This is a genomic window from Mesorhizobium sp. W016 (assembly GCF_054719485.1).
In genome coordinates this window covers 5,859,725-6,088,191 of sequence record NZ_JBTTIF010000002.1, presented here as the reverse complement: position 1 = coordinate 6,088,191, position 228,467 = coordinate 5,859,725, and the positions used below count along the sequence as shown (strand labels likewise).

Genomic DNA, 228,467 nt, shown 5'->3' with positions numbered 1-228,467 from the left:
AGTTCGTAGAAACGGCGTTGCAAAAATTCATGTGTGCGCGCCTTACCTCCAAAGTCGAACACCAACTGCAATAGTCCCGCCATGGTTGCCACAAAAGCCAGAACCGCCGGGGGAGCGAAGGTCTTCTCAAAATCGGCTACGGCCGCTGCGCCCGCTGCGACAATTATCAAGCTCATGAGCCGGTTGAGCAGGTCGTAGTAGTTGCGCCGCGCGGTGTGGTAGATCGCGTTTCTGAGCGCATCAAAATTGATTTTAGACGGTTCGCGCATCGCATTTGCCATCAGTTTGGGGGCGGTTTAACTCCCGGCCCCGCCATCCTAATATAGATCTTATTCCCGACCGGAGCAAATATGAGAGGTTTGATACTCTCGTATCCAAGTTTTTCAGTTATCGCTCCAAGCGCATCAACGAAGCCAGACTTATACGCGTCGAAATTGTCAGATTTTAGAACGGCGCGAAAATCAGAAGCGTCATTTTGTGACACCTCGATGTATGAAATCTGTCCGGCCTTGGCATTGGCGATCAATGCACCTGGCTGCCCATCAAGCATCACTTGATATTCCCCAGGCGGCACGCGGTATTGCCTTACGAGGGGAAAACCGGGCAGGTTCCATTCAAAATTGTCGAGAGAATTGCCCTTCGCATCGGTGGCGGAAATGGACAGTTCTTTGGACGGATTTTGGACATAGACTGCTATCCCACTCTGATCGGGAGGCATCTCAATCCACTTCTGTACATCGCCAGCAAATGCTGGAAGCGCGGCCGATGTTGTTGCAAGAAAAATCAGTGCTGCCCGCAACATCGGGTTCCCCAAATTCGATGAAGTGAGCACGGTAATGACATATCTATGGATTGATTGCTATCTGCGCTTTCTGGACTTGCCCAGGCCTGCGGATTCGTCTTTGTGTCTCTACTGTAGCCATGCAGCTGCGGCGTTTTGAGCATTCGCTTCAGCGTGTCTTTAGCTGCATATATCCGTTTTTCACTAGGTTCTAGAATGGCCTACGACGAATTTGAGATTGACAGAATTAAGCACGCTCTTGGCGACATGTGCATTGCATGGGCACATCTTGAGGAAGGGTGCTTCATGGTCCTCTTTTACACCATGCGGGATATCGAATACACGGCCTATGAACTTATCCGAAACGAGCTCGACCTTCGCGGTGCTTTGCAGGTCTGCAAGGGACATGCGGTCGCTAACCGCTGGGAGCGCCACAGCGACCATATCCCTATCCTGGTTGACTTGATCGATGGTGAAATTCGAGCAGCCCGCAACCGATTTATCCACGACCCAATCACTAGTGGGGTAACATCGTACATTCGCCAATCATACGTGACGCGCTACCGAAAGAGCCCACACAAACTCGACGTGCATATCGGCACCCATACCGAGGTGAGCTCCGAAGAGATTTATACATTCACGCGCGCCGTGCGGGCACTAGAGCGCTACGCTGGGTCAATCGTCCAATATCTCGATTGGTTGGATGGTGAGCGTCAATTCGATTGGGAGTTTCCGTCGATGGAACTCGCTCAGCTAGGCGCGCACTTTGCCATCACCGAGTACACCCAGATCGCCAAATCGCGGGGTTCAGTTCGATAATCCTCTGGCACCCATGGCGCTCAAATATATGATCGCGCTGCCTTATCGGTCCGGCCCCATCACTCCACCGCCGCCTCCACCAGCGACACACCATTCAACCCCGCCACAATATCCGACAGCGCCGGCACGAACTTCTCGCCATGGCCGGTGGTAACCGCCGTGGCAAAGCCGTTGCGCACCGCCGCGCCGATCGGGTTGGCGATGCCGGCGGCGTGGGCGAAGGAGGCGAGATAGGTCATGTCCTTGAGCGCATTGGCGATGGCGAAGCGTTGGGCGTTTTCGTTGCGGTTGAGGACGAAATCGAAGAAGGCCTGGTAGAAGCCGCAATCCATGCGGCTGCCGGAGATGACGCTGTTGAAGACCTGCGGCGTCAGCCCGGCCTTGGCGCCCAGGCTCAGCGCTTCGGAATAGATCGCGGAATAACCCATCGAGACGAAATTGTTGAGCAGCTTCATGGTGTGGCCGCTGCCGGTCGGGCCGGTGTGGACGATGCGGGCGGCAAACGCCTCCAGCACCGGCCGGGCGCGGGCGACGATCTCGGCCGCGCCGCCGACCATGACGTCGAGCTTGCCCTCGGTGGCTTCCTTGGGCGTGCGCGCCAGCGGCGCGTCGATCAGCGTCATCCCCTGCTCCGCGAGGTCGGCGGCAAGCGCTGTCGTCGATGACGGGTTGGAGGTCGAGCAGTCGATGATCAGCAACGGTTTAGCTGCCGCAGCAAGGCCATCCTGGCCTTTGACCAGCGCTTCGACCTCGTGCGAGCCGGTGACGCACAGGATGACGATGTCGCTCGCGGTGGCGAGCGCGCGAGGGCTTGGCGCTTCGGTGGCGCCGGCGGCGATCAGCCGGTCGGCGGCCGTGCGGCTGCGGTGGACATGCACCGTCAGCGGCCAGCCCTTGCGCAGCAGATTGTCGGCCATGCCGGCGCCCATGCTGCCCAGGCCGATGAAGCCGATGCGTTCTTTCATGCAATCCTCCCATGGCTCGTGCCAGCGGGCCGAACTTTCGTCACCTTGCGGCGGGCACCCGTCGATGCAATTCTTTGAATAAGATTCGGCCTTCGAACAAGAATCGAACCGGAGTGCCACCGATGGCGGAGCCCATGACTTTCGACGCCATACCGCAGGCGCCCAACCTGCGGACGGGTCTGGTCAACACGCTGATTGCGCAGATCGAATCCGGCGACCTTGCGCCGGGGCAGCGGCTGCCGACCGAGCAGGAGATTGTTGCTGCCACAGGCGTCAGCCGCACCGTGGTGCGCGAGGCGCTGGCGGCGCTGCGTGCGCGCGGGCTGATCACCACGCGCCAGGGGCTCGGCGCCTTCGTCACCAATGACCCGATGCCGAAGACATTTTCCGTGCTGCCCGACGATCTCGAATCGATCGACGAGGTGCTGCGCGTGCTCGAACTGCGCATGGGCATCGAGGTGGAAGCGACCGGCCTTGCGGCCCAACGGCGCAGCGAGGCGGCGCTCCAGCAGATGAGCGCGCGGCTCGACGCGCTGGACGCGGCGGTGCGCGCCGGCGGCTCCGGCTCGGAAGAGGATTTTGGTTTCCACCGCGCCATTCTGGCGGCGACGCAGAACCCGAATTTCACCCGGTTGTTCGACACGTTCGGCAGCGCCATGGTACCGCGCCATTGGACGCGGCTCGACCGCATGACCGAGGATGAGCGGGAAAAATATCTCGACCGCATGCAGCGCGAGCATCGCGCCATTCTCGGGGCCATCGAAGCCAGGGACGTCAACGCCGCGCGCCGCGCCATGCGCAGCCATCTGACCAAAAGCTATGCCCGCTTCGAGGATCTGCGCGACAAGGCTGTTCACGATTAGGGAGCCAACCACGGTTGACCGACTGCTCATCCGGCGACCCCGCCGAGATAAAGTTGGCGCATCAGCGACATGTTCCGCCCGGCTCCAAATTGTTGCAATCTTGCCGGGTTGTCATACAACCCTGTAGTCTGGTAAATCCCAGGAAGAGGGATGTCAATCGCGTTGCCATGCGGTATGAGGCTCCCGAAATCAGAACCGTCATCAAAGCCGCAAGTCAGGAAGCAAAATGCAGTCACGGAAATTTGGCCGTACCGGCAGATCAGTCAGCGAGATCGGCTTCGGCGCCTGGGCGATCGGCGCCGCCTGGGGCGAGGTCAATGACGACGATGCGGTCGCCGCCCTGCATGCCGCGCTCGATGCCGGCGTCAGCTTCCTCGACACCGCCGACGTCTATGGCGACGGCCGTTCGGAAAAGCTGATCGCACGGGTGATGAAGGAACGCGGTGGCGCGCGCCCGTTCATCGCCACCAAGGCCGGACGGCGGCTGCCGAAGCAGACGGTCGAGGGCTACAGCGTCGAGAACCTCACCGGCTGGATCGACCGCAGCCTGAAATACCTCGAGACCGACACGCTCGACCTGGTGCAGCTGCATTGCCCGCCGACCGATCTCTACTATCATCCGGAGGTGTTCGAGCGTCTCGACAAGCTCACCGAGCAGGGCAAGATCCGCAATTACGGCGTCAGCGTCGAGCGTGTCGAAGAGGCGCTGAAGGCGATGCAATATCCCGGCGTCGTCAGCGTGCAGATCATCTTCAACGCCTTCCGCCAGCGCCCGGCCGAGCTGTTCTTCGACCAGGCGAAAAAGAACGATGTCGCCGTCATCGCCCGCGTGCCGCTGGCCAGCGGCCTGTTGTCCGGCAAGTTCAGGGCGGACACCAAGTTCGAGACCACCGACCATCGCCTGTTCAACAGGAAAGGCGAAGCCTTCGATGTCGGCGAGACGTTTTCGGGCGTGCCCTATGAGGTCGGCCTAGCGGCGGTCGAGAAGGTGCGGCCGCTGGTGTCAGGCGACACCACGATGGCGAAATTCGCTCTGCGCTGGATCCTGATGTTCGACGCTGTGACGGTTGTCATTCCCGGCGCCCGCAATCCGGCGCAGGCGGTTTCCAATGCGGAAGCGGCGGAGCTTGCGCCGTTGTCCTCCGAGTCGATGGCCAAGGTGAAGGCGGTCTACGACGAGAACATCAAGCCCTACGTGCATCAGCGCTGGTAACCCGGCGCCTGCCGGCCTCGATCGGCTGACTGACCAGAGGTCAGCCGGGCCAAATTGCGTTCGTCCGTCACAAGCCGTGCAGCGGATTCTATGATCCATCGGTCATTTAATCGGCCGCGCCGCTTGTTATTGTGCAGTGCAGCAACGATATTGCTGCGTGTGCGTTGTGTGCACGAGTCTGCCCATTCCGGCGCGCAAGGATACCGATTTGCGAGACATATCCGATACGATCGCCCGGCTGAGCGCGATGCGCGGCCGGCCAGCCGGTGCAGGACAGAGCAAGGACGATCACCTGTCCGAGATGACAGGGTTCGGGTCCAATCCCGGCGCCTTGCGCGCGCGGTTTTATCTCCCTGAAAACCTGCCGAAGCAGGCAGCGCTGGTCGTGGTGCTGCATGGCTGTACCCAGAATGCAGCCGCTTACGATCATGGTTCCGGCTGGACCGAACTTGCCGACGAGCAGGGTTTTGCCGTGCTTTTCCCCGAGCAGCAGCGCGCCAACAACGCCAATCTTTGCTTCAACTGGTTCGTGCCGGGCGATGTAAGCCGCGACAGCGGCGAGGCGCTGTCCATCCGCCAGATGATCGAGGCGGCGGTGGTCACCCACGGTCTCGACCGCAAGCGGATATTCGTCACCGGTCTTTCCGCCGGCGGCGCCATGGCGGCGGTGATGCTGGCGACCTACCCGGACGTGTTTGCCGGTGGCGCGATCATTGCCGGGCTTGCCTATGGCAGCGCCTCGACCATCCCCGAAGCCTTCGACCGCATGCGTGGCCATGGCGGCCCGTCCAGAACCGACCTGCAGCGTCTGCTGCGGGAGGCTTCGCCGCACAAGGGGCCGTGGCCGAGGATTTCGATCTGGCAGGGCTCGGCCGACAGGACCGTGGTGCCTTCCAATGCCGGCGCGGTGCTGGCGCAATGGCAGGGCGTGCACGGCCTGGCTCAAGCGCCGACACGCACGGAAAAGGTCGACGGTCAGAGCCGCAAAGTCTGGTCCGATGGCAAAGGTCGCGACGTGGTCGAGGCATACAGCATTGCCGGCATGGGCCATGGCACACCATTGCAGGCGAGCGGCGACAATGCTCTCGGCAAAGCAGGGCCGTTCATGTTGGATGCCGGGATTTCCTCGACGCGCCACATCGCCCGTTTCTGGGGGCTGACGAAGCCAGAGGTACGACGCACGGCGAAAGCCAAGGCCGCTTCAGGCACTGCATTGCAGCCTTTCTCGCCGAAGGAAAAACCGCGAGCTGTCCGTGTCGATCCGGCCCCGGAGCCTGTCAATCCGCCAGGCGGTCCGGCGGGCGGGATTACCAAGGTCATCGAGGACGCGCTGCGGGCAGCGGGATTGATGCGCCGAGGCTGAGGCTCGCCCCGCACGAAGGACAAGGGCAAGCACCAGCATCATTATCGCAGCAGGCCTTCGTCCTCGAACGCATCCCAGCCCTTCAGTCCGGGCGGCGGGCCATCCGTGTCCCGGGCGTTCCTCGCAGTGCGGGCTTGGCCGGTGCCCTTTCCCGCGCGCGTCAGCGCGGCCTTGCCCGCGCCGCGCCGCCTGTTCTCGGCGACTTCCTGGACATCCTGCTCTCTCCACACGGTTGCCAAATCGCGGTCCAGGACGTCCTCGATGTGGCGCGGGTCGAAAACGTGGAAGGTGACAGACTTTGATCGCCCACGCATCTTGACCGTGCGTGTGCCGGTGCTTTGCAGCCGACCGTCCTTGAGCCATTTGTGGCGCTCGCGCGAAGAGATCGTAAGGATATCCTCGACCTCGCGTGGAAGCACAGGCAGCGCCTCCACTCCCTCCAGTGTTTTGGAGATACTGGCAGAGGCGGCCTTGAACGCTTCCGCTTCGGATTTCGACATTCGCAATGCGATGCGGCCCGTCTCGGCCTTGACGTGCTTCCTGACTGCCCATGGCAGCCGGGCTCTGATTTCACTTTCGATCCCCTTGGAGCGCACGGCGGACCCGAGTGTCGCTGACGGCGACAACGGCCATTCGGCAATCAGTTGCGGGGACGGGCTCATGCCTTCCTGGGGCTGGTTTCGTTGGTTCGATGCTAACACGGCAAGAGCCGGTAAAGCCAAGGCAACAGCGAAAAGGGGCAGGTCCGATGAGAACCCGCCCCTTATGGCCGAATCTGAACGTCGCTTGCAGTGCGCCGACAGCACCTTCGGCCCCGCCGCCGTACGGCGACGGGGCTCGATGATCAGAGTGGGCTGGCGTTGCGCGTTCTGTCGCGCTCGGCCTCGATGTCGGTGTAGGGGTCGGCATTGGCATCGAAGCCGGTCCAGCCACCGGCTTCATAGGCGCGTCGGCGGTCTTGCAGATCGACCGAGTTGGACTCGCCAAGAATACGCTCGGCCTCGTCGGCGAGTTCGTCACTGACCCTGGCGGTCACCATCGTGCCACCGCGGCGAACGCCCTCCGCATAGACATGCGCATCCCTTTCGGGGACGCCTAACTCGGTCAGCGCCCCGACGATGCCGCCGGCAGCGCCACCGACGACCGCGCCGCCAACGGCGCCGACCGCGGTGGCGGCCAGCCATCCTGCGGCCACGACAGGACCGACGCCCGGAATGGCCATGATGCCGAGCCCTGTCAGAAGCCCGCCGGCGCCGCCAATGACGGCTCCGAGACCGGCGCCGCCGGCTGCATCCTCGGCGGCGTTGGAGGTGTCGCCATCGTCGTACCAGTCGTCCGAATTGTTGGCGACGATGCTGATGTCGGCCTGCGGCACGCCGATTGCCTCCAGTTCGCCGACGGCATCGGAGGCATCATCGTAGTTGTCGAAAAGTCCGGTTACGGTTTTCATGGTCTTGATCTCCTCGATCTGGTTCAGAGGTTCAGTTGGCGCCGGCAACGACGTTGCCCTGATAATCGAGCGCCACGGTCGTGGTCTTGCCATCCTTGGTGGCCTGACCGCGCCAGATGCCCTGGTCGTCTTTGGTCAGCTTGGACACGCCGGAGAAGCCGGCATCCTGAATGCGGCTCTTCGCCTGATCCTCGGTGAAGCTGTTGGCACCCGGGACCGGGGCGGCCGGATTGGTGGTGTCGGTCGTGCTCACGGCCGGGGTGGTGGAGCTGGTGGTCGACGATGCATTGTCGGCGGAAGCGATCTTCTCGACCATTTCCTGATGCATTTTGAGCGTCGGCAAGGTCTCGGAGGCGAAGGTCTTCAGCTGCGCGTTGTCGCCGTCCTTGGCGTAGCTCTCGAACAGCGTGACCGCCTCCGAATGCGCATCGCGCTGCATCTGGACATAGGGCTTGTCGACGGCATCGTTGGCATTCTGCAGAGCCTCCAGATCGGCCTTGTGCTTGGCGTCCAGCTCCGTCGGCACTTTCAGCTTCTGTTCGCCGGCGATGGTCGCAAGCTTGGCGTTGGCGGCGCCGTGATCGTCGATCATCTTCTTGGCGAAATCCTTGACGCCTTGATCCTGGGCCTTGCCTTCTGCGATCTTGCTGGAGTCCACTTCGAACAGGCCGCCGATGGCAGCCTTGTCGACAAAGTCCTGAGCACTGTCGGCGGCGAAGGCGGGCAGGGCGAAGACCATGGCTGTGGCGGTGGCCAGCGAAGCTAGAAGAACACGTGTTTTCATGGACAGAAATCCTCGTTGGGGCACACATCGTGCTGTGAGCCTAACCAGTGCGGCCAAGCTTTGTTCCGCCGCCCAAGCGTTATAACCGGGAGGGTCGATGCCGCGATGATGGCCCCTCATCCTCGGCTTTTTGCGCCTTTGCCATGCCGACGCTGAGGACGGCGACCCGCTCGATGGGCGCCTTGCAAGTCGATCAAAAAGGGAAACGAGGCCCTTCGCCGCCGGCAAGTGAACACCGCCCGCGGTGAACTATCGAGGTTCAGCGATCGTTGCGTTCGAGGCGGCGCGCAACCTCTGTCTGGGCGACCTGCAGCAGCGTGTCTATTTCGAACATCGCCGCCGCATGGCCGCCGTCGCGAATGACACGGCGGGCGCGGTGTAGCAGATCGGAGACCGTCCGCAGCGTTTCAGCATGGCTCGATCAATTCGACAAATGCGTGCCCTCCATCAGCCACAACCGTTGGATCGGGAGAGTGTTCCCAAAGTTGGCGGCCGGCCGGGTGAATGACTGTGAGCGCAGGCAGCGGAACCATCCTTGTCCGTTGGCCGTTCCCCCTGCCTCAACGAAAGGAACAGCCATGGCCGAGAACGACACCCCGAAGGACACCGCGAAGGACACCCCCAAGGACACCCCGAAGATTTCCGCCCGAGAGGCCCAGGAGGCCCTGGAGAAGCAGGTCGCATCGCTGAGGCGCGAGATCAGCAAGATCAACCGGACGCTTGCCGAGCGCGCAGACGATGCCGTCGGCGAAGCCGGCGGCTGGTACGGCAGCGCGACCGAGCGCGCGGCACGGGCAACGCAGCAGCTGAGATCGCAGGCGCAGACGGTGTCCGAAGCCGTCCAGCAAAATCCCGGCACCATCAGCAGCGCTTTCGTGCTTGGTGGCATTGCCGGGCTGTTGATCGGCATGCTGCTCGGGCAAAGCCAGGAACGCGACCGAGGCTGGTTCTAGCGAGGTATCTTACGACCTATTGCGCCCGCCGGCTTTGCCGGCGGGCCTTGTATTTCTGGACGCCAGATCAGTATCGCTTGAGTGAAAAGCTCCCCGCTCGGAAATTCGGCGTTGACGGCTAGTCCTACTAGTAGGTAGGTAAACGCCATGAGCAACCTTGTGGCGACCTCCGATCAGATTCTGGCGTCCGCGCGAAACTTCATCGTGGCCGGCGGCTACAACGGATTCAGCTATGCCGATATCGCCGGCGAGGTGGGGATCCGCAAGGCGAGCATCCACCATCATTTCCCCAGCAAGGTCGATCTTGTCCGCACGCTTGTGGCGCGCCATCGCGAGCGTACCGAGGCCGGCATGGCAGATCTGGAAAGTAAACTCCCAGACCCGCTTGCACTGCTTCAGACCTATGCCGACTACTGGGCAAAATGCATCGAGGATGCGAGCGTTCCGTTTTGCGTCTGCGCGCTGCTTGCCAGCGAACTCCCGGCGCTCCCGGCTGAAATTGCCGTCGAAGTGCGGGCTTACTTCAGGTTTCTGTCGTCCTGGTTGACCAGGGTCATGGAGCGCGGCGCCGAGCAGGGGGTTCTCGGATTTGCAGGCTCGGCGGAGCTGGAGGCAGAGACCTTCATGGCGACCGTTCATGGCGCCATGCTGTCCGCGCGCGCCTATGGCAACCCCGCCATCTTCGGCGCCATTCTGACGCCGACCGTTCAGCGTCTGTCTCGGAAGGTTCACTAACAGGGAATTTGCGCGACAGGGGCGGCGAGCCCCTCCGCCGAATTCTCTTCGACGCATCCATCGTACCTACCTTCTAGTAGGTAAACACAAAAAAGGAAAATCCGAAAATGCTTGTCAAGACGAATGAAGCCAACCAATCCTCGTGGCTCAAGAGCTACTATTTCATACGCTTTGCCGTGGCGGCGGCCTGGGTGCTGCTGGCCTTTACTGCCTCCAGGACAATGCCGTCCCTGGCAGCCATCATGTTGGTCGCCTATCCCGCCTGGGATGCGCTGGCCAATTTCGTCGACGCCCAGCGCAGCGGCGGGCTAAGCCGCAACAAGACGCAGCTGCTGAATTTGGTCATCAGCATCATCACCACGGCGGCGGTCGCCATTGCTCTGGGCAAAAGCATGAATGCGGTGCTCGCGGTGTTCGGCGTCTGGGCGGTCCTGTCGGGCCTTTTTCAGTTGGCAACCGCAGTCCGGCGCTGGAAGTCCGGCGCGCAGTGGGCAATGGTGCTGAGTGGCGCCCAGTCGGCGCTGGCCGGCATCTTTTTTGTGAGGATGGCTGGCAGCGCTGCGACGGTCGGCATCACCGATGTCGCGCCCTATGCCGCGTTCGGCGCCTTTTACTTCCTGGTCTCGGCAGCCTGGCTGACGGTGAGCGACGCGCGGCGCAAGGCGGCTGAGGCCGCCGGCTGAGGCGCCGATCGTTCGAAACGGGATTTGTGGTCGCCGCCGCCTGCGTGGCGCCCTCGACAGGTGAGTTGAGTTTCCCTGCCGCGGTCGTATGTTGTTGACCGTAGTGGAGGATCACAAATGCCCATTCGACGCAAAGCCACCGAGGCCGGCGTTTTGCAGCCATCCGAACTCGAGCTGTTGGGCCGTGTATTCGAGCAGCTTAAGCGCGACGGTCAGTCGCCCGAAGCACGCGACGCCATCGCATCCCGGATTATCGCGAACTATATGGCCGGCGTGGTCGACGAAGCCGAGCTCGTCAGTCTTTCGAGGCAACCGCTGGGCCGGTAGTGCGCTTTCCATTCCGGGTTCAGAAGAGTTTCAGGTCGTCAAATCAGAGGGATAAGGCAATGCCGGCTGACCCACCGATAGAGCGACGGTCGCTTATCCGTGATCTTGTTCTGAAGGAAGCGACAATCCGCGTTGGCGACGCCAGTATCAATTGTCTGGTTTGCAACCAGCACGCCCATGGCGCGGAGCTACGGGTGAAGGCCGATATCGCAATCCCCGACCGTTTCGTGCTTCACGTGCCGGTCGATCATACCAGCTATCGCGCCGTGGTGCGGTGGAGACGGAACGAGCGACTTGGGGTGCAGCTTGATTCGGGAAGGCAGGCCTAGATGGCGGTAGCCGGGACGGATCACCCAGCTGTTCAAGTGCAGGGTTGATGGGACAAGGCAGGGCTCGTTTGCGGCACGAACGCTTCTTCCATGCTGCTTGCGATTTGCAATCAGTTGCTATAGCGTCTGACTGCTTGCAAATTACAAGCGGTTAATCCGTGAACCGACTATGCGAAGGCGCTGCTTATGGCCAAACTTATCTTGGGAATGAACGTTTCCATCGATGGCTATGTCGATGACCTTGCCGGAAATCTGGTCATGGGCGCACCAAGCCAGAAGCACTTCGAGTACTGGATCGAGACGATTCGCAACCATGCCGGCGCTGTGTATGGCCGCCGGATGTACGAGGTCATGCGCTATTGGGACGATGATCACGCGGAATGGGATGCTTCGCTTCGCCAGTTCGCGACACTCTGGCGCAAGCTGCCCAAATGGGTCGTTTCGCGCACACTTTCACGGGTCGGCCCGAACGCCACCCTCATCTCCGGCGATATTGAAGCGCAGATTCGCGAGATCGCGGCCCGCACGGAGGGTACCCTGAGCGTTTCCGGTCCGGAACTGGCCGGCCTTATGACCAGGCTGGGGCTGATCGAGGAGTATCACCTGCACGTGAGGCCGTTCGTGCTCGGCAAAGGCAAGCCTTTCTTCCACGAGGCAAGGCCTCCGCTGCAACTGGTGTCGAGCACATTGATCGATGACGATACGGTTCATATGATCTATGTGCCGCGAGGCTGAACGATAAGGCGCTTCAGCGCCAACATGCGAACCTGGAGAGGGCCTGGTCCCGGCCTTCGCGCCGAGGTCTCACATGTCAGCTTGCGTGCTGGGTACCCAAGCAGCAGAGGGTCTGCTGTCGGCCCAAAATCTGCCGGTCAGCAATGCGCCCCATGCCGGTCAAAGAGGCCTTGCCGCCGTTCCTCGCCCGAAGCGCCGCTTCGGTTGGTCCTTCAGTGACCTGGCGGCCCAAGGGCGTCGTCCTCCACCGCCCGACCTCGTCCGCAACTCATCGTTGCCGCCAGCGGCTCTGCTCCTGGCCTTCCCGCGATGACCGAGCGGGTAGTGAAACATCATGGTCAAGCCTGAAAAGCAAGGTCCAACCTAGCCGCCTTTCCAGGCCTGCATCATCATCGTCCAGCAGTTCAGGATCCTGCGTGCGCCAGCCGGGTCCGTCGGGTCGGCCGGCCGCACAGTTTTTTTCATCCCGCTGGAACATTGGCGAAGGAATGCAGTTGGTGTCGCTGCAGATGCCGCCGCGCGGTGCCTGTGGGCGATTGGTGGCAACACCTGATCGGTCGCCGCTCCTTTACGAGGCGGCTTAGCGTGTGAGCCAATCCTGCAGCAAAGGCCTAGGGATTGGAACGGCCAACAGGAGGCAGTCATGAAGCACCAGACACTCGATCAACTCCAGTCAGTCGCGGACATCAGTCCACTATCGCCGGCTCTGCTGGCTACAAGGACGCAACGGATAGAGCGGTGGGCGGAACTGCTCTATCGAAATCCGACGCGCTCCCTTGTGGCTCTCACCGGGACTGAGCATCTGCATCCCTCTGTCCGCGGAGAAGCGCGCGCGGTCGGATCGGCGATCAGTGTCGCCTTTGACGATCCACTGCTGCGTGCGTCGGGCATGCAATCGGATACCTACGGGGAAGCCAGACGCTTCTTCGAACTCTCCGATTGGCAGTTGCATGAGATCGTCTGCAGTTGCCACACCGGCGCCACCATGCAGGCTGGCTGGGCCGCCGGGCGTGTCCGCAGGGTCCTCAATGGGAGCAAGATATTGGCTTGGCTGAGAAAAGGATTCATGCCGCACTGAGACACAGCGCTTGCGCCTGAAGAAGCATGCAGGCTCCAGCAGAGATTGCGTCGGCTCCGCGAAGGCATGGCTGACCTCAATGGAGTAGGGCGGCCGAGTTGCTTGCGACTTCAGAAATGACGTTCACCATTGCTTAGTGGACCTCGTCAGGGTGATCGGCAATTTCGTGAATAGCGAGTACGAGCGCCAGTTTCGACCAACCGGTCGGCAGCGCCCGCGTGACCAAGCGGGGTTACTTATCCTCGGTGGGTCACATGTGCGCTTCGTCAGCGGTATAGCCTGCCAATCCCTCCACAGCCGTTTTGACGCTGCGAAAAGCTCGAGGCGTGAGGGGGCAATTTGACCCAGGAATCCCGACAACGGACCTTCCGCTTTCGGCCCCGAAATTGAAATTCGAGGCCCGCCCCATCACCCCGGAAAGATCGTAAACCCGCCATCGACGCGGAGCACCTGCCCATTGATAAACCGCGCCCGCGGGCCAGCCAGAAACGCCACCGCCTCGGCGATCTCTTCGGGCTCGGCATAGCGGTTCAGCGATTTCCTGCTCGAGTCCATGCGCTCGGGATCGACCACGCGGGTCGCCTGGAAGCGCGCCGTCTTGGTGGCGCCGGGGCTGACCGCATTGATGCGCACGCCGTCGTCGATCAGTTCCTTGGCGAGGCAGCGGGTGTAATGCACGACCGCGGCCTTCAAGGTGGAATAGACGACCTCGGGCGAGCAGCCGAGATGGGCCGCCGCCGACGCGATGTTGATGACGGAGCCGCCGCCGCGCTGCTTCATCGGCGGCACGAAGGCCTGGCAGACCAGCATCGTGCCGATGAGATTGTTCTCTGTGAGCACGCGGATGTCGTCCAGTTCGATGTCGAGGGCGTTGTTGGGGTTCGGCTTGCCGCCCTTGGCGCCAATGTCGCCGCCGGCGCAATTGACCAGCACATGCACATCGCCAAGATCGGCCTCGATCTTGCGCTTCATCTCGGCCACCGCCTTCTGGTCGCCAATGTTGCCGGTCACCGACGTGACCTTCGTGCCGTGCCGCTTCAGGCGCTCGACCACTTCGCCGAGATTGGCGAACTCGCCATATTTGGCCGGCGCTTCCTCGTTCATGTCGTGGATTGCGACATTGGCGCCGAGTTCGGCCAGGCGCTCGGCCATCACGCGGCCGAGGCCGCGGCCGGAGCCGGTTACGAAGGCGGTCAATCCATCTAGTTCACGTGCTGTCATCGGATTTTCTCCATCAAACCAAATTTGCGCATGTTGGCGGCGCTGCGCCGGATCATGTCGAGCTCATAGGAAACCAGTGAGACGTCGGCTTCGCGCTCCCAAGGCGTGCGGTAGTCGGCATCTTCGGGCAGCCGGTTGCGCTGCGCGGCCGCCAGGCAGGCGGCAAATTCGCGTGCCGTCTTCTGCGGATAGCCGCGCCACCAGTCGTCGCTGAGATAGCGGACATGCCGGGCCTCCAAGGCGCCCGGTTCGAGAACGGCGGTCATGCGATCGTGGTGCTGGCCAAGAATGGCGAACAGCTCGGCAAACGGCACCGCACCGTCGCCGATGGCGCAGCGGATCAGCCGGTAACCTTCGGTCGTGAACTGCACGCGGTAATCCTTGAGGTGGACATGGCGGACATAGGGGGCGATCACCTTCGTAAAATCGAGCGGCGCTTCGCCGACCGGGAACGTGTTGCCAGTGTCGAAGGTGACGCCCACACTGTCACCACCGAGGGCGCAGAAATCGACGAGTTCCCGGCTGGTAAAGTCCTGGTGGTTTTCGATCGCAAGGACATACCCTTCGGCATTCGCGCGGGGACCCCATTCCACCAATCGCTCTCGAATGATGCCGACGTACTCGCTCCATTTTTCGCCGGCCGCGTTGCGGTCGCCGCAGAGAATGGGCGTCAGCGCCGTCCGGATGATTTTGGCCTTGAGCAGGCGCGCGGCCCGAAACGCATCGTCGAGCGGTTCGCCCACCAGCAGGCCGCCGCTGACGACCGGCGTGATGCCAAGGCCGGCGAGCCGTTCGCGCAGCGCGATCACCGCGTCGTCGGAAAGCTCGCTCAGCCATGGCACCCAGATCTCCAGCACGCGCGCGCCGAGTTCGGTCGCGAGCGCGATGAAACCTTCGAGCCCCGCAGGTCTAGGATTGGCGCGTGGCGTGCCGCGGCCCTGGAGGCCGAGATGATAGGTCAGGCCGTAGGGGTTCAGGCCGACCTCGAGCATGAAGCGATCCTTTGAGTCAGGTGTGGTCATCTCAGGCCGGCATCCACGGTGATCGACTGCTTGGTGATCATGCGGCTGTCGTCGGCGGCGAGGAACAGCACAGTGCGCGCGATCTCCTCGCCGAGCAGAACCTTGCGGATCACCTGACGCTGCACGACCTGGTCGACCGAACCTTGGGTCTTGTACCAAAGCTCCCGCTGCCGGTCGGTGATGACGGCGCCCGGCTCGATGGCGTTGACGCGGATGTTGTCGGGGCCAAACGCCCGCGCCAGCGCGAAGGTCAGCCCGATAACGGCAGCTTTGGCCGCCGCATAGGGGGCCATCTCTGATGCGCCGAAACGCCAGGCGATCGAGGAAAAATTGATGATCGAACCAAAGCCCACTTCCTTCATGTGCGGATGCACGCCCTGGGCGGCAAAGAAGTGGTGCCTGAGGTTCACATCCTGGGCATGGTCCCATGTCGCCTGGGTCACGTCGGCGACCGGCTGGCGATTGTCATCGGCGGCGTTGTTGACCAGCACCGCGACAGGCCCTAGGCGGTCGCGCACCGTGCCGATCGCGGCCTGGAGGGCGGGGATATCGGTCACATCGCAGCGCAGGAACAGGGGCGCGTGCGCTGCCGCGGCGGCGAGTTCCCGCGCGAGCGCCTCGCCGGCCTCCTGCTGCAGATCAAGAAACGCCACTCGTGCGCCATTGGCGGCGAAGGCGCGGACCGTGTCGGCGCCGATGCCCGACGCACCGCCGGTGATCAGCACGACGCGCTCGGACAGGCTCGGATAGGTGGCGAAGGACAAGGCGGAACTCTTTTCAAATCAAGCTTTGGTCAGATCGGGTCAGATCAAGCGTTTGGTCGTCGGGTCGAACAGGCACGCACGCGCCATGTCGATGCCGAGCGTCACCGTCTCACCCATAAGCGGCGTGCCGTCGGGGTCGAAACGACCGGTGATCTCTTTGCCGCCCAGGCGCAGGACGGCCATGGTCTCCGCGCCTGTCGGCTCGACCAGTTCGACCACTGCATCGATCTGCGCGATGCCCGGCTTGCGGCGCGCAAGGTCGGGATCGAAGCGGTAGATATGCTCGGGACGGATGCCGAGCACAAGCTGTCGCGGCGTGTCGGATGGGAGCGCCTGGACGATCGGCAGGCTGGCCGTCTTGCCGTCGGCGGTCTGCAGGACGACAGTGCGGCGACCGCCTTCCTGGCTCAGTTCGGCGGCCAAAAAATTCATCGCCGGCGACCCCATGAAGCCGGCGACGAACATGTTGGCCGGACGGTTGTAGATCGTGGCGGGATCGTCGAATTGCTGGACCTCGCCCTGGTGCATCACGGCGATGCGCGACGCCAGCGTCATCGCCTCGACCTGGTCGTGGGTGACGTAAACCGTGGTCTTGCCGACGCGGTGATGCAGCTTCTTGATTTCGGTGCGCATGTCGACCCGCAGCTTGGCATCGAGATTGGAAAGCGGCTCGTCGAACAGGAACAGTTTGGGATCGCGAACCAGCGCCCGGCCCATGGCGACGCGCTGGCGCTGGCCGCCCGAGAGCTGTCCGGGCTTGCGGCCAAGCAGCGGTTCGATCTGCAGGAAGGCAGCAACTCGACTGACGGCCTCGTCCTGCTGCGGCTTCGGGACGCGGCGGCTTTCCATGCCGAAGGTGATGTTCTCGCGCACCGTCATCGTCGGGTAGAGCGCGTAGGACTGGAACACCATGGCGATGTCGCGGTCCTTCGGCGGCACCGAATTGACCAGCCTTCCGTCGATGCGGATCTCGCCGGAGGTAACAAATTCAAGCCCGGCGATCATCGCCAGCAGAGTGGACTTGCCGCAGCCGGAGGGTCCGACCAGCGCGATGAACTCGCCGTCCTGCGCCTCGAGATCGACGCCCTTCAGCACCTCGACCGCACCGTAGTTCTTGCGCAGCGATCGGATGGTCAATGTCGACATGCGATGCCCTTCACTTGATCGCGCCTCATTTGATGGCACCTTGCGTCAGGCCGCGCACAAAATACTTGCCGCCGAAGAGATAGATCAGCAGCGGCGGCAGCGCGCCGATCAGCACGGCGGCGCTCATGACATCGTAGGCGCGCACATTGGTGCCGCTTGCCGTCAGCGCGACGAGCGCTGCCGTGATCGGCTGTTGCTGCCCGGAGGTGAAGACGACGCCGAACAGATATTCGTTCCAGATGCCGGTGAACTGCCAGATCACCGTGACGATCAGGATCGGCGAGGAGAGCGGCAGAATGATCTTGCGGAAGATGCGCCAGAAGCCGGCGCCGTCGATGCGCGCCGCCTTGATCAGGTCGTCGGGGATGCTGACGTAGTAGTTGCGGCAAAACAAAGTGGTGAACGAAATGCCCTGGATGACGTGGATGAGGACGAGCCCGTAGACCGAATTGCTGAGGCCGAGATTGCCGAGGATGAACGCCCACGGCATCAACGAAATCTGGCCCGGAACGAAGACGCCGAGCAGCATGCAGGTGAACAAAGCTTCCGAGCCTCTGAAGCGCCATTTCGACAGGATGTAACCGTTCATCGCGCCGACCGCCGTCGACATGATCGTGGCCGGGATCGTCATCTTCAGGGAGTTGTAGAAGTTGCGCTGCATGCCCTCGCAGGTGCCGCCGATGCAATAGGTGCTCCAGGCCTGGCCCCAGGCATCGAGGCGGAAGCTGCGCGGCAGCGAGATCAACCCGTTGCGTGCGATCTCCTGCTGGTCGCGGAATGAATTCAGCACCACGACCAGCAACGGGACCAGGTAGATCGCCGCGAAGACGACCAGCAGCCCATAGATGGCGAAGCGGGTGAGAAAATGCCGGCGCGACGCGACTGCGGCAGCGCGACGGTCGAGCGACTGGTCCAGGGAGACGTCAGCCATGGCCGGCTTCCTTGCGCCGGCGCCAGACCACCCAGAATGAATAGGGCACCAGCACCACGGCAACAGCGGCAAGCATCATGATGGCGGCGGCCGCCCCTTCGCCGATCTGGCCGCGTTGGAACATCAGGTCATAGACGTAGATGGCGGGGAAGGTGGTCGAGATCCCCGGGCCGCCTTTGGTCAGGGCCGCCACGAGGTCGAAGGTCTTGATGGCGAACTGGATCTGGATGACGGCGACCGCCAGGAAGATCGGCGCAATGGTTGGCAGAAGCACCTTGCGATAGATGCGGAACGTCGATGCGCCGTCGATCTGCGCGGCCTTGACGAGGTCCTGATCCACCGAGCGCAGGCCGGCCAGGAACAGCGCCATGGCAAAGCCCGAGGCCTGCCAGACACCGGTGATGATCACCGCGTAGATCGCATAGTGCCGGTCGCTGGCGAGTGCGAAACTGAAGCTCGCCCAGCCGAAACCGCGCACCATGGCCTGGATGCCGTCGGTCGGATTGTAGAGCCAGCTCCAGACCGTGCCGGTGACGATGAAGGAGACGGCCAGCGGATAGAGGAAGATCGTGCGCCAGGCCGCTTCGCCGCGCACGCGCTGGTCGATCAGGATCGCCAGCAGCAGTCCCACCGCCATCGAGCCGACGATGTAGAAAGCGCTGAAGAAAAACAGGTTGTTGTAGGCGATGTTCCAGCGCCGGTTCGCCCACAGCGACGCGTAGTTCTCGAGGCCGACGAAGCCGTAGGTCGGCAGCAGCGAGGAGTTGGACAGCGAGATATAGAGCGTCCAGCCGGTGAACACGAAGACGTAGACGAAGCTCGCCACGAGAGAGGGGCCGAGCACCAGCAAGGGCATCGCGGAGCCCAGCCGCTCGCGCCAGGGGCGGGCGGGCGTCGGGACCGACAGGATCAGGTCGTGATTTGACATTCAGAGCACGGAAATTGGCAGAGCACGGGACTGGAAGGGAGGACGGCCGGGCGGATAGGCATCGCGCCCGGCCATTCCCGTCTATTTCTGTGCTTCCGCCGCGTCGGCCATCGCATTGGCGCCATCCTCCGGCGACATGTCCGGCGTCGCCACGAACTCGGTAATGGAGTCCATGATCGCGCCGCGCATCTTCTGCGGGATGGTCATGTTGTGCGCCATCGAGCGGACCAGCGTGCCGTCCTTGATCGAAGCCTGGAGATCCTTCTGCGAGAGCTGCTGGCACGGATTGAAGCCCTTCGACAGATCGATATCCAGGCGCGCGGGGATCGAGCCCTTGGCCTGGTTGAAGACCGTCTGGAAGTCGGGCGACAGGATCAGGCTGGCCAGCAGCTTCTGGCCGTCGATGTAATCCTGGTCCTTCTGCTTGAAGAACACGACCGAGTCCGAGTTGAGGATGAAGCCGGGTTTGCCCCAATCGGTCGGCGCCTGGGCGCAGACATAGTCGGTGCCTTCCTTGAAGCCGGCGGCGGTCAAAAGGCCGATCGTCCAGTCGCCCATGATGTGGAACGCCGCGTCGCCCTTGCCGACCAGCGCCGACATCGAATCCCAGTCGCGGCCGACCATGCCCGGATCCATGTATTTGCTCGTCATCAGGCGCATCTGCGTGAAGGCCTTGACCATCCCCGGGCTGCGCATGGACTCGACATCGCCTTCGACGAAGGCCTTGCGGTAGAGATCGATGTCCTGGCCGTAGAGCACGACCTCGAACACCGTCGAATCCGTCCAGTCGGCGGTCGAATGCGAGATGCAGATCTTGCCTGTGGCGACGATCTTGTCGCAGGCGGCATTGAACTCGGCCCAGGTCTTCGGCATTTCCGCCACGCCGGACGCTTGCATGACCTTGGGCGAGGCCCAGAGCCAGTTGATGCGGTGGATGTTCATGGGCGCGGCGACCCATTTGCCGGTCGGCTTCATCACCGGAAGCAATTCCGGCGCCACCACTTTCTCCCACCCTTCCGAGGCCGCCAACTCGTCGAGATCGGCGGTCATGCCGGTCTCGTTCCATTCGGCGATCTCAGGGCCTTTGAGCTGCACGGCAGGCGGGGCATTGCCGGCGATCACGTCGGCGCGCAGCTTGGCCAGCGTATTGGCGGTGTGGCCGGCAATCGAGGTCTGTTCCCATTTGCCGCCCTTGGCCGTGAACATCTCGCCGAGCTTGGCGATCGCCTGGGCGTCCGATCCGGTCGCCCATTGGTGCAAAAGGTTGGTCTTGGGCTCGGCGAAGGCTGTTCCGGCGAAAAATGTGCACGCAGCAGCGGCCGCAAGCGCGGTCATGACGGACTTCATCGTTTCACTCCCATATCGTGTTGCACGGTTCGTCTCGACCGCTTATGGCCGCGGTTTGAAGCCGCCGCCGGCGAGATGCGTCAATCTCGAGTTCTTTCCAAGATGACATATTGGAGCTATCAGTCAACGATGTTTATGTTGAGCTATGACAAAACCTTCGCTTAGAACCTGGCTGATCGACAGACCCTCCGCGTCGCCGGAGAGCATGATCGTGCGCTGCCTGAGCGAGCGCGGCGCACTCTCGGCGTTGCAGATCGCACGCGCCACCGGTCTGGCGCGCTCGACGGTGTCAACCGCGCTTAACGGCTTGAAAAAGTCTGGAATGGTGATCGAAGCCCCGACCAGCCGCGACGGCATCAGAGGCATCGGCAGGCCAGCCGCGGCGGTGACGCTCAATCCGACAGCGGGCACCTGCGTCGGCATTCACCTGGCTCTTCAGCAGATACGGCTCATCGTCGCCGATGTCTCGCATTCCGTCATTGCCGAACAAAATATTCCAATGGCGCTGGACTACCAGCCGCAACAGGCGGCCCAGGCGGTCAAATCGGCGATTGCCCAATCCTACAGGGAAAACGGTCTGCCGGTAGCGGGGCTCCTGGGGGTTGGTGTCTCCGTCTCCGGCCCTGTCAGCCGCGATGGAGTGGTGCTGCGCGCAAGCATGGTTCCAACATGGGCCGGCGTCAACATACGAGATGTGTTCGGACCCGTCCTGGAACAGCCGATCTTCGCCGACAATGAGAGCAACTGCGCGGCCATTGCCGAGCTGATGTGGGGTGCGGCCGTCGGCCAGGACGATTTCGTGCTGTTCAAGATCGATCTGGGTGTCGGCGGCGCCATTGTCCAGCATGGCCGGCTGGTGACGGGCGTCGCCGGCGGCGCCGGCGAATTCGGGCACATCAGCATCGATCCCGGCGGCGACCTTTGCCGCTGCGGCAATCGCGGATGCCTGGAGCTCTACGCGAGTTTTACCCGGCCGCTGGAACAGATTTCGCGTGTCGTTGGGCGGCAAGTCACCATGGACGATGTCATCGCCATGGCCGAGCAGGGCGACGTCAGGGCGTTGCGGATGATCGAGGATACCGCCGAGATCGCCGGCCGGGGTCTCGGCCTGATCGGCTCGGTGCTCAATCCGCCGCTTATCATCATCGGCGGCCACATGGCTTTGGCAGGGGACATTCTGTTGACGCCGCTGATCGCGTCCTATGAACGCCACACGCTGATCAAGTCCCGGGATGTCGCTCCCGCGCTGCGCACGCGCATCATCGTTGGCAGGCACACCGAGAACGATGCCTTGCTGGGCGCGGTCGGCCTCGTTTTGAGACACCAGACGAAGGAACTGTCGCTGGGGTGATCGTCAGGACCTGCCTGTGCTTGTTCAAGTCAATTGCACGTGTCGGCAGCCTTGAGCGCTTCGGCGCGGGACGATTTGGGCAAATCCGCGATCCGCCGGACAGAAGCGTAAAACCTCGGATAGTCGCCGGAACACAGGTCGAACAAGCGAAGAAAGGCCGGAACCTGTTCACCGTAGACAGAAGTTGCGGCGAGCTTGGCGTTGTTGATCGGGGCAGCGAACCAGGCGTCGTATCCCCGGTATCCCGCCCAGTGCCTGTCGCGCATCCGCCGATAGCGCGCCCGCATCCTCTCGATCGCGGCTGCCTTGGCAGTCGCCATCTTTTCCGGGGTGCGGGGACTACCATAGACCTGCCTTAGCTCGTCGCGCGTCTTCGCCACCAGTCCAAGAAAATCGGCGCTGCGCTTGCGGTCGGCTTCGTATCGGCGCAATCCGGCCCGGTCGCCGGCGGCGCGGAGCCATTTCCTGACGCCGCTGGTTTCGACGGCAACGGCGAACGCCTCGTTGAATGCGGAATCGCCATCCACATAGAGGCGCTGATGCGCCAGCTCATGAAAAACAAGGCTGGCGAGATAGGTGTCGTCCTGACGCAGCATGGTGCTCAGTAGCGGGTCACTCGACCAGCCAAGCGTGGAATAGGCGGTGACGCCCGAGACATAGACGTCCAGCCCCTGTCTTTGAAGTTCGACTGCGTTCTCAGTCGCGGATTTCCGGGAGAAATAGCCCCTGTATGGAACGCAGCCGAAGACCGGAAAGCACCATGTTCGTGGCGCAAGCGAGAATTGCGGCGCGGCAAAAACGGCCCAGGTCACGGCATCGCGATGGATGTCGACATAGCTGCGGTAGCTGCTGTTTTCGGGCAATGCCAGCTCATCTGTCGCAAACCGTCTTATGGCGCTGGCCGACGTCAATTTGGCGCGCAATGCCTCGGGCGTCGAAGGATCACGGATGAGTTTTCCAATATTTTTGCGGGCGGCCATGATCTGCGCGTGACCCTGCAACGACTGCGCGTAGTAGGAAATGCTCGTGCAGCCGGTCGCCCCGGACGCCATGACGACCGCGGCAAGCATCCGAAGAACGCGCTTCACTGTTTGCCCACCTTGCCCATCTCCCCATGCAGCAACGTCCTGGTCCCCCCTCAAACAGGAGGCACCGGTTTCCGTCAAGAGCTGCAGGGGCAGGGGGTGACACCGACCTGGGCAGGGGCAATGCGGGCATTCGCCTAGGATTGACGAAAGTCCACCGCAGGGCGGAGCGGGCGAGATACGGACCGTCCGTCGAGACGCGGTTCCCCCAAGCTGCCGCGCGCTACTGGTCCGAAAACTTCACGCTCACGCCGCGCTGGCGAAAATAAGCCTGCATCAACTTACGGCCCGAGCGGTTGTTCTGGGCCAATTTGGCCGGATCGAACACCGCCTGTTTTGCGCCCTCTCGTGTCAGCGCAGCCTTGAGCGTCGCGATATGGGCGTCGATGTCGGCATTGTCCGCCCGCAGCGAGGCATAGATACTTTCGGTCGCTTCGGCCACAGTCGGTTCGCTCACAGATGTCGTCCTTTGGTTGGTTGGGCGGCGGCTTTACCACAGATTTGCGGCTCCGACGATATCGACTGAACCGTCAGAGCACAGCGCCCAGGGCGCAAAACCGCAAAACGTATGTATTCGGCCCTGCTAAACATTGCCCGGCAGGCGAATGGGTCTAACTATCGCTAGGAAACGGGGGGAATCACGTGGCTGCCAATCGTCGAAACGACATCTCATCGTCCGAGGGGGGGCTAGGACGGATTCTTGCGGCAGGCAATGCCCATCCGCGCACAGCTCTGCCTACCGTGGCAACCATCGTCACGACGGTAGCTGCGCTGTATTTCGGTCGTGAGGTGTTCCTTCCCATTGCCATCGCGCTGCTTTTGACCTTTGCGCTGGTGCCGATGGTCTCCGCACTGAAGCGTGTCGGCTTGCCTCGGCTGCCCGCAGTGCTTCTGAGCGTGATTGGCGCATTCGCGGCCCTGGGCCTGTTCAGCTTCATTGTTGCGACCCAGGTAAGCGAGCTTGCTCAGAACATTTCCGTCTACCAGACAAACATTCTGACCAAGGTACGTTCCCTCAAGGAGACGGGCGTTGGTGGCGGCATAATTGCCAGGCTGAGCGGGGTGATCGAGCGCGTCGGTCAGGAGATCGACAAGCAGGATGTGGCGCCGCCTGCGGCCGACAAGCCCCGGCGCGAGCCTGTTCCCGTCGAGATCGTCGCCCGCGAGAGACCTCTGGAGGTATTGCAGAACATCATCGGACCGTTGATCAGCCCGCTGGCATCAGCTGGCCTGATCATCATCGTCGTCATCTTCATGTTGCTTGAGCGCGAGGATCTGCGCGACCGGTTTATCCGCCTCGTCGGCTATGGCGACCTCCATCGCACAACGCAGGCATTGCAGGATGCCGGCAAACGGGTTGGCCGCTATCTGATCATGCAATTGGTGGTGAACATCGTCTACGCGATACCAATCGCAATTGGCCTTTGGGTGCTCGGCATTCCCAACGCGCTGCTGTGGGGGTTGCTGGCACTGGCGCTGCGCTTCGTTCCCTATATCGGCCCTGTTATCGGCATGCTGCTGCCCTTGTTTCTGGCCTTGGCGGTTGCGCCCGGCTGGTCGCTGGTGCTGTGGACCGCCGCACTGTTTGTCGTCATGGAATTGGTAACCGGCAACGTCATCGAACCGTGGCTCTATGGCTCGCGCACGGGACTTTCTCCTTTGGCAATCATCGTTGCGGCAATTTTCTGGACATGGTTGTGGGGGCCGCTCGGCCTGGTCCTTTCGACGCCGCTGACAGTTTGCCTCGTCGTCCTCGGGCGACATGTTCCGCAGTTCGAATTTCTCGACGTCCTGTTTGGCAACGAGCCCGTCCTTGAAGCTCATGCCCGGCTCTATCAACGGCTCCTGGCCGGCGATCCCGACGAGGCCACTGACCATGCCGAGGAGATCCTCGAGGAGAAGTACCTGATCGATTTCTACGACACGGTCGCCATTCCTGCTCTCCTGTTGGGCGAGCAGGATCGCATGCGTGGCGTGATGGGCGATCAACAGCGAAGGCAGGTGGCGGCGAGCGCCCAAATTCTTGTGGCAAATCTTGCCGACGATGCACAGGAAGAGGCAAGCGAGGAAGACGCGCCGACAACCACCGCGGAAGGGAGCGCGAGCAAGGAAACAGATGGCATCGAAGAGGAAGAGATCGAACTGCCCGACGGCAAGGACATGTCGGTGCTTTGTGCCGGCGGTCGCGGCGAACTCGACGATGCCGCTGCCGCCATGCTCGCTCAGGTGCTGGAGGTGCAAGGTGCTACGGTGGCGAAGGCCAGTTTTGTCGATATGGAGCCGGCAGGTATTCGTCGTCTCGAACTAGAGGCGATCGACACCGTCGTGGTCGGTTTCCTGAACCGGGATTCGCTCAAGCATGCCCGCTTTCTGGTCCGGAGACTGAAGCGCGCCAAGGCAGGCTTGAGAATTGGGATTGTGTTCTGGTCAGACGCGGAGCAGGGCGATGTCGGGCAAGAAAGGCAAGCTTTGGCCGCCGACATCAGCGCCGATTTCGTAGCGCACGGCATGGTCAACGCTGTGCTTGGCGCACTTTCTCCAGCGCCGGCCGTTCCCCTCAAAGTCGTTTCGAAACGCCGCGATCGACGCCGTCCGGCCCCTCGAAAACGGATCCCGGCCCAAGCAACGGCCGCAACAGCCTAGCCGCACCGCCATGTCTCAGATTGCCGCGCCGGCGCTGGAATGCCTGGTGAGACGGCAAGATCGTCCCCCACTCGCAAGCCATGGAACAATCTCGCGGCCTTGCGGTTCCTAACATCGAAGGAGACCCCCCATGCTTAGATTCCTTATCCGCCTTGGCGCGATCTATGCAGCGTTCCAGATCGGCAGAGAGTTCGGCCGCAAGGAGACCGAAATCATGCTCCTGCCGCCGCCCGTTGACTACGAGCGGCACCCGACGTCAAGAAATGAAACCGAGTTCGGAGAGACATAGGACTGCTCAATCTGTCTGGTCGATCTGGCCCATGCTGGCGCCGTCCCTGCGCGGGGCGCATTATCGTGCGAACGGACCGGCCTCTTGGCTGTGCCAGGATGGATCCGGGTAATGCAAATTGAGCCGCTATCTCCGCCGCTCAAACGCGGCACAAAGAGGTTGACCGTGCGTCGAGGAATGTCTCTCGCAGATCTTGGCGTTGAGCCGACGGAGAAGGCATGACCAGCACGGGCAAGGCACGACCCTAAGAAAGTGGAAGGGAAGAAGCACTGGTGTTGTCAATTGCCAGGGAGACCGGCATCACCGAGGATCAAGCGCGCGACCTTGTTCGCCTGATCGGCACCGGCCGCAATTCGCTGCTCCGTGAGGCACGGCAGCTGCTCCGGCAGCGCCTGGCTAGTTTAGACCGAAGGTGCTCAGAGCACGGCTATCCCGTCGCCTTATGCTGCGCGGCGGTCATCGCTTTGAGAGCCCGGACCACCTCTGCAGGTCCGGCGGGTTTCATCACTCTTACGCCAGACGAGAACGCTTCGGGGGTTTCCTCGAGCCCCAAGCCGGAATAGACGATGAAAGGAACCGCCCGCCCTGCCAAGGTTTTTGCCGCGTCAACAGCCTCGCCGTCCGACAACCTGACGTCCAGGATCGCTGCGGCGGGGGTATGGTTCGCAAGAAAACGTTTCGCCTGGGAACATGTCGCCGCCAATGCCACGGCAAAGCCCGCCTCCGAAAGAGTGGACTCCATATCCAGTGCTATCAAGGCTTCGTCGTCGACGACAAGGACCAAGGGTTTGCCCATGCGCGGATGATCGCACGTTTGTAGATGGAAGACGAGTCGAGGCTACGTCCCTTTTAGGGTCCGGTTCCCGTACGCAGCGGGTCGAGACCGCGAGCAATGGGAACCAAGTGATCCAAGCCGCATTATATTTGGTTGGACTGAACAAGGTGTTTGGGATGCATGAAGCAACACAGGCGAATGTTGTCGCCTTCGAAAACCCGGGGGTGTCCAGCAATGACGGTCTGGATTTCGATTACAAGGATTTCTTCGAAAACGGCGCCGTTGCCCTGCATCTGGTGAACGCAGACGGCGTGATCGTGCATGCCAACCAGGCTGAGCTCAACCTTCTCGGCTATCCCGCAGAGGACTACCTCGGTTGCCACATCGCCGAGTTCTATCCCGACCGGGACGTCATAGAGGACATTTTGGGTCGCCTTGCCAATGGCGAGAAGATCGTAAGATATCCGGCGCGATTGAGGGCCAGCGATGGATCGATCAAGCATGTCGAAGTCACCTCAAGCGGACATTTCCGAGACGGCAAGCTGATCAACACCCGGTGCTTCACGGTCGATGTAACCGACTTGGTGCACACCCGCTCGGAGCTCAGGCAGCATGACAGTACCTATCACCAGATACTCGACGGCCTACCCGTCGCCATCTACACGACCGATCAGGATGGGACGATCACCTACTACAACCGCGCCGCGGCCGATCTGGCAGGCAGGGAGCCTGAAATCGGCAAGGATAAATGGTGCGTGACGTTCAAGCTGTTCACTGCCGACGGCAAGGAATTGCCGCACGATGAATGCCCGATGGCCATTGCGCTCAAGGAGAACAGGCCGGTCCGCAATCAGCAAGCTGTTGCGCAACGTCCCGACGGATCGTTTTTTCCGTTCCTGCCCTACCCGACACCGCTGCGGGACGAGCACGGCGCACTGATCGGCGCCGTCAACATGCTGCTGGACCTGACGGACCGCCAACGTGCCGAAGAAACCAGGCAGCACCTCTCAGCGATCGTGGAATCCTCATTTGACGCGATCGTCAGCAAGGATCTCAACACCATCATAAAAAGCTGGAACCAGGGCGCCGAACGGCTTTTCGGCTACACCGCCGACGAAGCGATTGGCCGGTCGGTGACCATGCTGATCCCCGAAAACCATCAGGACGAGGAACCCCGCATCCTCCAACGCATTCGCCGCGGCGAGCGCGTCGAACCATTCGAAACGACCCGCCTGCGCAAGGATGGCAGCCTGGTTCCGGTTTCGCTGACGATATCGCCCGTGCGTAACGCAACTGGGCAGATCACCGGCGCATCGAAGATAGCGCGAGACATCACGTCGGCGAAGGAGAATGAATACCGCATCCGCATGCTGATGCGCGAGGTCAACCACCGGGTGAAAAACCAGTATTCGGTCATCCTGTCGATGATCCGGGAGACCAACAAGCGATCGGAGACGCCAAAACACTTTGAAACCCAGGTGCGCGAGCGCATCATGGCGTTGTCGCGATCTCACGACCTGCTTGTTTCGGCGGATTGGAAGGGTGCCACGATCAGCGACCTTTTGTCGGCCCAGGTCGAGCCTTTCCCGCGGGCGGATGTGATCGAAATGTCGGGCCCATCATTGGTGCTCAGTCCCAACGCAGTTCAGTATCTCGGGATTGCCTTCCACGAACTGGCGACCAACTCGGCCAAATACGGGGTTCTCTCAGGGGACAAGGGCCGGATCTCGGTCACATGGGGCATCACCGGTTCCGGTGCTTCGAGGCTCTTTCACCTCACCTGGGTCGAAACCGATGGGCCGCAGGTTCAGACTGTCGGACAAGGTGGCTTTGGAACCGTGGTGCTGAAGCGGGTCGCGCCCGCAGCGGTAAGTGGGAAGGGAATTCTCGAACACGGTCCGCATGGCATAACATGGAGCCTGGAAGCGCCTTTGGTTTCCGTGGCAGCTTCTGCCGTCCATGAAGCTTAGAAGCAGGAAGCAGCCCTCCAACGAGCATTCGTCAATTGGAAGCCCTTGATGCGGCCTTTGCCGAGCGAAAACCCCGTTTCCGCTGAGGATCGCCCGTGTTCCGGGGGATTCGGCCACAGGCAGTGAAATGGCGTCTTTCTCCCCACTTCGCTCCAGAACCGGATGGCGGCCGCTGCCCCACGGCAGTGATCAAGCAGCGCACGCCATCGGCCTCGCAGCTCGCACTTCAGGGATATACCCCTGCCTGACGTCACTAACCGGGTCCTGACGACGGTCTGAACAGTGAACTCAGCGCGGTTCGAGAGGCCAGATCTGCGAGATCGAGTAAGCAGGTTGCGAGGCAGTCTTCGACAAGTGGCGAAAACGTGGCATGGATGTGACAGAGCGCTGAAAAATTAAGATGCCCTCAACAATATTGCGAGGTAACGCTCAACTCTGAGATATTCCCCAGTATAGGATTGAGTCGAGCCGGAACGGACGGGCATATTAGCCTTCCATAATACTTAGGGGAGGCGGCATGCTGGGATTGCTCGATGACAAGGTGGCACGTCGGCTTTCGCGACTCGGCGAAGGCGCTGGTCCATCCGGCTTTGGCGTACCTGGAAATCTTGGAAGCGCAAACTTCGATTGGCGCACCTTGCGTGGCGGCCGCATGACCAAGTGGAAGGGCGAGGCGGCGAGCTATGCGCCAAATGTGGCGCATCTCGTCTCGAATGTCGCACGCAGTTGGGGCACCCGGCTTCTGCCGGCCGCGCTGCTGATGGGGCTTGGCGCGGGTTCGGCCAGTGGCGCCGACAGATACTGGGATGCCAACGGCACGGCACCTAACCGGGGTGGTACGGGCGTATGGGACACAAGCTCGTCTTTCTGGAGCCCCAATGGCGATGGCGTCAGCGGCCCATATACCGTCTGGAATAACGCCGCGCTCGATGATGCCATTTTCGGCGGTCCCAACGGCACCACCGCAACGGTGACGTTGAACGCGCCGATCACCGCGCATAATCTCACCTTCGACGTCAGCACCACCTATACTCTGACCGGCAGCACGCTGACGCTTGCCGGCGCGATACCGACGATCACCATCAACGGTACCGCCACGGTCAATTCGATTCTTGCCGGCAACGCCGGACTGACAAAGGCGGGCGCCGGCGTCCTGACCCTCACCGGCGCCAACGCCTTCAGCGGCGGCTTGAACGTCACTGCGGGCACGCTGAACGTGAGCGGCGATTCTTCGCTTGGCGCCGCGAGCAATGGCATTGCCTTGGCGGCAGGCACCACCCTGCGAAGCACCGGCGCGCTGGCCGCTGGCCGCGTCGTGACTTTGCTCTCCGGCTCTTCCGCAATTGGTGGAGGCGTCGGCTCGGCCCACATCACCGGAGCCGGCGGCTTTACCCTAGCCGCAGCGACGACGCTGAGTGACGACACCAATGATTTCACCGGTGGGGTAGGTATCGATAGCGCCAACCTGTCCTTCACATCGATTCGCAATCTGGGCGAGGCGAGCGCCCTGGGGGCGGCGACCACGGCGGCCAACGGCGCAGTCTTCGTCCGCAATGCCTCCGCCGTTTATATCGGTAGCGGCGACACCTCAAACCGCAGCTGGAACATGGCGCCCTTCACCGGCTCCTCCGCTCTGTACAATCAGGGGACCGGCACGCTGACGGTGACCGGAGACATAGTCGCGGGGGGCGGGTATTCAGCGTCTGTCATTTTGGGTGCGCAGACCGCGGATCTGGCACTGCTGGGCGTCATCAGCAGCAATCTTGCAACTCGGCCGTTTGTATTCACCGGCGGCGGGACAAACCGCAGCATTACGTTGAATGGCGCCAACACCTTCGGCGGTGCCGTCACGATCCAGGCCGTCACCGTAAGGGCAAACGTACTGGCCGACCAGGGCGCCACCAGTTCGCTGGGGACGGGTGCCGGCGTAGGGACGATCTCGCTCAGCAACGGCGTGCTGTCCTATATCGGTACCGGAAGCAGCACCAATCGCGGGCTGTCGATCAATGGCGGCAGCAGCGTCCTCAACGACGGTACGGGCGCGCTTGCTCTTAGCGGAGCAGTTGCGTTCAATGCCGCCGCTCCGGCGGACACTTTCACTCTCGGCGGTAGCTTCGCGGGTAGTAACACCTTGTCGGGCGTGATCTCAGGCGCCGGCAACCTCGTCATGAACGGCGGCGCAGGCAATGCATGGCTGCTCAGCGGAGCCAACAGCTTCACCGGCGTGACCACCGTCACCAGCGGAACCCTGCAGGCGGGCAGCAGCCAGGCCTTCGGCACGTCGAATGCGATGGTTGTCAACGGCGGCGCGCTGGACCTGAATACCCGCGCGATCGAGGTCGCCTCGCTCGCTGGCACTGGGGGCGCCGTAGCGCTGACCGGCGCCGATCTGACAGTCAACGGCGGGGCTAGCACGAGCTATGCCGGCAGCATCACCGGCACCGGCGGCCTGGTCAAGCGCGGCACGAGCACGCTGACGCTGACGGGACAAAGCACTTACACCGGCGGCACGACGATCAATGGGGGCACGCTGGCGCTGAATTTTGCCGCGACCGCCGGTGGACCGACGAGCAACCTCATAGCCGCTTCGTCGGCGCTCAACATGGGTGGCGGCACTCTCGCCATCACCGGCGCTGCCGGTGAAGCCGACGTCCAGACCTTCAACGGTTTGAACGTCACTTCCGGCAACAACAAGATCAATGCGACCTCTGGCGCCGGCGGCAGCACAACCGTCAATTTCGGCGCCATCAACCGCACCGGCGGTCTTATCGATTTCGGCCTGCCGAGCACCGGCGCCTTCACCACCACCAATGCTGACGGCGCGCTGGGTGGGTGGGCCACGGTCAACGGGGCTGATTACGCGCAGGTGGTCGGCGGCAACATCACCGCCTTCACGGCCTATGTGAACAAGGACAATGCCGCCACCTGGGTAAACGGCGACATCGTTTCCGACCAAGGTGGTGTGGCCAATTCCCCATACACCGGCACAGTGACTGGCAGCGTAGCGTTGGGTGGTCTCAAACATACGGCCGCAAACAATTCGACTGTGACGGTGGGTGCCGGCAACACGCTGAGCGTTGACGGAGCCATCATCGTCGCTGCTTCGGTGGGTAATGCCAGCCAGACTATACAGGGGGGATCGATCACCGGCGGAGCGGGCGGTGGTACGCTGGGCGTTATCCAGAACAGTACGGGTACAGGCACCTTCACCATTGCCTCGACCATCGTCGACAATGGCGGGGGGACCGGCTTTGCCAAGGCAGGAGCCGGCAGAGTCGCGCTCTCCGCCCTCAACACCTATACCGGCCCAACCACGATCAGTGGCGGCACGCTGTCGGTCAACACGGTTGCCAATGGCGGTCAGGCGAGCGCGATAGGCGCATCTAACAGCGCCTCCTCCAACCTCGCCATCGAGGGCGGGACGCTGCAATATACGGGCACGACTGCAACGAGCGACCGCGGTTTCACGTTGGCCACAAGCGGTGCCGTGACCGCCGGCACCATCGATGTCAGCTCTGCTGGAACCAATCTGACGTTTTCCGGTCAGGTCACCAGTCCTGACAGTGCCGGTCTCACCAAGACCGGCGCCGGTACGCTGACGCTTTCGAACGCAACCAGCAATTATTCGGGGGTGACCACTGTCAGCGCAGGCACGCTGTCGGTCGGCACGCTGGCCAATGGCGGCGTTGCCAGCGGCATCGGTGCTTCCAGCAGCGCCTCCACCAATCTGGTTCTGCAGAATGGCGGCACGCTTCAATACACCGGTGCAAACGTCACCAGCGACCGCGGCTCCACGGTGGGTACTGGTGGTGGCGTTGTTGGCGTGAGCAACGCCGCGTCGACACTGACGCTGGGCGGTACGGCGATCGGCACGGGATCCCTTACCAAGGCCGGGGTAGGCACGCTGGTGCTGTCCGGCACCAACACCTACAGCGGAGGTACCACCATCAGTGCCGGCACGCTGCGCGCCGGGTCTACCCAGGCGTTCGGGACGGGCCTGATGACGCTGGCCAACACGGCCGGCGCGACGCTGGACCTCAACGGCTTCAACGCAAGCGTGAGCGCATTACAGGGCGGCGGCCCCAGTGGCGGCAATGTCGTCCTCGGCACGGCCACGCTGACGCTGAGCGGCGGCACCGGCACCTACGCCGGTGTGATCAGCGGCACGGGCGGCGTGACGCGTAGCGGCGCTGGCGTCCAGACCATGTCGGGCTGCGGCAACACCTATTCCGGCGCAACCACAATCAATGGCAGCACCATCAGCACCGACTGCCTTGCCGACGGCTTGCAGGCCAGCGGAATCGGCGCCTCCTCTGCCGCGTCCGGCAATCTTGTCCTCACCGCTGGCGGCATTCTCAACTACACCGGCGGCTCCGTCAGCATCAATCGCGGCTTCACCCTGCAATCCGGTGACGGCAACGTGGTCGTCGCAACAGGCACGACGACGCTAGGATTCAGCGGACAGGTAACTGGGGCTGGCAGGCTGCGAAAGGGGGGCGCCGGCGTCCTGCTCTTGTCCGGCGCCAACAACTACTCTGGAGACACGGTCGTCGACGCTGGCATCTTGCGGGCGGGCTCCACCAGTGCTTTCGGCACAGGCGGCATGTTCATGCAGAACGTCGCCGGCGCAACCTTGGACCTGGCCGGCTACAATGTCTCAGTGCTTAACCTTCAGAACGGCGGACCTCTCGGGGGCAACGTGACGCTGGGATCAGGTACGCTGACAATCACCAACGGCAGCAACGCCTCCTACGCGGGTGCCATCAGTGGCACGGGCGGGCTGCGCAAGAGCGGGGGCCCAGGGGCCGCCCAGGTCCTGACGGGTTGCGGGAGTAGCTACACTGGCTCCACCGTGATCGATTCGGGCTTCCTTTACGTGACCTGCCTGGCCGACGGCGGCGCCAACAGTTCGATCGGCGCATCGAGCGCGGCAGCCAGCAATCTGGTGCTCAATGGCGGTACGCTCACCTACACCGGGCTCGGCGGCAGCACGAACCGTCAGTTCACGCTTGGCGCAGCCGGCGGCACGCTCGACGCCTCTGGCAGCGGCCCGATCAGTTTCACCAGCGCCGCTCCGGTCGCGCTTGCTGGCACCAATACCGCCCGCACGCTGACGCTTAGCGGCAGCAATACCGGCAACAACAGCCTTGCCGCGCAAATCACGGACAACGGCTCGGGAAAGACGGCGCTTACCAAAACCGGTACCGGTACCTGGGTTGTGACCAACGCCGGCAGCACCTATACCGGCGTTACCACCATCAGCGGCGGTGTGCTTGCCGTCGACAAGCTGGCCAATGGTGGACAGGCGAGTTCTGTCGGCGCGTCTTCCTCGCTCGCTTCAAATCTTGTCATCGGCAGCGGCTCGACGCTGCGCTACACCGGCGCCGGCGACACCACCGACCGCCTGTTCACGCTCTCGACCGGAACGAGCTTCATCGAATCGTCCGGCACGGGCGCGATCGTCTTCAGCAATACTGGGTCGGCCGCCTATACCGGCTCTGGCAATCGCACACTGGCGCTTGGGGGCACCAATACCGGCCTCAACACTATGGGCGGCACCATCGTCGATGGTCCCGGCGGTCCAACCACGCTGGCCAAGAATGACAGCGGCACCTGGGTGCTGACGGGCAACAACACATTCACCGGCAACACAGTCGTCAATAACGGCAATCTGATGATCGGCAATGGCGGCACGTCAGGCAATGCAGGCGCCGGCAACGTGATCGTCGCCAATGCAACGTCCACGCTCTCCTTCAACCGCAGCGACACTTTTGGTTTCACGGGAACGCTGAGCGGCGCGGGCAACATCGCGCAGATCGGCACCGGCACCACAGTGCTCACCTCGGCGGGCAACACCATCGGCGGCACCACCAGCGTCAACGCCGGCACGCTGCAGGTGAACGGCGCCCTGACCACGGCGACGATCGCCATGAATGGCGCCGGCACGCTGACCGTGAACGGCACCGTGCAGGGTCCCGGCGCCACGTCGTCGACGGTGACCGGCGATGCCGGGGCGAGCACGATCAGCGTCAATTTGGGCGGCACGTTGCTGGCCAATGGCGACCTCGGCGGCGGCAACGACACGGTGAATGTCAGCGGCACGCTCAATACGGGCGCCGCCGCGCTGAACCTCGGCGCCGGCAACGATACGCTGGTTCTCAACGATGCCGCCGCGATCAGCGGCGTTGGTGTCAACGCCGGCACCGGCGGCGAGAGCGGTGCAGGCGATACGCTTCGGGTGGTCACCGCGATAAATCGCACGCTGCAGGGCGCCAGCGTCAGCGGGTTCGAGAGCCTGGACAAGCAGGGCATCGGAACGCTGACGCTTTTCGGAGACCACAGCTACAGCGGCGGGACGACGATCAGCGGCGGGGTGCTGCAGGTCGGCAATGGCCCAACGGCGGCCACGCTGAACACGCCGACTGTCGTCAACAATGGCGCTCTAAATTTCGCCCTGAACAACGACTATACCTTCGGCGGGACGATCACCGGCTCGGGAAGAGTGTCGAAGAACAATCTCGGCACGACCACGCTCACTGCGGACAATAGTTACGCTGGTACGACAACTGTCCTTGGCGGAACACTCATCGTCGACGGCAACCAGTCGGGCGCGACCGGAACCACCACCGTTGGTCCAAGTGCTACCTTGGGCGGCAAGGGAACGATAGGCGGCAGCGCGAACGTCTCCGGCGCGCTTGCCCCAGGTGCTCCCGGCAACGCCGCCGGGACACTGACGATCAACGGCAGTCTGGGCCTCACCAGCAGCGCGGCTCTCAACTACAATTTCGGCCAGGCGAATGTGGCCGGCGGCGCGTTCAACGATCTGGTCAATGTCGGCGGCAATCTGACGCTGGACGGGACGCTGAACGTGACACAGAGCCCCGGTGGCACGTTCGGCCCTGGCGTCTACCGTGTCATCAACTACAACGGCTCCTTGACGAACAATGGCCTCAACGTCACCGACCCAAATTATGTCGTGCAGACCTCGGTCGCCAACCAGGTCAATTTGGTCAATTCGGCGGGGCTGCAACTCAGCTACTGGGACGGCGATGCCGGTCCGCACTCCAACAGCATCGTCAATGGCGGCAATGGCACATGGCGCGCCGCCGGCGACCAGAACTGGACCGATTCCACCGGCCTTTTCGCCGCTCCTTTCGCCAAAGCCAGCTTCGCGATTTTCCAAGGCGCCGCGGGCACCGTCACCGTCGACAACACCAACGGCCAGGTACAGGCCGCGGGGATGCAGTTTGCCAGCAACGGCTATCTGGTCCAGGGCGCCCCGATCGACCTGGTCGGCGGCGCGAGCATCATCCGCGTCGGCGACGGCACGGGGGCCGGTGCAGCCTACGTCGCGACGATCAATTCGAGCCTGACCGGCAACAGCCAGTTGGTGAAGACCGATCTCGGCACGCTGGTTCTCTCGGGTACCAACAGCTATACCGGCGGCACGAGCATCAATGGCGGAACAGTCCGGATCTCGCAGGACGCCAATCTCGGCAACGCAGCGGGCGGCCTGTCGTTCAGCGGCGGCACGCTGAACACGACTGCCGACATTGCGAGCGGGCGTGCCGTTACGCTCGCCGGCGCCGGCACGTTCCTGACCAATGGCGGCACGACGACCACATTGACCGGAGGCATCACCGGGGCAGGCGGGCTGACCAAGGACGGCGCCGGCACGCTGGTGATCGCCGGCGATGCCACGCATTCGGGCGGCACGACGATCGCCGCGGGCATCCTGCAGGTCGGCAATGGGGCGACGGCCGGCACGCTGGCCGGCAACGTGACCAACAACGCTGTCCTGGCCTTCAATCGTTCGGACAGCCTGACCTTTGGTGGCGCGATCACCGGCACGGGCGCCGTACGGCAGATCGGAACCGGCACCACGGTGCTGACGGCCAACAGCAGCTACAGCGGCGGCACGACGATCTCGGCCGGCACGCTGCAGCTCGGCAATGGCGGCTCTGCGGGCTCGTTCACCGGCGACGTGACGGACAATGGCACGCTGGCGTTCAACCGCTCGGATAACTTCACCTTCGGCGGCACTATCAGCGGCACAGGCTTCGTGAGGCAGTTCGGCAGCGGCACGACCACCCTGACCGCAAACAACATCTATACGGGCGCGACCGTGATCGACGGGGGCACGCTTCTGGTCGATGGCGACCAGTCGGCGGCCACAGGCCTCACATCCGTCAATGCAGGCGGCACGCTCGGCGGCACAGGCATCATCGGCGGCGATGTCTTTGTCTTCAACGGCGGTGCAATGAATCCGGGCGACCTCGGCGACGTGCCAGGAACGCTCACCATCAACGGCGATCTGGCCCTCGCCAGCGGTGCGACCCTCAACTACGATTTCGGCCAAGCGAACGTGGCTGGCGGCGCCTTCAACGACCTGACCGAAGTGGGCGGCGACCTCGTTCTTGACGGTACGCTCAATGTCGCCGTTTCTCACGGGGGGACCTTCGGTCCGGGCCTCTACCGGGTGATCAGCTATGATGGCACCTTGATCAACAATGGGCTGGAAATCGGCACCATCCCTTCGCCAGACTTCTTCGTGCAGACGTCGGTCGCTCATCAGGTCAACCTGGTCAACACGGCCGGCCTGACGCTGAACTACTGGGACGGCGCCGCCGGACCGAAGAACGACGGCGCTGTCAATGGCGGCGACGGGCTCTGGCAGGCTTCGGCCGGCAACGACAACTGGACCGACAGCGCCGGTACCGTCAACGCTCCCTTCACCGACAGCGCATTTGCCATTTTTGCCGGCGTGGCCGGAACCGTATCGGTCGACAACAGCCTGGGCGGCGTCAGCGCTTCCGGAATGCAGTTTGCCACGGGGGGCTACCTGATCCAGGGCAATGACATCGCCCTGGTCGGTCCGCAGTCGATCATTCGTGTCGGCGACGGCACGGCCGCCAGCGCGGCCTACAGCGCGACGATCAGTTCGAACCTGACCGGCAATACCCAGTTGGTGAAGACCGATCTCGGCACGTTGCTTCTGGCCGGGACCAACAGCTACACCGGCGGCACGGCCATCAACGGTGGTACGCTGCAGGTAGCGAACGACGGCAACCTGGGTGCCGCGGCCGGAGCGCTCAGCTTCGATGGCGGCACGCTGCGCAATACCGAGGCCTTCAGTTCCGCCCGCGACGTGACGCTCAATGCCGGCGGCGGCACCTTCGAGACCAATGCCGGTCTGACACTGTCGGGCCTGATCGGCGGCGCGGGCGGGTTCACCAAGACCAGCGGCGGCGCGCTTACCCTCACCGGCGCCAACAGCTACACCGGCCCGACCACGGTCTCGGCCGGCAGCCTGTTCGTCAATGGCAACCAAAGCGGGGCAACCGGGCTCACCTCGGTCCAGAGCGGCGCCACGCTCGGTGGCACCGGCACGCTCGGCGGCGACGTTACAATCGCCGACGGCGCCACGCTGTCTCCCGGTGCGGCCGATGGCACTCCAGGCACGCTCGCGATCGCCGGCAATTTGTCGCTCTCGGGCGGCTCGATCCTGAACTACAGCTTCGGTCAGGCGAATGTTGCAGGCGGCGCGCTCAACGACCTGACCACGGTCGGCGGCAATCTGGTGCTTGACGGCACGCTCAACGTCTCGGTTTCGCCAGGCGGCACGTTCGGCCCCGGCGTCTACCGGGTGTTCAACTACAACGGTACCCTGACCAATAACGGGCTGTCGGTCGGGACGATCCCGTCGACGGATTATTTCGTGCAGACGGCAATCGCCAACCAGGTGAACCTCGTCAACACTGAAGGGCTGACACTGAATTACTGGGACGGGGCTGCTGGTCCGAAGTTCAACGGCGTCATCGATGGCGGCGACGGTGTGTGGCAGAATTCGACCGGCAACGACAATTGGGCAGACAGCACAGGCGCGGTCAATGCCCCCTTCACGGACAGCGCGTTCGCGATCTTCGCGGGCGCGGCAGGCACGGTAACGGTGGACAACGGCCTCGGCCAGGTCGCGGCTTCCGGCATGCAGTTCCTGACCGACGGCTATGTCATCCAGGTCGGTCCCGTCGCGTTGGCCGGCGGACCGACATCGACCGTCCGTGTCGGCGATGGCACGGCGGCCGGAGCCGGCATCACGGCCACCATCGCCGCGCAGCTGACTGGCAACACCCAGCTGGTCAAGACCGATCTCGGGACGCTGGTGCTGACCGGCACCAACAGCTACACCGGCGGCACGGCCATCAATGGCGGCACGCTGCAGGTCTCCACCGACGGCAATCTCGGCGATGCGGCCGGCGCTCTCGCTTTCAACGGCGGCACGCTGCACACGACGGCGAGCTTCAACAGTGGCCGCGCGATGAACCTTCTCGGCCAAGGCACGGTGCTCACCGACGCCGGCACGACGCTGACCTGGGACGGGACCCTGGCCGGCGCCGGCACCCTGACCAAGAGCGGCACGGGGACGATGGCCATCGCCTCGGACAGCTCGGGCTTTGCCGGCACGACGTCGATCGATGCTGGTACGCTCGCCGTGTCGGGCAGCCTGTGCGGCATCGTCAATGTGAACGCGGGCGGCCGTCTCCAGGGCACCGGCACTGTCTGTGACACCAACAACTTCGCCGGCGGCGTCATCGCGGCCGGCAATCCCGGCGTGCCTGGCACGCTGACGGTGGCCGGCAACTATGTCGGCAATGGCGGCGTGCTGGAGATCGAGACTGTGCTCGGCGGTGATGCTTCACCCACCGACAAGCTCGTGGTCACCGGCAATACGTCGGGCGCCACCGATCTGAAGGTCGTCAATCTGGGCGGCGGCGGGGCGCAGACCGTCGAAGGCATCAAGGTGGTCGATATCGGCGGCACGTCGGCGGGCACCTTCAGCCTGCTTGGCGACTATGTCTTCCAGGGCGAGCAGGCCGTGGTCGGCGGCGCCTACGCATACAGGCTCTACAAGAACGGCGTCAGCACACCGGCCGATGGCGATTGGTATCTGCGCTCGGCCCTGGTCAACGGCGATCCCGATCCGCAGCCGCTCTATTCGCCCGGCGTGCCTCTCTACGAGGCCTATGAAGGGGTGCTGCAGGCCTTCAATGAACTGGGCACCATGCAGCAACGCATTGGCAATCGGTCGTGGGGCGAGGGTGCTACGCCGCAAGGTGCGGACCTGCCAAGCCAGGGCTCGGTCGACGGCAAGGCGATATGGGCGCGCATCGAAGCTGCCCATGCCGAGATCAAGCCGGAGACGTCGACCTCCGGCACGAACTATGACGTGACCACCTGGAAGCTGCAGGCCGGCGTCGATGGCCTGCTGCACGAAAGCGACGCCGGTACCCTGATCGGAGGGATTACGGCCCACTACGGAACCGCGTCGTCGGACGTCTCCTCGATCTTCGGGGCAGGGTCGATCGCTGCCACCGGCTACGGCGTCGGCAGCACGCTCACCTGGTTCGCCAGCGGTGGCTTTTACGTCGACGCGCAGGCTGAGGCGACATGGTATGACAGTGACATCCGGTCGGCCACGCTGGGCACCACGCTTGCGGACGGCAACAACGGTTTCGGCTACGGGCTGAGCATCGAGACCGGACAGAAGATCGCCCTCAACGGCAACTGGTCGCTGACGCCGCAGGCCCAGCTTGCCTATTCGTCGGTCGACTTCGACGCGTTCACCGACCCGTTTGGCGCCGTCGTGTCGCCCGGCAGCAGCAACAGCCTCGTCGGCCGGCTCGGCCTCTCCGCGGACTATGAAGACCAGTGGGTGGACGATGCGGGGCAAGTCAGCCGCTCGCACATTTACGGGCTCGGCAACCTTTACTACGACTTCCTCGACGGAAATGATGTCGATGTGTCTGGCACGAAACTGGTCAGCGAAAATCAGGCGCTGTGGGGCGGTGTCGGCCTTGGTGGCTCGCTGAGCTGGGCGGACGGTCGCTACGCCGTCTTCGGAGAAGGGACAGCGCGGACAAGCCTCAAGGATTTTGGCGATAGCCACGCCCTGGGCGCCAAGCTCGGGTTCGCTGTGAAATGGTAGCGGCGATCAAGCTGGACATGTCGACTTTGGCTTGAGGGTCGTGTCCGGCACGGCTATGGAATCCGGACTTGCGGGCCACCCGGCTCGTCGCCCTCGGACGTTTCCTTACCGGCTGCCGGCATCAAGTACCAGGCTCGAATCCGAAGCACCCTGGCGCTCGATCACAGGGATGCCAGCGCGCTGGACATGCGCTCCAGCCCTTGGCGCAACAGGGGACGCGGGCAGCCGACATTCAGGCGAATGAAGCCTTCGCCGCCAGGCCCATAGACGCGGCCGTCATAGAGATTAACCCCGGCCCGATCGACAAAGAACTTCTGAATTCCACCCACTCGGCGATCGAGCGCGCACGCGTCCAACCACACCAGAAACGATGCGTCGGGCCGCATGGGCGTGATGCCTGGAAGGTGTTCACCGGCGAACTCGCAAACCAGATCGATGTTGCCGGCGATGTAGTGCGTGAGTTGGTCGAGCCACGGCGCGCCGCTGCTGTAAGCAACCTCCAAAGCCAGGCGGCCGAAAAAGTTCGCATTCACCATGAATGACGCCTGCATTGCGGCAAGAAGCGCCTCGCGGCGCTTTTTGCTGGCTACCGAAATCGTTGCCGAAGGAACCCCGGCAAGATTGAAAGTCTTCGTTGGAGCGGTGCAGATGAACGATTTCTCCGCAGCATCTTCCGAGATGGAGGAGAAGACGATGTGAGGACGATCCGACAACCTTATGTCGCAGTGAATGTCGTCCGATATGACCAGGATCCCATGGCGCTCGCAGATGTCGTTGAGCGCCGCCAATTCTTCGCGTGTCCAGGCCATTCCGGCAGGGTTGTGAGGATTGCACAGCAGGAATGCCTTGGCACCGCCGGCCGCCAGTTTCTCGAAATCCTCGAGATCGAGTTCATATCTGTTGTTCTGCAGCCTCAGCCGGTTCGTAAGCAGAACGCGGCCGTTTCCCTGAACCACTTCGAAATAGGGCGAGTACACGGGCGACTGCACAATGACGCCGTCACCGGGCTTGGTGAAGGTTCGCAGTATCGCATCCACCGACGGCATGATCGCCGGCGCGGGAAGCAAGGTCTCCAGTTTCGGCGACCAGTTGTGCCGGTGCGCGAACCACGATTGCACGATCTCATAGTGGCGCGGATCGCGGCGTGTGTAGCCGTAAATGCCATGCTCCGCGGCCTCGCGCAGTCGCGCGATGACGGTTTCCGGAGCGCGGAAATCCATATCCGCCGTCCACAGCGACAGCAGGTCCTGGCCCTCGACCTGAGGAGAGAACTCGTCCCACTGGTTGGCCCATTTGACGGATCCGAACTGCTGACGGTCGTGGATCTGGTCGAAATCTATTCCCGCGATATGTCGTTGCCCAAGCGCCGATGCGGGCGTGTCTGCACAAGCCATTTGATGGTCACCTTGCCGCGGGCATTGCTTGTGGCATCATCAGCGCCTCCTAGGATTTGTGGCCACGCGCCAATTGGCGCTCCATAGATTGCGAGTAACGCGACATGCCGAAGCAAAAGCTCCAGTAGACCAACCCCGCAAAGAGGTAGCCGGTTGATGAGATCGTCGGGCCTGCCCAGTTCGGATCGACGCGCGCCGTTTCAACGGCCTTCAGGAAATCCGCGATGCCGACGATGGCGACCAGAGTCGTGTCTTTGAACAGACCGATGAAGGTCGAGACGATGCTCGGTATGACGATCGTCAACGCCTGAGGGAGGACGATCAGGCGCATCATGTCGAAGTAGCCGATCCCGAGCGCCTTGGCCGCTTCGTGTTGGCCCTTCGGGATCGCCTGAAGGCCGGCTCTCACGACCTCGGCCATATAGACGGACGAGAACAACGCTATCGCGATGAGCGGGCGCAACAGTCGATCAGGCGTCAGATAATCCGGGACGAAGAGCGGCATCATGAAGTTCGCCATGAACAACACTGTGATAAACGGCACGCCGCGGACGACTTCGATGAACGTGACGCAAACCGTCTTGACGAAAGGGAGTTCCGACCTGCGTCCAAGCGCCAGGACAACCCCGATCGGAAGCGAGAAGACGATACCCACGATCGACATCAGCAACGTGATCAAGAGACCGCCCCAGAGCGTCGTATCGATGACAGGCAAATGAAGCCAGGCAACGCCGCGCACGAGAACGAACGCGGCCACGGGGTAGACCAGGAAGAACAGCAACGCCGCCATTTTGCGCCGCGGAGCCTTCGTCCACAGGAGCCAAACGATGAGGATGGCACCGATCGCCTGCGCAAGGTCCACGCGCCACCGCTCGGAAACCGGATACGCGCCGTATCGCAGGTAGTCGAACTTCTCGGCGATGAAAGGCCAGCAAGCCCCCTGGCTGTTCGTACGGCAAGCTTCGTGGCCGCCGCTCCAGACCGCGTTGAAGATCGCAAAGCTCAGGAAGTGATGCAGCAGCCACGCGGCGAGGAGGACAAAGCATATTGTCAGCGCGCCTGAAGACGGCGTCGAAAACAGGTTCTTTTTCATCCAGCTCACTGGACCCGGTCGAACGTCCGCGGGAGGCGCCATGGCTGGTATGAGCGCGCTGATCACAATTGGCGAACGCATGGACTGATCGCTCATCCGTCACCTTTCAACAATTGCAAAATGTCGGTTACACGCGTTCATGACCAACGACGTGGCAAGGGAGATGACGAGATAGACCGACAGGGTAATCGCCATGACCTGGACGGCGGCTCCGGTCTGATTGAGCACCGTGCCGGCAAAGATCTGAACGAGGTCGGGATAGCCGATGAACACGGCAAGCGACGAGTTCTTGATGAGGTTGAGATACTGGCTTGTCAAAGGGGGAATGATGATGCGCAGCGCCTGGGGAACGACGACCAGACGAAGCGTCTTGCCCGGCGCCAGCCCCAGCGCATGCGCAGCCTCGGTCTGGCCCTTTGGCACTGCCTGGATTCCACCTCGCACGATCTCGGCGATGTATGAACCGGTGTAGACCGACAGACCGATCAGGAGAGCGGCAAACTCCGGATAGAGCTGATGCCCGCCTTGAAAATTGAAACCCCGCAGCTGCGGAGCGACGAACGAGACCGGCTCGCCAGCCGCCAGGAAAAGGACCAACGGAAATCCTATCAAGGTCGCCAGACTGACCAGAAGCACCGGCAGCTGCTTGCCCGTCCGTCTCTGGACGCTCCTGGCGCGAAACCAGAATGCAACGCAGCAGGAAATGGCCGCAACGAATGCCAGGCCCACCAGACCCGCTCCCGGATGCAAATGAATCTCCGGAACGATGAGGCCGCGATTGTTGAGGTAGATGCCGCCGGGAATGGCGATGGACGCCTTCGGCGAGGGCAACGGCTTGAGGACGGCGTTGTACCAGAACAGCAGCTGCAGCAATAACGGAACATTGCGCACAAGCTCGACATAGGCGGTCGCCACCTTCGAAACGATCCAGTTCGGCGACAGGCGGGCAACGCCGATGACGAAGCCAAGCAACGTCGCAAACAGGATTGCGAGGAGACTGACGTAGAGGGTGTTGACCACTCCCACCCAGAACGCCTGACCGTAGCTGGACAATGCATCGTACGGTATCAGGGTTTGATTGATGTCGAAGCCGGCAGACTCATTCCAAAAGTCGAATGAGAGCGGAATCCCCCGGACCCGCATATTCGATGCAGTCTGCATGCCGATGCCCAGCGCCAAGGCCAGCAGGCAGCCGGCGAGCAAGAGCTGGTAGAGGATGCCCCGCACCTTCGTATCGTGCAGCGACAACCTCCTGCGCGACGGCGCGGGAAGCGACAAATGGGACATGGCCTGTTCCTATCCGGTCCGTGCAAGGCGCTGACGGTAACACGCCAGCGCCTTGCAACCATGCTTTGCTTAAAGCGCGTCGCGTTTGAACGGACTCAGGCGACGCGCTTTAGGGTCTTTGTTTTTATGCATGTCGTGTCTCAAAACCGGGGCCATTTTTGAGCGACATGCGTTAGCGGATCGGCGGAGCGTATTGAACGCCGCCTTGGTTCCAGAGCGCGTTCATGCCGCGCTCCATTTTCAGCGGCGAATCCTTGCCGACATTGCGATCAAACACTTCGCCGTAATTGCCGACCTGCTTGATCACCTCGACCGGCCAGTTATCGCCGAGTCCGATGTCCTTGCCTATGCTGCCGTCCACGCCAAGCAAGCGGCGGATGCTGGGGTTGTCCGACGATTTCATGGCATCGACGTTCTTGGAGGTGACCCCGTATTCCTCCGCGGCCACCATGACGTAGAGCGTCCACTTCGCCACATTGAGCCACTGGTCGTCACCCTGCCGCACGGCCGGGCCAAGCGGCTCCTTGGAGATCAGCTCGGGAAGAACAATGCTGTCGTCCGGCTTGGCCATGCGAAGCCGCGACGCGTTCAAGGTGGAGGTGTCTGCGGACAAGACGTCGCAACGTCCCTCCTCATAAGCCTTCACTACAGCTTCCTCGTCTGCGAAACCAACCGTCGTGTACTTGATCGACTGCGAGCGAAAATAGTCGGCAAGGTTCAACTCGGTCGTGGTGCCCTGGGTGACGCATATCGATGCGCCGTCGAGCCCCTTGGCCGACGTGATGTTGTCGGCCTTGCGCACCATGAATCCCTGGCCGTCATAGAAATACGTGCCGGCAAACAGTATGCCTAGCGACGTATCGCGGGACGATGTCCAGGTTGCGTTGTGGGCGAGAATGTCGATCTCTCCCGACTGCAAGGCGGTGAAGCGATCCTTTGGCGTCAATGGGATGAACTTGACCTTTTGCGCGTCCCCGAGCACGGCAGCGGCCACGGCGCGACAATAATCGACGACAAATCCGGTCCATTTGCCTTCATTGTCGGGAAGGCTGAAGCCAGCCGTGGCCGAATTCGTGCCACAGGTCAGCACGCCATTTTTCTTGACATTATCGAGGGTTGCGGACCACGCCGAGGAGGCGGTGCACGCGATGGCGAGGGCAAGTAGGCCCTTGAACGTTGATCTCATTTCGGCATTCCCCTGTTATTGTAGAAGGGAATGTGCTCTCCAGCCCAAGTATTCGTCAAATCGATTGTTCTCATGGTGAAAATGAGCGCTGCTCATAGTTGCGAAGCACTCCCAGCTGAAAAGCGGTTGAGTGGTGAAGCAGCGCGCGCGACCTATTTTACGGCCGACCCCGGTGCTCCGACGGTGCCTTGGTGTCTCTTGCTCCGCGATTCGTTGTAGATTCCCACGATGATTTCCCGGAGCCACCTGGTTCCCGGGTCATTCGCCATCTGGCGGTGAACAATAAGCCAGGCATTCACATTCGCTATCGGAAGGGGTGGCGGGACCAACGTCACCTCACTCCTCTCATCCAGCATTTGCAGGATGGCATCACCGCAATGGGTAATCAGTTCAGTGCCGCGAAGCGCCCAGGGCAGCACCGGATAGTTCGAGATGGTCGCAACGACATTGCGGCGAAGACCCATCTGTTTGAGGGCGGCATCCGCGAGGCCTTCCGCCAGGCCATCTGCGGAAATCTGGAGGTGGGAACTGGCCAGATAGGTTTCCAGCGTCATTGCGCTTCTGGCGATCTTGCTTCCGCTCCACACTGCGCAAAACAATCGGTCCTGGCCAAGCTCCACCTTCAAGAGACCTGGGTCGTCGCGTATCGCTGCTCCCGTCAGCGCGCAGTCAACTTGTCTCAGATAGACCGATGAACCGATTTCGGGTCCGTTTGCGGGAATGACGTTCAGCGTCGCGCCAGGAGCTTGCCTGGAAAATTCTCGAATGAGGCCCGGGATGAAAACCATGGCATGATAATCTGTAAGTCCAACGCGAAAGTTGCGCCGCGTCGTTGCTGGATTGAAGATCTGATGCCGGTCGATCGATGCGCGGATCGTTGCGAGTGCGGCGGAAATATTCGACAGCAGCTCAACTGCCCGGGGAGTTGGCCGCATCTCGCCGCCATCTCTGGTGAACAATTCATCCTGCAATAGATACCGAAGCTTCGACAGGGAGTGGCTTACAGCTGATTGTGTTCTGCCCAATTCGGTAGCCGCCCGCGTCACGCTCCTTTCCCGCATCATCACGTCAAAGACCCGCAATAGATTGAGGTCGATATCGTTATAATTCATGGAATTACCTCATCTGCGACCTGAGACCGCACCAGGCGGCACTAACGCGTTGGTTGCGACGGTGACAGATGGGGCACGAAGAGTGAAGACAGAGGTCCGGCTACGCCTTTGAAACTCTGGCGGTTGAACAGGTGACGGCGACCGCCGGATCGCTCCGCGGCATTTCTGCGCCTGGCTTGGCGAGCAAGCCGGCAATCCGCCATGAACCCAGGGCGAGCATGTGAAGTAAAGTCAGCCGCACCCGCTGGGATGGGAAATCGCAGCGGTTTCAATGGCTTGATAATGGCGGAGAGAGCGGGATTCGAACCCGCGTTACGGTCTCCCGTAAACACACTTTCCAGGCGTGCGCCTTCAACCACTCGGCCACCTCTCCGTCCTTGCATTCGCGCCCGGCCGGTTTTGCCACGCGGGTTGGGGAGATGCATCCCTTTGGGATTTGCGGGAAGACCCGCTTGATGGACACCGCCAACCAGCGGATGCCCTTCCCGGCGCCCGTCAATCAAACAGGCGCGGGGCTCATCTAGTCGATCCGGCGCCGAATGCCAAGCCATAACGGCAGTCTATTCGCTTTGCCGGCCATGCATCGTTTCGCGGGGCGTTGAACGGCTCCGCTTCTAAGGCGCTTCGGTTCTGAATGGTGTGCACGGGCAAGGCGGCAGGGCCGGCCGCGCTTGACTTCGCCCCTCGCCACCTGTCGAGTGCGGCGGAGGCTTTGCGGGGGCAACGTCCAGACGTGACATCGAGCAATGAACAGCCGGCCAGCGGAACGCCGGCCGGAGGCATGCCAGGCGGGCTGACGCCCGCAGGGCCTCCGGACAGCGGGCTGTCCTTCGTGCCCGTGGTCTGGCTCCTCTTCGTCATGGCATGGTCGGTCTACTGGCTGGTCTCGGCGCGGTGGCTGTTCGAGAGTTCCGGCGTGCCGGACAGGATCTTCTATTTCGTGCTTGGCGGACTGGCCTTTGACATCGTCACCATCGTGTGGGGGCTTTATCTGCTCGGCCTCGCCTTCAGCCGTTCCGCGCGCTTTCCGCGTCATTTCACCATCTGGCAGATCACCACCATCGCCTGGCGGCTGGCCGAGCAGGTCTATGCGCTGACCGTGCCCGATTTCACCGTCTCCGCCAGGGAGCTTGCGATCGCCGCCACCGAAATCGTCATCGGCCTGTTTTGCATTTACCTGCTGCGCCGCCGCGACGAGGCCAAGGCCTTTTATGCAAGGCCGGAAGCGCAGGCATCGTCAGCCTTTAGTTCGATCGTCGCCGCGCTGGCCGGCATCATCCTCGGCGCCGTCGTCGGCACTGTCGCCGGCTTCGCGCTTGGCGCGGGGATCGCCGAAGCCACCGACATCAGCTGTTTCGAAGGCGGCTGCGGCTACTTCGCGGTGTTCATCGGCCTTGCCGGGCTGGTGGTCGGGGCCATTGGCGGCGCCGTCCTCGGCGTCTGGCTCGTCCATCGGCGGAGCCGAAAGGTGGCCATATAGGCGGGCGATAGGCTTCAAATTCGCGTATGGCGATTGCACGCCGGGCGTGCGCGTTCTATTCCTCGCCTTTGACCGGAAGGTCCTCGGGAGGAACTTGAGGACCGGGGAAGATTTCGATGTTGCGTTTTTTGTTTCGCCTCGCGGCCATGATCGCACTCTCGGTCGCCGTCATCATGGCCGTGCTCGACGCGACGCGCTCGGTGGCGGCTTCCACATTGGTCATGACGCCGCTGAATTCGAGCTGGCTGGCGGTTTCGCCCGACACCCGCGCGGCCTTCGAGACCTTCGTGCGCGCCAAGGTCAATCCGATGATATGGGATGGCGGCATCGCCTGGGTGCTTGCCGAGCCGGGGTTTGCCGTGTTCGCGGTGCTCGCCTTCATCCTCTATGCGATCGGCTACCGGCGCCGGCGGCGCGGCGGAGAGTTCGCGCCGGGCTGATGGGTTGTCCCAGCGGACTGCGACGACAACGCGGCAATCGTCCACAGCTGTCACCGCATTGGGCATGTTTTTCCAACGGGGGGCATGCTTTTCCAAAAGGTCAAAATTCCGCGTGAATTTTGTTTCGGGCCGTGCCAGATTGCCTTGAGCGGGAGGGGAGTACACTCCTGGCTGATGCCGCATGCCTGCCGGAGAACCGGGCAGGCGGACGGCGCGTAACGGAAAAAAATAACCGACAGGGTGTGGATCACATGAAACGTATCGTTCTCGGCCTCCTGGCCGCAACCGCAATGGTTCTTCCGGCTTTCGCCGCGGATGTCCAGCCGGCCATCCTCTACGATCTCGGCGGCAAATTCGACAAATCCTTCAACGAGGCTGCCTATCACGGCGCCGAAAAGTTCAAGACCGAGACCGGCACCGCCTATGTCGAGTTCGAAGTGTCGAACGCCTCGCAACGCGAGCAGGCGCTGCGCCGCTTCGCCGAGGACGGCCGCAACCCGATCGTCATGGCCGGCTTTGCCTGGGAGGATGCGCTGAAGGTGGTCGCGAAGGAATATCCCGATCTCAACTTCGCCATCATCGACGATGCCGTCGATATGCCCAATGTCCGCTCGCTTGTGTTCAAGGAAAACGAAGGCTCCTATCTCGTCGGCATCCTGGCGGCGATGGCCTCGAAGTCCAAGAAGGTCTCCTTCATCGGCGGCATGGACATTCCGCTGATCCGCAAGTTCGAATGCGGCTATGTCGGCGGCGCCAAGGCAGCCGGTGCGACCGACGTCATCCAGAACATGACCGGCGACACGCCGGCGGCGTGGAACGATCCGGCCAAGGGCGGCGAGATCGCCAAGACGCAGATCGACCAGGGCTCCGACGTGGTCTATGCCGCGGCCGGCGGCACCGGTGTCGGCGTGCTGCAGGCGGCGGCGGATGCCGGCAAGCTCGGCATCGGCGTCGATTCCAACCAGAACGGCCTGCAGCCCGGCAAGGTGCTGACCTCGATGCTGAAGCGCGTCGACGTGGCCGTCTACACCGCCTTCATGGACGGCAAGAACGGCACCTTCAAAGGCGGCCTGCAAAATCTCGGCCTCAAGGAAGGCGGTGTCGACTACGCCATGGACGACAACAACAAGGCGCTGGTCACCGACGAGATGAAGGCTGCCGTCGAAAAGGCCAAGGCCGACATCATCGCCGGCACGATCCAGGTGCACGACTATACCGCCGACAACGCCTGCCCGTATTGATCTGTATCCATTAGAGTTGAAACCGCCGGGCGAGAGTCCGGCGGTTTTGTTTTTGGGTTTTGACGGGGGCCGCAACTTGAGAGGCGAGAGTGAAGCCGACCATCGGACCGATGACCGAACGCGATGTTGATGCAGTGGCGCGACTGCGCATCGCCGCCTTTTTCGAGGGCAGCGCAAGAACGCTGAATGAGGACGTCGCCGGGCTTCGCGAGTTGCTCAATGGAGATGGCTTCGAGGCGGCGCTTGTGGCGCGGATAGGGGACGTCCCGGTCGGGACCTGCCTGCTGGTTCGCCACGAACTTGAACCCGCGCATGAGCTGACGCCTTGGCTGGCGGGATTGGTCGTCGATAGCGACCACCGCGGCAAAGGGATCGGCCGCGCGCTGGTTGCAGCCATCGAAGCGCATGCAACCGCGATCGGTGTGGAGAGGACCTACCTCTATACCTGGGTGGCGCGAGACTTCTATGCCGGGCTCGGTTGGGCAGTGGTCGAGTCGTTTGAGCAGGACGGCTACCCGATGCTGCTGATGTCGCGCGAACTCGGCCTATAGCTGTCCGACGAGATAACCCAGCGCAAACACCACCATCAGCGCAATGGCGATAGCGAAGCCGCGTCGGCCACCGAGCGAATGCACGCCGACGCCATAGGGCTTCCGCTCCAGCCTGCCGATCACCGGCTTCGCTTCGCCCTGGCCGACCACACGTATCTGCGGCAGTTCGGCGATGCGTTGCGAAATCAGCCGCCAGCGATCGCTGCCGCCCGATGGCGGACCACGGTCGAAGACATGCATGCGCTCGGCCAGCCGCATCACCGTGTCGCGGAAGGCGGGATCGATCTCCAGGTCGCGCTCGGCACGTTCGCGGTCGCGATCGTTCATCAGGCCAAGCACATAATCGCCCGCCCGCGCAACGCGGTCGCTTTCACTGGCCATAGGCTTCTCCTTGCTACCAGTGCGGAGGTTTGGTTATCGGCACGTCGGGTCCCGATTGTTCCTCCAGAGCCATGAAGCGCCCGGTCAGGGCATCGAGCTTGCGCTGCATGCGTTCGATCGCCGTCCACTGTTCGGCGATCTGGCCCGACAGTTCCTCGATGGTCTTTTCCTGCTCGGCGGCGCGGATTTCCAGCGTCGTCAGCCGGTCGACAGGCATGATCATTCGAAACTCCCCAGGTCCTGGTGCACGCAGTTGCAGCATGATGCGACTGTTGAGCCTTGCATATTAGTGAATGTGAAGGTCTGCGGCCACGTTCGAAATTGACAAGCGCACCGGGATTTGTCGAGAGTGGCCACTGCGCCGCCAATTGGCACGGGTGGGGCATCATGCTAGGCGTTTTGACCAAGCGATAAAAAAATAAGAGTGGGACAGGCTGCATGGCGCAAGCCGCAATCGAACTGATCGGCATCAACAAGAGTTTTGGCGCCGTTCGCGCCAATCGCGACATCAATCTGGAGATCGCACGCGGCACCATCCACGGCATCGTCGGCGAGAACGGCGCCGGCAAGTCGACGCTGATGTCGATCCTCTATGGCTTCTATCAGGCCGACAGCGGCGAGATCCGCGTCGGCGGCAAGCCGGCGTCGATCAAGACCTCCAACGACGCCATCGCGCTCGGCATCGGCATGGTGCATCAGCACTTTATGCTGGTCGACAATTTCACCGTGCTGGAAAACATCATCCTCGGCGCCGAAAGCGATGCGCTGTTGAAAAAGAGCATCGCCAAGGCGCGCTCCGAACTGGAGCGGCTCGAGCGCGAATACGGGCTGGAAGTCGATCCCGACGCCATCATCGAGGAATTGCCGGTCGGCCTGCAGCAGCGTGTGGAAATCCTCAAGGCGCTTTATCGCGGCGCCGAAATCCTGATTCTCGACGAGCCGACGGGCGTGTTGACGCCGGCCGAGGCCGACCATCTGTTCCGCATCCTCAGGCAATTGAAGGACCAGGGGAAAACGGTGGTGCTGATCACCCACAAGCTGCGCGAGATCATGGCCATCACCGACAATGTCTCGGTCATGCGCCAGGGCACGATGGTGGCGACGCGCGAGACCAGCAAGACGACAGTCGGCGAACTGGCCGAACTGATGGTCGGACGGCGCGTGCTGCTGCGGGTCGAAAAGGGCGAGACGGAGGCCGGCGCGGTCAAGCTCGCGGTCAAGAACCTGACGGTGAAAGACCAGCGCGGCGTCACCATGGTCGACGACATCTCCTTCGATATCCACGCCGGCGAGATCGTCGGCATTGCCGGTGTCGCCGGCAACGGCCAGTCCGAACTGCTCGAGGCGATTTCCGGCATCAGGCGCGCGGTTTCCGGCTCGGTGATGCTCGATGGCAAGCCGATCGACCTGACCGGGGCCGCCGATCCCGGCGAGTTGCGCGACCGTGGGCTCGCCCATGTACCGGAGGACCGCCATCATGTCGGCCTGGTGCTGGCCTTCGAGGAGAACGAGAATTCGATCCTCGGCTACCATGACGACCCGCGCTACCTCAATGGGCCGTTCCTCAACATCGACGCCATCATGACCGATGCCAAGGACAAGATAGAGAAGTACGACATCCGTCCCGGCAATCCGCGTCTGAAGACGGCGAATTTCTCCGGCGGCAACCAGCAGAAGATCGTGCTGGCGCGGGAAATGGAGCAGGACCCCGGTGTTCTGATCGTCGGCCAGCCGACGCGCGGCGTCGATGTCGGCGCCATAGAATTCATCCACAAGCGGCTGATTGCCATGCGCGACCAGGGCAAGGCGGTGCTGGTGGTGTCGGTCGAGCTCGACGAGATCCGTTCGCTGTCCGACCGCATCCTGGTGATGTTTGCCGGGCGCATCGTCGGCGAACGTGGCCCTGAGGCGACCGAGGGCGAGCTTGGCCTGCTGATGGCAGGCATCGATCGCCAGGAGGCGGCAGAGTGAGCACGCCTTACGCCAAGCTGCCGGCCTGGGCCGATTATGGGCTGATCCCGCTGATCAATCTGTCGGTGGCCTTCATCGTTGCCGGTTTCGTCGTCATGCTGGTCGGCGAAAACCCGTTTCGTGCCGCCGTCATCCTGGTCGAGGGCGCTTTCGGCAAGGGAACCGGCATTGCCTTCACGCTGTTCTATGCCACCACCTTCATCTTCACCGGCCTGTCAGTGGCGGTGGCCGCACATTGCGGCCTGTTCAACATCGGGACCGAGGGCCAGGCCTATATTGCCGGCCTTGGCGTGGGCGTGGTCTGCCTCGCCTTCGACACTGTGCTGCCGTGGTGGCTGACCTTTCCGCTGGCGATCGTCGCCGGAGCCGCCGTCGGTGCGCTGTGGGCGCTGATTCCGGCCTATCTGCAGGCCAAGCGCGGGTCGCACATCGTCATCACCACCATCATGTTCAACTTCATCGCGGCCTCGATCATGGTCTATCTCCTGGTCGGGCCATTGAAGCCGGCGGCGTCGCAGGCACCGCAGACGCGCAACTTCCTCGCCGGGGCCGAGCTGCCGAAGCTCAACTGGATCATCGAACTGTTCGGCGCCAAGATCCGCTCGGCGCCGTTCAACATCTGCTTCCTGCTGGCGCTGCTCATGGCATTCCTGGTCTGGCTGCTGATCTGGCGCACCAAGCTCGGCTACGAGATGCGCACCTATGGCCACAGCCCGAAAGCGGCGCGCTATGCCGGCATTTCGGAGACCCGCATCATCATCATCGCGATGATGATTTCGGGCGCGCTGGCCGGCATGATGACGCTGAACCCGGTGATGGGCGACCAGCACAATGTGGCGATCGATTTCGTCTCCGGCGCCGGCTTCGTCGGCATCGCCGTGGCGCTGATGGGCCGACTGCATCCGGTCGGCATCGTGCTGGCGGCGATCCTGTTCGGCATGCTCTACCAGGGCGGCGCCGAACTTGCCTTCGAAATGCCGGCGATTTCCCGCGACATGATCGTCATCATCCAAGGCCTGGTCATCCTGTTTGCCGGTGCGCTGGAGCACATGTTCCGGCCCTACGTCCAGGCGCTGTTCGCCTCGTTCAGTCCAAGGTCGGTCGGCATCGAAGCGGTCAAAGGGAAGGGCGCCTGAGATGGACGTCTTCATCGCCATCGTGCAGATCCTGGACTCGACCATACGCCTGTCGGTGCCGCTGCTGCTCGCTTGCCTCGCCGGCCTCTATTCGGAACGCGCCGGCGTTTTCGACATCGGGCTGGAAGGCAAGATGCTGGTCGGCGCCTTTGCAGGTGCGGCCGCCGCTTCGGTCTTCCATTCGGCCTTCCTCGGTCTCGGCATGGCGATCGTGATGTCGGTCGCCTTTGCCCTGGTGCACGGCTTCGCCTCGATCACCCATCGCGGCAACCAGATCGTCTCCGGTGTGGCCATCAACTTCGTCGCCGCCGGCTCGACCATCATTCTGGGCCAAGCCTGGTTCCAGCAGGGCGGGCGAACGCCGGCGCTGCAGCCGGGCGAGCGTTTCGAGGCCATCACTCTGGCTGGTGCTGCCGCGATCCACGACGTGCCGATCATAGGGCCGATCTATTCCGAGCTGCTCTCTGGCCATTCGATCCTGGTCTATCTCGCTTTCGCCATGGTGCCGTTCACCTGGTGGGTGTTGTTTCGCACCCGCTTCGGCCTGCGCCTACGCGCCGTCGGCGAGAACCCGGCCGCCGTCGACACCGCCGGCATCTCGGTCGCCTGGCTGCGCTACCGGGCCCTGATCTGCACCGGTGTGCTGACCGGCATTGCCGGCGCCTACCTCTCGATGGTGCAGAATGGCGGCTTCGTGAAGGACATGACCGCGGGCAAGGGGTACATCGCACTGGCGGCGCTGATCTTTGCCAAATGGCGACCGGTCAACGCTATGTTCGCCTGTCTTCTGTTCGGCTTCCTCGACGCGGCGGCGATCCGCCTGCAGGGTTCGCCGCTGCCGTTGATCGGCAAGGTGCCGGTGCAGTTCATGCAGGCGCTGCCCTATGTGCTGACCGTGATCCTGCTTGCCGGCTTCATCGGCAAGGCGATCCCGCCGCGCGCCGGCGGCGTGCCGTATGTCAAGGAACGTTGATCCGGGCGCCCAGGAGCACTGAGTCGAGCATGCGGCTGGTGCTCGAAAGGCGCCACGAAAACGCAAAGCGCCGGGTTTTGACCACGATCGTCGGAGAGAACACCTGAATGTCGCATGATCTGTTCGAAGCCGCGCAGGAGGCCATGGCCAAGGCCTACGCGCCCTATTCGAAGTTTCCGGTGGGTGCGGCGTTGCGCACCGAAGACGGCCGTGTCTTCACCGGCGCCAACATCGAGGTCGCGTCCTATCCGGAAGGCTGGTGCGCCGAGACCACGGCGCTCGGCCATTACATCATGGGCGGCGGCGGCAAGATCGTCGAGATCGCCGTCATTGCCTCGCGCATGGCCAAATGCTCGCCCTGTGGCGGCTGCCGGCAAAGGCTGGCGGAGTTCTGCCGGCCGGACACGAAGCTCTATCTTTGCGACAACACCGGCGTGGTCGAGACCGTGACGATGGGCGACATGCTGCCCTACGGGTTTCGTGGCGACATTTTGAAGTGAGAGTTGGCTGATATGAAGGAAGCTCTGGACCACCTCGTCGAAAGGCTGGACGGGTTGGCGCCGACAACGGCGATGGTGCTGGGGTCGGGCCTTGGCGGGCTTGTCGACCAGGTCGAAAATGCCGTGCGCATCTCTTATGCCGACCTGCCGGGTTTCCCCCGCAGCGGGGTGACTGGCCATGCCGGCGAGGTGGTCGCGGGGCTTTTCGCCGGCACGCCGGTGCTGATGCTGTCCGGCCGCGCCCATTATTACGAGCACGGCGTTGCTGCTGCAATGCGGCCGGCGCTGGAGGTGCTTGCCGGCATCGGCATCACCAAGCTGATCCTTACCAATGCCGCCGGCTCGGTCGATCCCGACATGCTGCCAGGATCGGTGATGCTGATCACCGACCACATCAATTTCTCCGGCTCCAACCCGCTGATCGGCGAGCCTAGCGACCGCCGCTTCGTCGGCCTGACCGAAGCCTATGATGCCGGCCTGCGCGCGGCGATCGAACGGGCGGCGAAGGCGACAGGGACGGCGCTGCACAAGGGCGTCTATATGTGGTTTTCCGGTCCGTGTTTCGAAACCCCTGCTGAAATCCGCATGGCCCGCGTCATGGGCGCCAAAGCGGTAGGGATGTCGACCGTACCGGAGGTCATTCTCGCCCGCTTCCTTGGGCTTCGCGTAGCCGCCTGTTCGGTGATCACCAATCTCGCCGCCGGGATGACCGGGGCGGAACTGTCGCACCAGGAGACCAAGGACATGGCGCCGATCGGCGGCGCACGGCTGGCGACGATCCTTGCGCATGTGTTCCAGGATGGGTTGCCGGAGCCAAAGGGCACCTGATGCTTCCGCAGGAAATCATCCGCCGCAAGCGCGACGGCCAGAAACTGTCCGCGCAGGAGATTTCGGCCTTTGTCGCCGGCGTCACTTCGGGCAGCGTCTCGGACGGCCAGGTCGGCGCCTTTGCCATGGCGGTGTTCTTCAACGGCATGAACCGCGACGAGGCGGTGGCGCTGACGCTCGCCATGCGCGATTCCGGCGATGTGCTCGACTGGTCGGACCTGCCGGGTCCGGTCACCGACAAACATTCGACCGGCGGCGTCGGCGACAATGTCTCGCTGATGCTGGCGCCGATCGTCGCCGCTTGCGGCGCCTATGTGCCGATGATCTCCGGCAGGGGCCTTGGGCATACCGGCGGCACGCTGGACAAGATGGATGCCATCCCAGGCTATATCAGCCAGCCGGATATCGCGCGCTTCCGCAAGACGGTGCTCGAGACCGGCTGTGCCATCATCGGCCAGACCGCCGATCTCGCGCCCGCCGACCGTCGCCTCTATGCGATCCGCGATGTGACCGGAACGGTGGAATCGGTGCCGCTGATCACTGCCTCTATCCTGTCGAAGAAACTCGCGGCCGGCCTGCGGTCGCTGGTGCTCGACGTCAAGGTCGGCAATGGCGCCTTCATGGAGAAGTCGCGCGACGCGACAGCACTGGCCAACAGCCTGGTCGAGATCGCCAACGGCGCCGGCCTGAAGGCCTCGGCGCTGGTCACCAGTATGAACGAGCCGCTGGCGTCGGCGGCCGGCAACGCGGTCGAGGTGCGCAACGCCGTCGATTTCCTCACCGGAAGGTTCCGCGACAAGCGACTGGAGGATGTGACGCTGGCGCTGGCCGCCGAGATGCTGCAATCGGCAGGGCTGGCGTCGTCCAATCAGGGCGGTCTCAGGCGCGCGGCCGAGACGCTGGCCGGCGGCCGCGCGGCAGCCGCCTTCGCGCGTATGGTCGCAGCCCTTGGCGGTCCCGCCGATTTCGTCGAGAAGCCGGAAAAATACCTGCCGAAAGCGGCGGTGGAGTTTGCGGTCAAGGCGACAGGCAACGGTTTTGCCACCGCTATTGCCACCCGCGATATCGGCCTTGCTGTGGTCGGGCTCGGTGGCGGGCGTACGCGGCCGGACGACAGGATCGACCATGCGGTCGGCATCACCAGGCTGCTGCCGCTCGGCGCCGAGGTGCGGGCCGGCGAGCCGCTGGCGCTCGTCCACGCCCGCACGCAAGCGGAGGCCGAAGCGGCCGCAGCCGCCGTGCTTTCGGCCTATACGATCGGGGTGTCGAAACCAGCCGCCGACAAGACTGTCATCCGGCGCGTGCTGCCGCGCGGGTAGCGGAACGCGCTACTGCACCAGCAACAGTGTGCCGTTTTCGACCTGGTATTTTGCCAGCCGCTGCAAAAAGCTCATGCCAATGAGGTTGGTGCGCAGAGCCTTGTCGTCGAGCACTACCGCCTGGACGTTGTCGACGCTGATCTTGCCGATCTGCAGGCGATCGATGTTGACCACGGCGGCCCTGATCGCGCCATTGGCGGTGTTGACCTGCTGGTTGAAGTCCGACGGGTTGAGCGAGATGCCGATGCGGCGCGCCGTCGAGGTGTTGATGGCGACCAAAGTGGCGCCGGTGTCGATCATGCCGTCGACCTGGCGGCCGTTGAGCTTGAAGGCGGAGGTGAAATGGCCGCGCTCGTCAGCCGCCACCAATACTTTGCGCCCAGTGGGCAGCGGTGCGGCCGGCTTGCCGGGAACCGAGGCCATGTTCAGTTCGGGCTGAGGCTGCGCGGACGGCGTGCCGGCGACGGTCGACTTCAACAGGTTGTCGAGAATCTGCGGATTCGACTGATAGACGATCGGGATCGATGCCGACGTTCCGGCGAACACGCCCAGAATGACAAGCTTGCGCAGCATGAATGGACCTTCGTGAAGGCCCATTCTTGCCCACGTATGGTGTGTGCCGCTTTAACGCCAACCCGAAACCGCGGCTTTGCGTAAACGGGCGGTAAACGACTGGATGTCAGCTGGCCTTGCCAGCCGCCGTCATTTGGTTCCGTACATGCGGTCGCCGGCATCGCCGAGGCCGGGCATGATGTAGCCCTTCTCGTTGAGCTGGCGGTCGATGGAAGCGGTAAAGACCGGGACATCCGGATGCGCCTTGGTGAAGCGCTCGATGCCTTCTGGCGCCGCCAGCAGGCAAAGGAAACGGATGTTGGTGGCTCCGCGCTCCTTCAGCTTGTCGATGGCCGCGATGGCCGAGTTCGCGGTCGCCAGCATCGGATCGACGACGATCACCAGCCGGTCGGCGAGATCGCTCGGCGCCTTGAAGAAATATTCCACCGCCTCCAGCGTTTCGTGATCGCGGTAGAGGCCGACATGCGCGACGCGGGCCGCCGGGACCAGGTCGAGCAGGCCTTCGAGCAGGCCATTGCCGGCGCGCAGCACCGAGGCGAAGACCAGCTTCTTGCCCTCCAGCGTCGGCGCTTCCATGGTTTCCATCGGCGTTTCGATGGTCGTCGTCGTCAGTTCGAGGTTGCGGGTGACCTCGTAGCCGAGCAGGAGCGAGATCTCGCGCAGCAGCCGCCGGAAGCCGGCGGTCGACGTCTCCTTCTTGCGCATGATGGTCAGCTTGTGCTGGACAAGCGGGTGGTCGACGACGGTGACGCCCTGCATGGGTTGCTCCAGTGAATGGTGAATAGTGAATAGTGAATAGTGAGCAGGTTTGCGAGTCCCGATGGATCGATCATTGCCGTTGACAGGCCGAACCGCCGGCAAACCAATCACCAGTCACCAGTCACCAGTCACCTCTTCGCATCGAGCCGGGCAAGCAGCGCGCTTTTCGTCTTCCTGTCGACGAAAGCCGCTTCGATCGCCGTCCTGGTGACGGCGGTCAAAGCTTTTTCATTCATGGAGAAATGCTCGGCGGCGATGTCGTATTCGCGCTTCAGCGAGGTCCAGAAATAGGGTGGGTCGTCGGAGTTCAGCGTCACCTTGCAGCCGGCCGCCTGCAGGGCGGGGAAAGGGTGATCGGCGAAACTGTCGTAGACTTTGAGCGCGATGTTGGAGCCGGGGCAGCATTCAAGCACGATGCCCTCATCGGCGATGCGGCGCACCAGGTCGGGATTTTCGATGGCGCGCACGCCATGGCCGATGCGCGAGGGGCGGATGTGGTCGAGTGCGGCCTGCACCGTCTCCCAGCCGGTCAACTCGCCGGCATGGATGGTGATGCCAAGACCCGCTTCACGGGCGATCTCGAAGGCCCTGACATAATCCTCCATCTCGCCCATGCGTTCATCGCCGGCGACGCCGAAGCCGGTGACCAGCGGATTTCCGCAGCGCGCCGCAAAACGCGCCGCCTGCTCGATCGATTCGACGCCGACATGGCGTACGCCGGTGACGATCATGCGGCCCTCTATGCCGGTCTTGGCTTTGGCGCGCAGCATGCCTTCGCCGAGCGCATCGGTGTAGGCCTTGGGCGACAGGCCGGCCCTGACGGCATGGTCGGGCGAGGTGAAGACTTCGGAATAGATGGCGCCGTCGCGGGCAAGGCTGGTCAGATAATGGTCGGCGAGGCGGGCATAATCCTCCTCGGAGCGGAACAGGTCGGCGGAAAAGTCGTAAGCCGCGAGGAAAGAGGTGAAGTCGTGCCAGACGAACGAGCCGTTCTGGATATAAAGCGAGGTGTCCTTGCCGTATTTCTGCGCCTGGCGGACGACGAGTTCGGGCGCCGCTGCCCCCTCGATGTGGCAGTGCAGTTCCGCTTTCAAAGGCATGCAGTTATCCCGTCTCATCAGTCCAGGCCGTAAAGCCCACCACCTGGAAGCGCGGCCGAACACCGCGCCTTAAACAATAGCGCCCGCACCATCGATCGGCTATGGTCCCGCCGGTTTTATGACGGATCAAAATAATGTCAGTTGAGAGAACCACGGCCGCGGGCGGCATGGAGACCTCCTATGGTTTCAAGAAGGTAGGGCCAGGCGACAAGCAGCCTCTGGTCAATGAGGTTTTCCACAAGGTGGCGAACCGCTACGACCTGATGAACGACCTGATGTCGGCCGGGCTGCACCGGCTGTGGAAGGATGCCATGGTGACATGGCTCAATCCGCCGAAACGTCCGGGCTGGAAAGTGCTTGACGTGGCGGGCGGCACCGGCGACATCGCCTTCCGCATTGTCGACGCCAGCCATGGCAACGCGCATGCCACGGTGCTCGACATCAACGGCTCGATGCTCAGCGTCGGCCGTGACCGCGCGGAGAAAAAGGGCCTGTCCGGCAACACCGATTTCGTCGAGGCCAATGCCGAGGAACTGCCTTTCACCGATAGCACCTTTGACGCCTACACCATCGCATTCGGCATCCGCAACGTGCCGCGCATCGATGTCGCGCTGACGGAAGCCTTTCGCGTGCTGAAGCCCGGCGGACGGTTCCTGTGCCTGGAGTTTTCCGAGGTCGAGATGCCGCTGCTGGACAAGGTCTACGAAGCCTGGTCGTTCAACGCCATTCCGCAGATCGGCAAGATGGTGACGGGCGAGGGCGAACCCTATTCCTACCTGGTCGAATCGATCCGCAAATTTCCCAATCAGCAGAACTTTGCTGCCATGATCACCCGCGCGGGCTTCGAGCGCGTGTCGTTCCGCAACTATTCCGGCGGCATTGCCGCCCTGCATTCGGGCTGGAAGCTTTGAGGCACCACAGTTTGCAGCAGCAGGGTAGGCGATGAGCAGCGTCGGCGCCGCCTTTCGGCTCGCACGGGCCGGCTGGGTGCTGGTTCGCGAAGGCGTGATCGCAGCATTGCCGGGCGACGAACTCGGCGGCCTGCCGAAAGTCGGCTGGCGCATGGCCCGGCTCTTCACCCGCCGCCGCGCACTCGCTTATGAGCGCAGCGACCGGCTGGCCAAGGCGGTGGTCCGGCTCGGACCCTCCTACATCAAGCTCGGCCAGTTCCTGGCGACGCGGCCCGATGTCGTCGGCAACGACATGGCGCTCGACCTCGCCATGCTGCAGGACAAGATGCACACTTTTTCGCAGGCGGAAGCGGTGGCGGCGATCGAGGGCTCGCTCGGGCGCAAGATCGGCGAACTCTATACGCAGTTCGGCGGGCCGGTCGCGGCGGCCTCCATCGCCCAGGTCCATCCCGCGCAGGCCATGCATGACGGTGTCGATACCAAGGTGGCGGTGAAGGTGATCCGGCCTGGCGTGCGCCGCCGCTTCTTTCAGGATCTCGAAAGCTATTTCCTCGCCGCCCGGCTGCAGGAGAAATACATCCCGTCGTCGCGCCGGCTGCGGCCCGTCGAGGTGACCGAGACGCTGGCGCAAACCACCAAGATCGAGATGGATCTGAGGCTCGAGGCGGCAGCGCTTTCGGAACTTGGCGAAAACACCAAGGATGACCCGGGCTTTCGCGTGCCGTCGGTCGACTGGGAGCGCACCGGGCGCGATGTGCTGACCATGGAATGGGTCGACGGCGTCAAGATGAACGACATCGCCGGCCTCGCTGCGGCGGGCCACGATCTGAAGGCGATCGCCACCAACCTGATCCAGTCGTTCCTGCGTCACACGCTGCGGGACGGCTTCTTCCATGCCGACATGCATCCAGGCAATCTGTTCGTCGAGGCCAATGGCAATATTGTCGCCGTCGATCTCGGCATTGCCGGACGGCTCGGCAAGAAGGAGCGCCGGTTCCTCGCCGAAATCCTCTACGGCTTCATCACGCGCGACTATCTGCGCGTCGCCGAGGTGCATTTCGAGGCCGGCTACGTGCCGCGCCAGCACAATGTCGCGGCTTTCGCGCAGGCGATCCGCGCCATCGGCGAGCCGATCCACGGCCAGCCGGCCGAGACCATTTCGATGGCCAAGCTTTTGACGCTGCTGTTCGAGGTCACCGAATTGTTCGATATGGCCACGCGGTCGGAACTGATCCTGTTGCAGAAGACCATGGTGGTGGTGGAGGGCGTCGCGCGTACGCTCGACCCGGCCTTCAACATGTGGAAGACGGCCGAGCCGGTGGTCGGCCAGTGGATCGCCGGCAATCTCGGGCCGAGCGGCCTGCTGATGGACGCGCGCGACGGCGCCAAGGCGCTGCTGGCGCTGGCCCGCCAGGCGCCCGATCTTGCCGCCCGCACCGAGCGGCTGTCGCGCGAGATCGATTTTATGGCGGAGCACGGCCTCCGCTTCGACGAGGCGACATCGCGCGCCATCGGCAAGGCCGAAGCCCGTTACACCCGCTCGGGCCGGCTGGCGCTGTGGGTGATCGCGCTGACGCTGGTTTACATCGCGTGGAAGCTGCTCTGATCGCTTGCAACGCTAGCAACGGTGGTGCTAGCGTTGCAGTCGCGCTATTGATGTCGCGGAGCAAGTCATGGGCACCATTACTGTCCGCAATCTAGCTGACGACGTGAAGCAGAAATTGCGTGAGCGCGCTGCGGCGCGCGGGGTGTCGATGGAGGAAGAGGCGCGTGATGCGCTTGCCAAAAGCGTGCTGTCGGCGGAAGCCGGCATGCCCGAGAGCGAAACCCTCTATGCAACAATCCGCCGCTTGGTTGAGCCTCATGGAGGTTTTGACATCGATCTGCCCCAGCGTGGTCAATCCACAAAAACGCACAAAACCCTCGACGGCAGGCGCATCCTGCTGATCATAGGCGGCGGCATCGCCGCCTACAAGGCGCTGGACCTGATCCGCCGGTTGCGCGAGCGCGGTGCGGCGGTGCGCGTTGTGATGACATCGGCGGCGCAGGAGTTCGTCACCACGCTTTCGGTCGGCGCGCTTTCGGCCGACCATGTCTTCACCGAACTGTTCGACCGCAATGACGAGCACGATGTCGGCCATATCAGGCTGTCGCGCGAGGCCGACCTTCTGGTGGTGGCGCCGGCCACTGCCGATCTGATGGCCAAGCTCGCCAACGGCCATGCCAACGATCTGGCCTCGACGGTGCTGCTCGCCACCGACAAGAAGGTGCTGATGGCGCCGGCGATGAACCCGAAAATGTGGTCGCATGCCGCGACGAGCCGCAACCGGGCGACGCTCGCCAAGGATGGCATCGCCTTCGTCGGCCCGGCCAAGGGCGAGATGGCGGAAAGCAACGAGGCGGGCGAGGGCCGCATGGCCGAGCCGCTGGAGATCGTGGCAGTGATCGAGGCACTGCTCGACAGCAGGCCGAAGCCGCTGGCCGGCCGCAGGATCATCGTCACCTCGGGGCCGACGCATGAGCCGATCGACCCGGTGCGCTACATCGCCAACCGCTCTTCGGGCAAGCAGGGCCATGCGATTGCGGCAGCGCTGGCAAGACTGGGCGCGGATGTACGCCTGGTCTCCGGTCCGGTTGGCATTGCCGATCCGGCCGGCGTTGTGACGACGCATGTGGAGACCGCGGCCGAGATGAAAGCGGCCGTCGAACAGTTGTTGCCGGCGGACGCCGCGGTCTTCGTAGCTGCCGTCGCCGACTGGCGCACCGCTGGCACGGCCGGCGAGAAGATCAAGAAGGTGGCGGGCCAGGGCCCACCGGCGCTGCAAATGGTCGAAAACCCCGACATTCTCGCCAGCGTCGGTCATCACGGGCAACGCCCGGGGCTGGTTGTCGGCTTCGCCGCCGAGACGCAGGACCTGATTGCCAATGCCGAGGCCAAGCTGAAGAAGAAGGGCGCCGATTTCATTGTCGCCAACGATGTCTCGCATGAAAGCGGCGTCGGCCCCACCGGCGTCATGGGCGGCGACCGCAACAAGGTGCGCATCGTCTCGAAGGACGGCGTCGAGGAATGGCCTGAGATGGGCAAGGACGAGGTGGCGGCGCGGCTCGCCGCGCTCATCGCCGAGCGTTTGCAAGCCTGAGCGGCCGCCGGTTCCGCAATCGGGCAGGCCATGGTCTTGCAGGCAGCCTTGTGGCCGAGGGCATTTGACGCCGACAGCGCCGGCGGAATGCTGTCGCCAAATTCTCGATCCGCCGTGCCCTCAGCCTGTCGCCAATTGCGGCCGGCGTGCCGCCAAAGCCATCTTCAACGCCGCCAGGCAACCCACAATGCCAAGTGGCACGAAGGCCAGGTACAGCCAGCCGGCGACGTGCGCTGCTGCCTCGCGGTTCAGCCCGTCCGAAAAGCCGCTGGCATTGGCGATGATGCCGGCCATGGCGGCGCCCACGGCGTAGCCGATGCGCTGCATGGTCGGCACGGCGGCCGAGGCGATCGTCTGCTCGCCGTCGCGGGCCGAGGCAACGATGATGCGGGTCAGGAAGGGCCATGACACGCCGAAGCCACCGCCTTGCAACAAAGCGCAGAGCAGGATCACCGGGATCGAGCCGGCGGGGATGGCATAGGCGAAACCGGCGAGGCCGGCTGCAATCATCAGCGCGCCGATGACGAGGATCTGCCGTTCGCGCTGCAGCGGCGCATTGGCGACGGCGATCGACAGGATTGACCAGGCGATCGATTCGGCGGCGATGATGTAGCCTGTGGTCAGGATCGGGATGCCGTGCAGCGTGGTAAGCAGAAGCGGCCCGTAGATGGAAAAAGAGACTGTCGCCACCGAGAAGGCGGCAACCATGCTCATGCCGCTGCCGACCGGCGAGCGCCATGAGAACAGGCCCGACGGGAACAGTCGCGATTGCGGCTTCATGGCGTCGACGAAAACGAACAGCGCCAGGCCGGCGAGGCCGAGGACCAGCAGCAGCGACGATCGAAGCAAGGCGACGTCGACGCCTGCGGTGGCGATCAGCACGACGGCGATGGCGAGGCAGCCAAGTGCTGCAAAGGGGAAGGGCGGCGAGGTGCCGGCGGCGGCTTGCGGCTTCGTCGCTTCCGGCGTGTTCAGGACGATGAAGCTTGCCGATGCCATGGCGATGCCACCCAGCACGAAGACGCCGAAGGCCCAGCGCCAGGACAGGAGCTCGACCATGATCGCGCCGAGCATCGGGCCGCTGAAGGCGGCGACGCCCCAGATCGCCGACATGATGCCGAACAGCTGTGGCCAGATGCTGCGGTTAAACAGCCGCTCGACCGAGACGAAGGCCAGCGACACCAGCGCACCGCCGCCGAGACCCTCGACCAGACGGCCGCCAAGAAACACCGGCATGGACGGCGCGGTGGCGCAGATCAGTGCGCCCACGGCATAGAGCAGGGCGGCGACCGTGACGTTGGAGCGTAGAGCGACATAGCTGACCAGCCGCCCGGCCGCTGCGCCGGCGACAATGGCGCCGAGCTCGTAGACGGCCAGCGACCAGCCGACGAACTGCACACCGGCGAGGTCCCCGACCATGGCCGGCATGACCGTCGCCACCATCGTCTCGTTGGTGGCGTGCAGCAGGATGCCGAGGCTGATGAAGCAGAAGCGCGCGAGGTCGCCGCTTGCCCACAATGCCCGCCAGTCGACCTTGTTGCTGGTGATTTCAGTCATTCTTTTACCCTGCCTTTGCATATCTCGATGCCGGCGCATGGCGCCAGAAGCCAGTCGCGCTTTCCGGCGGGGCCATGCGCGCTGTTTCAGTCAGGCGAGTTGTAAAACCTCAAGCGCAGTTGAGCTCAAGTGGCTTTTTATCGAAGTGCAAACGGTCGAGATTGGCCGGAAGCCTCTCCGCTTGATGCGCCGGTCAGTTCTCAATGCTGCGCAGCTGAAACTGGCTGAGGCCGATCGCAATGTTGATACCGGTCTGCGTCTGCAGGCTGAGCGGCTGCAGGGTGAAGGCCTGCGAGGAGCCGCCGACCAGGAGATTGGCGCCGGCGCCGACCGCCGCGGTCACTTCGGCGCTGGCGCCGATATAGTCGCCGGCCAACGCGCCGGGCGCATAGATGTTCCTCAGCGGCGTCAGCACCAGCCATTGCATGACGGTCTGCTTGGTGGTGCCGATGTCGAGCCCGTATTTGTTGACGGCGCCGAAATAGGCTTCCGGCGAAAAGCTCTTGTCGGCCGGCGTGAAGGTGCAGCTCAGATCCTTGCTGGAGCCGAAGATGAAGCCGGTGCCGCCGCCGATGGCGCAATCGAGCACACCGAGTTCGATACCCTGGCCTTGCGCTTGGGCCTGGGCGGTACAGATGATGGTGATAGCGGCGGCGATGGCTGGTTTCAGCACGGCGGATCCCCCAAAAAAGCATACGGCGCGAAACAGTAACCTGTTCCGCGCCGCGCGTAGAGGGATCAGTCGATCCTTATTTGCCGATGCTTATTTGAACGAGTGGATCAGTTCCAGGGAGGTCACGGCGACCGCTACATTGACGCCGGTCTGCGCCTGGACGCTGAGCGGCTCCAGCACAAAGGCGCCGTCGAGCCCGCCGACCAGCAGATTGGCGCCGCCGCCGGTCACCACGCTCGCCTCGGCGTTGACGCCGTAATAATGGCCGGCAAGGTCGCCCTCGTCATGGCCGCGGGTGGCGGCCAGAACCGCCCACACCAGCTGGCCCTGATGCGTCTGGCCGAGATCGACGCCGAGCTTGGAGATCATCCCCGTGTATTTCTCGGACGGCCCATGGTGATAAGGGCGGAACGTGCAGTCGACGCCCTTGTTCGACGTGATGACGTAACCGACGCCGCCGTCGATGGTGCAATCGAGCGTGCCGAGCTGAAGCTTGCCGGCGCTGGCGGGAACGGCAAGCAGCGTCGTGGCAAGTGCCGCGGCACAGATGATTTTCTTGATCATGGGTCAGTCCTTTCGAAAATGCCTTCAACAACGGTTGAATGGCCCGGAGCGTTCCGCTGAAAACTTGGCGCGATCAAGGCAAGGGTTAACGCTTTGCCCCCGGTGGTTAAGATTGGGTGATAGTGGGGTTTTCTGGATACGCAATCCCTAGGGGACGGGCTCTGCGCTTTCCCGGGGAGAAACCGCTCACGCGGCGCACTGCATCAGGAATGGAACGTTGTTATAAAAGGCCGCCGATGGCGGCGCGCGGCCGCATCTCAGCCGGCGGTGGCGCCCGATGTGCGCGACAGGCCGTCCTTGGCCGGCTGGTAGGTCGGGTCGAGATGGACGGCTTCGCGGTAGGCCTTCGAGGCCTTGACCTTGTCGCCGCGGCGCTCGTAGATCAGCGCCTGGTTGGACCAGGCTTCGGCGTTCTTGCCGTCGAGCTTGATGGCCATGTTGAAGTCGGAGAAGGCGTTGTCCTCGTCATTCATGGCGAGATAGGAGAGGCCGCGGCCATTATAGGGTTCGGCGGCGTCCGGCGCCAGCGAGATGGCGGTCGAGAAATCCTCGATGGCAAACTTGTGCTGGCCCTGGCTCTGATAGATCAGGCCGCGATTGTGGTAGGCGCGGGCATCCGTGGTGTCGAGCTGGATCGCCTTCTGGAAATCGTTGAAGGCCTGCTGGGTCTGGCCGGCCTTGCGATAGAGGTTGCCGCGGCCGATATAGGCGGCGTCATAATTTGCATTGATCTGGATCGAGCGGTTGTAGTCGGCAAGGGCGGCCGCCTGGTTGCCGAGGAAGCGCTGGATCAGCGCCCGGTTCGAATAGGCCTGGTAGAAATTCGGGTTGAGCTGGATGGCGGTGTCGAAATCCTTCAGCGCCGCCTGATACTGGCCGCCACGGCCATAGGCCGAGCCGCGCACATTGTAGCCTTCCGGATCCTGCGGATTGCGCTGGATCACCGCCGACAGCGAGGAGATGTTCTCGCTCGAGCCTTGCGCCTTGTCGATGTTGTTGAATTCGCCGGTCGGAACGCTCTGGCAACCGGCCAGCACCAGGCCGGACATCAGGGCTGCCGCCAGGGCCAAACCGCGCATTGTGGTTTTGCGCTCTACGCCGATTGCGTTCATGTCTGCCCTGTCCTCACTTCAGCCGCGCCGTCCAGGTCCCCCTCCGGGCCGGGTCACAGATTGTCGTAACAAATCTAGAACGCCGTTTGCGCGTTCAAGGGAACGGCCTCTAACAGAATGGCGGCGCTCCAAACAAAAAGGTGGCGGCGATTCCGCATCGCGCCACCTCAGAGTATCCTTCGAAAAGGACGAAAAATTGGCGTCAGAACCGCGGCGGACGCGGAGCACCACCAGGACCACCGGCGGCGCCGGCAGCAACCGGGCGCGGCGTCATCGGCAGCAGGCCTTCGCGCTGGGCGCGCTTGCGGGCCAGCTTGCGGGCGCGGCGAACGGCTTCGGCCTTTTCACGGGCGCGCTTCTCGGAAGGCTTCTCGTAATGGCCGCGCATCTTCATTTCGCGGAAAATGCCTTCGCGCTGCATCTTCTTCTTGAGAGCGCGAAGCGCCTGATCAACGTTATTGTCGCGGACGAGTACCTGCACGGGCAATCCTGTCTTTCGGGTTTGATATCAACAGGCAAGTGACCATAGCCACATGCCTCCGCGGCGCTTTACACCACGAATTGTGGCGGCTGATAGCAGAATCAGGCCGCGCTGTCCACACTGGAAATGAAGGACAACCGCCAATTTGCCACGGCAGCCCCGAGATAGGGCGCCAACTAGGCGCTGGCCAGATGGAGCCGTGCGAAATCCTCGAAGAATTCGCCGTAATCGCAGGTAATTTCCTCGCCGGCTGATATATCTCGAGTGGCGGTGGCGCCGCCATATTGCGAAAAATCCGTGTTCGGCCGCTCGGCGTGGTTCATGAAGCGGCCATTATCGACTTCATAGACCATGAAGCCGGGACGGTCGGGGCTCGGATAGGCATAGCGGTCGAGCAATTCCTTGAGGTGCGGCGGCGCCGCCTCGTATTTGTCCATCGGGATCAGCCGGTCGAAATCCGGATCGAGCCGCCAGATCGAGGCGCCCTTCCTGATCGGCTCGGCGGCGAACACGCCGACGCCTTCGATTGCGCTCTGGGCGACATAGGTCCTGATCAGCAGCATGTCCGTCCTCCTCACCCGAAACCGAATCGCCAAATCGCGAGGAAAAAGCAAGTCCGGTTTCGGGTTCTATGGCTGATCGGCGCGGGCGATGACCCGCGAAATGCTTCACGTCCGGGTGATCGAGACGCCGCCATCGGCAAACAGCGCCGATCCTGTGGTGAAGCTCGACGCATCCGATGCCAGGAAAAGCGCAGCGCGGGCGATCTCTTCAGGCACAGCCACACGTTTCAAGGCATGCAGGTTTTCCACGAAAGCGCGTGATTCCGGCGTCTTGAATGTTGCCGACGGCGTGTCGGTGCCACCCGGCATCAGCGCGTTGACCCGCACGCCCCTGGGGCCGTATTCGGCGGCCAGCACCTGCGTCAGGCCGATCAGTCCGGCCTTGCTCGCGGCATAGCTGGTCATGCCCGGCATGCCGACTGTGTGACCGACGAAGGTCGAGGTGAAGATCAGCGATCCGCCGCCGCGTTCGACCATCGCCGGCACCTGGTATTTCGCGCCGAGAAAGGCGCTGGTCAGATTGGCGTCGAGCGTCTCGCGCCATCCGTCCAGCGACAGTTCCGAAATCGGACCCATCGCTCCGACCGAGCCGACATTGTTGAAGGCGATATCGAGCCCGCCGAATTTTTCGACGGCGAGATCGACGAGGGCTTTTGCATAGGCTTCGTCGCGGACATCGCCGGCAAGCGCGACTGCCGAGCCGTCGGCATCCTCGATTTCAGCGACCAGCGCATCGAGTTCGGCCTGGCGGCGGGCGGCGATGACGACCCTGGCACCTTCTTCGGCGAAGAGTTTTGCGGTGGCGCGGCCGATGCCGGAACTGGCGCCGGTGACGATCGCTATTTTATTGGTGAGTACGAACATTTTCTTACATCCTTTCATGGCACCGGCTGTGCCGGCAACAGGGATGTTGATCGCAGTTCGGGACGGTGCTAGCCACCCGATACGTGCTCGACTTGCTGAATGGCTTCGCAGCGGCACAAGCGCCGCGCGCCGGACTATTGCTTCAGCAGCCAGCCGAGGCGGTCGAGCGAAAATGCGTAGCTGATGGCGATGAGCAGCGTGATGACAACGCCCGTGGTCGTGTGACCGGCGGCATAGAATCCGGCTGCACCGCCAAACAGGATGGCCAGTTCAAGCACCAGCCTGACTGCGCCTGGTACAGGAACCGGCGCGCGTCCGGACCGGCTTGGGTCGCCGCGCACCGCGAAGGTTCCCCACAGCGCAGCTGCAATGAACGGCAAGGCCAAGGCGAGGACCCAGCGCCACCATCCGCCGGAGAGGCTCCAGCCGGCAAAGCCGAGGCCAAGCAAGGCGGCAAGTTCCAGCAGGAAACGCAACGTCAGATTCCACCAGGCGTTGCCCATATTCGTCCTCCAGAGTCTCGCGATCGCCAGTGTGTCCGAACGCAGCCATGCCTGCCAGCCCGGGCAGGTCTTTTCCACCGCGGCGCAAAACGGCAAGCGCCGTCGCAAACAGCGCAAGGGTAGAAGCGCCGTTTCGCTAGTGATACACCTCGCGCGCCGGGGCTGAGTAAAATACCCCACCGCCATTTGCGAGGCTGGAACGTTGAAAAAATATTCGGTATTCGCCATCGCCCGCGAGGCCATGCGCGGCCACAAGGGCTGGGAGGAACAATGGTCCTCGCCGGAGCCGAAGAAGGAATATGACGTCATCATCGTCGGCGCCGGCGGTCATGGCCTGGCCACCGCCTACTATCTCGCCACCGTACACGGCATCACCAATGTCGCGGTGCTGGAAAAGGGGTGGCTGGGCGGCGGCAACACCGGTCGCAACACCACCATCATCCGCTCCAACTACCTTTACGACGAGAGCGCCGGCATTTACGACCATGCGCTGAAGCTGTGGGATGGGCTCTCCCAGGAACTCAACTACAACGTCATGTATTCGGCGCGCGGCGTCATGATGCTGGCGCACAATGTGCACGACATCCAGGTGCTGAAGCGCCATGTCCATGCCAACCGTCTCAACGGCATCGACAATGAATGGCTGACGCCTGAGCAGGCGAAGGAATTCTGCCCGCCGCTCAACATTTCCAGGCAGGCGCGCTATCCCGTCGTCGGCGCCGCCTTGCAGCGGCGAGGCGGCACGGCGCGTCACGATGCGGTGGCCTGGGGCTATGCGCGCGGCGCTTCGGCGCGCGGCGTCCACATCATCCAGAATTGCGAGGTCACCGGCGTCAAGCGGGCGGCCAATGGCGCGGTCATGGGCGTCGACACGACGCGCGGCTTCATCGGCGCCAAGAAGGTCGGTGTGGTGGCTGCAGGCCATTCCTCGGTGATCATGAACATGGCCGGCGTGCGCATGCCGCTGGAAAGCTATCCGCTGCAGGCGCTGGTGTCGGAGCCGGTCAAGCCGGTGGTGCCGTGCGTGGTTATGTCGAACACGGTGCACGCTTATATCTCGCAGTCCGACAAGGGCGAGCTGGTGATCGGCGCCGGCACCGACCAGTATGTCTCCTATTCGCAGACCGGCGGCCTGCATATCCTGCAGCACACGCTCGACGCCATCTGCGAGATGTTCCCGATCTTCACCCGCATGAAGATGCTGCGCTCGTGGGGCGGCATCGTCGACGTGACGCCCGACCGTTCGCCGATCCTGGCCAAGACGCCGGTGCCCGGCCTCTACGTCAATTGCGGCTGGGGCACGGGCGGCTTCAAGGCAACGCCCGGCTCAGGCCATGTCTTTGCCCACACGATTGCCAAGGACGATCCGCATCCTATCAACGCGCCCTTTACCATCGAGCGCTTCCGTACCGGCCGCCTCATCGACGAGGCAGCGGCGGCGGCGGTGGCGCACTGATGATGGTGGAGTTGGCTGTAGCGGTGCCGCTGGTGCTGGCGGGGGAGCAGGACCTGTTCCATTTTCCGTCACCGGACGAGGTGCGGACGCAGCCGATCAGCCGCGCCGGCAACGAAGCCAATTGGCCGTTTTCGATCGACGCCGGCATTCTGGGATGCGTGTGGAGTGGTGGCCAGAAGGTGGTCATCTTCATGGAGAACAGGCCCTCCGATCTGGGCGAGGACGACACATTCGAGCCACGCAGCGTCATCGTGACGACCGATCCGTTTCAGCTCACGATCGGCAACATGGCGTATCGCGAGCTGTTTCGCCCCGCCGCAAGTGTAGAGGAGCGCATTCGGCTCGTCGCGCCTTTTGCTGCGATGGGCCAGAGGCTTTGCAACCAACCGGCCGGCGCGCATGTCGGCCACGGCGAATTGTAGGAACGAACGATAATGCTTCTCATCCGCTGCCCCTATTGCGAGGAAGAGCGCCCGGAGCTCGAGTTCCGTAACGCCGGCGAGGCGCATATTGCGCGTTCGGCCAACATGGCGGGCGAGAGCGACGACGATTTTGAAAAGTTCTTCTTCATCCGCTCGAACCCCAAGGGCATCATCCATGAGCGCTGGCGCCACATCCATGGCTGCGCACGCTTCTTCAATGCGGTGCGCGACACCGTCACCGACAAGTTCGTCATGACTTACAAAGCCGGCGAGCCGAAACCGTCCAAGCTGCCCAAAAACTCCAACGAAATGGCTTCCAAATGAGCGGCGCGTTCCGCATTCCGAGCGCCGGCCGTCTCAGCCAGGCGAAGACCGCGCGGTTCTCTTTCGACGGCCAGTCTTACACCGGCATCGAAGGCGACACGCTGGCCTCGGCGCTGCTTGCCAATGGCGTGCATTTGGTGGGACGTTCGTTCAAGTATCACCGTCCGCGCGGCTTCCTGTCGGCCGGAGCGGAAGAGCCCAACGCGCTGGTCGAGGTCAAGCGCGACGCGGCACGCAAGGCGCCCAACATCCGCGCCACGGTGCAGGAGCTCTATGACGGGCTCGTCGCCAACTCGCAAAACCGCTGGCCGTCGCTCGCCTTCGACGTCGGCGCGGTCAACGACATTGCATCGCCGCTGTTTTCGGCCGGTTTCTACTACAAGACCTTCATGTGGCCGAAGGCGGCCTGGAAGAGCCTCTACGAGCCGAAGATCCGCGCCGCGGCCGGCCTCGGCGTTTCGCCTGACAAGCCAGATCCCGACCATTATTCGTCGCGCTATGCGCATTGCGACGTACTGGTGCTAGGCGGCGGTGCGGCCGGCATTGCGGCAGCGCTCGCCGCTGCCGAAACCGGCTCGCGTGTCATCCTCGCCGATGAACAGGCCAGCTTCGGCGGCAGCCTGCGCTTCGAGAGCGGGGCGAAGATCGACGGCCAGGACGGTTATGCCTGGGCGCAAGGCGCGGTGGCCAAGCTCACCGCCATGGACAATGTCCGAGTTTTGTCGCGGACGACGGCGTTCGGCTACTACGCGCAGAACTTCGTCGGCCTGGTCGAGCGGGTCAGCGACCATCTGCAAAACCCCGGCCACGATTTGCCGCGCGAGCGCCTATGGCAGGTACGCGCCAAGCGCGTGGTGCTGGCGACCGGCGCCATCGAACGCCATATGGTGTTTGCCGACAATGACCGGCCCGGCATCATGCTGGCCTCGGCGGCGCGGACTTATCTCAACCAGTACGGTGTCGCGGTCGGCAAAAATGTCGGCGTCTACACCGCAAATGACTCGGCCTACTCCACCGCTATCGACCTGAAGAAGGCCGGCGTCAACGTGGCGGCGATCGTCGACCTGCGCGACCATCCGACCGGACCTGTGATCGACGAGGCGAGGGCGCTCGGGATCGAGGTCAATTTCGGCCGCGCGGTGATCCGCGCCGGCGGCAAGTTGCGCGTGACCTCGATGACGGTGCAGCCGAAGAATGGGGGCGGCGAGCGCACCATTCCGGTCGACGCCATCCTGATGTCGGCCGGCTGGACGCCGTCGGTGCATCTGTTCTCGCAGTCGCGCGGCAAGGTCGCCTTCAATGACGAGACCAAGCGCTTCGTGCCGGGCATCTATGCGCAGGACTGCGTTTCGGTCGGCGCCTGCAACGGTACGGATGGGCTCTCGGCGTCGATCGATGAGGCCTATGCGGCCGGCGCCAAGGCGGCGAAGGATGCGGGCGGCAAAGTGGCCAAGGGCGTAAAGCCGAAGGTCGACGCGTCGGAAAGCTGGTCGCGCGGCATGCTGGGCGCGGCGCCCGGCGCCGGGCCGGACAAGACGGTCAAGGCCTTCGTCGATTTCCAGAACGACGTCACCGCCAAGGACATCCGCCAGGCGGTGCATGAAGGCATGCGCTCGATCGAGCACGTCAAGCGCTTCACCACCAACGGCATGGCGACCGACCAGGGCAAGACGTCCAACATGCACGGCCTGGCGATTGCCGCCGAGACGCTTGGCAAGCCGATCCCCGAGGTCGGGCTGACCACATTCCGCGCGCCCTATACGCCTGTTACTTTCGGCGCGATCGTCAGCCATTCGCGCGGTCCGCTGTTCGACCCGACACGCAAGACCGCGATCCATCCCTGGGCCGAAGCGCAAGGCGCCGTGTTCGAAGATGTCGGCCAGTGGAAGCGCGCCTGGTATTTCCCCAAACCCGGCGAGGACATGCACAAGGCGGTCGACCGCGAATGCGTCGCTGTGCGCAGCAATGCCGGCCTGTTCGATGCCTCGACGCTGGGCAAGATCGAAGTGGTCGGACCGGATGCGGCCAGGTTCATGGAACTGCTCTACACCAATCCATGGGAGAAGCTTGAGCCCGGCCGCTGCCGCTATGGCATCATGCTGCGCGAGGACGGCTTCATCTATGATGACGGCGTCGTCGGCCGACTGGCGCCGGATCGTTTCCATGTGACGACGACAACCGGCGGCGCGCCGCGCGTCATGAACCACATGGAGGATTATCTCCAGACCGAGTTCCCGCATCTGAACGTCTGGCTGACCTCGATCACCGAACAGTGGGCGGTCATCGCCGTGCAGGGGCCGAAGTCGCGCGACATCATCGCGCCGCTGGTCGAAGGCATCGACATGTCGGACGAGGCGCTGCCGCATATGTCGGTGCGCGAAGGCAAGATCTGCGGCGTGCCGACCAGGCTGTTTCGCATGTCGTTCACCGGCGAGCGCGGTTTTGAAGTCAACGTGCCAGCCGATCACGGCCAGGCCGTCTGGGAAGCGCTGTGGGCCGAAGGCCAAAAGCATGGCGCCGCCGCTTACGGCACCGAGGCGATGCACGTGCTGCGCGCCGAAAAGGGCTACATCATCGTCGGCCAGGACACGGACGGCACGGTGACGCCGAACGATGCCGGGCTCGACTGGGCGGTCGGCAAGAAGAAGACCGACTTCGTCGGCATCCGCGGCCTGACGCGGCCCGATCTGGTCGCCAAGGGCCGCAAGCAACTGGTCGGCTTGAAGACCAAGGACCCGAAAGTGGTGCTTGAGGAAGGCGCGCAGATCGTCGCCGACCCGAAGCAGGCGATCCCGATGAAGATGATCGGTCACGTCACATCCAGCTACTGGTCGGAAAATTGCGGTCGCTCGATCGCGCTGGCGCTGGTTGCCGGCGGCCGCGACCGGATGGGCGACACGCTCTATGTGCCGATGCCGAACGGGGTGATCGAAGTCGAGGTTACCGGCATGGTGTTCTTCGACGAGACGGGAGGGCGCCTCAATGGCTAAGGCTGCTGCAAAGAAGACGGCCCCAGCTGCAGCGCCGTCGGTCGAGCGCCGCCCGGCCCTGGCTGGACGCGTCGTTTCCGCAACGGATGTCAAGGTCGAGGTGCTGCCGCCGGCGGAGCGCATGTCGCTGCGCGCGCCGGAGGCTTCCGTCGCGGCGCTGTCGAAGGCGCTCGGCCTGACCTTGCCGAAGCAGCCGAAGACCTCGGCGGCCAAGGGTGGCCGCACGGCGCTGTGGCTCGGACCGGACGAATGGTTTGTGATCGACGAAGCCGGCAAGGATCCGCTTGCCGACTGCGCCAAGGTGACCGCATTGCATTCGGCGGTCGGCATCTCGCACCGCAACGTCGCCTTCGCCGTCACCGGCCCGGCGGCTGCCGCCGCAATCAATGCAGGCTGCCCGCAGGATTTGTCGCTCGAGGCTTTTCCGGTGGGCGCGGCGTCGCGCACCATTCTCGGCAAGTGCGAAATCCTGCTGTTGCGCACGGCAGCCGACGCTTTCCGGGTCGAGTGCTGGCGTTCCTTCTCGGACTATGTCTTTACTTTCCTGTCGGAAGCAGCCAGCGACGCGGCGGCGTAGGAACGTTTGACGGGTCAAGCCGTTCTGCTTCCCTCATCAGGGAGAACATACGATGCCGTCGAAAGCGCCGCCGAAGTCAGCTGGCAAGACGTCCGCCGTGCGCTCACTCGAACATGAGCAGCATCACGAGGTGACTGCCGAAGAGGAACTCGAGGAAGGCCTCGAGGACACGTTTCCGGCCAGCGATCCGGTGTCGATCACCTCGACCGCCATCCCAGGCGCGCCGGCAAGACCCGGCAAGGCCAAGACGGTGCCGGGTCGCAAACCGCGCAAGAAATAACCGTTCGGCTACGCCAGGTTTGAACTCGGAGAAGCCCAGCTTGCGCTGAGAAAATGGGGGCGCTGAGGAAAAAACGGGCGGCCGGGATTATCCTGCCGCCCTTAAATTAGTCGTTGTGCTGTTCGGTGGTCGAGCTCGATCAACTTAGAACGTGCTCGGCACGATCCATGGGTTGATCTCGATGCCGAGACGCGGGCTCTTGGCCTTGACGTCGGACTTTTCGACCGAGCCGGTCACGGCGCAATCGAGCTTGGCATTGGTCGTGGTGTCGACGCAGGTGGCGGCCTGCTTGGTCGAGTGTGTGTTGTTGGCGGCGAAAGCCGAGCCGGAGAGAGCCAGCACGGTGGCGAGGGTGAGAAGGGTCTTGTTCATGTCAGTCTCCATCGGTTAAATTCTTTTAGTACATGTACGATACAACGTACACATACGTCCACCGAGATGGGTTTTCAAGTCGGAAAACGTACGCGTACGACAAATTTTTTTGAATGCCGAAAATTGCGTCGCACTGACACAGCCGAAGCTGTCAGGCCGGACGTTGAATTGGAGGGGCGGGGATGCTCAGCAGTCGACCGGGGTCTCGGTCAGCGGCGGCACATTCTGGGTGCTGAGCGTGGCGAGTGTGAAATCGCACATCCGCGTCACGAAAGCCTGCGGATCCCCGAAGGGGTAGAACGGGAACGTGATCAAAAGCGAGATGGTGCCGTGGCCGACTGCCCAAAGCATGGTGGCGATGGCGCGCGGATCGCCCTGCAGCTTGCCTGCAGCAACGCAGGCCTCGACCCTGGATATCAGCGCTTTCATCGCCGGGTTGGCCTCTTCCATGTCCTCATAGCTTCTGCCTTCCGGCAGCTTGGTCTTTTCGGTCATGAACACGGTGCGGTATTCGTTGGGGTTGCCGAGCCCGAAGGCGGCATATTCGGTCATCACCGCACGCAAGGCCTCGATCGGATCGTCGCAAGGATGCTCCTCGATGCGGCGGGCAAGTGTTTCGAAGGCATCCTCGGCCAGCGCAAACAGGATGTCTTGCTTGTCGGCGAAGTAGGAATAGACCGACATCGGAGCATAGCCGACCCGCTTGGCCAACTTGCGGATGGTCAGGCCTTCATAGCCCTCTTCCTTGACGAGCTTGTGGGCTGCGTCGAGCAGTTCGGAACGCAGTTCGGCCTTTTGTTTCTCGCGGCGTTTCTGAACGCTCAGTGGCAAGATCCGGTGCCTTTGGTTGGTTGTGCATGACTGAATATATACGCTGTACGGAAACGGGCAAGGGCGCTGTCAGGGACATCAAAAAGCGACCTCAAGCTTTCTCTCGAATAGTCGTGCCCGTCTGGTCCATTTCGCCGGCATCTATGTCACAGCATGTGTAACCTGGGCGCACGCAGGCAACATCGGACTGTTACAAACAAAGCCTATTTGGCGGCTCTGCAAGAAATTTCGGTTTTCGGGGGCCTCTATGGCTGCGATAGAGCTTTCGTCCGGGCTGCCGGGCGCACATCCACTTTCTCATGGCGCAAGGCTGGCGCTCAGGCGAGTCGTGATAGTCGCATGGCTGGCGATCGCAATCGGCTTCGCCATGGAAGCGCTTATTCTGACTGCCGGATTTGCGGCAGGTTCGCACCCGGCCCGACCCAGGTTCTGATAGACTTGGCGCAAGGCGTGACCTGGTCATTCTTCGTCTGCGCCGGCGTCAGCCTCGGCACGGCGATCACCAAGGTGCGAGCCTCGCTTGGCGGCCTGATCGCCATGATCTCGGGGCCGCTGGCCATGGGCATCGCCAAAGGTACGCAAAAGGTGATGGTGAGCGCGCTTGATGTATCGGCAAAGCCCGTGATCCTGTCGCTCACTACGCTCGGTATGTTGCGGGCGATCGAGTATGGTTTGCTGGGTTGGATGCTGGCTTCGCTGGCATCCAAGGAAGAACCTCGCTCGCTGCATTTCATGCTGGCGGGTGCCTTGGCCGGCGCGGTGTTCGGCGGCGGGATCACGGCGCTGACGATTGAGACTGCCGCAGCCAAGGACATTGCGCTGGCATTGCCGCAGGCTGTCGCCACCGGCCTCATTGAGATCGTGTTTCCGATCGGATGCTCGCTGGTCGTCTACATCGCCCTGCAAGTCAGCCGGCACATGAAGTTCATTTCCAGCGACGCGCGCTAGAGCCGAATGATTTCAGGTCGAATTGACCTGAAATCTGAAACCGGCTCTTAAATCAAATAGATAGAGCATGATGTCGTCCGAAAACCGCTTCACACTTTTCGGCATCATGCTCTTTGTACAGACGGTGATCGGTTTGCGTCCTGTTTCCAGGCCGGTTGCCACCACCTCCGTATGGGCTTGCTCCCCGGTCGGGGAACGGAACTGATCCGATCTGTCATCAAATCGCGCCGACCACAATATCTCATTGTCGAGTCAGGTTCGGTCGATCAGCTTGGCGGCAAGGTGCGACAGCAGCTTCACCGCTTCGCCATAGGTCCTGGCCTTTTCGGGATTGGAGGCGTTGCCGTCCAGCGCCCGCTTGTAGACGCCCTGACAGATGGCCGCCAAGCGGAAGAAGGAGAAGGCGAGGAAGAAGCTCCAATTGTCGATGCCGGCCAGCCCGCGCCGACGGCAATACGCCGCGACATAGGCTTCCTCCAAGGGCAGGCCGAGGGCGGCGCGGTCGACGCCGCCAAGACCGCGAAAGCCCGAGGCGTGCGGCAGGCGCCATTGCATGCATTGATAGGCGATGTCGGCGAAGGGATCGCCGAGTGTCGACAGTTCCCAGTCGAGCACCGCCAGCACTTTCGGCTCACTGGCTGCGAAGATCATGTTGTCCAGCCGGTAGTCGCCATGCACGAGGGATATCCGGCCGTCATCGGCCGGCATATGCGTCTCCAGCCAGGCGATCAGCCGGTCCATGTCGGCGACCGTGCCGGTCTCCGAGGCGCGGTACTGACTGGTCCAGCGTGCCAGCTGGCGTTCGAAGTAATTGCCGGGTTTGCCGAAATCGCCGAGCCCGACCGCCTCGACATCGACATCGTGCAGGGCCGCCAGCGTGGCGTTCATAGCATCGTAGAGGGCGGCGCGCTCATCGTTGCCAGCGGCCTCCGGCACTGCCGGATCCCAGAAGATGCGGCCGTCGAGAAAATCCATGACGTAGAACATGCGGCCGATCGGCGTCGCCTCCGCCGACAGATGCAGCATCGCCGGCACCGGCACGGCGGTGCCGGCCAGCGCCTTCATGACCGTGAATTCGCGGTCGACTTGATGCGCCGATTTCAGCAACTGGCCCGGCGGCTTGGCGCGCAGGACATAGCGGCCGCTGGCCGCGGTCAGCAGATAGGTCGGGTTCGACTGGCCGGATTTGAATTTTTCGATGGAATGAAGCCCGGCAAAACCCGGGATGTGCGCCTCGAGATAGGGCGCTAGTGCCGTCTGGTCCAGCGCGTTGGCGTCGCCGCTCATGCGGTCTCCGGCTCACGCTCGATCAGCGTCAGCGTCAGCCAGCGCGCCGTCAGCGCCGGCTTCTTCGAGCCTTCGATCTCGATGGTCACGTCATGCGCCGTCTGCACCCAGCCCGACGGCCTGACCTTGACGTCGGCCAGCACGAAGCGGGTGCGGATGCGCGCGCCGGTCTTCACCGGCGCCAGGAAGCGCAGCGAATCGAAACCGTGGTTGACGCCCATCTTGCCCTTTTCCAGCGGCGGCATGGTCTCGAAGGTCATCGCCGAGAGCAGCGACAACGACAGGAAGCCATGCGCGATGGTGCCGCCGAACGGCGTCTCGTTTTTGGCCCGCTCGGGGTCGCAATGGATGAACTGGTGGTCGTCGGTGGCGTCGGCGAACTGGTCGATCATGGTCTGTGTGACCTCGCGCCATGGCGAGACGCCGACTTCCTTGCCGACGCTGGCCAGAAGCACATCGAGACTGATCGGTTCCACTGCGGTGTCCTCCCCTTGCCGCCGACCGCGGCTCATTCCTTGAACAATGTCAGCCCATGCTGCACCGACTGCCCGCCGTCGATCGGCAGGATGGCGCCGGTGACATAGGAACCGGCACGGCTGCACAAATAGAGCGTTGCGCCGCCGATGTCATCCGCCACGCCGATACGTCCGATCGGCACATGGCTGCCGACATGTCTGGCCCTTTCGTCGGTGCCGGTGGCAAAGGCGGTCATCCGGCTCTGGAAGGGACCGGGCGCGAAGGCGTTGACGGTGATGCGCCGCGCCGCGAGTTCGATCGCCAGCGTGCGCGTCAGGTGGTGAACGGCGCCCTTGGACGCGGTGTAGGAATAGGCGTCGTCGGCCAGCGGCTGCGTGCCCATCACCGAGCCCAGATTGATGACGCGAGCCGGATCGGCATCGCTGGCCGCGGCTTCCAGCAGCGGCAGCAATTCGCGCGTCAGATGAAAGACGGCGGTGACGTTGACGGCGAACACCTTGGCCCAGCCGCTATAGGGAAAATCCTCCAGCGAGGCGCCCCAGGATATGCCGGCATTGTTGACGAGGATGTGCAGCTTCTCGGTGCGCGCCTTGACCTCGCTGACCAGCGCGGCAATGCCTGCTTCGCTCGAGACGTCACCGGCGAAACCTTCGGCACTGCCGGAGCCGCCGAGCCCGTTCAACTCAGCGGCGACCTTGATGCAATCCTTGCCCTTGCGCGAGGCGATCATCACGGTAGCGCCGGCCTGGACCAAAGCGGTCGCAACCATGCGGCCGATGCCGGTCGCGGCTCCCGTTACCAGCGCGGTCTTACCCGCGACTGAGAACAGTTCTTCCAGATAGCTCATCGCAATTCCTCCGCGCCTTTCTGCTCACGGTCCGGGGCGAAAGGGCTCGCGTTGACAAGGCTAACCGAAGTACGGTCATCCTTGCCACGGGTAAAGTGCCTGGATGCGTGAAAGGGTTGGAGACCGATGGCGGACATCAATCTCGGCATGACCGAGCGGCTGAAGCCGATCCACGCCCGCGTCGCCGCTATGGTGCGCGACGAGATCATGCCGCTCGATCATGAGTTTTTGAGCGAGGTCGGCAAGGGCGGCGACCGCTGGGTCTATACCGCGCGGCAGACCGAAATCCTCGAAGGGTTGAAGAAAACGGCCAAGGATCGCGGCCTGTGGAATTTCTGGCTGACCGGCTCCGAGCGCGGCTATGGGCTGTCAACCGTCGAATATGCCTATCTGGCCGAGGAGATGGGCAAGGCGCATCTCGGCGCGGAGACCTTCAATTGCTCAGCGCCCGACACCGGCAATATGGAGGTGCTGGAGCGCTATGGCTCGGAGGACCACAAGCAGGCATGGCTGGCGCCGCTGCTCGAGGGGAAAATCCGCTCGGCCTATCTGATGACGGAGCCGGATGTCGCCTCCTCCGACGCCACCAACATCGCCATGCGCTGCGAAAAGCAAGGCGGCGACTATGTACTCAACGGCGAGAAATGGTGGGCGTCGGGGGCCGGGGACCCGCGCTGCGCCATCTACATTGTCATGGTTCGCACCGGCGAAGCCGAGACGCAGCACCGCCGCCATTCGATGATCCTGGTGCCGTCCGGCACCAAGGGCGTGACCAAGCTGCGGCCGATGCAGGTCTATGGCGACGACGACGCGCCGCATGGCCACATGCATCTTCGCTTCGACAATGTCAGGGTGCCGGCCGGAAACCTGATCCTCGGCGAGGGCAGGGGGTTCGAGATCGCCCAGGGGCGGCTTGGCCCCGGCCGCATCCACCATTGCATGCGCGCCATCGGCCAGGCCGAAATGGCGCTGGAGCTGCTGTGCCAGCGCTCGGTGCGCCGCGAGGCCTTCGGCCAGCCCTTGGCCAAGCTCGGCGCCAATTTCGACATCATCGCCGAATGCCGCATGGAGATCGAGATGGCGCGGCTGCTCTGCCTCAAGGCGGCGTGGATGATCGACCAAGGCGATGCGCGCGCAGCCGCGCCCTGGATCAGCCAGATCAAGGTCATCGCACCGCGCGTCGCGCTCAAGGTCACCGACGAGGCCGTGCAGATGTTCGGGGCGCAAGGCATCAGCCAGGACACGCCGCTGGCACGCTCATGGACGCATCTGCGAACCCTGCGCCTCGCCGACGGGCCGGACGCCGTGCACCGCCGGCAGGTGGCGCGTACGGAGCTCAGGAAATACACGCAGGAAAAGGTCTGAGCGGATGAAGGCCATTATCGCCCGCGATTTCGCGCCGCTCGGCCAGCTCGTCCATGCCGACAATCTGAAGGCGCTGGTCGGCTGGCATCTCGCCGGCAAGGTTCGGCCGGCCATCGAAGGCACTTATCCGCTGGCCGATGCCGCCGCCGTGGTGACGCGCGTGCTTGGCCGTGGCGCATCCGGCAAGCTCATCCTCAAACTGTAAGGAGCCCCGCCATGGCGATCCCCTCAGACATGAAAGCACTGCTGCTGACCGGCGACGGCTACACCAGGACGCCCTCCGGCAGTGCGCTGGAGGCGATGGAGCCGTACCTCAAGCTTGGCAGCATCGGCGTGCCGACGCCCGGACCGAGCCAGGTTCTAATCAAGGTCAGCCTCGCCTCGATCAACCCGTCCGACGTCATGTTCATCAAGGGCCAGTACGGTCAGCCGCGCGCCAAGGGCCAGCCGGCCGGCTTCGAGGGTGTCGGCACGGTCGTTGCCAGCGGCGACGAGCCCTATGCGAAAAGCCTGATCGGCAAGCGCATCGCCTTCACCACCGGCGTCACCAATTGGGGCGCGTGGGCGGACTATGCAGTTGCCGAAGCTGCCGGCTGCATTCCGCTGCTCGACACGGTCCGCGACGAGGATGGCGCGGCGATGATCGTCAACCCGCTCACGGCGCTCGCCATGTTCGACATCGTCAAGGAGACGGGCGAAAAAGCCTTCATCATGACCGCCGGCGCCAGCCAGCTTTGCAAGCTGATCGCGGGTCTCGCCAAGGAGGCTGGGTTCCGGCCGATCGTCACCGTGCGCCGCGACGAGCAGATTCCGCTGTTGAAGGAGATCGGGGCTGCCCATGTGCTCAACGAGAAGGCGCCGGATTTCAAGGCAGCACTACGCGATGTGGTCAAGGCCGAGCAGCCGCGCATCTTCCTCGATGCCGTGACCGGGCCGGTGGCCTCGGCGATCTTCGACGCCATGCCGAAGCGCTCGCGCTGGATCATCTATGGACGGCTCGATCCGGACACCACTGTCATCCGTGAGCCCGGCCAGATGATCTTCCAACACAAGCACATTGAAGGCTTCTGGCTGGTCGAATGGATGCGCCAGTTCCGCGACAAGCGCGGCCCGGCGATCATGGAAGCACAGAAGCGCTTTTCGGATGGGCGCTGGTCAACCGACGTGACGGCGGTGCTACCGCTGGATGAGGCGATGGCGAAGGTCCCGGCGGAGCTGGCCAAGCCGAACGGGAAGGTGTTTATCAGGCCGTGACTTTCTACCCTCCCCCTTGTGGGGAGGGTCGACGAAGAGCAATTTTGCTCTTTCGTCGGGGTGGGGGTCTTGGCTCCTACCTCTGTTATTCGCGGGAGCGCTGGACCGACGTTAGTTGGCGCTGCACCCCCACCCCGGACCTGCGGTCCGACCCTCCCCACAAGGGGGAGGGTAAGCGGAGCTACTCCGCCGGCTCGACATTGGCGTACGCCGCTTCCTCAAGCTCCCGCTTCAGCCTCGCTTCCTCATGCGTCTTCGGCGTGACGAAGCGGCCGAGCAGGAGGTAGGCGACCGGGGTCAGGAAAAGCGTCGAGACGGTGGCGAGACCCAGCCCGCCGACGATGACCCAGCCGAGCGCGATGCGCGCTTCGGCACCGGCGCCGGCGGCCAGCACCAGCGGGACCCCGCCGAGGATGGTGCAGATCATCGTCATCATCACCGGCCGCAGGCGGATGATCGAGGCCTGCTCGATCGCCTCGCGCACGCCGAGGCCGCGGTCGCGCAGCTGGTTGGCGAATTCGACGATGAGGATGCCGTTCTTGGCCATGACGCCGACCAGAAGCACGAGGCCGATCTGGCTGTAGGCATTGAGGCTGGTGCCTGACAAAAGCAGCGCAAAGATTGCGCAGGCAAGGCCGAGCGGGACCGTCGCCATGATGATGACGGCGCTGACGAAGCTTTCGAACTGGGCGGCAAGCACCAGGAGGATGATGACCAGCGCGAAGCCGAAAATGGTGATCATGGCGCTGTTGGTCTCGCCGAGCGTCGCGGCTTCGGCCAGCGGCAGGACGCGGCTGCCCGGCGGCAGCAGCGGGGCGGCGATCTGCTCGGCAACGCCGAGCGCGTCACCCAGTGCGAAATTGCCGTTCAGGTTCGAGGTTATCGCCACCGAAGGCTGCTGCTGTTCGCGGGTCAGCGACGGCGGCACGGCGCGCTCGGTCAGCGTGGCGATGGTCGACATTGGCACGAAGCGGCCGTCGGCGGTCTTCAGGAAGATGTTTTCCAGATCGGTCGGATCATTGATCGGGTTGGTGGTCGAGACCAGCTTCACGCCATAGCTGCGGTCGGCGATGTAGACATCGACGACATCGTTGCCGTCGAGCATCGCCTGCAAGGTGTTGGCGAGCCCTGATATGTCGATGCCGAGATCGGAGGCGCGCTCGCGGTCTATGGCCACCGCCAGCTGCGGCTGCGTCGGGTCGATGGAAAGCCGCGGCGTCTGGAAGCGCGGATCGGCCTGCATCCGGGCGATGATCTTCACCGCCGCGTCGCCGAGCGCCTTGCGGTCGTTGCCGACCAGCGCGAATTGCAGGCCGTTGCCGGCGCCGCGAATGCCGAGGCTATTGGCCTGCACCGGGAAGATGCGCACGGATGGCACCTGCCGGGTCAGCTGGCTTATCTGCGCCATGATCTCCTGCTGGCTGCGCGTGCGCTCGTCCCACGGCGCCAGCGTCATCACCATGAAGCCGGAATTGTAGGCGCCGTTCTGGCCGGCGTTTTCGAAGGTCGAGACGATCTCGCCGGAATCGCGCAGCGGCTGGATCAGCCGCTCGATCTTCTGCATCTGCTGCGTGGTGTAATCGAGGCTGACGCCTTGCGGCGCGTTGATGCGCAACAGCACGACGGCGCGGTCCTCGCTCGGCGTCAGTTCCTGGCGGATGGTGCCGAACAGGCTGAAGGCGGCGCCCGCAAACAGCACCGCAACCAGCAGCACGATCCACGGCGCGCCGAGGCAGGCATGCAAGGCGCGCTTGTAGGCCGCGTTCAGCGCGCCACCGACGCGCGCGCCAATGCCGTGACCGCCTTCATGGTGGAGCGATGCGCCGGTCAACATGCGCGAGGCCAGCATCGGGCACAGCGTCAGCGCCACCACGCAGGAGAGCAGCACCGACATGGCGAGGACGAAGCCGAATTCGCGAAACAGGCCGCCGGTCTGTCCCGGCAGGAAGGAGATCGGCACGAAAACGGCAACGAGCGTCAGCGTCGTGGCGATGACTGCGAAGAACACTTCTTGGGCGCCGAGCACGGCGGCGGCACGAGGCCCCATGCCTTCGTTGCGCCGTCGCACGATGTTTTCCAAAACGACGATGGCGTCGTCGACGACAAGGCCGGTCGCCAGCACCAGCGCCAGAAGCGTCAGAATGTTGATGGAGAAGCCTGCGAGATAGATGGCGGCGATGGTGCCGATCATGGCGACCGGCATTGACAGACCAGGGATCAGCGTCGCGCGCCAGTCGAGCAGGAAGATGTAGATGACGATCAGCACCATGGAGATCGACAGGCCGAGCGCGATCTCGACCTCGTGCACGGCGCCGTTGACGAAGACTGCGTCGTCGCTGGTGATCTTGATCGACATGCCCTTGGGCAGGTTTTCCTGCAGCTTGGCGACGGCTGCTTTCACTCCGGTGGAAATATCCAGCGTGTTCGATTCCGCCTGACGGATGATGCCAAGGCCAATGCCGGTCTTGCCGTCGGAGCGCAACGAGGTCTGGCCGATGTCGGGACCGAGCGTGACGGTGGCGACGTCGCGGATGCGCGTCGTGCCGCCGATGATGATGTTTTCGAATTCTTCCGGCGTCGTCACATCGGCCGTGGTGCGGACGATGAGATCCTGGTTGGTGGTGGTGATCGAACCGGCTGGTGAATCGAAAGCGACCGAGGCAAGCGCTGCCCTCAGATCGGCGACAGTGAAGCCGAGGCTGGCGAGCTTGTTCTGGTCGACATCGATGCGGAAGATCTTGTCGCGGTCGCCATAGACCTGAACGTCGGCGACGCCAGGCACGGCAGCCAGTTCGTCCTCGATCTGGTCCTGGACAATCACCGTCATGTCCTGCACCGACATGGTGTCGGAGGTGACGGCCAGTCGCATCACGGCATCGGAATTGGCATCGGCCTTGACGATGCGCGGCGGATCGGAGGTCTCCGGTATCATGTTGGCGACACGGCCGACCGCGTCGCGCACGTCGGAAGCGGCGACGTTCAAATCGACGCCGTCGTTGAACTCGATGGTGACGCGGCTCTGGCCGAAGGACGAGGTCGACGAGATCGACTTGACGCCGGATACGCGCGCGACCGCACCCTCGATGGTGTCGGTCAGTTCACGGTCGACGGTTTCGGCGGCGGCACCCTCGAAAGCCGTCGACACGGTGACCACGGCGCGGTCGACATCGGGCAGTTCGCGGATTTCGACGCCGTAGAAAGCGGCAAGGCCGGCCACTGCGATCAGCGTGTTCAGCACGAAGGCCATGACCGGCCTGCGGATGAAGAGAGCGGTGAAGCCGGTTTCGCTGGCGGTGCTGACAGGCGCGGTCATGAGCCTTCGGCCGCGTCCGCGGCGCGCTGATCCTGGCCGGCGATGCGGACCGCGCCGCCTTCGCTGACGCTCTGGGTGCCTTCGGTCACCACCATGTCGCCATCCTCGATCTCAGCGTCGATCAGCACCGTCTCGGTGTTGCGCTGGATGATGCGCACGGGAACGCGCCTGGCCTTGCCGTCCTCGACCTGCCAGACATAGGCGCCGTCGGAACCCCACAGGATCGCCAGGGGGCTGACGGCCGGGTAGGTGTCGCCGGGGAAGCGCATGGTGATGCCGAACGACATGCCGGCGCGCAGCGAATCCGCCGGATTGGCGATTGCAGCCTTGACCAGCAGAGTGCGGCTCTTTTCGTCGATGTGGTTGTCGATGGCCGACACGGTGCCGGTATAGGCCTTGCTCGGATTGGCGATCGGCGTCGCCGACAGTTGCGCGCCGACCTTGACGGCGGCGGCAAAGCGCTCGGGCACCAGGAAATCGACCAGGATGGAGGAGCGGTCGTCAAGCGTGGCGATCGCCGACTGGCTGGTGACGTAATTGCCGGCCGATATCGGCAGGATGCCGACCGTGCCGGCGATAGGGGCGACGATCGAACGACGCTGCAAGGCGAGTTCGGCATCCTGCAGCGCCAGTTTGGCGCCGGCCAGCACCACTTGGGCATCGGCGACGGCGACCGGGGTCGCGGCGTTGGAGGCCCTCAATGATTTCACCCGCTCGAGCTTGTCCTGGGCATCCTGCAAGGCGAGCTTGGCACGATCCTGCGAGATCACCTCGGTCTCGGAATCGAGAACAGCGATGATCTGCCCCTTGTCGACGCGGGTGCCGGACTGAACGAGGAATTCAACCAGCCGGCCGGAGCTGTACGGGTTGACCGTCACCGAGGCGTTGGCGCGGCCGGTGCCGATCGCCTGCAGGCGATCGTTGATGGTGGCGGTGGCCGCAGGCAAGGCGACGACATTTGCCGGGCGGCCGGCAGCGTTGCGACCGCCTGCCTGTTTTGTCGTGTCGACCGCACCGGTTGTGGCGGGCGCCGAAGCATAGGTCCAGTCGATACCCCAGCGTGCCAGAACCTCCGGCGCGCCCGGGAAGAATCGCGCCCAGGCGAGGACAGCCGCGACCAGGATCACAAGCGCAAAAACGATCTGTTTCCAGGCGACCATCGACACTCCGGTTGGCAAAACGTCTACCGGTTTCACCAAGCAAAAAAACGCGCAGCGACGCACCCGGTATGTGCGAAGCCGCCGCAATATCATGGCTTTATGGCAATTCTGCCGCTTCCATGCACATTAAATCTGCGTAATTTTGCGCACCTGCGGCCGGGATTGAGCGTGTCAGCGCAGGCTTTCCAGGTCGCGGATGCGCTTGGCGCTGTCGGCCTCGAGCTGCCTGGTGACAGCGCCGATCAGCGTCTCGGCGACAACGAACAGAGCGGCGGAAGAGTCCCACGCCGAAGGCACGGCGGTGCGTCCTGCAATGACATGGCGGGCGAAGCGGGCGATCGGCGATAGCCACTGGTCGGTGAACAGCACGATCTGAACGCCGCGCTGATGCGCGGTCTGGGCAAAGCGGACCAGACTGTCCTGATAGCGCCTGATGTCGAAGATCACCAGCACGTCGCGCTTGCCCATGTCGATCAGCCGGTCGCGCCAGATGCTCTCCTGGCCGGCAAGGTGATAGACATCGGGCTGGATGATGGCGAGATGGGCGGCCATGTAGCGTGCCAACGGATCGGTGAAGCGGCCGCCGATCAGGAATGTCTTGCCGCGCCGTTCGGCGAGCCTTTCGGCGATGTCGGCAAGCTGTCTGTCGGAGAGATGCCTGAAGGTCTCGCGCATATTGTCCAGCGTCGCCTCCAGCATTGGCGATACTGCACCGCTTGGGGAGGCCGGGTTGAGCGTGCGCGATGCCGGCGATTGCAATTGCGCCGCCAGTTCGTCCTGCAGCGCCGACTGGAATTCGGGATAGTTCTGGAACCCCAGCCTGGAGACAAAGCGCAGGATGGTCGGCGACGATACGCCGGCGGCGGTCGAGAACTCGGCGACCGTCTTCAGCCCGATCAGCGGATAGTTCGCAATCAGTGTCTGCGCGGCGCGGCGCTCGCCGGCCGGCATCGTGCCGATGCGGTCCGAAATCAGTTCGGCAATGCTGGAAATCATCGTTTTCCCCACCCCTGAGCCCGTCCAGACCGCTTCCCCGAAATCGCATTTGACAAAGCCGGACAAACTGTATGAAATCATCCACAGGGACGCAATGAGGCAAAATACGTAACATAAGATACAGCGCTCCCCAGGGGACGGCAGACTATGGAGAGAGCACGGCCCGCCAGCCTTGCATCGTCTGATACCGTAGGGGTGACGAACCCCGGCGGGTCCAGCCCTTTCGTGCTGACCTGCGACCACGCTTCCAACTTCCTGCCGTCGGCATTCGGCACGCTTGGCCTGCCGGCCGAGGACCTCTCCCGCCACATCGCCTGGGACCCCGGCGCGCTGCCGGTGGCCCGCCGCATCGCGACCGCCCTCGATGCGACGCTCATCGAAACCCGCATCTCGCGCCTGATCATCGACTGCAACCGTCCGCTCGACGCACCGGACCTGGTGCCGCCCGTCAGCGAGACGACGGCCATTCCGGGCAATGCCGGCCTGTCGGACAGTGAGCGCGCCGAGCGCATCGCTTTGTCGTGGCGGCCGTTCCACGACACGATCGCATCGATCATCGACGACCGGCAGGCGCGTGGGCAGGAGACCCGTCTGGTGTCGGTGCATTCCTTCACCCCCGTCTACAAGGGCAAGAAGCGGCCCTGGCATATCGGCATCATCCATGATGACGACCGCCGGCTGGCGTCGCCGCTGATAGCGGCGCTGCAGCGGCTCTCCGGCGTCAGTGTCGGCATCAACGAGCCCTATTCGCCGGCCGACCGCGTCTATTTCACTTTGGAGCGCCATGCACGCTCGCGCGGCCTTGCCTGCGCAATGATCGAAATCCGCAACGACGAGATCTCCGGCGAGACCGGGCAGCGGAAATGGGCGGATCTGCTCACAGGCATTTTTTCTGACCTGAAACCCGAGGAGGCCAAGGGTTCCCGGCGACACGCAATGGGAAAGTCAGTTCAATCGGCCAGCTAAGAACGTTAAAAAGGGGACTTCAAATGGCAGCACCGATACACACGGACACATCGGAGGACGTGAAGGTCCTTCACAGCATGGGCTACGCCCAGGAACTATCGCGGCGCATGGGAGCATTCCAAAGCTTTGCGATCTCGTTTTCGATCATCTGCATCCTGTCCGGCGGGTTTGGATCATTCCCGATCGCGCTTTCGACGGGCGGTCCATTCTCACTGACCATCGGCTGGATCATCGGCAGCGCGTATGCGCTTGTCGTTGCGGCCTGTCTTGGCCAGATCGCGTCAGCCTACCCGACGGCAGGCAGCCTGTATCACTGGTCGTCAATCCTGGGCGGCCGGTTCTGGGGTTGGGCAACGGCCTACGTCAATCTGCTGGGACTGCTGTTCGTCATCCCGGCCGTGAATGTGTTTCTCTATCTCATCACGCGTGATCTGTTCTTCGGTTCGGTACTCGGCTGGGACGTCTCCGGCTGGGGGATGGGGACGCAAATTCTATCGGTCGCCGTCATCACCGCGGCGCAAGCCCTGCTGAACCACTTCGGCATCAGGCTGACGACCATACTGACGGATTTCTCCGGCTACCTGATCCTCGGGGTCACCGTCATCCTTATCATCATGTTTCTGATGGCGGCGCCAAGCCTGGACATCGGCAAGGCGTTCACCTTCGTAAACAACACCGGGGCTTCTGGTGGTGGCGTTTCCCCGCAAACCGGTCCATTGATGGCGATCATCATCGGCCTTCTCTATCCGCTGTTCACCATTACCGGCTTTGACGCGTCCGCACACACGGCGGAAGAAACAGTCAATGCGCGCGACACGGTGCACAAGGGCATGCTGCATTCAGTCTTCTGGTCCGGCGTGTTCGGTTTTGTGCTGATCCTTGTCATGATCATGGCCATCCCGGATCTGAATGCCGCCGCCGCCTCCGGCTGGAGTTCCTTCAACAATCTCTTCATCGCAGCCATCATGACGTCGTTTATCGGCAAGTTGATGCTGATCGGTGTGATCATTTCCAACTTCCTCTGCGCATTAGCCGCCGTGACGTCCACATCACGGATGATCTATGCGTTTGCGCGTGATGGTGGCTTGCCATTCTCGGGCCTGCTGAGCTCGGTCAGCCCGACATATCGCACGCCGGTGGCGGCGATCTGGTTCTCCGCCATCATGGCGGTCGTGTTGACCGCCGTGACGACGCCACTCAATGCCTTTGCCGCGCTCTCGACCGGCTGCGCTATGTATCTCTACATTTCATATGCAATGCCGATTGTTGCGGGTTTCTTTGCCGAAGGAAAAACCTGGACCACCTTTGGCAGCTTCCGTCTGGGCGGTTTGTCAAAAGTCTTCGCGGTCATTGTCATGATCGGAACCGTCCTGGTCACGATCGGTGGTCATGCCTTCGTCGTGTCGATCCCCGGCACACCGGGCGACGCTGCCGCCAATCCGCCGGTTGCCGCCACAAGCTTCGTGCCGGGCCTGTGGTACTATTCGGTTGGCTTCGCCATCATCCTGGCAATTCTTTGGTTCGCCATTGAAAACCGGCGTTTCCAGGGTCCGCCAATCGGCGAGGCGGCAATCGCCAAGCGCAAGGCGATCATTGCAGCCGCTGAAAAGGCTGTCGGCGAATCTGCCTGAGCAACAATCAAAGCCGTGGCGAGTTCGATAGCCACGGCTTTTTCCCTTTCAAAGTGACAAGCCCAAGCGGCTAGCTGGAGTGCCAAAGGAATGGCCGGAAATTTCTCGTTCGATCAGTTGAAGAAAGCGGTCTCCAATGGCGAGATCGACACGGTGCTGGCCTGCATCGTCGACATGCAGGGGCGGCTCGCGGGAAAGCGTTTCCTGGCGCAGTACTTTGTGGATTCTGCTCATGACGAGACGCATGGCTGCAACTATCTGCTCGCCGCCGACATCGATATGGAGCCGGTGCCGGGCTACAAGGCGGCAAGCTGGTCGAAGGGCTATGGCGACTTCGTCATGAAGCCGGACCTTGCCACGCTGCGGCGGATTCCGTGGCTGGAAAAGACCGCGCTGGTGATCTGCGACGTGCTCGACCACCACACCCATGACGACCTTCCGCATTCGCCGCGCGCGATGCTGAAAAAGCAGGTCAAGCGGCTCACCGAACGCGGCTATATCGGCTACTTCGCCTCCGAGCTCGAATTCTACCTGTTCAACGAGACCTATGATTCCGCCCGCAAGAAGCACTGGCAGGGGCTCGACACCGCGTCGCCCTATATCGGCGACTACCAGATCGGCATCACCACCAAGGAAGAAGGCGTCATGCGCCGGCTTCGCAACGAGATGGAAGCGGCGGGCATTCCGATCGAAAACTCCAAGGGCGAATGGGGCCCGGGGCAGGAAGAGATCAATGTGCGCTATGCCGAGGCGCTCGACATGGCGGACCGCCACGTCATCCTGAAGAACGGCGCCAAGGAGATTGCCGAGTCCGAAGGCAAGTCGATTTCCTTCATGTCGAAATACAATTACGGGCTCGCCGGTAATTCCAGCCACATCCACAATTCGCTGTGGAGCGCCGATGGCAAGACGCCATTGTTCTTCGACAAGAAGGCGGACTGGACTTTGTCCACGCTTGGCCAGCAATGGGCGGCTGGGCAACTGAAATATGCCAGGGAGTTTACCTGGTTCCTGGCTCCCTACATCAACTCCTACAAGCGCTTCCAGGCCGGCACCTTCGCACCGACCAAGATCATGTGGAGCGAGGACAACCGCACCGCCGGCTTCCGCCTGTGCGGTGAGGGCACCAAGGGCATCCGCATGGAATGCCGCATCGGCGGCGCCGACCTGAACCCCTATCTCGCTTTCGCGGCGCTGATCGCCGCCGGCCTTGCCGGCATCGACGAGAAGCTCGAACTGCAGAAGCCGTTCGTCGGCGATGCCTACCAGGCCTCGCGCCTGCCGGAGATCCCGAAGACGCTGCGCGACGCCACCGAGACGCTGGCCAAGTCGAAGATGCTGAAGCAGGCGCTCGGCGACGATGTGCTCGAACATTATGTCCACACCGCAAAGTGGGAGCAGTTCGAATACGACCGCCGCATTACGGATTGGGAACTGCACAGGGGGTTCGAGCGGTATTAAAACTTTATACAGCTTTAATGTTGACAATGTAGTGAAGTTAGTACCATATGGTACCTGTAAACTGCAGTGCGCTACATTGAGGAGTTTGCAATGTCCAAATATGCGCCGCTCAAGGACTTTCTCATTGCCCAAAATGTCGATCGCGTTCCGATGTCATTCGCCGAAATCGAGAGAGTGCTCAATCTGCCGCTGCCCGCATCGAAGCAATACCCTGCATGGTGGAGCAACAATCCGAGCAACAATCCCATGACAAGGGAGTGGCTTGAGGCTGGGTTCGAGACCGAATCCGTCAATATAGGGAGTGGGAAACTGGTATTTCGCCGCGTTCGCAAAGAGCCCATTTCGGCGCCGCCCAGTGGTAGCGTGCCTGCCGCGCCAAAGGAGGCGCGCGCGGATCGCCACCCCGGTTTTGGTTTCATGAAGGGCCTAATAACGATCGAAGCCGGATTTGATATCACCAAACCTTTCGATGACGAGCCATGGGACCGGGGCTATCTGGGCGGTGAGGCTGACGCGCGTGACGGCAAACTTGCGGTGCGTAAATGAGCGAAGGGCCAAACCTGCTTCTGGATACATGTGCGGTGATCTTTGTCGCCAACGATAGTCTGATCGATCCGCACGCAAGCCGGGAGATTTCGGAAGCGGCCTATGACGGCCGTCTGTATCTTTCACCGATGTCGGCATGGGAGATCGGAATCGGCGTAGCCAAGGGTCGGCTCAATCTGCCATTGGCACCACTCGACTTCGTGGAGCGATTCATCGAGCGAATGTCGGCAAAGCTCAGCGCTATCTCACCAGCCATTCTGATTGCGTCATCCAACCTGCCCGGTCCGCCTCATGGTGATCCCATCGATCGGATACTGATGGCAAGTGCGAGAGCGTTGGACATGGTTCTGGTGACGCGTGACGAGCCCATCCTTCGCTATGGCCGCAATGGCCATCTGCGCACCCTAGCCTGCTAACTTGGAGTATCCTTTGGAAACCGTAAAACTCAAATCGCCCATCGATGGTTCGATTTACGCCGAGCGGCCGATCGCGACCGACCAGGCGATCAATGCCGCGGTCGAGCGCGCCAAGGCGGCGCAGGAGAAGTGGGCGCTGACACCGATCGTCGAGCGCGGCAAATTTATGCTGGCGATGCTCGAAGCGCTGGTCGCGATGACCGACGAGATCGTGCCGGAGATCGCCTGGCAGATGGGGCGACCGGTGCGCTATGGCGGCGAGTTCGGCGGCGTCAGGGAACGCACCAATTACATGGTCGAGATCGCTGAAGCCGCGCTGAAATCCGTGCCGGCATCCAACCCGAAGGACGGCTTCCGACGCTATGTGAAGAAGGATCCGCTCGGCGTCGTCATGGTGATCGCGCCGTGGAACTATCCCTATCTGACCGCCGTCAACACCATCGTGCCGGCACTGATGGCCGGCAATACCGTTATCCTCAAACATGCGGCGCAGACGCTGCTGGTCGGCGAACGGTTCCAGCAGGCGTTCGACAAGGTTGGGCTGCCCAAGGGCGTGTTCCAGAATGTCGTGCTGAACCATGCCCAGACCGAGAAGCTGCTCGGCTCGGGCAAGATCGACCATGTCAATTTCACCGGTTCGGTCGGCGGCGGCCGCGCCATCGAGAAGGCGGCGGCCGGCACCTTCATGACGCTCGGGCTCGAACTCGGCGGCAAGGATCCGGCCTATGTGCTGCCCGACGCCAAGCTCGACCATGCGGTGGCCAATCTGGTCGACGGCGCCTTCTACAATTCCGGCCAGTGCTGCTGCGGCATCGAGCGCGTCTATGTGCATGAGAAGGTCTACGACCAGTTCGTCGAAGGTTTCATCGCCGAGACGAAGAATTATGTCGTCGGCAATCCGCTGGAACAGGAGACGACAATGGGGCCGATGGCGCAGGCGCGCTTTGCCGACCTGATCCGCGAGCAGAAGGCCGAGGCGCTGCGCAAGGGTGCAATCGCACACATCAATATGAAGGTGGCTAACGACAAGGCCGGCTCGCCCTATCTGGCGCCGGAAGTGCTGACCGGCGTCGACCACCAGATGAGCGTCATGCGCGAGGAAAGTTTTGGCCCGATCGTCGGCATCATGAAGGTGCGTAACGACGAGGAGGCGATCGCGCTGATGAACGACAGCCCCTACGGGCTGACCGCTTCGATCTGGACCGGCGATATCGAGCATGCGGTGGCGATCGGCGACCGCGTCGAGACCGGCACCGTGTTCATGAACCGCTGCGACTACCTCGATCCGGCGCTGGTCTGGACCGGCGTCAAGGACACCGGCAAAGGCGTCGCCCTTTCGGCGCTCGGCTACGACAATCTGACCCGGCCGAAATCCTTCCATCTGCGCGAAGCCATCTGATTTTTTGAAAGACAAGACATGTCCAAGCTGATCTCCAAATGGAACTACCCGACCACCGTCCGCTTCGGTGCCGGGCGCATCAAGGAACTGCCTGAGGTGCTCGCGGCCACCGGCATTAAGCGGCCGCTTTTCGTCACCGATCCGGGGTTGGCGAAACTGCCGGTCGTCGCTTCGACGCTGAAAATCCTCGACGACGCCAAGGTATCCTATGGCGTGTTCTCCGAGGTGAAGCCGAACCCGGTCGATTCCAACCTCACCGCCGGGATCGCCGTGTTCAAGAAGGGCAAGCATGACGGCGTCATCGCCTTCGGCGGCGGTTCAGCGCTCGATCTCGGCAAGCTGATCGCGTTCCAGGCCGGCCAGACGCGACCGATCTGGGACTTTGAGGATGTCGGCGACTGGTGGACGCGCGCCAATTCGGATGCCATCGCGCCGATCATCGCCGTGCCGACCACTGCCGGCACAGGCTCGGAAGTCGGGCGTGCCGGCGTCATCACCAATGAGGCGACGCACACCAAGAAGGTCATCTTCCATCCGAAGCTTTTGCCGGCAATCGTCATTGCCGATCCGGAACTGTCGGTCGGCATGCCCGGCTTCATCACCGCCGGCACCGGCATGGATGCGCTGGCACATTGCCTCGAAGCCTATTGCGCGCCGGGCTACCATCCGATGGCCGACGGCATTGCCGTCGAAGGTGTGCGCCTGGTGTTCGAGAACCTGCCCAAGGCCTACGCCAACGGCCAGGACCTTGTCGCGCGCGCCCACATGATGAGTGCGGCCGCCATGGGTGCTGCCGCCTTCCAGAAGGGTCTTGGCGCCATCCACTCGCTGTCGCATCCGATCGGCGCGCTCTACGACACCCATCACGGCATGACGAATGCGGTGTTCATGCCCTATGTCTTGGCCTTCAATCGCGACTCCATCGAGGAGCGGATTGCCCGGCTCGCTGCCTATTGCGGCATCAAGGGTGGCTTCGACGGCTTTGCCAAAGCGATCATCAAGCTGCGCAAGGAATTGAAGGTGCCGCATGCGCTGCCCGGCCTGATCAAGGGGCTCGACATGGACAAGAAGCGCAAGGGGCTGATCGCCGACATGGCGGTGGTCGATCCGACAGCCGGCGGCAACCCGGTCAAGCTGACCAAAAAGGCGGCGCTGACGCTGCTCGAGAACACTATCGCCGGCACTGTCTGAGGCGGTTTCTGCGCCGGACGTGATCTAAAAACGAAGGGAAAGGAAGGGCAAGGGGGCAAAAAGCAAGGCAATAAACCATTAGCCGGGAAATTAAGTCGAGGCTAATTGCTACAGCCGGTTAAAAAGAGTTAACTTTTCGTACCGCCGGGGGCCAGTTTCAAAAAGCTTTCATCTGGCTGTCATATGAAACCGATACCGCATCGCAGGCGTCCAGGACGCCAGTTCAACGGAGAGAACACATGTTCAAGTTCACAGGGAAAGTGCTTTCCCTTTCGGCCGTCGCCCTCATGGCGACCTCTGCTATCTCGTCGGCCCAGTCCATGGATGAACTGGTTGCCGCTGCGAAGAAGGAAGGCCAGCTCACGACCATCGCGCTGCCGCATGACTGGTGCGGCTACGGCGCCGTCATCGACGGCTTCAAGGCAAAGTATCCTGAGATCACCATCAACGAACTCAACCCCGATGCCGGCTCCGGCGACGAGGTCGAGGCGATCAAGGCCAACAAGGACAACAAGGGCCCGCAGGCGCCCGACGTCATCGACGTTGGCCTGTCCTTCGGCCCGACCGCCAAGGCTGACGGCCTGATCCAGCCCTACAAAGTGTCGACCTGGGACTCGATCCCCGACAGCGCCAAGGATGCCGATGGTTACTGGACCGGCGACTACTATGGCGTGCTATCCTTCCTGGTGAACAAGGACCTCGTCAAGGAAGCGCCTGCTGACTGGGCTGACCTGCTGAAGCCGGAATTCGCCAACACCGTGGCGCTTGCCGGCGACCCGCGCGCCTCGAACCAGGCCATCCAGGCCGTCTACGCGGCCGGCATTTCCGGTGGTGCGGCTGCCGGCGAAGCTGCTGGCACTGCTGGTCTCGACTTCTTCAAGAAGCTTAACGCCGCCGGCAATTTCGTGCCGGTCATCGGCAAACCGGCGACCCTGGCACAAGGCCAAACGCCGATCCTGGTGACCTGGGATTACAATGCACTTGCCGGTCGCGACACGCTGAAGGGCAATCCGCCCGTCGACGTCGTCGTGCCGAAGACCGGTGTCGTTGCCGGCGTCTATGTGCAGGCGATCAGTGCTTTCGCACCGCATCCGAACGCTGCCAAGCTCTGGCTGGAGTATCTCTACTCCGACGAAGGCCAGATCGGCTGGCTGAAGGGCTATTGCCACCCGATCCGCTTCAACGATCTTGCCAAGAACGGCAAGCTCCCGGCGGACGTGATGGCCAAGCTGCCGCCGGCCGAGGCTTACGCTGCCGCGGTGTTCCCGACGCTGGACGAGCAGGGCAAGGCAAAGGAAGCCGTCACCAAGAACTGGGATGCCGTCGTCGGCGCCAACGTCAAGTAAGGCTTGAAACCAACCGGGCGGCCTCGCGGCCGCCCGGTGTTCCTCGGAGACGGTAGCCGGCGCATGACAGATATCTCGCTTTCCGATCACGCAGTTGCCGGGAAGACCGCGCCCCCCAGCGAGGCGCGTGCAATGCGACTGCCGACGCAATGGCTCGGCGTTGCGCCATTTTTCATCTTCGCCATCATGTTCCTGATCCTACCCACGCTCTATCTGATGCTGGGTGCATTCCAGAACGATGCCGGCGAATTCACGTTCGAAAACATAGCAGCACTGGCGCAGCCATCGATTGTCGCCGCCTACTGGATCTCGCTCAAGGTCAGCCTTTCCTCGTCGCTGATCGGCGCCTTCGCAGGTCTCGGCATCGCCATCGCCATCGTGCGCGGCGGCCTGCCGGAGTGGATACGTTCGGCGACGCTGACATTCTCCGGCGTGGCTTCCAATTTCGCCGGCGTACCGCTGGCCTTCGCCTTCATCGCCACGCTCGGACGCCTCGGTCTCGCCACGGTGCTGCTCAACACCGTGTTCGGCCTCAACATTTATGCGCACGGCTTCAACATCCTATCGTTCTGGGGCCTGACGCTGACCTATGTCTATTTCCAGATTCCCCTAATGGTGGTCATCATCACGCCGGCGATCGACGGCTTGAAGAAGGAGTGGGGCGAGGCTGCGGCGACGCTTGGCGCCACCCAGACGCAATACTGGCGCATGGTGGTCATCCCGGTGATCTGGCCGAGCTTCCTCGGCACGGTCATCCTGCTCTTCGCCAATGCCTTCGGCGCCATCGCCACCGCCTATGCGCTGACCGGCTCTTCACTCAACATCGTGCCGATCCTGCTCTATGCGCAGATACGCGGTGACGTGCTGCACAATGCCCATCTCGGCTATGCGATCGCCTTCGGCATGATCGTCATCACCGGGCTGGCCAATGTCTTCTACATCTGGTTCCGGACGCGCTCGGAGAGGTGGCTGAAATGAAGTCCGGAAAATTCTGGGCCTGGGTCGTCTTCGGGCTGGGCGCGGCCTATTTCTTCATTCCGCTGATCGCGACGGTGGAATTTTCCTTGCGCATGCGGCGCGGCGCTTATTCCTTCGACGCCTATCAGATCGTGCTTGGCGACCCTCGTTTTCAGGCGACCTTTGGCTACTCAGTGCTTGCCGCCATCTTCACCATCATTCTGGGCGTGTTGATCGTGGTGCCCGCCGCCTACTGGATTCGACTGCGCCTGCCGCAACTGCGGCCGATCGTAGAGTTCATCACGCTGCTGCCGCTGGTCATTCCCGCCATCGTCATCGTCTTCGGCTATATCAGGATGTACGGTTCGAATTCGCCGCTGCCGTTCCTGGCGACCGACATGGGCACAAATGCCTTGCTGGTCATCGGCTATGCAATGCTGGCGCTGCCCTACATGTATCGCGCGGTCGATACCGGACTGCGCACCATCGACGTCAGGACGCTGACCGAAGCGGCGCAGATCCTTGGCGCCGGTTGGGGCACGATCATTGGTCGTGTGATCCTGCCCAATGTGCTGATCGCCGTGCTGTCGGGCGCCTTCCTTACCTTCGCCATCGTCATTGGCGAATTCACCATGGCCAGCTTGCTCAACCGGCCCGCCTTCGGCCCCTATCTGCAAAACGTTGGCGCCAACCGCGCCTATGAGCCGGCGGCGCTTGCCATCATCGCCTTCGCCATCACCTGGGGCTGTATGTCGCTGATCCAGATCCTGTCCCGTTTCGCGCCGAGATCGGCGAACCGCCCGAACTGATCGACAAAGTACTGATCGAAAGAAAAAGCCATGGCCGAACCATTCCTCTCCATCCAGCATGTGCGAAAATCCTTCGGCGCCACCACCGTGGTCGAAGATTTCAATCTTGATGTCGAGCCGGGCGAGTTCGTTTCCTTCCTTGGGCCATCGGGTTGCGGCAAGACCACCGTGCTGCGCATGGTCGCCGGTTTCGAAGAGCCGTCGGCGGGCAAGATCGTCGTCGCAGGCAAGGACATCACGAGGCTGAAGCCCAACCAGCGCAATGTCGGTATGGTGTTCCAGGCTTATGCGCTGTTCCCGAACCTGACCGTGGCGCAGAATATCGGCTTCGGCCTGAAGGTCGCCGGGATGGCCAAGGCGGACATCGACAGACGCGTGGCCGAGATGCTCGACATCATCAAGCTGCCGCAGATGGCAGACCGCTATCCCTATCAGCTCTCGGGCGGCCAGCAGCAGCGTATCGCGCTGGCGCGTGCCATCGCGCCGAAGCCGAAGCTGCTTCTGCTCGACGAGCCGCTGTCGGCGCTCGACGCCAAGGTACGTGTGTCGTTGCGCGAGGAAATCCGCTCGATCCAGAAGAAGCTCGGCATCACCACCATCTTCGTCACCCATGACCAGGAAGAGGCGCTGTCGATCTCCGACCGCATCGCGGTGATGTATGGCGGCAAGGCCGAGCAGGTCGGCACGCCGTTCGAGATCTACAACCGGCCGGCGACCAAGTTCGTCGCCAATTTCGTCGGCACGCTGAACGTGCTCGAAGGCAAGGTCACTGACGCCGCGGCCGGCACGGTGCAAGTCAACACGCAGGAAGTCTCGCTCAAGGGCAAGCTCAACGGCTCGAAGTCCGGTGACACCCTGTCGCTGGCGCTGCGTCCCGAGGCGATTTCGCTAGGGCGCCAGCCCGGTCGCGATTCAAGCCTGTCGGGCGAAATCTCCGAAGTGCACTTCCTCGGCTCGGTGATCCGCGTTCGCGTCGGCATCGGCGGCAACACGGTGTCGCTCGACACCTTCAACAGCCCGGCAACGCCACCGCCGGCTGTTGGCGAGAAGGCGGAGATATCGTTTTCATCGAGCGACATGCTGGTGCTGCACTAGTAAAAGCAGCATCCCAAGGGAACCGAGACGGTCGAATCAGGCCAGCGCGATGAACGGCCGTATCCTGCCAAGGTCGGGCGTTTGCTGGACAATCAACAGCATCTTGCCATCCAGCCACTGCCCACGATGCCGCTTCGCCGCTACGATGGGCCATGGCGCTATTCGAACTTACCCTCATCCTGCTTCTGGCTGCCGTCGCGCTGACGGCGCTGTCGCGGCGGCTGGAAATTCCCTATCCGTCCCTGCTGGCTCTGGCCGGCGTCGCGATTGCCTTCGTACCCGGTGCGCCGACGATCGAGATCGATCCGGAACTGGCGCTTGCCCTGTTCATCGCGCCGGTGCTTCTCGACGCCGCCTATGACACGTCGCTGCGCGACCTCAAGCGCTACCGGCTGTCGCTCGCGTTGCTCGCGCTGGGCGCCGTGGTCTTCACCACCGTGGTGGTTGCCTTGGTCGGCTGGAAGATGGCCGGCCTGCCGATCGCGGCGGCAATCGCGCTTGGCGCCATCGTCGCGCCGCCGGATGCGGTGGCCGCATCCGCCGTGCTCAGCCAGTTCAAGGTACCGCACCGCATCACCGCCATCCTGCAGGGCGAGAGCCTGCTCAACGATGCCACGGCGCTGCTGATCTACCGGCTGGCGGTTTCGGCCGCGCTTGGCACGATCATGCTCAGCAACGCCGTTCCGGTGATCCTGCTGGCAACGATCGGCAGTGTGATCGCGGGCTATCTGTTTGGCCGCGTCTCGCTGCTGGCGCTCGGCCGCATCGAGGATGCGGCGAGCAGCACGGTGGTGCAGTTTGCCGGAACCTTCGCCGTGTGGATCATCGCCGACAGGCTCGGCCTTTCCGCCATCATCACCATCGTCGTCTATGCCATGACCATTGCGCGCAGGGCGCCGCGCCAGTCGTCGGCGAGACGCCGCGTCAGCACCTATTCGGTCTGGGAGTCGGCGGTGTTCGTGCTCAACGTGCTGGCTTTCGTGCTGATGGGCCTGCAGGCACGCACGATCGTTGGCAGGCTGGCCGGCGACGGGCAAGGCGAAGCATTCCTTTTCGCCGCAACGGTGCTGGTCGTCGTTATCGTCGCGCGCCTTGTCTGGGTGGCGAGTTACGTCGCGATCATCCGGTGGCTTGCCCGCTTCGGCAGCCAAGAGGCAAGGCGGGAATTGCCGACGTTCGGCGGCGCCGTCATTGTCGGCTGGTGCGGCATGCGTGGGTTGGTGACGCTGGTGGTGGCCATTGCGCTGCCGGCCGATTTTCCCGGCCGCGACCCGATCGTGCTTGCCGCCTTCGCGGTGGTGCTGGGCACGCTGGTGCTGCAAGGCATGACGCTGAAGCCGCTGCTGCGCTGGATCAACTTCGACCCCGATAGAACCGTCGACAATGAGGTGGCGCAGGCGCGCGTCGCCATCATGCAGGCAGCACTGGACGTGCTGAGCCGCAAGACATCTGCGGCGGCGGCTGTCGTGCGCGAGCAGTATGAGGCGCAGCGCCTGATTGCGGAAAACCCGGATGATGCTCAGGCCGCGACCGAATACGACCGGCTGCGCCTCTATGCCATCAACCGCCAGCGCGACACGCTCGAGGAGTTGCGCAGCAACGGCACGATCGGCGACGAAGCCTACCACCGGCTGGAGGAAGAGATCGACTGGGCCGAACTGGCGGCATCGCCGGCGGGCCGGTTCCAGCCGCTGACCACATCATAGACGCTGGCCCAGTTCCGCCGTCGTGCCGGTACATTGCAACCCGTCTGCCGAACCGCTACTGCCAAAGCGAAATTGAGCCGGATAAGCAATGAAACTGGTCAGCTACAACATCCAGTACGGGTTCGGCGGCGATGGCCGTTACGATCTTTCGCGCTGCACCAAGCTGGTCGACGGCGCCGATATCATCGCGCTGCAGGAGGTCGAGCGGCATTGGCAGCGCACCAATGAGGACGACCAGCCGGAGGTCCTGTCCAAGCTGCTGCCTAGCTATTACTGGGTCTATGGCCCGGCCTTCGACATGGACGCCAGTGAGCGGCGCGACGGCCGGGTCGTCAACCGCCGCCGCCAGTTCGGCACCATGCTGCTGTCGAAGCTGCCGATCGCCTGGTCGCGGCTGCACGCGCTGCCCATGCGCCGCACGCTGCGGCCGCTCAACATGCGCAACGCCGCGCTCGAATGCATGATCCGCACGCCGGCCGGACCGGTAAGGGTCCTGTCGCTGCATCTCGCCCATATCGCGGCGGAGGAGCGTCTGGAGCAGATCGACTATCTCTTGGCCGAGCATCGCCGCGCGCCGTCCGAGGGCGGCCCGTGGAGCGGCGCGGACGATGAGCCTTCGCGCAACTGGACCAGTGGCGAGGCCGAGCCGGAAAACCCGACAGCTGCGATCTGGATGGGCGATTTCAACATGGAGCCGGGCAGCGCCGAATACAGCCGCATCGTCGGCAGCACGCCCTATCATCGCGGGGCAGCTTATCTCGACGGCTTTGTTGATGCCGCTGCCGTCGCTAGCGAGCCGGCTGCCGATTTCCACACCCATGTGAAAACGATCGACGGGAAAGTGGCAAAACGCCGGCTCGACCATTGCTTCGTCGGCGGTATGTTCGCGGACCGTGTGCGCTCGGTCAGTGCCGATATAGGCGAGATCGCTTCAGACCATTTTCCGGTCCGGATCGATATCGATCTCGAAACGCCTTTGAGCTCGGGAGATCGGTGAGCCCTCGATGACGCTTTTCGTCTTTTTCGCGGTGCTTGCCGCCGCCGCCATGCACGCGATCTGGAACGCGCTGGTCAAGGTGCATCTCGATCGCTTCCTGTCGATCACGCTGATGACGCTGGGCATGGGTTTTGCCGCACTGTTCGTGCTGCCCTTCGTCGAGTTTCCAAAGGCCGCGGTATGGCCCTTTATAATCGCCTCGGTGCTCTTTCACATGGGCTACCGGACCTTCCTCATCGGCGCCTACAAGGCCGGCGATTTCGCCCAGACCTATCCGCTGGCGCGCGGCACGGCGCCCCTGCTTGCGGCCCTGGGCGGCGTTGTCGTGGTGCAGGAGATCCCCGGCCCATTCGCCATCCTCGGCATCCTCTTGTTGTCAGCCGGCACGCTGGTGATGTCGTTTCGCGGCGGCGCGCATCTGGAGCGGATCAATCTGCGCGCGGTCGGCTTTGCGCTCGGCACCTCTATCTTCATTGCCAGCTATACGCTGTCGGATGGCAGCGGCGCGCGGCTGGCGGCGACGGCGCAGAGCTATGCCGCATGGCTGTTCATCTGCGATGCCACGTGGGCGCTGGTGCTGTGCCTCATCTTTCGCGGGCCCAAGGCGCTGCCCGTGCTGGCGCGTGACTGGAAGGCAGGCCTGTTCACCGGCGTGCTCAGCGGCGCGGCCTACTGGATCGTCATGTGGGCGATGACCAAGGCGCCGATCGCCTCGGTGGCGTCGTTGCGGGAGACGTCGATCCTGTTTGCCATGATGATCTCGGTTTTCGCGCTCGGCGAGAAGATGACAGGCTGGCGCGGCGCCGCCGCGCTCGGCATCGTCGCCGGTGTCGTGGCCCTCAGACTGGGCTGAGAGCCTGATACTTCAGCCGAGCACCGTCATCACCTGTCCGCGCCGTTCCGGACTGAAGCGGATGACGACGATGATGCAGACGGCGACCACGCCGGCAAACAGCGCCAGCGCGTAGCCACGAGATTGGGCGAGAAGGCAGCCAGCGCGCCGACCACCGAATAGCTGACGATGTTGAGCATCAGAATGGGCTTGCGCCCATATTTGTCGGCCAGCCTGCCGAAGAAGAAGGCGCCGATGAAGCGTGTCGCCAGCGTCAGGAACAACGCTTTGGAGACTGCCGGAACGTCAGTGTTGAATCCGGTTGCGATATCGGTGAGCAGGAACGTCAGAAGGAAGAAATCAAAAGCGTCGAGCGTCCAGCCGAGGAAGGAGGCAAGGACGGTTTTCTTCTGTTGCGCGGAAGAGCCACGACGTTCCTCCTAAGCGCCCCGGGGAACGATATGTTCCTTGGGGCGCAAAAGAGAACAGGCGTCAGCCGGCTTTCGAAAGAAGCGCGGTCACTTTTTCGTAATGTCGAGATCGAACACCATCAGCCCGTCGGTGCCGCCTTCGAGCGCTGCGACCAATCGGGCGCCGGCGCGCTGATGCGCTTCATGCACGAGATAGGCGTCGCGGGCGGCGGCATCGCGGAAGTCGATGGTGAAGGCATGGCTGAAGCCGCGCGCGAACGGCTCCGGGCTGACATTGGTGCTGAAATGGACCGTGTCCATGCCGTCGACGACGGAGCGCAGTGCTTCGAGATCGGCGTGGATTGCCGTGCGCTCGGTGGCGGGCACATCGCCGCGGAAGCGTACGAAGACGCAGTGTCTGATCATTGGTTCGTTCTCCTAAGTGGCTATGCGGCCCGATTGCCGGAGAACACCGCCGGCGGAAGCGGCTCGCGGCCGAGGATGATGTCGGCGCCTTTTTCGCCGACCATGATGGTCGGCGCATTGGTGTTGGAGGAAGGCACGCGCGGCATCACCGAGGCATCGCAGACGCGCAGGCCCTCGATGCCGCGCAGGCGCAGGTCCGGTGTGACCACCGCCATATCGTCATGGCCCATGCGGCAGGTGCCCACGGGGTGATGGTCGGTCTTGGCGGTGCGGCAGGCATAGTCGATCAGCTCGTCGTCGCTGGCGAGCGATGGTCCGGGCAGCACCTCGCGCAACACGTAAGGTGCAAGCGCCTTCTGCCGCATGATCTCGCGCGCAAGCCTGAGGCCCTTGATCGACATGGCGCGGTCATAAGGGTCCGACCAATAGTTGGGATCGATCAGCGGGTGGTCGGCCGGGTCGGCGCTGCTCAGCCGCACCGTGCCGCGCGAGCGCGGGCGCAGGAAGGCCGAGTTCAAGGTCACGCCGGGGTTCTTCAACCTCTCGACGCCGGCCTCGATGCCGGAGCCCAGTCCCAGATGGAACTGGATGTCGGGCGAGGCGGCGGTCGGATCGGCGTACCAGAAGCCGCCGGTCTCGAACAGGCTGGAGGCGACCGGCCCTTTCTTCAGCAGCAGATACTGCAAGCCGGCCCACGCGGTGCGGTGCAGCTTGGCGTAGTTGTCATAGGTGTGGTCGCCGGTGCATTCGGCGATGACGAACAAATCGAGATGGTCCTGCATGTTGGAGCCGACACCGGGCAGATCATGCACCGGCGTCACGCCGACCGATTTCAGGTGATCAGCCGGGCCGATGCCCGACTGCATCAACAGCTTCGGCGAACCGATGGCGCCGGACGAGACGATCACTTCGCGCTCGGCGCGCATGATGGTCTTCTCGCCGCCGGGTTTGTCGACGATCTCGACGCCAATGGCGCGGCCTTTCTCGACGACGATGCGGGTGACCAGCACATCGGTTCGGACCGTCAGGTTCTTGCGGGCGCGGATGGGCTTCAAATAGGCGACCGAAGCGGATGAGCGCCGGGCGTCCTTCTGGGTCAGCTGGTAGTAGCCGACGCCTTCCTGGCTAGCGCCGTTGAAATCCGGGTTGAAGGGGATGCCCATCTCTTGGCCGGCGCGGAAATAGGCCTCGCAAATCGGCAGCGGCGAAATCGGGTTCGACACGCCGAGCGGCCCCTGGTCGCCGTGAAAATCGTTGGCGAAGCGCTGGTTGTTCTCGGCGCGCTTGAAATAGGGCAGCACGTCGCGATAGCCCCAGCCCGCGAGGCCCTCTTCCTTCTCCCATGCGTCGTAGTCGCGAGCGTTGCCGCGCGTGTATATCTGGGCATTGATGGACGAGCCGCCGCCGACCACCTTCGCCTGCGTATACCAGAAGACGCGGTCCTGCATGTGCCTCTGCGGCACAGTCGACCAGCCCCAGGAAGCGATTCCCTTGGTCATCTTGGCAAAGCCCGCCGGCATGTGGATGTAGGGGTGCCAGTCCTTGCCGCCGGCCTCGAGCAGCAGCACGGAATTCGCTGAATCCTCGCTCAGCCGGTTGGCCAGAACGCAGCCGGCCGGGCCGGCACCTACGATGATGTAGTCGGTCATAACTCTATCCACCTACAGTCGAGGCACGGAGAGCGCGCCGTCGACATTGATAATCGAGCCTGTGGAAAAGCCGAGCTTGCCGGCGGCAAGCGTCGCCACCACGGCGCCGATGTCCGATGCTTCGCCCCAGCGTTTTGCCGGCACCAGGCCGCTGTCGATAAGCGCGTCGTATTTGGCTGATACGCTCGCGGTCATGTCGGTGCGAATGATGCCCGGCCGCAGTTCGAACACGCCGATGTTTTCCGGCGCAAGCCGTAGCGCCAGGTTCTTCACCCACATCGAAAGGCCGGCTTTCGAGATGCAGTAGTCGGCGCGTTCCGGCGAGGCCATATCGGCGCTGACCGAGGTGATGGTGATGATCGAGCGCGGATGATTGCTGGGAGCCGCCAGCATCGCCTTGGCGACGGCCTGGCTAAGGAATACGGTGCCGCGCAGATTGATGCCGAGCGCACGGTCGAAGTTTTCGGGCGTCAGTTCCAGCAGGTCGCCGCGCACCATGGCGCCGACGCCGGCATTGTTGACAAGGCAGTCGATTCGGCCGAACTCATGCGTGGCGGCGTCGATAAGCGATGCGTGATCGGGAAGGCTGGCAATGTCGCATCGGTGGTAAGCGAACTTTGCGCGGCGCGCGATGATGTTTTCAACAAGCCGTTTGGCGGGGTCGTTGGCCAGGTCAGCGACGAGAATGTCGAAGCCTGCATCGGCCAGCGCCTCGGCGCAGGCCAGTCCAATGCCGCGCGCGCCGCCGGTGACGATGGCTGCGGGGCGGGTCATGCCGCGAGGTCCGTTCGGCGAATATGCTCGGCCACGCGCAACGCCTGGGCGGCAATCGACAGCGCCGGATTCACGGCTGCGGAGTTCGGCAGAAAACTGGCGTCGACGACGAACAGGTTCGGGTGGTCGAAGGCGCGGCAGAAGGGGTCGAGCGGCGACGTCGCCGGGTCATCGCCCATTTTCACCGTGCCGCACTGGTGCGAGGGCGTGCGCTTGTCGAAGGGACGCGACAGCACGATGGGATAACCGCAGGCGCGGAAGTTCTCACGCATCACCTTGGTCAGCCCGTCCAGCGACTGCATGTTGGAGCGCCGCCATTGCATGACGATGTCCTTGCCGTCGACCATGATGCGGCTTTCCGGATCGGGCAGATCCTCGCACATCAGATACCAGTCGACGGCGCGACCGGCCATGTAATCGAGCGCGAATTTCGGCACGCGTTTGACGTTGGCCTTCAACATGTTGCCGTCGATCTTGCCGAGCAGTTGGACGTTGCCGAGCGGCTTGCCGCCTTTGCCGTCGGAGAGATAGTAGTCATTCAGCATCAGCGTCTTCTGGTAGACGCTGTCGTTCCTGCGGCGCGGATCGATCGCCAGCATGGCGCTCGAATTATGGTTCATGAAATTGCGGCCGACCTGGTCGGAGCGGTTGGCGAAGCCTTTGCCATCTGGTGAAGGCGAGCGCAGCAGGATGACGGCGGAATTGACCGCGCCGGCGGACAGGATGACCAGCTTCGGCGCGACTTTCTTCAGCTCGCCATTCTGACGGTAGTGAACGGCAGCGATGCTTTTGCCGTCGGACGACGCTTCGAGATATTCGACATGGCAGCCGGTTTCGAGTCGGATATTGCTGTCCTTAAGTGCAGCCGTCAGCGGTCCGGTCTGCGCATCGACCTTGCCCTGGGCGGTGTTGGGGAATGCGTCCCAGCCGGTCTTGCCCTCTTTCAGCCAGGTGTCGATGTCGACGCCGAGCGGCAGCGAGGCCGGATGCAGGCCGAGGGCTTTCAACTCAGCGCGGGCGCGCGCAATCGGCGCTTCGTCGGGCACCGGCTTGAAAGCATAGGGGATCGAGTGGAACGGTTCGGTCGGGTCCTCGCCGAGCGAGCCGCGGACGCGAAACAGCTGCTCGGCTTTCGAATACCAAGGCTCGAATTCATCGTAGGAAAACGGCCATGCCGGCGAGACGCCACCGAAGTGCTCCATGGCGGCGAAATCCTCTTTGCGGTAGCGGATCAGCACCGCGCCGTAGAATTTCGAATTGCCGCCGACATAGTAGTAATTGCCGGGGTTGAAGGCCGCACCGCCGGCCTCACGCCACATCTCCTTCGGACGGTAGTGGCCGTCGACGAAGATGGAGCGCGTGTCGCGGGCATGCGGCGTTGCCGTCAAGGGCTCACCGCGCTCCAGCATCAGGATCGAGGCACCGCTGCCCGCCAGACCGGAGGCGATCGTAGCGCCGCCGATACCGGAGCCGATGATGACGATATCGGGGCTGACCATCTCGATCAGCGGATGCGGTGTTCGGTCGCCGGATCGAAGAACACGGCCTTGGTCAGGTTGAAGGCGAGCGGCGTGCTGGTGCCCGGCTGGATGTTGGCGTCGGCCCGCAACCGCGCCACCACGCCCTTGCCGCCGAGATTGGTCACCGCGAAAGTATCGGACCCCGCCGGCTCGACCACTTCGATGTGCAGGTCGGCAGTGGCAATGTTGGAGGCGTTGCGTTCCGCACCTTCCGGATCGGTCAGCGCTTCCGGGCGCACGCCGAAGATGATCGGCTTGCCCTGGAACGCCGACAGGCCCGCCGGCGCATTGGCCATCGGCAGCGTAATGGGCTCGCGCGCCTCGCGCTCCAACACGACGGACAGCGCATTGCCCGATGTAGCAATGGTCGCCGGGATCAGGTTCATCGCCGGGGAACCCATGAAGTCGGCGACGAACAAATTGGTCGGATTGTTGTAGATTTCGGCCGGGGTGCCGAACTGCTGCACTTCGCCGTCGCGCATGACGGCGATCTTGGTCGCCAGCGTCATCGCCTCGATCTGGTCGTGGGTGACGTAGACGATGGTTGTGCCGGTGGTGGCATGCAGGCGCTTGATCTCGATGCGCATGTCAACGCGCAATTTGGCGTCGAGGTTGGACAAAGGCTCGTCGAACAGGAACAGCTTGGGGTCGCGCACCAGCGCCCGGCCCATGGCGACGCGCTGGCGCTGGCCGCCGGAAAGCTGGCTCGGCTTGCGCTGCAGGAGGTGGCCGATCTGCAGGACCTTGGCCACCTTGTCGATCGCCTTTTGGCGTTCGTCGGCCGGCACGCCGCGCATCTCCATGCCGAAGGAGATGTTTCCGGCCACCGTCATGTTCGGATAGAGCGCATAGCTTTGGAAAACCATGGCGATGTCGCGCTTGGATGGGTGCAGATCGTTGATGGCGCGGCCGTCGACGCGGATTTCGCCCTCGGTGATCTGCTCCAGGCCGGCAATCGTGTTGAGCAAGGTGGACTTGCCGCAGCCGGACGGGCCGACCAGCACCAGGAAGCCGCCCTTTTCGAGCTCGACATCGATGCCCTTCAGGATCTCGACATTCCCGAAGCGCTTCTTCAGCCCATCAATTTCCAGAAAAGCCATGGTCGTTCCTTCCGAATTGATCAGCCCTTGACCGCGCCAGCCATCAGCCCGCGCACGAAATAGCGGCCGGCGACGACATAGACGATCAGGGTGGGCAGAGCCGCGATCATCGCGGCCGCCATGTTGACGTTGTATTCGACGACGCCGGTCGAGGTGTTGACGACGTTGTTGAGCGCCACCGTCATCGGCATGGAGTCGCCTGTGCCGGCGTAAGCCGAAGCGAACAGGAAGTCGTTCCAGATGTTGGTGAACTGGTAGATGACGGTGACGACGAAGATCGGCATCGAGTTCGGCAGCATGATGCGGCGGAAGATCTGGAAGAAGGAGGCGCCGTCGACCTGTGCGGCCTTGATCAGCTCGTTCGGGAATGCCTCGTAATAGTTGCGGAAAAACAGTGTGGTGAAGCCGATGCCGTAGACGACATGGACGAAGACCAGGTTGACCGTCGGATTGCCGAGACCGAAACTCGTACCCGTCGCATTCTGCAGCTTCACGCCGAAACGTCCCAGGCTGCCGAGGATGGTCGCCATCGGCAGCAGCACCGACTGGAACGGAATGAAGCAGGCAAACAGCATCAGCCCGAACACGAGCGTGGCGCCGCGAAAACGCCATTTGGTTAAGACGTAGCCGTTGAGCGCGCCGAGCATGGTCGAGATCAGTACGGCTGGAACCACCATCTTGATCGAGTTCCAGAAATAGCCCTTGATGCCGGCGCAGGTTAGGCCGACGCAGGTCTCGCCCCAGGCCTTCAGCCACGGGTCGAAGGTCGGCGCTTTGGGCAACGCCAGCATGTTGCCGTTCTGGATCTCGTCCATGGTCTTGAACGAGGTCACCAGCATGACGAACAGCGGCATCAGATAGAACAGCGCAAACAGCGCCAGAAGCCCGTAGATGACGATGCGGTTGAGGGTCTTGGTGCTGATGCCGCCGGAGGCCTTTTGGGAAGCAGCGGGGCGGGCAGGGGTGGCGACAGCGCTCATCGCGGCTTCTCCCTGAGTTCCGAATAGAGATAAGGCACGATGATGGCAACGATGGTCATCAGCATGATCACGGCACTGGCCGAGCCGACAGCCATTTCGTTGCGCTTGAACGTGTACTCATACATGAAGTTGGACGGCAGCCAGGCCGAGCCACCGGGGCCGCCGCTGGTCAGCGCCACCACCAGATCGTAGGACTTGATGGCAAGGTGCGCGAGCACGATGAAGGCCGACAGGAAAATTGGCCGCAGCAGCGGAATGACGATGCGGCGATAGAGCTGGAAGGTGGTGGCGCCGTCGATCTGCGCCGCCTTCATGATCTCGCCGTCGATGCCGCGCAGGCCGGCCAGGAACATCGCCATGATGAAGCCGGAGGCCTGCCAGACGCCGGCAATGACCACCGTGTAGATGACGAAATCCTTGTTCTTGATCCAGTCGAAATGGAAGCTCGTCCAGCCCCACTGATGCAAGGTCTGCTCAAGACCGAGGCCGGGGTCGAGGAACCATTTCCAGGCGACGCCGGTGACGATGAAGGACAGCGCCATCGGGTAGAGATAGATCGGCCGCAACACGCCTTCGCCGCGAATCTTCTGGTCGAGCAGGATGGCCAGGAACAGGCCGAGCGCCAGGCAGATGGCGATGTAGAGAAAGCCGAAAATGCCCATATTGACGATCGACGTGTACCAGCTCGATGGCGGGTCGGAGTCGAACGTCCAGCCCCATAGCCGTAGGTAGGCGCGCGGTCCGGTGATGACATAGGACGGAAAAGTCTTGGAATTGGTGAAGGACAGATAGACCGTCCACAGGATGAAGCCATAGACGAAGACGATGGTGATGGCGAAGCTCGGCGCCAGCACGATCTTCGGCAGCGCGTCCTGCAGTCGCGCGCGCACGGAGGGGCGAGACCGCTCGGGCGTCAGCTTGATCTGGGTTGTCGCTACACTGCTCATAGGGCTCCTCCCGTTCGGGTCGTCCGTGCCTGCCGTCAGGCGGCAAGGCGGCCCCGTGCATACGGGTCTCTGGTCGGCATGGTGTTCAAGAGGGTTTCACCGTTTCACGGAAACGGCGAACCTCTCTACTCTTTCTTTTACGCAATTCCGGCCGGAAAACCGCTCACACTTTTCCTGGAATTGCGCCAGCCGGCCAATCCTGAGGCGAACCTTCCCCGCCGAAGCGGGGAAGGTGTCTTGCTGGCCAGGGCTTACTTGGCGTCGTCGATTGCCTTGACCAGTTCGGTCACGGCTTCGTCCGAGGTCTTGATCTGACCGTGGACGAACTTCGAAACGACGTCCTTGTAGGCATTGGCGACCGCCGGAGGCGCGCCATAGCCCTGGGCAAGCGAGCCGAACAGTGTGCCGCCTTCGTTGGCAGCCTTCAGGTCGGCGATGCCCTTCTTGCCGCACGCGTCGAAGTCGGTGTCGGGAACGTCGGTACGGGCGGGAACCGAACCCTTGACGACGTTGAAGGCCGACTGGAAGCTCTTCGACAGGGTGGCGGTGGCCAACGCGACCTGGGCGGCCTTGCGGTCGTCCGGAACGTTGAACATGCCGAACATGTCGGAGTTGTAGACCACCGAGCCTTCCGTGCCCGGGAAGCGATAGCACAGGAAGTCGGTGCCCGGCGTTTTCTTGGCGGCGTTGAACTCGCCCTTGGCCCAGTCACCCATCACCTGCACCAGGGCATCGCCCTTGATGACCATGGCGGTGGCAAGGTTCCAGTCGCGGCCCGAGAAGTTCGGGTCGACATAGGTGACGAGCTTGGCGAGGTTATCGAACGACTTCTTCATCGTGTCCGACTTGAGGGACTCGTCGTCGAGGTCGTTGAAGGCCTTCTTGTAGAACTCAGGTCCGCCGGTCGACAGCACAACCGAGTCGAACATGGTGGCTTCCTGCCAGTTCTGGCCGCCAAGGGCGAGCGGGATGACGCCAGCCGCCTTGGCTTTGTCGAGCAGGGCGACGAAGTCGTCGAAGGTCTTTGGCTCGGTGCCGCCGATCTTGTCCATCACCGCCTTGTTGATCCACAGCCAGTTGACGGAGTGGACGTTGACTGGAGCAGCGACCCACTTGCCGTCATAGACGGAGAACTTCTGCAGGGCTGCCGGAACCGACTTGTCCCAGCCTTCCTTCTTCGCCGTCTCGGTCAGGTCGCCCATCACGCCGGCCGCCGCATAGTCGAGCACGGTGTAGCCGAGCATCTGCGACGCGGTCGGGTAATTGCCGGCCGCGACCATCGCCTTCAGCGCAGTCATGGCGGCGTCGCCGCCACCACCGGCCACCGGCACGTCCTTCCAGGCATAGCCTTCCTTGGCAAGGTCGCCCTTGAGGACATTGAGAGCAGCCGCTTCGCCGCCCGACGTCCACCAATGCAGCATCTGCACTTCCTTGACGTCCTCGGCATGGGCCGAGAAAGCAAAGGCCGTCGCCAGAGCCGTTCCGATAAGCAGTTTGCGCAACATGTTCTACCTCCCTTGTTGCATTACACGACCGGTGGAAGCCCACCGGGTTCTTCCAAACTCAGCCGACCCACCAACCGGTGCGCTGGCCGCGATGAAACTGGATTGTCTTTTCCTCGGTATAATCCTCGACAGCGCGTTTGCCGAGTTCGCGTCCGATGCCGGACTGCTTGTAGCCCCCGAATGGCAACTCGGGAAAGCCTTCCATGAATGTGTTCACCCAAACGGTCCCCGAACGCACACCACGCGCCACCGACATACAAGTGTCGATGCTGGCGCTCCACACCCCTGCAGACAGACCATAGGGCGTGTTGTTGGCGATGTGCAACGCCTTTTCAATCGATCCAAAAGTCAGCACGGAGAGCACCGGGCCGAACACTTCCTCGCGCGCAATAGCCATGTCTTCGGTAACGCCGCGGATGATGGTCGGATCGAGGTACTGGCCGGCATTGGACGCCAATTGGCCGCCACCGCTATAGACATTGCTGCCGTCTTTTGCTGCTGCCGCAACGTAATCTGCGACCTTGGTCAGATGGTCGGCGGAAATCATCGCGCCAACCTTGGTTCGGTCGTCGAGTGGGTCGCCGACCGTTACCTTGGCGGTCAGGGCCTTGACAGTGGCGAGGAAATCGTCGGCGATGGCTTCATGCACGATCAGCCGACTGCCGGCATTGCAGCATTCGCCGGCGTTGAAGAAGCCGCCGAACACTGCTGCGTCAGCGGCCGCCTCGAGATCGGCATCGGGGAAGACGATCTGGCCGTTCTTGCCGCCGAGCTCCATCGAGACTTTCTTCAGCGACTGCGCGGCGGAAGCCATGGTCATCTTGCCGACGCGGGTAGAGCCGGTGAACGACACCATCTCGACCAGCGGATGGCTGACCATCGGCCCCCCGACATCGGCGCCGAGGCCGGCCAGGATGTTGACGACGCCCGCGGGCAGGCCGGCCTGCATCAGGATGTCGCCGAGCACGAAGGTCGAGGCCGAGGTCATTTCGCTCGGCTTGACCACCGCGGTGCAGCCGGCGGCGAGCGCGAAGGGCAGTTTCTGGCTGACGATCAGGAACGGGAAATTCCACGGGGTGATGATCGAGACGACGCCGATCGGCTCGCGCAGGACGACGCCCAGCATGGCGTCGCCGAGATTGGCGTTGCTCTCGCCGTGCAGCGTGCGGGCGAGCGAGGCGGCATAACGCCAGATGTCGACGGCGCCGCCGATCTCGCCACGCGCCTGGGCGATCGGCTTGCCGGACTCCAGCGCATCGAGGCGGGCGATGTCTTCGAGCTGGGCCTCGATCAGGTCGGCCGTCTTGAGCAGGATGGCTGCGCGCTCGGCCGCCTTCGTGCGCGGCCACGGGCCGGTCTCGAATGCCTTGTGCGCGGCCTGCATGGCCGCCTCCACCTCGGCCTCGCCGGCCTGCGCATAGCGCGAAACGGTGAAGCCATGGCCGGGGCTGTTGCGCGCAATCGTGCGGCCGTCACGGGCATCGACATGCTTGCCGTCGATCAGGAGCTTGTAAGCCTTCGGCGCCTTGGACGCCTCGGCCGGCATGGAAATGTTGAGCGGTGCGTTCATCATGCTTTCTCTAGGATCTTGAAAAGGCCGGCTTCTGCTTGGCCTTGAAGGCGCTCACGCCGGCTTTGAGGTCGCCGGTCAGCGCAACGAAGCCGCTGGCGAGCGCCTCGGTGGCGGCCGCACTTTCCTCGCCTTCGGCGACTGCGATCATCAGCTTGGCGGCTTCGGTTGCGAGCGGCCCGCGCCCGGCGATTTTTTCGGCCCAAGTCCTGGCCTCTGCCAGCGCCTGGCCGGTCTCGACCACGCGGTCAACGACGCCGAGGGCAAGCGCGTCGGAGGCGGCAAAGAGCTCGCCGCCGAGTGCCATGCGGCGCACGATCTGCGCACCAAAGCGGCGCACGGCGCGCTGCGTGCCGGACCAACCGGGGACGACGCCGATCGATGTCTCGGGGAAGCCGAGCTTCACCTGAGTTTCGGCGACACGGAAGTCGCAGGCGACCGCCAGCTCCAGCCCGCCACCCAGCGCATGGCCGGAAAGCACCGCGATGGTCGGCTGCCGCAGCCGCGCCAGTCGGTCGAAGACACGGTGCCCGTAGCGCACCCATTGCACCTGAAAGTCGGCAGCGCTCATTTGTGCCCAGGCCTCGACGTCGCCGCCGGCGCAAAAGCCTTTGCCTTCGCCGCGGATCAGCACGACGCGCACGCCTTCAGCCATTTCGGCTTCGTCGAGCGCTGTCTCGAGCGCGCGCAGCATCGGAATGTCCAGCGCGTTGAACTTCTCCGGCCGGCGCAGCGTGACGATGCCGATGGCGCCGTCCTGCTCGAAGGTGACGAGGCGCTCAGCCATGCGCGCCTCCGAGCGAAGCGCCACCATTCAGCGACAGGCCGATCGGCCGGTCCTGATAGAGAGCTGCCGGCGTCACTTTGAGGTCGTTGGCGACTCCGAGCGGTGTTTCGGACTGAGCCAACACATCGCGCTCGAGGTCGACGCCCGGCGCAAGTTCCGTCACCATCAGGCCGTCCGGCGTCAGCTTCATCACGCAACGCTCGGTGACGTAGGTGATGTCCTGCCCTTGTGCGACGGCGCGCTTGCCTGAGAAGGAGATGTGTTCGACCTCGTTGACCACCTTCTTCACCTTGCCTTCCTCGTCGATGCGGATGCCGCCATCGGCGAGCGACAGTTTTGCGCCGGCATTGAAGAAGCCGGAGAAGACGATCTTTTTCGCCCGTGCCGTGATGTCGACAAAGCCGCCGGCCCCGGCGGTGACATGTGGCCGGGCCGAGAGTTTCGACACGTTGACCGAGCCGTGGCGGTCGATCTGCAAGAAGGAGAGCAGCGAGGCATCGAAGCCGCCGGCCTGGAAATAGATGAACTGGTGCGGCGAGGGCATGATCGCCTCGGCATTGGAAGCGCAGCCGAACTTGAAGTCGAGCAGCGGCACGCCGCCGACGGCGCCCTGCTCGATCACCCAGGTGACCTTGCCGTGCTGGCCTTCCTCGAGAAGGATGCGCGGCACGTTGGCCGAGATGCCGAAGCCGATGTTGACCGCCATGCCGTCGCGCAATTCCATGGCGACGCGGCGCGCGATTACTTTCTGGACGTTCATCTCGACGTTGCGGAAGCTGGACAACGGCCGGAAGATTTCGCCCGAAATCGCCGGGTCGTAAGGCGTCAGTGTGGTCTGCAACTGGTCCGGCGCCACCACGATGTGGTCTACCAGCACGCCTGGCACGCGCACGTCATGCGGCTTCAGGGTGCCGTTCTCGACGACGCGCTTGACCTGCGCAATGACGATGCCGCCATTGTTGCGCGCGGCAAGCGCCTGTTCGAGGCCGCCGAGATAGGCGCCCTCATGTTCATAAGTGAGGTTGCCGCGTTCGTCGGCGGAGGTGGCGCGGATGATCGAAATGTTGGGCACGATCGAGCGGAAATAGAGCCATTCCTCGCCGTCGAACTGCTGCACCGAGACGATCGGCTCGCTTGCAGCCGCGTTCATGGCGCAGCCCTGGTGGCGCGGGTCGGCAAAAGTGTCGAGGCCGACCTTGGTCAGCACGCCCGGCCGCTTGGCGGCGGCCTCGCGGTGCATGTCGAACAGGATGCCGGAGGGCACGTTGTAGGCGGCGACCGAATTGTCGCCGATCATCTTCCATATCTGCGGCGGCTCGGACGAGGAGGGGCCCGAGGGATAGGAGCCGCAGAGCGTGCGCTTCAACAGGCCAGGCTTAGCCAGATGGTCGATGCCCTTGATGCCATACATGTCGCCGGCGGCGATCGGATGCAGCGTGGTGATGTCTTTCGGATGGCCTTCAGCGTCGAAGCGCTCGCCGATGGCAGCCAGCACGGCATCCGGGCAGCCGAGGCCGCTCGATGATGAGACGGAGACGGTCATGCCGTCCTTGATGAGGCTGGCGGCCTGCTGAGCGGAGACGAGCTTGCTCACTTGGCGCTCCCGAGTTTCGGCTCGATGGCAACCGCCTTGCCGGATTTCCCGGACAGCAACGCTGCTTCGGCGCAGGCTAGTGACCAGACGCCGTCCTCGCCGGTTGCGGAGGGCTGGCCCGCGCCGCTAATAGCGGCATGGAACTGGCGCAGCGACCTGACGTAGAGGTCTTCGCGGTCGAAGCTCAGTTCCTCCTCGCCCTTGGCGGTGCGTAGCAGCACCGAACCGACCGGCTTCTGCGTCATCACATTTTTAGCGATCAGCGAGCCTTCGGAACCATGCACCTCGAAGCCGGTATCGGCGAACTTCGTGGTGAAGCCTTCATGCGACTGGGCAATCAAACCGGACCTGAAGCGCCAGATGCACATGGCACCGTCTTCCAGCCCGCTGCCGGCCATGCCGGCCGACTGGGTGAAGGCCGAAATCTCGATCGGGTCGTCGCCGAGCACGAAGCGCAGCGTGTCGGCATCGTGCACGGTGATGTCGAGCATCACGCCGCCGCCGGCTTCCGGTCTGGTGATGCGCCAGCCCTGCAGGTTCTCCGGCAGATAGACGGCATGGAACACACGCGCGGCAATCGGCTTGCTGATGCGGCCGGCTGATATGGCGTCGCGCATGGCGCGGTGGGCGCCGGCATTGCGCAGATGATGATTGGTGCCAAGCACGACACCGGCTTCCTTGGCGGCGGCGACCATTGTGCGCGCGTCGGCGCTGTTCAGCGCCAGCGGCTTTTCGCACAGAACATGCTTTCCCGCGTCGATCGCGGCCAGCGCCTGTTCGAGATGCAGTTCATTGGTGGTCGAGATGTAGACGGCGTCGATGTCGGCGCCGAGCAGGTCATCGAGCGTCGAGACGGCAAGCGGGATGTTGTGTTCATCGGCATAGGTCTTGGCGCGCTCCGGGCTGGAGCTCATCACCGCTGATATTTCGCCACCCTCTTGCGCGCGAATGGCGTTGATCATGAACTGTTTGGCGATCGTGCTGGCGCCGATCAGTCCCCATTTGACGCTCATGCCGCGTCTCCCATTCCTGCTGATGTGTCCTGGGTGCCGCGATCGGGACCGCAGCTGTCCCTGACGACCAGATTGACGGCGCCGATATGGTCCTCGGCATGCGTGATGCGCGACTGGATCATCTTCAGCATGACGTGGGCGGCGCGTTCGCCGAGGCCGGGTGTGTCCACCGAGACGCTGGTCAGCGCCGGCATATAATGCTCGGCCTCGACCACGTCGTCGAAGCCGACGACGGCAAAGTCCGCGCCGGGCTCCAGCCCGCGCTTGCGCAGCGCCAGCATGACGCCGAAGGCGACGGCATCGTTGAAGCACAGTGCCGCCGTCGGCGGCTCGGCCATGGCAAGGGCGGTTTCCAGGCACGCGATTCCGCCCCTGCGGCTGGTCTCGCCTTCGACGACAAGCACGTCGCGCCTGGCAATGCCCAATGTTTCGCAAGCTTCACGAAAACCGCCCAGGCGCTCCTGATAGACGACCAGGTCGGAGGTGCCGCCGAAGAAGGCCAGCCGGCGATGGCCCTTGCCGATCAGATGGGCGGCGGCGAGATACGCGCCGCGATGGTTGTCAGGAGCGATCACCGGGATGCGGCTGTCCGGCAGGCGGCGCATGGCGAAGACGACCGGCACGCCCGCCATCTCGAGGCGACGGAAGGCGCCCGGCGTGGTGCCGCGTGCCGGTGACACGATCAGGCCTGCGACGCCCTGTTCCATCAGCGACTTCAGCACTTCTTCCTGGCGTACCGGGTTCTCCGCCGTGTTGGCGATGAAGGGCACGATGCCGGCCGACTGGAAGACGCGCTCCATGCCGACCGCCAGCTCGGCGAAAAAGGGGTTGGTGAGATCGTTGATGACCATGCCGATGACGTTGGAATGGGCTTTGCGCAGATTGGCGGCGCCGCGGTTGTAGACATATCCGACATCCTCGATCGCCTTGCGAACCTTGACCGCGGTTTCAGGCCGGATCAGCCCTGAGCCTTGCAGCACAAGCGACACCGTCGATTTGGACACACCAGCCTCGCGGGCGATGTCCAGGATCGTTGCCTTGGCCCGGCTGGCCATGTCGGTGGTTTCCTCCGCCTGAATTAGAAAATCTATTGGAACGTTCTAATCACTCTGCCAAACGAGAGTCAATCGGGATTCTTGCGGAGATCGAAAAGGTGATGAATGTGGGTTCCTAGCAAGGACTCTTTGCCTTCTTCAACGTTTGGCCCGGTTCAATCGCCGGAATCATAAAGTTCCTTGATTTATTGGAACGTTCCATTTATAGGGTGCCGAAAACGGAGGTTGCCATGGATATCACCCTGCCTACGCAGAATGGCGGCCGCGTCAGCTACAAGCTCGCGGGCAGTCCGGTCGAGCCCGTAATCGGTGCGGTTTTCCCGCGCATCGCCTATGCCGCGGCCCATGTCGTCGCCGACCCTTTCGCGATGACCGACCCCTGGTCGAAGCCTGCGGTCGACTGGGACAAGACGATGGCGTTTCGGCATCATTTGTGGCGGCTTGGCTTCCGCATCGCCGAGGCGATGGACACCTCGCAGCGCGGCATGGGTTTCGACTGGGCGAATGCGCAGGAATTGATCCGGCGCTCGATCGCCGAGGCGCACAGCGTCGAAGGCGCAGACCTCGCCTCCGGCGCCGGCACCGATCATCTGGCGCCGGCCAATTCGAGATCACTCGAAGATGTGATCGCCGCCTATGAGGAGCAGTTCGCTTTCATTGAAGGCGAGGGCGGCAAGGCGATCATGATGGCCAGCCGGGCGCTGGCAGCGGTCGCAAAGGGTCCGGACGACTATATCAGGGTCTACGATCGCATCCTCAGCCAGGCATCCGGCAAGGTCATCCTGCACTGGCTGGGCGACATGTTCGATCCGGCGTTGCAGGGATATTGGGGCAGTGGGAATTTCGAGGCTGCGCTCGATACCGTCGTCGCCATCATCGAGCGCCATGCTAATAAGGTCGAGGGGATAAAGATATCGCTGCTCGATGCCGGCAAAGAAGTTGCCTTGCGCAACCGGCTGCCGGAAGGCGTCGTCATGTTCACTGGCGACGATTTCAACTATCCCGAACTGATTGCCGGCGACGGGAAGCGGCACTCGCACGCCTTGCTCGGCATCTTCGACGCCATCGCGCCGGTCGCCAGTGCGGCGCTGGCGAAACTGGCTGAGGGCGATCGCGCCGGCTATGACGCGCTGATGGCGCCGACAGTGCCGTTGTCGCGCAAGATCTTCGAGGCGCCGACGGAGTATTACAAGGCCGGCATCGTCTTCATGGCCTGGCTCAACGGCCATCAGGACCATTTCGCCATGGTCGGCGGCATGCAGTCGGCGCGCGGCATCCTGCACTATGCCGACATCTTCCGCCTTGCCGACCAGGCAGGGTTGCTCGCCGATCCCGAGCTTGCGCTGGCCAGGATGAAGCATTTCTGCGCGGTTGCAGGTGCCTGAGAACGACACAATCGCTGGCTGAAACCTGTCCCCCGTATGGGGGATTTGCGTTCTCGCGCCAAATCTGTATTCGGTTGCCGGGATTGGATGCGGACGGAGCGGCAATGACGGAAAAAGTGGCGCTCATCACCGGGGTTACCGGGCAGGACGGGGCCTATCTCGCAGAATTGCTTCTGCAGAAGGGCTATATTGTCCATGGCGTCAAACGCCGCTCGTCCTCGTTCAACACCGAGCGCGTTGACGACATCTATGTCGATCCGCACGAGCGCGGTGCGCGTTTCTTCCTGCATTATGGCGACCTGACCGACGCGACCAATCTTATTCGCCTGGTGCAGGAGACACAGCCCGGCGAGATCTACAATCTCGGCGCCCAGAGTCATGTCCAGGTGAGTTTCGAGACGCCGGAATACACCGGCAATGCCGATGCGCTGGGAACACTCAGGCTGCTCGAGGCGATCCGCATCCTGCGCCTGGAGAAGTCGGTGCGCTTCTATCAGGCATCGACGTCGGAGCTTTACGGCAAGGCGCGCGAGGTCCCGCAAAGCGAGGCGACGCCCTTCCATCCGCGCTCGCCCTATGCCGCGGCCAAGCTTTACGCCTACTGGATCACGGTCAACTACCGCGAGGCTTACGGCATGTTCGCCGCCAACGGAATCCTGTTCAACCACGAAAGCCCGACACGCGGCGAAACCTTCGTCACCCGCAAGATCACGCGGGCCGTCGCCTCGATCCATCACGGCCTGCAGGACACGCTCTATCTCGGCAATCTCGACGCCAAGCGTGATTGGGGCCATGCGCGCGACTATGTGGAGGGCATGTGGCGCATTCTGCAGCACAGCGAAGCCGACGATTTCGTGCTGGCGACCGGCGAGGCACATTCGGTGCGCGAATTCGTCGAGCTGGCGTTTGCCGAGACCGGCCGCAGCATTCGCTGGCAAGGCGAACGTCTCGATGAGGTCGGTGTCGATGCCGGTTCGGGCACTGTCCTGGTCCGTATCGATCCGCGCTATTTCCGGCCGACCGAGGTCGATCTGCTGCTCGGTGACCCCGCCAAGGCCAAGGCAAGACTCGGCTGGTCGCACACGACCGGCTTCAGGGATCTGGTGACGGAAATGGTGCAGGCCGATCTGGCACGCGCGGCCGGCGGCACGCGGCAGAACAGCCGTTCTGCGTGAGGCAGGCCGATGGACGCGACATTTGAACTGAAGGGCAAGCGTGTCTTCGTCGCCGGGCATCGTGGCATGGTCGGTTCGGCCGTCGTGCGCCGGCTGGCGACCGAGGACTGCGAGATACTCACCATATCGCGCGACAGGCTCGACCTGCTCGACCAGGCAGGGGTGCAGCGCTGGATGGCCGAGCACAGGCCGGATGCGGTGGTGATGGCGGCCGCCAAGGTCGGCGGTATCCTGGCCAATGACCGGTTCCCGGTCGATTTCCTGCAGGACAATTTGGTTATGCAGGGCAATGTCATCGACGGCGCCTTTCGCAGCGAGGTCGGCAAACTGCTGTTTCTCGGTTCGTCCTGCATCTATCCCAGGCTCGCGCCGCAGCCGATCAGGGAAGACGCCCTGCTGACCGGTCCGCTCGAACCCACCAATGAATGGTATGCGATCGCCAAGATCGCCGGGCTCAAACTGTGCCAGGCCTATCGACGCCAGTACGGCGTCGACTACATCTCGGCGATGCCGACCAACCTTTACGGTCCTGGCGACAATTTCGACCTGCAGAGCAGCCATGTCGTACCGGCGCTGATGCGCAAGGCGCATGCGCTGGCACTGAGCGGTGGCAGCTGCCTGGAGGTCTGGGGCTCGGGCACGCCGCGGCGTGAATTCCTGCATGTCGACGACGCCGCCGATGCCTTGGTCTGGCTGTTGAAGAATTATGCCGGCGACGGCCACGTCAATGTCGGCTCGGGAGAGGATGTCACCATTGCCGAGCTTGCCCAGACCGTCGCATCGGTCGCCGGCGTCGAGGCTGATATCGCCTTCGATACGACCAAGCCAGACGGCACGCCGCGCAAGTTGATGGATGTTTCGCGGCTGTTTGCGACGGGATGGCGCCCGCGCTACGCGCTTCGCGATGGATTGGAACAGACATATGCGTGGTTTCTCAACCATATTGAGAAGGGTGATGTCCGCCTCGGCGCGGCCTGATTCCAATTTTCCTTGAACCATTTCGCTGCCGCCCGCGACCAAGCGGTGTGTAGCAAACACGGTCCATCAAGGAGAACGTCAATGTTTATCACTTCAAGAAACGCATTTCTCGCCGCCATCGCGGTTTCGGTGCTGGCAGGGTGTCAGACGGCACCGCCGAGGGAATGCGAGAAGACCAAGCCCGGTGTCACCTACAACGGCAAATGCTGCGGCATCGGCACACCGTGCCGTGAAGGCAACAACACCCCTCATGACAAGCCCGACAGGCCCGATCCGCGGCCACAGTGATCCGCGAGCCAGAAACGTCCCGGCACGTGCCGGGACGTTTCGCCCCCGACAGGGTGGATTTACGGATCGGAAGGCCGCTACCCGGTTCCTTGCTGGCCGGCATTTGAATACGAAACGGGACGGCGGGGCAGTAGACGATGCGGTCGCGCAGATCGCGCGAAAACTTCCCGCCGGATATGTACTTCAAGGGGCTGTTCGACTGTTCGAAGGGAAGGTCCCGTAGAAACTCAGATTTCGCTTTCCGTCGATGCGAAGGATGCTACTAAAAAAAATTCGAGATGCTCTTGAACTCATTTGGGGCGCCTCCTAATTCGATTTCCGCCAAGGCCATAAGGCTCGGCAAAAAATGGCGGCGCCGCACGGGGCGGCGTCCTTGTACCCATGTTGCTTCAAGGAGGATGTGGCTATGAGAACCTTTGATACCCTCTATCGGACCACCGTCGGTTTCGACCGGCTTTTCGACATGCTCGACAGCGGCACGCGTCCAGACTGGCCGCCCTATAACATCGAGAAGGTCGACGAGAACGATTACCGTATCTCGATGGCCATCGCAGGCTTCAGCCAGGATGAGGTTGAGCTGACCCAGCATGGACCCGAACTGGTCGTGGTAGGCCAGAAGGCTGATGATCAGAGCGGACGCCAGCTGCTGCACCAGGGCATCGCCTATCGCAGTTTCAGGCAGACGTTCAAGCTTGCCGACCACATGAAGATCAAGGCAGCCAAACTGGAGAATGGCCTCCTCTCGATCGACATCGTCCGTGAGATTCCCGAAGAGCTGAAACCGCGCCGCATTAGCATCGGCGTCGGCGACACGCCGACGGCCGCCACTCAGATCACGCAAGACACGGACCGCGCGCGTAAAGCCGCGTAATCCTGTCGATCTGTCACACTTTGAACTGCGGGTCCGCCTCCCGGTTCCGGCCGGGAGGCTGTGATTGCGGAGAAACGAAGATGATCACTGCAGGACGTACTGGCGCGCCTCTGTCGCGCGCCTGCAGTTGGCCTGGACCGCGCAAACCATGAAACTCAATGGTTCGTTCAATTTGGAGGATCATATGAACGATCGGATGTTTGACAGCGCCGTTTTCGTGAAAAGCGGCGACAACCTTGTTCAGGAAATCACGTGTCTCGAGGACGCTCTGGAGTTCCTCTATGAATGGCCGAAGGACAGGCGCGGCCCCATTCACCAAACCGCATTGCGGGCCTGCCAGCGAGCTTTCGATAGCGATTATCCGCTTTCCGCAGCCAGAGACGCGTTCAGCGGTTTTGCGAAAGCAGCCAGAATCCTTGAGGAAGTATCCAAGACAATGCCGTGGATGATGGGCAGAGGTGGCGAAGGCGGAGGAGTGACTGCCTAAAGCGCGTCGCGAAACGGATTCACGCGACACGCTTTAAGTCTTTGTTTTGATGCATGTCGTTGTCCCAGAACCGCGGCATACTTCTGGGTGACATGCATTAGGAAAGGAGGTCATGATGCTATCGAAACCTTTTGAAAAGCCAGTCCGGGTGTGGGTGGGATTGGGCTTTCCCCGCCAACTCAACACGGTCGCAGATGCCTATCAATTCGCATCCGAATGGTGTGGCAACAGCCCGGAGCAGAGAGCTGCTATTCGCGCTTGCAAAGCCGCTCTGATTGGCGATGTGGAACCCGAGACAGCACGAGGCGTCTTCGTCGCGTTCGCTCGCAAGAAGGATATTCTTATGGAGGACGGCATCGAGCCTGCGCCTTCAAGGACGCTAAGCCCGCACCACGTCTAAAGCGCGTCGCGTTTGAACGGACTCAGACGACGCGCTTTAGGTCTTTGTTTTTATGCATGTCGTCTCAAAACCGGGGCCACTTTTGAGCGCCATGCATTAGAATGTCCACAAACACGAGGCGGCTGCCACAAGCGGTGGCCGCCTTACCGGCTAAGTCGTCGAAGGGGTCAGCCAAAAACGGGCTTGGCTAAGTTATTGAAAGGATGGTGGGCGTGACAGGGATTGAACCTGTGACCCCTGCAATGTCAATGCAGTGCTCTCCCGCTGAGCTACACGCCCATCCGAAGCCGCGCATACACCATTTTTGGTCCAGCGCGTCAATAGCCGGAAAGGGAAAGAAAGGCTCGTTTTGTCGCGCCGCCGACGAAGCGGCGAGATCACACTGTGCGTGCTTCAGGCGGCCTGCAGCATTTTTTCGACCTCGTTGACGAGATCGCGCAGGTGGAAGGGCTTGGACAGCACCTTGGCGTCTTTCGGCGCCTTGGAATCGGGGTTGAGCGCGACGGCCGCGAAACCGGTGATGAACATCACCTTCAGGTCGGGATCGATCTCGGTGGCGCGGCGGGCGAGTTCGATGCCGTCCATCTCCGGCATGACGATATCGGTCAGCAGCAGGGAGAAAGGTTCTTCGCGCAGCCGCTCGTAGGCGCTGGCGCCATTGTCGAAATCGCTGACGTGGTAGCCGGCCCGCTCCAGTGCCTTGACCAGGAACCGGCGCATGTCGTCGTCGTCTTCCGCCAGCAGAATGCGTGCCATCTTGTCCCGTCCGAATCACCCCAGCCAAGCCTGCCGTCCGGCAAGCCCGTTAACCATCCTGTATATGAGGAGCTGACGGTAAACATCAAGTGAACGTTGGCGGCATTAATCCTGATTTGACGGGGTTCCTGACATGCCGAAATGCTGGACATGCGGCCGATGAGGTGGCAGTTTCCCATCATGATGCATTGCTGTTTCCGGGTTCGTTCAAATTGACGACGGCAGCCGAAGATTTTTCGGTCGTTCCACCCTTCGAAATCCGATCGGGCGCCGAGCAGCGCGTTCCCTTCGTCTTCAACTCACCGCATAGCGGCCGCTATTATCCAGACCGCTTCCTGGCCATGGCGCGGCTCGACCGGAACGCCATCCGCCGCTCCGAGGATTGCTATGTCGACGAGCTGTTCGGCAGCGCGGTGGTGCTGGGCGCGCCGATGCTGGCGGCGAATTTTCCGCGCGCCTACCTCGACGTCAATCGCGAACCCTGGGAACTCGACCCGCGCATGTTCGCCGAGCCGGTGCCGTCCTTCTGCAACATCCGCTCGGCGCGCGTTGCCGGCGGGCTCGGCACCGTGCCCAAGCTGGTGGGTGAGGGGCTCGACATCTATTCCGGCCGTCTGCCGCTGGCGGAGGCCGTCCAGCGCATAGAGGCGGTCTACAAACCCTATCACGAGACGCTGAAGCGGCTATTGACCAGAACCCATGCCAGGTTCGGCTATGCCGTGCTGATCGACTGCCATTCGATGCCGGCGAGCATCAGGGTGGGCGACAGCGGCCTGCGGCCGGATTTCATCGTCGGCGACCGTTTCGGCATCTCGGCCACGGCAGCCCTGACCGAGACGGCGATCGGCCTGCTCATCGGCATGGGCTACACCGTCGCCCACAACAAACCCTATGCAGGTGGCTTCATCACCGAGCATTACGGCCGGCCGGCGCGCCATCTGCATGCGCTGCAGATCGAGGTCAATCGCGGCCTCTACATGAATGAGCGGACGTTCCAGAAATCGGCCGGCTTCGATGCGCTGGCCGACGATATGGCGCGCTTTTCGGCCGACCTGATGGCGATGCCCGACCACCACTTCATAGACCTGCCGCTGGCCGCCGAATGACACGGAGCGGCGGCTGTTCATGAGATCCCGCGCTGGCCATCCCGCAGCGTAAAAAAAGACCGCATCGTTTGCACGACACGGTCGAAGTCTAGGGAGGAAACGCCCAAGGAGGGCATGGACAGGAAAACCTGTCCGAGAACAAACTTATTGTGCGATGCACAAATGTCAATCGATCCCACGCTTTTTTAATTCACTCTGATGTGAAAATGCGTTTCGATGGCGCCGATGTGTGACATTTCGGCAACGCTGATGTCTCTAAAATCGATAAACCGGCTTGTTTTGGCGGGAAAGTGCCTGCAGACCGGGTTGGCACTCTGCAATGCGGGAGAATCACGTGGACATCAGCATCGATTTCATGCGCCGGATCGCGCAAGCGGCGGCGGCTGAAACCTTGCCGCGTTTTCGCGCACAGGGCGCGGTGGCCAACAAGGAAAAAGGCAGTTTCGACCCGGTCACCGAGGCCGACCGCGAGGCCGAGCGCGCCATCCGGGCGCTGATCTCGGCTGAGTATCCCGATCACGGTATCCTTGGCGAAGAACATGGCAGCGAAAACATCTCCTCAAGGCATGTCTGGGTGATCGATCCGATCGATGGTACCCGCGCCTTCATCTCAGGCCTGCCGGTGTGGGGAACGCTGGTCGGATTGACGGTCGACGGTGACGCCGTCGCCGGTATGATGGCGCAGCCGTTCACCGGCGAGCTGTTCTACGCCAACGCTTCCGGCTCCCACTACGAAGGCCCCGGTGGGCCGCGGAAGCTGTCGACCCGCAAGAGGACGAAGCTTGACGAGGCGACCTTGTTCACCACCACGCCGGCGCTTTTCAAGGGCGAGGCGCGCATCCGCTACGACGCGTTCGAGAAACAGATCCAGCTCGCCCGCTACGGAGCCGATTGCTACGCCTTTGCCATGATTGCCTCGGGCAGCGTCGACATCGTCGCCGATCCCGGATTGAAACCCTACGACATCGTGGCGCTGATCCCGATCATCGAAAAGGCCGGCGGCGTCGTCACCACATTCGTGGGCGGTCCGGCGGAAAAGGGCGGCGACATCCTGGCCGCCGCAACGCCGGAGCTTCACGCGGCTGCAATGGCAGCCCTGCGGGGCTGATAGTCGACCCGATCAGCGCGGCTTGATCGAGCGCTGGAATTCCGCCGGCGTTCGCCCGTAGACCTGCCTGAACGCTGAGCTGAAATGGCTGTGGCTGGAGAAGCCGAGGTCCAGGCCGAGCGTGGTCAGATTGTCGTAGCGGCCAAGCAGGTCGAGCGCGCGCGCCAGCCGCAGGCGCAGATGGTAGCGATAGAGCGGCATCGCCTCGACCTGCTGGAAAACCTGCGTGAGATAAACCGGTGATACCCCGACTTCAGCGGCGATCTCGGCCAGCGTCCAGCGCCGCGAAAGATCCGAGTACAGGACGAGCTTGGCGCGATCGACCAGCTTCTGCCGGCCAGCGCTTGCGCCGGCGGCATGCGAGGTGCGCTCGCCGAGGGAGCGCCGCACCAGCGTCAGCGCCAGGGTTTCGGCCTCCAGCGTTTCGGCAATGTTGCGGCTCAGGCTGTGGCGCAGCACCGCCACCAGCGCCTGAGCCCGCGGGTCGATGCGGCGGCGCTGACGACGAAACGCCACGGCGCTGCCCGAGCGCAACTGCTCCTTCGGCGTCAACTCCTGCAGTTGCGCCTCCTCGATAACGAGATCGAGGCAGGAATCGCCACCCTCGACGGGATGGCTGATCCGGTAGCCTTCGGCGTTGTTGAAGAACAACAACTGGTTGGCTTCGGCGACCGCATCGTTGCGGCCGACATGGCGCACGAAGACGCCGCGATAGGGAAACACAAGATGCGTGGCAGCGGTGCACTCTTTTTCGCTCTTGTGCCGGCATTCGCCGCTGCAGAGGACATCCCTCACCCTGACGGTGCCGGTGTCCAGAAGCGTCTGTACCGTGAACTGCGACATGGTGAGCTGAGACATGGCCGTTGCATTCTACCCTTGCGCCGAAAGCTGCTCCGGCACATTAGGCGATTGGCTTGTCCAAACCTGTCAGGAGACTTCACCTGTCGGGCCCTTCGTAACGGCCATGGCTCAGTCCCACAAACGGCGCATGTATTCGCAGTGAGCGTCGCTGCGCGACAGGCCGATGTCCTTGAGCTGTTCGTCGGTCATTTCGAGCAAGGCAAGGCGGCTTCGGCGCCTTTCCAGTTGACGGCCGATCCAGTTGGCCGCCGCGATGCCTTGTGTCCGCAAGGACCGCCGGAACGTCGCGGTTTGAGTTGTCGGCTGATGTGCGAGGCATTGCGCCGCCGCTGCATGATCGGGGCGCATCGCTCAGGCTTCCCCGTTGCCGGCCACTGATGCGCCGGCCACTGAGGCGCCGGCTTCGTTCAGCGCAATCGCGCATTCCTCGCAGCAGACCTCGACGGTCTTGCCGCCGACCTTGACGCGGATCGGGTTGGCGTCCAGCTGGCAATCGCAGGCAGCGCAGGTTTTCTCGGTCATGACGTCATCCCCTTGGCGTTCAGTATGCGGAGAGATGAGCATTCCGGGGCGGCACCGGCTGTCAGAATCTTTAGCTCTTTGGGTGCTGCCGGCGCTGCTCCTGACAGAAGGCTGTCAGCAGGCGCAAGCTCAAGGCGCCGCAACATGCAGCGCCGGCGGCATCAGGCTGTTGGGTCGTCGTTGCCGGGTATGAAGGCGTCGAAGGCGGCGAGCAACTGCTCGCGATAGACATCGGCCTCCTGCAGGATCTCGTGTTTCGAGCCATCGATCATCAGCAGCGAGCCGAGGCGCAGACGCCTGGCATAGGCTTCCACGGCCTTGGTCGAGACGACCTGATCGGCGCCGGCGGCGATCATCAGCAGCGGCACCTGGATCCTGGCCATGAAGTCGGGCTCACTGATGGCTTCGCCTGCCTTGATTGCCGCCTGCAGCCAGCGGATCGTCGGCCCGCCGAGCGCCAGTTGCGGATAGTGCTCGTAGATTTTCGTGTTGCGCTGATAGCGCCCGGGGTCCGATGTCACCTTGTTGAGGGCGAAGGGCAGGGTTTCCCTGGGACGCGGACCCCAGGCGGCGTAGAGCCGGCCGAGGCCGAGAAAGCACAATATCGAGCAGACGCGGCGCGCGGTTTTTGCCGACACGGGCGAGTCGGGCACCGTCAGGAAAGGCGCAATCAGCACCATGCGACGCACCCGGTTGACCATCGACGGCGCCGCGAGCAGCGCGATCACGGCGCCCATCGAATGGGCGAGGATGTAATACGGGCCGCGGCAGTCGGGCAGCACGATATCCTCGAAGAACTGTTCGAGGTCGCCGGTGTAATCGTAGAAAGAGCGGACATAGCCGCGTTGCGGATCGGCGATCAGCCGGTCGGAATCGCCCTGGCCGCGCCAGTCGAGCGTGGCGACGCCGAGGCCGCGGTCGGTCAGGTTGCGGATGGTTTCGAAATACTTCTCGATGCACTCGTTGCGGCCGGGCAGCAGCACGACGGTGCCTTTCAGCGGCCGGGTGATCGCGGCAAACAGGCCGTAGCGGATCTTCTTGCCGTCGCGCGTGGTGAAAAAGCCGCCGGCGACATTTTGCGGCGGCGGATTGCCTGGCGTGGGATGGAAGAGATCCGTCATTAGGCGCTTGCGTCTTCGTGGTGTCTCACCCGGCAGGGCGTCGGCATGGTGATAGACGCCAATGGATGAAAAGCAAAGGGAGGACGCCAAGGGGGCGGACGAACGACAAGCAAGGCCGGAAGCAGCCTGCGGCGGCGTGCTTCCGGCCTCTGTCGATCCGGGAGGAAGGGACGTTACACCCGGTCGGCCTCGTCGCGGCGCTTTCATCCGGCGCCGCCTGGTTCTTTATCCTGGGGGCACTCTAGCGCCGGCCGGCTGAACGGGCGCCGAAGCAGCGGTTCATCTGCCGTTCATCGACGCCTCGATTGGCGCTCTTCAAAAATCCTTGAAATGCGCTTTTGCGCTCCCCAAATGTCGGATGCAGCCGCCGATGTCGGGGCTGCTGGTCCACCCGAAACGCCTTTCCAGGGTTTCGCACCGGCCACACGCAAACATGTTGCTCAACAGGAGAACACCTCATGCGTCACGTTGATTTTTCCCCGCTCTATCGCTCGACCGTCGGCTTCGACCGCCTGTTCACCATGCTCGACTCGCTGGCCCAGCCCGATGGCGCGCAGACCTATCCGCCCTACAACATCGAGCGCACCGGCGAGGACGCCTATCGCATCTCGATGGCGGTTGCCGGCTTCTCGGACGAAGAGATTTCGATCGAAGCCCACCGCAACGTGCTGACCGTCAAGGGTGAGCGCAAGGAAGAGGGCAATGGCGAAGGCTCCGAGCTGCTCTACCGCGGCATTGCCTCGCGTTCGTTCGAGCGCCGCTTCCAGCTTGCCGACCATGTCGAGGTCGTCGGCGCCACCCTGAAGAACGGCCTGCTTTTCGTCGACCTTAAGCGCAACATCCCCGAGGAGCTGAAGCCGCGCAAGATCGCGATTACCGCCTCTTCGGCCAACGCCAAGCAGATCGAGGCCAAGAACGCCGCGTGATCAAGACGGCGGCGTCACAACGCCCAAGGTTAAAAGCGTTTCCTCCCGAGACGAAAGCGGCGCCGCGAGGCGCCGCTTTTTTTTCGCCGCAGCCTCTGTCACCCCAACCGAAGAGTTCTGGCTCTTTTGCGGCGGGCGCCGTCTTCCCATGAAGGGCGATGTCTGATCTCTCGGCTGATTTTTCCCTGGCCCTAACGGCAACCATTGCGGTGACCTTCCTGCTGGCCGGCATCGTCAAGGGCGTTACCGGTATGGGACTGCCGACGTTGGCGATGGGGCTGCTGGGCACAATCATGCCGCCGGTCGCCGCGGCTTCGCTGCTGATCGTGCCGTCCTTCGTCACCAATATCTGGCAGCTGTTTGCCGGCCCGAGCTTCGGATGGATCCTCAGTCGGCTGTGGCTGATGATGGTCGGCATCGTCGCCGGCACGCTGGCCGGCTCATGGCTGCTGGCCAGCGACAATGTCAAATGGACGACGGCCGGCCTCGGGGCGGCGCTGATCGTCTATGCCGTCTATACGCTGCTGGCGCGGCAGTTGACGGTTCCCGCGTCAGCCGAGCGCTGGTCGTCGCCCATCGTCGGTTTCCTTACCGGCATCGTCACCGGCGGCACCGGCGTGTTTGTCGTGCCCGCTGTACCTTACATTCAGGCGCTGGGCTTGAGCCGTGACGATCTGATCCAGGCGCTCGGCCTGTCCTTCACCGTGTCGACGATCGCGCTCGCTGCCGGCCTTGCCTCGCACGGCGCGTTCCAGGTCGGGCATGTCGCCATGTCGTCGCTGGCGGTTGCGCCGGCCTTGCTCGGCATGTCGCTCGGACAGTTGCTCCGGCAGCGGATCAGCCCGGCGACCTTCCGGCGCTGGTTTCTTATTTTCCTGATCTTGCTTGGCCTCGAGCTTTTGGCGCGGCCTTTCCTTGCTTAGCGACCGGTGCCGGTTGCGAGAACGGCCTCGACGTTTTGCCGGTGGACGGGCTCGTACAGCGCGAAGTACTCGACCGCGCCCGTGGCGAACATGTCGGCGCCGAAGGTTTTCAGATCCTGCTTCGCAAGATCAGGCTCATGCCGGCAGCGAAGCAGTTTTTGAACGTAGGCTTGCGTGGCGGCGATGAGGCCTTTGTCGTAGCCGCCTCGCTCAATCGCTTCGAGCGAGCCGTGATTGGGCAAGATGCGGTCTATCGGCCACCCGCTCATGCGTTCGAGATCGACCAGATGTTGCGCCAGCCGATCCGCCTCGCTGACATAGGTGATTGGATCCTCGAGCGTGTCGCCCGCCAGCAGCAGGCCGTTCCCAGGCATGAACAGCACCGTGCCGTCATGGCTGTGGATTTCGACCTGACGCAGCTCGACGGCGATCGATCCAACGGTGAGGTCAAGACCGCCTGCGAAGGTCCTGTTCGGCAGCACGAGAGGCTTGATCGGTGGAACACTGCTTTCGATCTCCGCCCGGTTGTTCGCGAGCGCCGAGGCGGTGAGCGTGTTGGCGATAATCTCGCAATCCTGAAACACCTCATTGCCGGCAATATGATCGTCATGCCAGTGGCTGAGCACGACTCGGATCGATGTTGCGCCCATGTCTTCGAGCGTCTGCCTGATGAAGCGCGCGTGAGGCAGCGAAATATGCGTGTCGTAGACAAGCGCCTGCGAGCCATCGACGATCGCATAGGTGCAGATGCCGAGGGCATAGGCGCCGTCGTCCAGCCAGTTCGGCTCGTCCGACCAGGCGCGAACGCCGTCAACGCGGCCATCATAGAAGCCGAGCACGTTTGGCGCCGGGCGAACCAGCCGCATGGTTGAGCCGAGAGGTGGCTTTGTCATTGGCGCGGTCTCGCGGGTTCAGGCGATCATCTGCCCGAAGCGATCGACCTCATCTGAAGTCGTGGCAAAGCTCGTGACGAAGCGATAGAGCAACTCGTCGTCGCCGACATGGCCGTCGAAGCCGTGCGGCCTGTGCCAGTCGTAAAAGGCGGCGCCGAGGGATTGCAGCCTTTCGGCTTCCGCCTTTTTCATCACCGCGAACACCTCGTTGGCCTGCGGCAACCAGGCGAGCTTAGCCGTTGCCGAATCCTCGATCGCAGCCGCCAGGCGCGCGGCCATGGCATTGGCATGACGGGCCATGTCCAGCCACAGGCCGTCCGTGAAGTAGGCGTCGAACTGCGCTGCGATGAAGCGCGACTTGGAGAACAGCTGTGCGGCGCGCTTGCGCAGGAAGGACAGCTCCTTGGCGCGGTCTAGATCGAACAGCACCACCGCTTCGGCGCACCAGCAGCCGTTCTTGGTGCCGCCGAACGAGACGATATCGACGCCGCGCTTCCAGGTCATTTCGGCCGGCGTCGTCTCAAGCGCGACCAATGCGTTGGCAAAACGGGCGCCGTCCATATGCAGCGGCAGGGAAAAGCGTTTGGCGATCTCCGAAATGGTGGAAATGTCGTCGAGCCCGTACACTGTGCCGACTTCGGTCGATTGGGTGATCGAGACGGCCGTCGGGCGTCCCCAATGGACGATTTCGGGTGCGAAACGGGCGACGGCCCGTTCAAGATTGTGCGGGTCGATCTTGCCCAGGGCGCCGTCGACAGCATGGAGACGCGAGCCGCCGCTGAAATATTCCGGCGCGCCGCATTCGTCCTCGATGATGTGCGATTCGCGGTGCGCAAAGGAAATGCCGCCGGGCTTGTTGTAAGCGGCCAGGGACAGCGAGTTGGCCGCCGTGCCGGTAGCGACGAAGAACACCGCGACCTCGCGTTCGAAGATCTCGCTGAAACGCTGGTAGACGGCGCGGTCGAGATCGCCATCGCCATAAGCGGTCGAAAAGCCGCCGGCGTTGGCTGACAGCCCGGCGGCAATGTTGGAATGGACGCCCGCCCAGTTGTCGGATGCAAAGAACATCAGGAAAGTCCCTGTCTGGTTGAGAAAGTCTGGTTGCGACAAGAGCGCGACCATGGCCGTTTCGGGGTTTGACGCGCAAGGGCCAAGGGCTGAAAAAGCGGTAAAGCCAAAGGCGATCACGAAGGAGTGCCGGGACCGAAATTTCGTTTCGACAGCGCCTGACGTAATTTTCTGTCGCCAAACGTCCAAGAATTTGGTGAATTGGTCTTGTGTGCGCCCAGGATTTCTGCCATAAAAATTTAGGACAGTAGTGCTGTCTTATTTTGTCGCACAAGTCAGGCTGGATTGGCGTATCATTTGGGCCACTCCGGCCGTTGCCGCGAGCGACGGGTAGACGGCTCGGCTGTGGCCTGTACGATACCGGATACGAACCGGCGGTGCACCGCACGGTCCGCCAAGGATTTCGAAAAGACGTGCCGCAAGAATGAGAGCGGAAGCCAGTCGCTTCCCAAGGTAGACCAGCGCCCCAAATGCTAGACGTGCAAGGGGCCGGAACGGAGGACAGGACGATGACGGAACTGACGCCATCTGCGATTATCGGCCAGGCCGCGCAGACGAAAGCGGCAGCCGTTAAAAATACCGTTCTGACCAAAGAAGGCCAGACCACCAACGGCCTGACCACCAATGGCATGGCCGCGCAGGGTCTCTACGATCCGCGCAACGAGCATGACGCGTGCGGCGTCGGCTTCATCGTCAACATGAAGAACGTGAAGTCGCACCAGATCGTCAAGGACGGGCTCTTCGTGCTCGAAAACCTGACGCATCGAGGCGCTGTCGGCGCCGATCCGCTCATGGGCGACGGCGCCGGCGTGCTGGTGCAAATCCCCGATCGTTTCTTCCGCGAAGAGATGGCGGCCCAGGGCGTCGAACTGCCGGCGGCAGGCCAATACGGCGTCGGCCACTGGTTCATGCCGCAGGATGCGGCACTGCGCGCCCATATCGAAGAGATCATCGCCGAATCGGCGCAGTCAGAAGGACTGCCGCTGCTCGGCTTTCGCGACGTGCCGGTCGACAATTCATCGCTGTCGAAGGCGCCCGATATCGCGGCCTCCGAACCGTTCCATCGCCAGGTCTTCATCGGCCGCACATCAGACATTCCAGATGACGAGGAATATGAGGCCAGGCTGTACCTGCTGCGCAAGGTGATTTCCGGCCGCATCTACGCCGAGAACAACAACAAGGATATCGGCGCCTACTGTGTGTCGCTATCGGCGCGTACCATTGTCTACAAGGGCATGTTCCTGGCCTACCAGGTCGGCGCCTATTACAAGGATTTGTCGGATCCGCGTTTCGAGACCGCGCTGATCCTCGTCCACCAGCGCTTCTCGACCAACACCTTCCCGTCCTGGAAGCTGGCGCACCCCTACCGCATGGTCGCGCATAATGGCGAGATCAACACGGTGCGCGGCAACAACAACTGGATGGCGGCGCGCCAGGCCTCGGTCGATTCCGAACTGTTCGGCAACAACATCTCCAAGCTGTGGCCGATCTCCTATGACGGCCAGTCCGACACGGCGTGCTTCGACAATGCGCTCGAATTCCTATTCCAGGGCGGCTACAGCCTCAGCCACGCCATGATGATGCTGATCCCGGAAGCCTGGGCCGGCAACAAGCTGATGGATGCCGACCGCAAGGCTTTCTACGAATACCACGCAGCCCTTATGGAGCCGTGGGACGGGCCGGCCGCGGTCGCCTTCACCGACGGTCGCCAGATCGGCGCCACGCTCGACCGCAACGGTCTGCGCCCGGCGCGCTACATCGTCACCGACGACGACCGCGTCATCATGGCGTCAGAGGCCGGCGTGCTGCCGGTGCCGGAGGAGAGGATCGTCAAGAAGTGGCGGCTGCAGCCCGGCCGCATGCTTCTGATCGACCTCGCCAAAGGCCGCATCATTTCCGACGAGGAGATCAAGTCGGAGATCGCCACCAGGCATCCCTACAAGACCTGGCTCAACAACACGCAGCTGATCCTGGAGGATCTGAAGCCGGTCGAGCCGCGCGCGCTGCGCAAGGATGTCAGCCTGCTCGATCGCCAGCAGGCGTTCGGCTACAGCCAGGAAGACACCAAGCTGCTGATGTCGCCGATGGCGACCACCGGCCAGGAAGCGGTGGGTTCGATGGGCACGGACACGCCGATCTCGGCGATGTCGGACAAGTCGAAGCTGCTCTACACCTACTTCAAGCAGAATTTCGCCCAGGTCACCAACCCGCCGATCGACCCGATCCGCGAGGAACTGGTGATGAGCCTGGTGTCCTTCATCGGGCCGCGGCCGAACATCTTCGACCTGGTTGGCAATTCGCGCCGCAAGCGGCTCGAAGTGCGCCAGCCGATCCTGACCAATGGCGATCTGGAAAAGATCCGCTCGATCGGCCACACGGAAGACCGTTTCGACACCAAGACCATCGATATCACCTACGGGTCGAGCGAGGGCGCGTCCGGCATGCAGGGCGCGGTCGAACGTCTGTGCGAGCGGGCGGAAGCCGCTGTCGCCGGCGGCTACAACATCATCATCCTGTCCGACCGCCAGGTCGGTCCCGACCGTATCGCCATTCCGGCACTGCTGGCGACGGCTGCCGTGCACCACCATCTGATCCGCAAGGGTCTGCGCACCGCGGTCGGCCTGGTCGTGGAATCCGGCGAGCCGCGCGAAGTGCATCATTTCTGCTGTCTCGCCGGCTACGGCGCCGAGGCGATCAACCCCTACCTTGCCTTCGATACGCTGCTCGACATGCACAAGCGTGGCGAACTGCCGGCTGAGGTCGACGCCTACGAGGTGGTCTCGCGCTACATCAAGTCGATCGGCAAGGGCATCCTCAAGGTGATGTCGAAGATGGGCATCTCCACCTACCAGTCCTATTGCGGCGCGCAGATATTCGACGCCATCGGGCTGAAGTCGGATTTCGTCGAGAAGTACTTCACCGGCACAGCGACGCTGATCGAAGGTGTCGGCCTGGACGAGGTCGCGGCCGAGACGCTCAGCCGCCACACCGACGGTTTCGGCAACGATCCGGTGCTGCGCAACAGCCTCGAGGTCGGCGGCGAGTACATGTACCGCATGCGCGGCGAAGCCCATATGTGGTCGCCCGACGCCGTCGCCACCTTGCAGCACGCCGTGCGTCAGGGCTCGTGGGAGACGTTCAAGGAGTATTCCGCGCAGATCAACAGCGAGACGGCCCGTGCCCAGACCATACGCGGCCTGTTCAGGATCAAGCTTGCGGAAGAGACCGGCCGCAAGAAGGTGGCGATAGAGGACGTGATGTCGGCGGCCGATATCGTCAAGCGCTTCTCGACAGGGGCGATGTCGTTCGGCTCGATCTCGCGCGAGGCACACACGACGCTGGCGCGCGCCATGAACCAGATCGGCGGCAAGTCGAACACCGGCGAGGGCGGCGAAGAGGCCGACCGCTATCTGCCGCTGCCCGGCGGCAGCAAGAACCCCGAACGTTCGGCGATCAAGCAGGTCGCCTCGGGGCGGTTTGGCGTCACCGCCGAGTATCTCGTCAATTCCGATGTCATGCAGATCAAGGTCGCGCAGGGCGCCAAGCCCGGTGAGGGCGGCCAGCTGCCCGGCCACAAGGTCGACGCCACCATCGCCAAGGTCCGGCACTCGACGCCTGGCGTCGGCCTGATCTCGCCGCCGCCGCATCACGACATCTATTCGATCGAGGATCTGGCGCAGCTGATCTACGATCTGAAGAACGTCAACCCGGCGGCCGATGTCTCGGTAAAGCTGGTGTCGGAAGTCGGTGTCGGCACGGTCGCGGCGGGCGTCGCCAAGGCGCGCGCCGACCACATCACCATCTCCGGCTATGATGGCGGCACCGGCGCGTCGCCGCTGACCTCGCTCAAGCATGCCGGCAGTCCATGGGAAATGGGCCTTGCCGAGACGCACCAGACGCTGGTGCTGAACGGGCTGCGCTCGCGCGTTGCACTGCAGGTCGATGGCGGCTTGCGCACGGGGCGCGACGTCATCATCGGTGCGCTGCTCGGCGCCGACGAGTTCGGCTTCTCGACCGCGCCGCTGATCGCGGCCGGCTGCATCATGATGCGCAAGTGCCACTTGAACACCTGCCCGGTCGGCGTCGCGACGCAGGACCCGGTTCTGCGCAAGCGTTTCAAGGGCACGCCCGAGCATGTCATCAACTTCTTCTTCTATGTTGCGGAAGAGGTGAGGGGGCTGCTGGCCGAGATGGGCTACACCCATCTCGACCAGATCATCGGCGACAGCGACCTGCTGGAAAAGCGCGAGATGATCCAGCATTGGAAGGCGCGTGGGCTCGATTTCGGCAAGATGTTCTTCAAGCCGGACGCGCCGCATGAGGCGGTGCACTGGACCGAACGGCAGAAACACCCGATCGACGATGTACTCGATCGCAAGCTGATCGAACTGGCGAAGCCCGCGCTCGAAAGCAAGCAGCCGGTCAAGATCGAGGTCGACATCCGCAATGTCGATCGCTCCACGGGCGCCATGCTGTCGGGCGAAGTCGCCAAGCGCTTCAGGCACAAGGGCCTGCGCGAGGACACGATCCAGGTGAAGCTGACCGGCACCGCCGGCCAGTCGTTCGGCGCCTTCCTGGCGCGCGGCATCTCGTTCGATCTCGTCGGTGCGGCCAACGACTATGTCGGCAAGGGCCTGTCGGGCGGACGCATCGTCATCCGGCCGCCGGAGGAGTCCAGGATCGTCGCGGCGGAATCGATCATCGTCGGCAACACCGTCCTCTATGGCGCGACCGAGGGCGAGGCCTATTTCGCAGGTGTCGCCGGCGAGCGCTTCGCGGTGCGCAATTCGGGCGTCGCCGCCGTGGTTGAAGGCGTCGGCGATCATGGCTGCGAATACATGACCGGCGGCATCGTCGTCGTCATCGGCCAGACCGGTCGCAACTTCGCTGCCGGCATGTCGGGCGGCGTGGCCTATGTTCTGGATGAGGCCGGCGATTTCGCCGCGCGCTGCAACATGGCGATGGTCGAGCTGGAGCCGGTTCCGGAAGAAGACGATCTGATGGAAAGGCTGCTGCATCATGGCGGTGACCTCGACCACAAGGGTCGCGTCGACGTCTCGGGCGACATGACCACCCATGACGAGGAACGGCTTTACCAGCTTATCTCGAACCACGTCCATTTCACCGGTTCGGTACGCGGCCGCGAGATACTCGACGACTGGACGACCTTCCGGCCGAAATTCCGCAAGATCATGCCGGTCGAATACCGCCGCGCGCTGATCGAGATGGAACGCATGCGCATGGGCGTGGCGGCGGAATAGGTTTTTCGACTTGCCGGGAGGCGCAGGCTTCCCGGCGGAACTTTCAGCGACAGTTTGACCTCGGATGCAAGGTTGCCACGGCTGCCTCAAGGGGTTAACGGGTGCGAAAACCGCACCATCTGGACAGCAGGAACTGGACTATGGGCAAGGTAACAGGCTTTCTCGAAATCGACCGGCAGGTGCACAAGTACCAGCCGGCCTCCGACCGCATCCGGCATTTTCGTGAATTCACGCTGCCGATGTCGGACAAGGAGGTCGAGAAACAGGCGGCGCGCTGCATGGATTGCGGCATCCCGTTCTGCCACGGGCCGACCGGTTGCCCGATCCACAACCAGATCCCGGACTGGAACGACCTCGTCTACAATGGCGACTGGGACAATGCGATCCGCAACCTGCATTCGACCAACAATTTCCCCGAGTTCACCGGCCGCATCTGCCCCGCGCCCTGCGAGGAAGCCTGCACGCTGAACCTCGAGGACATTCCGGTTGCCATCAAGACTGTCGAACAGGCAATCGCCGACAAGGCTTATGAAACCGGCCATATCCGGCCTTATCCGCCAGAGAAGAAGACGGGCAAGCGGGTCGCTGTCATCGGCTCCGGCCCGGCAGGGATGGCGGCGGCGCAGCAGCTTGGCCGCGCCGGCCACGAGGTCAGCGTTTATGAGCGAGAGAGCCGTCCCGGCGGGCTGATGCGCTACGGCATTCCCGACTTCAAGATCGAGAAGCACTATATCGACCGCCGCATCGAGCAGATGCAGGGCGAGGGCGTGACCTTCCATTGCGGCGTCAATGTCGGCGTCGACAAGCCGGTGGCAGAGTTGCTCGCCGGATACGATGCGGTGCTCTATTGCGGCGGTTCGGAATCGCCGCGTCCGGCCAACATTCCGGGCGACGATCTCGGCGGCGTCTATGACGCCATGCCCTATCTGGTGCAGCAGAACCGTCGCGTCGGCGGCGAGCCGATCCAGTCGGTGGCCTGGCCGTCGCATCCGATCATCGCCGGCGGCCAGCATGTCGTCGTCGTCGGCGGCGGCGATACCGCGTCCGACTGCGTCGGCACCGCCTTCCGCCAGGGCGCGGTGCGCGTCACCCAGCTCGACATCCGCCCGCAGCCGCCGGAGAAGGAAGACAAGCTTTCGGTCTGGCCTTACTGGGCGACCAAGATGCGCACCTCGTCCTCACAGGCCGAAGGTGCGGAGCGCGAATTCCAGGTGGCGACGCTCGAATTCATCGGCGAGGACGGCCAACTGACCGGCGTCAAATGCTGCGAAGTCGACGAGAAGCGCAAGCCGATCGCCGGCACCGAATTCGTCATCCGTGCAGACCTCGCCTTCATCGCCATCGGCTTTGCCGGACCGGCTGCCGCCGGCGTCGCGAAAGAGCTGGACGGTGAGATGAAAATCACCACCGACAGCCGCCGTTCCCGCAATGTCGAAGCCAACGATCGCGACTACAAGACCAGCGTCGACAAGCTCTACGCCGCAGGTGATGTGCGCCGCGGCCAGTCGCTGGTTGTGTGGGCGATCCGCGAAGGCCGCCAGGCCGCGCGCTCGATCGATGAAGCGCTGATGGGGTCGACGGTACTGCCGCGTTAACGGTTGATCGCCGTCGTCGTATCCGTCGCGGCAGCGGCCTTGGGCGGCCACGAGAAGTCGTCGGCGCGGCCGGGCGAGGCCTCGGGCGCCTTGCCTTCGAGGATTAGTTTTTCGCCGGGCAGATCCGGATTGGCTTTCGGCGCCGCCGCCGCACCGAGAAGTTCGGTACCGCCGTCGAGCGCCGGATCGTTGAGCAGCATTGGAACGGTGCGGTCGACCACGATCGGGGCGGCGGGCAGCGACGGCGCCTCGACCGGGGCGCCGGCCGGTGCGGCAGCCGTCACCACGCTTCCCGGCGCTGCCAGGCCGAGGATCTTGGCCAGCGGCTTTTCGGTGTAGAAGGCGAGCTTTCGCTTGCCGGCTTTCGAGACGTTGATGCCGTCGTCGGAGCGCAGCCGCACGGCCTGGCCGTTAATGTCGGGGCCGGTCGAGACAAAGGCGCCGTTCTCGTCGACGAACCCATCCCAGACATCGACGAATTCGCCGCCGTTCTTCTCGGCAGCCGAGTGGTAGATGTCGTTGAATGCGAGCATGTCGGAGGTCATCTTCGGCGTCTTGAAGGCTGGCATGCCGACCCACAGATAAGGCACCTTGGTCGCCGCCAGTGCCTTTCCCAAGGCTTCGGTCCGGCGTTCGTATTCCTTGGTCCAGTTCTCGGAGCGCGGCTGCTCGCGCACATCGTTGACGCGCATCTGCTGGCGGTCGTTGGAGCCGAGCATGACGACGACCACGGAGGGTTTTTCGGTCTCGACCAGCGATTTGACCTGTTCGGGCCAATTGTAGACATCATCGCGCACGAAACCCGAAGAACCGTTGGCGCGCTCGACGATCCTGACGTTGGCATTGTCGGCAAAGGCTGTTTCGAGGCCTTCGGCCAGGCCGTTGGCCATGAAATCGCCGATCACCAGAACGACGCGGGCATCCGGTGTCTTCTCGACAATCGGAGCGGAAGGTTCAACGGGTGCACGGGGCTTCTTCTTGACCTTCGGCTTTGCCTTGCGGACGTCGAGCGGCGGCTCGATGCGTTCGCTGCGGCGCGGGAACAGAAGGTCGCGCAGCGACCAGCCGCGGTTCTGCGGTTGTTCCTGCGCCAAAGCCGGTGTGTGGAAACTGCCGGCGAGTCCCGTCGCCAGGACAACGATGGCCAGAACGACGATCGGCAAGCGGAAAACGATCACACGGATACGCGCTGCCGAAACCAAGCACCCTCTCCATCCCTTGGTGCATGGCCCTCGCAGCGGATCATGCACAGACCGATGCTACGGCATCCCTTGCGTCGCAAATGCAAGCTGCCGTCGCTGGCTCTATTTCTTTCTGAGCCATTTGAGCACTTCCATGCTCGGATACCCGTCCTGGGTCAAGCCGACCGTTGCCTGATAGGTCATGATGGCGGTTTTCGTGCCGTCACCGATCTTGCCGTCGAACTTGCCGTCGTAAAGTCCGTGCTGCGAAAGCCGCTTCTGCAACTCCTGCCTTTCCTCGAAGGACAGTTTGGTGAAGGGCCGCTTCCAGTCCTGCACCAGACCATTAGAGCCGGCGATTTCGTCGGCAAGAAGGCCGACGGCCAGGGCATATTTGTCGGCGTTGTTGTAGGCCTTGATGACGGAGAAGTTCTTGATCATCAGGAAGGCCGGTCCGCCGCGGCCGTCCGGCACTTTCAGGGTCGCCTTGTCGGTTGCGTTCTTGAACGGCTTGCCATTGGCCCTGGCGACGCCGAGCGCCTGCCACTGCGCCAATGTCTCCGAGCCGGCCGGCAGTTTGCCCGCCGGAATGGTGACCTCGTAGCCCCAGGTCTTGCCGCCCTGCCAGCCATTCTTCTTCAGCAGATTGGCTGATGTCGCCAACGCATCGGGGATCGAATTCCAGATGTCGCGCTTGCCGTTGCCGTCCATGTCGACGGCATAATGCTGGTAGCTGGTCGGGATGAACTGGGTCTGGCCCATGGCGCCGGCCCAGGAGCCCATCAGGTGGCTTTCGTCGATGTCGCCGGTCTGCAGGATTTTCAGCGCGGCGACCAATTGGGTGCGGGCGAATTTCGAACGCTTCGGGTCGCCATAGGCGAGGGTTGCCAGCGAGCGGATGACATTGCGCATGATGTCGTCGCGCTTGAGGATCTCGCCATAATTCGATTCCATCGACCAGATGGCGAGCAGGATGTAGCGGTCGACGCCGAACCTCGCCTCGATCCGTTCCAGCCACGGCTTCCATTTCTTGGCCATCTGCTGGCCGACGGCAACGGACTGGTCGTGGACGCGGTTGTCGAAATAGTCCCAGGCAGGTGCGGTGAATTCGGGCTGGGTGCGTGCCTTTTCCAGCACCACCGGGTCGGGCTCATTGATGCCCCGGAACGCTCGGTCGTAGACCCCGCCGGAAACGCCGCCCGCCACGGCCGTGGCGCGGAAGCCGGCGACCCATTGCCGAAAACCGGCATCGGCGAAGGCCGGTCCGGCCGGCATCAGCAAGGCGAGCGAGAGGCTGGCCGCCGTCAGCACGCTGGTAAAGAGTTTTGCGGCACTGCGAACGGACATATTTTCCCCTTTCTCTATCTCAGGAAAGACCATTCATCGCCGAACCGGGTTAGCAATTGGTTTACCATAGGCGGCGCCTGGAACGAAAAGACACCTGGATGCTTTACCGGTTGATGTTTCCCTCAATGGCCCGATAATCCACAATTCCGGCGCGAAAATGTCGCGAGGCCGGGCACGCCCTCAAACGGATAATTGACGCATGAAGCGAGTTCGCAAGGCAGTTTTCCCGGTCGCCGGTCTCGGCACACGGTTTCTCCCGGCCACCAAGGCCATTCCCAAGGAGATGCTGACCGTCGTCGACCGGCCGGTCATCCAGTATGTCGTCGATGAGGCGCGCGAGGCCGGCATCGAACATTTCATCTTCGTCACCGGCCGCAACAAGGCGGTCATAGAAGACCATTTCGATATCCAGTTCGAGCTCTATGATACGCTGGCACAGCGCGGCAAGGACGATCAGCTGGCCCGCTTGCAGCGGCTGCAGCCGGCGCCGGGGCAGACCTCGTTCACCCGCCAGCAGGTGCCGATGGGGCTCGGCCACGCCGTCTGGTGCGCCCGCGAACTGGTCGGCGATGAACCCTTCGCGCTGTTGCTGCCCGACATGATCATGCAGTCGGAGAAGAGCTGCACGAAGGCCATGGTCGAGCTCTACGAGGAGACGGGCAACAACATCATCGCCGTACAGGAATGCGATCCGGCCGAGACCCACAAATATGGCATTGTCGGCCGCGGCGAGGACACGCATCACGGCTTCCGCATCACCGAGATGGTCGAAAAGCCGAAGACCGGCACCGCGCCGTCCAATCTCTACATCAACGGCCGCTACATCCTGCAGCCCGAGATTTTCAAGATCCTCGAAAGCCAGGAAAAGGGCGCCGGCAACGAGATCCAGCTCACCGACGCGATGCTGAAGCTGGAAAAGCAGCAGCCCTTCTTTGGCTACCACTTTCAGGGCCGCACCTTCGATTGCGGCTCGCCGGAAGGCTTCGTCGAGGCCAATGTCGCCTTCGCGCTGTGGCGCAGCGACATGAACGAGAACATGGCCGGCGTCATCCGCACGCTGCTCGATGAGATGAAGCCGTCCGAGCGTCGCGGCGCTGCTTTTTAGCTACCGCTGCAGCTTCAGCCCCAAATAGATGCTGTTGGCGGTGTAGTTGCGCCCGGGCAGATTGCTGGTCAGCTTTTCGGTGCGGGCGCGGCTGGTGAGGCCGACATAGCGGTTCAGCCACCAGGTCAGCCCGGCCTCTGCACTCAGCGTCATGTCATGGCCGTCGGAGCCGGTGTAATTGCGCCAGTCGAGCCCAAGGGCTGCGTTGCCGGTCAGGTCGGCGCGGATCTGCCGCTCGCCGGTGAGGCGGCCGGAATAGAGGATGTCGCCGCTCTTACCGGCATTCGTCGTGCCTTCGACCGTGGTTCGCCCGGTGAGGCCGATGATGGTACCGCGCTCGGGCGACCATTTGAGGTCGGCATTGATGGTGGCTCCCGAAATCGCCTCCAGGTTCTTGTCGTCGATCGCCTCCCTCAGCCAGCCGGCCGAGAACTCACCCTTGAGCTTCTCGCCCATGTCGACTTCGATACCGGCGCGCGCGCCAAGCCGGGTCGAAGAGCGCTCGAAGCCCTTGTTGTCGATCCGTTGGTCATATACCCGGCGGCCGAGCTCAATCTCAGCAAAGGGCGTCAGAGCCGGGGAAATTTCATAGCCGGTCCGCAACGTTGCGGTGTAGAGCGTGTTGTCCTGGTCCTTCTGCGACAGCGAGGTGCCATCGGTAAGTTCGGCATCGCCATAGATGTCGTGGGAGACGGCGCCGGTCAGCGCAAAGCGCATCTTGCCGACGTCCTTCTCGACGCCGAGGCTGCCGTCGACCGTCTGGCGGATCGGCTGCGATTTGACGCCGGCAATGGCGTCGGGCGCGGAGGCCGATTCCGGTGCAATCTCGTAGCCGAGCTTGGCGATGGCGCGCAGTTCATTGTCGAGGTCGACATTGTACGTGCCTTGGATACGGCCGCGTGCCTCATTGATCTTCTGGCCCGAAATGGTGTTGCGGAAATTACCGTAGCCGTCGATGACCGCCGAATTCTCGCGCCAATCGGAGGCGGCGGAGAAACGCAGCGCCGTTTCGGACAGCACCGCCGACTTGCCGCCAGCGCTGGAATCGGCGTTCGACGTGACGGCAACGCCCTGCTCGAGCGCCGGCCGCAGCAGGAACGAGCCGACCTTGATGCCGGTTGCCGCGTACGGGTCGTCCTCGAGCTTCTTCTTCAGGCCCTCGATGGCGTCGGTGCGCTCGGCGCCGGGGTCGAGCTTTCGTCGGTCGACGCCGTCGACGGTGAGGACACGGCGGTTGGCTATGTCCTGATCGGCGTCGCCTGCCGCAGTGCCGTCCGGAGTCGTTCCGGTGGTGGTCTGGTCCGTGGCTTTGCCAGGCTTCTTCTTGTCGGCAGCCTTGGTTTTGTCCTTGGCCTTGTCTGCATCCGCGTCGGCGCGTTGCTTTGCCGTCGACGGGCGGCGTGGCAGGACGGTTGGCGGCTTGTCGGCGAACGAATCGTCGATGGTCGCCGGCGGGTCGAAAATGCTGTTTGCGCCGGCCTGTGACGGGTCGGTGTCATCAGGCAAGGCGCCATCGCTGGCCGGCACATAAGCGGTTGGCGTGTTTCCCGTGGGGGCGGTGTCGGCAGGGGCGGGCTTGACCTGCGTGTTGGCCTTGCTCAATTGCCTGGCCCGGCGCTGCTGGTCGGACAGGATCGCCGATTCCGAAACTTCGCCGCGCAGCTCGGTCTCCTGGGCATGAAGCGCAGTTGGCCGCAGCAAAGCGAGCACGCTCGTCGCCAGAAGCAGAGCGCAAAACGCTCTGCCCGTTCGACCTTTTTTCTCTTGAGGTTGGGCCCGCGACATCGTCACCACTGCTTGCGCGGCGCAAGCGCGCCATACTTACCGAACCGTAAACGGGGATGGTTAACGGAGGGTTGAAGGGGTGCCTGTCGGACATGGCTGGACGGCAATTCTGTTGGACAGGCGAACGGCAAAGCGCTAATCGCATCAGCCATGCATGCGGGATCCCAAGAAAAGAAGCCTTTGGAGGCTTCGATCGCCTCGGCGCTGAGAACGGTAGCCACGGAACAGGCCGGCGTGGCGGCATTGGCCGCCGCGCTGGAGAACGAACTGGCCGAACCTTTCGCCCGCGCCGTCGACATGGTGTCGCGCATCAATGGCCGCGTCATAGTCACCGGCGTCGGCAAAAGCGGCCATATCGGCACTAAGATCGCGGCCAGTCTGGCTTCGACCGGCACGCCTGCCTTCTTCGTCCATCCGGCGGAGGCCAATCATGGCGACCTTGGCATGATCGCCAGAGACGATGCCATCATCGCCATGTCATGGTCCGGCGAGAGCAGAGAATTGATGGGCATCGTCGCCTATTCCAGGCGCTTCTCGATCCCGCTGATTGCGATTACCGCGGGCGCGGCCTCGGCGCTGGCGCGCGCGGCCGACGTGGTGCTGCTCCTGCCGTCCGTGCCGGAAGCCTGCCCGCACGGCCTGGCGCCGACGACATCGACCCTGCTGCAACTGGTGGTCGGCGATGCGCTGGCTATCGCGCTGCTCGAAGCGCGCGGCTTCACGCCCGACCATTTCCGCACATTCCACCCCGGCGGCCAGCTCGGCGCCAATCTCACGCAGATCCACGAGATCATGCATGTCGGCGAAAGGCTGCCGCTGGTGGCTTCCGGCACGGGCATGCGCGAGGCGATCCTCGAATTGTCGAACAAGGGCTTCGGCTGCGTGGCGATCGCGACGGCGGATGGCGCGTTGGTGGGCATCATCACCGATGGCGACATCAGGCGTCACATCGGCAGCAATCTCATGGAAATGAGCGTCGATCAGGTGATGACGAAAAAGCCGAAGACGGCCACACCGGACACGCTGGTGGCGACGGCGCTGCAGATTATCAACAATTCGGCCATTACGAGCCTGATGGTGGTCGAAGGCAGGCGGCTCGTGGGACTGGTTCATCTGCACGACCTGCTGCGCATCGGCGCCGCCTGAAAAAATCAAAGGACGCGTCGCGTTCGGGAAGCCCTAGGCGACGCGGCCTGATTTTCCGGATCGAAAGCGCCATGCGCTTTCGAAATGTCAAACTGCCTCGACGGTCAGTTCCAGATCGGTGTCGGCCGAACTGACGACGCGCACCTGCGTGCCGGCCGGCAGGTCGGGACCGGAGACGCGCCACAGTGTGTCGCCGAGTTTGATGCGGCCGCGACCGTCCTTGATCGGCTCGGCCAGCGTTGCCATCCTGCCGACCAACTGCGCGCCGCGCCGGTTGAGCAGCGGCTGGTCGCTAGGGGTATTACGCCCACCAACCAGCTTCTTTCCGGCAAAGGCCGAGACCAGCGACAGGGCCAGGAAGGCGAGGACCTGGACTTCCCAGGCCCAGAAGCTTGCGTCCCAGACGAGCAGGGAAATCACACCGATCACCAATGCGGCGATGCCGATCCACAGCATGAATATTCCTGGCGCGATGACCTCCATCACCAGGAGGACGAAGCCCAGAACCATCCAGTTCCACGGACCAAGTTCGGAAATGATGCGGTCGAACATGGGAGTGCGCTCCTATGATCTCAGTTCTCAGCTAGCCTCAATTCTCGCTTGGGCGAACCACCGGAGGGCGGGCGGCCTGCCTGGCGGCGCCGGCGGTGCCTTCGCTGCGGAACACCTCCCTGGCGATCTCGCTTATGCCACCGAGCGTGCCGATCAGCGCCGAGGCTTCCATCGGCATCAGCACGACCTTGCTGTTGTTGGCGGTGCCGATCTTGCCCATCGCTTCAGTGTATTTCAGCGCCACGAAGTAGTTGAGTGCCTGCACGTCGCCCTTGGAGATGGCTTCCGATACAACCTGGGTGGCTCGCGCTTCGGCTTCGGCCGAGCGTTCGCGCGCCTCGGCGTCGCGGAAGGCGGCTTCCTTGCGGCCCTCGGCCTCGAGGATCTGCGACTGCTTGAGGCCTTCGGCGGCGAGGATCTGCGCACGCTTGTTGCGTTCGGCGGTCATCTGACGGCCCATCGATTCGATGAGGTTGGCCGGCGGATTGATGTCCTTGATCTCGACGCGGGTGATCTTGATGCCCCACGGATGCGCCGCTTCGTCGACGACGCGCAGCAGCCGTTCGTTGATGGCGTCGCGGTTCGACAGCAGTTCGTCGAGGTCCATCGAACCCATGACGGTACGGATGTTGGTCATCGTCAAATTGAGGATGGCGTTCTCCAGGCCGGCGACCTGGTAGGCGGCCTGGGCCGCATTGAGGATCTGGTAGAAGGCGATGCCGTCGACGCCCACAATGGCGTTGTCGCGCGTGATGATTTCCTGGCTCGGAACGTCGAGCACCTGCTCCATCATGTTCATCTTGGCGCCGATTCGGTCGACGAACGGCACGATCAGGTTGAGGCCGGGGCTTAGTGTTTTGGTGTAACGACCAAAGCGCTCCACCGTATAATTATAGCCTTGCGGGATTGTCCGGATGCCTTTGATAAGAAGCACCAATACCAGAAAGGCAAGCGCACCAATCGCAATACCGAAACCACTGAAGTCCATTTGAATCTCCCTCAGATGCCGGCCATGGCGTTGATTCCATGCAACCGACTTCACCAAACACTTAGGTGTGTTTCAATAATGTTACAATCAGGTGATCGTTGATTATTAGTGCATGGAATAGCGCAACTGCGGCGATCGATCGCGCAACGTGGCGGCCTCAGACCCAGCCCGACAGCTCGCGCCGCACCATCGCCTCGATCACCGCCATGCCTTCTGCACTGTCGTTGAGGCACGGGATGTGGGCGAATTTCTCGCCGCCGGCGTGATGGAAGGTCTCGGCCGCCTCGCGGCCGATTTCGTCCAGCGTCTCGATGCAGTCGACGGAAAAGCCTGGGTTGACGATGGCGATCGATTTCACGCCGTCCTTCGCCAGTTTCTCGACCGTCTTGTCGGTGTAGGGCTGCAGCCATTCCTGGGCGCCGAAGCGCGACTGGAAGGTGATGATCAGCTTCTTTTCATCCCACCCCAGTCGTTCACGCAACAGCCGTGTCGTCTTCTGGCAATGGCAGTGATAGGGATCGCCCTTCTCGAAATAGGGCTTCGGGATGCCGTGATAGGAGGTGATGACCACCTCGGGCTCGAAGTCTAGCGTTGCCAGATGCCGTTCGATCGAATGGGCGAGCGCCTCGATGTAGACCGGCTCGTCATAGTAGGGCGGAACACTGCGCACGGCAGGCGCGCGGCGCATCTTCATCAAGGCGCGAAACAGCTGGTCGTTGGCGGTCGCGGTGGTGGTCGCGGAGTATTGCGGGTAGAGTGGGAACGACAGGATGCGGTCGCAGCCTTGCTCGACCAGCCTTTGAGCGACGCTCGCGGTCGAGGGGTTGCCGTAGCGCATCGCCCAGTCGACCACGACATCGGGTAGGTCGATGAGCGCTGCGGCCAGCTTTTCGCCCTGCGCCCGGGTGTAGGTGCGCAGCGGCGACTCGTTCCTCTCGCGGTTCCATATCCTGGCGTAATTGGCGCCGGACTTGTTCGGTCTCGTGGTCAGCACCAAGCCGTAGAGGATCGGATACCAGATCGCCTTGTTGAGCTCGATGACCCGCGGATCGGACAGGAATTCGCGGAGATAGCGCCACATCGGCTTGAAATCGGTGCCGTCCGGCGTGCCGAGATTGACCAACATGACGCCGATCTTGCCTGCCTTTACCGGCGGATGTCCGGCCGGTAGCGGGTCGAGCGCTTTCGCGGCTTTGGGGTCGACAGGCGTGGAAAGCGTCATGAAGGTCTCCCGACACCGCGAAAACCGACGATGTCGGGCGAACCTAGCGATGCGGAGCAAGTTTTCAATGCTGCGTCTGGCCGCACCTTACCTTGAAAGCCAAAAACCCGTCCGGTTACCCGGACGGGTTTTGCTGGTCGTGAGTGCGAAGCGAGGTTACTTCGCCGGAATGGTCAAGGTCGCGCCGACAGGAAGCCGGCGTGGTTCGTAGCCTTTGTTGGCCTCGGAGATCACCTTCCACTTGGCGCCGTCGCCGTAGGCCTTCTTGGCGAGATCCCAATAGGTATCGCCGGCGACGATGACATGGCTGGCTTCGGCCGGGGCGGCGTCAGCCGGCTTTGCCGGAGCAGGTGCGGCTTCGGCCGGTTTTGCCGGTTCGGCCGGAGCCGGCGTTGCCGGGGCGGTTTCCGCCGGGACAGTCGGCGGCGTGGTGGTGATGTCGCCGGAGCCTGCCGGCAATGCGGGCATCGCCGGCTCCGCCGGTGCAGCCTCGGCCGGTTTTGCCGGTTCCGCTGGAGCAGGTGCCGGTTCGGCTGGTTTTGCCGGCTCGGCGGCCGGGGCAGCCGCTACGGTTGCGGCAACCTCGGTGATGCGGCCGTCGAGCTTGGGCGTGTAGGGCCGGTGCGCGGCGAGATAGTCGGCGACCACCTGTTCGAGGCCCGGGCCGTAATCATAGGCGTTCTTGGCCTTCTCGGCGAAGACCTTGTAGCCGTCGCCGCCCTGGCGGACATAATTGTTGGTGGCGACCAGATAGTCCTTGTCCGGGTTGATCGGCGCCCAGGCGCCGCCTTCCATCACCTCGACCGACTTGACGCGGCCGGCATTGGGCGCGACCGACTTGTCGAAGGAGTATTTCAGACCTGCCACCTGCGGGAAGCGGCCGCCGCCGTCCTCGACTTGGCTGACGCCGTTTTCCAGCCCGGCGACCAGATCCTTGCCGGAAATCTGGAAGGTCGCCAGCGTGTTCTGGAACGGCAGCACGGTCAGCACCTCGCCCATGGTGACGGTGCCCTTGTCGATCGAAGCACGCAGGCCGCCGCCATTCGAGACGACGATCTCGACGCCCTGTCCCTTGACGCGGTCGAGGATGGCGTCGGAGACGAGGTTGCCCATCGCGCATTCCTTGGTGCGGCAGCTTTCGCGGCTGCCGTCGATGGCCTCGGTGGTCTCGGCCACTTCCTTGTTCTTCAGCGCCTCGATCGGCGCGCCAAGCTCCTTGATGCGGGCAAGAACGGCCGGATCGGGAGTGATCGACTTGTCGAGGAAGATCGGGTCGCCGCTGGCTTCCTTGACGTTGCCATTGTCGTCGAACACGACCTTGAATTCGCCGAGATATTTCGAATAGGACGCGGCCTGCACGACAGGCACCTTGGAGCCGTCGGGGTTGTCGACCATCGTCGGGTAGGGGCCTTCAGCCTTCGGGTCGGTGTTGGACAGAAGCGAATGGCTGTGGCCGCCGACCACCACATCGATGCCCGGGATCTTGGCGATGACATCGCGCTCGCGCCTGTAGCCGATATGGGTGACGGCAATGATCTTGTTGACGCCTTGCGCCTTCAGCTTCTCGACCTCGGCGGTGATCGACTTGACGTCGTCCTCGATGGTAATGTTGGGGCCGGGAGAGGCGAGTTCCGGCGTGTCGTTGGTCACGGCGCCGACAATGCCGATCTTCTGGCCGCCGACCTCAAGCACAATCGACGGCTTGATCTTGCCTGCGGCGCCGGACTTGTCGTTGGGCACGACATTGGCGCTGACGATCGGGAACTTCGCCTTGTCGAGATAAGGCACCAGCGCGCTCTCGCCATCGTCGAATTCGTGGTTGCCGAGCGTCACCGCGTCGGGCTTGATCTGATTGAGGAATTCCTCCTCCGCCGTGCCCTTGTAGGTGATGTAGAACAGCGATCCCTGAAAGCTGTCGCCGGCATTGAGCAGCAGCACGTTCTGGCCTTCGAGCTTCTTGCGCTCCTGTGCGATCGCGGTGACCAGCCGGCCGGCGCCGCCGATGCACTCACCCTTGGTCTCTTCCTCGGCCGAGCAGGTCGACTCGTATTTGTTGTTGCCTTCGATGCGGCTGTGCCAATCGTTGAAATGCAGGATGTTCAACGTGTAATCGGCAAAGGATGGTGCGGCCGACAGGCCGAGTGTCGAGGCAGAGAGGGCGGCAATGGCGGCGAGCTTCTTCATCTTCGTCTCCCGGATATGATCAAAGGCGTTTAACGCTCTTGCCCGACTGCAGGATAACAGCCAGCATTTCGGGTATGTTCACATCGCGGTTGTGGCGATGCAAGAAGAATCAGGGCGGATAACCGGCATCGGTTTGCCGGCATAAAAAAGGCGGCGGCATCGCGCCGCCGCCATCCGCAAAGCCGCATGGGAAAGGTTCAGCCGCGCCTGGTCAGCACGAAGTTCTGCCCGGCGGAGCTGGTGCAATTCAGCTGGTTTATGGACACCAGCAGGCAGTTGAAAGCGATTGGCTGCTGTCGGATCAGCGAGGTTCCGTTGATCTCGACCGAGGTGGCGCCGGTCTTGGTGTAGCTGCCGTCAGCGAATTTCTCACCGGTCTCCGCCGAAACGGTGGTGAAGACGCCGCCGTTCAATGTCGAGACCGCCTTGCCTTCGGCGTTCAGCCATGAGCCTTCGACGCCTCGCGCCTGCGATGAGATCGGTGGCCCGTCGGAGCCGCCGGTGGTGCAGGCGGCAAGCATCGTCGCAAGAACGCCCGCCGCGCCCGCAGAAAGAATTTTGCGCGCAATCGTCATATCAAATCCTCTCCTGACGCATCGGCCCAATCGTCAAACGACGTTTTGGGGAACACGATGTGCGTGGCCTCAAGTTTCCAGAGCCGTCCCTCGTGCGTCCAAATGGATGCACACTGCTCTCGTCCGCATCCCTTCAATCGCCCGATTTCCGGGCGATTGCAAGGCAGTGAGGCAGGGGTATGGAACCGCTATCGAACGAGGATGTTGCGGAATTGCCACGGGTCGCTTTTGTCGAGGTCTTCGGGAAACAGGCCCGGACGGTTATCGAGCGGCGTCCAGTCGGTGTAGTAGCCCTTGACCGGTCCGAGATACTGGGACTGCACTTCTAGGCAGCGCTTGTAGTCCATCTCGTCGGCCTCGACGATGCCGGCTTCCGGGTTTTCCAGCGCCCAGACCATGCCGGCGAGCACGGCCGAGGTGACCTGCATGCCGGTAGCGTTCTGGTAGGGCGCCAGCTTGCGGGCTTCGGCCAGCGACAGCTGCGAACCGTACCAGTAGGCGTTCTTGGCATGGCCGTAGAGCAGCACGCCAAGCTCGTCGACGCCGTCGACCAGCTCGTTTTCGTCGAGCACATGGTGGACCGGCTGCGGCTTGCCGGCAGCGCCGAACATTTCGTGGAGTGACAACACGGCGTCGTTGCAGGGGTGATAGGCATAGTGGCAGGTCGGGCGGTATTGGACCTTGCCCTTCTTACCGCGCACGGTGAAGAAGTCGGCGATCGAGATCGCCTCATTATGCGTCACCAGGAAACCGTATTGCGCGCCCGGCGTCGGGCACCAGGAGCGCACGCGGGTGTTGGCGCCGGGCTGTTCGAGATAGATCGCAGCCTTGGAGCCATGCTTGTGCTCCTTGCCGTTCTTCGGCATCCATCTCTCATGCGTGCCCCAGCCGAGCTCGGCCGGCTGCAGCCCTTCCGAGATGAAACCTTCGACCGACCAGGTGTTCCAGAACACGTTCATCGGCTTCGGCTTCTTGGTGCGCTGGGTGTCGCGCTCGGCGATGTGGATGCCCTTGACGCCGGCCTTCTTCATCAGCTTCGCCCAGCCGTCACGGTCGTCCTGCGCGGGTTCGGAAAACTCGAGGCCGAGGTCGCCGGCAAGGTTCAGCAGCGCCTGCTTGACGAACCACGAGACCATGCCCGGATTGGCGCCACAGGTCGAAACCGCGGTAGCGCCGCCGGGCTTGTCGTGCTTCTCCTTGATCAAGGCTTCGCGCAGCGCGTAGTTGGTGCGGCTGGCATTGTCGGCCTTGGCGTCGAAATAGAAGCCGAGCCACGGCTCGACGACGGTGTCGATGTAGAGCACGCCGAGCTTGCGGCAGAGCCGCATCAGGTCGACCGAGCCGGTATCGACCGACAGATTGATGCAAAAGCCCTGGCCGCCACCATTGGTCAAAAGCGGCGTCAGCAGTTTCTTGTAGTTTTTCTCGGTCACGTGCTCCTGCACGAAGGCGATGCCGCGCTCGTCGAGCAGCTTGCGGTCGGTGTCGAGCGGGTCGATGACCGTCATGCGCGACTTGTCGAATTTGAAATGGCGCTCGATCAGAGGCAGCGTTCCCCGTCCGATCGAACCAAAGCCGATCATCACGACAGGGCCGGTGATTTCACCGTAAACGGGCCAGTTTTCATTCGCCATTTTATCGAGCACTCCTTCAAGCAACGCGCCAAAACGGCCGTTCGACTGCCGCGCGACAAACCATAGATCATTGTCACAATAAAGCGAAAAGCAGGGATAAGGTTAGTTCCCGACGGCGCAGATGCGCGCCTACGGTTCGAGCAGTTTCGCGAATTCCGGTGTGAACAGCGCTTGTGCTTCGGAGACCGGCATTTCAACGAGATCGTCGCCGCAAGCCTGGATGACGTTGGGCAAACCTTGCAGCCCGAAGACCAGAACCTGCCTGTCGCCATCGCGCTTCAGGCTGGCGCCTAGATAGTCGCTGATCAAATCGTCGATGCCGCATTCGGCCTCGTAATCCACCTCGGTCTGGTCGCTTGGCTTCTTGCGGTTTTCCCTGACGAAGGCGGCCAGCGAGGGGCCTGGCTTGCCGTCGCCCGTATCGGAAAACATGTCCTGAAGGGTAAGCAAGGCGCCACGGCGCACGTCCATGACATAGGCGTCGGAATAGTTGTTCGGATGCGCACCGCCGCAATAGAGGCTGCCGGATTCCGACCAGCTCATCAGCTTCGGCGTCAATGACGTCACTTTGGACGTCGTGTCTTCGTAGCCGCCAAGCGAATCGTCATCCATGCCCTCCATCGGTGGTCCATCGTGGAAGCCGACGTATTGCAGCGCCGCGCAGGTCAAGGCGCTGAGGCTGTCATGCCAATGGCGGTTCTGCAGCAAGGCATTGGCGGCTTCGATCGGCGCACTGCCGGCGAGATCGACGATGCGCGGCCTGGCGAATTGGGGTGCGCGGATCGGTGACATAGTTGTAGGCTGCATCCGGCCAACCTTCCTTGGCGTCTGCCTTGGGCGCGAAATCCAGCTTGAGATAGTCGTAGGGCGATGCCGCCATGGTGATCGGCGCATCGTCGCCCGAGAATGTCATGTCGGTGAAATCATAGAGATCGCGTGGCGTCGTCGCCGGCGTCTCCGTCTGGGCACGGCTGGCGATCCTTGTCAGCTTCAGCGGCAGGGTCTTTTTGGCCGTCCAGATGCCTTCCAGCGTCTTGCCCTTGTCGGCGGAACTCAACCGCCAGACGGCGCCGATGGGTGGAGCCTGGCCGTCGCCGCACTTCTTGGCATCGCAGGCTTCTTCCTCGGCCAATTGAAAGGTGGCGCCCTTGCTCGACTTCGCCTGCAGAGGAATATCGACGCCCTTGGAACGGTAGAAATAGCGCGCCGCCAGTGCCTCTCCAGCCGTCGCCGGATCACCGGTAAACTCGACGACGATGTCGATGTTGCCGAGCTTCCCCGCATAGGTCACCGGTTCCGCATGCGCTGTTGCCGGCAACGCCAGGAATGCACCGAGCAGGACGGCTAGCTTCAGAACATGTCGGACCATCGTCACTCCTGAGCCATGGTTTGCAGGCGTTGCACCAGCCGGTCACGGTCTGATGTCATCCCCTTGTAGTCGAGTTGAGCCTCATCCAGCGCCTGCAATTGCGCCGCGAAAGAGGCGGCAAGCGTTGCCCGGTCGGGATGCCGCGCCAGCACTTTCAACGGGTCGAGATGGATGCGGATGGTGAACAGGATGTCGCGCGAGACGGACAGTTTGCGCAGCGTCTGGCGCTCGACGCGGATGAAGGCGTGGGCGTTTACGTCGCCGTCGGGAAATCGCGAGGGGCGCCTGGTGGCACGGTCGATGCGCTCGACATTGGAGAGCGGATGATAGAGCGCGTCGTCGGCCTGGATCGACCAGTTGAAGCGTTCGACAGCCTGACCCTGCAGGCCGTCGAACATGCGGTTGATGAGCTCGGCCGGCCTGGTGCCCGGACCGAAGCCCGGCACCGGTGCGTGGATCTGCTGCAGCGGCCGGCCGAATTTCTCGACCAGCGACCAGGATGACGGGAAACACAGCGAGCCGGCGGCGAGCCGCCAGCCGGTGTCGTCACGGCGCATCAGGATCAGGTCTTCCTGGACGAGCAGCGACGCTGCGACCAGCGGGGCATCGGGGAAGGTGGCGTCAGAGTCGGCTTTGGCGCCAATGACCTCAACCCCGGCATTGGTGCGCCGGTACATCCCGGGAAATCTCGACAGCAGATGTGCTTCGAGGAGGCCGCGCACTTCGCGCTGGGCGTCGCGCGTGCCGTCTTCCTCGACAAACACCTTGTCGGGAATTTCGGCATACAGCCGGCGCTTTTCGGCGAGATGGTCGAAGAGATACCGGTCGACCTCGATCCACTTGTCGAGTTCGAGCGGCTTCAGCCCGATGGTGAAGAGCTTTGAGGAGCCATCATAGGGCGTGTGCGTGGGCTGACGAGAATTCATGCTTCGCTAGAAAGTGTCCAATGCCGGCGGTTATTCTCGCAGCCGCTTCGTATCAGGCCAATGTTGCCGGGATCAAGCCGCGCAGAGAATTGCCGACGAACAGTGTTTTGGCGGATTTCAACTCGTCATAGCTGTAGATCGCCTCTTGGGCGCGGCCTTCGTCCAGCAGCTCGGCGCGCAATACGCCAGGCAGCAGGCCGCAGTCGAGCCTGGGTGTCATCAGCATGCCATCACCGAAATCGGCGAAGACGTTGGTGATGGTGCCTTCGCAGATTTCGCTGCGCTCATTTGCGAGCAACACTTCGTCGGCCTGGGTGATCAGATATTCGGAGCGGGCGTGGGTGTAGATCTGTCGCCGGCTGGTCTTGTGGCGCAGCAGCGCGTCCGAGGAAGAGAGCCGGACCCGCGCCAGTCGCAGCCGCCAGACCTTGTCGGCGGCGAACGGCTCATAGGGCTGGACCGAGGCGGTCACTTCGCCATTGCGCTGCAGGGCGAGCCGGGTGCGCAGCGCCGTCTGCTGCGCCCCGATAGTATTCGCCAGCACCTCGCCGATCGGCTGCGGATCGCAGGCAAAGCCGAGTTCTTCCGCCGAGCCGTAAAGGCGCGCGAGATGGCGTTCGAAGCGCAGAAAGCCCTGGCCGGGCTCCCAGCGCATCGTCTCGATCAGCTCGAAATCGGCGGTGTCCCCGTCGCGAAGCGCGCCTTCAGCAGACACTCCTGATACTCCTCTTGCGCCGTCGAATCGAAGACGACGCCGCCGCCGACATTGTAAACGGCCTCGCCACTGGAAAAGAGCGATATGGTGCGGATCGCCACCGAAAAGCGCATCATGCCGGCAGGCGCGATCCAGCCGATGGCGCCGCAATAGACGTCGCGCGGTGTCTCTTCCAGCTCGTGCAGGATTTCCATGGCGCGGATTTTCGGCGCGCCGGTGATCGAGCCACAGGGAAACAGCGCGCCAAAGATTTGGCGGATGCCGAGATCAGGCAGAAGCTTCGCCCGCACACGGCTCACCATCTGATGGACGGTCGGGTAGCTCTCGATGCGGAACAGTTCCGGCACTTCCAGCGTGCCGACCTCGCTGATCAGCGAGATGTCATTGCGCAGGAGATCGACGATCATTCGGTTCTCGGCCTGGTTCTTTTCGTCGCTGCGCAAGAAGGACTTCAACCGCGCGTCCTCGGCCTTGGTCGCGCCGCGCGGTGCGGTACCCTTCATCGGATGGGTTTCGATCATGCCTTCGGCATTGATCTCGAAGAACAGCTCGGGCGAACGCGACAAGACGATGGGATCGCCGAGCGAAATCAGCGCGCCATACTTGACCGGCTGGCGTCCTGTCAGTGCGTCGAAGGCAGCAAGCGGATCGCCCGACCATTGGGCACGGACCGGAAAGGTCAGGTTGCCTTGGTAGCAATCGCCCTTGCGGATGTGGTCGTGAAGGCGCGCGAAGCGTTGGGCGTAGTCCTGAGCGGACCAACTGGCCTTGGCGTCGAAGATGGGGCCATTGGTGGCCGGCGCATCGTTGCGCGGCACGGCCTCTTCGACCGGAGCATCGAACACACCCAGACAAACCAGTGGCGCGCGCCGGCCTTCAGGCAGCAGCGGCACCAGTTTCGGTTCGAGCAGATAGCCCGCTTCGTAGGAGAAATAGCCGGCCAGCCATTTGCCGGCATCGCTCGCCGCCTGCGCGGCCACCAGCGCCGGCAGAAAATCCTTGGCATCATAGGCAATGATGATGTCGGCCTGGTGGTCGAAGACCAACTGACGGCCGCTTTCATCGTTGCGGAAAATGGCAGAGGGCAGGGGCATGGGGCTCGGGTGCTGCGGTCGATGACGCCAGAACCGCTCTATATGGGGGCCGGGCGGCGTGCAATCGAGGGAGCGGCGTCGCAGGGCGCAAAGACAGTGGCGAATGCAAAAACAAAGACGGCGCCCGAGAGCGCCGCCTTCTGGTTATGTTGCCGATGACAGATCAGCTGTTGTTGGCGGTCCCGGCGCTCGGGAATTGTCGTGCGAACTCCTTTTCGTCGCCGGCGGCAAGCAGCTTGGCCTGCTCGACCCACTTTTCGCGAGCGATGCGGCCGTCGAAATTCAGCGTGTCCTCGATGCGCTTGACATCGGTCGCGGTCCAGCCGGCGATCTGCGCGTAGGTCGTGACGCCAAGGCCCTTGAGCAGTTTGTCGTTGACCGGGCCGATACCGATCAGGCGGCGCAGATTGTCGGCCTTCCCAGCTGCCGGGGCGGCCTTCTTCGGGACGGCGGCGGGCTTTGAAGCCGCGGCTTTGGGCGCGGCCTTGGCGGCGGCAGGTTTGCTGGCCGCTGGTTTTGCGTCCGCGGATTTGGCCGCAGCTGGTTTGGCCGCGGCGGGTTTGGCGGGGGCCGGTTTCGCGGCCGGGGCGGACTTGGCCGTTGCCGCTGTCGACACCAGCGCGGCCGGCGCCGAACTGGAAGGCTTGGCGGATGGAGCCGATGTTTCACGCAGCCGGCGTTCGAGATCGGCGCGGGTCTTGCCGCAGGCGTCGAGTTCGCCGGTCAGGCGGTCGGCGTCGGCGCGCAGTCTGTCCCGCTCGCTGCGGGTGCGGTCGAGATCGCCGCGCAGGCTGTCAAGTTCGCCGCGCAGCCGGCCCCAGATAAACCAGCCAACCAACACACCTACAAGGAACGCCAGGACAATGTAAAAGAAGGTCATCGTCTCTCTCCAGTCGGATCCGTCCGCCGCCGTCCCAAGTCATGACCTTGGCAGATCGGATCATCCAATGTGGTTCGGCGGCTCAGGGAACAGCCGGTCTGTCGTCGAGTGTCGGCGTTCGGCTTTGCCGCCCATTGCCAACCGTCGCTGTCGCATTCGTCAGACCGCTGCCATGGGCCGGGATGCTGTCCGGCCTTAAGCCGCGCGCCCGGCTGAGCTTCGGTCGGAAAGCTATCATACGGCTTCGGGAAAGCTAACGGAAAATTTCGCCGGAGAGTTATTCAAGAACAGGTATTTAGAACAAGAACAGCGCTGCCGTCACATGCATCCCGGCTAAACTGTTCTGCGATTCTGCAAAGTCGAGGCCGCTGCTGAACCTGCCACTCTGCGCCATCGGTCCAATGGGTGCGCGCATTAACTGTCGAGCGCTTCCAACTCGTCGATCAGGCCGCCGATCACGCCAAGCCCGATCTGCCAGAAGGCGGGGTCGGTGGCGTCGAGGCCGAAGGGCGCGAGAAGCTCCGAGTGATGCTTGGTGCCGCCGGCGCGCAACATCTCGAAATACTTATCCTGGAAGCCATGCTCAGCGTTCTGGTAGACCGCGTAGAGCGAGTTCACCAAGCAGTCGCCAAAGGCATAGGCGTAGACGTAGAAGGGGGAGTGGACGAAGTGCGGGATGTAGGTCCAGAAGACCTCATAGCCCTCGCGCAGCTTGATCGCCGGCCCCAGGCTTTCGGCCTGCACCTCGAGCCAGAACTGGCCGAGCTTGTCGGAGGTCAGTTCGCCGTTCTTGCGCTCTGCATGCACCTTGCGCTCGAACTCGTAGAAGGCGATCTGGCGCACGACCGTGTTGATCATGTCCTCGACCTTCTGGGCGAGCATCGCCTTGCGCTCGCGCTTGTCGGTGGTCTGGTCGAGCAGCGAACGGAAGGTCAGCATCTCGCCGAACACCGAGGCCGTCTCGGCCAAAGTCAGCGGCGTCGAAGCCATCAGCGCGCCCTGGCCGCCGGCCAGCACCTGATGCACGCCGTGGCCGAGCTCATGCGCCAGCGTCATCACATCGCGCGGCTTGCCCATGTAGTTGAGCAGCACGTAAGGGTGCGCCGAAGGCACGGTCGGATGGGCGAAGGCGCCGGGCGACTTGCCGGGCCTGACCGGCGCGTCGATCCAGTTGCGGTCGAAGAAGGTGCGGGCGATCTCCGCCATGTCGGGGGAAAAGCGCTGATAGGCCGACAGCACAGTGTTCCTGGCGTCGTCCCAAGGGATCACGGTCTGCGGCGTCTCGGGCAAGGGGGCGTTGCGGTCCCAGTGGTTCATCACCTCCATGCCGAGCCAGCGCGCCTTCATCGCGTAGTAGCGATGAGACAGGCGCGGATAGGCTTCGCGCACGGCCGACGCCAGCGCATCAACCACGCTGCGCTCGACGCGGTTGGCGAGATGGCGTGAATCGGCGATGTCCTCGAAGCCGCGCCAGCGGTCGGAAATCTCCTTGTCCTTGGCCAACGTGTTGGTGATCAGCGTGAAGGTGCGCAGGCTCTTGCGGAAGGTTGCGGCCAGCGCTTCGGAGGCGCGGCGGCGGACCTCCCCATCGGCGTCCTGGAGGCGGTTCAGCGCCGGCTCCAGCGTCAGTTCCTCGCCGTCTATGTCGAAGCGCAGATCGGTCATCGTCTCGTCGAACAGCCGGTTCCAGGCACCGCGTCCGGTGATCGATTTCTCATGGAACAGCTGCTCGACCCGGTCCTCGAGCTGGTAGGGCTTGTCCATTCTGAGGTCGAGCACCCAGGGGCGGTAATGGGCAAAGCCGGCGTCGGCGGCGAGGGCGGATTCGAGCGCCTTGTCATCGATCAGGTTCAGTTCCAGCGCGAAGAACAGAAGATGCGCGCTGGCGTCGGTCATCTTTTCCTGGATGTCGCCATAGAGCTTTGCGCGCTGCGGATCGGCGGTGTTGCCGGCATAGATCAGGCCGGCATAGGAGACGATGCGGCCGATCAGTTCCTCCAGCGCCTCATAGGCTGTCAGCGCCTCGCCAAGCCTGCCGGCGCTGCCGCGCTCGGCCTCCGCAGCCAGTGTGCCCTTCCAGCGGTTCTCGAAGGCGACGGCATCGGCCGCCGCCTTGGCAAGGTCGCGCTTCAGTTCGGGCGCTTCCATGCCGGAATAGAGGTCGGCGAGATTCCATTCCGGCAGGTCGCCGAGTTCCGCCGCGCCCTGACCGGACGCTACCGCCGCAAGCTGCCGACCGAGAATCCTGCTCATCAACAATTACCTTCTGGAATCAAGGGGAAAGGACAAGCCGGTCAAATCCTAAGGAATTCGTTCACCGGGTTTTTTGAAACCTTGTTTAGAACCCTGTGCCAAGATGATCCATGGGAATTTCCCAGGCGGGCAACTCAAATCAGTCATGACAGGTTCCATTCTTATAGTCGATGACGATCCCGTGCAGCGCCGGCTGCTCGAGGCGGCGGTGACGAAATTCGGCCACAGCGCCATCGTTGCCGATGGCGGCGAGGCCGGTCTGAGCGCGCTTGACGGACCCAATGCGAGGGATATTTCGGCAGTCATCCTCGACCTTGTCATGCCGGGCCTCGACGGCATCGGCGTGCTGAAGGCGATGCGCGAGCGCGGCATCACTGTTCCCGTCATCGTGCAGACTGCGCAGGGCGGCATCGAAACGGTGGTTTCGGCGATGCGCCACGGCGCCTTCGATTTTGTCGTCAAGCCGGCGTCTCCCGACCGGCTGCAGACCGCGGTCGGCAACGCGCTCAAGGTCGAGGCGGTCGAGGACGAGGTCAAGCGCACGTCGCGGCGTCGCGGCGGCCACCTGACCTTCAAGGACATGATCACGCACAGCCCGGCGATGGACCGGGTGATCCGCCTCGGCCAGAAGGCTGCGGCCTCCAACATCCCGATCCTGATCGAGGGCGAATCGGGCGTCGGCAAGGAATTGGTGGCGCGCGCCATCCAGGGCAGCGGCGAACGCCGCACAAAGCCGTTCGTCACCGTCAATTGCGGCGCCATCCCCGACAATCTGGTCGAATCGATCCTGTTCGGTCACGAAAAAGGTTCGTTCACCGGCGCCACCGAAAAGCACACCGGCAAGTTCGTCGAGGCGCATTCGGGCACCCTGTTCCTGGATGAGATCGGCGACCTGCCGCTCGACGTGCAGGTCAAGCTGTTGCGCGCCGTGCAGGATGGCGAGGTCGATCCGGTCGGCGGCCGTTCCACCGTCAGGGTCGACATCAGGCTGATCTCGGCCACGCACCGCAACCTTCTGCAGCAGGTCAAGGACGGCAAGTTTCGCGAGGACCTGTTCTACCGGCTCAACGTTTACCCGATCGTCGTGCCGCCGCTGCGCGACCGCCGCGACGACATCCCCTATCTGGTCAAGCATTTCATGGACAAGGTGGCGCCGGCGGGCAATCGCCTGCACGGCATCTCGGATGCCGCACTGGCCATGCTGCAGGCCTATGATTGGCCGGGAAACATCAGGCAGCTGGAAAACGCCGTGTTCAGGGCCTCGGTGCTTGCCGAAGGCGATGTGCTCACGACTGACGAATTTCCGCAGATCCGGGCGCAGGTCGACGGCACCGTCAATCTCGACGCCGATGCGTCCTTGTCGGACCCCGGCATGGCCTTGAGCACCGGATCGCAAGGCGATGGCGCGCAGACTGATGATGCCGGTACTGCAGCTGCCGAGCTCGCCCCTCCGGCCAGGTTGCTTCAGCGTTTCGGCACATTGAGGGCGCTGGACGAGCGTGGCAATGTGCGTGCGCTGGCCGATGTCGAACTCGAAATGATCAAGCTCGCCATCGACCATTACAACGGCCAGATGAGCGAGGTCGCACGGCGTCTCGGCATCGGCCGCTCGACGCTCTACCGCAAGCTCAAGGAATACGGCATCGACCCGGAAACCGGCCGCCTCGACCGCCTTGCCTCCTGAACGCCGAATTCCACAGCTTGCCAACGCAAGGCCGGGACCAGCTTGCCATGCCACATCCGGCGCTGCATAAGGGTTGGGGCGGGAATATGGCTGATGCGGACAGCGTTGTTCACGCATTAAGGCCAGCGGTAACAGATCGTGTAGCGGGAAAAGGCTGAATCTTGATCTAAACCAGCAGTTTACCAAGAAATCCTGTGTATTATTTTTGACGGGATATCGCCACGGTGTTACCGCATTTCGGCTTCAATAAGCGATGATTAACCATTAGGATCGATATTCGGATGTGAGAACCACGCATCCGTTTGGACAAATCCGGGGACAAACGGCAGCCTGCAAGGCCTTTTGATTTGAACAAAGTCGAACGACACAGAAACGGGCGGCGCGATCACATGGGCGTCTGGCCGAGATGGCTGGCAGCGTTGATCGTTGCGTTCGCTTTCCTCGCCGCAACTGCTGCCGGCGCCAGCGCTGAAACGCGCTCGCTCAAGCTCTATCACCTCCACACGCACGAAAAGGCCGAGATCGTCTACAAGCGCAATGGCCGCTACGATCCGGCAGGCCTCAGGAAGATCAACATCATCCTGCGCGACTGGCGTCGCAACGAACCGACCAAGATGGATCCGCGCCTGCTCGATCTGGTGTGGGAAGCTTACCGGCAGGCCGGCGCCACCGACTACATCCAGGTCGTTTGCGGCTATCGCTCGCCGTCGACCAATTCGATGCTGCGCAGCCGCAGCCGCGGTGTCGCCAAGGAAAGCCAGCATATGCTGGGCAAGGCGATGGATTTCTACATTCCGGGTGTGCCGCTGAAAAAGCTGCGCAACATCGGCCTGAAGATGCAGGGCGGCGGCGTCGGCTACTATCCGTCGTCGGGTTCGCCCTTCGTCCACATGGACGTCGGCAATGTGCGGCATTGGCCAGGCATCAGCCGCCAGGAACTGGTCAGCCTGTTCCCCAATGGCAAGACGCTGCATGTGCCGAGCGACGGCAGGCCGTTGCCGGGTTATGACCAGGCGCTCGCCTCCTACAAGGCGCGCAAGGGCGCCGGTTCTCCTGCCATCATGATGGCCAGCGCAGGCGGCAGCACCAAGAAATCCGGTGGCTTCCTGTCCGCGTTCTTTGGCGGTGGCGGTGAAGACGAAGCCGACGACAGCGCCGATGTCGCTACCGCCGCGCCGCCGCCGAGAAGCGTGAAGCCGGTGCTGGCTGCCACGAGCAACAACAACAGCAATCTGCCTGGCATCGCGATCGTGTCGCCGCAGAACGCCAAGCGCGCCAACATTCCGCAGCTTGCCGACGACAGCGCTGACGATTCGGAGCCGCAGGACACGCCGGAGACGATCATCGCCGCGCTGCCCGCCAAGGAAGTGCCGCTGCCCGCTTTCGCACCGCGGCCGAAGGCCGATGTCGGCGCGCAACAGCCTGAGACCGTGCCGTTCGGCGTGGCCGATGCCACCACCGAACAGACGGTGGCGACGGCGCAGGCGCCGGCCAATGTGCCGTTCGGCACGGCCGATGCGAGCAATGCCGACCAGGGAGCCGATCAAGCTGCCGCTCCGGCGCAGGTCGCGGTCAACGTCCCATTGCCGACCTGGCGTCCCGACCGCTCTTCGCCGCCGGCTGAGCTTGCGCCGCAGGACAAGGGCGTTCTGCTGGCGCTGGCCGATACGGCTGCCCACAAGCAGACCGCAACCGACGCGTTCTCGGTGCTGCCGTCGCAGCGTCCGGACGAGGTCAAGGCGGTTCTCGAACAGGCCAGCGCCGCCGATACAGCCGGTGCTACCGACGACTATCAGGTTGCGTCGCTCGAGCCTCGCTCGGCGTTCAACGATCCGTCAGGTGTCGATGCCGCATCGCCGCGCGGTGCTATTGCTGCCCGTCCCGCCGGTACCGATCCAGCCTCGGTGATCGGCGCCGGCGTCAAGACGACACGCAAGGAAGCCAGGGCTTCGGCCCGCGACCTGAAGCCAGGACCGAAGGCAGTGGTGGTGGCGGCCGAACCGCAGGCGGCCCGCTGGGCGCTGAGCAGCGGCGACAACATCGCCACCGTTTCCAGCCCGACGACAGCGCCGCGCTATGCCTACAACATCGTGCATACGCCGCCGAGCGAGGTCTACACCGCAGGCTTCCAGGCGGACAACCAGATGGCCGATGCCAACCGCTTCACCGGCAATGCCGTAAAATTCCTTTCGGTCGCCCGCTTCCAGACGAAGTAGGGCGTGACCCGGTCAATATCGAAATCGAAGCCGCGCTGGGCAAGCCGTGCGGCTTTTGCTTCTAGCGAGATATCGAGCACTGGCTTCCATCGCCACAGAATGCTAACCACCAAACTGCATTCCCGCTTCGTCTAATGGTAGGACAGCGCCCTTTGAAGGCGTGAATCGTGGTTCGAGCCCATGAGCGGGAACCAAAATCTCAACGCGTAGCAAACCCGGCGGCGCAGCTGGCGGGTTTTTGTGCCGAGTGCAGTTCCGGGAACACTGTGATTTTCCCGGGAAAGCGCGGAGCGCTTCCCTTGGGATTGCGCAAAGATAAAGTAGCGGAGGTTATTTTCCGAGCTTGCTCGCGGTCTGTGCGAGCGCCTCGATCTCATCCCACTTGCCGGCCTTGACCAACTCGTCCGGCGCCACCCACGAGCCGCCGACGCAGATAACGTTGGACAGGCTGAGATAGTCGGCCGCGTTCTTGGCCGAGATGCCGCCGGTCGGGCAGAATTTCACGTCGGCCAGCGGCGAGGCAAAGGCCTTCAGCGAGGCGATGCCGCCGGATTGTTCGGCCGGGAAGAATTTCAGGAACCGCAGGCCGGCCTCGCGGGCAGCCATGATCTCGCCGGGCGTGATGGCGCCGGGCAGCAAGGGAACGTCGCTGTCCTTGGCCGCCGCCAGCAACTCTCGCGTGATGCCGGGGCTGACGATGAATTTCGAGCCAGCGGCCGCTGCCTCGTCGAACTGCTTGGCATCGAGAATTGTGCCGGCGCCGACAATGGCGCCCTCGACCTCACCGGCGACGCGGCGGATCGCTTCCAGCGCATCGGCGGTTCTCAACGTGATCTCGATTGCCGGCAGGCCGCCGGCGGCCAGCGCCCGGGCGAGCGGGACGGCGTCCGCGACATTGGCGATCTTCAGCACCGGAATGACCGGCTGGCCATTGAGCAGCGACAGGAGCGTTTCGGTCTTGCTGAGCATTGGCTTGTCTCTCCCTAGGTGATTTCAACCGATTAGCAGAAGGCCGATTCCGAGTCCACGAAACCCGGCCTGCCGCGATGTCACATGTCGGCCAACGAGCCTGCGGGCGAATACCGACGAAGTGTCTTTAGCTCTGCCTTGAATCCGCTTTGACCACGGTCTAGTGGCTTGGCGATGACCAACCATGAACCCGTGCGCGTCGCCGCGCTCTACAAATTTGCGAGGCTGGGCGACTTCGAGGCGCTGCGGGTCTTGCGCACGCCGCTTGCCGCCTTCTGCTGCGGGCGCGGCATCAAGGGCTCATTGCTTCTGGCGCAGGAAGGTATTAACGGCACGGTCGCCGGCAGCGAAACCGACATAGCCGACCTGATCGCTTATCTCGAGGCCATCGAGGGTCTTGCCGATCTCGAGGTCAAATACAGCACTGCCGCCGAAATGCCGTTCCATCGCATGAAGGTGCGGCTGAAGCGCGAGATCGTCACCATGGGCGTCGAAGACCTCGACCCGGCGACGGGTGCGGGGACCTATGTCGCGCCGGCCGACTGGAACGCGCTGATCTCGGACCCCGGCACCATCGTCATCGACACACGCAACGCGTACGAAGTGTCGATAGGCACGTTCGAGGGCGCGGTGGACCCGCGCACGTCAAGCTTTCGCGAATTCCCGGCCTGGGTGGAAAAACACCGCGACCAACTCGACGGCCGCAAGGTCGCGATGTTCTGCACCGGCGGCATCCGCTGCGAAAAGGCGACGGCCTATGTGAAGTCGCTCGGCTTCAAGGATGTGTTCCATCTCAAGGGCGGCATCCTCAGATATCTTGAAGAGGTCCCGGCCGAAGACAGCCTGTGGCAGGGCGAGTGTTTCGTCTTCGACGAGCGGGTCTCGGTGTCGCATGGGTTGACCGAAGGCGAGGCCGAACTCTGCCGCGCCTGCCGGCATCCGCTGACGCCGGAGAACCGGCTGTCGCCGCATTTTTCCACCGGCGTGTCATGCCCGCATTGCTACGAGGCACGCTCGGATGAGGATCGCACCCGCTATGCCGAGCGCCAGCGCCAGGTCGAACTTGCGCAGGCGCAGGGCAGGGGACATATCGGCAGTTAAGTGCCGCCGACGCCCTGACTGGATCACCACACGACAGAATAGCGGTCGATCACCCACAGCCATGTGCCGTCGGCCTGCCGGCGCGCGACCTCTGAGGTTATCGAGCCGTCGGCAAGCCTGGTCGACGTCAACGCGAGGTCGCCGTTAATGGCCGCCGGGCGCTGCTCGCCGCGCTGGAATTTTCGCCAGCTCGCGGCAAAGGCTTCGAACAAAGCGCGGATCGCCTCATGGCCACGCGTCAATTCGGCTGCTCCGGTGTCGATGACGGCATCGGGTTCGAACAGCGCTACCATGCCCTCAATGTCCCCCGCCCATTGCCGGTCGATCAACAAACGTTCCAGATCCTGCGGATCGCGCGCCGGTTCCCGGCCAGGTTGATCGGTCACAGCAAGGTTCCTCCCTCGGCAATGCGGCGGCGACCTTAGCGCAAGCCGAGACCGGTATCGACACACGGATCACCGATTTGCGGCATTGCCGGCGCCGATAGCAAAGCGCGCCTCCGTCATTGTAATGTCAGTGTGCGGGACCTACGTCTGCAACGTCCAAAACCTGCCCGTCCACGTTGGTGCGGGCCCTTTTCTGGAGGCACCATGTTCGACCCCAAGAAGCTTCTCGACGATCTGCTCGGCTCGCAAGTTCCCGGCACAACCGGCACCGTTCGCGACAAGGCCGGGCAGGCTGTGCAGATGGCCAAGGACAATCCGCTGGCCGCCGGTGCGCTGGCCGCGGTGCTGCTTGGAACCGGCACGGGACGGCAGGTCACCGGCACGGCCGTGAAGCTCGGCGGACTGGCTGCGATCGGCGGTCTCGCCTACAAGGCCTACCAGAATTACAAGGCCGGCAATGCACCCGAGCAGGCGCCGGCGGCCGGCCAGCCGGAATTGCTGCCGCCGCCCGCCGACACCGGCTTTCATCCTTCACAGGCGCCACAGGGGGAGGACGAGTTCACGCTGACCCTGGTGCGGGCGATGATCTCGGCGGCCAAGGCCGATGGCCATGTCGATGACGCGGAACGCCAAAAGATCGCCGGCAAGCTCAGTCTGGCCGGCATCGGCACGGAAGCGGAAAAGTTTCTGATGGCCGAGCTGGATAGCCCGCTCGACCTCGATACGCTGGTCGCAGGCGCCAAGACCGATGAGCAGAGGCTCGAGCTCTACACGGCGTCGCGACTGACGATCGACCCCGATACGCGCGCCGAACGCGGCTATCTCGACCTGCTCGCCGGCCGGCTCGGCCTGCCGGATGCGCTCGTCGATCATGTCGAGGCGACGGTGTCGGCGGCCAAGGTGCCGGTTCCGTCAGGCACGGCGCCGAACCCGCGCTGGTAGACAACGCAGCCGCGGCGGGAAAAGCGTTAACTGCTCGTTTACCGAGGAAGCGCATGATTTTAGTCAGTCGGATCGGCTTTTCCTCCTCCCAAGCCCGGTTCAGATCAGGGGGCGGTCGCCAATGACCGCCCTTTTTGTCGGACCGATCACATAAAGCGCGTGGCGCTTCATGTTTTTGTCCTGATGCATGTCGTTCTCTCAGAACCGGGGCCACTTTTGAGCGACATGCATTAGTGTCCGACTTGCCATGATCGCCTTCATTTGCGATGGGTCGGTGCATTCGGATGCACCCCGATCTGTGCCGGGATGCGCGGCGCGCAGGAGCAAAATCCATGACAGCCTTCCCAGAGAAAACCGCCATCGTCACCGGCGCCGGCACCGGCATCGGCAAGAGCGTCGCCACGGCGCTGCTCAAGGCCGGCTGGAACACGGTGTTTTGCGGCCGCCGCAAAGCGGTGCTCGATGCCGCCATTACCGAGGCCGGGAAAACGGACGCCAAGGCGCTGGCGGTTGCCTGCGACATCAGCAAGGCCGGCGAAGTCGATGATCTGTTCGAGACGGTGGCCGCAGCCTTCGGCCGCGTCGACCTGCTCTTCAACAATGCCGGCATGAGCTACAAGTCGACGCCGATCGACGAGATCCCGGTCGAGGTCTGGAACGATATTGTCGGCGTCAATCTCACCGGATCGTTCCTGTGCGCCCGCGCCGCCTTCGGCGTCATGCGCAAGCAAAAGCCAATGGGCGGCCGCATCATCAACAATGGCTCGGTGTCGGCCTATGCGCCACGGCCGGGCTCGGTGCCCTACACCGCGACCAAGCACGCCATATCGGGGCTGACCAAGACGCTGGCGCTCGACGGCCGGCCCTATGACATCGCCTGCGGCCAGATCGACATAGGCAACGCGCTGACCGATATGGCGCATGCCATGACGGTCGGCGTGCCGCAGGCCAATGGCACCATCGCCGCCGAAGCGGTGATGGACGTCCAGCGCGTCGCCGACGCCGTCGTCCACATGGCCAGCCTGCCGCTCGATGCCAATGTGCTGTTCATGACGGTGATGGCGACCAAGATGCCGTTCGTGGGGCGTGGGTGAAGAGCCGAAGGCCTACCTCTTCAAAAACGACTCGATCCGCTCCAGCGCGCGCAAGATGTTCTCTTCGGAATTGGCGTAGGAGAGCCTGATGTAGCCTTCGCCGAGAATGCCGAAATCGGGGCCGCCGATCAGCGCCACGCCGGCCTCCTCGAGCAGTGCCGAGGCGAGCTTCTTGGCCTTCCAGCCGGTCTTCGAAACATTCGGGAAGGCATAGAATGCGCCCTTGGGCGTGATGCAGGAGACGCCGGGCAGCGCGTTCAGCCCCTCGACCACCATCTTCCTGCGGTTGTCGAAGGCGCACATCATCTTGTCGACATCGTCCTGCGGGCCGTCGATGGCGGCGATGCCGGCGAACTGGCTCGGCGCGTTGACGCAGGACCAGCAATTGACCGCCAGCTTGCGGACCTTGTCGTAGAGATGCCCGCCCTTGTCGCCATTCGGCCAGATCGACCAGCCCATGCGCCAGCCGGTCATCGCCCATGTCTTCGACCAGCCGTTGAGCACGATCAGCCGGTCGCGAATTTCCGGAAAATTGAGCAGCGAAAAATGCGTCTCGCCGTCATAGGTCATGACGTCGTAGATTTCGTCGGAGAGGATAGCGACCTGCGGATGCGCTTGCAGTCCCTTTACCAGCTTCTCGATCTCGGCGCGCGGCGTGACGCCGCCGGTCGGGTTGGCCGGTGAGTTGAGGATTAGCAGTCTGGTCTTCGACGTGATCAGCGCCAGCGTCTCTTCTGCCGAGAAGGCAAAGCCGTTCTCCTCGCGGATCGGCACCGGAATGGGCGCGGCGCCGGTGAACTCGATCATCGAGCGGTAGATCGGAAAGCCTGGGTCTGGATAGAGGATCTCGGCGCCGGGTTCGCCGAACATCAAGATGGCCGCGAACATGGTCGGCTTGCCGCCGGGCAGGATCATTACATTTTCCGGCGAGACCTCGACGCCGGTGGTGGTCAGCGTGCGCCGCACCACCGCTTCGCGCGTCGCCAGCAGGCCATTGGCCGGGGTGTAGCCATGGTGGCCGTCGCGCAGCGCCTTGATCGCGGCCTCGACAATGTGCTGCGGCGTTTTGAAGTCGGGCTGGCCGATGCCGAGGTTGACGATGTCGCGGCCCTGTTGAGCCAGTGCAGTCGCGCGCGCCAACACGGCAAAGGCGTTTTCCTCGCCGAGACGGTCGAAGGCCGAAATCGTGTGGAGCATTTTTCCCGTCCGTGTGGTTCTTGCTGTTAGGTCGCGTTTTTGTGAGCGTCTGCTCACAAAAGTCAAACGGATTGGAGTTTTGCGTGTCGGAAAATCTCAAAGATTGGCAAGCGCGTCCGCGGCCCGAGCGCAAGCCCATTGACGGCCGCTATGTCCGGCTCGAACCGCTGAGCGCCGAAAAGCACGGCGATGGGTTGTACGAGGCGTCGTCCGTGCCCGACATCGATGGACGCTTTGCCTGGCTGCCCGACTACCCGCCGCAAACCCGCGCCGATTTCCAGCCATGGCTGGACAAGGTCGAGGCGAGCGAGGACCCGCTGTTCTTCACCGTCATCGACAAGGCCAGCGGCAAGGTCGCCGGGCGACAGACGCTGATGCGCATCGATCCCACCTATGGCGTCATCGAGATCGGCAACATCTATTGGGGGCCGCTGATCTCGCGCAAGCCGGCAGCGACCGAGGCGCAGTTCCTGTTCATGAAGTATATTTTCGACGGGCTCGGCTATCGCCGCTACGAGTGGAAATGCAACAACCGCAACGAGCCGTCAAAGCGCGCGGCGGAACGGTTCGGCTTCAAGTTCGAGGGCATTTTCCGCCAGCATCTTGTGGTCAAGGGTGAAAACCGCGATACCGCATGGTACTCGATCATCGACAAGCAATGGCCGGCGCTGCGCAAAGCCTATGAGGCATGGCTCGATCCCGCCAATTTCGATGGCGAAGGCCGGCAGAAGCGGCGGCTCGAGGATTTCCGCGCCGAGTTCGGCGCGTAACAGGAGTTTTTTCCGATGGCGCACAGCCATGATCATGGTTCGCTTGCTGGGCATGGCGCCAGCCACCTGCATGGCTCGACCGACAAGAAGCGTGTGCTGATCGCAGCCTGCCTGACCGCCGGCTTCATGGTGGCCGAAGTGCTTGGCGGCCTTTTGACGGGATCACTGGCGCTGCTGGCCGACGCCGGCCACATGCTCGCCGACTCGATCGCGCTTGGCCTTGCCTGGTACGCCTTCCATCTTGGCGGACGGCCGGCGACAGTGCGCCTGACCTATGGTTTCGGCCGGGTCAAGACGCTGGTCGCCTACACCAACGGCATCGCCATCTTCGCCATTGCTTTGTGGATCGTCTACGAAGCCTGGGGCCGGCTGATGACGCCGGCGCCGGTGCTGGGCGGGCCGATGCTGGTGGTGGCGATCGCCGGCCTTCTGGTAAACTTCGCCTCGTTCTTCGTGCTGCATGGCGGCGACCACGACAGCCTCAACATGCGCGGCGCCATCCTGCATGTGCTGGGCGACCTGCTCGGTTCGGCGGCGGCGATCGTGGCGGCGCTGGTCATCCTGGCCACCGGCTGGACGCCGATCGACCCGATTCTGTCGGTGCTGGTCTCGGTGTTGATCCTGTCCACCGCATGGTCGCTGATGCGCGAAGCCGCCCACGTCCTTCTCGAAGGCGTACCGGCAAGCCTCGACCGCGACATCATCGCCAAGGACATTGCCGGCACCGTCAAGGGCGTGCGCGAAGTGCACCATATGCATGTCTGGTCGCTGGACGGCTCCAGCAACATGGCGACGCTGCATGCCTGCCTCAACGATGGCGTCGATCCGCACCAGGCGGTCAGCGCCATCAAGAAGCGGCTCGCCGCCGAACACGGCATCAGCCACGCGACGGTCGAACCGGAATTCGGCCAGTGCGCCGACAGCCATGACGAGCACGATCATGACCACGACCATGGTGCGCCACCGCATCACGGCCATTATCACTGACAGGGAATTTCATGGCATTGGCATCCGAGTTGACGAGTTCCCGCTGTGGCGGGACGGCATGATGGATCGCGACACGCGAAACGCGCTGATTGCCGCAGCCTGGATCATGCTGCTGTTCGGCATCGCGGCGTTCTATCTGCCGACGGTGATGCTGGCTGTCGGCAATATCTCGACCGTACTTGCCGGCATCGTCGGCATCGCCTTCGTGCTGGCATTCTTTCTGGTGTTCTGGTTGCGGGGTCGCAGCCAGAACAAGGGCAAATAAGAGGCTTTGAAATGCGCATCCTGATTACTGGCGCCGCCGGCATGGTCGGCCGCAAACTTGTCGACCGGCTGGCCAAGGACGGCACGCTCAACGGCCGCAAGATCACCGGGCTCGACCTGCACGACATCGTGCCGCCGCAGGCGCCGGCGATGGACGGCGTCAGCATCGCCACGCATACCGGCGACCTTGCCGACGCCGGTGCTGCCGAGAGCCTGGTGGCGTCACGCCCCGACGTCATGTTCCATCTCGCCGGCATCGTGTCGGGTGAGGCGGAAGCCAATTTCGATCTCGGCTACCGCGTCAACCTCGACGGCACACGGGCGCTGTTCGACGCCGTGCGGCTGGCAGACTTTGCGCCGCGCCTCGTCTTCACCTCGTCGATCGCGGTGTTCGGCGCGCCGTTCCCCGATGTCATCCCGGACGACTTTCATCCGACGCCGCTGACCTCCTACGGCACGCAGAAGCAGATGAGCGAAGCGCTGCTGGCCGACTATTCCAGGCGCGGCTTCTTCGACGGCATCGGCATAAGGCTGCCGACCATCTGCGTGCGGCCCGGCAAGCCGAACAAGGCGGCGTCAGGTTTCTTCTCCGGTATCATCCGCGAGCCGCTGAGCGGCCACGAGGCGATCCTGCCGGTGCCGCGCTCGGTGCTGCACACCCATGCCAGCCCGCGCTCTGCGGTCGGTTTCCTGATCCATGCCGCCGGGCTCGACGGTGCCGCTGTCGGGCCGCGCCGCAACCTCACCATGCCCGGCGTTGCCGTCACCGTCGGCGAGCAGATCGAGGCGCTGGAGCGCACTGCAGGCGCCGAGGTGGCGAGCCTGATCCGCGAGGAGCTCGACGAAACGATCTGGGCGATCGTCAAGGGTTGGCCGACGCGCTTCGAGGCGCGCCGTGCAAGGGACCTCGGCTTCAGCGCCGAAAACAGTTTCGATGAAATCATCCGCGCTCATATCGAGGATGAGCTGGGCGGAATGATCGCGGGTCAGGCCTGACCCGCCGAGGTCACACAGCTCCGGACAGGCTCGCCGACAACAGCAACAGCCCGAACAGGAAGACGAAGGCGGCGCCGCCGATTTCGACGACTGTGTGGATGCGGTTGCCCATGCGGCCGTCGCCGGCGAAATAGACCGCCCAGTTCTTGGCGGTGACTGCGATCGTTGCCAGCGCCGAGACTGTGATGGCGGTTCCAATCGACATCGCCAGCACCGACAGCAGGCCGCCGAGCCACAGGCCGTTGAGCAAAGCGAAGCTCAGCACAATCAGCGCGCCGGAGCAGGGGCGGATGCCGACGGCGGCTACAGCCGACCAGGCCGTGCGCCAGTCGAAGCGGTCGCCCGACAGCAGCGCCGGATCGGGCCCATGTGAGTGGCCGCACGTATCACAGACCTCGCCGGCTGGGTGATCGTGAGCGGCGTGATCGTGATGAGCGTGGTCGTGATGGGAATGATCGTGTGTGTCGTGGTCGTGCGCAGCGTGATCGTGATGATCATGCGAATGGTCGTGATGCACATGCAAGGCATGCGAATGCGCATGCGCCGCGTGGCTGTGAGCGGCATGCGAATGGCCGCCATGGGAATGACCGGCGTGGGCTGCCGACAGGCTGTAGGCGGGCGCCTTGCCGAACCAGCGCAGGACCGTAGGCCTGAGCTTGCGCCACAGCAGCCAGGCGCCGAACAAAGTGACGAAGACATAGCTCATGATCTCCATGAACCAGGCTGCGTCGGTCATCGAGATGGCGGTGCCGCGCAGGACGAAATAGGCAAGCAGCATCACCAGGATCGCGGTCAGGCCCTGCAGCAGCGCCGAGACGAAGGACAGCAGGATACCGCGCCTGAGCGCCACTTCATTGGCCACCATGTAGGACGAGATCACCGCCTTGCCGTGGCCGGGGCCGGCGGCGTGGAAAATGCCGTAGGCGAAGGACAGGCCGATCAGCAGCCACATCTTGCTGCCGTCCTCGCGCATTGCTTTCATCGCCGTGGCCAATGCGCGGTAGAATTCCTGCTGGCGCAGATTGATCCACATCAGGATATGGGCGAACGAGCCGGTGGTGGGCGCCATGCCGTCATTGACACCGATGCCGAGTGAGCTCTGGGCATGGGCCTGCCCGAGAAAGTGCGTCATCAGCAGGGCAGCGGCCACGAGGCCGAATGCCAAACGCAGGGACGGTTTCATCACCGGATCTATCCTTCTGGCGGGCAATTCAGTTCGAGCTTGGTGGCGAAGATCTTGCTCATGTCGGTGCCTGTCGGGTCGTTGAAGAACGCGTCCGTCAGGGTCTTCTGGTTTTCCTTGATCGCCTCGTCTGGATCAGGCCGGATGACGCTCTTGGTGCAGTTCGAGGGCAGGCCTTCCACCGTGATGTTGCTATCCTCGGTGAAGTCGATCGCTGTGTAGAAGGTTGGATCGTAGACGCCGAAATCGATCTTGCCGGCGAGCTTGATCGGCACCTTGGGTTCGGATTCGAACAGGATGATCAGCTGGTCGTTTTCGAAATTGGCCATAAGATGCGGTGGCGGCGTCATCGGCACGTCCTTGCCGTCGACGGTGACGAGCTGGAAATAATTGAACTCGGCCAGCGAGGCATGAACGGTGTCGGCGACATCCTTCAGCTCCTTGTCGTCAAGCTTCAGGTCGGAGTTCTTGTCGAACTCCATCATCACCGTACTCGAAAACAGATCATCGAAACGCCAGAGGTGGCGCAGCGCTTTCACACTTTGGTGATCCGGCGAGAGGATCACGTCGAGGCGGGCCTCGGCGAAGACATGAGGATGCGCGCCAGCCGCTCCGACGGAGGCAAAAGTCGTCGCCAGGGCCGAAGCCAGCATGATTGCGTGCCGTTTCAGATGCATTCTCGGTCGCTGTTCCATCGGCCTCGGAGAGATTTCGAGAGGTTACCAGAAACGGGGCGAAATTGGGACCGCGGCACGGCAGGACCGGCTCAAGCGCTCTCGCGGTTCTTGAACCATTGCACCAGGAAATCGACGAAGACACGGACCTTGGCCGGCAGATAGCGACGGTGCGGGTAGACGGCGAAAATGCCGCTGCCCGACTGGATGCGGTCGTCGAGCAACGACACCAGCAGCCCGGATGCGAGGTCGGGCGCGGCGATGAAATCCGGCAGGATGGTGAAGCCCAGACCGGACACGGCGGCGGCTCGCGCGGCCATCGGGCTGTTGACCTCGATCGGACCCGATACGTTGACACTGACTGACTCCTCGCCATCGCCCCTGAAGCGCCAGTTGGCAAGCGAGCGGCCATTGGTGTCGACGATGCAGGGCAAGTTGGCGAGATCCTGCGGGCGCGTCGGCTTGCCGTGCTTGGCGATCAGCTCCGGCGAGGCGCAAAGCTTGATCGAAAACGGCCCCAGGCGGCGGGCGATCAGCGATGAGTTCTCCAGGCGCGAGATGCGCACGGCAAGATCGAAACCTTCCTCGACCAGATCGACAAAACGGTCGTCGAGATGGATGTCGAGCACGATGTCGGGATGCTGTTTGGCGAAGTCGATGAGCGATTGGCCTATCGGCGCGTCGGCGAAGGTGCGCGCCGCCGACAGCTTGATCCTGCCGCGCACGTCGCCGGAGGATTCGCGCACGGCGTCGGCCAGGCTGTCGACCTCGCGCACGATTTCCGAAGCGCGGCTGTAATAGGTATGGCCGGCCTCGGTCAACGAGAACTGCCGCGTGGTGCGGTTGAGCAGCAGCGCGCCGAGTTCGTCCTCGAGTTCGCGCACATATTTCGACAGCAGCGCCTTGGAGCGACCGATCTTGCGCGCGGCCGCCGAAAAGCCTTCGGCCTCGACGACGTCGATGAAGGCGCGCATGCGGGTCAGTGTATCCATCATCAGGCCTTTCGTGCCGCATCGAGAATTCGCCGGCCGAGCCGTATCAGGGCAATGTCGCTGCCGGGAGGGCCGAGCAGCGAGAGGCCGAAAGGGGCACCGTCAACCGAGCCCAGCGGCAGGGTGATTTGCGGAAAGCCTGAAAGACCCGAAAGGCACAAAAGATGCAAGGCCCTTTCGCGGTAGGCCTGGAGCTGCTGCGGCTCGCTTTTGACCAGAGGTGCGGGGCCTGGAACGGTGGGCAGGACAAGAAACCCGTCCTGGCCGAGCAGCGCGGCTAGCTCGGAGCGGAAGGTCAGGCGGCGCACCGCCTCGGCCCGCGCGGTCTTTTCGTCGATTGTCCTGCCGAAACCAAAGCGCTCCTCGACGCCCGGCCCGAGATCGCGCTCGCCCGAAATGATCCAGGCGCCATGCTGCTGCCAGGCCTCGGCGGCCTGGAGGCGGCGAAAGCACCAGTAGAGCTCGTCGGGGAAGGAGGCGAAGGTGTATTCCACCGGCGCCGGCTCGCCGACAAGGCCGGCCGCCAGCGCTCTCATCCTGGCGTATTCGGCTGCCTCGGCGGGGCCGGCCACGAAAGCGTCCAGCCAGCGGATCGAAAGCGGCCGGGTGAGCGGATACGGATGCGGGTCGCGGCCGAGCAGCAATTTGCCGATTGTCTCATATGTCTCGATGTCGTCGGCGAACCAACCGAATGTGTCGAAGCTCGGCGCCAGCTTCATCGTGCCTTCAAGCGAAATGCGGCCATGCGTGGTGCGCAGCCCGATCAACCCGCAAAAGCTCGCCGGGGCACGGATCGAGCCGCCGGTATCGGAGCCGGTGGCGATATCGGCAAGCTTGTCGGCCACCGCCGCCGCCGATCCGGAGGACGAGCCGCCGGTGACGCGATCGGGAGCGGCCGGGTTCACCGGAAACGGAAAATGCGCGTTCTGGCCCATCAGCGAGAAAGCGAACTCGTCGGTCTGCGTCTTGCCGATGAAGCGCGCGCCGGCGTCGAGAATCATCTGCACGGCCGGTGCCGTGCTGGACGCGGCATGCGCCTCGTCGAACTTCACCGGATTGCCGCAACCGGTGCGGTAGCCGGCGACGTCGTAAATGTCCTTTACCGCCAGCCTGAGCCCGGCCAGCGGCCCCAGTTCCGCATTGGCGACCGGCATGCGGCGCAGGTCGAGAAAGGCGTTGAGCGGGCCGTGCGTGCCTGGCATCGTTCGATATCCGTACACAGTAGGCCCAGCATTGTTCGATGCCGGAAATTTTACAACCTGGGATACGATTTTTATTGATTGTGAAATCTTTCGATCTTATATCGCGCTTGCCCAAAGTCGCACGTGCCTGTGGGTGTCCGCCGATCCTCGAATGGTGAGGGAAATCGGTAAGGTAACTGGAGCTAACCCCTCCAGTCGGTCTAGCGGCCAACCGCCAGCCCGAGGACACCTTGAAGCAACGACGGTGCGGGCCTTTCTGGTGTTCTGCCGGTCGTCCAAAGACCGGGGTTACTGAAGAGGCACACCTTCATTGCCGGCAGTGCGGACGGGTCTCCCATCCAAGCCAAGGCAGACAAAGCGAACCGAGGCCGGGCAAGGCCAAGGTTCACCGCCGCGAGATGGCGTTTCATGGTTCCGGGGTCTCCACCGGCTGGTTCCATGGATTTCCGTCCCGCCTTTGTTTGACCGCGTGTTCGCGAGGCCGAAAGCCCCGCGTCCGCAGCCTTATTGCGCGCCGCAAGGCGTTAATGGAGAGACCCCGATGGCCACCCAGCGCATCCTCGACTTCCTCGCCACCCGACGTCCGTCCGGCCCCTGCCTCGTCGTCGACCTCGATGTCGTGCGCGACAATTTTCGCGCCTTCGAAAAGGCGCTGCCCGATTCCCGGATCTACTATGCGGTGAAAGCAAATCCGGCGCCGGAAATCCTGCGCCTGCTTGCTGCGATGGGCTCGTCCTTCGACACCGCTTCCGTTGCCGAGGTCGAGATGGCGATGGACGCCGGTGCGCCGGCGGACCGTATCTCCTTCGGCAACACCATCAAGAAGGAGCGTGACATTGCACGCGCCTACCAGCTCGGCATTCGGCTGTTTGCCGTCGATTGCGTCGAGGAAGTCGACAAGATCGCCCGCGTCGCTCCCGGCGCCCGCGTGTTCTGCCGCGTGCTGACCGACGGCGAAGGCGCCGAGTGGCCGCTGTCGCGCAAGTTCGGCTGCGTGCCGGCGATGGCCGTCGACGTGCTGCGCCATGCCAGGACGCTCGGCCTCGACGCCTATGGCGTGTCGTTCCATGTCGGCTCGCAGCAGACCGACCTGACGGCGTGGGACCGTGCGCTGGCCGACGCCAAGAAGGTGTTCGCCACGCTCGCCGATGAAGGCATCGTCCTCAAGATGGTCAATATGGGCGGCGGTTTCCCGACGCGCTATCTGCGTGACGTGCCGGCGGCCCAGGCCTATGGCCAGGCCATCTTCGCGGCGCTGCGCAAGCATTTCGGCAATGCGATCCCTGAGACCATCATCGAGCCGGGTCGCGGCATGGTCGGCAATGCCGGCGTCATCAAGTCGGAAGTCGTGCTGATCTCGAAGAAGGCCGAAAACGACAATGTGCGCTGGGTGTTCCTCGACATCGGCAAGTTCGGCGGTCTGGCCGAGACGATGGACGAGGCGATCCGCTATCCGATCGTCACCCGCCATGACGGTTCGGAGACCGCACCTTGCGTGCTCGCCGGCCCGACCTGCGATTCGGCCGACGTGATGTACGAGAAGACGCCGTATCCGCTGCCTCTGTCGCTGACCATCGGCGACGATGTGCTGATCGAAGGCACCGGCGCCTACACGACCACCTACTCGGCGGTCGCCTTCAACGGCTTCGAGCCTCTCCGATCCTACGTGATCTGACGGCTTCGGCCTTCAGATCACCCCAGGCGGACGTTTGCGTCCGCCCGGGTTCGCCTGTGGAACAAGCTCCGCTCGTGAAGGATCGCGGAAATGGACATTGTAAATTACATTGACGGCATTGGATTCTCCCCCCCCGAGGGGGAGATGGCCGGCGCCATTCCCATCGTCGCCGAAACTGCGGCAGACATTGCATCGCGTGAAGCGTTGCTCGATCGCGCCATGGGGCCGATGCGGCGCAAGAAATCGTCGGAGAAGCTGCGGCGCGGCCGCCGGCCTTCCGAAGGCCTCGCTTTTGTCGTGCGCGATGCAACCGGCGCGGTTGCTGGTACGGTGCGGCTGTGGGACGTGCGTCTTGGCGAGGGTGGCCCGGGAGCACTTCTGCTCGGACCGCTCGCCGTCGATCCGGCGCTGAAGAACGCCGGCATCGGCTCGGCGCTGATGCGCCATGCTTTGGCCGAGGCCGCGCGTCTCGGCCATGCCGCGGTGCTGCTGGTCGGCGATGCGCCTTACTATGGCCGCTTCGGCTTCTCGGCGGAGAAGACCGGCGCGCTCGCCATGCCTGGTCCGTACGAGCGGCACCGCCTGCTGGCGCTGGAACTGATCGATGGTGCGCTCGACGGCGCGCATGGCACGCTGAAGGCTGCAGGTCGCAAGCTCAAGGCACAGAGGCTGTCGCTGGCCGCCTGATTGTCCAAAAACAAACGCCGCCGGTCCTTTGCATTTCAGCGAGGGCGGCGTTTTGTTGTTGCGAAGGGCTCAGCCGATCAGTTGGCTGAGCGCCATGGCGACCGACATATCGCCTTCGACCTTTATCTTGCCGGACATGAACGCCATGGTCGGGTTGAGGTCGCCGGCGATCAGCGAATCCAGATCGTCGAGCGACAGCTTTATGGTGCAGTCGGTCGGCGCGTCGGTGGTCGAGACGGTCGCGCCGTCGATGACGATGACGCCGTTGCTGCCGGTATCGAACTTCACGGAATGTTCGAACCCGGCGCTCGCCACGCGCGACCTCATCTTCTCGGCAATATCCTGAACGCTCATGACTGTTCTCCTGGTCTCGTTGCGTTTTGCCGCGCTTCAGTGACCGGCCTCCGCCGAAGTCACTGTCTCGCGCGTACCGCGATCTGGTCGCTTGGCGCATATAGCTTCGAGTTGACGTAAACGTCAACGCGCGATGCGTCATCTCGTTTCAGTCGGAAGGAATGCGGCAGAGAACATTCGCCCTGCGACGAAGGTTAGTGTTCAGCAGCGGGCTTCGCCGCCTCGGCCTGGGCCGATTCCGCCGGGGCCGGTTCGGTCGGCGTGGCCGGATCCTTGCGGCGGCGCATGGCGTTGTCGCGGATTTCGTCCTTGGTCAGGAAGTTGACCTGGTCGATCAGCACTTCATGCACCAGGTCGGCGCCGACGCGGGCGTTGACGGTGTCGCGTATGGCCTTGCGGAAGGCATCGAGATCGATGGTTTCCTTCTTGGTGAAGTCGATCTGAGGATTGGAGTAGAGATAGGAATAGACCTGATCGGTCATCAGCGCTTCGGCCGGGATCGACATCTTCTTTATCTCGGCCGGCTCGACCGTGTAGACGAGCTTGGTGAGGAAATAGCCGTCGATCTTGGAATCGCGGATCAGCGGCACCGAGATGATGTCGGTCTTGACGTAGTCGAGGCCACCCAGCATCGGTTTCGGCGTCTCGCCGACGCCGCGCTCACCGGCCGCCTGGAACGAATAGAACACCGCGCCAAGCGTGGCGGCGCAGATCCAGATCGCGGCAGCGATGAATTTGATCACCGGTTGTTCCCGCCTGTTGCCGAGATCATCAGCTCGCCCAACCGAATTCGCCGGCCGAATAGGTGCCGTCGGCTTCGGCGCGCTGAATGGCGTTCTTCAACAGCGTGGCGACTTCGTTGACCGCGTTGAGGTGGGCGAGGATTGCAGCCTCGTTTTTCGCGAGCTTCTGGCGCAGCCGCGCCAGACTGTCGCGATGCTGTTCCAGGAATTCGATCTCGTTGGCGCCCTTCATGGCGCGGGTCAGCTCATAGAGGTAGCGGCTCTTGCGGGCGTTGGAGGCCTTGAGGTCATAGCTGGTGTCGTTCTTCAAACCGGCCGTCTCTTCCTCGACCGCTTCCTCGATGCGGCCGATGATGGCGGCAAGGTTGCCCGGCCGTGCAAACGGGATCGGCGCTTCGGACGTACGCGCCGGCAGGTTGGAAGAGTATTTTGAAAAATCGGCCATTGAAAATCCTGGTCTAGATCTTGATTTCGGTTTTGATGGTCGTCTCGTCGCCGGTCATCGACCCTGCGGCCTTGCGCTGCAATTCCTCGACCAGCGAGGTGGACAGCCGGGTCTGCTGGTCGATCTCGGTCTTGTGCGGCCCGGTTGACACCGGGCCGATCGGCACGGTGCGCTTGCCGTCCTTGTAGTGGTCGGCGAGCAGCGATTTGGCGATGCCGATCCCTCCGCGCTCGGCCATGACGTCGGCGACACGCTCGGCAAGCTGCGATTTCCATATGTCGCCGGCCAGCCCCTTGCCGTAGACGCCCTCTGTGTCCTTGGGCAGCATGTTCTGGATGAAGGTCTGCAAGACCATGGCCTCGAACTTCTTGAATTTTCCCGCGGGATCGGCGCCTGCCGCGGCCTTGTCGGCCGTGGCACGCGACAAGATCGAGCCGGTATCCACCGAAGCAGCCATGTCGACAGAAAAATTACCGCCAACGCCGTTGGCCCGCTTGGCCAGCGCGGCACGGGCAGCCTCGATATCCGCCGGGTCGACGGCTCGGGCAACATCGAGAACGATGTCACTGGGTGGAGAAATCGCCAAGAAAGTCCGCCTCTTTGCCGGGTTTCCTGAGCGACCATGCCGCAACAAGCTTGTGGCAGGCTTGCCGGTTTGAAATCCTTCGCCGGATGCTGGGCCATTGCTATCAGCAGCGGCAAGTCCGGCTGGGTCGATGCGATCTGGTCGTTTGCGGTGGGCGCTGCCGGCGTCGCCATGGTCAGATCGTAGGTGGCGTAGGCGCAGAGGCCGAACACGGCGCCGTACACCCAATACAGCCCGCCGCACGGAACGAAACCGAACGCCGTCCGCAAGTGACGCGGCTTTAACTTTCGATTATTCCTGCCCGCGCTTCTGCGCGATCAGATCGAGCCGGTCGCGGTCGGAGCGTTCGCGTTCGTCCTGTCGGCGCACGTCCTTGTAGGCGCGCTCGACCATGTTGGTGCGCGCCGTCGCAGTGGCGATGAGCGTGACCTCCTGCCTGGCGCTTTCCAAGCTCGCTTCCTGCCGGACCAGCGCATTGGCGATGCGGCGATGGTAGAGGTCAGGGAACAGCACCGCCAGCGACTGATCGGCGTCGAAATGCTGGACAAGTTCCCTGGCTTCGGTCTCGGCGGTTGCGGCCGCCGCCAGGAAGGCCGCATGGCGCGTCTCGTGCAGGGCCTTCAGCTGCTCCTGCACCTTGACCAGTTTCTTCAGCCGTTCCTTGCGCGTGCTCATCTCACCTCGCCAGCGTCAGATCGACAAAGCCGTCGACGAACAGCGACAGCATGGTGCCGATGGCGAAGTAGAAGATGATCATGCCGCCGGCGATGACGAAAGGCAGCGAGATGAAGTAGACCGGAATCTGCGGCGTCAGCTTGTTGACGAAGCCGATGGTCAAATTGACCAGGATGGCATAGGCGATGAACGGGCTGCCGAGCCGGATGACCAGGAAAAAGGCGTCCGACACCGTGTCGGTGAGATCGACCAGTGCGGCCTGCGGGTTGAAGAAGACGTTGACCGGCGCCACCGTGTAGGAGGCGACCAGAGCGCGGATGATCTCGTGGTCGAAATCGAAGACGAAGAGCAGCAGCAACGCTGAAAACGAGATGATGGCGGCGAGGGCCGCCTGCGGCTCCGGCTCCTCGATGGCGGGGCCGCCGGTGCCACCATAGCCGATCAGCATGGCGATGGCCGAACCCATGAAGCGCAGCGCCTCCATGTAGAGCCTCGTCATCGCGCCGATCAGCCCGCCGACCAAAAGTTCGGAGATGATCATCGGCGCCAGCACCTGCGGACGCGCATCGACGAAGGGAAAGATCTTGTCCCACAGGAAGGCGAGCAGGCCACCGGTGGCGGCGATCGACGCGAACAGCCGGACCTGGATCGGCACGCGGGCGCTGGACAGGCCCGGCATCAGCATGAAGCAGGCGCCGATGCGACAGAAGGCGAGGAAGGCGGCGATGACGACGCCTTGCGACAGTATGTTCACGAGATCGTCCCGAGCACCTTGATCTCGACGCCCTTGGCGATTTCGACATGGGAGAGAACGGGAAGCGTCGTGAACAGGCGCTCGATGATCATGCGCACATAGGGGCGAGCATCGGGCGCGGTGACGAGGACAAAACGCTCGCCGGCCTCGAGATGCTTGCGGATCGCCTTGGTCGCGTCCTGGCCGAATTCCTCCAGCTGGCGCGGGTCGATGTCGAATTCGCGCACCTCGCCCTTGGCGTCGCGCTTGAGGCTCTGGTGGAAGGCGAGGTCCCAGCGGTTGCCGAGGCGCAGCACCTTGAGCATGCCGCCCTCGGAGAGATCGCCGCAGATCTGCTGGGCCATGCGGATGCGGACATGCTCGACGATCTGCTCGGTGCGGCGCACATGCGGCGCGATCTCGGCGATAGCCTCGATGATCAAATGCAGGTTGCGGATCGATACGCGTTCGGCCAGCAGCAATTTCAGCACCGCCTGCAGGCCGGGATAGGAGATGTGCGAGGTGCAGATCTCGTCGGCGAGCTTGCGGTATTCCGGATCCTGGCGCTCGAGCAGCGCCTTCATGTCCTTGTAGGACAGAAGCTGCGGCAGGTTGTTGCGGATCACCTCGGACAAATGGGTGAGCAGCACCGACATGTTGTCGGCAAAGGTATAGTTCTCGCGCTTCAGATCCTCGGCGAAGGTTTCGAGCACCGAGAAGGCGCGCATGCCGAAGGCCGGCTCGCGGATTTCCTCGCCGGGAACGTCGGGCAAATCCCGGTTCCCCAGCAGCACCATGATCTCGCCGACGCGCATCTGGTATTCCGCGACGACGGTGCCGTGGACCTTGATCTGATAGCTTTTCGGCGGGATGCCGAAATCGTCGGCGACGCGCACTTCCGGCACGACGAAGCCGTATTGCGTGGCAAATTTCTTGCGCATCTTGGCCATGCGGAACACCAGTTCCTGATGCGACACCAGCAGCCGCGTCGACAGCTGCTTGCCGATCAGAAGCTCGATCTCGGCGGTGGTCAGCGAAGCCTTGACCGAGTTCTTCTCTTCCTCGACTTTGTTCGCCTTCTCCAGATCCTTGATCGCTTCGGCGGCGGCAGCCTCGCGGTTGGCGCGCATCGGGATGACGTAGCCAAGACCGGCCATGCCTGCAGCCAGCGTGAAGAACGGGAAGAACGGCAGGCCGGGCATCAGGCCGAGCAGGACGAGCAGCGAGGCCGCGACATAGAGCGCGCGCGGATGCGCGCCGAGCTGGCCGAACACCGCCTGGTTGGTCGAGCCGCGCGTGCCGCCCTTGGACACCAGCAGGCCGGCGGCGAGCGAAACGATAAGCGCCGGGATCTGGGTGACCAGGCCGTCGCCGACCGACAGCTTGATGAAGACATCGGCGGCTTCGCCCATGCCCATGCCGTGCCTGATGTAGCCGATGGCGATGCCGCCGACGATGTTGATGGCGGTGATGATGAGGCCGGCAATGGCATCGCCGCGCACGAATTTCGAGGCGCCGTCCATCGAGCCGAAGAAGGACGATTCTTCCTCGAGTTCTCTGCGGCGCAGTTGCGCTGTCTTGTCGTCGATCATGCCGGCGGACAGGTCGGCGTCGATCGACATCTGCTTGCCGGGGATAGCGTCGAGGGTAAAGCGGGCGCCGACTTCGGCAATACGGGTGGCGCCCTTGGTGATGACGATGAAGTTGACTACGATCAGGATCATGAAGACGATCAGGCCGATGACGAAATCGCTGGCCATCACCAGTTTGGAGAAGCCGGCGATGACATAGCCGGCGGCGTGCGTGCCCTCATTGCCATGCGACAGGATCATGCGCGTCGTGGCGATGTTGAGCGACAGCCGCAACATGGTGGCGATGAGCAGCACGGTCGGGAAGGACGAGAAATCGAGCGGCCGCTGGATCCACAGCGCCACCATCAGGATCAGCACCGACAATGCGATCGAGAAGGCGAGGCCGATGTCGATGAGGAAGGCCGGGATCGGGAGGAACAGCACGGCCAGGATGATGACGATGCCGATGGCGAAGAAGACATCGCGGCCGTTCTTGGCCACTGTTCCTGTCGCTAAGCTTTCGCTGACTGCCATGTCGTCCCCAATCACAAGCCTGCCGAGCACGCGACAGCCCTTCGAGCCTAACCGGTCAAGCTTGCGCGAGGGTGGGAGGACTGGTTAGTTGCCAGGACGACAGAGGCCTTGAGGAGAGAGATCATGCTGGTGATCATCGGCACCATTCGCTTGCCGGCGGAACGGCTCGACGAGGCAAGGCCGGCCATGCGGCGCATGATACTGGGCAGCTGGGCGGAGCCCGGCTGCATCGAATACTCCTACGCGCAGGACGTGCTCGACGCCGGGCTCATCCATGTAATCGAGGTGTGGAGCGACAGGGCCGCGCTCGACGCGCATTTCCGCTCGCCTCACATCGCCGATTGGCGGGCGAGCTGGGCATCGCTCGGCATAGGCGAGCGCAACCTCATGCTCTACGAGGCCGGCGAGCCGAAGCCGATCTGAGGACCGGGCACAGTCAAGAAGGCGTAGGCCCAAGAAAGTCTAGCAGGCGTTGACCTGTCTGCAGGACCATCCGCCGCCATCGGTATCGTGGCAGTCTTCATAGCTGCCGTAGCAGGTGTTCGTCGAATTGCGATACCAAGGGTAGCCGCCAGGACAGCAAACATCTTGTTGTGCAGTCTGGATAAATTCCTTTGCCGGCCGGCTTTGGTTTTCCGGATTGCCTCCCGCCAAAAAAAGAGACATCGGGTGTGACACAACAGACCTAACCGGCATATCCATGCTTGAATTGCTCACCGCAGACGAGCTCAAAAAAATCATGCCAACAGCTAATGAAAAAAATCCCCGCGCACTCATCTTCTCCTCCTTGAGGGAAATGGAGACGGCCAAAAATAACACAGCTGCGTCGATTGCGTAAGCGATCGCTCATATACCTCGACACGCTCGCGGGGAATTGAAGCGGGGCGGCAAGCCTGACTGCGCCTCAGCGCCAGAATGGCGCCGCAAGCAGCCGGCATTATGTCGGCGTGCTGATCGTCGCCGAACTGCACAGCGATCCGTTCGATGGTGAGACGCCGGTGCTGGCGCCGGCCAAATTCCGGCATGCGGTGCTGGTGCCGACCATGAACGTCCAGTCCACCGCCGAAACCATCCAGCGCGCCGTCGCGGAGGAACTGGCGGTGGTCGAGAATTTCGACAACCGGGCCGTTGTCGGGCTTTTGACCGAGGGCCATCTGATACGGCGCTACGCCGAGGAACTCGACAAGGCGCGGCGCGACCTGTCGGGCGAAGACTAGGCCTCGGCCGGCATCTTAAATGTCCCTACTCGGCGCTTGCCACGTGTACAGTGTCACTGTACAAATTGTTCAGTGGGAGAAAAAGACGGGATGAGCACCGACCAGGCTCCGGTCAAGAATGGCGTCGCCTCGACGGCGACGCATGCCCATCAGATGCTGGGCCAGCGGCTGAAGAGCCTGCGTCTCGGCCGGCGGCTTTCGCTGCGCGAACTCGCCGAGCTGACCGGGACCAGCGCCAGCTTCATCAGCCAGCTCGAGCGCGGCCTGACCGGCGCCAGCACCGCCTCGCTCAACCAGATGGCCTCGGCGCTTGGGGTGAGCGTGGCGATGCTGTTCGAGGATAGTGCCGCCGGGCAGCGCGGGGTCTTGCTGCGCAGCGAGCGGCCGAGCCTGCCGCCCAGCGACGGCTGCCGCAAGATGCTGCTCTCGCGTCCCCCTTTAAGCGACATGGAAGTCTATGTCGGCGAGTTCGAAATCGGCGGCTCGACCGGCCCAGCGCTCTACACCCATGGCGACGCGCACGAGATGCTCGTCGTGCTGCGCGGCATCGTCGAGGTTTCGCTCGGCGATGTCAGGCATGTGCTGGAAGAGGGCGACAGCATCGAATACGCGACATCGACAGCACATCGCTCAGAGAACATCGGCAGTGGCCGAGCCGAGGTGATGTGGATCATTGCGCCACCGACTTCGGTGCGCGCCGAACTCGATCAATACAGGGCCTGGAAACCGCTCGCAGCCAGGTAGGTTCAATCCATGCGGGTCAAATGGGAGAACAATAATCATGCTGAAAACAAGACATCTTGGCCTTGGCGCCGTGCTGGCGCTCGGCGTTCTGGCAACCGCAGCGTTCGCGCAGGAAAAGCCTGTCGCGGGTGAGGTCAAGGAAGGCTCGCTCAAGGGCAAGACGCTGACGCTCGTCTCCTATGGCGGCATCTACCAGGACGGCCAGGCCGCCGCGCTCAAGGAGTTCGTCGAAAAGTCCGGCGCCACGCTGCTCAATGACGGGCCGACAGAGATCGCCAAGCTGCAGGCGCAGGTCGAATCCGGCAACGTCACCTGGGACGTCGTCGACACCGCCGACCTGCCGCCTTACGTCTATTGCGGCAAGCTGTTCCAGAAGCTTGATTTCAGCAAGCTTGACGTCTCCAAGGTGCCCGAGGGCCAGGTCGGCGAATGCTCGGTGCCGGCCATGAACTACGGCGTCGTGCTGATGTACAACAAGGAGAAGTATGGGGATAACCCGCCCAAGAACTGGGCCGATTTCTTCGACACGGCAAAATTCCCCGGCACGCGCGCGCTCGACGGTTCGGGCGACCCGACGGGCGGCCTGCTGGAGCAGGCGTTGAAGGCGTCTGGCGGCGACCCGAAGGCGATGACGGCGGCCGACATCGACAAGGCCATCGATGTCATCCGCAAGCTCGGTCCCGACACGATCTATTGGAAGACCGGCGCTGAGTCGCAGCAGCTTGCCGAATTTGGCGAAGCCGACATGCTGATGATGTGGACCGGACGTGCCATGACGGCGGTGAAGAACGGCGCCAAATATGCGCCGGCCTGGCAGGACTGGCTGGTGGTGATGGACCAGATGACCATTCCGGTCGGCGTCAAGGATACGGATGCGGCTTATGCGCTGCTCAATGCCTATCTCGGCAAGGGGGCGCAGGAGATCCTGGCGCAGCAGACCTCCTATACGCCGATCAACAATGACGCGCAGCCCAAGGTCGATGCGTCGGTCGCCGCCTTCCTGACCAACACGCCCGAGCGCCAGAAGCAGGGTTACAAGCAGAACATCAAGTTCTGGGTCGAGAACTTCCCGGTGGCGCAGGAGAAGTGGTCGGCGCTGATGGCAGGCAACTGAACAGCCAAGTGAGAGCCAGGCCGTGAGCGCGTCCGAACCCATCGCCCAACCCGCCGCCCATGCGCGGCCGGGTCGGGCATGGCGGCCGTTCGCGCTCACGGCGCCGGCGCTCATCCTGCTCGTCGCGGTGATCGGGTATCCGCTGCTCACCATCGTGCTGCGCAGCCTGTCGGAACCTGAGTGGGGGCTGCAGAACTATGCCTGGTTCTTCGGCGCGCCGGTCAACCTGACAGTGCTGCAGCGGACTTTCGTCATTTCGGCCTGGGTGACGCTGGTCTGCGTCATCGCGGCCTATCCCTATGCCTATCTGATGACCGCGGTCGGGCCGCGCGTCCGGCTGGTGCTTGTGCTTTGCGTGCTGATCCCGTTCTGGGTGAGTGGTGTGGTGCGAACGCTGTCATGGGTGATCCTGCTGCAGGATTCGGGCGTCATCAATTCGTTGCTGCGCTCGGTCGGGTTCGGCGGCGTCAAGCTGATCCGCACCCAGACCGGCGTGGTCATCGGCATGGCGCAGGTGCTGTTGCCGTTCATGATCCTGCCGCTCTATTCCGTGATGCAAGGCATCGACCTCAGGCTGATGCGTGCGGCGCAAAGCCTCGGTGCGCGGCCGTCGCGCGCGTTCTTCACCGTCTATCTGCCGCTGTCGCTGCCCGGCGTCTATGCCGGCGCGATCATCGTCTTCATCCTGTCGCTCGGCTTCTACATCACGCCTGCTTTGCTCGGCGGCCCGCGCTCGACCATGCTGTCGACGCTGGTGCAGACGCAGGTGCTGAGCCTGCTGCAATGGGGCAGGGGCGGCGCCATGGGCGTCGTTCTGCTGGTCACCACCTTCGTGCTGCTGGCGCTGGCAGCACCCGTGATGCGGTCCAGGCATCGGGAAGCGGGGCGGCGCTAATGGAGATGAAGCCGCTCACCCGCGTTCTTCTCGGGCTCGTCTGCCTGCTGGTGGCGATATGGCTGGTGGCGCCGACGCTGGTCGTGGTGCCGATGTCGTTCAACGAAAACAAATCGCTGGCGTTTCCGCCGCAAGGCTTTTCCTGGCAGTGGTACCAGAATTTCGCCACCAATCCGGACTGGTCGAACAGCTTCCTGAACTCGCTGAAAGTCGCCTCCATCGTTGCCGTCGTGGCAACGGTGCTCGGCACGCTTGCCGCCTTCGGCCTCGACCGCATGAAGGCGCGGCCGGCGAACCTTTTGCGTATGCTGATGCTGACGCCGATGGTGGTGCCGGGCGTGGTGCTGGCGATCGGCATCTATGCCGTCTATCTCGACACGCAGCTCGTCGGGACGCTGCTCGGCTTCGTGCTGGCCCACACCATCCTTGCGCTGCCCTTCGTGCTGATCGCGGTCTCGGCCAGTCTCGAAGTGTTCGACCGCCGGCTGGAGACAGCCGCAGCCAGCCTGGGCGCCGGCGCACTGACCACGTTTCGCACGGTGACGCTGCCGCTGATCGCGCCGGGCGTGCTCTCCGGCCTGCTGTTCGCTTTCGCCACCTCGTTCGACGAGATTGTCGTGTCGCTGTTCATCACCAACCCCTATCTCAAGACATTGCCGGTGCAGATTTTTGCCTCGATCACGCGCGACGCAGATCCGACGGTGGCGGCTGTCGGCACGATCCTGCTTTTCGCGACCACGATCCTGATCGGCGGCGGCATGCTCCTTCTTGGCCGCGAGCGGAAAGGACGCCAATGAATCCGAAGCCGACAAGCAAGGGCGCGGCGATCGATCTCGAAGCGATCAGCAAGGCCTATGGCGGCTTCAAGGCGCTGGACGGCGTGTCGCTGCGCATCGAGCCCGGCGAGTTCATGACGCTGCTCGGCCCCAGCGGCTCGGGCAAGACGACGACGCTCAACGTGATTGCCGGTTTCACCGATGTCACCAGCGGCAAGCTTCTGGTCGGGGAAAAAAGCGTCGTCGGCGTGCCGGCGCACAAGCGCAACATCGGCGTCGTCTTCCAGCATTACGCGCTGTTCCCGCATATGAGCGTCGGCCGCAACGTCGCCTATCCGCTGACGCTGCGCGGCGTCGACCAGGCGACGCGGCAGACACGCGTGGCAAGGGCGCTCGACATGGTCAAGATGGGCGATTTCGCGCATCGCTATCCCAGCGAATTGTCGGGCGGCCAGCAGCAGCGCGTGGCGCTGGCGCGCGCCATCGTCTTCGACCCGCCGCTGCTCCTGATGGACGAGCCGCTCGGCGCGCTCGACAAGAAGCTGCGCGAATGGCTGCAGCTCGAGATCAAGCGCATCCACCGCGAGCTCGGCACCACCTTCGTCTATGTCACGCACGACCAGGAAGAGGCGCTGGTGCTGTCCGACCGCGTCGCCGTGTTTAACCGCGGGCACATCGAGCAGGTCGGCACCGGCCGCCAGCTCTATGACGAGCCGGCAACGCTGTTCGTCGGCCGCTTCATCGGCGATTCCACCGTGCTGCGCGGCGAGGCGCGCAGCGATGGCAACAGCACCGCGCTGAGCATCGCCGGCGAGACGGTGACGGTACCGCGTAAGCTGTCGGGAGAAGCCAGCCCGGTGATGCTGCTGCGTCCCGAAAAGCTCGCGATCCGAAGAGCCGGCCAAAGTGCTGCCAATGGCGCCAACCGCCTGTCGGGGACGATCGCGGAAGCCATCTATCTCGGCTCGGAATCGAAATACGAAGTTAAGCTCGCCGACGGCTCGGCCGCGATCGTGCGCTCACCGCTGACCGGCGAGAGTTTTGGCCTCGGCGACAAGGTCGAGCTCTGCTTCGACGGCAGCGACGCCAAGCTGCTGGCGGACGACGCAAGCGCCGACACCACACTCACCTGATTCCATCTGGCCTGATCCCATCTGGCCTGATCTCATCTGGCCTGATCTCATCTGAAAGTCATTCCATGCAAGCCAAGCGCAACGGCGACATATCGTTCTGGTATGCGGATCTGGGGGCGGTTCCCGTTCCGCGCCCGTCCTTGCCTGGAAACATCGAGGCCGATGTCGCCATTGTCGGCGCCGGCTATACCGGCCTGTGGACCGCCTACTATCTGAAAAAGGCGAAGCCATCGCTGCGCGTCGTGATCGTCGAGCGCGAATTTGCCGGCTTCGGCGCTTCGGGGCGCAATGGCGGCTGGCTGTCGGGCGGCTTCAGCTGGTCGCGCGAAAAATATCTCAAGACATCGAGCCGCCAAGGCGTGATGGCGATGCAGGCGGCGATGGCAGGCTGCGTTGATGAAGTGATCCGGGTCGCGACCGAGGAAGGCATCGACGCCGACATTCGCCGCGTCGACAATCTGACGGTGGCCACCAACGCAGCGCAGTTGGAGCGCGTGCGCGAAGAATGCGAGACGATCCGTTCCTGGGATGTCGACCCGAACCGCGTCGAGATGCTGGACGCCGCCTCAACGCGCACGCGCATCAACATCCGTAACGTCATGGGCGGCTTCGTCGTCCATGGCCAGGCGCGGGTGCAGCCGGCCAAGCTGGTGCGCGGGCTTGCCGATGCCGTCGAGCGGCTGGGCGTGCCGATCTATGAGAAGACGACGGTGACAAGCATCGCCAAGGGCAGCGTGACGACAGACCGCGGTACGGTGCAGGCGGAGACGATCATCCGCGCGACCGAGGGTTTTACGTCAGGCATCCCCGGCGAGGAGCGGACCTGGCTGGCGCTCAACAGCGCGCAGATCGTGACTGAGCCGCTGCCGCCCGACCTGTGGCGCGACATCGGTTGGGAAGGGCACGAACTGCTCGGCAATGCGGCGCATGCCTATTGCTATGCCCAGCGCACGCGTGAGGGACGCATCACGATGGGCGGACGCGGCGTGCCTTATCGCTACGGCTCGCGCACCGACGTCAACGGCCAGACGCAGCAGGCCACGATCGACCAGCTGCACACGATCCTGACGACGCTTTTGCCGCAGACCAAAGGATGCCGCATCGACCATGCCTGGTGCGGCGTGCTCGGCGTGCCACGCGACTGGTGCACGACTGTCGGCCTCGACCCCGCGACCCGCATCGGCTGGGCCGGCGGCTATGTCGGCCTCGGCGTGTCCAGCTCCAACCTTTCGGGGCGCACGCTGGCTGACCTTGTTCTCGGGGCAAACACCGAGCTGACGAAGCTGCCCTGGGTCAACCGCAAGGTCAGGCCATGGGAACCGGAGCCCTTCCGCTGGCTGGGCGTGCATTCGATGTACCAGCTTTATCGCATTGCCGATGGCCGTGAGGCGGCAGGCCTTGCGCACACCTCGAAGCTGGCCGCGTTGGCCGACAGCATCACCGGCCACTAAAGCCATTTGTTCTCACGCAATTCCGGGGCAGACCCCTTTCCTGGAATTTCTCTTATCCATGGAGCTAGACTTGATCGATCTTTCGACCTTCCACGATCTCGCCAAGGCCGAGATCGGCGCGTTCTCTCCTAAGCCAACCTCGATTGAAGGGGATCAGGTCGAGGCCGTGCGCTCGTTCTTTCAATCGCCGGACGGGACTGTCGATGTCGGCATCTGGGAATGCACGCCCGGCCGCTTCACCGCCGATCGTTCGGACTCGTCGGAGATCTGCCACATCATTTCGGGGCGCGTGGAACTGAGCCGCATCGGTGGCGAGGTGCGGGAACTCGGTCCGGGCGATCTCCTCGTCCTGCCGCAGGGCTGGAAGGGCGAGTGGCTGATACGCGAGACCACGCGCAAGCTCTACATGATCCAGAGCGCCGGCTGACCGGCGCTACGGCTATGGCGAGCTCAGTGATCGATCGGCCCCTTCGGCGAGACCAGCGCGGTGCCGGCGGTCGTCGGGCGCTCGATCAGGCGGCGCACGCGCGGCGGTTCGTCGCCGCTGTGCAGCGCCCGCACCCGCTCGCCGACGACGGCGTCGGCATGGGTGGCGCGCCGGTTGTGGCGGATGTATTCCAGCCAGGTCGGCGTGTGGTAGTGTTCGATCCAGACTGCGGGATTTTCTAGGTCCCGAGCCAGCGTCCAGTTGCGGGCGCCGTCGCGGCGGCGGATGCGCCCGCGCTCGGCCATGGTGGCGAGGAATTCGGGTACATCTTCGTCGCGGATAATGTACTCTATCATGATGGCGATGGGGCCGCTGCGCGGCTTCAGGTCGAGGCCGAGATGCGGCTCCTTGAAGCGGTTGAGCGGGTCGAGGTTGAGAGTCGTCTGCTGCGGCAGCGGCAGGAAAAGGCCGATGGCGCCGCCAACAAGCATCGCGATGGCCGCCGCAATCAGCGCGGTTTCGGCGCCATGCGCATCGGCAACGACGCCCCAGATCCAGCTGCCCAGCGCAATGCCGCCGAAGGTCGCCGTCTGGTAGACCGACAGCACCCGGCCGACGACCCAGCGCGGCGTCGACATCTGCACCGTGACGTTGAAATGCGACAGCGCGATCACCCAGCAGGCGCCGCCGATGAGCAGACCCGCCGCGGTCTGCCAAGCATTGTGGCTGATGGCGGCGTTGAAGGCGCAGACGGCAAAGCCGGCGAAGGCCATGCGCACCATCGTCTCGCTGGACAGCAATTGTCTGAGACGCACGCTGATCAGCGCGCCGCCGACGGCGCCGATGCCGAAGGCGCCTAGCATGATGCCGTAGGTCAAGGCATCGCCCTTGACGACGTCGCGCGCCACCAGCGGCAGCAGCGCCAAAACCGCGCCGGCACTGAAGCCGAAGGCGGAGCCCCTGACCAGCACCTTGCCGATGTTGGGCGACATGGCGACATAGCGCAGGCCGGCGCCCATGGCGGCGCCCAGCGTCTCGCGCGGCAGCGTCGAAACCGGCAGTTCCGGCTTCCAGCGGAAGAGCACGATGATGAGACCTATATAGCTCAGCGCATTGGCGGCGAAGGCAGCAGCCGCACCAGCGGCGGCAACGATGATGCCGCCGATCGCCGGGCCGACGCTGCGCGTCAGGTTGAAGCCCAGCGAATTCAGCGCAACCGCCGCCGGCAGCTTGTTGCGTGGCACCATGTCGCCGACCGATGCCTGCCAGGACGGGTTGTTGAGCGCCGTGCCGCTGTCGATCAGGAAGGTGAAGGCAAGCAGCGTCCACGGTGTCATCCAGCCGTTCCAGGTGAACAGCGTTAGAAGTGCAGAGACGACCAGCATGAAGATTTGGGCGATCAGCATCACCTTGCGCCGGTTGAAGCTGTCGGCGATGGCGCCGGCGACGAGTGCAAACAGCATGATCGGCAGAGTGGCCGAGGCCTGGACCAGCGCCACCTGATAGGGCGACGTGGCGATGGTGGTCATCATCCAGGCGGCGCCGACGCCCTGGATCAGGCCACCGAAATTCGACACCAGGCTGGCCGACCAGACGGCGCGGAAGATGCCGTGCCGGAACGGCGCCAGCGCCGAAACGCGTTCGCTGTCCGGCTCGTCATCGATCATCAGACCTGTCCCACCTTAACGTGCTGGTTTCGTCCGCCGGGACGACAATCATGGCATCCGTTTGAAATAGAGCACGACATCCAAAAGGGCGAACGCGTCTTCGAAAAAGATCATGGTCCAACAACAGGATAGCAAGGCGAAAATACGTCAGCCGGGAAGGGTTCGCTACCCAGAGCGATGTTCTCATTGGTCCACTGCTCGGGGCTGTCGGCCGCGCGCGAAGTCAGCTTCTGTCCCGGGCAGCGGTATGCAAGGCTTCGGTCAGCGTGCCTGTCGTCTCGCCGCCGGCGTGAAGGCGCAGGAAAAGCTCCATGCCGACAAGCCGCAGCCTGGACGGTTGCTCGCGCCGCGCCAACTGGACCATGTCCTCCAAATTCGCGGCGGGCCATTTCAAGGCATCGCGCAGGAAACCGCCGCGTAGCAAAGTCTCCGTGCCGGCCGAAAATTGCGACGACATCTCGAAGCCGATCTTGCGCGCCTGGACGTTCTGGCGCGGAATATGCTTTTCAGCGACCTTTCGCAAAAGCCATTTTCCTGTTTTGTCGCGGTATTTCTGCCGCCTCGGCAAATGGATGGCGAAGTCGATCAGGCGGTTTTCCAGGAACGGGACCCGCAGTTCCACGGACGCCGCCATGCTCAGCCGGTCGTGCCGGTGCAGTATGTCCTGCAGATGCGAATAGAGGTCGTAGAGGCAACTACCGAGAAAGGCGCGATCCGCGGGCGGCATAACCGGCTCCAGGCGGTCGAAGATCTCGGTTTGCAGGAAATTCAGCTCCGGCGACAAAGCACGCAGGACCATGCTGCGATCCATTTGTGAGTGGCTTCCAGCCGAGACCTTGTAGGGGGCATGACGCTGTTGCTCGAATCTCCGGTCGAGCGAGCGCTTCGAATGGACCAGGCGCCGGGGCCACGACCAGGAACGCCACTTCTTCATGCTCAAGGCCTGCAAGGGGTAGCCGCCAAACAATTCGTCTGCGCCTTCGCCGGTGAGCAGCACCTTGACGCCATCGGCCCGGCATCGTTCGGCAAGCGCCAGCAGTGCGACATGGCTGGCGTGCCAGCCATCGCTTTCAAGATGCCAGATTACCCTTGGCCAAAGTTCGAAAAACCGGTTCCTGTCGACCGGCACCCGGCGCAAGGGCACGCCGACATGGCGGCCGGTGCGTTCGGCGTCTTCGGCCTCGCTGTAGCCGAGCTGCGGGTCGACGACATAACCGTGGACTTCCGGCCTGAACCGCTTTGCCAGCGCCGTTATCAGGCCGGAATCGACACCGCTGCTGCAGGCGGTGGCAACGCTGGTATCGGCGATGCAGTGAAGTCCGACGCTGTCCTTGAGCAACGCCTCGAGCGTCGCCATGTGTTCAGCATCAGCGGATGCATCGCCGGTAATGCGCGCGGTCTCCAGCACGTCCAGCACATGCCAGAAGCGGCGCTTCTCGATAACGCCATCGGTGATCTTCCACAGGCCGGCGGGCGGCAGGCGCTCGATGCGGTCGAACAGGCTGTAGCTGGAATCGCGGCTCTGCCAGGCAAGCCGCAAGGTGATCTCGCGGCTGTCGATGTCGCGCGGAAAACCGTCGCAGGCGAGGATCGCCTTGTCCTCCGAGGCGAACAGGATTCGCTCCGGCGTGTCGGCCACCGACATCGGCTTGATTCCAAGACGGTCACGCGCAAGCCACAGCGCACTGCTGCGAGCGTCGAAATAGGCGAAGGAAAACATCCCGTCGAACAGCGGCACGGCTTTTTCGGGACCCCAGTGATGCAAGGCTTCGAGAACCACTTCGGCATCGCAGATGGTTCGAAAGACGACGCCTTGCGCCTGCAGCGTTTCGCGCAGCGAGCGGTAATTGTAGACCTCGCCATTGTAGACGAGAACGCCATCGCCGGAAGACGTCAGCATCGGCTCACGGGCGGCGGGCGAGGGATCGATGATGGTAAGCCGGCGGTGACCGAGCGCCAGCCGATTGTTGTGCCAGCTGTCATGATCGTCGGGGCCGCGATGTACCAGCGCCTGCATCATGCTGGCGACATCCGACAGGTCGTTGGCGTCGATCGGGTTTCGTTTGCGCCAGACGCCGGCTATTCCGCACATGGCCTGCCGGTGAGTTCTGCCTGAGTCATGGCCTGCAATCTAGCCGGAACACAGCCGCCTGCAAGCGCTGCCTAGAACCCGTTTTCGATGCGTTCGAAGATGACGTTGGTGAAGGCCGATATCTGGCTGCCGATGAACGGACCGGTCAGCGCCACGACCAGCATGATGGCTACGATCTTGGGTACGAAGGTCAGGGTGATTTCCTGGATCTGGGTCAGGGCCTGGATCAGCGCGATGCCGATGCCGACCACCATGGCAACCAGCACCACCGGCGCGGACGCGACGAGCACCGTCCACACCGCATACTGGACGATGTCTAGGGCGTCGGCCTCGTTCATGTGAGCGCGCCTCTATGGAACTGTCTAGCTGGCCGGCTTTATCGAAACGCCCGCGCCGACCGGCACTTCGGTGCCGTTCTGCAGCACGGCGATCACGCCGTTGCTTGCAAGCCTGACCGAGGCCACGACGCCGGTCGTCTTGCCGTCGGCCGAGGTGATCGAACGGCCGATCAGGGCATCGGCCTGCGACAGCGCCGACGACTGCATGATCTGGTCGAGCTTGGTGTTGGTCTGCACCGATTGCTCGACCTGCGAGAAGGTGGCGAGTTGGGCGACGTACTGCGTCGAATCCATCGGTTTCGTCGGATCCTGGTTCTTCATCTCGGCGATCAACAGCTTCAGGAACGACTGGTAGTCGACCGCTGTCTTCGACGTCTGCTGGGTACCCTGGTTGGCGCCCGTGGGGATCGTCGTCGTCATGTCCACATTCATCAGTATTGTGCTCCCACGGCCAGCGGGCGCTTCGCACCCTGAACATCGTCATTGCCGCCAAGTGCGCGGCGTTCGAGCGGATAAAGCGCGCGGATAGCCTTCAGCGCTTCATAGATATGGTCTTCGCCGACCATGCGGTCGATCTGCTTCAGCGCGCCACTGATCTGCTCATCCTCGAAGCTTGCCAAAAGCAAGGGCAGCGAGCGGCGGAACATGGCGCGCGCCTCGATGGCGCCGGCCGGGTTCATCAGCATCACCTGCAGGATGAAATAGAGCTGCTTGAGCGGCGTCGAGGCATCGTCGGCCTGGATGACATGGTTCTCGAGCAGGAACTGTACGTCGTTCATCAGCTCGACGGTGACCTTGCGGTCGACGCGGATGACGGCGCCGTTGATGTAGATCTTCTCGTTCGGCTTCAGCGATATCTTCAGCGTGTTGGTCATTGAATGCCGTCCCGGATGATCTGGGACACTTCGATCAGCCCTTCGAAATTGTCGGTGCGGCCCTGGCGGATGTCCTCGGCCTCGCGCAGCAGCCACAGGCCGATGGAGATGAGGTTGGCGCGCAGTTCCTTGGGCAGGACATTGTCGCTGGAACCGAGATCCTCGACGAAGGTGGTCCAGACCCGGTTGGTGAAGTGCAGCGCTTCGACTGCCTCCATCGAGGTGTGGCCGACCGCCGCCGCCGCCGCCAGCATTTCGATCGAGCGGGTCAAAAGCTGCCGCTCGCGATCTTTCGCATCGGCAACGGAGTCGGTCTGGATGTCGGCGTAGGAGAATTGGTACATCGTTTGGCTCTACCGTTGCGGTTGAGATTGTCAGGTCAGGTAGTTCAGCAGGCTCATCTGCTGCAGGCGCGCGGTCAGCGCGAAGGACGTCTCGATATGCTGCGTCAGATCCGCGACGCGGGTGGCGGCCTCGGCCGGATCGACGCCCTCCAGATCGAGGATATGGCGCTCGAACAGGTCGACCTGCGTCTTCATGCGGTCGCTCGCGTCGGAAACACGCTTCTCGGCAAGGCCGGTCTCGGCCTGCAACTGGCCGAGTCCGCCCAGCGCCTCGCCGACCATCGCCTGGGCGCGACCGACGACGGTGGTCTTCGCCGCCTGGCTGATGTTGCCGGAGAGCAGGCCGGTGACCAGGGCGGAAGCCATGGCGAGCTTGCGGATGCTGTCTTCATTGGCGCTGGCCGAGGTCTGGGTGGTTTCGCCCAGCGAAATGCGGCTGACGATCTGCTGGTCGGTGGCGTTCGACCAGTTGGCCTGCCAGCCGGCGCCCATGAACTGCGGCACGACATTGCTGGTGATGAAGCCGTCCATCTGGGCGGCGGTGATGTTGGCGGCGAGCGGATCGGTCTGCGTGAAGCCGAAATACGACGAGAAGGAAGCGTCGAACGCCGCCTTGGCCGGCGAGCCGGCGGCGGTGAAATCGTCGATCGGCTTGACGTCGGTGTTGGTGCCGGCAAACAGATATTCGCCGTTGACGCTGGCATTGAGGATAGAGGTCATCTGCTGCACGGCGGCCTTGCCGGCTTGCTGCGTGATGGTGCTCGAGGAATTGCCGGCGGCGGTCAGTGCGGTCAGCAAATTCTGCGCAGTGTCGGAAAGCTGGCCAAGCGCAGCCTGCGTCGAGGACAGCCGAGCGGTGACCAGCGAATTGGAATCGATGATGACGTTCAACCGGTCGAGGTCGCGCGAGAAGGTGACCGCCTGCGAGGTGCGCGCGCCGAGCGCCAGACCGACATCGGCGACGGTGCCGGTCGTCGATTCCTTAGTGGCTTTGACCAGTTCGCCCTGCATGCGCATCTGCTGATAGCGCGCGGCGTTGGAGAGAGCGGCTGAGGAGACGGATGTGGCTTTCATGGCTTATCCCACGGCATCGAGCAGGGCCGACAGCATGTCGTCGACGGTTTTCATCATGCGCGCCGAGGCCTGATAGGTGTGTTCGAGGTCGAGCAGCAGCGACATCTCCTGGTCGACATTGACGCCGGTGTCGTTGGACAGCGCCTCGGCGGTGCGCGATGCCAGCGCTTCCTTGGCGTCTGCATTGCTCGAGGCCTGCTGGCGCTGGCCTTCGAACCAGCCAATGGCATTGGCGGCGTAGTCGGAGACGCTGGACGTCACGGTGATGCCGGCCGCAGCGTCGAAAGGCATCGGCTTGTCGAGCTTGTCGCCATAGCCGATCAAGAGCTGCGAATAGGAGGCGTTGCCGGCGGTGTTGGCGATATACGCCGCACCATTGGCGCCGCCGTCGCGCAGCAGCACCGGATTGCCGCCGACGCTCGGGTCCATTGCGGCGTTGACCTTGATCGAGCCGGCAAGCCCGTCGATCAGCGTGCCGGCGGCCGGAATGGCGGGCGCACCCGACCAGGTGAACAGGCCGGTTCGGTCGGGCTGCGAAGGTGCTGTTTCGGCAAAGGCGGTGATGAGGCCGCGCGCCACTTCGTCGAGCTGGCTCTGCATCGTCGCCGCGACGCCGTCGCGCAAGGTAATGAGCCCGGCGAGCTTGCCGTCGGCGCTGGTGTTGCCGCCAGCCCCGGCGCTGACCGGCACATTGTCGATGTAGATGGTGTTGCCTGGTGTGCCGGCCGTGTAGCCCGCCGACGGGGTGAAACTTACCGAGCGCGGAATGGTCTCGAACAGTGTCGTGCCATCCTTGGTGGTGATGACCATGTCGTTGTCGCCCCGCGTGAAGGTTGACACCGGCACATAGTCCGCGATCTTCTTCAGCAAAGCGTCGCGCTGGTCGAGCGCGTCGGATGCGTCGGTACCCGAACGGGTTGCGGAGATGACCGCCTTGTTGGCGTCCTGGAACTGACTAAGCAGCGAGTTGAGATCGTTAACCGCCGTTGATATCTCGCCATCGGCCTGGGTGCGGAAATCCTGGATCGCGTTGGTGCCGTCGTTCAGAGCGCGCACCACCTGCTGGGCCGCGTCGATGACGCTGGAGCCGAGGTTCTGGTTGGATGGCGTAGCGGCGTAAAGCTGCAGCGCGTTCTGCAGCTTGCCGATCGCGGTCGAGGCAGAGGAGGCGTTGTCGACGCCGTTGACGGCAACGGCGAGGCGGTCAATTCCGCTGTAAAGCGTGCTCTGGCCGCTCCATGCCGATTGCGCGCTAAGGTTCTGGCGAAACAGCAGGGCGTTGGTGGCGCGCTGGATCTCGACCGAGCGGGCGCCGGGCGCGCTGCTGACGACGACCGCCGTGCGGCGGGCATAGTCGGGGTTGCTGGCGTCGGCAATATTGCGGGAAAGGACGCTGGTCTGCTTCGATGTGGTCTGAAGCGACTGTTGGGCTATGGTCAATGCGGAAGTCAGCGACATGCGGGTCTTTCACGAGGCCAGTGGGGAGGGGATGACGTCTCTGCCCTGTCGGCGGCGTCGGCGTTCGGAAACCTGCAATTCCAGACCACCCCGGCCGGTTTGCCGGTGTGGCCTTGAATTCGAAATCCGCGCACCGCGCTGCTCTGGTTTGGGTTCATTCCCCTGGCGCCCGTCGTTTATCTCTTCAGGTTGACAAGGACATCCATGAGGTCGGAACCGGTCTGGAACACTTTCGAGTTAGCGGTGTAGCTGCGCTGCGCCGCGATCATGTTGGTCAATTCCTCGGCGATATCGACGTTGGAATTTTCCAACGCGCCGGAGATGATGCTGCCGAGCTTGCCTTCGTTGGCGAAGCCGATGCGCACGGTGCCGGAGTCGGTGGACTGCGCATAGACATTGCCAGGCAGTGCGGTGAGGTTGTCGGCGCTCTGGACGTCAGCCAGCGGGATCTTGAACAGCGGCTTGGTCGAGCCGTCCTGATACTGGGCGTAAATGACTCCGTCCTCGCCGATCTGGATCTTTTCGATCGTGCTGGGCGCGTTGCCGTTGACCTTGGCTTCGGAGACCGTGAAGCCGGTGCCGAGCTGAGTCAGCTTGGACAAATCGAGGTCGAGCGACGCACCGCCCGGTACGGGGATCGTTATGCTGTCGACCGCGCCGGTTAGCTTGCCGGTGGTGGTGTCGAAGGTCAGGTTGGCCGTGGCCAGCGCGCCGCCCGTATAGGGGAAGGATGTGCCCGGCGTCGCCTGGGACTGGTCGAACACAGAGACCGACCAGGCGCCGGTGCCGGTGTTGGTGAAATAGACGTCGAGCAGCTTCTTGTTGCCGAGATTGTCGTAGGTGACCATCGAGGACTTCGACGTGTATTCGGCGGTCGGGCTGTTGGTGGAAGGCAGCGGACCGGCGGGCGGCGTGGCGCCAGCCGGCAGATTGGCGTTGAAATTGCCTGTGGTGCTGGGCGTCGCCGTCATTTCCTGGTCGGAGATCTGGACCGGAACCAGCCCTTCGAAGCCGTTGGCGGTGGCTGCCGGCGTGCCGTTGGCGTAGCTGTATGCCATCAGCTGGTAGCCGGCGGCGTTGACCAGCCTGCCCTGAGCGTCGGGAACGAATGCGCCGGCGCGGGTGAGGAAAGGCGTTCCGCTGGGGTCCTGGACGACGAAGAAACCGTTGCCGTTGACCGCAAGGTCGGAAACCGAGGTCGTGTACTGCAGCACGCCCTGGGCGCTGATGGCCGAGCGGATGGTGGTGTTGACGCCGCCGGAATTATAGGCGCCGCCGACCTGCGGCATGATCAGCGTCGAAAACTCGGCCGAGGATCGCTTGTAGCCGGTGGTGTCGGAATTGGCGATGTTGTCGGCTGTCGCCGAAAGGCGGTTGGCCTGCGCGTTCATGCCGGAAACGCCGGTCCGCATCATTCCGTAAAGGCTCATCGAACGTCTCCTCAATGCCCAACATCGTTGGGCCCATCTGTGGTCGCGAGGATATAATTTCTGTCTTGCGCGAGGCTGGCGCAGACCGCCATCAGAACACCAGCCGGTAGCCAAGGAAGCGCTTGGAATCTATCGGGTCCTGGCCGAGCTTTTCGCGCAGCTTCTTGCGCAATTTGGAGATGTGGCTCTCGACCACGTTCTCCTCGACCTCTTCGTCGAAGATGCCGTAGATGGCGTTGAAGACCTGGGTCTTGGTGACGCGGCGTCCGCGGTTGCTCGCCAGATATTCGAGGATGCGGCGCTCGCGACGCGGCAGAGGCAGCGGCTGGCCATCGATCTCGGGATCGCGGCCGTCCATGAAGATGCGCATGGCGCCGATCTCGGTATAGCTGACGTCCTCATGGGCGCGGCGGCGGATGGCGGTGATGCGGGCCAGGATCTCCCGGATATGGACCGGCTTTCGGATGACGTCGTCGACACCGCTCTCGAACAGCCGCAGCGTATTTTCAAGCGAGTGCTGTTCGCTCAGCGCAATGACCGGAGCGCCGGTGCGGTCGCGGATCTGGCGTGGCGAGATGGCGCCTTCGCGGCAGTCGCCGATGAGGAAGGCTCGGACCGATCGCAAATCCGTGTCGGCGGCCGATGTCACCCACTCGCCGAATTCACCGGACGCGAAGCCTGCACAGGCGACGCCCTCACGATCGAAAAGTGAATTATAGCCTTCAGTTACGAGCTCACGCTCGTCAACGATTACAATCATCGGCCCCGCCTCCGAATCAGATCATCTGCCCCGTGGGAAGAGCCGTAACCGGTGCCGGGAATCCTGAACAACCATCATTTCTTGTAGCTATTTTCTTGGGAGTTATTTCGAGTTTCGAAATAACCGCAATCAGGAGGTTGTATCGTTGGTTGCCGAACGGGTGACGTGGCACGTCACCCGCCGGGCGTGGATTTGCAGCCGTTCGCAAGAGATGATTCACCTAAGGGTTGCAAAAGTTGCGGGCGTTCGGGGTCCATTTGCCGAAGCCGGCGGCGACCATATTGGCGATGACGCGGCAGACATAGAATTTCTGCGCGGGATCATTGTCGGGGCCGGCGTGGTAGCGGGCGACGGCCATCGACCAACTGACATGACGCGCATGCAGGCTGGCCAGGAAGCGTGCGGCATAGTCGACATTCTGGCGCGGGTCGAGCATGTCGTCGACGCTGCGGAAATGCGCGGCGTGATAGTGATGGTTGATCTGCATGCAGCCGAGGTCGATCAGCGTCTTGCCCTCACGTCGGGCTGCTTCGAAGGCGGCCAGGGCCTCAGTGCGGCTCCTTGGAAATACCGCTTTTCCCTCTATATTCAATGCGTTAGGTTGCAAGCTACCCTTCCTGCCGGTCTCGGTCAGCCCGACCGCATAGAGGATGCCGGCGGGCACGCCATAGCGGTCGGCGGCACGCAAAATCTCGGGCTCGCAAGGGTTGGTGGCGGCGGTGGCCGGCTTGGTGGCGAGGCTAGATAAACATATCGTCGCCAGCACGCTCGCGAGCAGGCGCGCCAGCGCGGCCGAATTCCTGGGCATCGTCATTGCGGTTTCTTCCCGACTGGTGGCCGCCCGAACCCGTATTGTTGCCGCTCGAGTTTCCGGGCTGAAAAGCGGACTGGTCGCGGCCTTGCGGCATTGGCTGCGAGTTCGCTGCATCGCTGCGAACCCCTGCGTGGACTGCTATCGAAGGTTGCAGGATGGTGACCTTGTCGACATCGAAGCCGAGCCCGCGCAACGACTTCACGATGGCGTCGCTATCGGTGGCGAGACGGCGGTAAGCCTCATGGGTTTCGGGCTTCAATTCTATCGAAAGTTGTTCTCCGGAAAGCCTCAGACTGGCGGTGACCATGCCGAGCTCTGCCGGGTGAAGCTCGATCTTCAATATATGTGTCGGAACGGCAACAGAACCGGCCGTCTGGGCGGTCGTCGACGGCGTCGAAACCGCTTGCCGCAGGCCGTTATCCGAAGCCAGCGCGTCGATAAGCGCCGAAGTCGTTTGGTTTATCGGACTATGCGCCGGCGCGGGGAAGCTCTGTTCGGCGACAATGTCGACGCGCGCAGCGAATGGCGGCTGTTTTCCCTGTGTGGACGATGCCGCGGAATGGGCTCCATCGACGGACTTCGCCGACGGCGCGGACCGTTTTGCCTCGGGTGCCGAAACGTCGCTTGCCGTCTGGTCCGCCGGTAGAGGAGGCGTCGGACCATCCTGGTGCGGCAGTTTGCCGGACTGGAGCCCGATCGCGGGCAGCTTTTGCGCCTGATCCTGTGCGGAAACGCTGGTACCGGGCTTGGCCCGTTCCGATCGCGTCGTCGTGTCGAGTTTGTTGTCAATGCCGGAAGCTGCGCGGTGTCTCTTCAGAGGCGACGTCTGTGCAGAAATGGCCTCGCCAGCGGGCGCCGGTTGCCCAGTCTGTCCATTCGTCGCGATGCCGTTCCCGCTTGTCCGGACCGTTGAGAAATGCCTGATATCGTGCAACGCCAGCACCAGTGGCAAATGATCCTGCAGCGATCCTGCATCCGCGTCTCGTCCGGCCACCTCAGCGTCCTTGGATGGTTTGTCCGGGCCACTATCGGCATGTTCTTTTGCGGCCTTGCCGGCAGCGGATTTCGTCCCCGTTTTGCCAGACTGGGTGTGTGGGATTTCGCTTTTGCCGGGACCGGCAGGGCTGCGTTTGGCCCAATGCGGCTCGTGCGACGCGGCCTCAATTGCTCCCTGGCCTATCGGTGTCGGCGCATCGTCGTCGCCGCGCACCATGTCGCCGAAGCTTTTGTCGCCGCCCTTGGCGTTTGAGGCCGACTGCTTCGATCCGGCGTGCGCGGGAGCCGGCAGGGCCTGGCCAACATTGGTGGTCATTTCGGGGCTGCTCCAAGCATCTGGTCGATCAAATCGAGCTGGCGACGCGTCCTCGCCATGGCGGCGTCGGTGGGATCGGCTGGCTCTACGGCGGCGGGGGCCGGCGCCGATGCCGGCACGACCGGAGCCGCATCGCTGGCCGAGGCGACTGCAGGCGTTTCCGCCGCCTTTGCCTCTGGCGTGCTCGGTGCCTGCGCGGCCGGCTCACTTGCCGCCTTCGGTTGGTCGGTTGCGGGCTGTTCACTCGACGTTGTGGCGGCTGGCTGTTCCGGCATCGCGCCTTCGACCGGCGGCAGCTCTGGCTCGTCGGGTCTTTCCACTGCCGCGGTCTTGACCGGCTCCTGCCTGGCCGCGGCAGGTGCGGGCTTTTCGGCAGGCAACGGCGCCGGCGGGGCGATGACTTCACCGGCCACGGCCTTCGCGGCATCGAGCAGGTCGCGGTCGCTTTGCGAAAGCTGGTTGCGATCGATCTTGTCCAGCTTGGCGCGGACCTCGCCGATGGTGCCGGACGTTACCGTGGACAGGCTGGAATAGAGCTGGGCGCGCGGATCGTCCTGATTGTGGATGCCGTCGCGGCCCCGTTCAGCCCTGGCCGAGGCAAAGGCGGAGAGATCGGCAAAGCCGTCGATCGCGGCGCGGCGGGCGATGCGCAGATAGATCACCTTCTCGCGTTCTGGATCCATCATTGCGGTGATGTCGGCGAGCTTGTCCTGGCTGATTGCCATGTGCAGCGTAATGACGCCGGAGACGAAGGCGTCGGCGAACTGGCTGGCATAGGGCGAATAGAGGTAGTCTTCGACATATTGGGTTGAGGCAAGCGCGAAACGCGCACCGTCGCCTTGCGCGGCGGCGATGCCGACCGAACGGCGCAGCGCTGCTTCCTCGACCAGCGTGCCTGGGCTGAGCAGGCGAGCATCGTCGAGCAGCGCAAGCGCGCTGACCGGTTGCTCGGTGGCGAGAAGCGAGCCCTTGACCAGCGCCAGAAAGGCACCGAGATCGGGGGGCAGGGTCATCGGATCGATCGGCTTCAGCGCCTCGATCGCAGCCGCCGGCCGGCCGTTCAGATAATCGACAATGCCCTTGGCGATGGCCAGGCTTTGCGGGTCGGCCTTGGCGCGCGACACCGCCGCCTCGACGGTGACGGGGTTGCCGCCACTCATGCCATAGACCAGCAAGGCGCGAAAATTCTTCAGGTCGCGGAAATCATCTGCGTCCGCCGCGCGCAGCCTTGTGTCGGCCATTTCGAGCAGCTTGGCCTGCATCGGCAGCGCGGCGTGATCGCCGGCGGCGATGCGGTCCTGCACAAGCTGCAGCGAGCGCACCAGCTGATAGGGCTGCAAGCCGTCCTCGGCGAAGGCCGATGGCGGATGGACAGCGCTCAGCAGTAGCAGCCCGACGGCGCGGCCGATGATGGCGGCGCGCCTCATCCGTCTGTCGCCATCAGGATTTCGATGCGGCGGTTCGCTGCAGCCATCGGGTCGGCCGAGATTTTCGGCTCCCGGTCGGCGAAGCCGGCGACCTCGGTGATGCGGCGCTCGTCGACGCCGCCGCGCACCAGCATGTAGTAGGCGGAATGGGCGCGCGCCGTGGACAGCCGCCAATTGTCGTAAGTGTCGCTGCGGAACGGCCGCGCGTCGGTGTGGCCGTTGATGCTGATCGTGCCTTTCTGCTCGTTGACGATGCGGCCGATCTTTTCCATCGCCAGCACCAGTTCACGCCTAGGCACCGCCGATCCGATCTCGAACATGCCGAAATCGAACTGGTCCGTGATCGAAATGACGACACCCTTGTCGGTGGCTTCGACGGAGACGCCATCGTGCAATTTGTCGCCTGGCTTGAAGGCCTCGGCCAGTTCCTGCTTGACCTGCGCCGCGGCTTTAACAGTGGCGGCCGTCGGCGCCTTTTCCGCGGCTTCGGGTTTGGGTGCGGGTTGTGCTTCGGCGGCTTCGGCCTTTGCAATCTGGGCCTTCGCTGCTTCAGCCTTGGCCTCTGCTTTGGCTTCAGCCTTGGTCAGTGGCTTATCGGAAACGGATTTCGCCAGCGGCTCGAGCGGCGCCGCGGTCACTGGCGGCGCGGCCGGCACGGCCTTCACTTCCGCCACTTGCGTCTGTGCCGCCTTGGCACCCGGCTTCAGCGGATCGCCTTCGATCTTGGTGCGTTCGGCGGTGGCTTCGGCGCCTGGTGCAGCCACCTGCTGCGACCAGAAATCCGGCGCGAACGGGTCGCGGTAGGATTGGCCGCCGGATGCGCCGGTAGCCGGGCCGGACGCCTGCGCGCCGCCATCGCCCTTCTCGCTGACATTTTGCATGACGCCGGTGTCGGTGGCGATTTCCGACAGCACCGCATAGGGATCGGCAAACAGATGCTCGTCGGAAAGATCGGTCTTCGGCGCCGATTCCTTCGATTGCTTCTTGTCGGAAGTACCGGCGCCGCCGATGCCGTCCTGTCCGGCCTTGCTGGTCTTGTCCCGCGGGTCGTCGGCCGTCAGCCCGACCTTGCTCGGACCATCGCCGAGGTCTTCAAGGCCCTTGCGGCTGGCGTTGCGATCGACCAGCTTGACCGGGTTGAAATAGCTGGCAACGGCGGCCTTGGTCTGCTCGTTGGCGGCGTTGATCAGCCACATGACGAGGAAGAAGCACATCATGGCAGTCATGAAATCGGCAAAAGCAATCTTCCAGACGCCGCCATGGTGGGCGTCGTCGTGGTCGTCGTGATTGCGCCGCACGATGATGATCTCGTGCCTGGGCTCAGCGGCGTCGGCAACGCTCATGACGTCCACTCGTTCATAAGAGGGCCCTCGCTCATGATAGGGCCTCGGACAAGGCGGCCGACCATTCGGCAATGCGGGTTTCGAACACCGCCTCGTCAATGGCGACGGTAAGGTCGAAGCCGGGTGCCTCGACGAAATCGAGATTGGCCGCGCGTGGGCCGAGCGAAGCCTTCAGCGTCTCGAACAATGACAGCGGTCCGCGCACGGCGATGCGCACCGCCTCGCTGTCGCCGACGGCTTCGCGGATCGTGCCGGCAAGGGTTTCCAGCGAACGCTTCTGCAGATCGTCGCTGACAAGGCCGCCAATGATGCGCGCAATGGTGGCGCCGACGAGGTCGCTGACCTTGGCCTCCATGATCTCGATACGGGCAGTGACGACCGCGCCGAGATCGCCGCCGAAACTTTCTAGAAAGGCCTTTGCTTCATCGGCGTTGGCCTGTCTCTGCGCCTCGAGCGCTGCCTGGTGGGCGATGGCAAGGCGGGCTTCAAGGGCGGCTTCGGCATCGATGACCGCTTCGGCGATCAGCGCGCCGATGTCGGCCTGCGGCGCCGACGTCTCCGGCCTTGGCTCGGCCATGGCGGCGAGCGAGGGCTGGCCGGCACGCTGGCTGCGTGCGCCGAAATCCGGCAAAAGGTCGAAAAGCGCTGCCGAGGCCATGGTCTATACCGCTGCTTCCTGGGCCGCCCATTTGCGCAGGATCTGCGCGGTGCGCTCCTCATTGATGTCGACCATGCGGGCAAGCCGCTCCTGCGGCGCCGGCCTGATCTTCTGACGAAGATCGTCGAGTGGAGTCGGGCCTGGGCGGCTGCCGGGCAAGGCAGCCGGCGCCTGTTCGGCGCTGGCGGCTTCGGGTGTCGGCAGTGAACGCTGGACGTCGTCGAAGCTCGGACCGGCAAGTGCCGGCGTCGGCCGCGCGCTCAGCGCGGTGGCCATCGGCCTCAGGCCGAAGAAGGCGACCAGGAACACCACGACGATGAAAGCGCCGGCGTTGATCATCGTACCGGCATGGGTTCCGATCGACGCCATTATGCCCGGCTGTTCGACCGCCTCGCCGTCGAGCCCGTCGATGAACTCGACGGCCGAGACATCGATGATGTCGCCGCGCTTGTCGTCGAAGCCAGTGGCCGAAGCCACCATCTTCTGGATGTCGGCAACGCGCTTGGCGATCTGCTCGGGCGTTGCGTCCTTGCCGAGGATGGTCATCAGCCGCTGCTGATTGACGACGACGGCGATCGACATCTTGGTGACGGAATAGCCGTTCGAGACTGTGGCGATCTTCTTGGAGTTGATCTCGTAATTGGTGATCTCCTCCTTGCGATCATTCTCCGATGACGTCTGCGGACCATCGGTGCTGGTCGCCTGGGTCTCGGGCAGGTTCTGCTCGACGGTGGCCGGGGTCGAGGCCTGCCTCTGATTGCTGTTTTCGTTGGCGCGCACCGACTGCACGGAACGCTCCACGCGTGACTCCGGATCGAAGATCGTCTCTTCGGTCTGGCGGGTGTCGGTGTTGACATCGGCCTTGACGCTGGCGCGGAAATTGTCGGGGCCGAGATAAGGCGTCAGCGCGCGGCGGATGTTGTCGCCGATCTGCGCCTCGACGGTCTGCTCGACGCCGAGCGTGCGGGCAGCACTTGTGTTGGAGGGATCGTCGCCGGCGGCGAGAAGGTTGCCGTTGGAATCGAGCACGGTAACCTTGTCGGCCGACAGGCCCGGCACGGCGGCGGCGACGAGATGGCGGATCGACATGGCGCTCTTTTCGGCGTCGATGCCGGAATAGCGGATGACCACCGAGGCGGAGGGTTGCTGTTCGTCGCGGCGGAAATTGGCGCGCTCGGACATGACGATGTGAACGCGGGCGGCCTTGATGCCGGATATCGACTGGATGGTGCGGGCGATCTCGCCTTCCAGCGCGCGCACGCGGGTGATCTGCTGCATGAAGGAGGTCAGGCCAAGAGAACCGACATTGTCGAACAGTTCGTAGCCGGCATTGGCGCTGGTCGGCAGGCCCTTTTCGGCGAGCAGCATGCGCGCCTGCGCGGTGGTGCCGGCCGGCACCAGCACGGAGGTGCCGTCGGAGCCGACGTCGAAGCCGATGCCGGCTTCGCCGAGCACCAGGCCGATCTGGTTCACGTCGGAGCGATCGAGCCCGACATAGAGCGTCTCATAGGCCGGGCGGTTGAGATAGACCGAGCCGATGCCGATGACGGCCATCACCAGCGCGGCAATGCCGGCCAGCATGGCAAGGCGCCTGACGCCAAATGCCCTGAGATTCGAGATGATGCTCTGGATCTGTTGCGGCACGATTCAAGCGCTCCCAGCATGATATTCCGTGGGAACACTAGACCGCGAAGCTTGTGCGAAGATGATAGAGCATGTCGCCCGGAAGTGTGCAGCGGTTCCGGGTCAACGACATGCGTCAAAACACAGCCACAAAGCGAAAGGGCCGCGCTGTCGGCGCGGCCCTTCAATTCAAGAAGGAGAAAGCCGGGTCAGGCTTACTGCTTGAACAGCGCCAGGATCGACTGCGAGTTGCCGTTGGCGATCGACAGCGACTGGATGCCGAGCTGCTGCTGGACCTGTAGGGCCTGCAGCCGCGTCGATTCCTTGTTCATGTCGGCGTCGACCAGCGCGCCGACGCCCTTGTCGATCGAGTCCGACAGGTTCGACAGGAAGCTCTTCTGGGTATCGATGCGCGACTTGGCGGCGCCGAGATAGGCAGCGCCCGTGGACAGCTTGGCAAGCGCCGTTTCAACGGCGCCAAGTGCGGTGTCGATGGCTGCCGGAAGGACCTGGGTTGTGCTGGGATCGAAGAAGGTCGTCGCCAGCAGAGCGCCGACGATGCCGCCGGTGCCGGGAAGATCGAGGACCTGCGTGTCGGCCGCCTTGACGTCGATGGTGTCGATGGCGACGGTCGTGCCGGTGCGGTTATAGGACGCGACGATCTTCAGGTCGGAGGTCGCAGCAGCGTCGTTCTGCAGCAGGTTCGAGCCGGCATAGGAGGCGTTGGTGACCGACGACTTGATCTGGTCCTGGATAGCCTTGATCTCAGTGGCGATCTTCTGCTGGTCGTCCTTGCTGGCGCTGCGTGCAGTGACCAGCTTGGCCTTGATCAGGTCGACCTGGTCCTTGATGTCGGTGATGGCGGTGTAGGCGGTGTCGACCTTGCCGGCGCCGAGGCCAAGCGCGTCCTGAACGGCCGAAAGCGCCTTGTTGTCGGACTTCATCGTGGTGGCGATCGACCAGTAGGCGGCGTTGTCGCTGGCGGTGGCGACGCGGTAGCCGGTCGAAATGCGTGACTGGGTGGTTTCAAGCTGCTTGTTGGTGTTGTTCAGGCTCTGCAGCGCGGTCAGAGCCGAAGCGTTCGTCATGATGCTAGCCAAGATATTTACCCCTTTTCAAACACTGGCGTGTCCCGAACACGCCGGATCAACTTCATCAAGGGGGTAGGCATAAGCCCATCGACCGTATGGTCTGCCCGCCATGGAATGGTTAACCATGACTACCGGGATATGGTTAACGGCCTGTTAAACCAAGCCATTCAGGGCGCTGGCCAAGAGCAAAAATCGGCAGCCATTCAGCAAGACAATCAACAGCCGCAAAAAGAAATCGGGCCGCGCTGTTGGCGCGGCCCGACGGATGGTGTCAGTCGTAATGTCGAGAGATCAGCCGCGGAAGAGCGACAGGATCGACTGCGAGTTGCCGTTGGCGATCGACAGCGCCTGGATGCCGAGCTGCTGCTGGACCTGAAGGGCCTGCAGACGGGTCGATTCCTTATTCATGTCGGCGTCGACCAGAGCGCCGACGCCCTTGTCGATCGAGTCCGACAGGTTCGACAGGAAGCTCTTCTGGGTGTCAATGCGCGACTTGGCGGCGCCGAGCGAGGCAGCGCCGGTGGACAGCTTGGCAAGCGCGGTTTCAACAGTGCCGAGCGCGGTGTCGATGGCGGCGGGGGTAACCGCCGTGGTGCTCGGGTCGAAGAAGGCAGCGGCGAGCAGGCCGCCGACGATGCCGCCCGTGCCGGCGACATCGAGAACCTGCGTATCGGCAGCCTTGACGTCGATGGTGTCGATGGTGACGGTCGCGCCGGTACGGTTGTAAGCCGCAACGATCTTCAGGTCGGACGCAGCGGCAGCGTCGTTCTGCAGCAGGTTCGAGCCGGCGAAGTTGGCGTTGGCGACCGAGGACTTGATCTGCGCCTGGATGGCGTTGATTTCGGTCGCGATCTTCTGCTGGTCTTCCTTCGAGGCGCTACGGGCAGTGACCAGCTTGGTCTTGATCAGGTCGACCTGGTCCTTGACGTCGTTGATGGCGGTGTAGGCGGTGTCAACCTTGCCGGCGCCGAGGCCGAGGGCGTCCTGCACGGCCGAGTTGGCCTTGTTGTCGGACTTCATCGAGGTCGCGATCGACCAGTAAGCGGCGTTGTCGGAAGCGGTGGCAACGCGGTAGCCGGTCGAGATGCGGGCCTGCGTCTGCTCGAGGGATTTGTTGGTGTTGTTCAGGCTCTGCAGCGCGGTCAGCGCCGAGGCGTTCGTCATGATACTGGACATGGCTACTCGTACCTTGATTTTTACAGGGTGTTTTTGACATACCGGCTTTTCCGGTATGACGGAGCGGCATCATGCCAATGATCGTGAGACCCGATCACCCGCCATCTGCGAGCAATATGCGGGCAAGTCCCTACCAAAGGGCTAAACGGGACGGTTAACCGGAAATATATTGCATAAAATTTTAGCAAGGCGCCAAGGGCGCGCGGACGGTCAGGTGAAGGAGCGCACCAGGCTGCCGACAAGCAGGTTCCAGCCGTCGATGAGGACGAAGAACAGGATCTTGAAGGGCAGCGAAACGACGGTCGGCGGCAGCATCATCATGCCCATGGCCATGGTGATGGTGGCGACGATCAGGTCGATGACGAGGAACGGCAGCACGATCAGGAAGCCGATCTCGAAGCCGCGGCGGATTTCGGAGATCATGAAGGCCGGCACCAGGATGCGCAGGTCGACGGTGTCCCTGGCAACGACCTGGCCGCGTTCGCGGGCGAGATCGGCGAACAGGTCGAAGTCCTTGTCGCGGACATTGTGCAGCATGAAGGTGCGGAACGGGTCCGAAATCTTTTCGAACGCCTCGGTCTGGCTGATCTGGTTGTCCATCAGCGGCTTGACGCCGGTGTTCCAGGCCTGGTCGAAGGTCGGCGCCATGACGTAGAAGGTCATGAACAGCGACAGCGAGATCAGGATCAGATTGGCCGGCGTCGACTGCAGGCCGATGCCGGCGCGCAGGATCGAGAAGGCGATGACGAAGCGGGTGAAGCTCGTCACCATGATCAACAGGCCCGGCGCCACCGACAGCACGGTGATCAGACCGAACATCTGGATGATATAGCCGACGGTGGCGCCGTCGGCCTTGCCGATGCCGCCGAGATCGAGCTGCTGGGCGGCGGCGACAGAGGTGGCGGCGACGACGATCGCGGCGGCGAGGACGAGTTTTCTCATTCGAGCAGCAATGTCCTGATCAGAACCTGTTTGGCATGGCCACCGCTGCGGACTGCGGCGCGCTCCTCGAGGTCGGCTTTCAAATGCTGGTAGCCGCTGGCGCCTTCGATCTGATGCATCTTCAGGGTGCGGACCATGGCAAGCAGGTCCTGGTGAATGCTTTCGGTAAGTTCCGGCGGCTGCGGCGCATCGTAGACCACCGACGCTTCCAGCCTTATCCAGGTGTCAGCAGGCGAAGCCAGATTGGTGGTGATCGGCGCCAGCTGGACAAGCGTCGGCCCGGTGCCGGGAGCATGTTCGGCCGCCTTGCTCGGTTGCTCGGCATTGGACTGGTTCTCCGGTGCGGCGGGCACAGGCACCGGTCCCCCGACGCCCTTCAGATAGCCGCCGGACATCCAGCCCATGCCGATCGCGGCGCCCGTCACCGCCAGCAGCATCGCAAGCTGGATGACAAGCGACGGGCCCTTTTTTTGCTGAACCTGTTCGACATTTGCCACGGCGCCGTTCTCCAGTCCTAAAAGGGGAGAACTTGGTCGAGGATCTGCTGACCGTAAGCGGGCTGCTGGATTTCGCTGACGCGGCCGCGGCCGCCATAGGAGATGCGCGCCTCGGCGATGCGTTCATAAGAGATGGTGTTTTCAGCGCCGATATCGGATGGACGCACCATGCCGGCGATGGTCAGCACTCTGAGCTCGTAATTGACGCGCACCTCCTGTGAGCCCCGGATCATCAGATTGCCGTTGGGCAGGACTTCGGTGACGACGGCGGCGACGTTGAGCTCGAGGTTCTCCGAGCGCTTGATTTCGCCGTCCGCATTGGTTTCGGTGGTGGAGCTCAGCCCCGCGTCGCCCTTGCCGCTGGTGGTGGCACCTTCCCATCCGAGGTTGACGTCATAGCCGAGCTTGCGCCCGGCGGTGCGGCTGCGATCGTTCTGGTTCTTGAAGTTGGCCTTGTCGTTGAGCTTGATCCTGACGGTCAGGATGTCGCCGTCGCGCAGCGCGCGCGGGTCGGTGAACAGCCGGCTCTGGCGGTCGTCCCACAGCGAGAATTTCTTCACCGGCGCGGCTGGCGTTTCGGGATAGGAGTAGGGCGCATTGACGCTGCCGGTAATGCCGGTGCCGACCGGCGACAGCGCCGGCTCCCTGCCGATCTCCCTGGGGTCGGAGGCGCATCCGGCAAGTGAAGCCGTGGCGACCAGGGCGAGAATATGCGACTTCATGACGGATCTACCCTTCGGGCCGCGCTGGCCATGATGCCGGTGAGCGTGGCCGCTGCCTTCTGGTCCATTTCGTTGAGAATGACGCCGGCTTTGCGCGAATCGAGTTTCATCAGGATGGCGGCGGCGAGATCGGCGTTGACCATGGCCAGGCGCTCGGCCGCGGCATCCGGTTTCATGCCGGCATAGATCTTGACGACGCCATCCTCGGCGCGGGCCAGGAAGACTTCACGCCGCTTCAGCCATTGCTCGTATTCGGCGCGCTTGTCGTCCAGCGCCTTCATGCGCAGGTCGATGCCGGCCTGCAGCTGCTTCAGCTCTTCGGCCTGCAGCGCGTAGCGGCGGTCGCGGGCGGCGTCGGCGATGTTGGAGCAGAAGCGCTGGATCTCGCTTTCATCGGGCACCTTCTCGCGGACCAGCTGCTGCACTGCCGCCGGCTGTTGCCCGCCAGGCAGAACCTGCCGCACCGCTTCTTCCGCGCGGACAGTGCCGCCGGCAAGGACGGTGGCGGCGATGACGCAAGCTGCCAAGGCTGCGCTGCGGCGGTGCTGCTTTTGGGAAAAGAAATCGATCATCGGCATGGTCTATTGGAGAACCAGATCGGCCTGCAAAGCGCCGGCCGACTTGATGCCTTGCAAAATGGCAATGATGCCGTCCGGCTTGACGCCGAGACGGTTGAGGCCCGACACCAGCGTTTCGAGGTTCGGTCCGTCGAGCACATTGACGCGGGCGTCAGGCCGCGTGGCATCGATGGTGGTGAAGGGTTCCTCCGCTGTCACGCCCTTGGAGAACGGTTCCGGCTGGACGATCTTCGGCTGTTCGGTGATCCGCACGGTGAGCGTGCCGTGGCTGATCGCCACCCGCGAGATCTTGACCTCGTTGCCGATGACGATGGTGCCGGTGCGTTCGTCGATGACGACGCGTGCCGGCGTGTCGGTCTCGACCACCAAATTCTCGATCTCGGCGTAGAAGCGCGCCGCCGAAACATTCTTCGGCCGCCTGATCTGCACGGTGCGTGCATCGCGCTCCGCCGCCACGCGCATGCCGAAGCGTTGCGAGGTGTAGCCGTTGATGGCGTCGGCGATGCGGACGGCAGTGGAGAAATCGGGGTTGCGCAATTGCAAGGTGAGCAGCGCCTGGTCCTCGAATTCGGCGCGCACAGTGCGCTCGACGATGGCGCCGTTGGGCACGCGGCCGGCCGTCGGCACGCCCTGCGTCAGCTTTTCGGCATCGCCTTGGGCAGTGAAGCCGGAAACGATGACCGAGCCTTGCCCGACAGCATAGATCTCGCCATCGGCCGCCTTCAGTGGCGTCATTATCAGCGTGCCGCCGGCAAGCGATGTGGCGTCGCCCATGGAGGAGACGTCGATGTCGATGCGGGCGCCCGACTGCACGTAAGGCGGCATGTTGGCGGTGACGATGACGGCGGCGACGTTCTTGGCCCGCGCGCTGCCGCCTTCGGTGGCGATGCCGAGATTTTCGAGCATGGCGCGGATCGACTGTTCGGTGAAGGGCGAATTGCGCAGGCTGTCGCCCGATCCGGCGAGGCCGATGACGAGGCCGTAGCCGACGAGCTGGTTGTCGCGCGAAGCCTGCAGCTGCGCAATGTCCTTGATGCGCGATGCGACCTGGCCGGGTGGCAGAGAGCCTGGGCCGTTGGAGACCCTGAACATGCGGTTGGTGGTGGCCGGATCGTATTCGGGATCGACAATAGCGCCGCCATTCTGGCCGGCAAGATCGCGCTTTTGCTTCGGCGTAAGACCGTCGGCCAGCACCGGCTGCAGGCCGACAACGGCCGCGAGCAGAAGGGCAGCTCCGCGTCTCATGACGCGCTGACCCGGATGGTGCCGTCAGCCATCACCGTGCCGGAAAAGATCTTGCCGCTGTCTGTGTTGCGGACCTTTATCAAATCGCCGGCGGCACCCGGCTGCAGCGACACCGCCGTGGCCGAAATGGTGAGGTCGCCGGCGATGAAATAGACCTGCACGTCGGCGCCCTGTTCGACCAGCCAGGCGTCGCGGATGGCGGCGACCGGGATATAGCGGCCGGGCAGCAGCGTGCGCTTGGCGACCTTGCCCTGGAGTTCCATGGCCTGCGTGGCGACCGCATCCGGCCTGTGCTTTCCGGGGAGCAGCGTCACCGGTTTCAGCGCGCCGGTATCGATCATCTCGCCGGGATAGATAACCCGGTTGGGGATCAGAACGATCTCGCCGGTCGCCTGACTGCTCGCGACCTGGGTGCTGGTCTGCTGGTCTGCGCTCTCCTGGGCAAACGCCGGCACACCGCCGGCCACCAGCGCCAGGATCAGCGCGGTGCGGCAAAGCGCGGAGCGGAAGGCCGGAGAGACCATCAAATCTTACCTGATGTTCTTGGACACGACGGAGGCCATGTCGTCGGCGGCCTGGATGACCTTGGAGTTCATCTCATAGGCGCGCTGCGCCGAGATCAGCTCGGTGATTTCCTTGACCGGATCGACGTTGGAGCCCTCGAGATAACCCTGCTCGACTGAGGCGAAGCCGGGATCGCCGGGCACGCCGACATTGGCCGGGCCGGAGGCCGGCGTCTCCTGGAACAGATTGTCGCCGAGCGGCGCCAGGCCTGCTTCATTGGCGAAGTTGGCGAGCTGCAGCTGGCCCAGCAGCTGGAGGTCGGTCTGGCCGTCGATGCGGGCAAAGACCTGGCCGGTCTTGTTGACGACAACTTCGATGGCATCGGTCGGCACGGTGATGGCCGGGATGACATTGGCGCCGTCGACGGTCACCAGCTGGCCGGTGGCGTTGGTGTTGAAGGCGCCGGCGCGGCTGTAGAGTGTGCCGCCGTCGCCGCCCTCGATCTGGAACCAGCCGCGGCCCGTCAGCGCCATGTCGAAACTGTTGCCGGTCGAGGTCAGTTCGCCCTGCGTATGGACGTTGCGCACCGCCGTCGTCTTGACGCCGAGGCCGATCGACACGCCTTCCGGCACAAGCGATGAATTGGAGCGGTTGGGCACGCCCTGCGTGCGGTCGACCTGGTAGAGCAGGTCGGAGAATTCGGCGCGCGCGCGCTTGTAGCCGGTGGTGTTGATGTTGGCGATGTTGTTGGCGATAACTTCCAGATTTGTCTGCTGGGCATTCATGCCGGTCGCTGCGATGGCGAGTGCTTTCACGGCAAGTTCTCCTCAGATGCCCATACGGCTGATTTCGAGATAGGCGGAGACGACCTTGTCGCGAATGGCGATCGTGGTCTGCAGGGCCTGCTGGGCGCTCATGACGGCGTCGACGACCTGGCGGGTGTCGGCGTCGCCCCTCAGCGCCTGGATCGACACCTGCTCGGCATTCTGCAAGGTGTTGACGGTCTTTGAAGCAGCCTGGCTCAGCGCTTCGGCGAAGGTGGTGCCGATTTCGCTGCCGGCCATCGGCGCCCTGGTGCCCTGGAACAGGTCGGTCGTGGTATCGGCGCCGCCGATCTCCGGCTTGAGGGGAAGCGATCCGATACCGCCAATGCCGCTGATCATTACTGGTTCCTCATCAGGTCGATGGTCATGGAGATCAGATCACGCGCCTGCTTGATGACCTGAAGGTTGGCTTCGTAGGAGCGGTTGGCTTCGCTCATGTCGGCCATCTCGACCAGCACGTTGACATTGGGCATCTTGACGTAGCCCTTGTCGTCGGCGGCCTCGTTGCCGGGCTGGAATTCGACGGGAAAGTCGCTGGGGTCGCGGTCGATGGAGTTGACCTCAGCCGTCGTGCCACCCGAGGCACGATCGAGTTCCGAGACGAAACTGATGGTCTTGCGGCGATAGGGGTCGGCGCCCGGGGTGTTGCCGGTCGACTGCGCGTTGGCAAGGTTTTCCGAAACGACGCGCAAACGGTCAGACTGGGCGCTGAGGCCGGACGCGGCGATCTTGAGGGCTGAGGTCAAAGCGTCCATGGTCAGCTCTTCACCGCCATCATCATCATCGAATGGAAGGCCTTGACGATCGCGGTGTTGAGTTCAAACGAGCGGCGGACCTCGCCGGCCTTCATCAGTTCGTTCTCGACCACGACCGTGTTCTTCGAGGGCATGATGGCGCCGGTCGTCTCTTCTGGCTTGACCGTGAAGCCGGCATTGGTGGCGGCAGTGCCGAGGTGGCCTGCCTGGGTGGCGGTCAGCGACACTGCCGTGCGGTCGAGCACCTTCTCAAACGGCTCGACATCGCCGGCGGTGTAGCCCGGCGTGTTGACGTTGGCGATGTTGCCGGCAATGGCGGACTGGCGCACCGACAGCCATTGCGACTGCTTGGCGGCGAGATCGAAAAGATTGACGGGCTCCATGGGGATCTCCAGGCTGGTACGTACAAGACTAGGCTGCCAGTCTTGCGCGGACCTTGCGCGGGCCAGGCGTAAGCCGGTGTGCCGCTATTTGGAGAGTTCGATCACCTGGTCGGTGCTGGTGACCATGACCCACTTGCCGCCGCGTTGCTCGATCGACGAGACGACGCTGGAGTCGGGCAGCTTCGAGCCGCGCTGGACAATCCACAGGCCGGCATCGTCCTCGATCATGGCGCGGCCATTGGCGACATGAACCATGCGAAATTTGGGATCCGCCGGGAAGGGCTGCTCGTCGACGCCGGGAGGCTGGGTCTTGTCCCCGGGGTCCTGCAGCGTGCCGGTGGCGAACAGGTCGACATCGGGAACATCGTTTGCCGTCAGCGGCTGACCGCTGTTCTCCATCTGCGAGCCGCCGCTGACCCGCCCTGCATTGGTGCCGCTGCCGCCGAACTTGATCGCCTGCACGCCGAACTGGTCCTGATTGAAGAAGATATACCAGGGAAACAGCGCGCAGATCAGGCCAAGCGTGATGCCGAGCGCGGCAAAGACGATATCGCTGCGGCGGTCGGATTTCTTGTCGAGCCTGGGATATTGCGGCCTTGGCGGCTGCGGCCATTCGGTGACCGGGAACAGCCCGTCGAGAAGCGAGTCACGACTGGTCTCGATCGCTTCTTTGGGGCCGGCGCGAGGGGTCCTTGGCAATTCAGGCTTGACGACGCTGGGCAAGGCAGGCTCGGCCAAGCGAGGCACAGTGGACTCGACTACGCTGGCTACCCTGGGCAAGAATGGCCTGGCGGCCCTGGCCAGAATGGCCTCAGCCTTGGCGGCCTTGTCGAGATCGGCCTTTGCCCTGACAGCTCTCGCTTCGTTGGCCCGGGCTTCCTCGGCGGCACTGGCCTCTGCGATCATCTCGCGCAAAAGCCGCTCGGTGTACTGAAGCTCAGTCTCCTGCATCGACACTTTGCTTGCCTTTCAGATGACGGGCGAGGTCGGAGAATGCGTCGCTCGAGGCGCGATCCCTGGGCGACTGCGTCAGCGCCTCGTAGATCAGCGGCGCCTGGCGCACGGCAATATCGAGCTCGGCATCGGCGCCGCCCTGATAGGCGCCGAGCAGGCGGATGTCGCGCGTGTCCTCGAAGCGCGAGATCATCGACTTCAGCCTGGTCACCAGCATGCGTTGCTCGGGGCTCCATGCCTTGTCGGCGAGGCGCGAGATCGACGACAGCGGATTGACCGGGGGGTAGCGGCCCTGTTCGGCAATGGCGCGGTCGAGCACGACATGGCCGTCGAGGATGCCGCGTACCGAATCGGCGACCGGGTCGTTGTGGTCGTCGCCGTCGACCAGCACCGAGATGATGGCAGTGATTGATCCCTGTCCTTTGATACCGGGGCCTTCAGCGCCCGGGCCAGCGCGTTCGAGCAGCTTGGGCAGATCGGTGAAAACCGAAGCGGGATAGCCGCGGGCGACCGGCGGCTCGCCGGTGCCGGTCGCTACCTCGCGCAGCGCATGGGCAAAGCGGGTAATCGAATCCAGCACCAGCAGCACGCGATGGCCCTGGTCGCGAAAATGTTCGGCAACGCGCATGGCGGTATCCGGCGCGCGCCGGCGCATCATGGCGCTCTCGTCGCTGGTAGCGACGACGGCGACCGTCTTGGCCATGCTCTCTGCGCCGATCGTGTCTTCGAGGAATTCGCGTACCTCGCGGCCGCGCTCGCCGATCAGCGCCACGACCACGGTGTCGAAGGCGTCGGCGCCGGCCAGCATAGCGAGCAGCGTCGACTTGCCGACGCCGGAACCGGCAAAGACGCCGAGGCGCTGGCCGAGGCAGAGCGGCGTGAAGATGTCGATGACCTTGACCCCGGTCGTGAAGGCGGTGCCGACGCGCTGCCGCGCCATGGCGCCGGGCGTTGTGCCGTCGCCGCTCGCAGCCTCGCCGATCCTGATCAGCGGCGGGCCGCCGTCGATGACGCGGGTCAGCGCGTCGATGGCGCGCCCGCGCCACGAAGCATGCGGCGTTACCGTCAGCGGGCCGCGGCGAAACACGGCGTCGCCGATGCCGGCGTCGGCGCTGCGTTCGAAAGGGGCGATGACGACTTCGTCGCGGCCGATCCTGACGATCTCGCCGCGGCGCGTGCCGGCATTGCCGCGCTGCTCGACGAGGTCGCCAAGCCTGGCGACTTCAGACAGGCCGCGCACCTTGTAATGCGTTGGCGAAACCTCCGAAACACGGCCGCCGCGCCGCAGCAACGTCTCGGTGTCATCGAAGCGGCGCCAGATCCGCTCCAGCGCAGCCAGCCGGTTTTCCGGTGCTGTCTCCGGTTGCCGTTCAAGCGCGCGTATCGATGATTTGCTGCTCGACATGCTGCTACGACTTGGAGCCGAGCGTCTTGATGGCGTCGTCGGTCGAGGCGTCGGTCTGGCGCATCAGCGCAGCGGTGTTCTCGAAGGCGCGCTGGACCATGATCAGGCGCGTCATTTCGAGCACCGGATTGACGTTGGATTCCTCGACATAGCCTTGCGCGACGCCGAGATCGGAACGGTCCGTGACCGGCTCCGGCGCACGCGCGGGCACGATGCCAGAATTGCCGTAGCGGACGAAGTTCGGACCGGGGTCGAAATTGAACAGGCCGATGGCGCCGACAAGCTTGTCGCCTTGGCGCAGCGAGCCGTCGGCGCCCGCCTTGGGCGGACCGTCGCGCGGGTCGAGCTGGATCGGCGCACCGCCGGCGTCGAGCACCGGATGGCCTTCGAGCGACATCAACTCGCCGTTCTCGTTCATCGAAAAGCGTCCGTCGCGCGTCATCACGGTGCCGGCCGGGGTGTCGATGCCGAACCAGGCATCGCCCTGGACGGCGAAGTCGAACGGGTTGCCGGTCTGCGTCATCGCGCCATGCGCGCCGGACAAATAGGTCTTGCCGGAGGAGGCGAAGGACACCGATTTGGGGCCGCTGCCGGAGACGACATCCTCGAACTTCACGCCGGTGGCGCGAAAGCCGATGGTCGAGGCGTTGGCGACATTATCGGCGATGGTGTCGAGACGGCGCTCAAGCGCGATCTGCGAGGAAAGGGCGACGTAAAGGCTGTCCTGCATGGTGTTCTCAGAATCTCAGTTTCTGCATGGCCATCATCAGATCGGTCGAGATGCCGACGGTGGTCGGCTGCGCAAACAGCACGCCGATCGATGTCTGGGCGGTCGAGGTCGGATGATTGATTTCCCAAAGGCTGGTGAAGCGGGTGAGGAATTTCTCGAGCTTGGCCGGGTCGGTGAAATCGGTGAGGTCGAGCTTTGCCTCGAAGGCCTGCGCCTGCTTGTCGATATCTGCGGCAGCGAAGGAATCAGGCAGGCCGATGGCGGTGCGTACCACGCTGGCCAGGGCCGTGTCGGCCAGCACGTCGTACCAGTTGGTGATGGTCGAGGCCTTGCGCTCGAAATAGAGCGCCAACCGCACGCCCTCATTGGTCTTGCCGGCGTCTTCTTCCAGGGTCTGGCGCATGTATTTGTCGACCACCGGCTGCTGCGACGGGCTGCGGGTCGTTGCCGCTTCGCCGTAGGCCTCGAAATTCAACGAGGTGGCGAGCCTGGCATAGGCCTTGTTGGAGAGCTTGTTGGCGACACTGGCGGGATCGCGGACACCGCCCTCAAGGACATCACGGACGAGATCCTTGTTGGTGGTCGCCGGATCGAGCCCGCTTGCGGACAGAGCATAGTTATAAAGGCGGCTGTCGGCCATCAGGTCGTCGACCGATTTCACCTTGGTGATGTTGGCGAGGTAGTAGCTGGTCTCGGCCTGGACGGCGTCCGCATTCGGCTTGATGAGGCCAAGACTGGACTCGGTCGTGTAGAGCTTCGGCGTGGTCTTCAGCACCGCGTCGCGCGTGGTCGTCTGATCGCCATACTGGGCAAAATCAAAGGCGCTGACGAAGTTGGCGTAGCTCTTGTCGGTCAACAAATTGGCGGGACTCAACGGATCGGTGACGCCGCCATTGACCATGGTGCGGATCTGCTTCGTCGTCTGGGTCGATGCATCAAGCCCATAGGCAGCCATGGCGAAGGTCAGCAGGCGCTTGTCCTTCAGCAGGTCTTCGATGGACTTCACCTTGGAGATGTTGGCTGCGTAGTAGTCGGCCTCGCCCTTGATGTATTGCGCGGTCGGCTTGACGAGCAACAGTCCGGTTCCGCCGATCACAGCCTTCGGCACCGCCTGCTGGACGGCGTCGCGCGCCGTAGCCTGGTCGCCATATTGGGCAAAGTCGAAAGCCGCGACGAAAGCCGCATAGCCCTTGTTTGTCGACGTGTTTGCGGGGCTGTTCGGGTCGGTGACGCCGCCTTCCAGCATGGCCCGCACGGTCGCAGCCGGCTCGGCGTCGGCGTCCAGGCCGAACGCGGCCATCGCATAGGTGAGCAGGCGATCGTTGCCCATCAGGTCGTCGATCGATTTTACGTTGGAAATGTTGCTCAGGTAGTACGAGGTTTCGCCCTTGTAGTAGGTGAAGCCGTTCTGCGAAGGGCCGACCGAGACCTGGAGACCATAATTGTTGGTCACGCCCTGCTGTGCCGAATTGTAGCTCGTGGCATTAGGGCCCAGGGCGGCGAAATTGAAGGCCGACACGAACTCGGCATAACGCTTGTCGCTCAGTTTGTTGGCGAAGCTGTCGGAATCCGACACCCCTTCCTTCAGGGCTTTGACCATGAAGGCCTTGGCGTAAGCCATGTCGCCGAGACCGAAGGCCTTCATGGCATATTTGAACAGCCGGTCGTTCTTGACGAAATCGTCGATCGATTTCACGCTGCCGATGTTCGCGAGATAGTAGTCGGTTTCGCGCTTGGTGATCGGCTCCGCCTCGATGCGGTCGATCGCCTTGGGGATGTCCCTGGCGATGAGCTGGTAGCTGGTAAAAGTGCTCAACACGACATGCCTCCGGTCGCAGCTTCAAAAGCAAGACTATGCGGACTTGCTTGCGCGAGGCTGAATCGCCTCACCTTGCATGATTCAAGCCTCACACAAGGCACGGGGGCTATCGGTTAGGCCTGACGTGATGCGGAAGGATCTGGCGTGGGCATTCTGATCGGACTTGTGGTGACGCTCGGCTGTGTTCTCGGCGGCTTCATGGCGATGGGCGGCCATCTGCATGTGCTGATGCAGCCTTGGGAAGCGGTGGTCATCTGCGGCGCCGCACTTGGAACCTTTCTCGTCGCCAACCCGATGAAGACGGTCAAGGACACCGGCAGGGGTATCCTCGAAGCGTTCAAGCAGGCGGTGCCGAGGGAGCGCGACTATCTGGAGACGTTGGGCGTGCTGCACAGCCTGATGCGCGAACTGCGCTCGAAGTCGCGCAGCGAGGTCGAGGCACATATCGACAATCCGGAGGAATCGGCGATCTTCCAGGCATTCCCGACCGTGCTCAAGAATCACGATCTGACGAATTTCATCTGCGACTACTGCCGCATCATCATCATCGGCAATGCCCGCTCGCATGAGATCGAGGCGCTGATGGACGAGGAAATCCAGACCATCAAGTCCGACAAGATGAAGGCTTACCACGCGCTTGTGGCGGTGGGCGATGGTCTGCCGGCGCTCGGCATCGTCGCCGCCGTGCTCGGCGTGGTCAAGGCGATGGGCGCGCTCGACCAGTCGCCCGAAATCCTCGGCGGCCTGATCGGCGCTGCCCTTGTCGGAACCTTCCTCGGCATCTTCCTGTCCTATGCGGTGGTCGGGCCGGTCGCCACCAAGATCAAGACGGTGCGCGAGAAGAAGAACCGCCTCTATATCATCGTCAAGCAGACGCTGCTTGCCTACATGAACGGCGCCCTGCCGCAGGTGGCCATCGAGTTCGGTCGCAAGACCATCTCGTCCTATGAGCGGCCGACGATCGATGCCGTCGAGCAAAGCACGATGAACACAGCTTCCGCCGAGAAGAAAGCGGCTTGAGCCATGCATGACGACAGACAGGACCGCACGCCGTCATGACAAGTCCTGGCAGCCCCTCGCAAGCCCGCTCGCTGATCATTGAGCGTCTGGTCGGTGACAGCGGTGAGGCCGCTCATGTCATCGGCACCGGGCGCTCGATGGGCGAGCGCGCCCTGCCGCTGCTGCAGAAGAGCCTGGCCGGCGAACTCGGCGCACCGGTCACCGTCGACCTGCGCGCGGTCGAGATCAGCCGTGTTCCCGATGCCCGCACGAATGCCGGCGATGCCTTTGCCATGGCCATCATAGCATCGCCGACGTCTTCGGATGCGATGACGCTGGTGGCAGATGCGCCGGCCATCGCCGTGATGGTGTGCGCGCTGTTCGGCGGCGATCCGGATCAGCCGGTTTCGCCGATCGAGCGCGCTCTGTCGCAGATCGAGACCGATGTTGCGACCACGGTCTTCCAGGAAGTTGCGCAGGCGTTGAACGGATCAGGCCGGCGCTCGCTCGAGCTGCGGCTGCCGGTGCCGCGGGCGCTTTCGGGCAGCGAAGCCAAGCGCCGCGTGCTGCGCGATGGCGCGGCGGTGCGCATCGTCTTCGGCATCTCGACGCCGACCGACAGCGGAACGGTCACGGTGATGATCCCGCAGCGCATCCTGCTGGCCACACGCGGTATCGCCGATGTCCACGACAGCGAAGGCACGACCTCCGACTGGCGGGCACGTTTTTCCGAAGAGGTCATGCGCTCGACGGTGACGCTCGAAGCGACCATGCCGCTGGCCCGCCTGACGCTCGGTGATCTCGCCGGTTTCGAGCCGGGCCAGGTCATCGAGTTCGAGGAAACCGCGCAGTCGCACGCCAAGCTGAGCGCGCGCGACAAGACGCTGTTTGTCTGCGAGTTCGGCAAACTCGGGCAGAACTACACCGTCCGGATCAGGCATCCTTACGATGCCGGTCAGGATTTTATCGACGGGCTCATGCCGGGCTGACGCCGGGCAAGCTCAAGCATTTGGAGACGACTGATGGCCAAGACCAAGGTGGAAGCCAATATCGACCAGCCGGACGAACAGCTCGACCGCGCCATCGAGGAATTGCGCGGTGTCCTCCAGGAGGAGGAAAAGCGCCCCGACGCCGCCTTGCGGGCTGCCACGTCCGGCGCCAATTCGAACATCATCATGAGCATCCCGGTCGATGTGCAGATCATCCTCGGCAGTACGGAAATGCCGGTGTCGGACCTGATGGCGCTGCAGAAGGGCTCGACGGTGGCGCTCAACCGGCGCATCGGCGAACCGGTCGATGTCGTGGTCAACGGCCGCAAGATCGCGCGCGGCGAAATCACCGTGCTGGAAAGCGATCCGTCGCGCTTTGGCATCAGGTTGACCGAAATCATCGCTGCCGCCAAGAGCGCCTGAGGATTAGACGACATGCGGTCTCAGCAGCGATCGGAGCTTATGCCATGACGACGCCGGTGACGCTCACGCGCCCGCAAAAGGCCGCCGCCATCCTGGTGGCGATGGGCAAGCCTTCGGCCAGCCGGCTGCTGAAATTCTTCAAGCAAGAAGAACTGAAGGCACTGATCGAAGGGGCGCGGCTGCTGCGCACCATTCCGCAAAGCGACCTCGAACGCATCGTTGCCGAATTCGAGGCCGAGTTCACCGAAGGTGCGGGCCTGCTCGATTCCGCCGACCGGATGGACACGATCCTCAATGAATCGCTGTCGCC

At 63.2% G+C, this 228,467-nt stretch carries 215 protein-coding genes, 3 tRNA genes and 2 pseudogenes (2 of these 220 running past the window's edge); 92 read left to right on the top strand and 128 right to left on the bottom strand.

The window, feature by feature from the left end:
* Positions 1–269, bottom strand: partial view of a hypothetical protein gene (locus tag ACYG9V_RS29780; RefSeq protein ID WP_023728487.1) — the beginning only. It extends 277 nt beyond the left edge of the window; 269 of the gene's 546 nt are visible here — the first part of the coding sequence; its start codon is at positions 267–269; its stop codon lies beyond the left edge, outside the window.
* Positions 270–280: 11 nt separating this feature from the next.
* Positions 281–802: a hypothetical protein gene (locus tag ACYG9V_RS29775; protein ID WP_023691894.1), complete on the bottom strand. Its 522-nt coding sequence runs from the start codon at positions 800–802 to the stop codon at positions 281–283.
* Positions 803–997: 195 nt separating this feature from the next.
* Between ACYG9V_RS29775 and ACYG9V_RS29770 the strand changes: the two genes are divergently transcribed.
* A complete protein-coding gene (locus ACYG9V_RS29770; RefSeq protein WP_023691893.1) occupies positions 998–1,600 on the top strand; it encodes a hypothetical protein in 603 nt (200 codons plus the stop codon).
* Between the two features lie 59 nt (positions 1,601–1,659).
* Here the strand turns inward: ACYG9V_RS29770 and ACYG9V_RS29765 are convergent, their stop codons facing one another.
* The gene (locus ACYG9V_RS29765; protein WP_352762585.1) at positions 1,660–2,685 is read right to left on the bottom strand and encodes an NAD(P)-dependent oxidoreductase; all 1,026 of its coding nucleotides are present in this window, start codon (positions 2,683–2,685) and stop codon (positions 1,660–1,662) included.
* Between the two features lie 2 nt (positions 2,686–2,687).
* On the opposite strand from ACYG9V_RS29765, the gene ACYG9V_RS29760 reads away from it, so the two are divergent.
* From ACYG9V_RS29760 to ACYG9V_RS29750, 3 genes are all read left to right on the top strand, one after another.
* Positions 2,688–3,428 carry a FadR/GntR family transcriptional regulator gene (locus tag ACYG9V_RS29760; protein WP_352666709.1) on the top strand — a complete coding sequence of 247 codons (741 nt, stop codon included), beginning with the start codon at positions 2,688–2,690 and terminating at the stop codon, positions 3,426–3,428.
* A 226-nt stretch (positions 3,429–3,654) separates the two neighbouring features.
* Positions 3,655–4,641 (top strand): aldo/keto reductase, encoded by a 987-nt coding sequence (locus tag ACYG9V_RS29755; protein ID WP_023733546.1) that lies wholly within the window; start codon positions 3,655–3,657, stop codon positions 4,639–4,641.
* A 208-nt stretch (positions 4,642–4,849) separates the two neighbouring features.
* A complete protein-coding gene (locus tag ACYG9V_RS29750; RefSeq protein ID WP_352762584.1) occupies positions 4,850–6,004 on the top strand; it encodes an extracellular catalytic domain type 1 short-chain-length polyhydroxyalkanoate depolymerase in 1,155 nt (384 codons plus the stop codon).
* 41 nt (positions 6,005–6,045) lie between these two features.
* On the opposite strand, the gene ACYG9V_RS29745 is transcribed toward ACYG9V_RS29750, so the two are convergent.
* From ACYG9V_RS29745 to ACYG9V_RS29735, 3 genes are all read right to left on the bottom strand, one after another.
* Complete coding sequence (locus ACYG9V_RS29745; RefSeq protein ID WP_352762581.1) at positions 6,046–6,666, bottom strand: hypothetical protein; 621 nt, start codon at positions 6,664–6,666, stop codon at positions 6,046–6,048.
* Between the two features lie 182 nt (positions 6,667–6,848).
* A complete protein-coding gene (locus tag ACYG9V_RS29740) occupies positions 6,849–7,454 on the bottom strand; it encodes a general stress protein (protein ID WP_460222057.1) in 606 nt (201 codons plus the stop codon).
* Between the two features lie 31 nt (positions 7,455–7,485).
* The gene (locus ACYG9V_RS29735; protein ID WP_023671088.1) at positions 7,486–8,238 is read right to left on the bottom strand and encodes a DUF4142 domain-containing protein; all 753 of its coding nucleotides are present in this window, start codon (positions 8,236–8,238) and stop codon (positions 7,486–7,488) included.
* 578 nt (positions 8,239–8,816) lie between these two features.
* Here ACYG9V_RS29735 and ACYG9V_RS29730 point away from each other — a divergent pair.
* From ACYG9V_RS29730 to ACYG9V_RS29705, 6 genes are all read left to right on the top strand, one after another.
* Positions 8,817–9,191: a hypothetical protein gene (locus ACYG9V_RS29730; RefSeq protein WP_352762579.1), complete on the top strand. Its 375-nt coding sequence runs from the start codon at positions 8,817–8,819 to the stop codon at positions 9,189–9,191.
* Positions 9,192–9,338: 147 nt separating this feature from the next.
* Positions 9,339–9,926: a TetR/AcrR family transcriptional regulator gene (locus tag ACYG9V_RS29725; protein WP_023704145.1), complete on the top strand. Its 588-nt coding sequence runs from the start codon at positions 9,339–9,341 to the stop codon at positions 9,924–9,926.
* 107 nt (positions 9,927–10,033) lie between these two features.
* The gene (locus ACYG9V_RS29720; RefSeq protein ID WP_023704144.1) at positions 10,034–10,609 is read left to right on the top strand and encodes a DUF308 domain-containing protein; all 576 of its coding nucleotides are present in this window, start codon (positions 10,034–10,036) and stop codon (positions 10,607–10,609) included.
* 117 nt (positions 10,610–10,726) lie between these two features.
* Positions 10,727–10,936 (top strand): hypothetical protein, encoded by a 210-nt coding sequence (locus tag ACYG9V_RS29715; RefSeq protein WP_023671091.1) that lies wholly within the window; start codon positions 10,727–10,729, stop codon positions 10,934–10,936.
* 515 nt (positions 10,937–11,451) lie between these two features.
* Positions 11,452–12,000, top strand: coding sequence for a dihydrofolate reductase family protein (locus ACYG9V_RS29710; protein ID WP_352762577.1), 549 nt, complete (start codon positions 11,452–11,454; stop codon positions 11,998–12,000).
* Between the two features lie 643 nt (positions 12,001–12,643).
* A complete protein-coding gene (locus tag ACYG9V_RS29705; RefSeq protein WP_023671095.1) occupies positions 12,644–13,078 on the top strand; it encodes a hypothetical protein in 435 nt (144 codons plus the stop codon).
* Positions 13,079–13,486: 408 nt separating this feature from the next.
* Here the strand turns inward: ACYG9V_RS29705 and ACYG9V_RS29700 are convergent, their stop codons facing one another.
* From ACYG9V_RS29700 to ACYG9V_RS29670, 7 genes are all read right to left on the bottom strand, one after another.
* Positions 13,487–14,299, bottom strand: a complete 813-nt coding sequence (locus ACYG9V_RS29700) for an SDR family NAD(P)-dependent oxidoreductase (protein WP_023733539.1) — start codon at positions 14,297–14,299, stop codon at positions 13,487–13,489.
* Entirely contained in the window at positions 14,296–15,291 is a 996-nt protein-coding gene (locus tag ACYG9V_RS29695; protein ID WP_352762575.1) for a sugar phosphate isomerase/epimerase family protein, read from the bottom strand. Before ACYG9V_RS29695 ends, ACYG9V_RS29700 begins: the two co-directional genes overlap by 4 nt.
* 26 nt (positions 15,292–15,317) lie before the next feature.
* A complete protein-coding gene (locus ACYG9V_RS29690) occupies positions 15,318–16,085 on the bottom strand; it encodes an SDR family NAD(P)-dependent oxidoreductase (RefSeq protein ID WP_352762573.1) in 768 nt (255 codons plus the stop codon).
* A 39-nt stretch (positions 16,086–16,124) separates the two neighbouring features.
* A complete protein-coding gene (locus ACYG9V_RS29685; RefSeq protein WP_460222056.1) occupies positions 16,125–17,231 on the bottom strand; it encodes an ABC transporter ATP-binding protein in 1,107 nt (368 codons plus the stop codon).
* Positions 17,232–17,256: 25 nt separating this feature from the next.
* On the bottom strand, positions 17,257–18,162 hold the full coding sequence (locus ACYG9V_RS29680; protein WP_352762570.1) for a carbohydrate ABC transporter permease: 906 nt from the start codon (positions 18,160–18,162) through the stop codon (positions 17,257–17,259).
* On the bottom strand, positions 18,155–19,090 hold the full coding sequence (locus ACYG9V_RS29675; protein WP_023671101.1) for a carbohydrate ABC transporter permease: 936 nt from the start codon (positions 19,088–19,090) through the stop codon (positions 18,155–18,157). Before ACYG9V_RS29675 ends, ACYG9V_RS29680 begins: the two co-directional genes overlap by 8 nt.
* Positions 19,091–19,171: 81 nt before the next feature.
* Positions 19,172–20,437, bottom strand: a complete 1,266-nt coding sequence (locus ACYG9V_RS29670; RefSeq protein ID WP_352762568.1) for an ABC transporter substrate-binding protein — start codon at positions 20,435–20,437, stop codon at positions 19,172–19,174.
* A gap of 145 nt (positions 20,438–20,582) precedes the next feature.
* Between ACYG9V_RS29670 and ACYG9V_RS29665 the strand changes: the two genes are divergently transcribed.
* A complete protein-coding gene (locus ACYG9V_RS29665) occupies positions 20,583–21,788 on the top strand; it encodes an ROK family transcriptional regulator (protein WP_023751363.1) in 1,206 nt (401 codons plus the stop codon).
* A gap of 29 nt (positions 21,789–21,817) precedes the next feature.
* On the opposite strand, the gene ACYG9V_RS29660 is transcribed toward ACYG9V_RS29665, so the two are convergent.
* Positions 21,818–22,858, bottom strand: a complete 1,041-nt coding sequence (locus ACYG9V_RS29660) for an aminopeptidase (protein ID WP_352762566.1) — start codon at positions 22,856–22,858, stop codon at positions 21,818–21,820.
* Positions 22,859–23,096: 238 nt separating this feature from the next.
* Positions 23,097–23,330 carry a hypothetical protein gene (locus ACYG9V_RS29655; protein ID WP_023686482.1) on the bottom strand — a complete coding sequence of 78 codons (234 nt, stop codon included), beginning with the start codon at positions 23,328–23,330 and terminating at the stop codon, positions 23,097–23,099.
* Between the two features lie 185 nt (positions 23,331–23,515).
* Here ACYG9V_RS29655 and ACYG9V_RS29650 point away from each other — a divergent pair, with 185 nt between their 5' ends.
* Together ACYG9V_RS29650 and ACYG9V_RS29645 are read left to right on the top strand one after the other, a co-directional pair.
* Positions 23,516–25,516 carry an AI-2E family transporter gene (locus ACYG9V_RS29650; protein ID WP_352666742.1) on the top strand — a complete coding sequence of 667 codons (2,001 nt, stop codon included), beginning with the start codon at positions 23,516–23,518 and terminating at the stop codon, positions 25,514–25,516.
* A gap of 130 nt (positions 25,517–25,646) precedes the next feature.
* Entirely contained in the window at positions 25,647–25,805 is a 159-nt protein-coding gene (locus tag ACYG9V_RS29645; RefSeq protein ID WP_023704065.1) for a hypothetical protein, read from the top strand.
* A gap of 427 nt (positions 25,806–26,232) precedes the next feature.
* On the opposite strand, the gene ACYG9V_RS29640 is transcribed toward ACYG9V_RS29645, so the two are convergent.
* Positions 26,233–26,601 (bottom strand): response regulator, encoded by a 369-nt coding sequence (locus tag ACYG9V_RS29640; protein WP_352666745.1) that lies wholly within the window; start codon positions 26,599–26,601, stop codon positions 26,233–26,235.
* A gap of 107 nt (positions 26,602–26,708) precedes the next feature.
* Here ACYG9V_RS29640 and ACYG9V_RS29635 point away from each other — a divergent pair, with 107 nt between their 5' ends.
* Together ACYG9V_RS29635 and ACYG9V_RS29630 are read left to right on the top strand one after the other, a co-directional pair.
* Positions 26,709–28,550 (top strand): PAS domain S-box protein, encoded by a 1,842-nt coding sequence (locus ACYG9V_RS29635; protein ID WP_352762564.1) that lies wholly within the window; start codon positions 26,709–26,711, stop codon positions 28,548–28,550.
* A gap of 772 nt (positions 28,551–29,322) precedes the next feature.
* A pseudogene (locus ACYG9V_RS29630) lies at positions 29,323–40,521 on the top strand (autotransporter-associated beta strand repeat-containing protein); the annotation flags it as partial.
* 176 nt (positions 40,522–40,697) lie between these two features.
* On the opposite strand, the gene ACYG9V_RS29625 reads toward ACYG9V_RS29630, so the two are convergent.
* The 6 genes from ACYG9V_RS29625 to ACYG9V_RS29600 form a co-directional block, all read right to left on the bottom strand.
* A complete protein-coding gene (locus tag ACYG9V_RS29625) occupies positions 40,698–41,930 on the bottom strand; it encodes a MalY/PatB family protein (protein ID WP_352762560.1) in 1,233 nt (410 codons plus the stop codon).
* Positions 41,931–41,979: 49 nt separating this feature from the next.
* A complete protein-coding gene (locus tag ACYG9V_RS29620) occupies positions 41,980–43,119 on the bottom strand; it encodes an amino acid ABC transporter permease (RefSeq protein ID WP_352762558.1) in 1,140 nt (379 codons plus the stop codon).
* A gap of 3 nt (positions 43,120–43,122) precedes the next feature.
* Positions 43,123–44,250 (bottom strand): amino acid ABC transporter permease, encoded by a 1,128-nt coding sequence (locus ACYG9V_RS29615; RefSeq protein ID WP_460222055.1) that lies wholly within the window; start codon positions 44,248–44,250, stop codon positions 43,123–43,125.
* A gap of 232 nt (positions 44,251–44,482) precedes the next feature.
* Positions 44,483–45,496: an amino acid ABC transporter substrate-binding protein gene (locus ACYG9V_RS29610; protein WP_023686475.1), complete on the bottom strand. Its 1,014-nt coding sequence runs from the start codon at positions 45,494–45,496 to the stop codon at positions 44,483–44,485.
* Between the two features lie 152 nt (positions 45,497–45,648).
* Positions 45,649–46,608 (bottom strand): LysR family transcriptional regulator, encoded by a 960-nt coding sequence (locus ACYG9V_RS29605; protein WP_023686474.1) that lies wholly within the window; start codon positions 46,606–46,608, stop codon positions 45,649–45,651.
* 283 nt (positions 46,609–46,891) lie between these two features.
* Positions 46,892–46,981, bottom strand: a tRNA-Ser gene (locus ACYG9V_RS29600).
* Positions 46,982–47,341: 360 nt separating this feature from the next.
* Here ACYG9V_RS29600 and ACYG9V_RS29595 point away from each other — a divergent pair.
* The 4 genes from ACYG9V_RS29595 (at position 47,342) to ACYG9V_RS29580 (ending at position 50,320) form a co-directional block, all read left to right on the top strand.
* Entirely contained in the window at positions 47,342–48,088 is a 747-nt protein-coding gene (locus tag ACYG9V_RS29595; RefSeq protein ID WP_352762555.1) for a DUF2569 family protein, read from the top strand.
* A gap of 116 nt (positions 48,089–48,204) precedes the next feature.
* Positions 48,205–48,528, top strand: coding sequence for a hypothetical protein (locus ACYG9V_RS29590; protein WP_352762554.1), 324 nt, complete (start codon positions 48,205–48,207; stop codon positions 48,526–48,528).
* 251 nt (positions 48,529–48,779) lie between these two features.
* Positions 48,780–49,769, top strand: a complete 990-nt coding sequence (locus ACYG9V_RS29585; protein WP_023683177.1) for a BMP family lipoprotein — start codon at positions 48,780–48,782, stop codon at positions 49,767–49,769.
* An 89-nt stretch (positions 49,770–49,858) separates the two neighbouring features.
* Entirely contained in the window at positions 49,859–50,320 is a 462-nt protein-coding gene (locus ACYG9V_RS29580; RefSeq protein WP_023691864.1) for a GNAT family N-acetyltransferase, read from the top strand.
* On the opposite strand, the gene ACYG9V_RS29575 is transcribed toward ACYG9V_RS29580, so the two are convergent.
* Positions 50,315–50,701, bottom strand: coding sequence for a hypothetical protein (locus ACYG9V_RS29575; RefSeq protein WP_352762552.1), 387 nt, complete (start codon positions 50,699–50,701; stop codon positions 50,315–50,317). The two genes, ACYG9V_RS29580 and ACYG9V_RS29575, sit on opposite strands and share 6 nt — an antisense overlap.
* Before the next feature lie 13 nt (positions 50,702–50,714).
* Entirely contained in the window at positions 50,715–50,921 is a 207-nt protein-coding gene (locus ACYG9V_RS29570) for a SlyX family protein (RefSeq protein WP_198024385.1), read from the bottom strand.
* Positions 50,922–51,139: 218 nt separating this feature from the next.
* Between ACYG9V_RS29570 and ACYG9V_RS29565 the strand changes: the two genes are divergently transcribed.
* The 6 genes from ACYG9V_RS29565 (at position 51,140) to deoA (ending at position 57,428) form a co-directional block, all read left to right on the top strand.
* Positions 51,140–52,672 carry an ABC transporter ATP-binding protein gene (locus ACYG9V_RS29565; RefSeq protein WP_352762549.1) on the top strand — a complete coding sequence of 511 codons (1,533 nt, stop codon included), beginning with the start codon at positions 51,140–51,142 and terminating at the stop codon, positions 52,670–52,672.
* Positions 52,669–53,808: an ABC transporter permease gene (locus tag ACYG9V_RS29560; RefSeq protein WP_023686470.1), complete on the top strand. Its 1,140-nt coding sequence runs from the start codon at positions 52,669–52,671 to the stop codon at positions 53,806–53,808. The genes ACYG9V_RS29565 and ACYG9V_RS29560 overlap by 4 nt, the downstream gene beginning before the upstream one ends.
* A 1-nt stretch (position 53,809) precedes the next feature.
* Positions 53,810–54,781, top strand: a complete 972-nt coding sequence (locus tag ACYG9V_RS29555) for an ABC transporter permease (protein ID WP_352762548.1) — start codon at positions 53,810–53,812, stop codon at positions 54,779–54,781.
* A gap of 107 nt (positions 54,782–54,888) precedes the next feature.
* Positions 54,889–55,281: a cytidine deaminase gene (gene cdd / locus ACYG9V_RS29550; RefSeq protein WP_023683183.1), complete on the top strand. Its 393-nt coding sequence runs from the start codon at positions 54,889–54,891 to the stop codon at positions 55,279–55,281.
* A 12-nt stretch (positions 55,282–55,293) separates the two neighbouring features.
* Complete coding sequence (locus tag ACYG9V_RS29545) at positions 55,294–56,109, top strand: purine-nucleoside phosphorylase (RefSeq protein ID WP_352461089.1); 816 nt, start codon at positions 55,294–55,296, stop codon at positions 56,107–56,109.
* Positions 56,109–57,428 carry a thymidine phosphorylase gene (gene deoA / locus ACYG9V_RS29540; RefSeq protein WP_352762545.1) on the top strand — a complete coding sequence of 440 codons (1,320 nt, stop codon included), beginning with the start codon at positions 56,109–56,111 and terminating at the stop codon, positions 57,426–57,428. The genes ACYG9V_RS29545 and deoA overlap by 1 nt, the downstream gene beginning before the upstream one ends.
* Positions 57,429–57,437: 9 nt before the next feature.
* Here deoA and ACYG9V_RS29535 read toward each other — a convergent pair whose 3' ends face one another.
* The 3 genes from ACYG9V_RS29535 to ACYG9V_RS29525 all read right to left on the bottom strand — a co-directional run bounded on the left by ACYG9V_RS29535 (position 57,438) and on the right by ACYG9V_RS29525 (position 59,860).
* Positions 57,438–58,001: a TIGR02281 family clan AA aspartic protease gene (locus ACYG9V_RS29535; RefSeq protein WP_352762544.1), complete on the bottom strand. Its 564-nt coding sequence runs from the start codon at positions 57,999–58,001 to the stop codon at positions 57,438–57,440.
* Positions 58,002–58,130: 129 nt separating this feature from the next.
* Complete coding sequence (gene upp / locus ACYG9V_RS29530) at positions 58,131–58,760, bottom strand: uracil phosphoribosyltransferase (RefSeq protein WP_023671129.1); 630 nt, start codon at positions 58,758–58,760, stop codon at positions 58,131–58,133.
* A 128-nt stretch (positions 58,761–58,888) separates the two neighbouring features.
* Complete coding sequence (locus ACYG9V_RS29525; RefSeq protein WP_023825167.1) at positions 58,889–59,860, bottom strand: adenosine deaminase; 972 nt, start codon at positions 59,858–59,860, stop codon at positions 58,889–58,891.
* A 134-nt stretch (positions 59,861–59,994) separates the two neighbouring features.
* On the opposite strand from ACYG9V_RS29525, the gene ubiE reads away from it, so the two are divergent.
* The 3 genes from ubiE to coaBC all read left to right on the top strand — a co-directional run bounded on the left by ubiE (position 59,995) and on the right by coaBC (position 63,911).
* Positions 59,995–60,771, top strand: a complete 777-nt coding sequence (ubiE, locus tag ACYG9V_RS29520) for a bifunctional demethylmenaquinone methyltransferase/2-methoxy-6-polyprenyl-1,4-benzoquinol methylase UbiE (protein ID WP_023833596.1) — start codon at positions 59,995–59,997, stop codon at positions 60,769–60,771.
* A 31-nt stretch (positions 60,772–60,802) separates the two neighbouring features.
* On the top strand, positions 60,803–62,377 hold the full coding sequence (ubiB, locus tag ACYG9V_RS29515) for a 2-polyprenylphenol 6-hydroxylase (RefSeq protein ID WP_352762542.1): 1,575 nt from the start codon (positions 60,803–60,805) through the stop codon (positions 62,375–62,377).
* Positions 62,378–62,444: 67 nt separating this feature from the next.
* The gene (coaBC, locus tag ACYG9V_RS29510; RefSeq protein ID WP_352762540.1) at positions 62,445–63,911 is read left to right on the top strand and encodes a bifunctional phosphopantothenoylcysteine decarboxylase/phosphopantothenate--cysteine ligase CoaBC; all 1,467 of its coding nucleotides are present in this window, start codon (positions 62,445–62,447) and stop codon (positions 63,909–63,911) included.
* A gap of 120 nt (positions 63,912–64,031) precedes the next feature.
* Here the strand turns inward: coaBC and ACYG9V_RS29505 are convergent, their stop codons facing one another.
* The 8 genes from ACYG9V_RS29505 to ACYG9V_RS29470 all read right to left on the bottom strand — a co-directional run bounded on the left by ACYG9V_RS29505 (position 64,032) and on the right by ACYG9V_RS29470 (position 70,228).
* Positions 64,032–65,468: an MFS transporter gene (locus tag ACYG9V_RS29505; protein WP_023740927.1), complete on the bottom strand. Its 1,437-nt coding sequence runs from the start codon at positions 65,466–65,468 to the stop codon at positions 64,032–64,034.
* Positions 65,469–65,661: 193 nt separating this feature from the next.
* Positions 65,662–66,141, bottom strand: a complete 480-nt coding sequence (locus ACYG9V_RS29500) for a DUF992 domain-containing protein (protein ID WP_352762538.1) — start codon at positions 66,139–66,141, stop codon at positions 65,662–65,664.
* A 90-nt stretch (positions 66,142–66,231) separates the two neighbouring features.
* The gene (locus ACYG9V_RS29495; RefSeq protein ID WP_023671136.1) at positions 66,232–66,705 is read right to left on the bottom strand and encodes a DUF992 domain-containing protein; all 474 of its coding nucleotides are present in this window, start codon (positions 66,703–66,705) and stop codon (positions 66,232–66,234) included.
* Positions 66,706–66,962: 257 nt separating this feature from the next.
* Positions 66,963–67,817: a tetratricopeptide repeat protein gene (locus ACYG9V_RS29490; RefSeq protein ID WP_023686462.1), complete on the bottom strand. Its 855-nt coding sequence runs from the start codon at positions 67,815–67,817 to the stop codon at positions 66,963–66,965.
* Between the two features lie 202 nt (positions 67,818–68,019).
* The gene (gene rpsU, locus ACYG9V_RS29485; protein WP_023671138.1) at positions 68,020–68,298 is read right to left on the bottom strand and encodes a 30S ribosomal protein S21; all 279 of its coding nucleotides are present in this window, start codon (positions 68,296–68,298) and stop codon (positions 68,020–68,022) included.
* Between the two features lie 176 nt (positions 68,299–68,474).
* Positions 68,475–68,861, bottom strand: coding sequence for an SET domain-containing protein (locus ACYG9V_RS29480; RefSeq protein WP_023671139.1), 387 nt, complete (start codon positions 68,859–68,861; stop codon positions 68,475–68,477).
* Between the two features lie 105 nt (positions 68,862–68,966).
* Positions 68,967–69,725, bottom strand: coding sequence for an SDR family oxidoreductase (locus ACYG9V_RS29475; RefSeq protein ID WP_023756309.1), 759 nt, complete (start codon positions 69,723–69,725; stop codon positions 68,967–68,969).
* 134 nt (positions 69,726–69,859) lie between these two features.
* Positions 69,860–70,228, bottom strand: a complete 369-nt coding sequence (locus ACYG9V_RS29470; protein ID WP_023683195.1) for a YrdB family protein — start codon at positions 70,226–70,228, stop codon at positions 69,860–69,862.
* Positions 70,229–70,430: 202 nt separating this feature from the next.
* On the opposite strand from ACYG9V_RS29470, the gene ACYG9V_RS29465 reads away from it, so the two are divergent.
* The 6 genes from ACYG9V_RS29465 to ACYG9V_RS29440 are packed head-to-tail and all read left to right on the top strand — an operon-like array spanning position 70,431 to position 76,277.
* The gene (locus tag ACYG9V_RS29465) at positions 70,431–71,684 is read left to right on the top strand and encodes a sarcosine oxidase subunit beta (protein WP_023683196.1); all 1,254 of its coding nucleotides are present in this window, start codon (positions 70,431–70,433) and stop codon (positions 71,682–71,684) included.
* Positions 71,684–72,106, top strand: a complete 423-nt coding sequence (locus ACYG9V_RS29460; protein WP_023671143.1) for a hypothetical protein — start codon at positions 71,684–71,686, stop codon at positions 72,104–72,106. Before ACYG9V_RS29465 ends, ACYG9V_RS29460 begins: the two co-directional genes overlap by 1 nt.
* A gap of 12 nt (positions 72,107–72,118) precedes the next feature.
* Entirely contained in the window at positions 72,119–72,430 is a 312-nt protein-coding gene (locus ACYG9V_RS29455) for a sarcosine oxidase subunit delta (protein WP_352536167.1), read from the top strand.
* Positions 72,427–75,420 (top strand): sarcosine oxidase subunit alpha, encoded by a 2,994-nt coding sequence (locus ACYG9V_RS29450; protein ID WP_023707595.1) that lies wholly within the window; start codon positions 72,427–72,429, stop codon positions 75,418–75,420. Before ACYG9V_RS29455 ends, ACYG9V_RS29450 begins: the two co-directional genes overlap by 4 nt.
* Positions 75,413–75,997: a sarcosine oxidase subunit gamma gene (locus ACYG9V_RS29445; protein WP_023686457.1), complete on the top strand. Its 585-nt coding sequence runs from the start codon at positions 75,413–75,415 to the stop codon at positions 75,995–75,997. Before ACYG9V_RS29450 ends, ACYG9V_RS29445 begins: the two co-directional genes overlap by 8 nt.
* A 52-nt stretch (positions 75,998–76,049) precedes the next feature.
* Positions 76,050–76,277, top strand: a complete 228-nt coding sequence (locus tag ACYG9V_RS29440; protein WP_023671147.1) for a hypothetical protein — start codon at positions 76,050–76,052, stop codon at positions 76,275–76,277.
* A 144-nt stretch (positions 76,278–76,421) separates the two neighbouring features.
* Here the strand turns inward: ACYG9V_RS29440 and ACYG9V_RS29435 are convergent, their stop codons facing one another.
* Positions 76,422–76,649, bottom strand: a complete 228-nt coding sequence (locus ACYG9V_RS29435; protein WP_352762536.1) for a DUF680 domain-containing protein — start codon at positions 76,647–76,649, stop codon at positions 76,422–76,424.
* Between the two features lie 186 nt (positions 76,650–76,835).
* Complete coding sequence (locus ACYG9V_RS29430; RefSeq protein ID WP_352762534.1) at positions 76,836–77,480, bottom strand: TetR/AcrR family transcriptional regulator; 645 nt, start codon at positions 77,478–77,480, stop codon at positions 76,836–76,838.
* Positions 77,481–77,930: 450 nt separating this feature from the next.
* On the opposite strand from ACYG9V_RS29430, the gene ACYG9V_RS29425 reads away from it, so the two are divergent.
* A complete protein-coding gene (locus tag ACYG9V_RS29425) occupies positions 77,931–78,428 on the top strand; it encodes a hypothetical protein (protein WP_352762533.1) in 498 nt (165 codons plus the stop codon).
* Positions 78,429–78,680: 252 nt separating this feature from the next.
* Here ACYG9V_RS29425 and ACYG9V_RS29420 read toward each other — a convergent pair whose 3' ends face one another.
* Genes ACYG9V_RS29420 through ACYG9V_RS29410 form a run of 3 tightly spaced genes read right to left on the bottom strand, consistent with a single transcriptional unit; the run spans position 78,681 to position 81,039 of the window.
* Positions 78,681–79,715: a phosphotransferase gene (locus tag ACYG9V_RS29420; protein WP_352762531.1), complete on the bottom strand. Its 1,035-nt coding sequence runs from the start codon at positions 79,713–79,715 to the stop codon at positions 78,681–78,683.
* Complete coding sequence (locus ACYG9V_RS29415) at positions 79,712–80,227, bottom strand: MaoC family dehydratase (protein ID WP_280790513.1); 516 nt, start codon at positions 80,225–80,227, stop codon at positions 79,712–79,714. Before ACYG9V_RS29415 ends, ACYG9V_RS29420 begins: the two co-directional genes overlap by 4 nt.
* Positions 80,224–81,039 carry an SDR family oxidoreductase gene (locus ACYG9V_RS29410; RefSeq protein WP_352762529.1) on the bottom strand — a complete coding sequence of 272 codons (816 nt, stop codon included), beginning with the start codon at positions 81,037–81,039 and terminating at the stop codon, positions 80,224–80,226. The genes ACYG9V_RS29415 and ACYG9V_RS29410 overlap by 4 nt, the downstream gene beginning before the upstream one ends.
* Positions 81,040–81,165: 126 nt before the next feature.
* Here ACYG9V_RS29410 and ACYG9V_RS29405 point away from each other — a divergent pair, with 126 nt between their 5' ends.
* Genes ACYG9V_RS29405 through ACYG9V_RS29395 form a run of 3 tightly spaced genes read left to right on the top strand, consistent with a single transcriptional unit; the run spans position 81,166 to position 83,658 of the window.
* The gene (locus ACYG9V_RS29405) at positions 81,166–82,404 is read left to right on the top strand and encodes an acyl-CoA dehydrogenase family protein (RefSeq protein ID WP_023686451.1); all 1,239 of its coding nucleotides are present in this window, start codon (positions 81,166–81,168) and stop codon (positions 82,402–82,404) included.
* Positions 82,307–82,609 carry a zinc-binding dehydrogenase gene (locus tag ACYG9V_RS29400; RefSeq protein ID WP_352762743.1) on the top strand — a complete coding sequence of 101 codons (303 nt, stop codon included), beginning with the start codon at positions 82,307–82,309 and terminating at the stop codon, positions 82,607–82,609. The genes ACYG9V_RS29405 and ACYG9V_RS29400 overlap by 98 nt, the downstream gene beginning before the upstream one ends.
* 11 nt (positions 82,610–82,620) lie before the next feature.
* Positions 82,621–83,658, top strand: coding sequence for a zinc-binding dehydrogenase (locus ACYG9V_RS29395; protein ID WP_023825174.1), 1,038 nt, complete (start codon positions 82,621–82,623; stop codon positions 83,656–83,658).
* Between the two features lie 181 nt (positions 83,659–83,839).
* Here ACYG9V_RS29395 and ACYG9V_RS29390 read toward each other — a convergent pair whose 3' ends face one another.
* The 3 genes from ACYG9V_RS29390 to ACYG9V_RS29380 all read right to left on the bottom strand — a co-directional run bounded on the left by ACYG9V_RS29390 (position 83,840) and on the right by ACYG9V_RS29380 (position 89,127).
* Entirely contained in the window at positions 83,840–86,971 is a 3,132-nt protein-coding gene (locus ACYG9V_RS29390; protein ID WP_352762527.1) for an efflux RND transporter permease subunit, read from the bottom strand.
* Positions 86,968–88,131: an efflux RND transporter periplasmic adaptor subunit gene (locus ACYG9V_RS29385; protein ID WP_023686447.1), complete on the bottom strand. Its 1,164-nt coding sequence runs from the start codon at positions 88,129–88,131 to the stop codon at positions 86,968–86,970. Before ACYG9V_RS29385 ends, ACYG9V_RS29390 begins: the two co-directional genes overlap by 4 nt.
* Positions 88,132–88,302: 171 nt before the next feature.
* Positions 88,303–89,127 (bottom strand): MurR/RpiR family transcriptional regulator, encoded by an 825-nt coding sequence (locus ACYG9V_RS29380; protein ID WP_352762524.1) that lies wholly within the window; start codon positions 89,125–89,127, stop codon positions 88,303–88,305.
* Between the two features lie 147 nt (positions 89,128–89,274).
* On the opposite strand from ACYG9V_RS29380, the gene ACYG9V_RS29375 reads away from it, so the two are divergent.
* From ACYG9V_RS29375 to ACYG9V_RS29310, 14 genes are all read left to right on the top strand, one after another.
* Positions 89,275–90,093: an N-formylglutamate amidohydrolase gene (locus ACYG9V_RS29375; protein ID WP_352443503.1), complete on the top strand. Its 819-nt coding sequence runs from the start codon at positions 89,275–89,277 to the stop codon at positions 90,091–90,093.
* A gap of 23 nt (positions 90,094–90,116) precedes the next feature.
* Positions 90,117–91,724 carry an amino acid permease gene (locus ACYG9V_RS29370; protein WP_023825178.1) on the top strand — a complete coding sequence of 536 codons (1,608 nt, stop codon included), beginning with the start codon at positions 90,117–90,119 and terminating at the stop codon, positions 91,722–91,724.
* A 90-nt stretch (positions 91,725–91,814) separates the two neighbouring features.
* A complete protein-coding gene (locus ACYG9V_RS29365; protein ID WP_023671164.1) occupies positions 91,815–93,185 on the top strand; it encodes a glutamine synthetase family protein in 1,371 nt (456 codons plus the stop codon).
* A gap of 90 nt (positions 93,186–93,275) precedes the next feature.
* Positions 93,276–93,731 (top strand): DUF7662 domain-containing protein, encoded by a 456-nt coding sequence (locus ACYG9V_RS29360; protein ID WP_023671165.1) that lies wholly within the window; start codon positions 93,276–93,278, stop codon positions 93,729–93,731.
* A complete protein-coding gene (locus tag ACYG9V_RS29355; protein ID WP_027049802.1) occupies positions 93,728–94,147 on the top strand; it encodes a type II toxin-antitoxin system VapC family toxin in 420 nt (139 codons plus the stop codon). The genes ACYG9V_RS29360 and ACYG9V_RS29355 overlap by 4 nt, the downstream gene beginning before the upstream one ends.
* 13 nt (positions 94,148–94,160) lie before the next feature.
* Positions 94,161–95,546, top strand: coding sequence for an aldehyde dehydrogenase family protein (locus ACYG9V_RS29350; protein ID WP_023756310.1), 1,386 nt, complete (start codon positions 94,161–94,163; stop codon positions 95,544–95,546).
* An 18-nt stretch (positions 95,547–95,564) separates the two neighbouring features.
* Complete coding sequence (locus ACYG9V_RS29345; RefSeq protein WP_023671168.1) at positions 95,565–96,737, top strand: iron-containing alcohol dehydrogenase; 1,173 nt, start codon at positions 95,565–95,567, stop codon at positions 96,735–96,737.
* A 239-nt stretch (positions 96,738–96,976) separates the two neighbouring features.
* Positions 96,977–98,083 (top strand): ABC transporter substrate-binding protein, encoded by a 1,107-nt coding sequence (locus ACYG9V_RS29340; RefSeq protein WP_023671169.1) that lies wholly within the window; start codon positions 96,977–96,979, stop codon positions 98,081–98,083.
* A 63-nt stretch (positions 98,084–98,146) separates the two neighbouring features.
* On the top strand, positions 98,147–99,061 hold the full coding sequence (locus ACYG9V_RS29335) for an ABC transporter permease (protein WP_023671170.1): 915 nt from the start codon (positions 98,147–98,149) through the stop codon (positions 99,059–99,061).
* Positions 99,058–99,849: an ABC transporter permease gene (locus ACYG9V_RS29330; protein ID WP_023671171.1), complete on the top strand. Its 792-nt coding sequence runs from the start codon at positions 99,058–99,060 to the stop codon at positions 99,847–99,849. The genes ACYG9V_RS29335 and ACYG9V_RS29330 overlap by 4 nt, the downstream gene beginning before the upstream one ends.
* 30 nt (positions 99,850–99,879) lie before the next feature.
* Positions 99,880–100,944 carry an ABC transporter ATP-binding protein gene (locus tag ACYG9V_RS29325; protein WP_352762522.1) on the top strand — a complete coding sequence of 355 codons (1,065 nt, stop codon included), beginning with the start codon at positions 99,880–99,882 and terminating at the stop codon, positions 100,942–100,944.
* A 152-nt stretch (positions 100,945–101,096) separates the two neighbouring features.
* Positions 101,097–102,650 (top strand): cation:proton antiporter, encoded by a 1,554-nt coding sequence (locus tag ACYG9V_RS29320; RefSeq protein ID WP_352762521.1) that lies wholly within the window; start codon positions 101,097–101,099, stop codon positions 102,648–102,650.
* An 88-nt stretch (positions 102,651–102,738) separates the two neighbouring features.
* The gene (locus tag ACYG9V_RS29315) at positions 102,739–103,647 is read left to right on the top strand and encodes an endonuclease/exonuclease/phosphatase family protein (RefSeq protein WP_352762519.1); all 909 of its coding nucleotides are present in this window, start codon (positions 102,739–102,741) and stop codon (positions 103,645–103,647) included.
* Between the two features lie 7 nt (positions 103,648–103,654).
* Positions 103,655–104,500 carry an EamA family transporter gene (locus tag ACYG9V_RS29310; RefSeq protein WP_352762517.1) on the top strand — a complete coding sequence of 282 codons (846 nt, stop codon included), beginning with the start codon at positions 103,655–103,657 and terminating at the stop codon, positions 104,498–104,500.
* Positions 104,501–104,529: 29 nt separating this feature from the next.
* Here the strand turns inward: ACYG9V_RS29310 and ACYG9V_RS29305 are convergent.
* From ACYG9V_RS29305 to ACYG9V_RS29240, 14 genes and pseudogenes are all read right to left on the bottom strand, one after another.
* Positions 104,530–104,853 (bottom strand): annotated as a pseudogene (locus ACYG9V_RS29305) (MFS transporter); the annotation flags it as partial.
* Between the two features lie 144 nt (positions 104,854–104,997).
* Positions 104,998–105,315, bottom strand: coding sequence for a Dabb family protein (locus tag ACYG9V_RS29300; RefSeq protein WP_023814631.1), 318 nt, complete (start codon positions 105,313–105,315; stop codon positions 104,998–105,000).
* Positions 105,316–105,335: 20 nt separating this feature from the next.
* A complete protein-coding gene (locus ACYG9V_RS29295; RefSeq protein WP_023814630.1) occupies positions 105,336–106,964 on the bottom strand; it encodes a GMC family oxidoreductase in 1,629 nt (542 codons plus the stop codon).
* A gap of 12 nt (positions 106,965–106,976) precedes the next feature.
* Positions 106,977–107,738, bottom strand: coding sequence for a 3-ketoacyl-ACP reductase (locus ACYG9V_RS29290; RefSeq protein WP_023814629.1), 762 nt, complete (start codon positions 107,736–107,738; stop codon positions 106,977–106,979).
* Positions 107,735–109,237 carry a GMC family oxidoreductase gene (locus ACYG9V_RS29285; RefSeq protein ID WP_352762516.1) on the bottom strand — a complete coding sequence of 501 codons (1,503 nt, stop codon included), beginning with the start codon at positions 109,235–109,237 and terminating at the stop codon, positions 107,735–107,737. The genes ACYG9V_RS29290 and ACYG9V_RS29285 overlap by 4 nt, the downstream gene beginning before the upstream one ends.
* A gap of 5 nt (positions 109,238–109,242) precedes the next feature.
* Positions 109,243–110,358, bottom strand: coding sequence for an ABC transporter ATP-binding protein (locus tag ACYG9V_RS29280; protein WP_023671180.1), 1,116 nt, complete (start codon positions 110,356–110,358; stop codon positions 109,243–109,245).
* Positions 110,359–110,378: 20 nt separating this feature from the next.
* Positions 110,379–111,338 carry a carbohydrate ABC transporter permease gene (locus ACYG9V_RS29275; RefSeq protein ID WP_023695639.1) on the bottom strand — a complete coding sequence of 320 codons (960 nt, stop codon included), beginning with the start codon at positions 111,336–111,338 and terminating at the stop codon, positions 110,379–110,381.
* Positions 111,335–112,285, bottom strand: coding sequence for a carbohydrate ABC transporter permease (locus tag ACYG9V_RS29270; protein ID WP_023671182.1), 951 nt, complete (start codon positions 112,283–112,285; stop codon positions 111,335–111,337). The genes ACYG9V_RS29275 and ACYG9V_RS29270 overlap by 4 nt, the downstream gene beginning before the upstream one ends.
* Positions 112,286–112,536: 251 nt before the next feature.
* The gene (locus tag ACYG9V_RS29265) at positions 112,537–113,790 is read right to left on the bottom strand and encodes an ABC transporter substrate-binding protein (RefSeq protein ID WP_027049809.1); all 1,254 of its coding nucleotides are present in this window, start codon (positions 113,788–113,790) and stop codon (positions 112,537–112,539) included.
* Positions 113,791–113,848: 58 nt separating this feature from the next.
* Complete coding sequence (locus ACYG9V_RS29260; protein WP_352762741.1) at positions 113,849–115,360, bottom strand: aldehyde dehydrogenase family protein; 1,512 nt, start codon at positions 115,358–115,360, stop codon at positions 113,849–113,851.
* 10 nt (positions 115,361–115,370) lie between these two features.
* Positions 115,371–116,147, bottom strand: a complete 777-nt coding sequence (locus ACYG9V_RS29255) for an enoyl-CoA hydratase/isomerase family protein (RefSeq protein WP_023671185.1) — start codon at positions 116,145–116,147, stop codon at positions 115,371–115,373.
* Positions 116,140–117,741, bottom strand: coding sequence for an acyl CoA:acetate/3-ketoacid CoA transferase (locus ACYG9V_RS29250; RefSeq protein ID WP_023671186.1), 1,602 nt, complete (start codon positions 117,739–117,741; stop codon positions 116,140–116,142). The genes ACYG9V_RS29255 and ACYG9V_RS29250 overlap by 8 nt, the downstream gene beginning before the upstream one ends.
* A complete protein-coding gene (locus tag ACYG9V_RS29245; RefSeq protein ID WP_352762514.1) occupies positions 117,738–118,754 on the bottom strand; it encodes a Gfo/Idh/MocA family protein in 1,017 nt (338 codons plus the stop codon). Before ACYG9V_RS29245 ends, ACYG9V_RS29250 begins: the two co-directional genes overlap by 4 nt.
* Entirely contained in the window at positions 118,751–119,809 is a 1,059-nt protein-coding gene (locus ACYG9V_RS29240; RefSeq protein ID WP_023725194.1) for a LacI family DNA-binding transcriptional regulator, read from the bottom strand. The genes ACYG9V_RS29245 and ACYG9V_RS29240 overlap by 4 nt, the downstream gene beginning before the upstream one ends.
* A gap of 230 nt (positions 119,810–120,039) precedes the next feature.
* On the opposite strand from ACYG9V_RS29240, the gene ACYG9V_RS29235 reads away from it, so the two are divergent.
* The 7 genes from ACYG9V_RS29235 to ACYG9V_RS29205 all read left to right on the top strand — a co-directional run bounded on the left by ACYG9V_RS29235 (position 120,040) and on the right by ACYG9V_RS29205 (position 125,393).
* On the top strand, positions 120,040–121,194 hold the full coding sequence (locus ACYG9V_RS29235) for a dihydrodipicolinate synthase family protein (RefSeq protein ID WP_352762513.1): 1,155 nt from the start codon (positions 120,040–120,042) through the stop codon (positions 121,192–121,194).
* A 104-nt stretch (positions 121,195–121,298) separates the two neighbouring features.
* Positions 121,299–122,369, top strand: coding sequence for a GDP-mannose 4,6-dehydratase (gmd, locus tag ACYG9V_RS29230; RefSeq protein WP_352762511.1), 1,071 nt, complete (start codon positions 121,299–121,301; stop codon positions 122,367–122,369).
* Positions 122,370–122,378: 9 nt separating this feature from the next.
* Positions 122,379–123,347 (top strand): GDP-L-fucose synthase, encoded by a 969-nt coding sequence (gene fcl, locus ACYG9V_RS29225; RefSeq protein ID WP_352762510.1) that lies wholly within the window; start codon positions 122,379–122,381, stop codon positions 123,345–123,347.
* A gap of 81 nt (positions 123,348–123,428) precedes the next feature.
* The gene (locus ACYG9V_RS29220) at positions 123,429–123,635 is read left to right on the top strand and encodes a hypothetical protein (RefSeq protein ID WP_023710933.1); all 207 of its coding nucleotides are present in this window, start codon (positions 123,429–123,431) and stop codon (positions 123,633–123,635) included.
* A gap of 406 nt (positions 123,636–124,041) precedes the next feature.
* The gene (locus tag ACYG9V_RS29215) at positions 124,042–124,506 is read left to right on the top strand and encodes an Hsp20 family protein (protein WP_023671192.1); all 465 of its coding nucleotides are present in this window, start codon (positions 124,042–124,044) and stop codon (positions 124,504–124,506) included.
* A 64-nt stretch (positions 124,507–124,570) separates the two neighbouring features.
* Entirely contained in the window at positions 124,571–124,993 is a 423-nt protein-coding gene (locus ACYG9V_RS29210) for a DUF982 domain-containing protein (protein WP_352624327.1), read from the top strand.
* 112 nt (positions 124,994–125,105) lie between these two features.
* Positions 125,106–125,393, top strand: a complete 288-nt coding sequence (locus ACYG9V_RS29205) for a DUF982 domain-containing protein (RefSeq protein ID WP_031197745.1) — start codon at positions 125,106–125,108, stop codon at positions 125,391–125,393.
* Positions 125,394–125,597: 204 nt separating this feature from the next.
* On the opposite strand, the gene ACYG9V_RS29200 is transcribed toward ACYG9V_RS29205, so the two are convergent.
* Positions 125,598–125,672 (bottom strand) — tRNA-Val (locus ACYG9V_RS29200).
* A 114-nt stretch (positions 125,673–125,786) separates the two neighbouring features.
* The gene (gene cpdR, locus ACYG9V_RS29195; RefSeq protein WP_023671195.1) at positions 125,787–126,149 is read right to left on the bottom strand and encodes a cell cycle two-component system response regulator CpdR; all 363 of its coding nucleotides are present in this window, start codon (positions 126,147–126,149) and stop codon (positions 125,787–125,789) included.
* 164 nt (positions 126,150–126,313) lie between these two features.
* Here cpdR and ACYG9V_RS29190 point away from each other — a divergent pair, with 164 nt between their 5' ends.
* Complete coding sequence (locus tag ACYG9V_RS29190; RefSeq protein WP_023704024.1) at positions 126,314–127,255, top strand: N-formylglutamate amidohydrolase; 942 nt, start codon at positions 126,314–126,316, stop codon at positions 127,253–127,255.
* A gap of 334 nt (positions 127,256–127,589) precedes the next feature.
* Positions 127,590–128,363, top strand: coding sequence for a histidinol-phosphatase (gene hisN / locus ACYG9V_RS29185; protein ID WP_023735045.1), 774 nt, complete (start codon positions 127,590–127,592; stop codon positions 128,361–128,363).
* Positions 128,364–128,375: 12 nt separating this feature from the next.
* Here the strand turns inward: hisN and ACYG9V_RS29180 are convergent, their stop codons facing one another.
* The 4 genes from ACYG9V_RS29180 to ACYG9V_RS29165 form a co-directional block, all read right to left on the bottom strand.
* A complete protein-coding gene (locus ACYG9V_RS29180; protein ID WP_352762740.1) occupies positions 128,376–129,206 on the bottom strand; it encodes an AraC family transcriptional regulator in 831 nt (276 codons plus the stop codon).
* Between the two features lie 126 nt (positions 129,207–129,332).
* Positions 129,333–129,572, bottom strand: coding sequence for a DUF1127 domain-containing protein (locus ACYG9V_RS29175; protein ID WP_023686421.1), 240 nt, complete (start codon positions 129,570–129,572; stop codon positions 129,333–129,335).
* 3 nt (positions 129,573–129,575) lie between these two features.
* On the bottom strand, positions 129,576–129,746 hold the full coding sequence (locus ACYG9V_RS29170; RefSeq protein WP_023683236.1) for a hypothetical protein: 171 nt from the start codon (positions 129,744–129,746) through the stop codon (positions 129,576–129,578).
* 161 nt (positions 129,747–129,907) lie between these two features.
* A complete protein-coding gene (locus ACYG9V_RS29165) occupies positions 129,908–130,867 on the bottom strand; it encodes an alpha/beta fold hydrolase (RefSeq protein WP_023686420.1) in 960 nt (319 codons plus the stop codon).
* A gap of 458 nt (positions 130,868–131,325) precedes the next feature.
* Here ACYG9V_RS29165 and ACYG9V_RS29160 point away from each other — a divergent pair, with 458 nt between their 5' ends.
* Complete coding sequence (locus ACYG9V_RS29160; RefSeq protein WP_023671202.1) at positions 131,326–131,793, top strand: Hsp20 family protein; 468 nt, start codon at positions 131,326–131,328, stop codon at positions 131,791–131,793.
* 158 nt (positions 131,794–131,951) lie between these two features.
* Positions 131,952–132,716: a sulfite exporter TauE/SafE family protein gene (locus tag ACYG9V_RS29155; protein WP_352762508.1), complete on the top strand. Its 765-nt coding sequence runs from the start codon at positions 131,952–131,954 to the stop codon at positions 132,714–132,716.
* On the opposite strand, the gene ACYG9V_RS29150 is transcribed toward ACYG9V_RS29155, so the two are convergent.
* Together ACYG9V_RS29150 and ACYG9V_RS29145 are read right to left on the bottom strand one after the other, a co-directional pair.
* Entirely contained in the window at positions 132,713–133,609 is an 897-nt protein-coding gene (locus ACYG9V_RS29150; RefSeq protein ID WP_023728417.1) for an MBL fold metallo-hydrolase, read from the bottom strand. The genes ACYG9V_RS29155 and ACYG9V_RS29150 overlap by 4 nt on opposite strands.
* Positions 133,610–133,627: 18 nt before the next feature.
* A complete protein-coding gene (locus ACYG9V_RS29145; RefSeq protein WP_023728416.1) occupies positions 133,628–134,677 on the bottom strand; it encodes a threonine aldolase family protein in 1,050 nt (349 codons plus the stop codon).
* 509 nt (positions 134,678–135,186) lie between these two features.
* On the opposite strand from ACYG9V_RS29145, the gene gltB reads away from it, so the two are divergent.
* Both gltB and ACYG9V_RS29135 read left to right on the top strand, forming a co-directional pair.
* Positions 135,187–139,938, top strand: coding sequence for a glutamate synthase large subunit (gltB, locus tag ACYG9V_RS29140; protein ID WP_352762506.1), 4,752 nt, complete (start codon positions 135,187–135,189; stop codon positions 139,936–139,938).
* Between the two features lie 140 nt (positions 139,939–140,078).
* On the top strand, positions 140,079–141,533 hold the full coding sequence (locus tag ACYG9V_RS29135; protein ID WP_023671207.1) for a glutamate synthase subunit beta: 1,455 nt from the start codon (positions 140,079–140,081) through the stop codon (positions 141,531–141,533).
* Here ACYG9V_RS29135 and ACYG9V_RS29130 read toward each other — a convergent pair.
* Positions 141,530–142,735, bottom strand: coding sequence for an SGNH/GDSL hydrolase family protein (locus ACYG9V_RS29130; RefSeq protein WP_352762503.1), 1,206 nt, complete (start codon positions 142,733–142,735; stop codon positions 141,530–141,532). The genes ACYG9V_RS29135 and ACYG9V_RS29130 overlap by 4 nt on opposite strands.
* 102 nt (positions 142,736–142,837) lie before the next feature.
* Positions 142,838–144,061, bottom strand: a complete 1,224-nt coding sequence (locus ACYG9V_RS29125) for a lytic murein transglycosylase (RefSeq protein ID WP_352762501.1) — start codon at positions 144,059–144,061, stop codon at positions 142,838–142,840.
* A 199-nt stretch (positions 144,062–144,260) separates the two neighbouring features.
* On the opposite strand from ACYG9V_RS29125, the gene galU reads away from it, so the two are divergent.
* Positions 144,261–145,166: a UTP--glucose-1-phosphate uridylyltransferase GalU gene (gene galU / locus ACYG9V_RS29120; protein WP_023671956.1), complete on the top strand. Its 906-nt coding sequence runs from the start codon at positions 144,261–144,263 to the stop codon at positions 145,164–145,166.
* On the opposite strand, the gene ACYG9V_RS29115 is transcribed toward galU, so the two are convergent.
* The gene (locus ACYG9V_RS29115) at positions 145,167–146,951 is read right to left on the bottom strand and encodes an outer membrane beta-barrel protein (protein ID WP_031201344.1); all 1,785 of its coding nucleotides are present in this window, start codon (positions 146,949–146,951) and stop codon (positions 145,167–145,169) included.
* A 150-nt stretch (positions 146,952–147,101) separates the two neighbouring features.
* Between ACYG9V_RS29115 and ACYG9V_RS29110 the strand changes: the two genes are divergently transcribed.
* Positions 147,102–148,097, top strand: a complete 996-nt coding sequence (locus ACYG9V_RS29110) for a KpsF/GutQ family sugar-phosphate isomerase (protein WP_023671954.1) — start codon at positions 147,102–147,104, stop codon at positions 148,095–148,097.
* Positions 148,098–148,184: 87 nt separating this feature from the next.
* On the opposite strand, the gene ACYG9V_RS29105 is transcribed toward ACYG9V_RS29110, so the two are convergent.
* The 13 genes from ACYG9V_RS29105 to ACYG9V_RS29045 all read right to left on the bottom strand — a co-directional run bounded on the left by ACYG9V_RS29105 (position 148,185) and on the right by ACYG9V_RS29045 (position 162,489).
* The gene (locus ACYG9V_RS29105) at positions 148,185–148,649 is read right to left on the bottom strand and encodes an NfeD family protein (protein ID WP_023671953.1); all 465 of its coding nucleotides are present in this window, start codon (positions 148,647–148,649) and stop codon (positions 148,185–148,187) included.
* Positions 148,650–148,686: 37 nt separating this feature from the next.
* Complete coding sequence (locus ACYG9V_RS29100; protein WP_023671952.1) at positions 148,687–149,637, bottom strand: SPFH domain-containing protein; 951 nt, start codon at positions 149,635–149,637, stop codon at positions 148,687–148,689.
* Between the two features lie 157 nt (positions 149,638–149,794).
* Complete coding sequence (gene hemH, locus ACYG9V_RS29095) at positions 149,795–150,859, bottom strand: ferrochelatase (protein WP_023683248.1); 1,065 nt, start codon at positions 150,857–150,859, stop codon at positions 149,795–149,797.
* Positions 150,860–151,015: 156 nt separating this feature from the next.
* Positions 151,016–153,043, bottom strand: a complete 2,028-nt coding sequence (locus ACYG9V_RS29090; RefSeq protein WP_023671950.1) for a bifunctional metallophosphatase/5'-nucleotidase — start codon at positions 153,041–153,043, stop codon at positions 151,016–151,018.
* Between the two features lie 197 nt (positions 153,044–153,240).
* On the bottom strand, positions 153,241–153,618 hold the full coding sequence (locus tag ACYG9V_RS29085; protein ID WP_023671949.1) for a hypothetical protein: 378 nt from the start codon (positions 153,616–153,618) through the stop codon (positions 153,241–153,243).
* A gap of 188 nt (positions 153,619–153,806) precedes the next feature.
* On the bottom strand, positions 153,807–155,252 hold the full coding sequence (locus ACYG9V_RS29080) for a homospermidine synthase (RefSeq protein WP_023691759.1): 1,446 nt from the start codon (positions 155,250–155,252) through the stop codon (positions 153,807–153,809).
* A gap of 129 nt (positions 155,253–155,381) precedes the next feature.
* Positions 155,382–155,960, bottom strand: a complete 579-nt coding sequence (locus ACYG9V_RS29075) for a hypothetical protein (protein WP_352762499.1) — start codon at positions 155,958–155,960, stop codon at positions 155,382–155,384.
* Positions 155,935–156,621, bottom strand: coding sequence for a hypothetical protein (locus ACYG9V_RS29070; protein WP_352762497.1), 687 nt, complete (start codon positions 156,619–156,621; stop codon positions 155,935–155,937). Before ACYG9V_RS29070 ends, ACYG9V_RS29075 begins: the two co-directional genes overlap by 26 nt.
* Positions 156,622–156,623: 2 nt before the next feature.
* On the bottom strand, positions 156,624–157,547 hold the full coding sequence (locus tag ACYG9V_RS29065) for a heme-dependent oxidative N-demethylase family protein (RefSeq protein ID WP_023671946.1): 924 nt from the start codon (positions 157,545–157,547) through the stop codon (positions 156,624–156,626).
* A 52-nt stretch (positions 157,548–157,599) separates the two neighbouring features.
* Entirely contained in the window at positions 157,600–158,262 is a 663-nt protein-coding gene (locus ACYG9V_RS29060; RefSeq protein ID WP_031201292.1) for an aminotransferase class IV family protein, read from the bottom strand.
* Complete coding sequence (locus ACYG9V_RS29055) at positions 158,211–159,356, bottom strand: aminodeoxychorismate synthase component I (protein WP_352762495.1); 1,146 nt, start codon at positions 159,354–159,356, stop codon at positions 158,211–158,213. Before ACYG9V_RS29055 ends, ACYG9V_RS29060 begins: the two co-directional genes overlap by 52 nt.
* 163 nt (positions 159,357–159,519) lie before the next feature.
* Positions 159,520–160,236 (bottom strand): protein in NADH-ubiquinone oxidoreductase complex, encoded by a 717-nt coding sequence (locus tag ACYG9V_RS29050; protein WP_023704007.1) that lies wholly within the window; start codon positions 160,234–160,236, stop codon positions 159,520–159,522.
* Positions 160,237–160,650: 414 nt separating this feature from the next.
* The gene (locus tag ACYG9V_RS29045) at positions 160,651–162,489 is read right to left on the bottom strand and encodes a M3 family oligoendopeptidase (RefSeq protein ID WP_352762493.1); all 1,839 of its coding nucleotides are present in this window, start codon (positions 162,487–162,489) and stop codon (positions 160,651–160,653) included.
* A 145-nt stretch (positions 162,490–162,634) separates the two neighbouring features.
* On the opposite strand from ACYG9V_RS29045, the gene ACYG9V_RS29040 reads away from it, so the two are divergent.
* From ACYG9V_RS29040 to ACYG9V_RS29030, 3 genes are all read left to right on the top strand, one after another.
* Positions 162,635–164,173: a sigma-54-dependent transcriptional regulator gene (locus ACYG9V_RS29040; RefSeq protein ID WP_023671940.1), complete on the top strand. Its 1,539-nt coding sequence runs from the start codon at positions 162,635–162,637 to the stop codon at positions 164,171–164,173.
* A 389-nt stretch (positions 164,174–164,562) separates the two neighbouring features.
* Positions 164,563–166,389 carry a DUF882 domain-containing protein gene (locus ACYG9V_RS29035; protein ID WP_023728404.1) on the top strand — a complete coding sequence of 609 codons (1,827 nt, stop codon included), beginning with the start codon at positions 164,563–164,565 and terminating at the stop codon, positions 166,387–166,389.
* A gap of 120 nt (positions 166,390–166,509) precedes the next feature.
* Positions 166,510–166,583, top strand: a tRNA-Gln gene (locus tag ACYG9V_RS29030).
* A gap of 136 nt (positions 166,584–166,719) precedes the next feature.
* Here the strand turns inward: ACYG9V_RS29030 and ACYG9V_RS29025 are convergent.
* Positions 166,720–167,358: a 2-dehydro-3-deoxy-phosphogluconate aldolase gene (locus ACYG9V_RS29025; RefSeq protein WP_023701045.1), complete on the bottom strand. Its 639-nt coding sequence runs from the start codon at positions 167,356–167,358 to the stop codon at positions 166,720–166,722.
* A 174-nt stretch (positions 167,359–167,532) separates the two neighbouring features.
* On the opposite strand from ACYG9V_RS29025, the gene trhO reads away from it, so the two are divergent.
* Entirely contained in the window at positions 167,533–168,459 is a 927-nt protein-coding gene (trhO, locus tag ACYG9V_RS29020) for an oxygen-dependent tRNA uridine(34) hydroxylase TrhO (protein WP_023751322.1), read from the top strand.
* A 23-nt stretch (positions 168,460–168,482) separates the two neighbouring features.
* Here the strand turns inward: trhO and ACYG9V_RS29015 are convergent, their stop codons facing one another.
* Positions 168,483–168,845, bottom strand: coding sequence for a YybH family protein (locus tag ACYG9V_RS29015; protein WP_352510390.1), 363 nt, complete (start codon positions 168,843–168,845; stop codon positions 168,483–168,485).
* A gap of 204 nt (positions 168,846–169,049) precedes the next feature.
* On the opposite strand from ACYG9V_RS29015, the gene ACYG9V_RS29010 reads away from it, so the two are divergent.
* Positions 169,050–169,787, top strand: a complete 738-nt coding sequence (locus ACYG9V_RS29010) for a tellurite resistance TerB family protein (protein ID WP_023671935.1) — start codon at positions 169,050–169,052, stop codon at positions 169,785–169,787.
* Positions 169,788–170,119: 332 nt separating this feature from the next.
* A complete protein-coding gene (locus ACYG9V_RS29005; RefSeq protein ID WP_352762491.1) occupies positions 170,120–170,881 on the top strand; it encodes an SDR family oxidoreductase in 762 nt (253 codons plus the stop codon).
* Between the two features lie 12 nt (positions 170,882–170,893).
* Here ACYG9V_RS29005 and ACYG9V_RS29000 read toward each other — a convergent pair whose 3' ends face one another.
* A complete protein-coding gene (locus tag ACYG9V_RS29000) occupies positions 170,894–172,078 on the bottom strand; it encodes a pyridoxal phosphate-dependent aminotransferase (protein WP_023683265.1) in 1,185 nt (394 codons plus the stop codon).
* 83 nt (positions 172,079–172,161) lie between these two features.
* On the opposite strand from ACYG9V_RS29000, the gene ACYG9V_RS28995 reads away from it, so the two are divergent.
* The 4 genes from ACYG9V_RS28995 to denD are packed head-to-tail and all read left to right on the top strand — an operon-like array spanning position 172,162 to position 175,095.
* The gene (locus ACYG9V_RS28995) at positions 172,162–172,848 is read left to right on the top strand and encodes a GNAT family N-acetyltransferase (protein ID WP_023683266.1); all 687 of its coding nucleotides are present in this window, start codon (positions 172,162–172,164) and stop codon (positions 172,846–172,848) included.
* Between the two features lie 15 nt (positions 172,849–172,863).
* The gene (locus ACYG9V_RS28990; RefSeq protein WP_023683267.1) at positions 172,864–173,835 is read left to right on the top strand and encodes a cation diffusion facilitator family transporter; all 972 of its coding nucleotides are present in this window, start codon (positions 172,864–172,866) and stop codon (positions 173,833–173,835) included.
* Positions 173,836–173,893: 58 nt separating this feature from the next.
* A complete protein-coding gene (locus ACYG9V_RS28985) occupies positions 173,894–174,100 on the top strand; it encodes a hypothetical protein (protein ID WP_023683268.1) in 207 nt (68 codons plus the stop codon).
* An 11-nt stretch (positions 174,101–174,111) separates the two neighbouring features.
* Positions 174,112–175,095: a D-erythronate dehydrogenase gene (gene denD, locus ACYG9V_RS28980; RefSeq protein WP_023701052.1), complete on the top strand. Its 984-nt coding sequence runs from the start codon at positions 174,112–174,114 to the stop codon at positions 175,093–175,095.
* Between the two features lie 10 nt (positions 175,096–175,105).
* Here denD and ACYG9V_RS28975 read toward each other — a convergent pair whose 3' ends face one another.
* From ACYG9V_RS28975 to ACYG9V_RS28960, 4 genes are all read right to left on the bottom strand, one after another.
* The gene (locus tag ACYG9V_RS28975; RefSeq protein WP_460222080.1) at positions 175,106–176,278 is read right to left on the bottom strand and encodes a nickel/cobalt transporter; all 1,173 of its coding nucleotides are present in this window, start codon (positions 176,276–176,278) and stop codon (positions 175,106–175,108) included.
* Positions 176,279–176,286: 8 nt separating this feature from the next.
* Positions 176,287–176,955: a DUF1007 family protein gene (locus tag ACYG9V_RS28970; protein WP_023725173.1), complete on the bottom strand. Its 669-nt coding sequence runs from the start codon at positions 176,953–176,955 to the stop codon at positions 176,287–176,289.
* 89 nt (positions 176,956–177,044) lie between these two features.
* Complete coding sequence (locus tag ACYG9V_RS28965) at positions 177,045–177,944, bottom strand: LysR family transcriptional regulator (protein ID WP_023671925.1); 900 nt, start codon at positions 177,942–177,944, stop codon at positions 177,045–177,047.
* A 2-nt stretch (positions 177,945–177,946) separates the two neighbouring features.
* Positions 177,947–179,146 (bottom strand): amidase, encoded by a 1,200-nt coding sequence (locus ACYG9V_RS28960; protein ID WP_023725171.1) that lies wholly within the window; start codon positions 179,144–179,146, stop codon positions 177,947–177,949.
* A gap of 541 nt (positions 179,147–179,687) precedes the next feature.
* On the opposite strand from ACYG9V_RS28960, the gene odc2 reads away from it, so the two are divergent.
* Entirely contained in the window at positions 179,688–180,821 is a 1,134-nt protein-coding gene (gene odc2, locus ACYG9V_RS28955; protein ID WP_352762489.1) for an ornithine/lysine decarboxylase, read from the top strand.
* A 144-nt stretch (positions 180,822–180,965) separates the two neighbouring features.
* Positions 180,966–181,508: a GNAT family N-acetyltransferase gene (locus tag ACYG9V_RS28950; protein WP_023686385.1), complete on the top strand. Its 543-nt coding sequence runs from the start codon at positions 180,966–180,968 to the stop codon at positions 181,506–181,508.
* 69 nt (positions 181,509–181,577) lie between these two features.
* Here the strand turns inward: ACYG9V_RS28950 and ACYG9V_RS28945 are convergent, their stop codons facing one another.
* The 7 genes from ACYG9V_RS28945 to flhA all read right to left on the bottom strand — a co-directional run bounded on the left by ACYG9V_RS28945 (position 181,578) and on the right by flhA (position 187,149).
* Positions 181,578–181,862: an SCP2 sterol-binding domain-containing protein gene (locus ACYG9V_RS28945; protein WP_023683274.1), complete on the bottom strand. Its 285-nt coding sequence runs from the start codon at positions 181,860–181,862 to the stop codon at positions 181,578–181,580.
* Between the two features lie 194 nt (positions 181,863–182,056).
* Positions 182,057–182,605, bottom strand: coding sequence for a hypothetical protein (locus tag ACYG9V_RS28940; protein WP_023683275.1), 549 nt, complete (start codon positions 182,603–182,605; stop codon positions 182,057–182,059).
* Between the two features lie 28 nt (positions 182,606–182,633).
* Positions 182,634–183,050 carry a hypothetical protein gene (locus tag ACYG9V_RS28935; protein WP_023671919.1) on the bottom strand — a complete coding sequence of 139 codons (417 nt, stop codon included), beginning with the start codon at positions 183,048–183,050 and terminating at the stop codon, positions 182,634–182,636.
* Between the two features lie 13 nt (positions 183,051–183,063).
* Positions 183,064–183,636, bottom strand: a complete 573-nt coding sequence (locus ACYG9V_RS28930; RefSeq protein ID WP_352762487.1) for a rod-binding protein — start codon at positions 183,634–183,636, stop codon at positions 183,064–183,066.
* 291 nt (positions 183,637–183,927) lie between these two features.
* A complete protein-coding gene (locus ACYG9V_RS28925) occupies positions 183,928–184,311 on the bottom strand; it encodes a hypothetical protein (protein WP_023740974.1) in 384 nt (127 codons plus the stop codon).
* 1 nt (position 184,312) lies between these two features.
* Positions 184,313–185,065, bottom strand: a complete 753-nt coding sequence (fliR, locus tag ACYG9V_RS28920; protein ID WP_023686374.1) for a flagellar biosynthetic protein FliR — start codon at positions 185,063–185,065, stop codon at positions 184,313–184,315.
* Positions 185,062–187,149, bottom strand: coding sequence for a flagellar biosynthesis protein FlhA (gene flhA, locus ACYG9V_RS28915; protein WP_023671908.1), 2,088 nt, complete (start codon positions 187,147–187,149; stop codon positions 185,062–185,064). The genes fliR and flhA overlap by 4 nt, the downstream gene beginning before the upstream one ends.
* Positions 187,150–187,272: 123 nt before the next feature.
* Here flhA and ACYG9V_RS28910 point away from each other — a divergent pair, with 123 nt between their 5' ends.
* Positions 187,273–187,572, top strand: coding sequence for a putative quinol monooxygenase (locus ACYG9V_RS28910; protein WP_023691739.1), 300 nt, complete (start codon positions 187,273–187,275; stop codon positions 187,570–187,572).
* Positions 187,573–187,611: 39 nt separating this feature from the next.
* On the opposite strand, the gene ACYG9V_RS28905 is transcribed toward ACYG9V_RS28910, so the two are convergent.
* Entirely contained in the window at positions 187,612–187,926 is a 315-nt protein-coding gene (locus tag ACYG9V_RS28905; RefSeq protein WP_155921527.1) for a hypothetical protein, read from the bottom strand.
* Positions 187,927–188,096: 170 nt separating this feature from the next.
* Between ACYG9V_RS28905 and ACYG9V_RS28900 the strand changes: the two genes are divergently transcribed.
* The 8 genes from ACYG9V_RS28900 (at position 188,097) to ACYG9V_RS28865 (ending at position 194,906) form a co-directional block, all read left to right on the top strand.
* Positions 188,097–188,366 (top strand): hypothetical protein, encoded by a 270-nt coding sequence (locus ACYG9V_RS28900; protein WP_023740977.1) that lies wholly within the window; start codon positions 188,097–188,099, stop codon positions 188,364–188,366.
* Positions 188,367–188,456: 90 nt separating this feature from the next.
* On the top strand, positions 188,457–189,110 hold the full coding sequence (locus ACYG9V_RS28895; RefSeq protein ID WP_027049833.1) for a helix-turn-helix domain-containing protein: 654 nt from the start codon (positions 188,457–188,459) through the stop codon (positions 189,108–189,110).
* A 37-nt stretch (positions 189,111–189,147) separates the two neighbouring features.
* Positions 189,148–190,224: an extracellular solute-binding protein gene (locus ACYG9V_RS28890; RefSeq protein ID WP_460222054.1), complete on the top strand. Its 1,077-nt coding sequence runs from the start codon at positions 189,148–189,150 to the stop codon at positions 190,222–190,224.
* A gap of 22 nt (positions 190,225–190,246) precedes the next feature.
* Positions 190,247–191,119 carry an ABC transporter permease gene (locus ACYG9V_RS28885; protein WP_023728388.1) on the top strand — a complete coding sequence of 291 codons (873 nt, stop codon included), beginning with the start codon at positions 190,247–190,249 and terminating at the stop codon, positions 191,117–191,119.
* Positions 191,119–191,916 (top strand): ABC transporter permease, encoded by a 798-nt coding sequence (locus ACYG9V_RS28880; protein ID WP_023683284.1) that lies wholly within the window; start codon positions 191,119–191,121, stop codon positions 191,914–191,916. The genes ACYG9V_RS28885 and ACYG9V_RS28880 overlap by 1 nt, the downstream gene beginning before the upstream one ends.
* The gene (locus tag ACYG9V_RS28875) at positions 191,913–193,028 is read left to right on the top strand and encodes an ABC transporter ATP-binding protein (protein WP_023683285.1); all 1,116 of its coding nucleotides are present in this window, start codon (positions 191,913–191,915) and stop codon (positions 193,026–193,028) included. Before ACYG9V_RS28880 ends, ACYG9V_RS28875 begins: the two co-directional genes overlap by 4 nt.
* Positions 193,029–193,093: 65 nt before the next feature.
* Positions 193,094–194,479, top strand: a complete 1,386-nt coding sequence (locus tag ACYG9V_RS28870; RefSeq protein WP_352762485.1) for an NAD(P)/FAD-dependent oxidoreductase — start codon at positions 193,094–193,096, stop codon at positions 194,477–194,479.
* A 58-nt stretch (positions 194,480–194,537) separates the two neighbouring features.
* Positions 194,538–194,906 carry a cupin domain-containing protein gene (locus ACYG9V_RS28865; protein WP_352510402.1) on the top strand — a complete coding sequence of 123 codons (369 nt, stop codon included), beginning with the start codon at positions 194,538–194,540 and terminating at the stop codon, positions 194,904–194,906.
* 23 nt (positions 194,907–194,929) lie between these two features.
* Here ACYG9V_RS28865 and ACYG9V_RS28860 read toward each other — a convergent pair whose 3' ends face one another.
* The 32 genes from ACYG9V_RS28860 to ACYG9V_RS28705 all read right to left on the bottom strand — a co-directional run bounded on the left by ACYG9V_RS28860 (position 194,930) and on the right by ACYG9V_RS28705 (position 225,746).
* On the bottom strand, positions 194,930–196,573 hold the full coding sequence (locus ACYG9V_RS28860) for an MFS transporter (RefSeq protein WP_352762484.1): 1,644 nt from the start codon (positions 196,571–196,573) through the stop codon (positions 194,930–194,932).
* 223 nt (positions 196,574–196,796) lie between these two features.
* Entirely contained in the window at positions 196,797–198,665 is a 1,869-nt protein-coding gene (asnB, locus tag ACYG9V_RS28855; protein ID WP_352762482.1) for an asparagine synthase (glutamine-hydrolyzing), read from the bottom strand.
* A 71-nt stretch (positions 198,666–198,736) separates the two neighbouring features.
* The gene (fliQ, locus tag ACYG9V_RS28850) at positions 198,737–199,003 is read right to left on the bottom strand and encodes a flagellar biosynthesis protein FliQ (protein ID WP_023671896.1); all 267 of its coding nucleotides are present in this window, start codon (positions 199,001–199,003) and stop codon (positions 198,737–198,739) included.
* 24 nt (positions 199,004–199,027) lie between these two features.
* The gene (flgD, locus tag ACYG9V_RS28845; protein WP_023683289.1) at positions 199,028–199,435 is read right to left on the bottom strand and encodes a flagellar hook assembly protein FlgD; all 408 of its coding nucleotides are present in this window, start codon (positions 199,433–199,435) and stop codon (positions 199,028–199,030) included.
* Positions 199,435–199,878, bottom strand: a complete 444-nt coding sequence (gene flbT, locus ACYG9V_RS28840) for a flagellar biosynthesis repressor FlbT (RefSeq protein WP_023683290.1) — start codon at positions 199,876–199,878, stop codon at positions 199,435–199,437. Before flbT ends, flgD begins: the two co-directional genes overlap by 1 nt.
* Positions 199,875–200,222 carry a flagellar biosynthesis regulator FlaF gene (flaF, locus tag ACYG9V_RS28835; RefSeq protein ID WP_023671893.1) on the bottom strand — a complete coding sequence of 116 codons (348 nt, stop codon included), beginning with the start codon at positions 200,220–200,222 and terminating at the stop codon, positions 199,875–199,877. Before flaF ends, flbT begins: the two co-directional genes overlap by 4 nt.
* A 30-nt stretch (positions 200,223–200,252) precedes the next feature.
* Positions 200,253–201,296, bottom strand: a complete 1,044-nt coding sequence (locus ACYG9V_RS28830) for a flagellar hook-associated family protein (protein WP_023683291.1) — start codon at positions 201,294–201,296, stop codon at positions 200,253–200,255.
* Between the two features lie 3 nt (positions 201,297–201,299).
* A complete protein-coding gene (gene flgK / locus ACYG9V_RS28825; RefSeq protein ID WP_023701067.1) occupies positions 201,300–202,754 on the bottom strand; it encodes a flagellar hook-associated protein FlgK in 1,455 nt (484 codons plus the stop codon).
* A gap of 176 nt (positions 202,755–202,930) precedes the next feature.
* Positions 202,931–204,184, bottom strand: a complete 1,254-nt coding sequence (locus ACYG9V_RS28820; RefSeq protein ID WP_023671890.1) for a flagellar hook protein FlgE — start codon at positions 204,182–204,184, stop codon at positions 202,931–202,933.
* A 91-nt stretch (positions 204,185–204,275) separates the two neighbouring features.
* The gene (locus ACYG9V_RS28815; protein WP_023683295.1) at positions 204,276–204,944 is read right to left on the bottom strand and encodes a response regulator transcription factor; all 669 of its coding nucleotides are present in this window, start codon (positions 204,942–204,944) and stop codon (positions 204,276–204,278) included.
* A gap of 220 nt (positions 204,945–205,164) precedes the next feature.
* Positions 205,165–205,752: a transglycosylase SLT domain-containing protein gene (locus ACYG9V_RS28810; RefSeq protein WP_460222079.1), complete on the bottom strand. Its 588-nt coding sequence runs from the start codon at positions 205,750–205,752 to the stop codon at positions 205,165–205,167.
* On the bottom strand, positions 205,685–207,070 hold the full coding sequence (gene fliK / locus ACYG9V_RS28805; protein WP_460222053.1) for a flagellar hook-length control protein FliK: 1,386 nt from the start codon (positions 207,068–207,070) through the stop codon (positions 205,685–205,687). Before fliK ends, ACYG9V_RS28810 begins: the two co-directional genes overlap by 68 nt.
* Positions 207,067–208,497: a chemotaxis protein MotC gene (locus ACYG9V_RS28800; RefSeq protein ID WP_352762476.1), complete on the bottom strand. Its 1,431-nt coding sequence runs from the start codon at positions 208,495–208,497 to the stop codon at positions 207,067–207,069. The genes fliK and ACYG9V_RS28800 overlap by 4 nt, the downstream gene beginning before the upstream one ends.
* The gene (locus ACYG9V_RS28795) at positions 208,494–209,840 is read right to left on the bottom strand and encodes a MotB family protein (RefSeq protein ID WP_352762475.1); all 1,347 of its coding nucleotides are present in this window, start codon (positions 209,838–209,840) and stop codon (positions 208,494–208,496) included. The genes ACYG9V_RS28800 and ACYG9V_RS28795 overlap by 4 nt, the downstream gene beginning before the upstream one ends.
* 31 nt (positions 209,841–209,871) lie before the next feature.
* Positions 209,872–210,498 carry a hypothetical protein gene (locus ACYG9V_RS28790; protein ID WP_023686351.1) on the bottom strand — a complete coding sequence of 209 codons (627 nt, stop codon included), beginning with the start codon at positions 210,496–210,498 and terminating at the stop codon, positions 209,872–209,874.
* Between the two features lie 3 nt (positions 210,499–210,501).
* Positions 210,502–212,142, bottom strand: coding sequence for a flagellar basal-body MS-ring/collar protein FliF (gene fliF / locus ACYG9V_RS28785; protein WP_023686350.1), 1,641 nt, complete (start codon positions 212,140–212,142; stop codon positions 210,502–210,504).
* A 194-nt stretch (positions 212,143–212,336) separates the two neighbouring features.
* The gene (locus tag ACYG9V_RS28780; protein WP_023683302.1) at positions 212,337–213,221 is read right to left on the bottom strand and encodes a flagellin N-terminal helical domain-containing protein; all 885 of its coding nucleotides are present in this window, start codon (positions 213,219–213,221) and stop codon (positions 212,337–212,339) included.
* A gap of 282 nt (positions 213,222–213,503) precedes the next feature.
* A complete protein-coding gene (locus ACYG9V_RS28775) occupies positions 213,504–214,388 on the bottom strand; it encodes a flagellin N-terminal helical domain-containing protein (protein ID WP_023683303.1) in 885 nt (294 codons plus the stop codon).
* Positions 214,389–214,598: 210 nt separating this feature from the next.
* Entirely contained in the window at positions 214,599–215,330 is a 732-nt protein-coding gene (gene fliP, locus ACYG9V_RS28770; protein WP_023686348.1) for a flagellar type III secretion system pore protein FliP, read from the bottom strand.
* Positions 215,327–215,827 carry a flagellar basal body-associated FliL family protein gene (locus ACYG9V_RS28765; protein ID WP_352762473.1) on the bottom strand — a complete coding sequence of 167 codons (501 nt, stop codon included), beginning with the start codon at positions 215,825–215,827 and terminating at the stop codon, positions 215,327–215,329. The genes fliP and ACYG9V_RS28765 overlap by 4 nt, the downstream gene beginning before the upstream one ends.
* A gap of 17 nt (positions 215,828–215,844) precedes the next feature.
* Positions 215,845–216,549, bottom strand: coding sequence for a flagellar basal body L-ring protein FlgH (gene flgH, locus ACYG9V_RS28760; RefSeq protein WP_023691727.1), 705 nt, complete (start codon positions 216,547–216,549; stop codon positions 215,845–215,847).
* Positions 216,546–217,127, bottom strand: coding sequence for a MotE family protein (locus tag ACYG9V_RS28755; RefSeq protein WP_027049841.1), 582 nt, complete (start codon positions 217,125–217,127; stop codon positions 216,546–216,548). The genes flgH and ACYG9V_RS28755 overlap by 4 nt, the downstream gene beginning before the upstream one ends.
* Positions 217,128–217,130: 3 nt before the next feature.
* The gene (locus tag ACYG9V_RS28750; protein ID WP_352762472.1) at positions 217,131–218,372 is read right to left on the bottom strand and encodes a flagellar basal body P-ring protein FlgI; all 1,242 of its coding nucleotides are present in this window, start codon (positions 218,370–218,372) and stop codon (positions 217,131–217,133) included.
* Entirely contained in the window at positions 218,369–218,896 is a 528-nt protein-coding gene (flgA, locus tag ACYG9V_RS28745) for a flagellar basal body P-ring formation chaperone FlgA (protein WP_023728374.1), read from the bottom strand. Before flgA ends, ACYG9V_RS28750 begins: the two co-directional genes overlap by 4 nt.
* A gap of 6 nt (positions 218,897–218,902) precedes the next feature.
* On the bottom strand, positions 218,903–219,691 hold the full coding sequence (gene flgG, locus ACYG9V_RS28740; RefSeq protein WP_352762470.1) for a flagellar basal-body rod protein FlgG: 789 nt from the start codon (positions 219,689–219,691) through the stop codon (positions 218,903–218,905).
* A 12-nt stretch (positions 219,692–219,703) separates the two neighbouring features.
* Positions 219,704–220,039 (bottom strand): flagellar hook-basal body complex protein FliE, encoded by a 336-nt coding sequence (locus ACYG9V_RS28735; RefSeq protein ID WP_023673649.1) that lies wholly within the window; start codon positions 220,037–220,039, stop codon positions 219,704–219,706.
* Positions 220,039–220,455, bottom strand: coding sequence for a flagellar basal body rod protein FlgC (gene flgC, locus ACYG9V_RS28730; RefSeq protein ID WP_352762468.1), 417 nt, complete (start codon positions 220,453–220,455; stop codon positions 220,039–220,041). Before flgC ends, ACYG9V_RS28735 begins: the two co-directional genes overlap by 1 nt.
* A 2-nt stretch (positions 220,456–220,457) precedes the next feature.
* Positions 220,458–220,838, bottom strand: a complete 381-nt coding sequence (gene flgB, locus ACYG9V_RS28725; protein WP_023683310.1) for a flagellar basal body rod protein FlgB — start codon at positions 220,836–220,838, stop codon at positions 220,458–220,460.
* 84 nt (positions 220,839–220,922) lie between these two features.
* A complete protein-coding gene (locus tag ACYG9V_RS28720) occupies positions 220,923–221,789 on the bottom strand; it encodes a hypothetical protein (protein WP_031237708.1) in 867 nt (288 codons plus the stop codon).
* Positions 221,776–223,197, bottom strand: coding sequence for a flagellar protein export ATPase FliI (gene fliI, locus ACYG9V_RS28715; protein WP_352762466.1), 1,422 nt, complete (start codon positions 223,195–223,197; stop codon positions 221,776–221,778). The genes ACYG9V_RS28720 and fliI overlap by 14 nt, the downstream gene beginning before the upstream one ends.
* 4 nt (positions 223,198–223,201) lie before the next feature.
* Positions 223,202–223,927 carry a flagellar basal-body rod protein FlgF gene (flgF, locus tag ACYG9V_RS28710; RefSeq protein WP_023671749.1) on the bottom strand — a complete coding sequence of 242 codons (726 nt, stop codon included), beginning with the start codon at positions 223,925–223,927 and terminating at the stop codon, positions 223,202–223,204.
* A gap of 7 nt (positions 223,928–223,934) precedes the next feature.
* On the bottom strand, positions 223,935–225,746 hold the full coding sequence (locus tag ACYG9V_RS28705; protein WP_352762464.1) for a DUF1217 domain-containing protein: 1,812 nt from the start codon (positions 225,744–225,746) through the stop codon (positions 223,935–223,937).
* A gap of 144 nt (positions 225,747–225,890) precedes the next feature.
* On the opposite strand from ACYG9V_RS28705, the gene motA reads away from it, so the two are divergent.
* The 4 genes in view from motA to ACYG9V_RS28685 are tightly spaced (at most 44 nt apart) and all read left to right on the top strand, a layout consistent with a single transcriptional unit that may run on beyond the window.
* Positions 225,891–226,766, top strand: coding sequence for a flagellar motor stator protein MotA (gene motA, locus ACYG9V_RS28700; RefSeq protein ID WP_023691719.1), 876 nt, complete (start codon positions 225,891–225,893; stop codon positions 226,764–226,766).
* A 35-nt stretch (positions 226,767–226,801) separates the two neighbouring features.
* The gene (locus tag ACYG9V_RS28695) at positions 226,802–227,734 is read left to right on the top strand and encodes a FliM/FliN family flagellar motor switch protein (protein ID WP_023671752.1); all 933 of its coding nucleotides are present in this window, start codon (positions 226,802–226,804) and stop codon (positions 227,732–227,734) included.
* A gap of 33 nt (positions 227,735–227,767) precedes the next feature.
* Positions 227,768–228,157, top strand: a complete 390-nt coding sequence (gene fliN, locus ACYG9V_RS28690; protein ID WP_023671753.1) for a flagellar motor switch protein FliN — start codon at positions 227,768–227,770, stop codon at positions 228,155–228,157.
* Positions 228,158–228,201: 44 nt separating this feature from the next.
* Positions 228,202–228,467 carry the 5' portion of a flagellar motor switch protein FliG gene (locus ACYG9V_RS28685; protein WP_023728370.1) on the top strand. It continues 751 nt past the right edge of the window, so 266 of the gene's 1,017 nt are visible here — the first part of the coding sequence; it begins with the start codon at positions 228,202–228,204; its stop codon lies off the right edge, out of view.

Coding starts and splice junctions, on each gene's coding strand:
- ACYG9V_RS29045 (WP_352762493.1), bottom strand. CDS start 162,489: ATGAGCAGGATTCTCGGTCGGCAGCTTGCGGCGGTAGCGTCCGGTCAG.
- ACYG9V_RS29375 (WP_352443503.1), top strand. CDS start 89,275: ATGGAGAGAGCACGGCCCGCCAGCCTTGCATCGTCTGATACCGTAGGG.
- ACYG9V_RS28735 (WP_023673649.1), bottom strand. CDS start 220,039: ATGATCAGCGGCATTGGCGGTATCGGATCGCTTCCCCTCAAGCCGGAG.
- asnB (WP_352762482.1), bottom strand. CDS start 198,665: ATGTGCGGAATAGCCGGCGTCTGGCGCAAACGAAACCCGATCGACGCC.
- ACYG9V_RS28890 (WP_460222054.1), top strand. CDS start 189,148: ATGCTGAAAACAAGACATCTTGGCCTTGGCGCCGTGCTGGCGCTCGGC.
- ACYG9V_RS29010 (WP_023671935.1), top strand. CDS start 169,050: ATGTTCGACCCCAAGAAGCTTCTCGACGATCTGCTCGGCTCGCAAGTT.
- ACYG9V_RS29175 (WP_023686421.1), bottom strand. CDS start 129,572: ATGCGCCCCGATCATGCAGCGGCGGCGCAATGCCTCGCACATCAGCCG.
- ACYG9V_RS28875 (WP_023683285.1), top strand. CDS start 191,913: ATGAATCCGAAGCCGACAAGCAAGGGCGCGGCGATCGATCTCGAAGCG.
- ACYG9V_RS29310 (WP_352762517.1), top strand. CDS start 103,655: ATGACGCTTTTCGTCTTTTTCGCGGTGCTTGCCGCCGCCGCCATGCAC.
- ACYG9V_RS29285 (WP_352762516.1), bottom strand. CDS start 109,237: ATGGTCAGCCCCGATATCGTCATCATCGGCTCCGGTATCGGCGGCGCT.
- hemH (WP_023683248.1), bottom strand. CDS start 150,859: ATGACGCTTTCCACGCCTGTCGACCCCAAAGCCGCGAAAGCGCTCGAC.
- odc2 (WP_352762489.1), top strand. CDS start 179,688: ATGGCCACCCAGCGCATCCTCGACTTCCTCGCCACCCGACGTCCGTCC.
- ACYG9V_RS28795 (WP_352762475.1), bottom strand. CDS start 209,840: ATGAGCGTTGCCGACGCCGCTGAGCCCAGGCACGAGATCATCATCGTG.
- fcl (WP_352762510.1), top strand. CDS start 122,379: ATGGACGCGACATTTGAACTGAAGGGCAAGCGTGTCTTCGTCGCCGGG.
- ACYG9V_RS28750 (WP_352762472.1), bottom strand. CDS start 218,372: ATGAGACGCGGAGCTGCCCTTCTGCTCGCGGCCGTTGTCGGCCTGCAG.
- ACYG9V_RS28720 (WP_031237708.1), bottom strand. CDS start 221,789: ATGCAGGAGACTGAGCTTCAGTACACCGAGCGGCTTTTGCGCGAGATG.
- ACYG9V_RS29220 (WP_023710933.1), top strand. CDS start 123,429: ATGTTTATCACTTCAAGAAACGCATTTCTCGCCGCCATCGCGGTTTCG.
- ACYG9V_RS29445 (WP_023686457.1), top strand. CDS start 75,413: ATGGCTAAGGCTGCTGCAAAGAAGACGGCCCCAGCTGCAGCGCCGTCG.
- ACYG9V_RS29700 (WP_023733539.1), bottom strand. CDS start 14,299: ATGACAGCACGTGAACTAGATGGATTGACCGCCTTCGTAACCGGCTCC.
- ACYG9V_RS29725 (WP_023704145.1), top strand. CDS start 9,339: ATGAGCAACCTTGTGGCGACCTCCGATCAGATTCTGGCGTCCGCGCGA.
- ACYG9V_RS28935 (WP_023671919.1), bottom strand. CDS start 183,050: ATGGCCGATTTTTCAAAATACTCTTCCAACCTGCCGGCGCGTACGTCC.
- ACYG9V_RS29730 (WP_352762579.1), top strand. CDS start 8,817: ATGGCCGAGAACGACACCCCGAAGGACACCGCGAAGGACACCCCCAAG.
- ACYG9V_RS29070 (WP_352762497.1), bottom strand. CDS start 156,621: ATGGTCCGACATGTTCTGAAGCTAGCCGTCCTGCTCGGTGCATTCCTG.
- ACYG9V_RS29085 (WP_023671949.1), bottom strand. CDS start 153,618: ATGACGATTGCGCGCAAAATTCTTTCTGCGGGCGCGGCGGGCGTTCTT.
- ACYG9V_RS29315 (WP_352762519.1), top strand. CDS start 102,739: ATGAAACTGGTCAGCTACAACATCCAGTACGGGTTCGGCGGCGATGGC.
- ACYG9V_RS29470 (WP_023683195.1), bottom strand. CDS start 70,228: ATGGGCAACGCCTGGTGGAATCTGACGTTGCGTTTCCTGCTGGAACTT.
- ACYG9V_RS29565 (WP_352762549.1), top strand. CDS start 51,140: ATGGCGCAAGCCGCAATCGAACTGATCGGCATCAACAAGAGTTTTGGC.
- fliK (WP_460222053.1), bottom strand. CDS start 207,070: ATGACCACCAATGTTGGCCAGGCCCTGCCGGCTCCCGCGCACGCCGGA.
- ACYG9V_RS29255 (WP_023671185.1), bottom strand. CDS start 116,147: ATGGCTGAGCGCCTCGTCACCTTCGAGCAGGACGGCGCCATCGGCATC.
- ACYG9V_RS28815 (WP_023683295.1), bottom strand. CDS start 204,944: ATGATTGTAATCGTTGACGAGCGTGAGCTCGTAACTGAAGGCTATAAT.
- ACYG9V_RS29695 (WP_352762575.1), bottom strand. CDS start 15,291: ATGCTCGAGGTCGGCCTGAACCCCTACGGCCTGACCTATCATCTCGGC.
- ACYG9V_RS28950 (WP_023686385.1), top strand. CDS start 180,966: ATGGCCGGCGCCATTCCCATCGTCGCCGAAACTGCGGCAGACATTGCA.
- ACYG9V_RS29365 (WP_023671164.1), top strand. CDS start 91,815: ATGGCCGGAAATTTCTCGTTCGATCAGTTGAAGAAAGCGGTCTCCAAT.
- ACYG9V_RS29555 (WP_352762548.1), top strand. CDS start 53,810: ATGGACGTCTTCATCGCCATCGTGCAGATCCTGGACTCGACCATACGC.
- ACYG9V_RS29090 (WP_023671950.1), bottom strand. CDS start 153,043: ATGAAGAAGCTCGCCGCCATTGCCGCCCTCTCTGCCTCGACACTCGGC.
- ACYG9V_RS29390 (WP_352762527.1), bottom strand. CDS start 86,971: ATGACCGCGCCTGTCAGCACCGCCAGCGAAACCGGCTTCACCGCTCTC.
- ACYG9V_RS29370 (WP_023825178.1), top strand. CDS start 90,117: ATGGCAGCACCGATACACACGGACACATCGGAGGACGTGAAGGTCCTT.
- ACYG9V_RS29590 (WP_352762554.1), top strand. CDS start 48,205: ATGTTGCGTTTTTTGTTTCGCCTCGCGGCCATGATCGCACTCTCGGTC.
- ACYG9V_RS28895 (WP_027049833.1), top strand. CDS start 188,457: ATGAGCACCGACCAGGCTCCGGTCAAGAATGGCGTCGCCTCGACGGCG.
- flgK (WP_023701067.1), bottom strand. CDS start 202,754: ATGTCGCTGACTTCCGCATTGACCATAGCCCAACAGTCGCTTCAGACC.
- ACYG9V_RS28960 (WP_023725171.1), bottom strand. CDS start 179,146: ATGCCAGGCACGCACGGCCCGCTCAACGCCTTTCTCGACCTGCGCCGC.
- flgC (WP_352762468.1), bottom strand. CDS start 220,455: ATGGACGCTTTGACCTCAGCCCTCAAGATCGCCGCGTCCGGCCTCAGC.
- ACYG9V_RS29275 (WP_023695639.1), bottom strand. CDS start 111,338: ATGAGCGCTGTCGCCACCCCTGCCCGCCCCGCTGCTTCCCAAAAGGCC.
- ACYG9V_RS28790 (WP_023686351.1), bottom strand. CDS start 210,498: ATGGCCTCGGCAGCGCTTTTCGACCTTTTGCCGGATTTCGGCGCACGC.
- ACYG9V_RS28970 (WP_023725173.1), bottom strand. CDS start 176,955: ATGCATCTGAAACGGCACGCAATCATGCTGGCTTCGGCCCTGGCGACG.
- ACYG9V_RS29475 (WP_023756309.1), bottom strand. CDS start 69,725: ATGTTCGTACTCACCAATAAAATAGCGATCGTCACCGGCGCCAGTTCC.
- ACYG9V_RS29340 (WP_023671169.1), top strand. CDS start 96,977: ATGTTCAAGTTCACAGGGAAAGTGCTTTCCCTTTCGGCCGTCGCCCTC.
- ACYG9V_RS29545 (WP_352461089.1), top strand. CDS start 55,294: ATGAAGGAAGCTCTGGACCACCTCGTCGAAAGGCTGGACGGGTTGGCG.
- ACYG9V_RS29265 (WP_027049809.1), bottom strand. CDS start 113,790: ATGTTGCGCAAACTGCTTATCGGAACGGCTCTGGCGACGGCCTTTGCT.
- flbT (WP_023683290.1), bottom strand. CDS start 199,878: ATGACCAACACGCTGAAGATATCGCTGAAGCCGAACGAGAAGATCTAC.
- ACYG9V_RS29165 (WP_023686420.1), bottom strand. CDS start 130,867: ATGACGGATCTCTTCCATCCCACGCCAGGCAATCCGCCGCCGCAAAAT.
- ACYG9V_RS29495 (WP_023671136.1), bottom strand. CDS start 66,705: ATGATCAAGAAAATCATCTGTGCCGCGGCACTTGCCACGACGCTGCTT.
- ACYG9V_RS29740 (WP_460222057.1), bottom strand. CDS start 7,454: ATGAAAACCGTAACCGGACTTTTCGACAACTACGATGATGCCTCCGAT.
- gmd (WP_352762511.1), top strand. CDS start 121,299: ATGACGGAAAAAGTGGCGCTCATCACCGGGGTTACCGGGCAGGACGGG.
- ACYG9V_RS29405 (WP_023686451.1), top strand. CDS start 81,166: ATGGCGGACATCAATCTCGGCATGACCGAGCGGCTGAAGCCGATCCAC.
- ACYG9V_RS29205 (WP_031197745.1), top strand. CDS start 125,106: ATGATGCTATCGAAACCTTTTGAAAAGCCAGTCCGGGTGTGGGTGGGA.
- ACYG9V_RS28695 (WP_023671752.1), top strand. CDS start 226,802: ATGACAAGTCCTGGCAGCCCCTCGCAAGCCCGCTCGCTGATCATTGAG.
- ACYG9V_RS29055 (WP_352762495.1), bottom strand. CDS start 159,356: ATGCCCCTGCCCTCTGCCATTTTCCGCAACGATGAAAGCGGCCGTCAG.
- ACYG9V_RS29215 (WP_023671192.1), top strand. CDS start 124,042: ATGAGAACCTTTGATACCCTCTATCGGACCACCGTCGGTTTCGACCGG.
- ACYG9V_RS29025 (WP_023701045.1), bottom strand. CDS start 167,358: ATGCTCAGCAAGACCGAAACGCTCCTGTCGCTGCTCAATGGCCAGCCG.
- deoA (WP_352762545.1), top strand. CDS start 56,109: ATGCTTCCGCAGGAAATCATCCGCCGCAAGCGCGACGGCCAGAAACTG.
- flgH (WP_023691727.1), bottom strand. CDS start 216,549: ATGAAGTCGCATATTCTCGCCCTGGTCGCCACGGCTTCACTTGCCGGA.
- ACYG9V_RS29535 (WP_352762544.1), bottom strand. CDS start 58,001: ATGCTGCGCAAGCTTGTCATTCTGGGCGTGTTCGCCGGAACGTCGGCA.
- ubiB (WP_352762542.1), top strand. CDS start 60,803: ATGAGCAGCGTCGGCGCCGCCTTTCGGCTCGCACGGGCCGGCTGGGTG.
- ACYG9V_RS29065 (WP_023671946.1), bottom strand. CDS start 157,547: ATGAATTCTCGTCAGCCCACGCACACGCCCTATGATGGCTCCTCAAAG.
- ACYG9V_RS29440 (WP_023671147.1), top strand. CDS start 76,050: ATGCCGTCGAAAGCGCCGCCGAAGTCAGCTGGCAAGACGTCCGCCGTG.
- ACYG9V_RS29360 (WP_023671165.1), top strand. CDS start 93,276: ATGTCCAAATATGCGCCGCTCAAGGACTTTCTCATTGCCCAAAATGTC.
- ACYG9V_RS29705 (WP_023671095.1), top strand. CDS start 12,644: ATGAAGCACCAGACACTCGATCAACTCCAGTCAGTCGCGGACATCAGT.
- ACYG9V_RS28880 (WP_023683284.1), top strand. CDS start 191,119: ATGGAGATGAAGCCGCTCACCCGCGTTCTTCTCGGGCTCGTCTGCCTG.
- ACYG9V_RS29450 (WP_023707595.1), top strand. CDS start 72,427: ATGAGCGGCGCGTTCCGCATTCCGAGCGCCGGCCGTCTCAGCCAGGCG.
- ACYG9V_RS29170 (WP_023683236.1), bottom strand. CDS start 129,746: ATGACCGAGAAAACCTGCGCTGCCTGCGATTGCCAGCTGGACGCCAAC.
- ubiE (WP_023833596.1), top strand. CDS start 59,995: ATGTCAGTTGAGAGAACCACGGCCGCGGGCGGCATGGAGACCTCCTAT.
- ACYG9V_RS29605 (WP_023686474.1), bottom strand. CDS start 46,608: ATGAATTATAACGATATCGACCTCAATCTATTGCGGGTCTTTGACGTG.
- ACYG9V_RS28925 (WP_023740974.1), bottom strand. CDS start 184,311: ATGAGCACGCGCAAGGAACGGCTGAAGAAACTGGTCAAGGTGCAGGAG.
- ACYG9V_RS29035 (WP_023728404.1), top strand. CDS start 164,563: ATGGGCGTCTGGCCGAGATGGCTGGCAGCGTTGATCGTTGCGTTCGCT.
- ACYG9V_RS29665 (WP_023751363.1), top strand. CDS start 20,583: ATGACAAAACCTTCGCTTAGAACCTGGCTGATCGACAGACCCTCCGCG.
- ACYG9V_RS29675 (WP_023671101.1), bottom strand. CDS start 19,090: ATGTCAAATCACGACCTGATCCTGTCGGTCCCGACGCCCGCCCGCCCC.
- ACYG9V_RS28945 (WP_023683274.1), bottom strand. CDS start 181,862: ATGAGCGTTCAGGATATTGCCGAGAAGATGAGGTCGCGCGTGGCGAGC.
- coaBC (WP_352762540.1), top strand. CDS start 62,445: ATGGGCACCATTACTGTCCGCAATCTAGCTGACGACGTGAAGCAGAAA.
- ACYG9V_RS28985 (WP_023683268.1), top strand. CDS start 173,894: ATGATGGATCGCGACACGCGAAACGCGCTGATTGCCGCAGCCTGGATC.
- ACYG9V_RS29640 (WP_352666745.1), bottom strand. CDS start 26,601: ATGGGCAAACCCTTGGTCCTTGTCGTCGACGACGAAGCCTTGATAGCA.
- ACYG9V_RS29585 (WP_023683177.1), top strand. CDS start 48,780: ATGAAACGTATCGTTCTCGGCCTCCTGGCCGCAACCGCAATGGTTCTT.
- cpdR (WP_023671195.1), bottom strand. CDS start 126,149: ATGGCACGCATTCTGCTGGCGGAAGACGACGACGACATGCGCCGGTTC.
- flgA (WP_023728374.1), bottom strand. CDS start 218,896: ATGGTCTCTCCGGCCTTCCGCTCCGCGCTTTGCCGCACCGCGCTGATC.
- ACYG9V_RS28965 (WP_023671925.1), bottom strand. CDS start 177,944: ATGGATACACTGACCCGCATGCGCGCCTTCATCGACGTCGTCGAGGCC.
- flgB (WP_023683310.1), bottom strand. CDS start 220,838: ATGGAGCCCGTCAATCTTTTCGATCTCGCCGCCAAGCAGTCGCAATGG.
- flaF (WP_023671893.1), bottom strand. CDS start 200,222: ATGTACCAATTCTCCTACGCCGACATCCAGACCGACTCCGTTGCCGAT.
- ACYG9V_RS28865 (WP_352510402.1), top strand. CDS start 194,538: ATGGAGCTAGACTTGATCGATCTTTCGACCTTCCACGATCTCGCCAAG.
- ACYG9V_RS29000 (WP_023683265.1), bottom strand. CDS start 172,078: ATGCTCCACACGATTTCGGCCTTCGACCGTCTCGGCGAGGAAAACGCC.
- ACYG9V_RS29435 (WP_352762536.1), bottom strand. CDS start 76,649: ATGAACAAGACCCTTCTCACCCTCGCCACCGTGCTGGCTCTCTCCGGC.
- upp (WP_023671129.1), bottom strand. CDS start 58,760: ATGCAGGGCGTCACCGTCGTCGACCACCCGCTTGTCCAGCACAAGCTG.
- ACYG9V_RS28810 (WP_460222079.1), bottom strand. CDS start 205,752: ATGCCCAGGAATTCGGCCGCGCTGGCGCGCCTGCTCGCGAGCGTGCTG.
- ACYG9V_RS29135 (WP_023671207.1), top strand. CDS start 140,079: ATGGGCAAGGTAACAGGCTTTCTCGAAATCGACCGGCAGGTGCACAAG.
- flhA (WP_023671908.1), bottom strand. CDS start 187,149: ATGGCAGTCAGCGAAAGCTTAGCGACAGGAACAGTGGCCAAGAACGGC.
- ACYG9V_RS28830 (WP_023683291.1), bottom strand. CDS start 201,296: ATGAAAGCCACATCCGTCTCCTCAGCCGCTCTCTCCAACGCCGCGCGC.
- ACYG9V_RS29685 (WP_460222056.1), bottom strand. CDS start 17,231: ATGTCGACATTGACCATCCGATCGCTGCGCAAGAACTACGGTGCGGTC.
- ACYG9V_RS29380 (WP_352762524.1), bottom strand. CDS start 89,127: ATGATTTCCAGCATTGCCGAACTGATTTCGGACCGCATCGGCACGATG.
- ACYG9V_RS28975 (WP_460222080.1), bottom strand. CDS start 176,278: ATGAAACCGTCCCTGCGTTTGGCATTCGGCCTCGTGGCCGCTGCCCTG.
- ACYG9V_RS29610 (WP_023686475.1), bottom strand. CDS start 45,496: ATGAGATCAACGTTCAAGGGCCTACTTGCCCTCGCCATCGCGTGCACC.
- ACYG9V_RS29005 (WP_352762491.1), top strand. CDS start 170,120: ATGACAGCCTTCCCAGAGAAAACCGCCATCGTCACCGGCGCCGGCACC.
- ACYG9V_RS29735 (WP_023671088.1), bottom strand. CDS start 8,238: ATGAAAACACGTGTTCTTCTAGCTTCGCTGGCCACCGCCACAGCCATG.
- ACYG9V_RS28775 (WP_023683303.1), bottom strand. CDS start 214,388: ATGTCCAGTATCATGACGAACGCCTCGGCGCTGACCGCGCTGCAGAGC.
- ACYG9V_RS29620 (WP_352762558.1), bottom strand. CDS start 43,119: ATGAGCGATCAGTCCATGCGTTCGCCAATTGTGATCAGCGCGCTCATA.
- ACYG9V_RS29320 (WP_352762521.1), top strand. CDS start 101,097: ATGGCGCTATTCGAACTTACCCTCATCCTGCTTCTGGCTGCCGTCGCG.
- ACYG9V_RS29385 (WP_023686447.1), bottom strand. CDS start 88,131: ATGGTCGCCTGGAAACAGATCGTTTTTGCGCTTGTGATCCTGGTCGCG.
- ACYG9V_RS29415 (WP_280790513.1), bottom strand. CDS start 80,227: ATGAGCCGCGGTCGGCGGCAAGGGGAGGACACCGCAGTGGAACCGATC.
- ACYG9V_RS29660 (WP_352762566.1), bottom strand. CDS start 22,858: ATGCTTGCCGCGGTCGTCATGGCGTCCGGGGCGACCGGCTGCACGAGC.
- ACYG9V_RS29345 (WP_023671168.1), top strand. CDS start 95,565: ATGTCCAAGCTGATCTCCAAATGGAACTACCCGACCACCGTCCGCTTC.
- ACYG9V_RS29235 (WP_352762513.1), top strand. CDS start 120,040: ATGGATATCACCCTGCCTACGCAGAATGGCGGCCGCGTCAGCTACAAG.
- ACYG9V_RS29680 (WP_352762570.1), bottom strand. CDS start 18,162: ATGGCTGACGTCTCCCTGGACCAGTCGCTCGACCGTCGCGCTGCCGCA.
- ACYG9V_RS29355 (WP_027049802.1), top strand. CDS start 93,728: ATGAGCGAAGGGCCAAACCTGCTTCTGGATACATGTGCGGTGATCTTT.
- ACYG9V_RS29460 (WP_023671143.1), top strand. CDS start 71,684: ATGATGGTGGAGTTGGCTGTAGCGGTGCCGCTGGTGCTGGCGGGGGAG.
- ACYG9V_RS29050 (WP_023704007.1), bottom strand. CDS start 160,236: ATGACCTTCTTTTACATTGTCCTGGCGTTCCTTGTAGGTGTGTTGGTT.
- ACYG9V_RS29410 (WP_352762529.1), bottom strand. CDS start 81,039: ATGAGCTATCTGGAAGAACTGTTCTCAGTCGCGGGTAAGACCGCGCTG.
- cdd (WP_023683183.1), top strand. CDS start 54,889: ATGTCGCATGATCTGTTCGAAGCCGCGCAGGAGGCCATGGCCAAGGCC.
- ACYG9V_RS28905 (WP_155921527.1), bottom strand. CDS start 187,926: ATGAGTGCGCGGGGATTTTTTTCATTAGCTGTTGGCATGATTTTTTTG.
- ACYG9V_RS29775 (WP_023691894.1), bottom strand. CDS start 802: ATGTTGCGGGCAGCACTGATTTTTCTTGCAACAACATCGGCCGCGCTT.
- flgD (WP_023683289.1), bottom strand. CDS start 199,435: ATGAATGTGGACATGACGACGACGATCCCCACGGGCGCCAACCAGGGT.
- fliP (WP_023686348.1), bottom strand. CDS start 215,330: ATGAGAAAACTCGTCCTCGCCGCCGCGATCGTCGTCGCCGCCACCTCT.
- ACYG9V_RS29745 (WP_352762581.1), bottom strand. CDS start 6,666: ATGAGCCCGTCCCCGCAACTGATTGCCGAATGGCCGTTGTCGCCGTCA.
- fliQ (WP_023671896.1), bottom strand. CDS start 199,003: ATGAACGAGGCCGACGCCCTAGACATCGTCCAGTATGCGGTGTGGACG.
- ACYG9V_RS29490 (WP_023686462.1), bottom strand. CDS start 67,817: ATGAACGCAATCGGCGTAGAGCGCAAAACCACAATGCGCGGTTTGGCC.
- fliN (WP_023671753.1), top strand. CDS start 227,768: ATGGCCAAGACCAAGGTGGAAGCCAATATCGACCAGCCGGACGAACAG.
- ACYG9V_RS29110 (WP_023671954.1), top strand. CDS start 147,102: ATGCATGCGGGATCCCAAGAAAAGAAGCCTTTGGAGGCTTCGATCGCC.
- ACYG9V_RS29040 (WP_023671940.1), top strand. CDS start 162,635: ATGACAGGTTCCATTCTTATAGTCGATGACGATCCCGTGCAGCGCCGG.
- ACYG9V_RS29160 (WP_023671202.1), top strand. CDS start 131,326: ATGCGTCACGTTGATTTTTCCCCGCTCTATCGCTCGACCGTCGGCTTC.
- ACYG9V_RS29240 (WP_023725194.1), bottom strand. CDS start 119,809: ATGGCCAGCCGGGCCAAGGCAACGATCCTGGACATCGCCCGCGAGGCT.
- ACYG9V_RS29300 (WP_023814631.1), bottom strand. CDS start 105,315: ATGATCAGACACTGCGTCTTCGTACGCTTCCGCGGCGATGTGCCCGCC.
- ACYG9V_RS29290 (WP_023814629.1), bottom strand. CDS start 107,738: ATGACCCGCCCCGCAGCCATCGTCACCGGCGGCGCGCGCGGCATTGGA.
- ACYG9V_RS29155 (WP_352762508.1), top strand. CDS start 131,952: ATGTCTGATCTCTCGGCTGATTTTTCCCTGGCCCTAACGGCAACCATT.
- galU (WP_023671956.1), top strand. CDS start 144,261: ATGAAGCGAGTTCGCAAGGCAGTTTTCCCGGTCGCCGGTCTCGGCACA.
- ACYG9V_RS29260 (WP_352762741.1), bottom strand. CDS start 115,360: ATGAACGCACCGCTCAACATTTCCATGCCGGCCGAGGCGTCCAAGGCG.
- ACYG9V_RS29145 (WP_023728416.1), bottom strand. CDS start 134,677: ATGTTCTTTGCATCCGACAACTGGGCGGGCGTCCATTCCAACATTGCC.
- ACYG9V_RS28870 (WP_352762485.1), top strand. CDS start 193,094: ATGCAAGCCAAGCGCAACGGCGACATATCGTTCTGGTATGCGGATCTG.
- ACYG9V_RS29180 (WP_352762740.1), bottom strand. CDS start 129,206: ATGTCGCAGTTCACGGTACAGACGCTTCTGGACACCGGCACCGTCAGG.
- ACYG9V_RS29270 (WP_023671182.1), bottom strand. CDS start 112,285: ATGAGCAGTGTAGCGACAACCCAGATCAAGCTGACGCCCGAGCGGTCT.
- denD (WP_023701052.1), top strand. CDS start 174,112: ATGCGCATCCTGATTACTGGCGCCGCCGGCATGGTCGGCCGCAAACTT.
- trhO (WP_023751322.1), top strand. CDS start 167,533: ATGACCAACCATGAACCCGTGCGCGTCGCCGCGCTCTACAAATTTGCG.
- ACYG9V_RS29505 (WP_023740927.1), bottom strand. CDS start 65,468: ATGACTGAAATCACCAGCAACAAGGTCGACTGGCGGGCATTGTGGGCA.
- ACYG9V_RS29715 (WP_023671091.1), top strand. CDS start 10,727: ATGCCCATTCGACGCAAAGCCACCGAGGCCGGCGTTTTGCAGCCATCC.
- ACYG9V_RS29295 (WP_023814630.1), bottom strand. CDS start 106,964: ATGACCGACTACATCATCGTAGGTGCCGGCCCGGCCGGCTGCGTTCTG.
- ACYG9V_RS29720 (WP_023704144.1), top strand. CDS start 10,034: ATGCTTGTCAAGACGAATGAAGCCAACCAATCCTCGTGGCTCAAGAGC.
- ACYG9V_RS29125 (WP_352762501.1), bottom strand. CDS start 144,061: ATGTCCGTTCGCAGTGCCGCAAAACTCTTTACCAGCGTGCTGACGGCG.
- ACYG9V_RS29245 (WP_352762514.1), bottom strand. CDS start 118,754: ATGAGCGTCAAATGGGGACTGATCGGCGCCAGCACGATCGCCAAACAG.
- ACYG9V_RS29575 (WP_352762552.1), bottom strand. CDS start 50,701: ATGGCCAGTGAAAGCGACCGCGTTGCGCGGGCGGGCGATTATGTGCTT.
- ACYG9V_RS29395 (WP_023825174.1), top strand. CDS start 82,621: ATGGCGATCCCCTCAGACATGAAAGCACTGCTGCTGACCGGCGACGGC.
- ACYG9V_RS29330 (WP_023671171.1), top strand. CDS start 99,058: ATGAAGTCCGGAAAATTCTGGGCCTGGGTCGTCTTCGGGCTGGGCGCG.
- ACYG9V_RS29105 (WP_023671953.1), bottom strand. CDS start 148,649: ATGTTCGACCGCATCATTTCCGAACTTGGTCCGTGGAACTGGATGGTT.
- ACYG9V_RS29625 (WP_352762560.1), bottom strand. CDS start 41,930: ATGGCTTGTGCAGACACGCCCGCATCGGCGCTTGGGCAACGACATATC.
- ACYG9V_RS29770 (WP_023691893.1), top strand. CDS start 998: ATGGCCTACGACGAATTTGAGATTGACAGAATTAAGCACGCTCTTGGC.
- ACYG9V_RS28860 (WP_352762484.1), bottom strand. CDS start 196,573: ATGATCGATGACGAGCCGGACAGCGAACGCGTTTCGGCGCTGGCGCCG.
- ACYG9V_RS29325 (WP_352762522.1), top strand. CDS start 99,880: ATGGCCGAACCATTCCTCTCCATCCAGCATGTGCGAAAATCCTTCGGC.
- ACYG9V_RS29710 (WP_352762577.1), top strand. CDS start 11,452: ATGGCCAAACTTATCTTGGGAATGAACGTTTCCATCGATGGCTATGTC.
- ACYG9V_RS29455 (WP_352536167.1), top strand. CDS start 72,119: ATGCTTCTCATCCGCTGCCCCTATTGCGAGGAAGAGCGCCCGGAGCTC.
- fliI (WP_352762466.1), bottom strand. CDS start 223,197: ATGTCGAGCAGCAAATCATCGATACGCGCGCTTGAACGGCAACCGGAG.
- ACYG9V_RS29480 (WP_023671139.1), bottom strand. CDS start 68,861: ATGCTGCTGATCAGGACCTATGTCGCCCAGAGCGCAATCGAAGGCGTC.
- ACYG9V_RS29525 (WP_023825167.1), bottom strand. CDS start 59,860: ATGCCTTTGAAAGCGGAACTGCACTGCCACATCGAGGGGGCAGCGGCG.
- ACYG9V_RS29280 (WP_023671180.1), bottom strand. CDS start 110,358: ATGGCTTTTCTGGAAATTGATGGGCTGAAGAAGCGCTTCGGGAATGTC.
- ACYG9V_RS29100 (WP_023671952.1), bottom strand. CDS start 149,637: ATGGACTTCAGTGGTTTCGGTATTGCGATTGGTGCGCTTGCCTTTCTG.
- ACYG9V_RS29755 (WP_023733546.1), top strand. CDS start 3,655: ATGCAGTCACGGAAATTTGGCCGTACCGGCAGATCAGTCAGCGAGATC.
- ACYG9V_RS28990 (WP_023683267.1), top strand. CDS start 172,864: ATGGCGCACAGCCATGATCATGGTTCGCTTGCTGGGCATGGCGCCAGC.
- ACYG9V_RS29670 (WP_352762568.1), bottom strand. CDS start 20,437: ATGAAGTCCGTCATGACCGCGCTTGCGGCCGCTGCTGCGTGCACATTT.
- ACYG9V_RS29335 (WP_023671170.1), top strand. CDS start 98,147: ATGACAGATATCTCGCTTTCCGATCACGCAGTTGCCGGGAAGACCGCG.
- ACYG9V_RS28820 (WP_023671890.1), bottom strand. CDS start 204,184: ATGAGCCTTTACGGAATGATGCGGACCGGCGTTTCCGGCATGAACGCG.
- ACYG9V_RS28755 (WP_027049841.1), bottom strand. CDS start 217,127: ATGCCGATGATCGATTTCTTTTCCCAAAAGCAGCACCGCCGCAGCGCA.
- gltB (WP_352762506.1), top strand. CDS start 135,187: ATGACGGAACTGACGCCATCTGCGATTATCGGCCAGGCCGCGCAGACG.
- ACYG9V_RS29420 (WP_352762531.1), bottom strand. CDS start 79,715: ATGAGCGGCGACGCCAACGCGCTGGACCAGACGGCACTAGCGCCCTAT.
- ACYG9V_RS29760 (WP_352666709.1), top strand. CDS start 2,688: ATGGCGGAGCCCATGACTTTCGACGCCATACCGCAGGCGCCCAACCTG.
- ACYG9V_RS29150 (WP_023728417.1), bottom strand. CDS start 133,609: ATGACAAAGCCACCTCTCGGCTCAACCATGCGGCTGGTTCGCCCGGCG.
- flgF (WP_023671749.1), bottom strand. CDS start 223,927: ATGCAGGACAGCCTTTACGTCGCCCTTTCCTCGCAGATCGCGCTTGAG.
- ACYG9V_RS29645 (WP_023704065.1), top strand. CDS start 25,647: ATGCTTAGATTCCTTATCCGCCTTGGCGCGATCTATGCAGCGTTCCAG.
- ACYG9V_RS28800 (WP_352762476.1), bottom strand. CDS start 208,497: ATGAGGCGCGCCGCCATCATCGGCCGCGCCGTCGGGCTGCTACTGCTG.
- ACYG9V_RS29080 (WP_023691759.1), bottom strand. CDS start 155,252: ATGGCGAATGAAAACTGGCCCGTTTACGGTGAAATCACCGGCCCTGTC.
- ACYG9V_RS28910 (WP_023691739.1), top strand. CDS start 187,273: ATGCTGGTGATCATCGGCACCATTCGCTTGCCGGCGGAACGGCTCGAC.
- ACYG9V_RS29115 (WP_031201344.1), bottom strand. CDS start 146,951: ATGTCGCGGGCCCAACCTCAAGAGAAAAAAGGTCGAACGGGCAGAGCG.